Source organism: Microbacterium sp. BE35 (assembly GCF_031457705.1).
GTDB classification, from domain to species: domain Bacteria; phylum Actinomycetota; class Actinomycetes; order Actinomycetales; family Microbacteriaceae; genus Microbacterium; species Microbacterium trichothecenolyticum.
The window spans coordinates 856,895-1,083,172 of the sequence record NZ_JAVDXD010000001.1 but is presented as its reverse complement, the minus strand read 5'-3'; the positions used below and the strand labels follow the sequence as shown (position 1 = coordinate 1,083,172).

Annotated in this window: 207 protein-coding genes, 4 tRNA genes and 1 riboswitch (2 of these 212 only partly in view); of the genes, 123 read left to right on the top strand and 88 right to left on the bottom strand. The window is 69.6% G+C overall.

The window, feature by feature from the left end; all coding sequences use genetic code 11:
• From J2Y46_RS04780 to thiO, 5 genes are all read right to left on the bottom strand, one after another.
• Window positions 1-127, bottom strand: the start of a protein-coding gene (locus tag J2Y46_RS04780; protein WP_310240590.1) for a hypothetical protein. 314 nt of this gene lie to the left of the window's left edge; 127 of the gene's 441 nt are visible here — the first part of the coding sequence; the start codon lies at window positions 125-127; its stop codon lies off the left edge, out of view.
• 562 nt (window positions 128-689) lie between these two features.
• The gene (moeB, locus tag J2Y46_RS04775) at window positions 690-1,874 is read right to left on the bottom strand and encodes a molybdopterin-synthase adenylyltransferase MoeB (protein WP_310240588.1); all 1,185 of its coding nucleotides are present in this window, start codon (window positions 1,872-1,874) and stop codon (window positions 690-692) included.
• Window positions 1,871-2,644 (bottom strand): thiazole synthase, encoded by a 774-nt coding sequence (locus J2Y46_RS04770; protein ID WP_310240585.1) that lies wholly within the window; start codon window positions 2,642-2,644, stop codon window positions 1,871-1,873. Before J2Y46_RS04770 ends, moeB begins: the two co-directional genes overlap by 4 nt.
• Before the next feature lies 1 nt (window position 2,645).
• Window positions 2,646-2,885, bottom strand: coding sequence for a sulfur carrier protein ThiS (thiS, locus tag J2Y46_RS04765; protein WP_310240583.1), 240 nt, complete (start codon window positions 2,883-2,885; stop codon window positions 2,646-2,648).
• Window positions 2,882-4,066: a glycine oxidase ThiO gene (gene thiO, locus J2Y46_RS04760; RefSeq protein WP_310240581.1), complete on the bottom strand. Its 1,185-nt coding sequence runs from the start codon at window positions 4,064-4,066 to the stop codon at window positions 2,882-2,884. The genes thiS and thiO overlap by 4 nt, the downstream gene beginning before the upstream one ends.
• Window positions 4,067-4,126: 60 nt before the next feature.
• On the opposite strand from thiO, the gene thiE reads away from it, so the two are divergent.
• Window positions 4,127-4,774 carry a thiamine phosphate synthase gene (thiE, locus tag J2Y46_RS04755; RefSeq protein WP_310240579.1) on the top strand — a complete coding sequence of 216 codons (648 nt, stop codon included), beginning with the start codon at window positions 4,127-4,129 and terminating at the stop codon, window positions 4,772-4,774.
• A 58-nt stretch (window positions 4,775-4,832) separates the two neighbouring features.
• Here the strand turns inward: thiE and thiC are convergent, their stop codons facing one another.
• Window positions 4,833-6,566, bottom strand: coding sequence for a phosphomethylpyrimidine synthase ThiC (gene thiC, locus J2Y46_RS04750; protein ID WP_310240577.1), 1,734 nt, complete (start codon window positions 6,564-6,566; stop codon window positions 4,833-4,835).
• Window positions 6,565-6,673, bottom strand: a riboswitch (TPP riboswitch). Its footprint overlaps the gene before it by 2 nt.
• A gap of 67 nt (window positions 6,674-6,740) precedes the next feature.
• Window positions 6,741-7,283 carry a TetR/AcrR family transcriptional regulator C-terminal domain-containing protein gene (locus J2Y46_RS04745; RefSeq protein WP_310240575.1) on the bottom strand — a complete coding sequence of 181 codons (543 nt, stop codon included), beginning with the start codon at window positions 7,281-7,283 and terminating at the stop codon, window positions 6,741-6,743.
• Between the two features lie 146 nt (window positions 7,284-7,429).
• On the opposite strand from J2Y46_RS04745, the gene J2Y46_RS04740 reads away from it, so the two are divergent.
• The 6 genes from J2Y46_RS04740 to J2Y46_RS04715 all read left to right on the top strand — a co-directional run bounded on the left by J2Y46_RS04740 (window position 7,430) and on the right by J2Y46_RS04715 (window position 11,971).
• Window positions 7,430-8,074 carry a biotin transporter BioY gene (locus J2Y46_RS04740; RefSeq protein WP_310240573.1) on the top strand — a complete coding sequence of 215 codons (645 nt, stop codon included), beginning with the start codon at window positions 7,430-7,432 and terminating at the stop codon, window positions 8,072-8,074.
• A gap of 113 nt (window positions 8,075-8,187) precedes the next feature.
• Window positions 8,188-9,162 (top strand): class I adenylate-forming enzyme family protein, encoded by a 975-nt coding sequence (locus J2Y46_RS04735; RefSeq protein ID WP_310240571.1) that lies wholly within the window; start codon window positions 8,188-8,190, stop codon window positions 9,160-9,162.
• Window positions 9,152-10,276 (top strand): thiolase family protein, encoded by a 1,125-nt coding sequence (locus J2Y46_RS04730; RefSeq protein ID WP_310240569.1) that lies wholly within the window; start codon window positions 9,152-9,154, stop codon window positions 10,274-10,276. Before J2Y46_RS04735 ends, J2Y46_RS04730 begins: the two co-directional genes overlap by 11 nt.
• Entirely contained in the window at window positions 10,273-10,956 is a 684-nt protein-coding gene (locus J2Y46_RS04725) for an ABC transporter ATP-binding protein (RefSeq protein ID WP_310240568.1), read from the top strand. The genes J2Y46_RS04730 and J2Y46_RS04725 overlap by 4 nt, the downstream gene beginning before the upstream one ends.
• Window positions 10,950-11,558, top strand: coding sequence for an energy-coupling factor transporter transmembrane component T (locus J2Y46_RS04720; protein ID WP_310240567.1), 609 nt, complete (start codon window positions 10,950-10,952; stop codon window positions 11,556-11,558). The genes J2Y46_RS04725 and J2Y46_RS04720 overlap by 7 nt, the downstream gene beginning before the upstream one ends.
• A complete protein-coding gene (locus J2Y46_RS04715) occupies window positions 11,558-11,971 on the top strand; it encodes a CHY zinc finger protein (RefSeq protein ID WP_310240565.1) in 414 nt (137 codons plus the stop codon). The genes J2Y46_RS04720 and J2Y46_RS04715 overlap by 1 nt, the downstream gene beginning before the upstream one ends.
• Here J2Y46_RS04715 and J2Y46_RS04710 read toward each other — a convergent pair.
• Together J2Y46_RS04710 and J2Y46_RS04705 are read right to left on the bottom strand one after the other, a co-directional pair.
• Window positions 11,941-12,399, bottom strand: a complete 459-nt coding sequence (locus tag J2Y46_RS04710; protein WP_310240563.1) for a hypothetical protein — start codon at window positions 12,397-12,399, stop codon at window positions 11,941-11,943. The genes J2Y46_RS04715 and J2Y46_RS04710 overlap by 31 nt on opposite strands.
• 132 nt (window positions 12,400-12,531) lie before the next feature.
• Entirely contained in the window at window positions 12,532-12,900 is a 369-nt protein-coding gene (locus J2Y46_RS04705) for a hypothetical protein (protein WP_310240560.1), read from the bottom strand.
• A 184-nt stretch (window positions 12,901-13,084) separates the two neighbouring features.
• Here J2Y46_RS04705 and J2Y46_RS04700 point away from each other — a divergent pair, with 184 nt between their 5' ends.
• Both J2Y46_RS04700 and J2Y46_RS04695 read left to right on the top strand, forming a co-directional pair.
• Window positions 13,085-13,432 carry a hypothetical protein gene (locus tag J2Y46_RS04700; RefSeq protein WP_310240558.1) on the top strand — a complete coding sequence of 116 codons (348 nt, stop codon included), beginning with the start codon at window positions 13,085-13,087 and terminating at the stop codon, window positions 13,430-13,432.
• Window positions 13,429-14,091 (top strand): DUF6036 family nucleotidyltransferase, encoded by a 663-nt coding sequence (locus J2Y46_RS04695; protein ID WP_310240557.1) that lies wholly within the window; start codon window positions 13,429-13,431, stop codon window positions 14,089-14,091. The genes J2Y46_RS04700 and J2Y46_RS04695 overlap by 4 nt, the downstream gene beginning before the upstream one ends.
• Window positions 14,092-14,146: 55 nt before the next feature.
• On the opposite strand, the gene J2Y46_RS04690 is transcribed toward J2Y46_RS04695, so the two are convergent.
• The 3 genes from J2Y46_RS04690 to J2Y46_RS04680 all read right to left on the bottom strand — a co-directional run bounded on the left by J2Y46_RS04690 (window position 14,147) and on the right by J2Y46_RS04680 (window position 15,352).
• The gene (locus J2Y46_RS04690) at window positions 14,147-14,401 is read right to left on the bottom strand and encodes a helix-turn-helix transcriptional regulator (RefSeq protein WP_310240555.1); all 255 of its coding nucleotides are present in this window, start codon (window positions 14,399-14,401) and stop codon (window positions 14,147-14,149) included.
• Between the two features lie 160 nt (window positions 14,402-14,561).
• Window positions 14,562-15,011 (bottom strand): MarR family transcriptional regulator, encoded by a 450-nt coding sequence (locus J2Y46_RS04685; RefSeq protein WP_310240553.1) that lies wholly within the window; start codon window positions 15,009-15,011, stop codon window positions 14,562-14,564.
• Window positions 15,012-15,217: 206 nt separating this feature from the next.
• A complete protein-coding gene (locus J2Y46_RS04680) occupies window positions 15,218-15,352 on the bottom strand; it encodes a hypothetical protein (protein ID WP_310240551.1) in 135 nt (44 codons plus the stop codon).
• 38 nt (window positions 15,353-15,390) lie between these two features.
• On the opposite strand from J2Y46_RS04680, the gene J2Y46_RS04675 reads away from it, so the two are divergent.
• Both J2Y46_RS04675 and J2Y46_RS04670 read left to right on the top strand, forming a co-directional pair.
• Window positions 15,391-15,972, top strand: a complete 582-nt coding sequence (locus J2Y46_RS04675; RefSeq protein WP_310240550.1) for a GNAT family N-acetyltransferase — start codon at window positions 15,391-15,393, stop codon at window positions 15,970-15,972.
• A gap of 348 nt (window positions 15,973-16,320) precedes the next feature.
• Window positions 16,321-17,169 carry a metallophosphoesterase gene (locus tag J2Y46_RS04670; RefSeq protein WP_310240549.1) on the top strand — a complete coding sequence of 283 codons (849 nt, stop codon included), beginning with the start codon at window positions 16,321-16,323 and terminating at the stop codon, window positions 17,167-17,169.
• A gap of 25 nt (window positions 17,170-17,194) precedes the next feature.
• Here the strand turns inward: J2Y46_RS04670 and J2Y46_RS04665 are convergent, their stop codons facing one another.
• Complete coding sequence (locus tag J2Y46_RS04665; RefSeq protein WP_310240547.1) at window positions 17,195-17,614, bottom strand: hypothetical protein; 420 nt, start codon at window positions 17,612-17,614, stop codon at window positions 17,195-17,197.
• A 147-nt stretch (window positions 17,615-17,761) separates the two neighbouring features.
• Between J2Y46_RS04665 and J2Y46_RS04660 the strand changes: the two genes are divergently transcribed.
• Both J2Y46_RS04660 and J2Y46_RS04655 read left to right on the top strand, forming a co-directional pair.
• On the top strand, window positions 17,762-18,844 hold the full coding sequence (locus J2Y46_RS04660; RefSeq protein ID WP_310240545.1) for a hypothetical protein: 1,083 nt from the start codon (window positions 17,762-17,764) through the stop codon (window positions 18,842-18,844).
• Window positions 18,841-20,523 (top strand): hypothetical protein, encoded by a 1,683-nt coding sequence (locus J2Y46_RS04655; RefSeq protein ID WP_310240543.1) that lies wholly within the window; start codon window positions 18,841-18,843, stop codon window positions 20,521-20,523. Before J2Y46_RS04660 ends, J2Y46_RS04655 begins: the two co-directional genes overlap by 4 nt.
• A gap of 212 nt (window positions 20,524-20,735) precedes the next feature.
• On the opposite strand, the gene J2Y46_RS04650 is transcribed toward J2Y46_RS04655, so the two are convergent.
• Window positions 20,736-20,819 (bottom strand) — tRNA-Leu (locus tag J2Y46_RS04650).
• A 158-nt stretch (window positions 20,820-20,977) separates the two neighbouring features.
• Here J2Y46_RS04650 and J2Y46_RS04645 point away from each other — a divergent pair.
• From J2Y46_RS04645 to pknB, 7 genes are all read left to right on the top strand, one after another.
• Window positions 20,978-21,721 (top strand): DUF3662 and FHA domain-containing protein, encoded by a 744-nt coding sequence (locus J2Y46_RS04645; protein WP_045302007.1) that lies wholly within the window; start codon window positions 20,978-20,980, stop codon window positions 21,719-21,721.
• Window positions 21,718-22,257, top strand: a complete 540-nt coding sequence (locus J2Y46_RS04640; RefSeq protein WP_310240541.1) for an FHA domain-containing protein — start codon at window positions 21,718-21,720, stop codon at window positions 22,255-22,257. The genes J2Y46_RS04645 and J2Y46_RS04640 overlap by 4 nt, the downstream gene beginning before the upstream one ends.
• 18 nt (window positions 22,258-22,275) lie before the next feature.
• Window positions 22,276-23,514: a protein phosphatase 2C domain-containing protein gene (locus J2Y46_RS04635; RefSeq protein ID WP_310240539.1), complete on the top strand. Its 1,239-nt coding sequence runs from the start codon at window positions 22,276-22,278 to the stop codon at window positions 23,512-23,514.
• Window positions 23,511-24,905, top strand: a complete 1,395-nt coding sequence (locus J2Y46_RS04630; protein ID WP_045302002.1) for an FtsW/RodA/SpoVE family cell cycle protein — start codon at window positions 23,511-23,513, stop codon at window positions 24,903-24,905. Before J2Y46_RS04635 ends, J2Y46_RS04630 begins: the two co-directional genes overlap by 4 nt.
• Window position 24,906: 1 nt before the next feature.
• Window positions 24,907-26,367 carry a penicillin-binding protein 2 gene (locus tag J2Y46_RS04625; RefSeq protein ID WP_045302000.1) on the top strand — a complete coding sequence of 487 codons (1,461 nt, stop codon included), beginning with the start codon at window positions 24,907-24,909 and terminating at the stop codon, window positions 26,365-26,367.
• On the top strand, window positions 26,364-28,073 hold the full coding sequence (locus J2Y46_RS04620) for a serine/threonine protein kinase (protein WP_310240534.1): 1,710 nt from the start codon (window positions 26,364-26,366) through the stop codon (window positions 28,071-28,073). Before J2Y46_RS04625 ends, J2Y46_RS04620 begins: the two co-directional genes overlap by 4 nt.
• 94 nt (window positions 28,074-28,167) lie before the next feature.
• Window positions 28,168-29,862 (top strand): Stk1 family PASTA domain-containing Ser/Thr kinase, encoded by a 1,695-nt coding sequence (gene pknB, locus J2Y46_RS04615; protein WP_310240531.1) that lies wholly within the window; start codon window positions 28,168-28,170, stop codon window positions 29,860-29,862.
• A 9-nt stretch (window positions 29,863-29,871) separates the two neighbouring features.
• Here the strand turns inward: pknB and J2Y46_RS04610 are convergent, their stop codons facing one another.
• From J2Y46_RS04610 to J2Y46_RS04600, 3 genes are read right to left on the bottom strand one after another with little or no spacing between them, the layout of a single operon-like run.
• Entirely contained in the window at window positions 29,872-30,528 is a 657-nt protein-coding gene (locus J2Y46_RS04610) for a glutamine amidotransferase-related protein (RefSeq protein ID WP_310240529.1), read from the bottom strand.
• Window positions 30,525-30,713 (bottom strand): hypothetical protein, encoded by a 189-nt coding sequence (locus tag J2Y46_RS04605; protein WP_045301995.1) that lies wholly within the window; start codon window positions 30,711-30,713, stop codon window positions 30,525-30,527. The genes J2Y46_RS04610 and J2Y46_RS04605 overlap by 4 nt, the downstream gene beginning before the upstream one ends.
• Window positions 30,713-31,510, bottom strand: coding sequence for a class E sortase (locus J2Y46_RS04600; RefSeq protein ID WP_310240526.1), 798 nt, complete (start codon window positions 31,508-31,510; stop codon window positions 30,713-30,715). Before J2Y46_RS04600 ends, J2Y46_RS04605 begins: the two co-directional genes overlap by 1 nt.
• Window positions 31,511-31,565: 55 nt before the next feature.
• Between J2Y46_RS04600 and J2Y46_RS04595 the strand changes: the two genes are divergently transcribed.
• On the top strand, window positions 31,566-31,805 hold the full coding sequence (locus J2Y46_RS04595) for a cell division protein CrgA (RefSeq protein ID WP_045301992.1): 240 nt from the start codon (window positions 31,566-31,568) through the stop codon (window positions 31,803-31,805).
• 164 nt (window positions 31,806-31,969) lie between these two features.
• Here the strand turns inward: J2Y46_RS04595 and J2Y46_RS04590 are convergent, their stop codons facing one another.
• On the bottom strand, window positions 31,970-32,863 hold the full coding sequence (locus J2Y46_RS04590) for a rhomboid family intramembrane serine protease (protein WP_045301990.1): 894 nt from the start codon (window positions 32,861-32,863) through the stop codon (window positions 31,970-31,972).
• An 87-nt stretch (window positions 32,864-32,950) separates the two neighbouring features.
• Window positions 32,951-33,523 (bottom strand): peptidylprolyl isomerase, encoded by a 573-nt coding sequence (locus tag J2Y46_RS04585; RefSeq protein WP_045301987.1) that lies wholly within the window; start codon window positions 33,521-33,523, stop codon window positions 32,951-32,953.
• A gap of 97 nt (window positions 33,524-33,620) precedes the next feature.
• Here J2Y46_RS04585 and J2Y46_RS04580 point away from each other — a divergent pair, with 97 nt between their 5' ends.
• Window positions 33,621-34,136 (top strand): hypothetical protein, encoded by a 516-nt coding sequence (locus J2Y46_RS04580; RefSeq protein WP_045301985.1) that lies wholly within the window; start codon window positions 33,621-33,623, stop codon window positions 34,134-34,136.
• Window positions 34,129-34,626 carry an aminoacyl-tRNA deacylase gene (locus tag J2Y46_RS04575; RefSeq protein WP_045301983.1) on the top strand — a complete coding sequence of 166 codons (498 nt, stop codon included), beginning with the start codon at window positions 34,129-34,131 and terminating at the stop codon, window positions 34,624-34,626. Before J2Y46_RS04580 ends, J2Y46_RS04575 begins: the two co-directional genes overlap by 8 nt.
• A gap of 15 nt (window positions 34,627-34,641) precedes the next feature.
• On the opposite strand, the gene J2Y46_RS04570 is transcribed toward J2Y46_RS04575, so the two are convergent.
• From J2Y46_RS04570 to J2Y46_RS04560, 3 genes are all read right to left on the bottom strand, one after another.
• Entirely contained in the window at window positions 34,642-35,082 is a 441-nt protein-coding gene (locus J2Y46_RS04570) for an NUDIX hydrolase (protein ID WP_310240520.1), read from the bottom strand.
• A gap of 73 nt (window positions 35,083-35,155) precedes the next feature.
• Window positions 35,156-35,228: transfer RNA gene (locus J2Y46_RS04565), tRNA-Ala, on the bottom strand.
• Window positions 35,229-35,239: 11 nt separating this feature from the next.
• Window positions 35,240-35,313: transfer RNA gene (locus tag J2Y46_RS04560), tRNA-Ile, on the bottom strand.
• Between the two features lie 87 nt (window positions 35,314-35,400).
• Between J2Y46_RS04560 and J2Y46_RS04555 the strand changes: the two genes are divergently transcribed.
• A complete protein-coding gene (locus tag J2Y46_RS04555; protein WP_310240519.1) occupies window positions 35,401-36,114 on the top strand; it encodes a VIT family protein in 714 nt (237 codons plus the stop codon).
• A 66-nt stretch (window positions 36,115-36,180) separates the two neighbouring features.
• Here J2Y46_RS04555 and J2Y46_RS04550 read toward each other — a convergent pair whose 3' ends face one another.
• The 7 genes from J2Y46_RS04550 to dnaA all read right to left on the bottom strand — a co-directional run bounded on the left by J2Y46_RS04550 (window position 36,181) and on the right by dnaA (window position 46,291).
• Window positions 36,181-36,585, bottom strand: a complete 405-nt coding sequence (locus J2Y46_RS04550; protein ID WP_045301979.1) for a DUF3566 domain-containing protein — start codon at window positions 36,583-36,585, stop codon at window positions 36,181-36,183.
• Window positions 36,582-39,227, bottom strand: coding sequence for a DNA gyrase subunit A (gyrA, locus tag J2Y46_RS04545; protein ID WP_310240518.1), 2,646 nt, complete (start codon window positions 39,225-39,227; stop codon window positions 36,582-36,584). The genes J2Y46_RS04550 and gyrA overlap by 4 nt, the downstream gene beginning before the upstream one ends.
• A gap of 53 nt (window positions 39,228-39,280) precedes the next feature.
• Window positions 39,281-41,323, bottom strand: a complete 2,043-nt coding sequence (gene gyrB / locus J2Y46_RS04540) for a DNA topoisomerase (ATP-hydrolyzing) subunit B (RefSeq protein WP_045301975.1) — start codon at window positions 41,321-41,323, stop codon at window positions 39,281-39,283.
• A gap of 121 nt (window positions 41,324-41,444) precedes the next feature.
• Window positions 41,445-41,966 (bottom strand): DciA family protein, encoded by a 522-nt coding sequence (locus tag J2Y46_RS04535; RefSeq protein ID WP_310240515.1) that lies wholly within the window; start codon window positions 41,964-41,966, stop codon window positions 41,445-41,447.
• Window positions 41,959-43,167, bottom strand: a complete 1,209-nt coding sequence (gene recF, locus J2Y46_RS04530; RefSeq protein ID WP_310240513.1) for a DNA replication/repair protein RecF — start codon at window positions 43,165-43,167, stop codon at window positions 41,959-41,961. Before recF ends, J2Y46_RS04535 begins: the two co-directional genes overlap by 8 nt.
• Before the next feature lie 37 nt (window positions 43,168-43,204).
• Complete coding sequence (gene dnaN, locus J2Y46_RS04525) at window positions 43,205-44,359, bottom strand: DNA polymerase III subunit beta (RefSeq protein WP_045301969.1); 1,155 nt, start codon at window positions 44,357-44,359, stop codon at window positions 43,205-43,207.
• Window positions 44,360-44,839: 480 nt separating this feature from the next.
• Entirely contained in the window at window positions 44,840-46,291 is a 1,452-nt protein-coding gene (gene dnaA, locus J2Y46_RS04520; protein WP_045301967.1) for a chromosomal replication initiator protein DnaA, read from the bottom strand.
• 309 nt (window positions 46,292-46,600) lie between these two features.
• Here dnaA and rpmH point away from each other — a divergent pair, with 309 nt between their 5' ends.
• The 8 genes from rpmH to J2Y46_RS04480 all read left to right on the top strand — a co-directional run bounded on the left by rpmH (window position 46,601) and on the right by J2Y46_RS04480 (window position 57,447).
• The gene (rpmH, locus tag J2Y46_RS04515) at window positions 46,601-46,738 is read left to right on the top strand and encodes a 50S ribosomal protein L34 (protein WP_005054680.1); all 138 of its coding nucleotides are present in this window, start codon (window positions 46,601-46,603) and stop codon (window positions 46,736-46,738) included.
• An 8-nt stretch (window positions 46,739-46,746) separates the two neighbouring features.
• A complete protein-coding gene (rnpA, locus tag J2Y46_RS04510) occupies window positions 46,747-47,082 on the top strand; it encodes a ribonuclease P protein component (RefSeq protein WP_056365562.1) in 336 nt (111 codons plus the stop codon).
• Window positions 47,079-47,435 (top strand): membrane protein insertion efficiency factor YidD, encoded by a 357-nt coding sequence (gene yidD, locus J2Y46_RS04505; RefSeq protein WP_045301961.1) that lies wholly within the window; start codon window positions 47,079-47,081, stop codon window positions 47,433-47,435. Before rnpA ends, yidD begins: the two co-directional genes overlap by 4 nt.
• Before the next feature lie 8 nt (window positions 47,436-47,443).
• Window positions 47,444-48,595 (top strand): membrane protein insertase YidC, encoded by a 1,152-nt coding sequence (yidC, locus tag J2Y46_RS04500; protein WP_045301959.1) that lies wholly within the window; start codon window positions 47,444-47,446, stop codon window positions 48,593-48,595.
• A gap of 35 nt (window positions 48,596-48,630) precedes the next feature.
• Complete coding sequence (locus J2Y46_RS04495) at window positions 48,631-49,149, top strand: R3H domain-containing nucleic acid-binding protein (RefSeq protein WP_045301957.1); 519 nt, start codon at window positions 48,631-48,633, stop codon at window positions 49,147-49,149.
• A 48-nt stretch (window positions 49,150-49,197) separates the two neighbouring features.
• Entirely contained in the window at window positions 49,198-49,821 is a 624-nt protein-coding gene (gene rsmG, locus J2Y46_RS04490; RefSeq protein ID WP_310240492.1) for a 16S rRNA (guanine(527)-N(7))-methyltransferase RsmG, read from the top strand.
• A 5,713-nt stretch (window positions 49,822-55,534) separates the two neighbouring features.
• Complete coding sequence (locus J2Y46_RS04485) at window positions 55,535-56,458, top strand: ParA family protein (RefSeq protein ID WP_052676938.1); 924 nt, start codon at window positions 55,535-55,537, stop codon at window positions 56,456-56,458.
• Complete coding sequence (locus J2Y46_RS04480; protein ID WP_045301951.1) at window positions 56,458-57,447, top strand: ParB/RepB/Spo0J family partition protein; 990 nt, start codon at window positions 56,458-56,460, stop codon at window positions 57,445-57,447. The genes J2Y46_RS04485 and J2Y46_RS04480 overlap by 1 nt, the downstream gene beginning before the upstream one ends.
• On the opposite strand, the gene J2Y46_RS04475 is transcribed toward J2Y46_RS04480, so the two are convergent.
• Window positions 57,442-58,707: a sigma-70 family RNA polymerase sigma factor gene (locus J2Y46_RS04475; RefSeq protein ID WP_310240488.1), complete on the bottom strand. Its 1,266-nt coding sequence runs from the start codon at window positions 58,705-58,707 to the stop codon at window positions 57,442-57,444. The two genes, J2Y46_RS04480 and J2Y46_RS04475, sit on opposite strands and share 6 nt — an antisense overlap.
• A gap of 56 nt (window positions 58,708-58,763) precedes the next feature.
• Between J2Y46_RS04475 and J2Y46_RS04470 the strand changes: the two genes are divergently transcribed.
• Complete coding sequence (locus J2Y46_RS04470; protein WP_045301948.1) at window positions 58,764-59,111, top strand: hypothetical protein; 348 nt, start codon at window positions 58,764-58,766, stop codon at window positions 59,109-59,111.
• 17 nt (window positions 59,112-59,128) lie between these two features.
• On the opposite strand, the gene J2Y46_RS04465 is transcribed toward J2Y46_RS04470, so the two are convergent.
• The 5 genes from J2Y46_RS04465 to J2Y46_RS04445 form a co-directional block, all read right to left on the bottom strand.
• Window positions 59,129-59,545, bottom strand: coding sequence for a YciI family protein (locus J2Y46_RS04465; protein WP_045301946.1), 417 nt, complete (start codon window positions 59,543-59,545; stop codon window positions 59,129-59,131).
• Between the two features lie 218 nt (window positions 59,546-59,763).
• Complete coding sequence (gene trxA, locus J2Y46_RS04460) at window positions 59,764-60,087, bottom strand: thioredoxin (protein ID WP_045301944.1); 324 nt, start codon at window positions 60,085-60,087, stop codon at window positions 59,764-59,766.
• Window positions 60,088-60,181: 94 nt separating this feature from the next.
• Window positions 60,182-61,186 carry a thioredoxin-disulfide reductase gene (gene trxB / locus J2Y46_RS04455; RefSeq protein ID WP_045301942.1) on the bottom strand — a complete coding sequence of 335 codons (1,005 nt, stop codon included), beginning with the start codon at window positions 61,184-61,186 and terminating at the stop codon, window positions 60,182-60,184.
• 135 nt (window positions 61,187-61,321) lie between these two features.
• A complete protein-coding gene (gene murJ, locus J2Y46_RS04450) occupies window positions 61,322-62,935 on the bottom strand; it encodes a murein biosynthesis integral membrane protein MurJ (protein ID WP_310240482.1) in 1,614 nt (537 codons plus the stop codon).
• Window positions 62,932-65,172 carry a DUF6049 family protein gene (locus tag J2Y46_RS04445; protein ID WP_310240481.1) on the bottom strand — a complete coding sequence of 747 codons (2,241 nt, stop codon included), beginning with the start codon at window positions 65,170-65,172 and terminating at the stop codon, window positions 62,932-62,934. The genes murJ and J2Y46_RS04445 overlap by 4 nt, the downstream gene beginning before the upstream one ends.
• Window positions 65,173-65,288: 116 nt before the next feature.
• On the opposite strand from J2Y46_RS04445, the gene J2Y46_RS04440 reads away from it, so the two are divergent.
• On the top strand, window positions 65,289-66,809 hold the full coding sequence (locus J2Y46_RS04440) for a methyltransferase (protein WP_310240479.1): 1,521 nt from the start codon (window positions 65,289-65,291) through the stop codon (window positions 66,807-66,809).
• 45 nt (window positions 66,810-66,854) lie between these two features.
• The gene (locus J2Y46_RS04435; protein WP_310240477.1) at window positions 66,855-68,282 is read left to right on the top strand and encodes a CCA tRNA nucleotidyltransferase; all 1,428 of its coding nucleotides are present in this window, start codon (window positions 66,855-66,857) and stop codon (window positions 68,280-68,282) included.
• Between the two features lie 445 nt (window positions 68,283-68,727).
• On the opposite strand, the gene J2Y46_RS04430 is transcribed toward J2Y46_RS04435, so the two are convergent.
• Complete coding sequence (locus J2Y46_RS04430; protein ID WP_045301933.1) at window positions 68,728-69,384, bottom strand: FMN-dependent NADH-azoreductase; 657 nt, start codon at window positions 69,382-69,384, stop codon at window positions 68,728-68,730.
• 82 nt (window positions 69,385-69,466) lie between these two features.
• On the opposite strand from J2Y46_RS04430, the gene J2Y46_RS04425 reads away from it, so the two are divergent.
• The 8 genes from J2Y46_RS04425 to J2Y46_RS04390 all read left to right on the top strand — a co-directional run bounded on the left by J2Y46_RS04425 (window position 69,467) and on the right by J2Y46_RS04390 (window position 79,116).
• Complete coding sequence (locus J2Y46_RS04425) at window positions 69,467-69,808, top strand: helix-turn-helix domain-containing protein (protein WP_310240473.1); 342 nt, start codon at window positions 69,467-69,469, stop codon at window positions 69,806-69,808.
• A 79-nt stretch (window positions 69,809-69,887) separates the two neighbouring features.
• The gene (locus tag J2Y46_RS04420; RefSeq protein ID WP_310240471.1) at window positions 69,888-71,228 is read left to right on the top strand and encodes a GAF domain-containing protein; all 1,341 of its coding nucleotides are present in this window, start codon (window positions 69,888-69,890) and stop codon (window positions 71,226-71,228) included.
• Window positions 71,229-71,318: 90 nt separating this feature from the next.
• Complete coding sequence (locus tag J2Y46_RS04415; protein ID WP_045301927.1) at window positions 71,319-72,869, top strand: aldehyde dehydrogenase family protein; 1,551 nt, start codon at window positions 71,319-71,321, stop codon at window positions 72,867-72,869.
• 196 nt (window positions 72,870-73,065) lie between these two features.
• Complete coding sequence (locus J2Y46_RS04410; protein WP_045301925.1) at window positions 73,066-73,485, top strand: DUF779 domain-containing protein; 420 nt, start codon at window positions 73,066-73,068, stop codon at window positions 73,483-73,485.
• 155 nt (window positions 73,486-73,640) lie between these two features.
• Window positions 73,641-75,275 (top strand): ABC transporter substrate-binding protein, encoded by a 1,635-nt coding sequence (locus J2Y46_RS04405; protein ID WP_310240468.1) that lies wholly within the window; start codon window positions 73,641-73,643, stop codon window positions 75,273-75,275.
• Between the two features lie 130 nt (window positions 75,276-75,405).
• Window positions 75,406-76,452, top strand: coding sequence for an ABC transporter permease (locus J2Y46_RS04400; protein WP_245619655.1), 1,047 nt, complete (start codon window positions 75,406-75,408; stop codon window positions 76,450-76,452).
• A gap of 1 nt (window position 76,453) precedes the next feature.
• Entirely contained in the window at window positions 76,454-77,446 is a 993-nt protein-coding gene (locus J2Y46_RS04395) for an ABC transporter permease (protein ID WP_310240466.1), read from the top strand.
• Window positions 77,446-79,116 (top strand): ABC transporter ATP-binding protein, encoded by a 1,671-nt coding sequence (locus tag J2Y46_RS04390; protein WP_310240465.1) that lies wholly within the window; start codon window positions 77,446-77,448, stop codon window positions 79,114-79,116. Before J2Y46_RS04395 ends, J2Y46_RS04390 begins: the two co-directional genes overlap by 1 nt.
• A gap of 140 nt (window positions 79,117-79,256) precedes the next feature.
• Here the strand turns inward: J2Y46_RS04390 and J2Y46_RS04385 are convergent, their stop codons facing one another.
• Window positions 79,257-79,745: an FBP domain-containing protein gene (locus tag J2Y46_RS04385; RefSeq protein WP_310240464.1), complete on the bottom strand. Its 489-nt coding sequence runs from the start codon at window positions 79,743-79,745 to the stop codon at window positions 79,257-79,259.
• A gap of 237 nt (window positions 79,746-79,982) precedes the next feature.
• Window positions 79,983-81,188: a hypothetical protein gene (locus J2Y46_RS04380; RefSeq protein ID WP_310240463.1), complete on the bottom strand. Its 1,206-nt coding sequence runs from the start codon at window positions 81,186-81,188 to the stop codon at window positions 79,983-79,985.
• Window positions 81,189-81,311: 123 nt separating this feature from the next.
• Between J2Y46_RS04380 and J2Y46_RS04375 the strand changes: the two genes are divergently transcribed.
• The 7 genes from J2Y46_RS04375 to J2Y46_RS04345 all read left to right on the top strand — a co-directional run bounded on the left by J2Y46_RS04375 (window position 81,312) and on the right by J2Y46_RS04345 (window position 89,090).
• Window positions 81,312-82,580, top strand: a complete 1,269-nt coding sequence (locus tag J2Y46_RS04375) for an extracellular solute-binding protein (protein WP_310240462.1) — start codon at window positions 81,312-81,314, stop codon at window positions 82,578-82,580.
• A gap of 141 nt (window positions 82,581-82,721) precedes the next feature.
• The gene (locus tag J2Y46_RS04370; protein ID WP_045301914.1) at window positions 82,722-83,672 is read left to right on the top strand and encodes a carbohydrate ABC transporter permease; all 951 of its coding nucleotides are present in this window, start codon (window positions 82,722-82,724) and stop codon (window positions 83,670-83,672) included.
• Window positions 83,669-84,628 (top strand): carbohydrate ABC transporter permease, encoded by a 960-nt coding sequence (locus J2Y46_RS04365; RefSeq protein ID WP_084695746.1) that lies wholly within the window; start codon window positions 83,669-83,671, stop codon window positions 84,626-84,628. Before J2Y46_RS04370 ends, J2Y46_RS04365 begins: the two co-directional genes overlap by 4 nt.
• A gap of 2 nt (window positions 84,629-84,630) precedes the next feature.
• Complete coding sequence (locus J2Y46_RS04360; protein WP_310240461.1) at window positions 84,631-86,571, top strand: hypothetical protein; 1,941 nt, start codon at window positions 84,631-84,633, stop codon at window positions 86,569-86,571.
• A gap of 1 nt (window position 86,572) precedes the next feature.
• A complete protein-coding gene (locus J2Y46_RS04355; RefSeq protein WP_310240458.1) occupies window positions 86,573-87,364 on the top strand; it encodes a ribonuclease activity regulator RraA in 792 nt (263 codons plus the stop codon).
• A complete protein-coding gene (locus J2Y46_RS04350; RefSeq protein WP_045301910.1) occupies window positions 87,334-88,293 on the top strand; it encodes an aldo/keto reductase in 960 nt (319 codons plus the stop codon). The genes J2Y46_RS04355 and J2Y46_RS04350 overlap by 31 nt, the downstream gene beginning before the upstream one ends.
• Window positions 88,290-89,090 (top strand): amidohydrolase, encoded by an 801-nt coding sequence (locus J2Y46_RS04345; protein ID WP_045301908.1) that lies wholly within the window; start codon window positions 88,290-88,292, stop codon window positions 89,088-89,090. The genes J2Y46_RS04350 and J2Y46_RS04345 overlap by 4 nt, the downstream gene beginning before the upstream one ends.
• 9 nt (window positions 89,091-89,099) lie before the next feature.
• Here the strand turns inward: J2Y46_RS04345 and J2Y46_RS04340 are convergent, their stop codons facing one another.
• Both J2Y46_RS04340 and J2Y46_RS04335 read right to left on the bottom strand, forming a co-directional pair.
• Window positions 89,100-89,771 carry a GntR family transcriptional regulator gene (locus J2Y46_RS04340; RefSeq protein ID WP_052676919.1) on the bottom strand — a complete coding sequence of 224 codons (672 nt, stop codon included), beginning with the start codon at window positions 89,769-89,771 and terminating at the stop codon, window positions 89,100-89,102.
• On the bottom strand, window positions 89,768-90,403 hold the full coding sequence (locus J2Y46_RS04335) for a GDSL-type esterase/lipase family protein (RefSeq protein ID WP_045301906.1): 636 nt from the start codon (window positions 90,401-90,403) through the stop codon (window positions 89,768-89,770). Before J2Y46_RS04335 ends, J2Y46_RS04340 begins: the two co-directional genes overlap by 4 nt.
• Window positions 90,404-90,605: 202 nt before the next feature.
• On the opposite strand from J2Y46_RS04335, the gene J2Y46_RS04330 reads away from it, so the two are divergent.
• The 6 genes from J2Y46_RS04330 (at window position 90,606) to rplI (ending at window position 94,762) form a co-directional block, all read left to right on the top strand.
• Window positions 90,606-91,805, top strand: coding sequence for an acyl-CoA dehydrogenase family protein (locus tag J2Y46_RS04330; protein ID WP_045301904.1), 1,200 nt, complete (start codon window positions 90,606-90,608; stop codon window positions 91,803-91,805).
• Window positions 91,802-92,956 (top strand): CaiB/BaiF CoA-transferase family protein, encoded by a 1,155-nt coding sequence (locus J2Y46_RS04325; RefSeq protein ID WP_045301902.1) that lies wholly within the window; start codon window positions 91,802-91,804, stop codon window positions 92,954-92,956. Before J2Y46_RS04330 ends, J2Y46_RS04325 begins: the two co-directional genes overlap by 4 nt.
• Window positions 92,957-93,067: 111 nt before the next feature.
• A complete protein-coding gene (gene rpsF / locus J2Y46_RS04320; RefSeq protein ID WP_045301900.1) occupies window positions 93,068-93,436 on the top strand; it encodes a 30S ribosomal protein S6 in 369 nt (122 codons plus the stop codon).
• Between the two features lie 5 nt (window positions 93,437-93,441).
• The gene (locus J2Y46_RS04315) at window positions 93,442-93,969 is read left to right on the top strand and encodes a single-stranded DNA-binding protein (RefSeq protein WP_045301898.1); all 528 of its coding nucleotides are present in this window, start codon (window positions 93,442-93,444) and stop codon (window positions 93,967-93,969) included.
• 74 nt (window positions 93,970-94,043) lie between these two features.
• Window positions 94,044-94,298 carry a 30S ribosomal protein S18 gene (gene rpsR, locus J2Y46_RS04310; protein WP_045301896.1) on the top strand — a complete coding sequence of 85 codons (255 nt, stop codon included), beginning with the start codon at window positions 94,044-94,046 and terminating at the stop codon, window positions 94,296-94,298.
• Between the two features lie 11 nt (window positions 94,299-94,309).
• Window positions 94,310-94,762 (top strand): 50S ribosomal protein L9, encoded by a 453-nt coding sequence (gene rplI / locus J2Y46_RS04305; RefSeq protein ID WP_045301894.1) that lies wholly within the window; start codon window positions 94,310-94,312, stop codon window positions 94,760-94,762.
• A 62-nt stretch (window positions 94,763-94,824) separates the two neighbouring features.
• Here the strand turns inward: rplI and eis are convergent, their stop codons facing one another.
• From eis to J2Y46_RS04290, 3 genes are all read right to left on the bottom strand, one after another.
• A complete protein-coding gene (eis, locus tag J2Y46_RS04300; protein WP_310240451.1) occupies window positions 94,825-96,099 on the bottom strand; it encodes a GNAT family N-acetyltransferase in 1,275 nt (424 codons plus the stop codon).
• Between the two features lie 328 nt (window positions 96,100-96,427).
• A complete protein-coding gene (locus J2Y46_RS04295) occupies window positions 96,428-98,038 on the bottom strand; it encodes a hypothetical protein (RefSeq protein WP_310240449.1) in 1,611 nt (536 codons plus the stop codon).
• Window positions 98,039-98,157: 119 nt separating this feature from the next.
• The gene (locus tag J2Y46_RS04290; protein WP_310240447.1) at window positions 98,158-99,141 is read right to left on the bottom strand and encodes a hypothetical protein; all 984 of its coding nucleotides are present in this window, start codon (window positions 99,139-99,141) and stop codon (window positions 98,158-98,160) included.
• A 606-nt stretch (window positions 99,142-99,747) separates the two neighbouring features.
• On the opposite strand from J2Y46_RS04290, the gene dnaB reads away from it, so the two are divergent.
• Entirely contained in the window at window positions 99,748-101,121 is a 1,374-nt protein-coding gene (dnaB, locus tag J2Y46_RS04285) for a replicative DNA helicase (protein WP_116195182.1), read from the top strand.
• 7 nt (window positions 101,122-101,128) lie between these two features.
• Complete coding sequence (locus J2Y46_RS04280; RefSeq protein WP_045301887.1) at window positions 101,129-101,797, top strand: Type 1 glutamine amidotransferase-like domain-containing protein; 669 nt, start codon at window positions 101,129-101,131, stop codon at window positions 101,795-101,797.
• An 87-nt stretch (window positions 101,798-101,884) separates the two neighbouring features.
• Here J2Y46_RS04280 and J2Y46_RS04275 read toward each other — a convergent pair whose 3' ends face one another.
• A complete protein-coding gene (locus J2Y46_RS04275) occupies window positions 101,885-106,228 on the bottom strand; it encodes an Ig-like domain-containing protein (protein WP_310240445.1) in 4,344 nt (1,447 codons plus the stop codon).
• Between the two features lie 181 nt (window positions 106,229-106,409).
• Complete coding sequence (locus tag J2Y46_RS04270) at window positions 106,410-108,827, bottom strand: transglycosylase domain-containing protein (protein WP_310240443.1); 2,418 nt, start codon at window positions 108,825-108,827, stop codon at window positions 106,410-106,412.
• Between the two features lie 251 nt (window positions 108,828-109,078).
• Here J2Y46_RS04270 and J2Y46_RS04265 point away from each other — a divergent pair, with 251 nt between their 5' ends.
• Together J2Y46_RS04265 and J2Y46_RS04260 are read left to right on the top strand one after the other, a co-directional pair.
• Window positions 109,079-109,645, top strand: coding sequence for a dihydrofolate reductase family protein (locus tag J2Y46_RS04265; RefSeq protein WP_310240441.1), 567 nt, complete (start codon window positions 109,079-109,081; stop codon window positions 109,643-109,645).
• A gap of 10 nt (window positions 109,646-109,655) precedes the next feature.
• Window positions 109,656-110,930 carry an MFS transporter gene (locus J2Y46_RS04260; protein ID WP_310240439.1) on the top strand — a complete coding sequence of 425 codons (1,275 nt, stop codon included), beginning with the start codon at window positions 109,656-109,658 and terminating at the stop codon, window positions 110,928-110,930.
• Window positions 110,931-110,941: 11 nt separating this feature from the next.
• Here the strand turns inward: J2Y46_RS04260 and J2Y46_RS04255 are convergent, their stop codons facing one another.
• Window positions 110,942-111,853, bottom strand: coding sequence for a LysR family transcriptional regulator (locus tag J2Y46_RS04255; RefSeq protein WP_310240437.1), 912 nt, complete (start codon window positions 111,851-111,853; stop codon window positions 110,942-110,944).
• A gap of 73 nt (window positions 111,854-111,926) precedes the next feature.
• Here J2Y46_RS04255 and J2Y46_RS04250 point away from each other — a divergent pair, with 73 nt between their 5' ends.
• The gene (locus J2Y46_RS04250) at window positions 111,927-112,922 is read left to right on the top strand and encodes an EamA family transporter (RefSeq protein WP_310240435.1); all 996 of its coding nucleotides are present in this window, start codon (window positions 111,927-111,929) and stop codon (window positions 112,920-112,922) included.
• Between the two features lie 30 nt (window positions 112,923-112,952).
• Here J2Y46_RS04250 and J2Y46_RS04245 read toward each other — a convergent pair whose 3' ends face one another.
• Window positions 112,953-114,353: a DUF222 domain-containing protein gene (locus J2Y46_RS04245; protein ID WP_310240433.1), complete on the bottom strand. Its 1,401-nt coding sequence runs from the start codon at window positions 114,351-114,353 to the stop codon at window positions 112,953-112,955.
• 364 nt (window positions 114,354-114,717) lie between these two features.
• Between J2Y46_RS04245 and J2Y46_RS04240 the strand changes: the two genes are divergently transcribed.
• Complete coding sequence (locus J2Y46_RS04240; protein ID WP_310240431.1) at window positions 114,718-116,235, top strand: MATE family efflux transporter; 1,518 nt, start codon at window positions 114,718-114,720, stop codon at window positions 116,233-116,235.
• Between the two features lie 78 nt (window positions 116,236-116,313).
• Window positions 116,314-117,564, top strand: a complete 1,251-nt coding sequence (locus J2Y46_RS04235; protein WP_310240430.1) for an alpha/beta fold hydrolase — start codon at window positions 116,314-116,316, stop codon at window positions 117,562-117,564.
• Window positions 117,565-117,630: 66 nt separating this feature from the next.
• On the opposite strand, the gene J2Y46_RS04230 is transcribed toward J2Y46_RS04235, so the two are convergent.
• The 4 genes from J2Y46_RS04230 to J2Y46_RS04215 form a co-directional block, all read right to left on the bottom strand.
• Complete coding sequence (locus J2Y46_RS04230; protein WP_310240429.1) at window positions 117,631-119,073, bottom strand: DUF1254 domain-containing protein; 1,443 nt, start codon at window positions 119,071-119,073, stop codon at window positions 117,631-117,633.
• A gap of 134 nt (window positions 119,074-119,207) precedes the next feature.
• Entirely contained in the window at window positions 119,208-121,490 is a 2,283-nt protein-coding gene (locus J2Y46_RS04225; RefSeq protein ID WP_310240427.1) for an esterase-like activity of phytase family protein, read from the bottom strand.
• Window positions 121,491-121,655: 165 nt separating this feature from the next.
• Window positions 121,656-122,132 carry a hypothetical protein gene (locus J2Y46_RS04220; protein ID WP_045301874.1) on the bottom strand — a complete coding sequence of 159 codons (477 nt, stop codon included), beginning with the start codon at window positions 122,130-122,132 and terminating at the stop codon, window positions 121,656-121,658.
• A complete protein-coding gene (locus J2Y46_RS04215) occupies window positions 122,129-123,016 on the bottom strand; it encodes a LysR family transcriptional regulator (RefSeq protein ID WP_310240426.1) in 888 nt (295 codons plus the stop codon). Before J2Y46_RS04215 ends, J2Y46_RS04220 begins: the two co-directional genes overlap by 4 nt.
• A gap of 112 nt (window positions 123,017-123,128) precedes the next feature.
• On the opposite strand from J2Y46_RS04215, the gene J2Y46_RS04210 reads away from it, so the two are divergent.
• A complete protein-coding gene (locus J2Y46_RS04210) occupies window positions 123,129-124,064 on the top strand; it encodes an aldo/keto reductase (RefSeq protein WP_310240424.1) in 936 nt (311 codons plus the stop codon).
• A gap of 103 nt (window positions 124,065-124,167) precedes the next feature.
• Here J2Y46_RS04210 and J2Y46_RS04205 read toward each other — a convergent pair whose 3' ends face one another.
• Window positions 124,168-124,980 (bottom strand): shikimate 5-dehydrogenase, encoded by an 813-nt coding sequence (locus tag J2Y46_RS04205; RefSeq protein WP_045301869.1) that lies wholly within the window; start codon window positions 124,978-124,980, stop codon window positions 124,168-124,170.
• Between the two features lie 94 nt (window positions 124,981-125,074).
• Between J2Y46_RS04205 and J2Y46_RS04200 the strand changes: the two genes are divergently transcribed.
• Window positions 125,075-125,530, top strand: a complete 456-nt coding sequence (locus tag J2Y46_RS04200) for a GyrI-like domain-containing protein (RefSeq protein WP_310240423.1) — start codon at window positions 125,075-125,077, stop codon at window positions 125,528-125,530.
• 57 nt (window positions 125,531-125,587) lie between these two features.
• Here the strand turns inward: J2Y46_RS04200 and J2Y46_RS04195 are convergent, their stop codons facing one another.
• Complete coding sequence (locus J2Y46_RS04195; RefSeq protein WP_310240422.1) at window positions 125,588-126,274, bottom strand: type 1 glutamine amidotransferase domain-containing protein; 687 nt, start codon at window positions 126,272-126,274, stop codon at window positions 125,588-125,590.
• A gap of 118 nt (window positions 126,275-126,392) precedes the next feature.
• Here J2Y46_RS04195 and J2Y46_RS04190 point away from each other — a divergent pair, with 118 nt between their 5' ends.
• Window positions 126,393-127,292, top strand: a complete 900-nt coding sequence (locus tag J2Y46_RS04190) for a LysR family transcriptional regulator (RefSeq protein ID WP_045301865.1) — start codon at window positions 126,393-126,395, stop codon at window positions 127,290-127,292.
• A 58-nt stretch (window positions 127,293-127,350) separates the two neighbouring features.
• Here the strand turns inward: J2Y46_RS04190 and J2Y46_RS04185 are convergent, their stop codons facing one another.
• Window positions 127,351-127,530, bottom strand: a complete 180-nt coding sequence (locus J2Y46_RS04185; RefSeq protein ID WP_045301863.1) for a CsbD family protein — start codon at window positions 127,528-127,530, stop codon at window positions 127,351-127,353.
• Window positions 127,531-127,571: 41 nt separating this feature from the next.
• Window positions 127,572-128,381: a YrzE family protein gene (locus J2Y46_RS04180; RefSeq protein WP_157005664.1), complete on the bottom strand. Its 810-nt coding sequence runs from the start codon at window positions 128,379-128,381 to the stop codon at window positions 127,572-127,574.
• Window positions 128,382-128,541: 160 nt separating this feature from the next.
• Here J2Y46_RS04180 and J2Y46_RS04175 point away from each other — a divergent pair, with 160 nt between their 5' ends.
• Complete coding sequence (locus J2Y46_RS04175) at window positions 128,542-129,354, top strand: alpha/beta fold hydrolase (RefSeq protein WP_045301861.1); 813 nt, start codon at window positions 128,542-128,544, stop codon at window positions 129,352-129,354.
• Window positions 129,351-129,659, top strand: coding sequence for a SelT/SelW/SelH family protein (locus J2Y46_RS04170; RefSeq protein ID WP_045301859.1), 309 nt, complete (start codon window positions 129,351-129,353; stop codon window positions 129,657-129,659). Before J2Y46_RS04175 ends, J2Y46_RS04170 begins: the two co-directional genes overlap by 4 nt.
• 77 nt (window positions 129,660-129,736) lie before the next feature.
• Here J2Y46_RS04170 and J2Y46_RS04165 read toward each other — a convergent pair whose 3' ends face one another.
• Both J2Y46_RS04165 and J2Y46_RS04160 read right to left on the bottom strand, forming a co-directional pair.
• The gene (locus tag J2Y46_RS04165; RefSeq protein ID WP_310240415.1) at window positions 129,737-130,174 is read right to left on the bottom strand and encodes a hypothetical protein; all 438 of its coding nucleotides are present in this window, start codon (window positions 130,172-130,174) and stop codon (window positions 129,737-129,739) included.
• A 213-nt stretch (window positions 130,175-130,387) separates the two neighbouring features.
• Complete coding sequence (locus J2Y46_RS04160) at window positions 130,388-130,822, bottom strand: Lrp/AsnC family transcriptional regulator (protein WP_310240413.1); 435 nt, start codon at window positions 130,820-130,822, stop codon at window positions 130,388-130,390.
• Between the two features lie 125 nt (window positions 130,823-130,947).
• On the opposite strand from J2Y46_RS04160, the gene J2Y46_RS04155 reads away from it, so the two are divergent.
• From J2Y46_RS04155 to J2Y46_RS04145, 3 genes are all read left to right on the top strand, one after another.
• Window positions 130,948-132,324, top strand: a complete 1,377-nt coding sequence (locus J2Y46_RS04155; RefSeq protein WP_045301855.1) for an aminotransferase class V-fold PLP-dependent enzyme — start codon at window positions 130,948-130,950, stop codon at window positions 132,322-132,324.
• Between the two features lie 97 nt (window positions 132,325-132,421).
• Window positions 132,422-133,150: an acyl-CoA synthetase gene (locus J2Y46_RS04150; RefSeq protein WP_310240411.1), complete on the top strand. Its 729-nt coding sequence runs from the start codon at window positions 132,422-132,424 to the stop codon at window positions 133,148-133,150.
• On the top strand, window positions 133,147-133,491 hold the full coding sequence (locus tag J2Y46_RS04145) for a hypothetical protein (RefSeq protein WP_045301851.1): 345 nt from the start codon (window positions 133,147-133,149) through the stop codon (window positions 133,489-133,491). The genes J2Y46_RS04150 and J2Y46_RS04145 overlap by 4 nt, the downstream gene beginning before the upstream one ends.
• Window positions 133,492-133,569: 78 nt before the next feature.
• On the opposite strand, the gene purB is transcribed toward J2Y46_RS04145, so the two are convergent.
• Together purB and J2Y46_RS04135 are read right to left on the bottom strand one after the other, a co-directional pair.
• Entirely contained in the window at window positions 133,570-134,952 is a 1,383-nt protein-coding gene (gene purB / locus J2Y46_RS04140; RefSeq protein WP_310240410.1) for an adenylosuccinate lyase, read from the bottom strand.
• Window positions 134,953-134,999: 47 nt separating this feature from the next.
• A complete protein-coding gene (locus tag J2Y46_RS04135; RefSeq protein ID WP_045301847.1) occupies window positions 135,000-135,503 on the bottom strand; it encodes a low molecular weight protein-tyrosine-phosphatase in 504 nt (167 codons plus the stop codon).
• 163 nt (window positions 135,504-135,666) lie between these two features.
• Between J2Y46_RS04135 and J2Y46_RS04130 the strand changes: the two genes are divergently transcribed.
• From J2Y46_RS04130 to J2Y46_RS04120, 3 genes are all read left to right on the top strand, one after another.
• Entirely contained in the window at window positions 135,667-138,285 is a 2,619-nt protein-coding gene (locus tag J2Y46_RS04130; RefSeq protein ID WP_310240408.1) for an ExeM/NucH family extracellular endonuclease, read from the top strand.
• 139 nt (window positions 138,286-138,424) lie between these two features.
• Window positions 138,425-138,727: a hypothetical protein gene (locus J2Y46_RS04125; RefSeq protein WP_245619646.1), complete on the top strand. Its 303-nt coding sequence runs from the start codon at window positions 138,425-138,427 to the stop codon at window positions 138,725-138,727.
• Window positions 138,724-140,226 carry a hypothetical protein gene (locus J2Y46_RS04120; RefSeq protein WP_310240406.1) on the top strand — a complete coding sequence of 501 codons (1,503 nt, stop codon included), beginning with the start codon at window positions 138,724-138,726 and terminating at the stop codon, window positions 140,224-140,226. Before J2Y46_RS04125 ends, J2Y46_RS04120 begins: the two co-directional genes overlap by 4 nt.
• Before the next feature lies 1 nt (window position 140,227).
• Here the strand turns inward: J2Y46_RS04120 and J2Y46_RS04115 are convergent, their stop codons facing one another.
• Window positions 140,228-140,617 carry a phage holin family protein gene (locus J2Y46_RS04115; RefSeq protein ID WP_045301844.1) on the bottom strand — a complete coding sequence of 130 codons (390 nt, stop codon included), beginning with the start codon at window positions 140,615-140,617 and terminating at the stop codon, window positions 140,228-140,230.
• Between the two features lie 110 nt (window positions 140,618-140,727).
• Between J2Y46_RS04115 and J2Y46_RS04110 the strand changes: the two genes are divergently transcribed.
• From J2Y46_RS04110 to J2Y46_RS04095, 4 genes are all read left to right on the top strand, one after another.
• Entirely contained in the window at window positions 140,728-141,816 is a 1,089-nt protein-coding gene (locus tag J2Y46_RS04110; protein WP_310240404.1) for a histidinol-phosphate transaminase, read from the top strand.
• Window positions 141,817-141,911: 95 nt separating this feature from the next.
• Complete coding sequence (locus J2Y46_RS04105; protein ID WP_045301840.1) at window positions 141,912-143,042, top strand: thiamine pyrophosphate-dependent enzyme; 1,131 nt, start codon at window positions 141,912-141,914, stop codon at window positions 143,040-143,042.
• Window positions 143,043-143,092: 50 nt separating this feature from the next.
• Complete coding sequence (locus J2Y46_RS04100) at window positions 143,093-144,067, top strand: alpha-ketoacid dehydrogenase subunit beta (protein WP_211255968.1); 975 nt, start codon at window positions 143,093-143,095, stop codon at window positions 144,065-144,067.
• Between the two features lie 35 nt (window positions 144,068-144,102).
• Window positions 144,103-145,467, top strand: coding sequence for a dihydrolipoamide acetyltransferase family protein (locus tag J2Y46_RS04095; RefSeq protein WP_045301836.1), 1,365 nt, complete (start codon window positions 144,103-144,105; stop codon window positions 145,465-145,467).
• 40 nt (window positions 145,468-145,507) lie between these two features.
• Here the strand turns inward: J2Y46_RS04095 and J2Y46_RS04090 are convergent, their stop codons facing one another.
• Window positions 145,508-146,104, bottom strand: a complete 597-nt coding sequence (locus J2Y46_RS04090) for a TetR/AcrR family transcriptional regulator (protein WP_045301834.1) — start codon at window positions 146,102-146,104, stop codon at window positions 145,508-145,510.
• Between the two features lie 127 nt (window positions 146,105-146,231).
• A complete protein-coding gene (locus tag J2Y46_RS04085) occupies window positions 146,232-146,981 on the bottom strand; it encodes an SDR family oxidoreductase (protein ID WP_310240402.1) in 750 nt (249 codons plus the stop codon).
• A 163-nt stretch (window positions 146,982-147,144) separates the two neighbouring features.
• Here J2Y46_RS04085 and J2Y46_RS04080 point away from each other — a divergent pair, with 163 nt between their 5' ends.
• The 7 genes from J2Y46_RS04080 to J2Y46_RS04050 are packed head-to-tail and all read left to right on the top strand — an operon-like array spanning window position 147,145 to window position 153,580.
• A complete protein-coding gene (locus J2Y46_RS04080) occupies window positions 147,145-148,128 on the top strand; it encodes a metal ABC transporter solute-binding protein, Zn/Mn family (RefSeq protein WP_310240401.1) in 984 nt (327 codons plus the stop codon).
• A complete protein-coding gene (locus J2Y46_RS04075; protein ID WP_310240400.1) occupies window positions 148,125-148,958 on the top strand; it encodes a metal ABC transporter ATP-binding protein in 834 nt (277 codons plus the stop codon). The genes J2Y46_RS04080 and J2Y46_RS04075 overlap by 4 nt, the downstream gene beginning before the upstream one ends.
• Entirely contained in the window at window positions 148,955-149,818 is an 864-nt protein-coding gene (locus J2Y46_RS04070; RefSeq protein WP_310240399.1) for a metal ABC transporter permease, read from the top strand. The genes J2Y46_RS04075 and J2Y46_RS04070 overlap by 4 nt, the downstream gene beginning before the upstream one ends.
• A gap of 45 nt (window positions 149,819-149,863) precedes the next feature.
• Window positions 149,864-150,277, top strand: a complete 414-nt coding sequence (locus tag J2Y46_RS04065; RefSeq protein WP_045301826.1) for a Fur family transcriptional regulator — start codon at window positions 149,864-149,866, stop codon at window positions 150,275-150,277.
• Window positions 150,264-151,343 carry a permease gene (locus J2Y46_RS04060; RefSeq protein ID WP_396653145.1) on the top strand — a complete coding sequence of 360 codons (1,080 nt, stop codon included), beginning with the start codon at window positions 150,264-150,266 and terminating at the stop codon, window positions 151,341-151,343. Before J2Y46_RS04065 ends, J2Y46_RS04060 begins: the two co-directional genes overlap by 14 nt.
• On the top strand, window positions 151,336-152,169 hold the full coding sequence (locus J2Y46_RS04055; RefSeq protein WP_310240398.1) for a TIGR03943 family putative permease subunit: 834 nt from the start codon (window positions 151,336-151,338) through the stop codon (window positions 152,167-152,169). The genes J2Y46_RS04060 and J2Y46_RS04055 overlap by 8 nt, the downstream gene beginning before the upstream one ends.
• Window positions 152,159-153,580, top strand: coding sequence for a hypothetical protein (locus tag J2Y46_RS04050; protein WP_310240397.1), 1,422 nt, complete (start codon window positions 152,159-152,161; stop codon window positions 153,578-153,580). The genes J2Y46_RS04055 and J2Y46_RS04050 overlap by 11 nt, the downstream gene beginning before the upstream one ends.
• Here J2Y46_RS04050 and J2Y46_RS04045 read toward each other — a convergent pair.
• A complete protein-coding gene (locus J2Y46_RS04045; RefSeq protein ID WP_310240396.1) occupies window positions 153,537-155,174 on the bottom strand; it encodes an MFS transporter in 1,638 nt (545 codons plus the stop codon). The two genes, J2Y46_RS04050 and J2Y46_RS04045, sit on opposite strands and share 44 nt — an antisense overlap.
• 72 nt (window positions 155,175-155,246) lie before the next feature.
• Here J2Y46_RS04045 and J2Y46_RS04040 point away from each other — a divergent pair, with 72 nt between their 5' ends.
• On the top strand, window positions 155,247-155,924 hold the full coding sequence (locus tag J2Y46_RS04040) for a DNA-3-methyladenine glycosylase (RefSeq protein WP_310240394.1): 678 nt from the start codon (window positions 155,247-155,249) through the stop codon (window positions 155,922-155,924).
• Here the strand turns inward: J2Y46_RS04040 and J2Y46_RS04035 are convergent.
• On the bottom strand, window positions 155,908-161,394 hold the full coding sequence (locus tag J2Y46_RS04035) for an SCO7613 C-terminal domain-containing membrane protein (RefSeq protein ID WP_310240393.1): 5,487 nt from the start codon (window positions 161,392-161,394) through the stop codon (window positions 155,908-155,910). The two genes, J2Y46_RS04040 and J2Y46_RS04035, sit on opposite strands and share 17 nt — an antisense overlap.
• A 284-nt stretch (window positions 161,395-161,678) precedes the next feature.
• Between J2Y46_RS04035 and J2Y46_RS04030 the strand changes: the two genes are divergently transcribed.
• From J2Y46_RS04030 to J2Y46_RS03985, 10 genes are all read left to right on the top strand, one after another.
• Complete coding sequence (locus J2Y46_RS04030; protein ID WP_310240392.1) at window positions 161,679-163,013, top strand: DUF222 domain-containing protein; 1,335 nt, start codon at window positions 161,679-161,681, stop codon at window positions 163,011-163,013.
• A 210-nt stretch (window positions 163,014-163,223) separates the two neighbouring features.
• A complete protein-coding gene (gene rpmB, locus J2Y46_RS04025; protein ID WP_013584774.1) occupies window positions 163,224-163,460 on the top strand; it encodes a 50S ribosomal protein L28 in 237 nt (78 codons plus the stop codon).
• Entirely contained in the window at window positions 163,460-163,630 is a 171-nt protein-coding gene (rpmG, locus tag J2Y46_RS04020; RefSeq protein ID WP_018173550.1) for a 50S ribosomal protein L33, read from the top strand. Before rpmB ends, rpmG begins: the two co-directional genes overlap by 1 nt.
• Before the next feature lie 3 nt (window positions 163,631-163,633).
• Window positions 163,634-163,939: a 30S ribosomal protein S14 gene (gene rpsN / locus J2Y46_RS04015; protein WP_018173549.1), complete on the top strand. Its 306-nt coding sequence runs from the start codon at window positions 163,634-163,636 to the stop codon at window positions 163,937-163,939.
• 127 nt (window positions 163,940-164,066) lie between these two features.
• A complete protein-coding gene (locus J2Y46_RS04010) occupies window positions 164,067-165,593 on the top strand; it encodes an alpha-L-arabinofuranosidase C-terminal domain-containing protein (RefSeq protein WP_310240389.1) in 1,527 nt (508 codons plus the stop codon).
• Between the two features lie 35 nt (window positions 165,594-165,628).
• Window positions 165,629-166,630: a LacI family DNA-binding transcriptional regulator gene (locus J2Y46_RS04005; RefSeq protein WP_045301803.1), complete on the top strand. Its 1,002-nt coding sequence runs from the start codon at window positions 165,629-165,631 to the stop codon at window positions 166,628-166,630.
• Window positions 166,631-166,719: 89 nt separating this feature from the next.
• Window positions 166,720-167,706 carry a sugar ABC transporter permease gene (locus tag J2Y46_RS04000; RefSeq protein WP_310240386.1) on the top strand — a complete coding sequence of 329 codons (987 nt, stop codon included), beginning with the start codon at window positions 166,720-166,722 and terminating at the stop codon, window positions 167,704-167,706.
• Window positions 167,703-168,584 (top strand): carbohydrate ABC transporter permease, encoded by an 882-nt coding sequence (locus tag J2Y46_RS03995; protein WP_084695742.1) that lies wholly within the window; start codon window positions 167,703-167,705, stop codon window positions 168,582-168,584. Before J2Y46_RS04000 ends, J2Y46_RS03995 begins: the two co-directional genes overlap by 4 nt.
• A 75-nt stretch (window positions 168,585-168,659) precedes the next feature.
• On the top strand, window positions 168,660-169,922 hold the full coding sequence (locus tag J2Y46_RS03990) for an extracellular solute-binding protein (protein ID WP_310240384.1): 1,263 nt from the start codon (window positions 168,660-168,662) through the stop codon (window positions 169,920-169,922).
• Between the two features lie 95 nt (window positions 169,923-170,017).
• Entirely contained in the window at window positions 170,018-171,163 is a 1,146-nt protein-coding gene (locus J2Y46_RS03985) for an alpha/beta hydrolase (protein ID WP_045301799.1), read from the top strand.
• Between the two features lie 154 nt (window positions 171,164-171,317).
• Here the strand turns inward: J2Y46_RS03985 and J2Y46_RS03980 are convergent, their stop codons facing one another.
• Entirely contained in the window at window positions 171,318-172,172 is an 855-nt protein-coding gene (locus J2Y46_RS03980; protein WP_310240382.1) for an alpha/beta hydrolase, read from the bottom strand.
• 225 nt (window positions 172,173-172,397) lie between these two features.
• Here J2Y46_RS03980 and J2Y46_RS03975 point away from each other — a divergent pair, with 225 nt between their 5' ends.
• The 3 genes from J2Y46_RS03975 to J2Y46_RS03965 all read left to right on the top strand — a co-directional run bounded on the left by J2Y46_RS03975 (window position 172,398) and on the right by J2Y46_RS03965 (window position 175,572).
• Entirely contained in the window at window positions 172,398-172,997 is a 600-nt protein-coding gene (locus J2Y46_RS03975) for a TetR/AcrR family transcriptional regulator (RefSeq protein WP_045301795.1), read from the top strand.
• 204 nt (window positions 172,998-173,201) lie between these two features.
• A complete protein-coding gene (locus J2Y46_RS03970) occupies window positions 173,202-173,489 on the top strand; it encodes an HU family DNA-binding protein (protein WP_045301792.1) in 288 nt (95 codons plus the stop codon).
• Between the two features lie 103 nt (window positions 173,490-173,592).
• Window positions 173,593-175,572, top strand: a complete 1,980-nt coding sequence (locus J2Y46_RS03965; RefSeq protein WP_045301791.1) for a cytochrome c oxidase assembly protein — start codon at window positions 173,593-173,595, stop codon at window positions 175,570-175,572.
• A gap of 2 nt (window positions 175,573-175,574) precedes the next feature.
• Here the strand turns inward: J2Y46_RS03965 and J2Y46_RS03960 are convergent, their stop codons facing one another.
• From J2Y46_RS03960 to J2Y46_RS03950, 3 genes are all read right to left on the bottom strand, one after another.
• Entirely contained in the window at window positions 175,575-177,350 is a 1,776-nt protein-coding gene (locus tag J2Y46_RS03960) for a SulP family inorganic anion transporter (RefSeq protein WP_310240376.1), read from the bottom strand.
• Between the two features lie 49 nt (window positions 177,351-177,399).
• The gene (locus J2Y46_RS03955) at window positions 177,400-178,545 is read right to left on the bottom strand and encodes a hypothetical protein (RefSeq protein WP_396653149.1); all 1,146 of its coding nucleotides are present in this window, start codon (window positions 178,543-178,545) and stop codon (window positions 177,400-177,402) included.
• A 112-nt stretch (window positions 178,546-178,657) separates the two neighbouring features.
• Window positions 178,658-179,491, bottom strand: coding sequence for an NAD(P)/FAD-dependent oxidoreductase (locus tag J2Y46_RS03950; RefSeq protein WP_310240372.1), 834 nt, complete (start codon window positions 179,489-179,491; stop codon window positions 178,658-178,660).
• A 53-nt stretch (window positions 179,492-179,544) separates the two neighbouring features.
• On the opposite strand from J2Y46_RS03950, the gene J2Y46_RS03945 reads away from it, so the two are divergent.
• Both J2Y46_RS03945 and J2Y46_RS03940 read left to right on the top strand, forming a co-directional pair.
• Window positions 179,545-180,030, top strand: coding sequence for a MerR family transcriptional regulator (locus J2Y46_RS03945; RefSeq protein ID WP_310240371.1), 486 nt, complete (start codon window positions 179,545-179,547; stop codon window positions 180,028-180,030).
• A 9-nt stretch (window positions 180,031-180,039) separates the two neighbouring features.
• A complete protein-coding gene (locus J2Y46_RS03940) occupies window positions 180,040-181,404 on the top strand; it encodes a DEAD/DEAH box helicase (RefSeq protein ID WP_310240369.1) in 1,365 nt (454 codons plus the stop codon).
• Window positions 181,405-181,410: 6 nt separating this feature from the next.
• Here the strand turns inward: J2Y46_RS03940 and J2Y46_RS03935 are convergent, their stop codons facing one another.
• Complete coding sequence (locus tag J2Y46_RS03935; protein WP_310240368.1) at window positions 181,411-182,073, bottom strand: biliverdin-producing heme oxygenase; 663 nt, start codon at window positions 182,071-182,073, stop codon at window positions 181,411-181,413.
• Between the two features lie 45 nt (window positions 182,074-182,118).
• The gene (locus tag J2Y46_RS03930) at window positions 182,119-182,445 is read right to left on the bottom strand and encodes a DUF2470 domain-containing protein (RefSeq protein WP_310240366.1); all 327 of its coding nucleotides are present in this window, start codon (window positions 182,443-182,445) and stop codon (window positions 182,119-182,121) included.
• 80 nt (window positions 182,446-182,525) lie between these two features.
• On the opposite strand from J2Y46_RS03930, the gene J2Y46_RS03925 reads away from it, so the two are divergent.
• The 3 genes from J2Y46_RS03925 to J2Y46_RS03915 all read left to right on the top strand — a co-directional run bounded on the left by J2Y46_RS03925 (window position 182,526) and on the right by J2Y46_RS03915 (window position 185,731).
• Window positions 182,526-183,794 carry a serine hydrolase gene (locus J2Y46_RS03925; RefSeq protein ID WP_045301783.1) on the top strand — a complete coding sequence of 423 codons (1,269 nt, stop codon included), beginning with the start codon at window positions 182,526-182,528 and terminating at the stop codon, window positions 183,792-183,794.
• A gap of 68 nt (window positions 183,795-183,862) precedes the next feature.
• A complete protein-coding gene (locus tag J2Y46_RS03920) occupies window positions 183,863-184,705 on the top strand; it encodes an EamA family transporter (RefSeq protein ID WP_310241088.1) in 843 nt (280 codons plus the stop codon).
• Window positions 184,706-184,744: 39 nt separating this feature from the next.
• Window positions 184,745-185,731, top strand: a complete 987-nt coding sequence (locus J2Y46_RS03915; protein WP_310240364.1) for a Gfo/Idh/MocA family oxidoreductase — start codon at window positions 184,745-184,747, stop codon at window positions 185,729-185,731.
• Between the two features lie 15 nt (window positions 185,732-185,746).
• On the opposite strand, the gene J2Y46_RS03910 is transcribed toward J2Y46_RS03915, so the two are convergent.
• The 3 genes from J2Y46_RS03910 to J2Y46_RS03900 are packed head-to-tail and all read right to left on the bottom strand — an operon-like array spanning window position 185,747 to window position 190,334.
• A complete protein-coding gene (locus J2Y46_RS03910; RefSeq protein WP_310240361.1) occupies window positions 185,747-187,210 on the bottom strand; it encodes a glutamate-cysteine ligase family protein in 1,464 nt (487 codons plus the stop codon).
• A 35-nt stretch (window positions 187,211-187,245) separates the two neighbouring features.
• The gene (locus tag J2Y46_RS03905; protein ID WP_310240359.1) at window positions 187,246-188,352 is read right to left on the bottom strand and encodes a substrate-binding domain-containing protein; all 1,107 of its coding nucleotides are present in this window, start codon (window positions 188,350-188,352) and stop codon (window positions 187,246-187,248) included.
• Entirely contained in the window at window positions 188,349-190,334 is a 1,986-nt protein-coding gene (locus J2Y46_RS03900) for a heparinase II/III family protein (RefSeq protein WP_310240357.1), read from the bottom strand. Before J2Y46_RS03900 ends, J2Y46_RS03905 begins: the two co-directional genes overlap by 4 nt.
• Before the next feature lie 197 nt (window positions 190,335-190,531).
• Here J2Y46_RS03900 and J2Y46_RS03895 point away from each other — a divergent pair, with 197 nt between their 5' ends.
• From J2Y46_RS03895 to J2Y46_RS03835, 13 genes are all read left to right on the top strand, one after another.
• On the top strand, window positions 190,532-192,523 hold the full coding sequence (locus tag J2Y46_RS03895; RefSeq protein WP_310240355.1) for a DUF2264 domain-containing protein: 1,992 nt from the start codon (window positions 190,532-190,534) through the stop codon (window positions 192,521-192,523).
• Window positions 192,524-192,572: 49 nt separating this feature from the next.
• Window positions 192,573-193,880: an ABC transporter substrate-binding protein gene (locus J2Y46_RS03890; RefSeq protein ID WP_045301772.1), complete on the top strand. Its 1,308-nt coding sequence runs from the start codon at window positions 192,573-192,575 to the stop codon at window positions 193,878-193,880.
• Window positions 193,881-193,982: 102 nt separating this feature from the next.
• Window positions 193,983-194,915 carry a carbohydrate ABC transporter permease gene (locus J2Y46_RS03885; RefSeq protein WP_052676912.1) on the top strand — a complete coding sequence of 311 codons (933 nt, stop codon included), beginning with the start codon at window positions 193,983-193,985 and terminating at the stop codon, window positions 194,913-194,915.
• Entirely contained in the window at window positions 194,915-195,880 is a 966-nt protein-coding gene (locus J2Y46_RS03880; protein ID WP_310240352.1) for a carbohydrate ABC transporter permease, read from the top strand. Before J2Y46_RS03885 ends, J2Y46_RS03880 begins: the two co-directional genes overlap by 1 nt.
• Window positions 195,881-195,884: 4 nt before the next feature.
• Entirely contained in the window at window positions 195,885-196,574 is a 690-nt protein-coding gene (locus J2Y46_RS03875) for a ferredoxin-NADPH reductase (protein ID WP_310240350.1), read from the top strand.
• A 46-nt stretch (window positions 196,575-196,620) separates the two neighbouring features.
• A complete protein-coding gene (locus J2Y46_RS03870; RefSeq protein WP_310240348.1) occupies window positions 196,621-197,805 on the top strand; it encodes a glycoside hydrolase family 88 protein in 1,185 nt (394 codons plus the stop codon).
• A complete protein-coding gene (locus J2Y46_RS03865; protein WP_310240346.1) occupies window positions 197,802-198,671 on the top strand; it encodes a fumarylacetoacetate hydrolase family protein in 870 nt (289 codons plus the stop codon). The genes J2Y46_RS03870 and J2Y46_RS03865 overlap by 4 nt, the downstream gene beginning before the upstream one ends.
• Window positions 198,668-199,432: a 2-dehydro-3-deoxy-D-gluconate 5-dehydrogenase KduD gene (gene kduD, locus J2Y46_RS03860; protein WP_045301764.1), complete on the top strand. Its 765-nt coding sequence runs from the start codon at window positions 198,668-198,670 to the stop codon at window positions 199,430-199,432. The genes J2Y46_RS03865 and kduD overlap by 4 nt, the downstream gene beginning before the upstream one ends.
• A gap of 43 nt (window positions 199,433-199,475) precedes the next feature.
• A complete protein-coding gene (gene kduI, locus J2Y46_RS03855; protein WP_084695738.1) occupies window positions 199,476-200,321 on the top strand; it encodes a 5-dehydro-4-deoxy-D-glucuronate isomerase in 846 nt (281 codons plus the stop codon).
• A 114-nt stretch (window positions 200,322-200,435) separates the two neighbouring features.
• On the top strand, window positions 200,436-201,449 hold the full coding sequence (locus J2Y46_RS03850) for a sugar kinase (protein ID WP_084695763.1): 1,014 nt from the start codon (window positions 200,436-200,438) through the stop codon (window positions 201,447-201,449).
• Window positions 201,450-201,561: 112 nt separating this feature from the next.
• Window positions 201,562-202,221, top strand: coding sequence for a bifunctional 4-hydroxy-2-oxoglutarate aldolase/2-dehydro-3-deoxy-phosphogluconate aldolase (locus tag J2Y46_RS03845; RefSeq protein WP_310240341.1), 660 nt, complete (start codon window positions 201,562-201,564; stop codon window positions 202,219-202,221).
• Window positions 202,218-203,966: a beta-galactosidase gene (locus J2Y46_RS03840; protein ID WP_310240339.1), complete on the top strand. Its 1,749-nt coding sequence runs from the start codon at window positions 202,218-202,220 to the stop codon at window positions 203,964-203,966. Before J2Y46_RS03845 ends, J2Y46_RS03840 begins: the two co-directional genes overlap by 4 nt.
• Window positions 203,967-204,135: 169 nt before the next feature.
• The gene (locus J2Y46_RS03835) at window positions 204,136-205,029 is read left to right on the top strand and encodes a carbohydrate kinase family protein (RefSeq protein ID WP_310240337.1); all 894 of its coding nucleotides are present in this window, start codon (window positions 204,136-204,138) and stop codon (window positions 205,027-205,029) included.
• Here the strand turns inward: J2Y46_RS03835 and J2Y46_RS03830 are convergent.
• The 7 genes from J2Y46_RS03830 to J2Y46_RS03800 form a co-directional block, all read right to left on the bottom strand.
• Window positions 205,010-205,435, bottom strand: a complete 426-nt coding sequence (locus tag J2Y46_RS03830; RefSeq protein WP_045301753.1) for a pyridoxamine 5'-phosphate oxidase family protein — start codon at window positions 205,433-205,435, stop codon at window positions 205,010-205,012. The genes J2Y46_RS03835 and J2Y46_RS03830 overlap by 20 nt on opposite strands.
• A 292-nt stretch (window positions 205,436-205,727) precedes the next feature.
• Window positions 205,728-207,212: a DUF222 domain-containing protein gene (locus J2Y46_RS03825; protein WP_310240335.1), complete on the bottom strand. Its 1,485-nt coding sequence runs from the start codon at window positions 207,210-207,212 to the stop codon at window positions 205,728-205,730.
• 99 nt (window positions 207,213-207,311) lie between these two features.
• Entirely contained in the window at window positions 207,312-208,097 is a 786-nt protein-coding gene (locus tag J2Y46_RS03820) for a nucleotidyltransferase domain-containing protein (protein ID WP_310240334.1), read from the bottom strand.
• A 147-nt stretch (window positions 208,098-208,244) separates the two neighbouring features.
• The gene (locus J2Y46_RS03815; RefSeq protein WP_310240333.1) at window positions 208,245-210,221 is read right to left on the bottom strand and encodes a DapH/DapD/GlmU-related protein; all 1,977 of its coding nucleotides are present in this window, start codon (window positions 210,219-210,221) and stop codon (window positions 208,245-208,247) included.
• Window positions 210,221-210,294 (bottom strand) — tRNA-Gly (locus J2Y46_RS03810). The genes J2Y46_RS03815 and J2Y46_RS03810 overlap by 1 nt, the downstream gene beginning before the upstream one ends.
• A 292-nt stretch (window positions 210,295-210,586) precedes the next feature.
• Window positions 210,587-211,423 (bottom strand): alpha/beta hydrolase, encoded by an 837-nt coding sequence (locus J2Y46_RS03805; protein ID WP_310240331.1) that lies wholly within the window; start codon window positions 211,421-211,423, stop codon window positions 210,587-210,589.
• A 249-nt stretch (window positions 211,424-211,672) separates the two neighbouring features.
• Window positions 211,673-212,395 (bottom strand): YoaK family protein, encoded by a 723-nt coding sequence (locus tag J2Y46_RS03800; RefSeq protein ID WP_310240329.1) that lies wholly within the window; start codon window positions 212,393-212,395, stop codon window positions 211,673-211,675.
• A gap of 155 nt (window positions 212,396-212,550) precedes the next feature.
• Between J2Y46_RS03800 and J2Y46_RS03795 the strand changes: the two genes are divergently transcribed.
• On the top strand, window positions 212,551-213,762 hold the full coding sequence (locus tag J2Y46_RS03795) for a cupin domain-containing protein (RefSeq protein ID WP_045299449.1): 1,212 nt from the start codon (window positions 212,551-212,553) through the stop codon (window positions 213,760-213,762).
• A gap of 74 nt (window positions 213,763-213,836) precedes the next feature.
• On the opposite strand, the gene J2Y46_RS03790 is transcribed toward J2Y46_RS03795, so the two are convergent.
• From J2Y46_RS03790 to J2Y46_RS03760, 7 genes are all read right to left on the bottom strand, one after another.
• A complete protein-coding gene (locus J2Y46_RS03790; RefSeq protein ID WP_045299447.1) occupies window positions 213,837-214,802 on the bottom strand; it encodes an FUSC family protein in 966 nt (321 codons plus the stop codon).
• A gap of 122 nt (window positions 214,803-214,924) precedes the next feature.
• Window positions 214,925-215,188: a hypothetical protein gene (locus J2Y46_RS03785; RefSeq protein ID WP_310240325.1), complete on the bottom strand. Its 264-nt coding sequence runs from the start codon at window positions 215,186-215,188 to the stop codon at window positions 214,925-214,927.
• 133 nt (window positions 215,189-215,321) lie between these two features.
• Window positions 215,322-215,759 (bottom strand): lipocalin-like domain-containing protein, encoded by a 438-nt coding sequence (locus J2Y46_RS03780; RefSeq protein ID WP_045299628.1) that lies wholly within the window; start codon window positions 215,757-215,759, stop codon window positions 215,322-215,324.
• 8 nt (window positions 215,760-215,767) lie between these two features.
• Window positions 215,768-217,432, bottom strand: a complete 1,665-nt coding sequence (locus J2Y46_RS03775) for an MFS transporter (RefSeq protein WP_052676789.1) — start codon at window positions 217,430-217,432, stop codon at window positions 215,768-215,770.
• Window positions 217,429-218,421: an NAD(P)H-quinone oxidoreductase gene (locus J2Y46_RS03770; protein ID WP_045299444.1), complete on the bottom strand. Its 993-nt coding sequence runs from the start codon at window positions 218,419-218,421 to the stop codon at window positions 217,429-217,431. Before J2Y46_RS03770 ends, J2Y46_RS03775 begins: the two co-directional genes overlap by 4 nt.
• A 68-nt stretch (window positions 218,422-218,489) precedes the next feature.
• Window positions 218,490-218,645 (bottom strand): zinc transporter permease, encoded by a 156-nt coding sequence (locus tag J2Y46_RS03765; RefSeq protein WP_310240322.1) that lies wholly within the window; start codon window positions 218,643-218,645, stop codon window positions 218,490-218,492.
• Between the two features lie 14 nt (window positions 218,646-218,659).
• On the bottom strand, window positions 218,660-219,220 hold the full coding sequence (locus J2Y46_RS03760; protein ID WP_045299442.1) for a hypothetical protein: 561 nt from the start codon (window positions 219,218-219,220) through the stop codon (window positions 218,660-218,662).
• Between the two features lie 74 nt (window positions 219,221-219,294).
• On the opposite strand from J2Y46_RS03760, the gene J2Y46_RS03755 reads away from it, so the two are divergent.
• The 3 genes from J2Y46_RS03755 (at window position 219,295) to J2Y46_RS03745 (ending at window position 223,376) form a co-directional block, all read left to right on the top strand.
• Entirely contained in the window at window positions 219,295-222,216 is a 2,922-nt protein-coding gene (locus J2Y46_RS03755) for an AAA family ATPase (protein WP_310240319.1), read from the top strand.
• A 112-nt stretch (window positions 222,217-222,328) separates the two neighbouring features.
• The gene (locus tag J2Y46_RS03750) at window positions 222,329-223,144 is read left to right on the top strand and encodes a helix-turn-helix transcriptional regulator (RefSeq protein ID WP_310240317.1); all 816 of its coding nucleotides are present in this window, start codon (window positions 222,329-222,331) and stop codon (window positions 223,142-223,144) included.
• 94 nt (window positions 223,145-223,238) lie between these two features.
• Window positions 223,239-223,376, top strand: coding sequence for a hypothetical protein (locus J2Y46_RS03745; protein ID WP_157005527.1), 138 nt, complete (start codon window positions 223,239-223,241; stop codon window positions 223,374-223,376).
• Window positions 223,377-223,422: 46 nt separating this feature from the next.
• Here the strand turns inward: J2Y46_RS03745 and J2Y46_RS03740 are convergent, their stop codons facing one another.
• Window positions 223,423-223,779 (bottom strand): UBP-type zinc finger domain-containing protein, encoded by a 357-nt coding sequence (locus J2Y46_RS03740; protein WP_045299438.1) that lies wholly within the window; start codon window positions 223,777-223,779, stop codon window positions 223,423-223,425.
• Between the two features lie 187 nt (window positions 223,780-223,966).
• On the opposite strand from J2Y46_RS03740, the gene J2Y46_RS03735 reads away from it, so the two are divergent.
• Entirely contained in the window at window positions 223,967-225,106 is a 1,140-nt protein-coding gene (locus tag J2Y46_RS03735) for a CdaR family transcriptional regulator (RefSeq protein WP_045299433.1), read from the top strand.
• 272 nt (window positions 225,107-225,378) lie between these two features.
• Window positions 225,379-226,278, top strand: the 5' portion of a protein-coding gene (locus J2Y46_RS03730) for a Dyp-type peroxidase (protein ID WP_045299431.1). The gene runs 63 nt beyond the window's last position; the window shows 900 of its 963 coding nt (coding positions 1-900); its start codon is at window positions 225,379-225,381; its stop codon lies beyond the right edge, outside the window.

The following is a 226,278-nucleotide window of genomic DNA, read 5'->3' as shown; positions in this document are numbered from 1 at the left end:
CATCCGCGAGCACCGCCAGCAGGAAAGCCGTCCTCGACGCGTCGCCTGCAAGATCATTCGAGTACTTGGCACTCTCGATGGCTAGAGCTCGTTCGTTGTGACTTGTGATGTTCAACACCATCGTCATTGAGCCGCTCATCCTTCCGTCCTCCATGTGGACTGTATTGCCAGCCACCGACACGGGACACCCGCACCCCCAGGAACCCGCCACCACCGACACTACGGGCACCCCGGCTGGTTTCTCGGCAGCCACGTCGGTCTACATAGGATGTACGCGGCCGACGCCTGAGTGTAACGGTCGGACGTTCACCTGCTCCAGGGGTTCGGTGGTTTCGTTGAACCGGCACGCTCGGACCGAGTTGGACGCCCCCCGATTGCGGCATGATTCGACATGCACTCTCACGATCGCGCACAAATGTGACGCTCAAGTTCATTCGAAAGGATGAAATCAACCCCGGGACGCCAACGTGGCGAGGAATGGTCCGCCCCTGACGGCCAGCCCCAACCGTCGGGCAGGACCTTGTGGAGCCTGGACTGAATCGGTGTCTCTGTTGCAGTGCAGGCAGAAGTCTCTTGCCGCGACCGTGTGGTTCGGACACATGCCACCGCCCAGCTCGATTGCGGCGACCGTGCCGTCGTTGCCCGCAGCACACTCCCGCGCGGCCTCGACATATTCGTGGGGGTGAAAGTTACCCCACACGGTTCGATCGGTGCTTCGAGGACCATCGAACGTATCCTCCGCTGAGCACGCGAACGTCTGCGTGCCCGGCGGCGAGCAGCAGCTCAGCGGCAGCACGAGCCCGCGGTCCCGCCTTGCAGTAAACGATCACCGGGCGTTCGCCGGGCAAGTGCAGGGCGCGTGGCCCCTCGCTCCTGATCCCACTGAGCGGCGCGGAACGCGAGCCGGAGATGTGGCCCGCCGCGTATTCGTCGGGCTCGCGGACGTCGAGCAGCTCGAATACCGCCCTACCTGCGGAGCGTTCGCGGAGCGACTCGGTCAGCTCGTCCACGGTGATAACAGCGGCCGGGCTGGTCGCCCCGGCGTCGAGCCCGCACAGTTCCGGAAGACCGTCGAGGACTGTCACCGGCGGCCGACTGGCGTCGGACCGCACGATCAGTTCGCGCCAGGTGGCGTTGGCGACATCGAAGAGGGAGAGCCGGCCGAGCAAGGGGCGCCCTGCACCTGTGATCAGTTTGATCGCCTCGGCCGCCATCATCGATCCCGCGACGCCGCAGAGGGCTCCGAGCACGCCCGCTTCCCCGCAGGAGGGCGCGTCGTCGGGAGGGGGTGCGTCGGGGTAGAGATCGCGGTAGGTGGGTCCGTGGGTGCTCCAGAACACGCTCACCTGAGCCTCGAACCTGAGGATCGAGCCCCAGACGCACGGCTTCCCCGTGATCGCGGCGGCATCGGAGACGAGGTAGCGGGTGGCGAAGTTGTCGGCGCCGTCGATGATGAGGTCGTACTCCTCGAACAGCGCCACCGCAGTCGTTGCCGTCAGTCGCACCGGGTGGGCGCGGACGTGCACGAGCGGGTTGATCGCGCCGAGGGCATCGCGCGCCGAGTCGACCTTGAGGCGGCCGATGTCGGCCACGCCGTGCACGGTCTGGCGCTGCAGGTTGCTGGCCTCGACCCGGTCGTCGTCCATGATCCCGAGGGTGCCGACGCCGGCCGCGGCGAGGTAGAGGAGGATCGGGGATCCGAGACCGCCGGCGCCGATGACCAGCACGCGTGCGTTCTTCAGCCGCCGCTGCCCGATCTCGCCGATCTCGGGCAGCAGGATGTGGCGGGAGTACCGGTCGATCTCGTCGGGATCGAGCCCGGTCGCCGGCGCCACGAGCGGCGGCAGGGCGGCGGAGGGTCGCGTGGTGGTCATAGGTCCGGCCGCCCTTCCATGGTCGAGGAGGCTTGGGCGGTGGTGCGTCGGGGGATGCGGCCCGACAGGTGGGCGAGACGGCCGGCGATCACCGCGTGCTTGAAGGCGGCGGCCATCCCGACGGGGTCCTGCGCGCGGGTGACGGCAGTGGCCAGCAGTACGGCGTCGCAGCCGAGCTCCATCGCGAGAGCGGCGTCGGAGGCGGTGCCGATTCCGGCGTCGAGCACGACGGGAACACTCGCCCGGTCGACGATCAGCGAGATGTTGTGGGGGTTGAGGATGCCGAGCCCGGTGCCGATCGGTGCCCCGAGGGGCATGACCGCGGCGGCGCCGAGCTCTTCGAGCCGCAGCGCCAGTGCCGGGTCGTCGTTGGTGTACGCGAACACGACGAACCCACGCGCCACGAGCTGCTCCGTGGCCAAGGCGAGTTCGGCGCCGTCCGGCAGCAGGGTGTCTTCGTCGGCGATCACCTCGAGCTTGATCCAGTTGGTCGACAGCGCTTCCCGCGCGAGTTCGGCGGTCAGCACCGCCTCCCGCGCGGTGAGGCATCCGGCGGTGTTGGGGAGGAGGCGGATGCCTTCGTCGGCGAGCAAGCCGAATAGGGATCCGGTGGTCGATGGGTCGTGACGCCGCATGGCGACGGTGGTGAGCTCGGTGCCGGAGGCCCGCAGTGCGTCGCCGAGTCCGGTGTAGCTCGAGGCTCCGCCGGTTCCCATGATCAGGCGTGAGGCGAGGTCGACGCCATCGATGTGCAGGAGGTCCGTGGTCATTTCAGCCTCCCTGGGTCGCGCTGACGATCTCGACTGCATCTTCGTCGACGAGCTCCTCGTGGACCCATGCTGCTCGGGGGATCACGACGGAATTGATTGCGACGGCGATGCCGAGCGTGGTGCCCTCGGGGACGGTCCCGTCGGGGGCGACACGGACACCCAGCATCCGTTCCACCAGGTCGGCGACGCACATTCCTGTCGATGCGGAGTGAGGTTCGCCGTTGACGGTGATCATGGTCATCGATGGGTCCTTTCTGCCGGGAGACCGGCCCGGGTTCGTGTGAATCGATCGGGGCGGAACGCGTCCCACCGCTGGTCGGTGCGGTCGTCGATGAGTCCGAGTGCGATGTCGGCGGCGAGCGGGGCGAGCAGCACTCCGTGCCGGAAGAAGCCGGTCGCCACGACGAGCCCGGGGATCGTGTCCCCGTCACGGCCTCGGACGCGTCCGAGGAGGGGTGCGTTGTCGGGTGTGCCCGGTCGAGCGCGCGCTGTCGCCTCTACGAGCGTCAGCTCGGTGACGACGGGCAGCACCTCTTGCGCGTCGCGCAGCAGCCGGTGCACGCCACCCGCGGACACCGCATCCATCCCGTCCTCGCGCTGCGTCGCACCCACCACCAGGGTGCCGTCGGCGCGGGGCACCAGGTAGACGCTCTCGCCGTGAACCAGAGCACGCACGGTCGTCGTGAGAAGCGGGCGGAACCGACCTGGCACCCGCAGCCGGAGGATGTCGCCGTAGACCGGCCGCAGTGGCAGTTCGAGCCCCTCGGGGAGTCCGTCGATCGTGCCGGCTCCGACGCCGTTTGCGAGCACGACCTCGGCCGCGCCGAGCGTCGTCCCGTCCGCCAGCCGTACTCCCACGACGCGGGAGTCGTAGTCCGACGTGTCGTGGTGCAGCAGGGAGACCGCCTGTTCGCGGAGGACGCCAACGTTCCGACCTCGCCCCGCGGCGTTCGCGAGCCCGCCGATCAGCTGGGCTGCGAGCATCCGCGGGTCGATCTGATGGTCGCCGGGCACGCGGTAGGCGCTCGTCACCCGGGGACCGAGCAGCGGTTCCCGGGTGCGCGCCTCGCGGGTCGTCAAGGGCTCGACGGCAAGCTCTGCGCGTCGATGGGCGGCGTGCAGATCGGCGAGCGTCTGCCGGTCGCCGTGGTCGACGCCGACCAGCAGCGTCTCCGTCCGGAGGTAGCCCGTCGCACCGTCGATGGGCGCGAGTGCCTGCACGAAGCCGGGGTAGCGTGCCGCGGATTCCCGCATCGCCGGCAGCAGCGCGTGCTCCTGGTGGTGGTACTCGCTGACGGGTGCAAGCATGCCGGCCGCCGCATGGGTGGCGCCCTGCGCGGGTGCCGAGTCGATGAGGCGCACGGAACGTCCGGTCTGCACGGCCCGCCAGGCGATGCTGAGCCCGATGATCCCGCCGCCCACGACGAGCACATCGACGGTCGGCCGGTCAAAGCCCCGAGGATCCGTCGCTACGCTGGGCCGATGTCCATCGCTGCCGCACGTCTCTACCTCTGCACCGACGCCCGGGCCCGCCAGGGCGATTTCGCGGATTTCGTGGACGCTGCGTTCTCGGGCGGGGTCGACATCATCCAGCTGCGCGACAAGACCCTGGAAGGTGGCGAGCAGCTCGAGTTCTTGAGCATCCTCGCCGACGCGGCAGACCGCCACGGCAGGCTCTGGTCCGTCAACGACCGCGCCGACATCGCCCACGTCGCCGGCGCCCCCGTGCTCCACCTCGGCCAGAAGGACCTCCCGGCCCGGCTCGCCCGCAAGATCGTGGGACCCGAGGCGATCGTCGGCCTGTCCACCCACACCCCGGCGCAGGTCGACATCGCCGCCGACGCGGACGATCTCGACTACTTCTGCGTCGGACCGGTCTGGGCGACCCCGACCAAGCCCGGCCGCGCCGCCGTTGGGCCGGAGCTCGTCCGCTACACGGCGAGCATCTCCACGACACGCCCGTGGTTCGCGATCGGCGGCATCGACCTGACGAACATCGACGAGGTCGTCGCAGCCGGGGCCGAGCGTGTCGTTGTCGTCCGGGCGATCACCGAGTCGGATGACCCCGCCGACAGTGCGCGGCGACTGCGCGCCGCACTCCCCGCGACCGTGTCGGCCGCGGCCGCCTAGGACCTCATCCTCGCCTCCGACGGACATCCCGTCGTTCGGGTGAGCCATGCGTTGGCCTTCAGGGCTGACGGAGGGCGGGCGCGGGCACGTACACCTTCCCGCCGGATTCCCGGAATTCCGCTGATTTCTGCGCCATGCCGGCGGCCCGCGCGCCGTCGCCCGCGAGCCCGAACTCGTTGCGGATGTCTTGCGAGATCCGCATCGAGCAGAACTTCGGACCGCACATCGAGCAGAAATGCGCGGTCTTCGCCGGCTCGGCCGGCAGCGTCTCGTCGTGGAACTGCTCCGCCGTCACCGGGTCCAGCGACAGCGCGAACTGGTCGCGCCACCGGAACTCGAACCGCGCCTTCGACAGGGCGTCGTCCCGCAGTCGGGCACCGGGATGCCCCTTCGCCAGGTCGGCCGCATGTGCCGCGATCTTGTACGTGATCACCCCGGTCTTCACGTCGTCGCGATTCGGCAGCCCGAGATGCTCCTTCGGGGTCACGTAGCAGAGCATCGCGGTGCCGTAGCGGGCGATCTCCGTCGCCCCGATCGCCGACGTGATGTGGTCGTAGCCGGGCGCGACATCCGTCACCAGCGGTCCCAGCGTGTAGAACGGCGCACCGTCGCACAGCTCCTGCTGCCTCTCCACGTTCTCCCGCACCAGATGGAACGGCACGTGCCCGGGTCCCTCGACCATCACCTGCACGTCGTACTCCCAGGCCCGCTTCGTCAGCTCGGCGAGCGTGTCCAGCTCGGCGAACTGCGCGGCATCGTTGGCGTCGGCGATCGACCCCGGCCGCAGCCCGTCACCGAGCGAGAACGCGACGTCGTACTGGGCGAAGATCTCGCAGAGCTCATCGAAGTGGGTGTAGAGGAAGTTCTCCTGGTGGTGGGCCAGGCACCAGCCGGCCATGATCGACCCGCCCCGTGAGACGATTCCCGTCACCCGGTCGGCTGTCAGCGGCACGTACCGCAGCAGCACTCCGGCGTGGACGGTCATGTAGTCCACACCCTGCTCGCACTGCTCGATGACCGTGTCGCGGTACACCTCCCACGTGAGCGCCGACGCGTCGCCATTCACCTTCTCCAGCGCCTGGTAGATCGGCACCGTGCCGATGGGCACCGGCGAGTTGCGGACGATCCACTCGCGCGTCGTGTGGATGTCGTCGCCGGTCGACAGGTCCATGACGGTGTCGGCGCCCCACGTGGTCGCCCACTGCAGCTTGGACACCTCCTCGGCGATCGAACTGGTGACGGCGGAGTTGCCGATGTTGGCATTGATCTTCACCAGGAACGCCTTGCCGATGATCATCGGCTCCGACTCGGGGTGGTTCACGTTGCTGGGGATGATGGCGCGCCCGGCGGCGACCTCGGCGCGCACCAGCTCCACGTCGCAGTCCTCCCGCAGCGCGACGAACCTCATCTCCGGCGTGATCATCCCGCTGCGGGCGTAGTGCATCTGCGTGATCGTGCGCCCCGGCTTGGCACGCCGCGCGGCCCGCTTCTCACCCTTCCATTCCGCGGATGCTGCGCCCCGGCGCACTGCGGAACGCCCATCGTCCTGCAGATCCCGGTCGCGACCGTCGTAGCACTCGGTGTCCTCGCGTGCGGAGATCCACTGCTCCCGCAACGGCGGGAGCCCGCGCACCGGATCGCTGCCCGGACCCTGGGTGCGGTACACCGTCACCGGCGCGCTGACCGACCCGTCAGGAGACGGCTCCAGCGCGATCCGGTCCACCGGGACCCGGATGTCGTGTTCGGTGTCGTGCAGGTGCGCGAGAACGCGCGATGAATGGACAGCTTCCATGGAGGCGACTCCTACTTCCTTCGCCGGCATTACCCGGACAGGTTCGAACGGTCGCAGGCCGCGTCAGCCCGATCTCAGCCCTTGCGAGGGCACCCGTGTGGATAGCGCCACGCTACCGCATTCGTGCGAGGCGATCGGACGGAGGGCTGCGCGAGGAGTGCTGACGTTGTGAGATCAGCCGCGGATGCGACGCGACTCCAGTCCGCCGACGAGGAGGTCGACGCCGAAGGCGAACTCGGCGTCCGAGGCGCCCTCCTGTCGCTGATCGTCGATCTGGTCGCCGTGGACACCCAGCGCGCGGTACTGCTGCCGTTGCTGTTCATGCTCAACATGACCGAGCACGAAATGAAGCAGGACTGTGGTGGCCCGCTGGACAGATTCATCGTCGAAACCGCCAGCAGTGATCGCCGCCGCCAGGCTGTCCTGCGCCGCCTGGGACCCCAGGCCGAGCGCGAACGTGCTCGTCACCAGTTCGGCACCGTCGCGGTGAGCGAGCATCGCAGCACGGAGCGCGAACGCTTCCGTGCGGACGCGCGCAGCCCAGTCCCCCTCCGTCGATACGGCGTGCATCTCGGCGACGATCCGGTCGGCGAGCTCTGCGAGCAGGCTCTGCTTGTTGGGGAAGTGCCAGTACAGGGCGCTCGGCTGCACCTCCAGCGCGGCCGCAAGGCGGCGCATCGTCAGGTCGGGCAGGCCGTACTCGTCGAGGATCCGCATCGCGGCGCGCGCGACCTCGTCACGGGTATGACCCCGATGTCCTCTCGCCGACCCCATCACAGCACTCTACTGAACAGCGTTATAGTGAACACTGTTCAAGTGAACGTCGTTCAGGATCACCGTATCCGTCGAAGGGACCTCGTCCGATGGCCAATCCCCCCGAATCCTCGCTCGCCCCGCAGACCGGCGTCCGCACGCTCGACGCGACCGCCTTGGCGCGCGTCGCCGTGTTCGCCGCGATCATCGCCGTGCTGGGGCTGCCCGGCGGCTTCACGATCCTCGGGTCAGTGCCGATCACCGCGCAAACGCTCGGCGTCATGCTCGTCGGCGCCATCCTCGGCCCGTGGCTCGGCGCGCTGTCGGTCACCGTCCTGCTCGGCCTCGTCGCGGTCGGGATGCCGCTTCTCGCGGGTGGACGCGGCGGCATCGGCGTCTTCTTCGGCCCGTCCGCCGGGTACCTGCTCGGGTGGATCGCCGGGGCCATCGTGATCGGACTCATCGTGCTCGCCGGCGGACGCAAGCCCACGACCTGGCGCACCCTGCTCGGCGTCGTGGTCGGCGGCATCCTCGTGGTCTACGCGTTCGGCATCCCAGTGCAGAGCCTCGTCACGCGCCTGCCGCTCGTCGAGACGGCCCTGATGAGTCTTGTGTTCGTGCCCGGCGACCTGGTGAAGGCCGTGCTGACGACGGCGATCGTGGTGACGCTCGTGCGCGCCTACCCACGGGCATTCCGCCGCGACTGGACATCGAGGTCCAAGACGTTGGACAGTGACCGCGCGCTTGTGTCGTGATTGTCCCGGTCCGCGGAGATGCACCAGATCTGATCAGGCGGGTGCGGCGGACCCGGGATGCCGGTGACGTGCCGCTCGTCTGTGACCCCCGGTGGTCACGCGCTCAGCGAGAGTTGGCGCTGGCCGCGGTGGCGCAGGCGGGTGCTGCGGAGAATGTGGGCTGGGCGACCCTGACATCGGGCAGCAGCGGCCGGCCGCGAATCGTGTTGCGCAGCGCGTCATCGTGGTCGGATTCGTTCGCGACGGTGGCGGATCTCCTGCGGGCGGGCCCGAAGGATGCGGTGGCGTTGCCTGTTACGCCGGCGTCGTCGCTCACGCTGTTCTCGATCGCCCACGCGTTGGCTGGCGGCCCCCGGGCATCACTGGGCGCCACCGGTGTGACGAGCGCGACGTGTCTGCACGGTACGCCGCAGGCGTTGCGGACATTGCTGGACGCGGGCGTCCCGCCGCGGTTACGGACCGCGCTCGTCGGCGGTTCGCACCTGGATGCGGCGCTGCGGGAGCGTGCGCGGGGCGCGGGGGTGGAGGTGATCGGGTATTACGGTGCGGCGGAATTGTCGTTCGTCGCCGTCGACCGGGGGGACGGGTTGCGGGCGTTCCCGGGGGTGGAGCTCTGCGTCCGGGAGGGCGAGCTGTGGGTGCGTTCGCCTTTCGTGGCGGCGGGGTACGCGGGTGCGCCCGGACCGCTCCGGCGGGATGGCGAGTGGGCGTCGGTCGGGGACCGCGCCGAGCTCGTCGACGGTCGGCTGCGTCTGCTCGGCCGCGCCGACGACGCGATCCTGAGCGCCTCCGCCACCATCGTGCCCGAGGAGGTTGAGGAGGTGCTCCGCGCGGTCCCGGGCATCCGCGACGCCGTCGTGTTCGGGTTGCCGCGAGAGGGGGTCGGCGCCCTCGTTGCCGCGTTCGTGGAACTCGACGGTGGCGCCGCGGTGGGCCTGCGTGAGGTTGTCGCGGCGCAGTTGGCTCCGGCGCACCGCCCGCGGCTGTGGTACTCCGGCGAGCTTCCGCGCACCTCGTCGGGCAAACCTGCCCGTGCCGAGGCGATGCGCCGTGTTGTGGATGGCGAGGTGTCGCGGCATGTCCTCTGATCGCGCACCCGTGATCGTCGCTGCCCGTCGCACACCCATCGCCACCCGCGGCAGGGCACTCAGCAGGCTGCCCGTGGGCGTACTTGGCGGTGCGGTGATCCGTGCGGCGTTGGCGGATGCGGAGGAAGTGACCGGATCACCGGTCGTGGTGGCCGACGTGCTGCTCGGTAATTGCATAGGTCCGGGCGGCAACCCGGCCCGGGTCGCGGCCCTCGCAGCCGGGCTTGACCCCTCGGTCCCGGGCGGCACCGTCGACCGCCAGTGCGGCAGCGGCCTCGCCGCGGTGCTGGACGCGGTGGCCGCGATCCGCGCCGGGGACGACCGGGTGCGGGTGGCCGGTGGTGTCGAGAGCCCTTCGACCGCGCCGGTGCGCAGTGTGGGGGGTGTCGCGTACGACCGGGCGCCGTTCGCGCCCGACGGCTTCCCCGACCCCGATATGACCCGCGCGGCCGAGGACCTGGCCGCCCACGACGGCCTCTCGCGCTCCCGGCAGGACGCGCACGCGGCCCGCAGCCACGCGCGGGCCCGGGCCGCCATCGCCGAGGGGCGATTCGACGCCGAACTGGTTCCCCTGGCAGGGCTTCACCACGACCACTCGATTGGCGAGGCGGAGCCACTGCTACCACGGCTGGCTCCCCTGTTCCCGGGCGGAACGGTCACCGCCGGCACCTCGACCCGCATCGGTGACGGCGCGGCGGCCGTGGTCGTCGCGGCCGCCGGTACCGGCCCGGGACTTGCCGTGCGCGCGGCCGCCGTGGTCGGATGCGACCCTGCGCTTCCCGGCATCGGCGCGGCCCCCGGCATTCATTCCGCCCTGCAGGCAGCCGGTGCGACCGTCGCCGATGTGGTGGCGTTCGAGATCGTCGAGGCGTTCGCGGCGCAGAGCCTCGCCGTGCTCGACCGGATCGGCGTCGCCGACGACGACCCCAGGGTCTGTGCCGACGGCGGCGCGCTCGCGCTCGGACACCCGTGGGGCGCCAGCGGCGCCGTGGCTCTGGTGCGCCTGTTCAGCAGGCTCGTGCGCGCCGGCCTGCCGGCGGGCACGCTCGGTGTCGCCGCTGCGTCGGTCGGCGGCGGACTGGGGATCGCGGCGGTCGTCGAGGTGGTGCGATGACGATCCGGCTGGACGCCGTGAGCCTCCGGCTCGGCGAAATGGACGTTCTCCGAGACGTGTCACTCGACCTCGATGCGCGCACCGTGGCGGTCATCGGCGAGAACGGGTCGGGCAAGTCGACGTTCGCCCGGCTGCTGGGCGGCCTGGTCCGTCCGACCGGCGGATCGCTGAGCATCCTCGGCCTCGACTCCGCTCGCCACGCGGCGGAGCTCCGCCGACGCACCGCGCTCGTGTTCAGCAATCCCGACGCGCAGATCGTGATGCCCACTGTCGCGGAGGACGTCGCGTTCTCGCTCCGCGCCGAACGGATGCCTCGGGCCGAGGCCCGCGAGCGGGTCGAGGTGGCTCTCGAGAGGTTCGGTCTCATGGCGCTCGCCGAGCGGTCCGCTCATGATCTCTCCGGAGGGCAGAAGCAGCTGCTCGCCCTGTGCGGCGCGTTCGTCCGGCGTCCGGACCTCGTGATCGCCGACGAACCGACCGCCTACCTCGACGCCCGCAACGCGCGGCTCATCGCGGACCACCTGATGGCCGACGCGGGCCACCGGCTGATCGTCGTGACCCACGATCTGAACCTCGCACAGCGCTGCGAGGCGGCCGTGCTCTTCGCCGAGGGCCGGGTCGCGGCGCTCGGCGACCCTTCCGCGGTCATCGCCGAATATGAGGCGATCCTGCGATGCTGACGCTCTACCGTCCCGGCGACGGCCGGCTGCACCGGATGCCGGCCGGTCCGAAGACCCTGCTGTTGCTCGTCGTCACGCTCGGGGTGCTCCTCCTCCCCACGGCCTGGTGGACGGCCGGAGCGGCAACCGCGATCAGCGTGACGGCGTACGCGGTCGCGGGGCTCGGCGACGGCCGCTGCGGGATGCGGGAGCTCGGCCGTCAGCTGTTCGCCGTGCGCTGGGTGATCGTCCTCACGGTCGCGGGGCAGCTGTTCTTCCTCGGCCCGGAGCTGGCGGTCGCGAACACCGCCCGGGTCACGGCGTCGCTGGTGCTGGCAGGACTCCTCGTCCTCACCACGCGCGTGAGCGATCTCCTGAACGCGTTCGAACGTGGCCTGCGGCCGTTGCGGTCCATCGGCGTCGACAGCACGCGCGCCGCGCTCCTGCTGACCGTGACGCTCGGCACGGTTCCCGTGCTCGCCCGCCTCGCCGGCGAGGTCCGCGACGCCCAACGAGCGCGCGGCGCCCGCGCCAGCCTGCGCACCTTCGTCGTCCCGTTCCTCGTCGTCTCGCTCAAGCACGCCGACCAGCTCGGCGACGCCCTCGCCGCCCGGGGCACGTGATGAGGCCGGAGCGCCCCCGCGTCTTCGGGCCGGTGGTGGATGCCGAGACCCGCTGCATCCACTACTCCACACCCTTGGACGTCATCGCGATCAGGTTCCGCTGCTGCGGCGAGTTCTACCCCTGCCACCTCTGTCACGCGGATACCGTCGACCATCCGGCCGCGCAGTGGGAAGCCGGCGCAAAGCACGAGCGGGCTGTGCTCTGCGGCGTCTGTGGGTACGTGCTGACGATTGAGGAGTATGCAGGCGTGGAGACCTGCCCGTCGTGTGCCACGCGATTCAACCCCGGGTGCAAGCTGCATTGGGAACTGTATTTCAGTCGGCGCCACATACGAAGACAAGTACGGGCAGCCGCTAAAGCCAGGTGTCTGACTGTCCTCAATCAGCGGAGCGCCTCGACCCGTGACCGCTGAGCGACGGCCGCAAGCCGCTGCGGGAGGCTGGGGAAGGGGCCGTCGTACGCATCTGCAAGGAATAGGCGGACGAGGGCCCCATCGACTCGTACGGTGAAGTCCGGCAGAACCCGGGTGACGCCCTCGACAACGACGATGCGTCTGGGCAGTCCGTCGCGCTCTTCGTCGGAGAGCTCACCGAGCGCCGGGAAGACAATGCCGAGCATGAACTTCCGCATTGCGGCCTCCTCGTCGATGCCACGCAGAGAGAACCGCCACCCCTCAGCCCACCGTTCGAGGAGGCCCTGCGCCTGGGGGTCGCGCAGGTCGCCGCCATCTCCGATGTTGAGGATGATGTCGCCGCAGTTTGGAACGATACGGCGGTCGTGCACCACGTCGTCTTCCCAACTGGCAGTGGCGTCGAAATGGATGCGGCGAATGCGGTTCATATGTCTCTCCGGATCGGCCGTTGCCCGTTGCAACGGCGTCAAGGAGGTACATGCACGGTTAAGGGTGCAGTTCTGTGACACTTCGTCGCGAAATTCCCAATGATCTGGAGTTTGGTTGGGACGTAACAATCGCTATTTGGGGACGTGAACGTACTCGTATGGCCATCCGACGATGTCCTGCAATCGGGCCCGTTGGAACGGGTTCAGATCTGTCGCGCTCTGCTGCTGTTCGATCCACGCGAGGTGCGCGGCAGTCACGCCCTCGTCAGGCGCCTCAGGTAGTTGGCCGAGGAGGTAGGCCAGCCGGCCGACCTGAATGCTCATCGCCGCCCATCGCTCCGGCTCGTCGGTCGGTTTCACGCCGTCAATGAAGACCGCGTCGAATGCCTCGAAGAACTCGAGTGACGCGCGTTCGTCCGCGGTCAGGCTGGCTTCGGGCCGCAGCAGCAGCGAACCGAACTCAAGTGCCTTGCACAGCGACGGGGATGAGAAAGTCTCCATACCCGCTCCATGCGCGGGCCGTGTCCGGGCGAGTGCCCTCTCTCCCGACACAGCTGTGCGCACGATGATTTCCGAGCGCAGGCCGCCTGGTGAGCCTCCGCCATGGCGTGCGAAGGTAGCATCGCACCGCACGTCACCACACGCCACGTGACGTGCCGTTCAACCCACCGCGCATAGGAGGCGTATGTACGTCCCGCCTGTTCGCCATGACCGTAAGTACTTTGTCAGCCTCGCACTGCACGAGGCCGTCCAACGCCATCTCCATGAAGACCCGGAGCGGGTCATTGAGCTGGGTGTTGCTGGAGCGCTGCACGTGCGCCCTCATTCGCGCGGAGGCGCTCGCGATCTCGTCGATGAGTGGATCACCCTTCTCCAGTCCCGAGACATCGAATCGATCGATGCAGTCTTGACCGGCGACGACGAGCATGCAGTTGAGATGCGGAACATCGCAGTGTTCTTGGGTGTGCTCTCCGAAGAGGAGCGTCGATCCGTGCTCGACGAGGTGTATCGCCGCGCGGAGTACGCGAAATGATCCGCTCCGAGCTCGAGCACGCGATCCGCGCGGCGGCACGGATCATGCAAGCCAACAGCATCATCGTCATTGGGAGCCAGAGCATTCTCGGCACATGGAGCGAGGACGAACTCCCACCGTTGGTCACCGCGTCTCCCGAGGTGGACATGATGCCGCTGAGCGACGACGACAGTGAGGCGCTCGCGCGCCGCCTGGATATCGCTGGAGAGTGGAGCGCTTTCCATCAGGCCCATGGGTTCTACATCGACGGTGTAGGTCGTTCCACCGCGACCCTCCCGGGCGGCTGGGAAGAACGACTCGTGGACGTCGAGGCCGTCGACTTCGACGGCGTGCGTTCCTTCGGTCTGTGCCTGGATCCGCACGACTTGTGTGTCGCGAAGGTCGTCGCGCATCGAGAGAAGGACCGGGCGTTCGTGGATGCCCTCATCGTGGCCGGGCTGATCGACCCGGAGGTACTTCTCGAGCGACTTACGGTCACCGAGCGCATCGACGGGATCTCACTGGACTACGCGTACGGCTGGCTCCTTGACCGCGTTGGAGCCAATGCGAGCACAACCGCTTCTCAGGGTCCCACCCGGTCGCCCGGGTGGGAGCAGCCGCGTGACCAGCGGGGACGCTTCGAGCCAGTTCCGCAGAGCGAACCAGAGATTTCGCTCTAGCAAGAAGCGACGGCTGGATTCCCAGACTCGATGCGGGGCGACCTTACGTCACCAGCTACAGCCCGGCGTCGGCGAGCAACTCTGCGACCGTGATGTTGAGGATGCGCGCGATCCCACTCAGCGTCGACATCTTCGGGTTCGACGGTCCGGGCCGATCTGTCGCCCCCGACCCCTTCCCGAACTCGATGAGCTGGAGCTGATTCTTCGTGATTCCCGCTTGGAAGGCCAACGACTCCTGAGACAGCCCGCGCTCGGTGCGGAAGCGCCGGACACTCGTCCCCAGCCGGGTCGCGCTCTCCTGATCCCACATCGTTTTCGAGCATCCCTGTTGGACATGTCTAACAACACCCTACGGGTACGGCCTGATGCAGATGCAACGCGATGGCGCAATCAGACACGCCTACCGTCGCACCTCACACTCGCGACACGTCGGCGCGGGAGGGGAAGCTCGGCTCCTACCGCCACGAGGGTCAGCGCAGGGTGGGGAGACGCGTGTCGTTGACGGCGCGCGTGAGCGCGTCCGACCACATGAACGTCATCACTTCGATGCGCCTGACAACCCGGAGAGACCCCGGCAGGCGGTGCCGGAGATCCTGGAGCAGCGCGTCCGCAACGAGGCGCTCGATCGCGCGACTCGCCGTGGTCGGGCTGACGCCCGCGCGCACCGCGACCGCGCGTGCACTTGGCAACCCCTCCTCAGCATGCAGCAGCGCTGCCAAGATTCGCAGTTCCGTCGAACTGCGCTCGGAGCGGGGAGTAACACCGCGCATGGCGATCAGCGCATCGACAACCTCGACCGGGACCGACCTCGAGTAGCCCCGACCGACACGCGGAACACCGGCCGCGTCAAGGAGGGTGTGCGCGGTCGGCAGGGACACGCCGAGGCGGCGCGACAACTCGACGGTCGAGATGGTGTCCATTTTCTTATTCTAGCTGGAACGTGACAAATCCCAGGTTGATCGTGCTTTTCATGCGGACGTGGTCAACATGCAATGCCGAGCCGCTCCCTTAAGGAGGGGTACCGCCTCACAAGAAGCGGGCCCCACAGGAAGACCAGCGCATGAAAAGCACGAACCACGTTCGCTCGCTCCGGCAAAGAGCTGCCGGACGTATTCCCAGATGCCGTTCACTCCCGTTGACGGTCCGCGGAAGCCCGGCACATCTGTTCGACGACCGAGGGCGCTTCCACCGGACCACCCATGAAGTGCAGGAAGTCGTCCAGCTTCCAGGCCACCGACACATTCAATCCCTTGTTATCCATACGCCCCTTATGCGCGGCACACAGAAAGAACACACACCATGACTGAAACCATCTACCTCCGCGGTAACCCGAAGTTCGCCAGCGAAGACGTGAACGATTTCTTCGAGCAGTTCGGATACGGACGGCCGGTGTCACCCAACGACGTAAACGGGCACATCACCGCCGTCGTCGTCGATGGCAACTTTGTCGGCGCCGCGTACGCTGCGGCAGCAACCTCGATCGTCGATGACCTCTTCTTCGCCGGCCGAGGAATGGAGGGCGTGCTCGCAGCTCTCCACGTCCACGCGCTCGAGGCCCTCGCTCTGCTGCCGGAGCATCGTGGAAACGGTCATGCCGCCGCTCTGGTCGAGTCGATCGCCGCCCACGCGCGCGACGACTTCGGCGCGGACCACCTGCTCACCCGCATCGACCGCGATGACCACGCCGGCGAGCAGTGGTGGACCCGCCGGCAGTTCCGGGTCTGCGCCGCGGACGAGGCTCTCGCGGTGAACGGCGTCCCGCTCTCGCGGGCAGACGGTTACCTCGACTCCTGGCGGCCCCTCACCGCAACGCCGCGTACGGAGCTCACCGTCGTGCCCGCGGCCCCGGCGCTGCCTGGCTCGAGCCGCGGCGGCTACTGAGGGTGAGCGCCGCACCGCAGTTTGCGGCCTGATGCAGGAAGGCTAGAGCCGCCGGTCGACCCGGCGGCTCTAGCCGTTCCGGTACCCCGACGCGGTCCACTCGACCGAGTTGCTCCGCACCCAACAATGCCCTATCTGTACGGCCTGACTAATATGGTCTAGGATCGACGTCCGGAACTTCTGCGTCTGAGCGGAGGGGGCGGGCATGTCTGCTGTTTTCAGTCCAGCGACCGCGGCGGTCGAGGTGCGGAGTCGCCGCCGACGTCGATATGCGGGCGCGGATCTATCGCATCTCCTCCGTGCATCTGTGCTGGCGCCACATCTGCAACCGCGTCGTTGCGGGTGCTCATGGTGGCGATGACCGCGAGGGAAGTGGCCACCACGTTCGACCTGCCCGACACGTCTGTGGTCGTCGCGGGCGACTGGCATGGCAACCAGGACTGGATCGGACTTGCCCTTCCTGCGGTTGCGCGCGCCGGCGTCCGGACAATGCTCCACCTCGGCGACTTCGGATTCTGGCCAGGAGAGAGCAATCACCTGCTGAAGTCCGTGGACTATTGGGCGTCCCGCAAGCGCGGACATCCCGGCGTTGACCGGATCCTTGTCACCCCTGGCAACCATGAGGATTGGGGCGACCTCGATCGCGTGTTCGCCGAGGCGCCAGGATCCGTGGTGCGAGTCAGCGATCGCGTGTGGGTGCTGCCTCGCGGCTTCCGGTTCACGATCGGAAACCGCAGCTTCCTCAGCTTCGGTGGTGCGGCCAGCATCGACTTCGCCGCCAGGGCGGCCGGCAAGACCTGGTGGCTGAGCGAGATCGCGACGGTTGTGGAGGCGGAGCAGGCCGCGTCCAGCGGCGACGTCGATGTGCTGCTCACCCATGATGTGGGCCGCGTCCCAGGCTTCCGGGTAAGGAAGACAATCGCGCGCCGGGCCGGCGATTGGAGTCCGACCGCGGACGTGTACGCCACCTACAGTCGCTACCTCGTGGACTCAGTGGTGTCGGGCACCAACCCACGGGTGCATCTGCACGGGCATTACCACGTGCGCGATTCGGCCACGGAGGCACTGCGAGGGACCGAGCTTGTTCAGGTGGAATCGCTCGCCATGGATGGTCAGCCGGGCAACATGGTCGTGCTCGATCTCGTCATCATGTCCGCTACGGACCTCGACCCATGGCGACGCGTGCCAGCGCTGTAGCAGCGAAGCTCTACCCGGGCCGCGCTCAGCGCAGCGGCGGCCTTGCCTGCGCCCGCGCCGGCGCCTGCGGTGCGAAGTCAGGCTTCTGCGGTGAGTCAGCGTCCGCCCAGGACGCGAGATACGCAGACATCTGTCTCGCGATGAACGGGAAATGCCCTGCCCAGAACGCAAGGTCGGTGTACGTGGCGGTCGTCTCGCCTCGCAGCACTCGACGCTGGCGGTCCACACTCAACCCCGGAGCGTCAGGAACCGAGGCGAGGAACTCAGCCGGCGTCACCCCGCGAATCCCAAGGGCGTCGCGAATCCACCGCGCCAGGAAGTGCTGCAGGATCGCCGCGCGATACCTGGGGTCAGCCGGATCGACACCCTCGGCCGGTTCGATCGAGCGGCTCACCTTCCCGAAAGCGCCTCGCTGCGCCACCATCGTGCGCGGCTCAAACGCCATCCCAGCCCGATACGCCACGTGCTCATTCCCCCCTTGGCCACTGCCCTCCGGTGCGGATATTCCAGTTTGCGATGAGATTTTCTCGTTTGTGCTGAATTCTAGCCGTACTCGGCCTGCTGCTGGCCGGCGGGGCGCACAGGAGAAGGCGTGAGTAATGAAACCAACCTCCTGTACATCAACCGCATCGTCCGCTGGGGCGACACCGACTGGGCGCGTAGCTTCGCCGAACTCCTCATCCAGTTCGTCGGCCTGTTCCGTGACCCGAACCTCCCGCGCAAGGTCAGCAAGGCGCTCGCCCGCTGCAGTTACGCCACCCTCCCGCCTGCTGCACGCGCGCTCATCCTGACCAGGCCGCTGACGGACGATCCCATGGACGACCCGGCTGTCGACAGCTTCATCCGCGACGCGGTCACGCTCGCGGCGCCGCACACCGCGTACGCCGCGAACCTGTTGATGACGCGCACGTCCCACTTCGTTGTCTGGTGCGTGCGCGATCAGGGCTGGCCGCTGGATGCGGAGGTGATCTGGAGTGTCCGCGCGATCAACCTCTACGTCACGACCGCCCATGAAGGCCTGTCTGAAGGCACACGCCGCAACTACCGCGCGCTGCTGACTCGCATCAGCGAAGTCCTCCTGCCCGACCAGTACCCGGAGCGCGTGACACCCCTGAGCCACAAGCATTCCGCGGAGCCTTATACGCGGGACGAGATGGAGGCCTTCCGAGAGTGGGCAGGAAACCAGCTCACGCCGCAGAAGCTCGATCGGGCAATGCTGATGCTGATCCTCTGCGCCGGCGCCGGTGTGCGTCCGAACGAAATCCCGCTCATCCGCCACGAGCACGTCACTGTCGACGATGCCGGCATCGTCATCGTTGTTCACTCCGAGGACGTTCCGCGGGAGGTGCCGCTGCTCGCGGAGTGGGAAGAGTGGATGATCGCCATCCTCGAGCGACGCCCTCGCGAAGAGTCGTTGTGGGGCCCGGTGAACCGACGCACCACCCACAACCTCACCTCCAGCTTCACCGAAAGGTCGCACGGGCACCCTCCGCGGGCGGACCGGCTTCGTCAGACCTGGCTCCAGCACCACCTCGCCGCCGGGGTGCCGATGAAGGACCTATTCCGCGCGGCCGGGCAGAAGAAGATGAACCACCTGCCCGAACTCCTCGAGCACATCGAGTACCGCGACCGCGCGGACTTCCGCCGCATCTTCCGTTCGGAGGAGAACGCGTGACCCCGCAGCAGGAAGCCGCGGCGGAGCTGTTCGACAACCGCATGCAGGAAGCCACCGGCTACACCCTCGAACAGTACGAACGGGTCCGCGCCGTCGGCCCGACCTCCCTTGCGCACGTGCAGCTGTACGGTCGCCTCGTCGACGAGTCCGGTGCCGTCGAGGCGATCGAGAAGTGGGCGGCCGAAGACCGCAAGTCGAACGCGGGCCGCAAACCCCACATCCCCTTCCGTGCACTCCTCATCCTTCATCTCATGCACACCGATGCCGGCAGCAACCGCTACCACGACGTCGCCAAGACGCTGTTCGCTCGGCTCACCCCCGAGACGTTCACCTACCTCGGCATCACGGTCACCGACGGCACCCAGCAGGAGTGGTACATCCGCTACTGGCGCTCCCTGAACCGCCTCCTCGCGCTCACCAGCCCGTGGGACGTCCCTCGAAACACGTTCCTCAGTGCGGAGGCCTACCGGCGAGCGCTCGATACCTACAACCAGGAGCGGCGCGACCGGATGGACGAACTCATGAACCGCCTCCTCCACGCTTCAGTGCGGCGGCTGCCCGCTGCGATCCGCGAAACCTATCGCGGGAACATCGCCCTGGACGCGACCCTCATCCCCATCACCGGGCGCCCCAACCCCCGAGTCACCAACCTCGATCGCGAGCGTTTCAACCTTGATGCGATGAGCGGCCCCTACACGCGCGACGGCAACCACCAAGGCAAGGGAAAGCGCAAGGATGAGGCCGGCTGGGAAGCTGAGACCGTCGTCACCGTCCCGAACGCCCCCGGGCAGTCGGACAGCTTCCCGGTCCTCACGACCGGAATCACGCTCCATGTCCCCGGGAAAATAAAACACGCTCCCCTCATCGTGGTGAAGTTTCACGCACAGCTCTTCGACGAGCGCGGGTATCTGATGGTCGACCGTGCCTACAACGGCCTAAAGCCCCACCGGTTCCAGAACCCCACCCGCATGATGGGGTTCCGCAACCTCTATAACTTCAAGTACCAGAAGAAGGCCACAAGTGGAAAGCAGGGCGCGATCGAAGACGCGATCCTCGTCGACGGCTGCCTTTACGTGAAGTGGATGCCCGAAGCGCTCATCAACGCCAGCATCGACTTCAAGGCCCGCCGCATCGACGAAGACACCTACAACGCGCGACTCGCCGCCAGAACCCCGTACCGTCTCAAGGAGCACGGACGTCCGGACCACGAGGGCCGGCAACGGTTCACCTACCCCGATGTCAGCAAGCTGATGTGCCTCGACCCCGCCACCGGCAAGCCGGTCAAGCCCCGGCTCACCTCAGGCAGCATCACCCTGCACCCGGACAGCCGGGAGTCCATGACGATCATCAAGAACCTGCAGGCACACGAATTCCGCAGCAAGAAGTGGACAGAGTGGTACCACCTGCGCAGCCACGTCGAAGGCAACAACCGGTACGTGAAGGACGACGCACACGCCAACCTCGGCGCCGCCGACAAGCGCCGCCCGCGCGGCTATGCCTTCCAGGCCCTCGCCGTCGGCGCCGCAGTCGCTGTGTCCAACATGCGCCGCATCGTCACGTTCCTTACGGACGCCGCGAAGCAGGTGCTCACGACCAAGCAGCTTCGCGCCCGTCGCCGGCGCGACGAACACGGCAACCGCCTCGAGCACCCCTCGACGGCCACGCAGCTGCAGATGTAGCGCAAGCGTCCACCCCGAACAGAACACAAACTCGAGCAGCCCCGAAAGGGGCTACTCGTGTTGGGTCGGTGGGTGGCGAGCGCCGATCTGTGGCCAGAAGCGACCAACTCCGGGCGAAAACGAAGGAGCCGGTCGGAGGTTTTGACCTCCGACCGGCTACTTTCCGCAATTTAGTGAGAACCGCTGCTCGTATTAACGAACAGGGCCCGCTGTGCGCGAGGGGGGAGTTGAACCCCCACGCCCTTTCGGGCACTGGCACCTGAAGCCAGCGCGTCTGCCTATTCCGCCACTCGCGCGAGCCGCGGCATCCGGAGATCCCGCGAAACTCAACTTCCCGAGGATATCATGCGTCGCGGCCCCTTCCGAACTCTCCTGTCCGGGGGCGCGGTCCATGACGGGTACAGCCTGTGCAATTAGCATGTAGCAACCGGCACCCCCCCTCTAGAGGAGCTCCGTGGGACTACTTGACAGCTTCGAGAAAGGTCTGGAGCGCGCAGTCAACAGCGCGTTCGCCAAGACCTTCCGCAGCGGCATTCAGCCTGTCGAGATCGCATCGGCCCTGCGCAGCGAACTCGACAAGAAGGCGGCAGTCGTCAGCCGCGACCGCATCCTCGCGCCGAACACGTTCACGGTGCGCCTGTCACCCGCCGACGACGACCGCATCTCGGCTCTCGGCGACGCGCTCCTGCACGAGCTCGACACGCTCGTCCATGCGCACGCCAAAGCACAGGGGTACTCGTTCGCGGGGCCGGTGACGATCGCGATCCGCCGCGACGAGGAGCTGTCGACCGGCACTCTTCGCGTCGAGTCGTCGACGGCGCAGGGCGGCCGCGTCTCGTGGCGCGGCGTCGTGGACGTCGAAGGACGCCGCATCCCGCTGACGAAGTCGCGCACGGTCATCGGCCGCGGCAGCGACGCCGACATCACGGTCGCCGACTCGGGCACCAGCCGCAAGCACGTCGAGATCCTGTGGGACGGCGAGCGCGCGATGGTGCGCGACCTGGGCTCGACGAACGGCACGATGCTCGACGGCCGCAAAGTGACCGAGGCGGCCCTGCCACCGGACTCCACGGTGCGCATCGGCCGCACCGACATCGTGTTCCGCGTCGTCGCACAGGCGAGCGCGCCGCGGCCCGCAGCATCCGTCGACGATGCCACACGAGCGTTCGACGCGCAGGAGAGGGGCCCGCTGGCATGAGCGAGCTCACCCTGCTGCTGCTGCGCATCGGCTTCCTGGTGCTGCTGTGGGCGTTCGTCTTCGCCGTCGTCTACTCGCTGCGCGCCGACCTGTTCGGCGTGAAGGTGAGGCGGATGCCGGATGCTGCGGCCGCCGCAGCGGCCGCGCCCATGGCGTCGGGTGCCGCCGCCTCGTCCGTGACCGCGCCCGTCGCTCCGGCAGTCCCTGCCCCCGCCGCCAAGCCCGGCGGACCCGCCACGACCGCCACCGCGTCGCGCATCGTCATCACGAGCGGACCCAAGACCGGGCTCGAGCTCCCGCTGGGCAACGAGCCGCTCACGATCGGCCGCTCGAGCGAGTCGGGACTCGTCGTCCGCGACGACTACACGTCGAGCCACCACGCACGCCTGGTGCTGTGGGGCGACCAGTGGATGATCCAGGATCTCGACTCGACGAACGGCACCTGGCACGACGGTGTGCGTGTGACGGCCCCGGTCCCCGTGAACCTCGGCGCCCCGATCAAGGTCGGCGCGACGACGTTCGAGCTGCGGAAGTAGCGGGCGGACCCCTCGCACATGGTCTTCCAGGGCTCGAGCGCCGCGATCTCGCACACCGGCAAGGTGCGCTCCAACAACCAGGACTCCGGGTACGCCGGCTCGAACCTGTTCGTCGTGGCCGACGGCATGGGCGGTCACGCCGGTGGCGATGTCGCGTCGAGCCTTGCGATCTCGCGCCTGGAGGGCCTGGACCGCCCGTTCGACTCGACCGCCGAGGCGGAGCGGGCCCTGCGCGATGCGATCTCGGATGCCGCGGTCGACCTCGTCGACACGGTCGGCGTCAGGCCGGAGCTGGCCGGCATGGGCACCACGGTCAGCGCGCTCATCATGGTGGACGACTACGCCGTGATCGCCCATATCGGCGACTCGCGCATCTACCTGTTCCGCGACGGTGCCCTCACGCAGATCACCACAGACCACACTTTCGTGCAGCGCCTCGTCGACTCGGGCCGTATCACCCCCGAAGAGGCGCGTTACCACCCGCGCCGCTCGGTGCTCATGCGCGTGCTCGGCGACATGGACACCGATCCCGAGCTCGACACGTTCATCATGCCGACGCAGCCCGGCGATCGCTGGCTGCTGTGCTCGGACGGCCTGTCGGGCGTTGTCGACGACCCGCACACCTCCAAGGCGCTCGGGCTGGGTCTCGCCCCGGGCCGCACGGCCGACAACCTGCTCAAGCAGGCCCTGGACGGCGGCGCCCCCGACAACGTCACGATCGTCATCGTCGACGTCGGCGGACAGCATCCGCTCTTCTCGGGGACCCCCACCATCGTGGGCTCCGCGTCGAACCCGGTCGGCGTCGAGGTGCCCGCGGCCGCGCCGCGGCGCTCGAGCTGGCTGCACCCGAACCGCCAGGCGGCGAACGAGCCGACGCACTTCGAGCCGGCGCCTGAGTTCCTCGAGGAGCTCATCGAGGAGGACCGGCGACGGGCGCGTCGCCGCCGCATCGGCTGGATCGCCGGCGTCGCGCTCGTGCTCGCGATCATCGCCGGGGCCACATGGATCGGCTACCAGTGGACGCAGACGCGGTACTACGTCGGCGCCGACGAGGACACCGTCGTCATATACCAGGGCGTGCAGCAGAGCATCGGGCCGATCTCGCTGTCGACCCCCTACGAAGACACCGGGATCCCCCTCGATTCGCTCTCGGACTTCGCCCGTGCGACCGTGGAGCAGACCATCTCGGCGAACTCCCTGTCGCACGCACGGCAGATCGTGTCGGGAATCAGCGACCTGGCGGGAGGCGGCGGATGAGCACATCCACGGGCACGCCCACCGAAGCCGTCTCGACCGACACCGCCGTGGTGCGGGCGCTGCGCCGCATCCGGGTTCCGCAGACGCAGCGCAATCGCGAGCTGGCTCTCCTGATCTTCGCGTTCGCGATCAACGGCGCGGCGATCGCGCTGGTGCAGCTCGGCTCCGAGGGCGTGATCGACTGGACGTTCCTCGTCTACTGCGGCGGCCTCACCGCGCTCGTGATCGCGCTGCACATCCTGCTGCGCCTGCGCGCCCGCGCGGCCGATCCGTTCGTGGTGCCGATCGCGACGCTCCTCACCGGGCTGGGCCTCGCGATGATCTACCGGCTCGACCTCTACTGGGAGCGCCACGGGTGGGACGCGTTCTCGACGCGGCAGCTCGCGTGGGCGGCGATCGCCCTGGTCGCGGCGATCCTCGTGGTGATGTTCCTCAAGAACTACCGCGTGCTGTTCCGGTACACGTACATCTTCGGGTTCGTCGGCATCGTTCTGCTGATCCTGCCGGTGATCCCCGGTCTCAGCGGCGGGGGCAACGCGGATGTCTGGGTCGACCTCGGCATCTTCACGTTCCAGCCCGGCGAGCTCGCGAAGATCGCGCTCGGCATCTTCTTCGCCGGCTACCTCGTCCGCACACGCGAGAGCCTGACCTCGACGGGAACCCGCTTCCTCGGCATGACCTGGCCGCGCGCCCGCGAGCTCGGGCCGCTGCTGGTGATCTGGCTCGTGTCGCTCGGCATCATCGTGCTGCAGCGCGACCTCGGAACCGGTGTGCTCATCTTCGGCATGTTCGTCGCGATGCTCTACGTCGCAACGGGAAAGACCAGCTGGGTGCTCATCGGCGTCGTGCTCGCGGTATCGGGTGCGTTCCTCGCGTCGCGGATCCTGCCGTACGTCGGCGCGCGGTTCGACAACTGGCTCGACGCGTTCAACCCCGAGCTGATGGACAACTCGAGCTACCAGCTCGTCAACGGCATCTTCGGCATGGCGAACGGCGGCCTGCTCGGCACCGGCCTCGGCCAGGGGCGGCCGTACCTCACGCCGGTCGCCGAGAGCGACTACATCCTTCCGGCGCTCGGCGAGGAGCTCGGTCTCATCGGGGTCTTCGCGATCCTGTGCCTGTACATGGTGTTCACGAGCCGCGGCATCCGCATCGGTCTCGCGGGGCAGGACGACTTCGGCAAGCTCCTCGCGACCGGCCTGTCGTTCACGATCGCGCTGCAGGTGTTCATCATGGTCGGCGGCGTCACCCGCCTCATCCCGCTCACCGGACTCACGACACCGTTCCTCGCGGCCGGCGGTTCATCCCTCGTGGCGAACTGGATCATCGTCGCCCTGCTGCTGCGCATCTCGGATGCCGTCCGCAGCCGACCGAGGGTGGTGATCGGCTGACATGACGAAGGAGCTCCGCCGGCTCAGCATCCTGATGCTGATCATGTTCCTCGCGCTGTTCGGATCGACGAGCTGGATCCAGGTGATCCAGACCGACGAGCTCGCGGCGAACCCCGCGAACCGCCGTGCGCTGTACGACTCGTACGAGGTGCAGCGCGGATCGATCATCGCGAGCGGCTCGGCCATCGCGTCGTCGGTGCCGTCCGGCGACCTCTACAGCTGGCAGCGCGTGTACACAGATGCCGACATGTGGGCGCCGGTCACCGGCTACATCAATCCCGCCCTGAACTCGGCGACCGGCATCGAGCAGGCCATGAACCAGGAGCTCAGCGGCACGGCGGGATCGCAGTTCCTGTCGCGCGTGGAGCGCATCTTCACCGGGCAGCCGCCGCGCGGATCGAACGTCGTGCTCTCACTGGACGCCGACGTGCAGCGGGCGGCCTACGAGGCCCTGGGCGACCTGCAAGGCGGGATCATCGCGATCGAGCCGTCGACCGGCCGCATCCTGGCGATGGTGACAAGCCCCAGCTACGACACGAACGTGCTGGCCTCGCATGCCACCGGCGAGGTGAACGCCGCGTACGACGCGCTCGTCGCCGACCCCGGCAAGCCGCTGTCGAACCGTGCGATCGCGGGCGATCTCAATCCGCCGGGCTCGACGTTCAAGCTCGTCGTCGCCTCCGCGGCCCTCGCGTCGGGCGACTACACGCCCCAGTCGACGCTGCCGAACCCCGCGACCTACCAGCTGCCGCAGTCGTCGAGCGTGGTGCACAACGCGAGTGGCGGCACGTGCGGCGGCGGCGACACCGTCACCCTCGCCGACGCGCTGCGGCTGAGCTGCAACATCCCGTTCGCGGAGCTCGCGGTTCAGCTCGGCGACACCGCGATCCGCGAAGAGGCCGAGAAGTACGGTTTCAACCTGTCGTTCGAGCTGCCGCTCATCTCCACGCCGTCGGGCTACCCCCGGACCATCCAGGACGACGCGCAGACCGCCCTGAGCGGCTTCGGCCAGGGTCAGGTCACGGCGACGCCCCTGCAGATGGCGATGGTGTCGGCCGGCATCGCGAACGGCGGGATCGTGATGAACCCTCGCATGGTGGATCGCGTGATCGGCCCGGATCTGTCCGTTCAGAAGACCTTCGACGACAGTGAATTCGGGCGTGCCCTCGACACGGCCCTCGCCGACGAGCTGGTGGCGATGATGGTCGCCAATGTCAGTGACGGTGCTGCGTCGGGTGCAAGAATAGACGGGGTCGACGTGGCCGGAAAGACGGGTACCGCGGAGAACACGGGCGATGAGCCGTACACCCTCTGGTTCACCGGGTTCGCACCCGCCGACAACCCCGAGGTCGCCGTCGCCGTGGTCGTCGAGGACGGCGGCAGGCAAGGACAATCGGGCAGCGGCAACACCATCGCCGCTCCTATCGCGAAGAAGGTCATGGAGGCGGTGCTGGGACGATGAGACCGACGCAGGGCGTGACCTTCGGCGGCCGATACGAACTCGATTCGCGGATAGCGATCGGCGGCATGGGCGAGGTCTGGGAGGCGACCGACCACGTCATCGGACGAACCGTCGCCATCAAGATCCTCAAAGACGAGTACATGGGCGATCCGGGCTTCCTGGAGCGCTTCCGCGCCGAGGCCCGCCACGCGGCGCTGGTCAACCACGAGGGCATCGCCAGCGTGTTCGACTACGGCGAGGAGAACGGCAGTGCCTTCCTCGTGATGGAGCTCGTCCCCGGCGAGGCGCTGTCGACGATCCTCGAGCGCGACGGGTCTCTGTCGACCGACAAGACGCTCGACATCGTCGCCCAGACGTCCGCCGCACTGCAGGCCGCGCACGCGGCGGGCCTCGTGCACCGCGACATCAAGCCCGGGAACCTCCTCATCACGCCCGACGGGCGTGTGAAGATCACCGACTTCGGCATCGCGCGCATCGCCGACCAGGTGCCGCTGACCGCCACCGGCCAGGTCATGGGCACCGTGCAGTACCTGTCGCCCGAGCAGGCGTCAGGACACCCGGCGTCGCCGGCCACCGACATCTACTCGCTCGGCATCGTCGCGTACGAGTGCCTCGCGGGCAAGCGTCCGTTCACGGGCGAGTCGCAGGTCGCGATCGCGATGGCGCAGATCAACGAGCAGCCGCCCGCGCTGCCCGCGACGGTCGCCGTCCCGGTGCAGAACCTCGTCATGGCGATGATCGCCAAGAAGCCCGAGGAGCGACCCGCCTCGGCTGCCGCCGTCGCGCGCGCCGCCACGGCGCTGCGCCGCGGAGACGTCGCTGCCGCCGCCGCAGCCGTACCGGCGATCGCGGGCGCGGCCGCCGCCGGCGACGCGGCGACCCAGCTGCTCGCCTCCGGCTCCGACACGTCCGCGGCGACCCGCATCATGCCGGCCCCGGGCGAGGAGGTCGCCGAAGAGACGACCGAGAAGAAGAAGCGCAGCCCGTGGACGTGGCCGCTGATCGCGCTCATCGCGCTGCTGCTGCTCGTGCTGATCGGAACGATCTGGGCCGTCGTCGCGAACTCGGGCAACGAGCCGGAGCCCGACCCGACGAAGACGTCCGCGTCGCCGTCCGCGACGCCGACGAACACCCCGACGCCGACGCCCACCACGGCGAACGTCGTCGCGGACGACTACGTCGGCCAGGACTGCGCCACCGCGTCGGCCGCGCTCGACGCGCTCGGCCTCGGGGCGAGCTGCGTGGAAGGCAACGCGGCTCCGGATGAGGGCAGTGTGGGCAAGATCTACAGCGTCTCGCCGACGGGCAACGTGCCGAAGGGCACGATCATCGAGCTGACGGCGTACGCGGGGCAGACCCCGATGCCGGAGCCCTCGACCCCGACGTTCCAGGGATCGCCGGCGACGGTGGAGCCCGGCGGAACCCTGACGGTGATGTGGGACGGCTACACGTGCCCGTCCGGCACCGGCTCGGTGAGCTCCTACACCTTCGCGGTCCAGAACGGCACGATCCAGAACGGCCCGAACTTCCCGCAGAACGCGCGCAACGCGACGGTGACGGCGGGCGACACGGCCGGTCAGACGGTGATCGTCACGTATACCGTCACCTGCAGCGGCGGCACGGCAGGCAACCGCACGTCGGGCGCGTCCGGCGAGGCGACGGTGCTGATCGAGGCCGCGGCCCCGATCCCGACGCCCACGCCGTGAGCTTGGCTGAGTGAGTCCTCCGAGCGGGTCGTACGGCACGTGCGACCCGCTCAGGCTCGGCTAATGTGGCTGATGTTCCAGGCAGGGAGTGACCGTGACAGCTGAGCCGCGCGTGCTTTCGGGGCGCTATCGCATCGATGAGCCGATCGGCCGGGGCGGCATGGCGAGCGTCTACCGCGGGTACGACCTCACGCTCGGCCGCGAGGTCGCGATCAAGATCCTCGACCGCGAGCTCGCCGACGACAACGCGTTCCGCACGCGGTTCCGCCTCGAGGCGCAGGCGGCCTCCCGCATGGCCCACCCGACCATCGTCCGCGTCTACGACGCCGGCGAGGACTCTCTGACCGCTCCCGACGGCACCGTGCGCCCGGTGCCCTTCATCGTCATGGAGCTCGTCAAGGGCCGGCTCCTCAAAGAGATCATCGCGGCGGGACCCGTCCCGGTGACGGATGCCGTCCGCTACGTCGACGGGATCCTCGAGGCCCTCGAGTACTCGCACCGGGCCGGTGTGGTGCACCGCGACATCAAGCCGGGCAACGTCATGGTGACCGACGCCGGACAGGTGAAGGTCATGGACTTCGGCATCGCGCGCGCGGTGTCGGACTCGTCGTCGACGGTCGCCGAGACGACCCAGATCCTCGGCACCGCCGCATACTTCTCGCCCGAGCAGGCCAAGGGCGAGCCGGTCGACGCCCGCGCCGACGTGTACTCGACGGGCGTCGTGCTGTACGAGCTTCTCACCGGGCGCCAGCCGTTCCGCGGCGAGTCGCCCGTCGCGGTCGCGTACCAGCACGTCAGCGAGGCACCGGTGCCGCCGTCCGAGGTGAACGACACCGTGCCACGGGCGCTCGACACCGTCGCGCTGCGCGCCCTCGCCAAGGACCCGTTCCAGCGCTACCAGGACGCCGCAGGCTTCCGCGAGGCGCTCGACGCGACGGTCGACGGCCGACAGCCCTCCAAGCGCCAGGTCGGGGCCCTCACGAGCGAGCTGTACGGGCCGAACCCGCGGCAGGCCGCCGAGACCGCGCGGTCGCTGCGTCAGCTGAGCACCGACACCACGATGAAGCGCACACAAGCCGGCCCGCCGGTGGCGTGGATCTGGGCCGGCGTGGCACTGCTGGGCGTGCTGCTCATCTCTCTGCTGTTCTGGGTGCTCACGATCCAGCCGCGCGACGACCTCCCGGGCAACGTCCGCGAGGTGCCGGACGTGTCGGGCATGACCTACGAGCGGGCGAACGACACCCTCGCCGAGTCGGACCTCCGCGCGATCCGCGTCGACGAGGAGAGCACCGACGTCGCGGCGGGCAACGTCATCCGCACCGATCCCGAGGCGGGGACCTCGGTCACGCCCGAGCAGCAGGTGAAGGTCTACGTGTCGACCGGACAGCAGATGTCTACGGTCCCGACGCTGACCGGCCTCGGACAGGATGCCGCGACCTCGGCCATCACCGGCGCGGGGCTGCAGCTGGGCACCGTCACTCAGCAGAACGACAAGGATCTCGCGGCGGGCACGGTGATCTCGAGCGACCCCGTCGACGGGGCGAGCGTGCCCACCGGGGCGATGGTGAATCTCGTGGTCGCCTCCGGCCGCGTGGCCATCAACGACGTGCGCGGCTACACCGTCGATGCGGCGACCCGGGAGCTCGAGAGCCTCGGCCTCACGGTCATCCCGGCGGAAGACCCGAACTGTGCGGGCTCCACCCCGCCGACGGTGTCGTCGCAGTCCCTCACTCCGGGGGACGTCCCGGTCCACTCCGAGATCACGCTGACCTACTGCACGGGAGCCTGACCCGCCGGCTCACCGCCCGGGGGCTCGGCGCCGCGGGCTCAGCGCAGCGCCGCGGGACGCGGCATCCGTGTATCCGATCGATGCGAGCCAGTTGCCGAGCAGACGGTAGCCGCCCTCGGTGAGCACGCTCTCAGGGTGGAACTGCACCCCGAGGATGGGCGCGGTGCGATGGGAGACGCCCATGATCACCCCGCTCGCCGTGCGGCTCGTGACGACGAGGTCATCGGAGAGCGTCTCGGGCACGATCGCGAGGGAGTGGTATCGCGTGGCTGAGAAGGGGTCGGGCAGTCCGGTGTACAGGGGTGAGCTGTCGTGGTGCACGAGCGACGTCATGCCGTGCATGAGCTCTGGCGCGTGATCGACGGTGGCTCCGAACGCCTCGCCGATCGCCTGGTGGCCGAGACACACGCCGAGGAGAGGGATGCCGCCGGCCGCTGCGGCGCGGACCACCTCGATCGACGCGCCGGCGTCGGCGGGGGCACCGGGTCCGGGTGAGACGAGGACGGCTGGCCGGCCTGCGATGTCCCGCGACGGATCCGCGAGGGCATCCGCCTCGACGAGATCGGTGTCGGCGCCGAGTTCGTGAAGGTACCCGATCAGGGTGTGCACGAAGCTGTCGTGATTGTCGACGACGAGGATCGGCGCCGACGAGGAGGGGTCGGTCACGACGAGGGCGTCGGCGTGGACGCCGCGGGGAGGGTGACGGTGACCTCCTGCGGGTTCACGAACTGGCTCACCCACGGGAACACGTAGAAGAGGAGTCCGTACAGCACCGCGGCGATCAGCACGAGCAGGATGAGGACCCTCACCCACCACGGGCCGGGGAGGATCCGCCACAGACCCGCGTACATCAGGCCACCGCCTGGAGCGAGGCCGGTTCTTCGCCGCTGGCGGAGCGGGGCGTGAACGACTCGAACACGCCGTACGCCACGATGCGCTCGGTCATGGCGTACATCGGGCTGCAGCTCGTGAGCGTGATGTAGGCCGTTCCTGCGGGGACGTCCATCGCCTGGGGGACGGGAAGGAGCACCTCGACCTCATTCGGCTTGACGTATTGGAGCGTGCGGAAGCGGTACGTGTACCAGCCCTCCTGCGTCTCGACGACGATCGCGTCGCCGACGTGCAGATCGGCGATGCGGTTGAAGGGCTTGCCCCACGTGGTGCGGTGAGCGGCGAGGGCGAAGTTGCCCGCTTCGCCCGGCATCTTCGTGCCGGGGTAATGACCGATGCCGATCGGGTCGAGGGTGCGGGCGCGCGTGACGCCGCCGGCCATCGGCACGGCGTAGTCCGCGCCGAACCGGGGGATCCGCATGATGGCGAAGGTCTGTCCGTCGGCGGGTTCGGCGAGCACAGGCGGCGGCGCGGTGACGGGCGCGACCTCGGGGTCGGTGCCGGCGTCGGTCGGCGCGGGCTCGGGAGTCTGCTCCTCGTACTGCGCCTGCCACTCCTGCGACAGCTCCGTGCCCTCGGCGTTGCGCTCAGCGCCGTAGATGAGGTCGCCCACCCAGAGCTGCCACACGACGTAGAGGAGCACGATGACGCCGGCGGTGATGAGGACCTCGCCGATGACGCCGACGACGGACGTGCGCCGACGCGGGGTTCGAGTCCCGCGGGCAGCTCGCCCCTGACCGGAAAGCGCGTCATCCACAGGTGGATTCTAGTCAGGGCGGGCTGTGGCGCGGCTGGCAGTTAGACTCTTGAGCATGGCACGACCCGGCAAAGACGACGACTCGCTCGTCGAGCGCGCAGAAGGCGAAGCCGCACCCAACCCGGTGTGGTTCAAGCCGATCATGATCGGACTGATGCTCATCGGTCTGGTGTGGATCCTCGTCTTCTACCTGAGCGGCATGGCGTTCCCGATCCCCGACATCGGGGCATGGAACCTCGTGATCGGCTTCGGCATCGCCTTCATCGGCTTCCTGATGACGACGCGCTGGCGGTAGCGACACTTCGAAAGAGAAACCCCGGTCTACGGCGACCGGGGTTTTTCCGTGCCCGGATGCTGCGGATCCGGCCGATCCGGAGTTGTTAACAAGTCTGTTAACACCTGTGAATTACACCGGTGTCATTCTCCCCAGGGTGTGGATGAACCTGTGGATAACTCTGTTCAGAGGATGATGAGCGCGGGGAAGAAGACCGGCACGAACAGGAGAGCCACGAGCCCCGCGCCGACCGCGACGAGCAGCCCGATCTGCAGCCCGCGCTGGCGGACCGCACGCGTGCGCGTGTAGATGAATGCGACGAGCAGACCGACGACGAGTCCACCGACGTGCGCCTGCCACGACACGTTGAATCCGGGGATGAACCCGATCACGAGGTTGATTCCGAGCACGAGGGCGATACCGGCGATGTTCGCGCCGATGTGCCGGCCGATCACGAGGAGCGCCCCGAAGAGGCCGAAGATGGCACCGGATGCCCCGACCACGGGCGTCGTGAACGACAGGAGCGTCACGGCGACCGACCCGCCGAGCGCGCTCAGGAGGTAGAGGGTGAGGAACCGCCCGCGGCCGAGGAGCGGCTCGAGGCTGCGTCCGATCATCCACAGGGCGAGCATGTTGAGTCCCACATGCCAGATGCCCGAGTGAACGAGGGCAACGGTGAGCAGACGCCAGGGCTGGGAGGTGCCCCGGAACTCGGGGTAGAGCAGCGGCGCCCAGTAGTACAGCGCGTCCTGGACGGCGCCGCCGAAGCCGCCGGGGATGAGCGTGAGCAGGAAGACGAAGGCCGTGATCGCGATGATCGAGTAGGTCACGATGGGCCGGCCGGCCGACGCCGACACCGCACGGGGGCGCGACCACCGCCGTTCGGCCTTCTTCTGTGCCGGCGACTGAGCCTTCTGCTGGTCGCGGAGGCACTCCGGACAGATGACCCCGACGGCGCCCTGAGTCTGGCATTCCGGGCAGATCGTGCGCAGGCACCGCTGGCACAGCACGAAGCTCTGCCGGTCGGGATGCCGGTAGCAGAAGTTGTCGCGGTTGCGCTGGAATTCCTGCGTGCTCACGAGGGACCCGTCTCTGTCTCGCCTGGGCTCAGGGATGCGGATGGCCCGGGGCGGCGGTCGCCGCCCCGGGCCCGGTGACGCTCGCGCTCAGACCGCGGCGACGTCGATCGACTCGATGACGACGGGCTCGACCGGGCGGTCGCCGGCGGCGGTCGGCACCTCGGCGATCGTGTCGACGACGGCCTTGGAGGCGTCGTCGACGACCTCGCCGAAGATCGTGTGCTTGCCCTGCAGCCATTCCGGGCCGCGGCCGCCCTGGCCGGGGACGGTGATGAAGAACTGCGAGCCGTTGGTGCCCTCGGGCTGGCCGGTGATCGCGTTGCGGCGCAGGCCCGCGTTCGCCATGGCGAGCTTGTAGGGAGCGGTGAAGGTGAGTTCGCCGCTGATCTCGTCGTTGAAGTTGTAGCCCGGACCGCCCACGCCCTGCCCGAGGGGGTCGCCGCCCTGGATCATGAAGCCCGAGATGATGCGGTGGAAGATGACGTCCTTGTACAGCGGGCCCTCGCCCGGCTGGCCGGTCGCCGGGTGCGTCCACGCCTGCGAACCGTCGGACAGGCCGATGAAGTTCTGCACGGTGCGAGGAGCCTGGTCGCCGAACAGGTTGACGACGATGTCGCCGTAGTTGGTGTGGATCGTTGCAACAGCAGTGTGAAGCGGCATGTCTACATTGTCTCAGAGTTCCCTGCAACCCCTCCCGTCTCAGCGGTGGTCTGGCAAGATGAAGAGACCGACATCCCCACGATAGGGAGGGCAAACCGTGAGCCTCAGCCGCAAGCGCAAGAAGGAACTCGAGAAGCTGCAGAAGCAGGCCGGAAACCTCTGGGAGGCCCAGCAGGTTCTGGTCGGAGAGGCCGCGACCGTCGCCCGTGAGGCGAGCCGTCAGCTCGGTCACTTCGGTCGCGAGCAGGTCAAGCCGCAGGTCCAGGCCGGCTACGACAAGTACGCCGCCCCCTATGTCGACAAGGGCAAGAAGGTCGTCAACACCACGGTCATCCCGGCCGCCGGCGCCGTGGTCGGCTCCGCGCTGTCGGTGTGGGACGCGGCCAACGAGCAGCGCTCGCGCCTGGCGAATGGCCGCGGCATCAGCCTTCCGTCCTCGTGGGCCAAGGCGGCCCCTGTTCCGGCGAAGAAGGGCATCGGGGCGGGCGGCGTGATCGCCATCATCCTCGGCGTCGCCGCCGCGGTCGGCGTGCTGTACGCCGCGTGGCAGACGCTGCGTGCCGACGACGAACTCTGGGTCGCGGACGACCCGCTGCGCGCACCGGATGCCTGATCCCGCTACGGGTGAGGCCCTGGCCGGCGTCGACCGCGTCCGCGCGGCGGCGGCGGAGCGTGGCCTCGAGGTCGAGATCCGGGAGCGTCCGGCGGCGAACAGCCTGCCGGAGGCTGCCGCGATCCTCGGCATCCCGCCGTCGGGCATCGTGAAGACGCTCGTCGTCAAGCGCAGCGACGACACCTACCTGTTCGCCCTGATCCCGGGCGATCGCGCGATCTCCTGGCCGAAACTGCGCGCCATCGTCGGGGTAAACAAGCTCCAGCTGCCGGATCCGGCGCGCGCCCTCGCGGCCACGGGCTACGAGCGGGGCACCATCGTGCCGCTCGGCAGCACGCACGACTGGCCGATCTACGCCGACGCCGAGATCGTGGGTCAGCGCATCGCGATGGGGGCTGGCGCCCACGGGTACAGCATGTTCGTCGACGCCGACGCCCTCATCGCCGCCTACGGCGCGACGGTCGCCGACATCTCGCAGCCCATCGACTGACGGCATCCGTCTCCCTCAGTCCGCCGGCGGCACTTCGATCCCCGCCATGTCGAGGGCGATGTCGACGAGCTTGACGCGTTGCAGCGCGCGGACCTCGGGGAGCGCGAACCATTCGGCGCGATCCGTGGAGCCGTCCGTCTCATTGCGGAGGCGCCCGCCGGTGATGCGGGCACGGTAGACGATGCGCAGCGTGTGAAGCGGGAGGTCCGCGCCGGGCTTGAGGCGGCGTCCTGGCGGGATCACACGGGAATGGATGCCGAGGAGCCCATCGATCTCGACGCGGTAGCCGGTCTCTTCCCTGACCTCGCGGCGCGCGGCGCTCTCGGGGTCCTCGCCGGGCTCGAGGCCGCCACCGGGCATCGTCCAAGCGGCGCGGCGGCCCTCGTTCCAGTGCGCGAGCAGGATGCGATCGTGGTCGTCCACGATCACCGCGTACGCCGCGACGCGCAGGTCCATGCTTCACCCTAACTGCGCGGGGCTCAGGGGAGAACGCAGAAGCCGGTCCCTCTCGGAACCGGCTTCGTGTCTGTGGAGCCTAGGAGATTCGAACTCCTGACATCCTGCTTGCAAAGCAGGCGCTCTACCAACTGAGCTAAGGCCCCGGGGCTTACGGTGGGGCTACCAGGACTTGAACCTGGGACCTCTTCATTATCAGTGAAGCGCTCTAACCGCCTGAGCTATAGCCCCGTTTGACTGCGGAAACTGCGCTCCGCAACCTCCAAGACTTTACCCGACGATTCCGGATTTCACGAATCGGGCTGGTTGACTGGGACCGTGACAGAGATCTCCCATCCTGATGAGCCGCACGACGTCCGGCTTGGGGAGCGCCTCAACTGGCTCCGGGCCGGCGTTCTGGGCGCGAACGACGGCATCGTCTCGGTCGCGGCGCTGGTCGTCGGTGTCGCGGGCGCGACGACCGACACCGCCGCGCTGTTCACTGCCGGCATCGCCGGCCTCGTCGGCGGAGCCATCTCGATGGCGCTGGGCGAGTACGTCTCGGTGAGCAGTCAGCGCGACTCGGAGCGGGCGCTGATCGCCAAGGAGCGCGGCGAGCTGCGCGATATGCCCGAGGAGGAGCTCGACGAGCTCACCCAGCTCTACCGCGACCGTGGCCTGTCGGATTCGACGGCGCGTCAGGTCGCCCTCGAGCTGACCGCGCACGACGCGCTGTCGGCCCACCTGGAGGTCGAGCTGCACATCGACCAGAACGACCTGGTGAACCCGTGGCACGCGGCGATCTCGTCAGCCGTCTCGTTCACGCTCGGTGCCCTGCTGCCGTTCCTCGCCATCCTGCTCCCGCCGCCCGAGTGGCGCGTGCCCGTCACCTTCGTGGCGGTGCTCATCGCTCTGGCCGTCACGGGCACCGTCTCCGCGCACCTCGGCGGAGCTCCCAAGGGGCGCGCCGCGATCCGCCTCGTCATCGGCGGCGCGCTCGCCCTCGTCGCGACCTGGCTCATCGGCACGCTGCTCGGGACCACGGTGGTCTGACCCGCAGACGCCGAGCGCCGGCATCCGGGATCGAATCCACGGGTGCCGGCGCTCGGGCGTCGTGCGTCAGTTCGAGGTGAAGCCGACCAGCAGGCCGCCCGTGACCTTGACCGCGAGGTTGTAGATGCCCGCGATCACGGCGCCGAGCACCGTCACGACCACGAGGTTCAGGATGGCGACGACGGCCGAGAAGGCCAGCACCTGCGGGAAGCTCACGAACTGCGACAGCAGGATGCTGCCGTCGGAGAAGCTCGAGAAGAACTCGTCGGCCTTCGCGATCAGACCGGTGGTCTGCACCACCAGGAAGACCATCACGAAGGCGACGACCGTCACCACCGCGATGGCGATCGCAGCGAGGAAGGACAGCTTGACCGCGGACCAGAAGTCCACGTACACCAGGCGCAGGCGAACCTGCTTCGCGCTGGTCTTGTGACTCGATTTCTTGGCGAGCTTGTCGGCTACCGTGCTCATGCGTCAGTGCTCTCTTCGGGGGTCTCGGGGGAGGCATCCGATCCGAGGGTGTCCGTCGACTGGGGGGGCTCGGACGACGGTGCTGCGTCGGCGCCGTCGGTGGCTGCATCCTCGGATTCTTCTGCGAGGCCCCGTTCGCCGTTGCGCGCGATCGCGATGATGCGATCGTCGTCGCTGGAGCGGGCGAACACGACTCCCATCGTGTCTCGACCCTTGGCGGGGACCTCGGCCACGGCAGAGCGTACCACCTTGCCGCTGGCAAGAACCACCAAGACCTCGTCGTCCTCGGAGACGATGAGACCGCCAGCGAGATCGCCGCGATCCTCGCTCAGCTTGGCCACCTTGATGCCCAGCCCGCCGCGATTCTGCATGCGGTACTGATCGACCGCGGTGCGCTTCGCGTAGCCGCCTTCGGTCACGACGAAGACGTATCCGTCGTCGGCCGCGACGGACGCCGACAGCAGGCTGTCGCCGGCGCGGAAGTCCATTCCCTTCACGCCGGAGGTCGAGCGGCCCATCGGGCGGAGCGCCGAATCGGTCGCCGAGAAGCGCAGCGACATGCCGTGGCGGCTGATGAGGAGGATGTCGTCGCCCTCATCGACCAGCAACGCGCTGACGACCTCGTCGTCGGGCCCGGACTCGGCCTCGTCACCCTCGTCGGGCACCTGCCCGCGGAGCTTGATGGCGATGATGCCGCCCTGACGGTTCGTGTCGTACTCGGTGAGACGCGTCTTCTTGACCAGGCCGCTGCGGGTCGCGAGCACGAGGTACGTCGCGACCGAGTAGTCCCGGATGTCGAGGATCTGGGCGATCTCTTCATCGGGCTGCAGCGCCAGAAGGTTGGCGACGTGCTGGCCCTTCGCGTCGCGCCCGGCCTCCGGAACCTCGTATGCCTTCGAGCGGTACACGCGGCCCTTGTTCGTGAAGAACAGCAGCCAGTGGTGCGTCGTGGTGACGAAGAAGTGCTCGACCACGTCGTCGGCGCGCAGCTGCGCACCCTTGACGCCCTTGCCGCCGCGGTGCTGCTGGCGGTAATTGTCGCTGCGCGTGCGCTTGATGTAGCCGGCGCGTGTGACCGAGATGACCATCTCCTCTTCGGGGATCAGGTCTTCCATCGACATGTCGCCGTCGAATCCGTGGAGGATGTGCGTGCGGCGCTCGTCGCCGAACTTGTCGACGATCGCCGTGAGCTCCTCGCGGATGATGTCGCGCTGGCGCTGCGGCGTGGCCAGGATCTCTTTGTAGTCGGCGATCTGAAGTTCGAGCTCGGCGGCCTCGTCGATGATCTTCTGCCGCTCGAGAGCCGCGAGACGGCGCAGCTGCAGCTGGAGGATCGCGTCGGCCTGAGCTTCGTCGACGTCCAGGAGCTTCTGCAGGCCCTCGTTCGCCTCCTGGGCGTTCGGCGACCGGCGGATGAGTGCGATGACCTCGTCGAGCGCGTCGAGCGCCTTCAGGTAGCCGCGCAGGATGTGCATGCGCTCTTCGGCCTTGCGCAGGCGGAAGCTGGTGCGGCGGACGATGACCTCGATCTGGTGCTCGAGCCACAGCGTGACGAAACCATCGAGCGACAGCGTGCGCGGCACGTTGTCGACGATCGCGAGCATGTTGGCGCCGAAGTTCTCCTGCAGCTGAGTGTGCTTGTACAGGTTGTTCAGCACGACCTTGGCGACGGCGTCCCGCTTCAGCACCACCACGAGGCGCTGACCGGTGCGGTCCGAGGTCTCGTCACGGATGTCGGCGATGCCGGTGATCTTGCCGTCGCGCGCGAGGTCGCCGATCTTGACCGCGAGGTTGTCGGGGTTGACCTGGTACGGCAGCTCGGTGATGACGAGGCAGGTGCGGCCCTGGATCTCTTCGATCGACACGACGGCGCGCATCGTGATCGAGCCGCGGCCGGTGCGGTACGCCTCGCGGATGCCCTTCGTGCCGAGGATCTGCGCACCGGTCGGGAAGTCCGGACCGGGGATGCGCTCCATCAGCGCCTCGAGCAGCTCTTCGCGCGACGCCTCCGGGTGCTCGAGCGCCCACAGCGCGCCGGCGGACACCTCGCGGAGGTTGTGCGGCGGGATGTTGGTCGCCATGCCGACCGCGATGCCGACGGAGCCGTTGACGAGCAGGTTCGGGAAGCGCGCCGGGAGAACGGACGGCTCCTGGGTCTGACCGTCGTAGTTGTCGTGGAAGTCGACGGTCTCTTCTTCGATGTCGCGCACCATCTCGAGCGCGAGCTGAGCCATCTTCGTCTCGGTGTACCGCGGTGCGGCGGCGCCCATGTTGCCGGGCGAGCCGAAGTTGCCCTGACCCTGCGCGAGCGGGTAGCGCAGCGACCACGGCTGAACGAGACGGACGAGGGCGTCGTAGATCGCGGTGTCACCGTGCGGGTGGTACTGACCCATGACTTCGCCGACGACGCGCGCGCACTTCGAGAACGACTTGTCGGGACGGAACCCGCCGTCGTACATGCCGTAGATCACGCGGCGGTGCACCGGCTTCAGGCCGTCGCGCACGTCGGGGAGCGCGCGGCCGATGATGACGGCCATCGCGTAGTCCAGGTAGCTGCGCTGCATCTCGAGCTGCAGGTCCACCTGGTCGATGCGGCCGTGGTCGTGCTCGGCGTTCACGTCGGGACGTTCGTCTTCTGCCATGTTCTTCTATCTCGTCTTCTTTGTGAACCTCGGTGTCTGTACCCGTCGCAGGGTCAGATGTCGAGGAAGCGGACGTCCTTGGCGTTGCGCTGGATGAACGTTCGGCGCGACTCGACGTCCTCGCCCATCAGCACCGAGAAGATCTCGTCCGCGGCCGCCGCGTCGTCGATGGTCACCTGGCGGAGTGTGCGGGTGGAGTGGTCCATCGTGGTCTCCCACAGCTCCTTGGCGTTCATCTCGCCCAGACCCTTGTAGCGCTGGATGCCCTCCTTGGGGATCCGCTTGCCGTTGGCAAGGCCGTCGGCGAGCAGCGCGTCGCGCTCCTTGTCGGAGTAGACGTACTCGTGCGCGGAGTTGGTCCACTTGAGGCGGTAGAGCGGCGGCATCGCGAGGTACACGAAGCCGGCCTCGATGAGCCCGCGCATGTAGCGGAACAGCATGGTGAGCAGCAGTGTGGTGATGTGCTGGCCATCGACGTCGGCATCCGCCATCAGCACGATCTTGTGATAGCGGGCCTTGTCGATGTCGAAGTCCTCGCCGATGCCCGTGCCGAAGGCCTGGATCATCGCCTGCACTTCACGGTTGCCGAGCGCCTTGTCCAGACGCGCGCGCTCGACGTTCAGGATCTTGCCGCGCAGCGCCAGGATCGCCTGGGTGTGCGGGTCACGGCCCTGCACTGCGGAGCCGCCGGCCGAATCGCCCTCGACGAGGAAGATCTCGCTGATCGACGGGTCCTTGCTGGTGCAGTCCTTGAGCTTGTCGGGCATCGCCGCCGACTCGAACACGCTCTTGCGGCGCGCGGTCTCGCGCGCCTTGCGGGCCGCCATACGCGCGGTGGCGGCGTCGATGGCCTTCGTGATGACGCGCTTGGACTGCACCGGGTTGCGGTCGAGCCAGTCGGCGAGCTGGTCGCCGACGACCTTCTGCACGAACGCCTTCGCCTCGGTGTTGCCGAGCTTCGTCTTGGTCTGGCCCTCGAACTGCGGCTCGGAGAGCTTGACCGAGATCACGGCGGTGAGACCCTCGCGGATGTCGTCGCCGGTGAGGTTGTCGTCCTTCTCCTTGAGGAGACTCTTTTCGCGCGCGTACGCGTTGATGCGGGTGGTCAGCGCCGCACGGAAGCCCTCCTCGTGAGTGCCGCCCTCGTGCGTGTTGATCGTGTTGGCGAACGTGAACACGTTCTCGGTGTAGCTCGAGGTCCACTGCATCGCGAGCTCGAGGGAGATGTGGCGGACCGTGTCCTCCGACTCGATCTCGATGATCTCGTCGTTCACGACGTCGGCGTGACGCACCTTGTTGAGGTACTCGACGTAGTCGACGAGACCACGCTCGTAGTAGAAGTCGTCGAACGGCTGACGCTCCTCAGAGCCTCCGCCCTCGGCATCCGTCACATATGTCGACGAGGGACGCTCGTCGGACAGCGTGATGCGCAGCCCCTTGTTGAGGAACGCCGTCTGCTGGAACCGCGTGCGCAGCGTGTCGTAGTCGAAGTTCACCGACTCGAAGATGGTGTCATCGGGCCAGAACTGGATGATCGTTCCGGTCTCTTCGGTCGGCTCGCCCTTCGCGAGTGGCGCCTGCGGCTGCCCGCCGTCGCGGTAGGACTGACGCCAGACGTGCCCCTGACGCTTCACCTCCACCTCGAGGCGCGTCGACAGCGCGTTCACGACCGACGAACCGACGCCGTGGAGACCGCCCGACACCGCATACCCGCCGCCGCCGAACTTTCCGCCGGCGTGAAGCACGGTCAGAACGACCTCGACGGTCGACTTGCCCTCGGTGCGGTGGATGTCGACGGGGATGCCGCGGCCGTTGTCGACGCAGCGGATGCCGCCGTCGGGCAGGATCGTCACGTTGATCGTGTCGCAATAGCCGGCGAGGGCCTCGTCGACGGAGTTGTCGACGATCTCGTAGACGAGGTGGTGGAGACCGCGCTCACCGGTCGAGCCGATGTACATGCCGGGGCGCTTGCGGACGGCCTCGAGGCCCTCGAGCACCTGGATGGCGTCTGCCCCGTAATCGCTGGGAGTTCCGTTGGGAGCCGGAGCGGGCGTTTCGGGTTCCTCGGAAACGTTATCGGGGTTGTCAGACGTCATCTTCGCGAGGGCTCCAAATCCTTCGACACGGGCCCTGACAGTCTATCGGGTAACGGCCCGATCACAGCGCTCTACGCCCCTGTAAGGGGAGAAAAATCGCCTGGATGCCTCCCGACGTGGCTTATCCGTAGGTATCGCGCGGACCGCGCCCTGGAATCGTTCTGGGACCCCATTTCCAGGAGGGGACGTCCGGCCCGATGAAGCGGACCGCGTTCACCCCGGCCTCCGGGTACCGGCGGACGATCTCAGAGAGGATCTGCGCGCGCATCAGCTGGAGCTGCTTCGCCCACGCCGTCGAGTCGGCCTGGATGGTGAGCGTCCCGTCCGAGAACGCGACCGGCCGGGTGTGCTTCGCGGTGTCGTCGCCTGCCACTTGATCCCACGCCCGGACGACGTCCTCCCGCGCGAGCTGGGGGTCCCAGCCGGCCTCACGGGTCAGGTCTGCGAGCACATCGCCGACGCCGCGAGGGTCGCGCCCCGGCGCGAACGGGATGTTCTCGTCGTCCTGGGTGCGGCGGCGGCGCTTGCGATACGACCGGGCGGAGGGCTCGAGTCCGCGCAGGCGCAGGTATGTCGCGATCGTCTCCGGGACAGCCGTGCGATCAAGGGGTGCGGGCTTCGGCTGCTCACCGGGGTCAGGCATCCGCCGCCTCCGGCTCGACGGGAGCGACGATGCGACCGGCCTCGACGCGCACCATCCGCGCGCGGAGCTCCCCGGGCACGTCGCCCTCGACCGCGGCGGTGACCACGACCTGCTCGTAGTCGGCCGCCAGGTGCGCCAGGCGCGCGCGGCGGTCGGTGTCGAGTTCGGCGAAGACGTCGTCGAGGATGAGCACGGGGTCGCCGAGGCGCGACTCCGCTCGCAGCAGCTGCGCCGACGCGAGCCGAAGCGAGAGCGCGACCGACCACGACTCGCCGTGCGATGCGTACCCCTTGACCGGAAGGCCGCGGATCCGCAGCAGGAGGTCGTCGCGGTGCGGTCCGACCAGCGTGAGCCCGCGCTCGAGCTCGGACGTGCGCTTCGCCGCCAGCGCCTGACGGAAGAGCTCCGCGATACGGGTGGTCGGGGCATCCGTCCTCGCGGTCTCAGCCGCGTGGCCCGGCGTCGAACCGGCCCCCGAATCGCCGTCTTCGCCGGTGTCGGCGCCCGCGACCGAGAGCGCCCACTCGATCTCGGGGTTGTGATCGGCCCCCGCGATGGCCGTATAGGCGGCCGCGAGCGGGGTCGCGAGGTCGGTCGCGAGGGCGAGGCGTGCGGCGATCAGCTGGGTGCCGAGCGAGACGAGCTTCTCGTCCCACACGTCGAGCGTCGAGAGCGCGTCGCCGCGGACGCCGCGCGCCTTCGCCGACTTGAGCAGTGCGGTGCGCTGCTTGAGCACGCGGTCGTAGTCCGCGATGACCCCGGCCATGCGGGGAGTGCGCTGCACCAGGAGCTGATCGGCGAAGCGCCGGCGCGCGGACGGGTCCCCGCGCACGATCTGCAGATCTTCGGGAGCGAAGAGGACCACCTGCGCGTAGCGGGGGAGCTCTGCCGGTTTCACCGGTGCCCCGTTGACCCGCGCTTTGTTCGAACCCTGCCGGTTCACCTGCGCTTCGAGCTGGACGCGACGCTCGCCATGGGCCAATCGCGCACGGATGATCGCGGCATCTGCCCCGTCACGCACCATCGGCGCGTCGTTCGAGACCCGGTGCGAGCCGAGGGTCGCGAAGAAGCCGATGGCCTCGGCGAGATTCGTCTTGCCCTGACCGTTGCGGCCGACGAAGACGTTCGGACCGGGCCCGAGCTCGACGTCGGCGGCCGCGTAGTTGCGGAAGTCGACGAGACTCAGATGCTCCACGATCACCGGACAAGCCTAGTGACGGGCTCCGACGACGGACCGATCAGCGCAGGAGCAGGTTCGGCTGCAGCAGGTAGCGGAACGAGTCCGAGCCGGCGCGGTCGACCGAGGTCTGCGGCGTGATGAGCACGGGGCTCAGCTTGTTCGCGTTGTCGCTCGAGGTGAACGTGATGCGCACGAACTCGCTCTTCACGGCGCCGAGCGACTCGAGCAGGTACTGGGGGTTGAGACCCAGGGTGACTTCGTCGCCGCCGAGCAGCGTCGCGTCGACGGACTCGGTGGCGCGAGCCTGCTCGGTGCCCGAGGCATCCATCGACACGCTGTCGGCCGTGAAGGTGAAACGCAGCGGGGCCGAACGGTCGAGGACGAGCGACACACGGCGCACGGCCTCGGCGAGCTCGGCCGTGTTGACGACCGCGTGGTGCTCGGTCTGCTCGGGGAACAGGCGCCGAACCGGCGGGAAGTTTCCCTTGATGAGCAACGACGTGACGGTCTTGTTCCCGGCGGTGAAGGCGATGATCTCGCGGTCCCCCGAGCCGGAGAATGCGATCGAGATGTCGGCGCCGTGCGCGAACGTCTTGCCGACCTCTGTCAGGGTGCGTGCGGGGACGAGTGCGGTGGTCGACTCATCGCTCGCTGTGCTGCCGCCGTCCCAGGGGATCTCGCGGAGCGCGACGCGATAGCGGTCGGTGGCGACGAGGCTGAGGGTCGTGCCCGAGACCTCGAGCTGCACGCCGGTGAGCACCGGGGTGACGTCGTCGCGCGAGGCGGCGAATGCGACCTGTGCGATCGCCGTGGCGAAATCCTCGGAGGGGACGAGGCCGGAGTCGCCTGTCACCTCGGGGATCGCGGGGTACTCCTGCACCGGCATCGAGGCGAGGGTGAAGCGCGCGGAGCCGCAGGTGAGCAGGATCCCGCCGTCTTCGTCGACCTCGATCTGGATCGGCGCGTTCGGCAGACGGCTGGCGATGTCGGAGAGCAGCCGGCCGTGGACGAGGATCGTGCCCGGTTCGTCGACGGTGGCCTCGATCGTGGTGCGCGCGGACGCTTCGTAATCGAACGCGGCGAGCGAGAGGCCTTCGGCGGATGCCTCGATCAGCACGCCCGCGAGGATCGGCTGTGGGTTGCGCTGCGGCAGGAGTTTGACGACGAACGATACGGCTTCGCTGAACACATCGCGATTGACGTGGAACTTCACGAACGCTCCCTCTGCAGCGGGCCCTTCGACTGCGGGCTCGGGGTTCTCATGCTAGTGCCAGCCTCGGAGATTGCCAGTCCGCTTCTCGTCTCGGGGCTCGTCCACCGCAAAGGTGATCGGACGGGTTTCATCACAAAGATTTCTTGTCATGGTGTTAACGGCTGTGGAAACTGTGGACAACTGTCGCGTTGCCAGTCGAGAGACGGAAACCACACTCTTGTGAGTTGTGGAGATGCTCCGGAGAGCGATCGGAAAGACGAATGACAGAGCCTGTGGATTCCGCAATCCATCCACAGGTCTCCCCCGCTCGTTCACAGCAGTTTCCGCAGCTTGGGAGAGTTATCCACAGGTTTTCCACACTGTGAAGAACCGGAATCTTGGCCCCTGCTGCCCACGCGTGTCAAGAACTTCTTGAGGCATATGCGACGAGGGGCCAGCGCGCCGTGACGCACTGGCCCCTCGTCGGGTGTAGAGGACGGTTCAGCGACCGTTGCGGCCGAGCTGGGCGGTGATCTCGGTCACCTGGTTGTAGATGGAGCGACGCTCCTTCATGAGCTCGCTGATCTTCTTGTACGCGTACATCACGGTCGTGTGGTCGCGGTTGCCGAACAGCTGCCCGATCTTGGGCAGCGACAGGCTCGTGCGCTCGCGACACAGATACATCGCGATCTGACGCGCCGTGGCGACCGACTGCGACCGGCTCGACCCGTAGAGGTCGTCCACGGTGAGCTTGAAGTAGGCCGCGGTCGCTGTGATGATGTCGGTCGGAGAGATGACGTTGGCGTCGTCCTGGTCGACGATGTCGCGCAGCACCGTCTGGGCGAGCGACATGTCCAAGGTCGAGCGGTTGAGACTCGCGAACGCCGAGACGCGGATGAGTGCGCCCTCGAGCTCGCGGATGTTGCTCGACACGACGGTCGCGATGTACTCCATGACCTCGTCGGGGATGTGGAGTCTCTCGGACTGCGCCTTCTTGCGGAGGATCGCGATACGCGTCTCCAGATCGGGCGCCTGCACGTCGGTGATGAGGCCCCATTCGAACCGGCTGCGCATGCGGTCCTCGAAGCCGGTGAGGTGCTTCGGGGGCACGTCGCTCGTGATCACGACCTGCTTGTCGTGATCGTGCAGCTGATTGAACGTGTGGAAGAAGGCTTCCTGCGTCTCGGCGCGTCCCTGCAGGAACTGGATGTCGTCGATCAGGAGGATGTCGACATCGCGGTACCGCGCCTGGAACGCCGAGCCCCGGTTGTTGGCGATCGAGTTGATGAAGTCGTTGGTGAATTCCTCGCTCGACACGTAGCGCACGCGAATGCCGGCGTAGAGACTCAGCGCATAGTCGCCGATGGCATGGAGCAGGTGGGTCTTGCCCAGACCCGAGTCGCCGTAGATGAAGAGCGGGTTGTACGCCTTCGCCGGCGCCTCGGCCACCGCGACCGCCGCCGCATGGGCGAAGCGGTTGGACTGCCCGATGACGAAGTTGTCGAACGTGTACTTCGGGTTCAGTCGCGTATCGCTGCGCGAAACGGATGCTGCGTCCCCCGGCTCGTCGAGCGGCGGGCGTCCGACCGGGGGCCCGGACTGCAGGCCGACGGGCGGCGCGATCGGCGGCGCCGCGGACTGGACCGGGATGGGTGCCGTGAGGTGCGCATCCGCGAGATCCGGGTTCACGACGACACGGAAATTCGACGCGGGGTCCTGGACGTCCTGGCCGACGCGCGTGAGAGCCTCGAGGATCGGCGCGCGCATGCGCTTGGTGAACTGAGCCGCGGTCAGATCGTTGGGGACGTCGAGATAAAGCGTCCCGCCCATCACCCCCTGCGGAACTGCCAGGCTGATGAAGCCGTGCAGCTGCGGGGTGATGCGATCGTCTCGCACGAGTTCGTCCAGAACGGCCGTCCAGACCGGTACATCTGGAACTTCGTGCGGTGTCATGGCCCCCCCGGGTTGTCGATGATTCCACCGGAGGCCGCGGAAAAGTCGGTCCAGGCCTGTGGATAACTGCCGGAGCCACGCTAGTCAGGAGGCGTCGCGTGAGCAAACTCCACTGTAGAACCGGCCTGCGTGTCGGTGCCAGGGTGGATCGCCTCGCCGGTGCATAATGACACGTTCTGCGCTCGGTTTGAGTTCTCGGGCAAGTCGACGTAGCCTTAATCGGTTGACTTATGCCCTCGCGGCAGTCGCCCCTGTACACACGTCCCCGGTCTCGAGCGTCCCGGTGACACCTGATCGGAAGTAGTCCCCATGAGCAAGCGCACCTTCCAGCCCAACAACCGCCGCCGCGCCAAGAAGCACGGCTTCCGCGCCCGCATGCGCACGCGCGCCGGCCGTTCGATCCTGTCGGCTCGCCGCGCCAAGGGGCGCACCGAGCTCTCGGCCTGAGCCGAGCGGTGCTCGCGAGGCCGCACCGACTCACCCGCGGATCGGAGTACAAGGCCGTTGTCCGTCGGGGCCGTCGGTGTGCCGGAGCGCACACCATCACCTACGTGAACCGCGTCGTGACCGATGGTCCGGCGCGGTTCGGCTTCATCGTGAGCAAGCAGGTGGGCGGCGCCGTCGTGCGCAACACCGTCCGTCGCCGGCTGAAGGCGCTGTGCTTCGAGTCCATCGACTCGGTCGCGCCCGGCAGCGAGGTCGTGATCCGCGCACTGCCCAGTGCGGCATCCGCATCTTTCGATGATCTGCGCAGCGACGTCGTGAAGTGCCTCGCACGGAGGGCCGCATGAGCGTTCTTCCCGCCTACGCGTTCGGAGACGCCGAGTTCGCGGCATCCGATTCTCTGCGCAGCATCCCTCTGCTCCCCCGCAATGCGCTGCTCGCGCTGCTGCACGGCTACCGTGCCACGATCTCGCACACCTACGGCGACGTCTGCAAGTACTACCCGTCGTGCTCGGCGTACGCCGTCGGAGCGGTGCAGCAGCACGGCGCCGTCGTGGGATCGGCGCTGACCGCGGCGCGCATCGCACGCTGTCACCCTTGGGCGGTCGGCGGCGTCGATGACGTGCCGCCCCGCAAGAACTTCCGGCACGCGCTTACCCGCCACGGGTTCGTCGTGCCTGCCCCCACCGGAAAGGACTGATCCTCCACATGGATCTCTTGTCAGCCCTCGCCTCGACGCCGTCGCCTTCCGCTCCAGCGACGAACGGCGGATTCGATCTCTTCGGGATCATCCTGTGGCCGCTCAAGTGGGCCGTCGAGGCGGTGCTCGTCTTCTGGCACTGGCTCTTCACCGCGATCGGGCTCCCGCCGGCAGACGGCATCACGTGGGTGCTGGCGATCGTCGGTCTCGTGATCGTCGTGCGTTCCGCGATGATCCCTCTCTTCGTTCGGCAGATCAAGAGCCAGCGCAAGATGATGGAAATCGCTCCTGAACTGCGGAAAGTCCAGGAGAAGTACAAGGGCAAGAAGGACCAGCTGTCTCGTGAGGCCATGAGCCGCGAGACGATGGCGCTTTACAAGAAGCACGGCACGACACCGGTCTCGAGCTGCCTCCCGCTGCTCGTGCAGATGCCCGTGTTCTTCGCGCTGTTCAGTGTGCTCAACGACGTCACCAAGCACTACGCCGCCGGCACCGGTGGTGTGGGTCTGCTCAGCGCCGAGCTCACGGCGGAGTTCTACAACGCCAAGCTCTTCGGCGTCGCGTCGCTGCACGAGACGCTGATCCAGGCATGGCAAGCCGGCAACACCCCGGCGATCATCATCCTGGTCACGCTCGTCGTGCTCATGATCGCGTCGCAGTTCTTCACGCAGCTGCAGATCATCTCGAAGAACCTGTCCCCCGAGGCCAAGACCGGCCAGGCCTACCAGATGCAGCGGATCATGCTGTACATCCTGCCGCTGGGCTTCATCTTCTCGGGTATCTTCTTCCCGCTCGGCGTCGTCATCTACTGGTTCGTGTCGAACCTGTGGACGATGGGCCAGCAGTTCCTCGTCATCCGCGAGATGCCGACCCCCGGCTCCGACGCGGCCAAGGCCCGCGAGGAGCGCCTCGCGAAGAAGGGCAAGGCGATCGACGCGTCGGGCAAGGTCGTCCCGATGGAGAAGTACGTCGCCGAGCAGCAGCGCCTGTACGAAGAGGCCGAACGGGCGAAGGCCGCGGCGCCGAAGCGGCAGCAGCCTGTGAGCAAGCAGCGCGCGAAGAAGCAGGGGCAGAAGCAGCCCGGGACCGGCCAGAAGCAGGGCGGCCAGGTCCCCGGTGGGACCGATCCGGGCAAGCCCGGCACCGGCTCCGCTTCCTGAAATACCCGACCGACGTCACACCCGAGGATCACGCCATGACCACGTCCCCTGAGTACGCCCCTGTCGACACGCGAGAAGAGCGGATCCCCGCGACCGTCGCCCAGCTCGAGGAGGAAGGCGACGTCGCCGCGGACTTCATCGAGGGTCTGCTCGACATCGCGGATATCGACGGCGATCTCGATCTCGATGTGCGCGCAGGCCGCGCCTACGTGTCGGTTGAAGCGCCGTCTGGCGGATCGGTCGATCTGATCGCAGCGCCTGACACCGTTCAGGCGCTCCAGGAGCTGACGCGCATCGCGGTGCAGAATCGCACGGGTCGCTTCTCGCGCCTGATCCTCGACATCGGCGGCTCGCGCGACGCACGGCAGAACGAGTTGACCGCTCTCGTCGACCGCGCGATCGCCCGGCTGGACGACGGCGCCTCGCAGGCGTCACTGCCGGCCATGTCGAGCTACGAGCGCAAGGTCGTCCACGATATCGTCGCCGAGCGTGGCTTCGTGTCCGAGTCGTACGGCGAGGGCGCCGACCGCCACACCGTGATCCGTCGCGGCTGAGCCGCGCGTTTCACGTGAAACACTCGTGCTGAGCTTGTCGAAGTATCGATGATCGAGATCGAGCAGGAACCTGAGGCCGCCGCCGAGATCTTCGGCGACCGGATCGACGTGGCGCGGAAGTTCGCCGAAGCGCTGGGACAGCACGGCGAAGAGCGCGGGCTGATCGGCCCGCTCGAACCGCCGCGCCTCTGGTCGCGCCACATCCTCAACAGCGCGATCATCGCTCCCCTGTTCTCGGGCCGCGTCGGGGATGTGGGATCGGGCGCCGGCCTTCCCGGCCTCGTACTCGCCATCGCTCGTCCCGACGTCGAGTGGGTTCTCATCGAGCCGATGGAGCGCCGGGTCGCGTGGCTGTCGGAACAGGCCGAGGCGCTTCAACTCGACAACGTCGAGGTGCTGCGCGCACGCGCCGAGGATTGGAAACGCGGTCCTTCATTGGACGCCGTCACCGCCCGCGCCGTGAGCGCTCTGCGCACCCTGGTGCCGATCACCGCTCCCCTGGTCCGAGACGGTGGTGAGCTCATCCTCCTGAAAGGGACGAGCGCCGCGAACGAGATCGAGGCTGCCGAGAAGCAGCTCCGCAAGTTCAAGGTGACGAACCCCCGTGTCGAGGTCGTCGGCGAGGGCGTGCTCCCCGAACCGTCGCGGGTGATCCGAGCCACCGTACGCTGATGGCTGGTCTCCGATAACTTGAGTGTCGGCCGCGTTCGGGAGGATTGACCGAACGGACCCAGGCCTCCGCTGCCTCGACACCGACCCTACGGCGTCCTCGTCGTGTGGTGCTCGCAGAGCCGGCGCTCGATGGGCTCGTCGGGCACACTTCGCACCTATGGGCCGTGGGCGGCGTGATGGTGGACTCGCGATTCGTCGGGCGGGACCGGTTCTGACCGACGAATCGGGCATGTTTCACGTGAAACGGTTTCGTAGGCTGGGCCTGACTGGCGGCTCGTCTTGGCGCGACGACGGCCCGGCACTCGACGAGACATTGAGCCTCAGTTCTGCTGGTCGAGGCGGAGTTCGCAGGGATGCGCGCCGTGGTGCGACGGAGCACGGCTGAGGCGGTCTGGCGTGGCAGGTGAAGAGTTGTGTTCGCCTCGAGGATGTGTGGCACCGCGTGAACGCGTGGCGTCCGCGCTAGTCGCTGGCCCGCTGCTGCTCTGCCGAGATTGCTCGTCGGCCGGCCGTGGTCGCCTGGCGGCGGCGCACGTCTCGCGTTCACGGTCGCTCGTGCACGGACCGCCGCTGTGCCCGCGAAGCGCACGCAGACGTGCGTCCAATGCGCACTCGAACGGCGGAGGTCTGGTCCGACGCCGCGCCAGTGCGCCTCCGACCATGGAATTCCGATCAATGGCGCGCTTCATGTCGGTTACCGGCGTGATCCGCTGCCAGCCCTTCGATATCGGGTGGGAGCGCCTCCCTGACGGTCAATCCGGGCGGATGAGATGGGCGTGCCCACGTCGTCCTAGGCGGATCATCGCGAGAGCGCGCGGTCTGCTGTCGTCGTGGAGGTGCTGACACCCGGGGGCTCACACCGAAGGGAGTGACGCTCCGGTCGGAGGTGACACATGTGAGTCGAGACACATGTCACACGAGCCGGGCTCGTGGCGGGAGTGCGGGCTGGGCGGTGTGCGGTGGGCGGGGCGCGGCATCGTTCCCAGGTCTGTGCTCGCGACCCACCGGGTGTCGGGATCATCCACGTCGGCCCGGGGTTACGGACGGACGCGCGGCCAGCCGTGTCGCGACGGTCGATCGCGCCAGCAGCAACGGGACGGACGCCTCGCGGGCCGATCCTCCGGCGTTCATGCGTCCATCGGCCTCACGCTTGTCCTGCCTGACGATGTCATGGCCCTGTACGAGCAGGCGTCGGCGGCGGATCGATGGAGGATGACGGGCGTGGAGCCCGTGGGGTCTCGCGGGTGCCTGTGTGGCGCGAGCAAGTGTTTCACGTGAAGCGGTGCGCGCCGATGGGGACAGATCGCACCGGCGTCGGGCGCGCGTGGGAAACGCGGCAGCCTCGCGCGTGCACCGGCAAGCGGACGGTCACATCAGCGCGTCCCGTTCGTTGATCAGTTGACCTGTGGGCAGCTCGAATCCGATGAGGTTGTGTCCGTCTGCCGGCGCCCGTGTTCCGAATGGCCGCCGCGGCATCGGCGAAGCCGTCGGACCCACCCATGACGAAGGTGATCGGTGTGCGATCTCTGGTTCGGTCGTGCAACGCCGCGGCAGACACGATGTTGCGTCCGCAGCCGGTCTTCATGCGGTGAGCCTTGAACCCGACTTACGGATGGCATTCTGGCTTGGTGTGACGTTCCTGGGCTCCAGCACTGCAATTCTGAGATTTGACCACAAGATGGCAGGCAACCCTGCACGCTACGCGCCAGTTCCATCGTCCTCTGCGGCGGCGGACCGGTGCCGTATGTCGGTGCTCGGACCGTCCATTGCGCGTGGCGGATATCGCGGCCTGCGTCTTCACTGGAGCGGCGGGAATGGCTGAGTCGTCGCTTCCGTGCAAGCCGGATACTGGCCGGACATGAGCGCGTCAGTCCGCCGGAGCCCCTCCCCTTGGTCAATTGTCAGGACGCAGTCGCTGCATACGGGCGCGACGGTAGAGCTCCAACGCGCCGCGCAACCTCCGGACCAGTTGACACGTCGGCCGAACTCAAGTTCGTCATGCTCCCCTGTCACCTCGACTCTTGGAGTCAACCCGATCCGAGCAACCAGTCATTCACTGCACTGTCGCTGCGGTGTGTGCGGATCTTGGCTGCGAGGAGCATGGACTGCTCTCGTCTTCCGACGCCACCCTCTGAACTCGATCGACCGCACCGGCGCGGCGTCATCGATCACGTTTCACGTGAAACATGCGGCGGCGAGGAACAGACCAGAGGCGCGTTGCCGGAACGTGGCGGGGACTCCTAAGCGAGATCGCATCTGAGCTGTGTCTCACGTGTGAAGGCAGAGGAATGAGATCTCCGTTACGCGCGTCGTCGAACCCCCGGGTTTCGATGATCCCGCTTGCGGACCTGACGACAGGGGGTGCCAGTCAGCGCTCACTGCTGTCGGGCAGCGTTTGCCGTCCCGCCGCTTTATCGATGCGTCGATACCCTTCGGCCCTCAGTCGGCGCACTCTCCGCGCTGGACAGGTTGGTGGTGCTCGCCGATCGTTTCACGTGAAACATCGACGATTCGCGCGTGAATTGGTGGGCCGGATGGGAACAGGCGTTGGCGTCACGAGGAATCGTCTGCCGGATTCGGGATCGACGCTTGCGTACCGCAGTGAGAGAGCGCGGCTGGCGACGGCCGTGGGCCGGCGTCCCGAAAGCTGGCACCTGGCTCTCTGGCGGCGGACTGTCTCTTGCGCACGCCGACTTGGGCACGATGCACGGCCTACGCGGCTCCGACGACGTCGCCGGCAAGCCGGTCTAGCCCCAACCCAGCCCGGAGATCCGCTGGGTTGATGAAGATGCTCTGCACACCTCGTTGACGTTCACGAATCTACGCGGCGATTACCGATTCGGGCGGAGTACTTAGTAGTCGCAGAGCTGACCACGGGGGCTAGGGAGCGAAGATCGCTGGATGCCCGCCCCCTCTCCCCCCGACGGTTGGTCGCAGCTCCCCGAACTTCGAGAAGGGGGCCGCCCATTTGCGCTGATGATGGTTGTCACGGGCCGGATGGCCGGGCTCGAGCGTCGCTGCACAGATTTGTCGTGTTCGCATGCCGTAGGTGCCGGGAGGCGACCGTGCTGTGGGTGCGGGGCGTGGGAACGATCGCCGTAACCGTGATCTGCGCCCAATCGGGTGTGGCAGGTTGGTGTAGTCCGATGAGGACCCAGGTAACTCAAGTGCTGGCGGCGAGGTCGAGGAACACTCCGCCCGCGGAGGCTATGACGCGCCGCGCGGCGTGCCGGACAGACCGCGCTCGTGCGGCACAGATCGGGAGGGGACTAGCGGTGATGGAGGTGCGTCGTGGTACGAACCTCTCCACTCCGCGGCGAGCTGCCCCCGAGCCACGACGTCCACCGGGGGCTCCCGGGCGATCGTCCGACCCTCGCCCCACTCAAGGCGTCGTGTCTTTGGCGGGTGTGCGACCAGACCGGGGCAGCGTCTTTGCGAGCAGGTCACGCTGGGTGGGCTGCGTACGTCGATGGAACTGGGTGGAGTCGCCCGTGTGTGGTGTTCGGCGACGCCGACGCCCACAAGGTGTCAAAGAGCGCCATCACGACGAAGTCCCGGAAAGCCCACAGGCCTCTGTCGTCAAATGGCAGGGGTTGGGTGCCTCGCAGGGCCGCATCCTGATTTCCGAGCGTACGGTTCTGCCACCCCACGGACGAGGTGTTCACCGGCAGAGTCGCAGCCGCGCACGACCGCGCCGCATCTTCCGTTTCACGTGAAACGGCGGGGCGGAGGGGGTCGACGACGACGCGGCGCTTCACGGTTCCGTGACATTCGTGCGGGCGTCATCGTGTCGAAGCGTGCGGCACCAACCGGCGCACACACGAGGAGAACCGCGTCGCGGACCACCGTCTCACGGACTTGCTCACTAGGTGGCCGCTCTTGCTGCGGCGCCCGGCCCGTTCATGCGGACGATGGGAGCAGCGAGCAGCTCCCTTGAGCGGAAGCCTCCTTGGTGGGAGGCGACCATCGCGGGCGATGTCGATCGCGGCCCCTCACCCCTCGAATGGTTTCACGTGAAACATGCGCGAGTCCGTCTGGCTGTCACACTTGATGGACGGGGTCCGTGACGTGTAATACTGCCCGCCAGCGGCGGTTCGCCTGGAAACAATGTCAGAGGGGATCGACCCGTTCGCCATTCCCGGCCCATGCCCGCCATGGTGTCATCGCGATCAGCACGGCCTTCGGTGAGTCTCCGAGCGGACGCGATTCCCGGGCTGGGTGCCGGAGGGATCCGGTCCGCACGCGTGGCAGCGGGGTTGGATCTCGACCGGCGTGATCGCCGGCGCAGGCGATCACGCCTCGATGGTCAGAGAGGACCGCGTGCTCGACACTGCGACGCCGCCGTCGGGCCGCGCTGGGGCGGGCATCCGGGGCGATGGGCCGGGCGTCAGGCGCGACCGTCTTGCTCGAGGGCCCGCAATGAGGGGTGATCAGCGCCGGTGAACCGGAAGCTCGCGGCAGTGTTCCGGGGTCGCGAAGGTAATCGATGTCAACAGACAAGGGACCGGAGCGAGGACGGCTGTTCCGCGCGGCTTGGGGCCCTCCTCGTAGAGGCATCAGGTCAGCGCCGTCTGGCTAGGGTGAATGAGTGCCTCCGACGATGGTGGTAGGAGCCGGGCTCGAGGCGAGGTTGCGCGTGTGCCTGAAGATCGTGACGCCTTCCTGCGGTGGAGAGTCCTGAACTGCTCGGGTCGGGAACGGCGTCGCGGCAAGTATCACGTGAACACTCCCTCCACCGGAGGGCCGACCGACCTCAGTTCGGGAACGGCGTCGCGGCAAGTTTCACGTGAAACACTCCCTCCACCGGAGGGCCGACCGACCTCAACTGGAACTCGGCCGACCACCGCGGGCCGCGCAGTGGATGGTTCTCTCGACCTGGCGGCCCGCGGTCGAGCCGAGGTAACGCGTCTCGACGCCGGGGTGCTGACACGGGTACCCACCAATCACATCGGGTCGCAACAAGGTTGCCCCGTTTCACGTGAAACATGGGGGCTTTTGGGACCCAGCTGCGCACGGTTCGAAACCACGCATCCCTCGTGAGCGTCGCGCGGAACAACCCACCTGCTCGGCGCAATCTCACCCGTCAACGCGACGATGCGCGGGCTGGGTGGCCGGCCGCTCGGGCGCGGGGCGACCGCGCGCGGACGGGGCGGTCGGCTCCGGCTCAGATGAGGGATTTCTCAGTCGTGTTCGAGCGGCGGGTTGGCGTGCTCCAACCTACTTCGCGGGGTTGACTAGGGAGAGTGGGTCATCCACGTGGAACGGTAAGGAACGCATGAATAAGTGGCTCCGGCGGCTGGGGATGGGGGGAAGGCGGGATAGGGTGGAAGACGATGTTGAGCGGCTCGGGCACGGGGGAGAGTTTCACGTGAAACAACCCGACGAGAGTGACGCTCAGGCATCCTTCTCGTCCGATGAGCCGTCGACCGCCTGGGCACCGCAGTCTGCAGAGCAGGATGCTGCGTCGATTCCGGAGGCCGTCGCCATCGAGACCCACTCCCTCAGCGAAAGCACCGTACCCGACGCGGCGGCCGCTCTCGAAGAAGAAGTTGTACCCCATGACACCGTTCCCGACGAGGTCGCCTCGCAGGAGGACGCGGTTGAGCGCACAGACTCCGACGAAGATGTCGCACCTGCTGAGTACGCTGACTCCGCGCCCGAAGTCGTCCCATCCCCCGAGGGCTCCACCGTCACGCAGGAAGAGGAATCCCCCATCGCGCAGCAAGACGGCGCCGCACTCGCGCAGGAAGAAGACGACTCCCCCATCGCGCGGGAGCTCGCAGACCTCACCGCACGTCGCAAGGCGCTCGAAGAAGCCAACGTCCAGCTCACCGGTCGCACTCGAGTCCTCACTGTCTCGAACCAGAAGGGCGGCGTCGGCAAGACGACGACCACCGTCAACCTGGCCGCCGCAATGGCCGAGCGGGGCGCGAAGGTGCTTGTGATCGACCTCGACCCGCAGGGCAACGCGTCGACGGCGCTGGGAGTGCCGCACACCGCTGATACGCCGAGCGTCTACGATGTGCTCATCGACGAGTTCCCGCTGGCCGACATCATCCAGGTGAGCCCCGAGTCGCCCAACCTGCTCTGTGCGCCGAGCACCATCCACCTCGCCGGTGCTGAGATCGAACTCGTGTCGCAGGTCGCACGCGAGCATCGACTGCGCGTCGCCGTCGATGACTATCTCGCGAACAACCCGGGCGAGCTCGACTTCATCCTCATCGACTGCCCGCCCTCGCTCGGACTCCTCACGATCAACGCGTTCACTGCGGCGAGTGAGCTCCTCATCCCCATCCAGTGCGAGTACTACGCACTCGAGGGACTGAGCCAGCTGCTCGGCACGGTGCGGATGATCCAGAAGCACCTCAACCCCCGCCTGGAACTGTCGACCATCATGCTGACGATGTACGACGGGCGCACGAGGCTCGCACAGCAGGTCGCCGACGAGGTGCGCGCCCACTTCCCCGCCGAAGTGCTCGACACCATCATCCCGCGTTCGGTGCGCGTCTCGGAGGCACCGAGTTTCGGGCAGTCGGTTCTCGCTTACGATGGACAGTCGGCCGGCGCCATCGCGTATCGCGAGGCGGCCGTCGAGATGATCCGGCGCGACAGCGCCTCGAACGAAAGGGGCGCCTGATGGCAGCGAAGCGCACAGGACTCGGCCGCGGAATCGGCGCACTGATCCCGACCAGTGAGCAGGCCGACGAGCGTCCCGCAGATGTCTTCTTCCCCCGGGCCGTCGCCGTGGCCGAAGCGGAGCCGGCCGCCGAGGCCGCTGAGTCCGACGGGCAGGAGGATCTCGTCGAGGTGCCCGGCGCCCGACTGGCGCACATCGACCCGCACGACATCGTGCCCAACCCGCGCCAGCCGCGCACGAACTTCGACCCCGAGCACTTCGCGGAGCTTGTGCACAGCGTGCGAGAGTTCGGCGTGCTGCAGCCCGTGGTCGTCCGGCTCAACGAGAAGGGCGAATACGAGCTCATCATGGGTGAGCGCCGTACACGCGCCGCGCGTGAGGCCGGACTCACCTCGATCCCCGCGATCGTGCGCGACACCGCTGACGAGCACCTGCTGCGCGACGCGCTGCTGGAGAACCTGCACCGTTCTGAGCTGAACGCCCTCGAGGAGGCTTCGGCGTACCAGCAGCTGCTGGAGGACTTCGGCATCACGCAGGAAGAGCTCGCCACCCGCATCGGCCGCTCGCGTCCGCAGATCAGCAACACGATCCGCCTCCTCAAGCTCCCGATGCCGGTGCAGCAGCGAGTCGCCGCGGGAGTGCTCACCGCCGGGCACGCCCGCGCGATCCTGTCGCTGGAAGACCCGACGGCGATGCAGCGATTCGCCGACAAGATCGTCAACGAGGATCTCTCGGTGCGTGCCGCGGAGGCTGCGGCGAAGCTTCCGGATGCCTCCCCCACCCGTTCCGTCAAGCCACAGGCCGGCTCGCGCCGCGCCCACCTGGATGAGGTCGCGGGACGACTGGGCGATCGGCTCAACACTCGGGTGAAGATCGCACTGACGGCACGAAAAGGCCAGATCAGCATCGACTTCGCTACGATTCAGGATCTCAACCGCATCCTCGCTGAGCTCGGTGAGACGGAGTACGGGGCCCTCGAGGCCTCATAGGCGTCCGAGCGCCTCCGCCCGCCGACGCAGCGCTTCGCCCTCCGCGGCATTGCCTGGCAGCTCTGCCGCTGCGAGGAACGCCGCGGCTGCGGCATCCGTTCGGCCGAGGCGCTCCAGAAGCTCCGCGCGTACGGCGGGGAGAGGGCGGAACCCGGACAGCTCCGGCTCGAGCGCGTCCACCACGGCGAGGGCGGGCTCGGGGCCGCGTGCCATGGAGAGCGCGACGGCGCGGTTGAGGCGGACGACAGCCGACGGCGCGAGCGACTCCAGCGCGTCGTACAACCGGAGGATCTGCTCCCAGTCCGTCTCGGCGAACGACGGAGCGACCGCGTGGCACTGCGCGATGGCGGCTTGCAGGCCGTAGTAGCCGAGTCCTCGGGTGGAGGCATCCGCTCGCTCCATCGCTTCGAGACCGCGGGCGATCGCGGAACGGTCCCATCGGCGGCGGTCCTGGTCTCCCAGGGTCACCGGGAGGCCGTCGGCGTCGATGCGCGCGGCGAAGCGCGACGACTGGAACTCCATGAGCGCGATGAGCGACCAGATCTCGGGCTCGCGCGGCATGAGGGCGGCGAGCTGCCGGCCCAGGCGGACCGCCTCACGCGCGACATCGGGACGTATGGGCCCCTCCCCCTCGGCCGCCGAGTACCCCTCGGTGAAGAGGAGATAGATCACCTGGAGCACGCTCGCAAGCCGCGCCGGGCGTTCCGCACGGTCGGGCACCTCGAACGGCACGCTCTCCACGGCGAGAGTCCGCTTGGCTCGGACGATGCGCTGCTGCACGGTCGGCACGGTCATCAGCAGCGCCCGGGCGATCTGGTCGGTGGTGAGACCGGCCACCGCGCGCAGGGTCAGAGCGAGCCGCGCCTGTGCCGGGAGCACGGGATGGCACGCGACGAAGACGAGACGCAGCACATCGTCGTCGATGCGGTCGGGGTCGGCGTCGTCAGGCACCGAGTCGATCGCCTCGGCCACGAGAGCCTCTGACACGAACAGGGTCTCCCGCTGCGACATCCGCTCGCGTCGGCGCCACCCGTCGATCGCGCGCCGCTTGGCGACCGACATGAGCCAGGCTCCTGGATTGTCGGGGATGCCGCTGCCCGGCCACGCGGCGAGGGCTTCGACAAGCGCCTCCTGAGCGAGATCCTCGGCCCATGCGAAGTCGCCGGTGTGCCGAGTCAGCGCCGAGACGATGCGAGCGGACTCGTCGCGCCACACGGCTTCGACCGCGCGGCGCGCGTGGGCATCGTCGTCGGGGCTCATGCTGCCAGCGTAGGCGCGTGGCCCACGGTGTCGGGATCGGCACGTACCCTGGATTGATGGCGAACGAGGACCAGACCCCGCGGCGACGTGCGAGCCTCGAGGTGCTCCGCGCCGAAGCCGCCGACGAACTCTCGGTGCTGGTGCACGAGCGCCTCCGTGCCGGCGAGGACCCGTGGGAGTTCATGGACGATCTGCCGTCCGTCGACGAACTCGTCGTCTATCTGCTTCGCGCCGAGAACATCGCGGCCGACGGCGGGTCGCGGCCGAATGCCAGCCGTCACTACCGCGTGCTGAGGCAGATCGCGATCGACTATCCCCCGCTCACCCGCGCCGTGTGGTCGTTGCTGGGTGATGCGAACACGCACCGCCGGTGGGACCCGACGGTGCGTGCCGAAGCGGGCTGAAGCCCGCACCTCACGAGTCACGAGTTGGCGGCGCGCCACTCCTTCTCCTTGGCGATCCACTCGTCGTTCTGGTCGAAGTCGCTGAGCTCGTTGACGCGACGCACCTCCAGCGCGGTGCCGGGGCCCAGCGGGCACTTGCGCGCCCAGTGCTCGGCCTCCTCGCGGGATGCGACCTCGAGGATCCAGTAGCCGGTGAAGACCTCTCGAGCTTCGGCGAACGGTCCGTCGGTGACGGCGGGCGGGACGGAGTCGAAGTCGACACGGAAGCCCTCCGAGGCGTCCGACAGACCCTCCGCGCTCAGGAACACACCGGCCTTCTGCAGCTCCTCGTTGTACGCGCCCATGGCAGCGTATGCCTCGGCCATGTCGAAGGTCTCGGGGTCGAACGCCGCAGCAGCCTCGGCTCCGACCTGCATGATGAGCATGTAACGCATGGGAATCCCTTTCTTCGGGGCGATGACGGCCCGGTTGGGGGGCCCTGTTCGGCCCCTTCACCATGTGCGTCGAACCAGCCTCGCGCAGATCGACAGCGCGCGGGAAGATTCTCGAGAGAATCCCGGATGCCGGAATCGGCATACAGTGGAAATACCCGGTAGAACGGCGAAAACCCCGCCGAACGGATCGGCGGGGTCTTCGGGAAGCGCGAGCGGACTCAGCCGATGTAGGCCGCGAGGTCCTGCTCGAGCGCGAACTTCGGCTTGGCGCCGATGATGGTCGTCTCGACTGCGCCCTTGTTGAACACCTTCATCGCAGGGATCGAGGTGATCTGATACTTCATCGCGAGGTCGGGGTTCTCGTCCACATTGAGCTTGAGGATCGTGATCTTGTCGGGGTGCTCCGACTGGATCTGGTCGAGGACGGGCGAGACCATGCGACACGGGCCGCACCACTCCGCCCAGAAGTCCACGAGCACCGGACCCTCGGCCTGGAGCACGTCCTGCTCGAACGTGGCGGAAGTCGTCGCCTTGGCGGTCATCTGTGTTTCTCCTTCTCTGAGAAGTCTGTCCACGCTCATTCAACGCGAGATGGGCGCGAAGTGTTCCCGGGCTTGTGCAGCACCCGGTGGGACGCTAGGCGGCGTCGACCTTGGCGACCGGCTCGGCGCCGGGGAGGCCGTCGATCTCGGCGGCGTCGGGGGCGGGTGCGCCGGCTTCGCCGAGTGCGGCGAGGAAGTGCTCGACGTCGAGGGCGGCGACGGTGCCGCTGCCCGCGGCGGTGACCGCTTGACGGTAGGTCGGGTCGATCACGTCACCGGCGGCGAACACCCCCGGGACCGAGGTGCGTGACGAGCGGCCGTCGACCCACACGGTGCCCTCGGCGGTGAGGTCGAGCTTGTCGTGCACGAGGTGCGTGCGCGGGTCGTTGCCGATCGCGACGAACACGCCGTCCAGCGCCAGGTCGCGGCGCGAGCCGTCGACGGTGTCCTCGAGCACGACGCCGGTGACGGCCTCGTCGCCGAGGATGTCGACGACCTCGCTGTTCCAGACGAACTCGATCTTGTCGTTCTTGAACGCGCGCTCCTGCATGATCTTCGAGGCGCGCAGCTCGTCGCGGCGGTGGATGATGTACACCTTCGAGGCGAACTTGGTGAGGAAGGTGGCCTCCTCCATCGCGGAGTCGCCGCCGCCGACGACGGCGATCACCCGCTCGCGGAAGAAGAACCCGTCGCAGGTCGCGCAGTACGACACGCCACGGCCCGACAGGCGGGCTTCGCCCTCGATGCCGATCTTGCGGGGCGCCGAGCCGGTGGCGAACACCAGCGCGTCGGCCTCGTGCGAGGCGCCGCTGCCGAGGGTGACCTTCTTGACCGGGCCGTCGATGTCGAGCGAGACGACGTCGTCGTACAGCACCTCGGCGCCGAACCGCTCGGCCTGCTCCTGCATCTTCGCCATCAGGTCGGGACCCATGATCGCCTCGGGGAATCCGGGGAAGTTCTCGACCTCGGTGGTGTTCATCAGCTCGCCGCCGGCCTCGACCGAGCTCGCCACGACGAGCGGGCTCAGGTTGGCCCGGGCGGCGTAGATGGCCGCCGTGTAACCCGCGGGACCCGAACCGATGATGATGACCTGACGCACGTGCGCACCTTTCCTCGTGAAGCCTCGCGGAACGTCTCATGACACGCGCGATGGCTCCGGATGCCTCAACACATGGTAACCGCGTGGCATTCCGTCACCCGTTCCCCGCGCCCTCCGTGACGCACGGGGTCGTGGTCAGCGCCGGCCGGGCAGGAAGCGCCGCACGAGGCCGGTGGCGACCGACAGCTCGGGCGCGCGCAGCAGTGCGAGGAAGCCGACATAGACGACGAGCACGACGATGCCGATGACGGCGGCGCCCAGAGCGCCGAGGAGCTTGTCGGAGACCATCCATCCGGCCGTCCCGCCGAGAAGCTGGAAGACCAGCCAGCCTGCGGCGCCCGCAGGGATGGCGGCCAGGGCGAAGCGGCCAAGCGCGAGCAGCCACGAACCGACGCGGAGCCCGCCCAGCCGGCGCTGCAGCAGCCACGTCGCGACGATGACCTGGACGACGCTGGCGAAGGACTGGCCGAGCGCGACCGCGGCGACCAGCTGCGCGGAGGGGAGGACTCCTTCGTGGAACGCCCAGAGCGCGCTCCATGCGGTCAGGACGACGATGGCGCACTGGAGGATCGTGAAGAAGAACGGAGTGCGAGTGTCGTCGTAGGCGTAGAAGCTCCGCTGCACCACGAACAGCACCGCGAGCGGGATCAGGCTCACGAGATAGCAGAGGAGCACTCCCGCGGCGCCGACGGCTTCGTCGGGGCTGTCGGTGAAGATGCGGGATGCGGGGATGGCGGCCGCGGCCAAAGCAGCGGTAGCCGCCACCACGAACACGCCGAGCGTGCGGATGCTGCGCCCGATGTCGCCGCGAACCTCGTCGTCGCGTCCTGCTGCAGCGTGCTCACTGAGCTGGGTGAAGTACGGGGTGCCGATCGAGAGCACGATGATCGAGTACGGGAGCATGAAGAGCAGCCAGGCGTTCTGGGCGACGAACACGCCTGGGTCGCTCTTGGGGATCTCCGACATCACCTGCGACTGGACGAGGCCGGCGAGCTGGCCTGCGACGACCATCAGGAAGGTCCAGCCGGCGAGCTTGCCGATCTGCCCGAGCCCGACGCCGCGCCACGCGAAGTCCGGTCGGATGTGCAGACCGGTCTGCCGCCAGAAGAGGAAGAGGATCCCTGTCTGCACCACGATGCCGAGCGTCGCGGTGCCCGCGAGCACTGCGATCATCTCGGGAGTCCATGCCGTTGCCGAACCCGTGGGCCCGAACAGCCAGATGAAGACCAGGAAGCCCGCTATCGACACGATGTTGTTGACGATGGGAGCCCACGTGTACGGCCCGTAGACCCGACGCGCATTGAGGGACTCGCCCACCAGCGCGAACAGTCCGTAGAAGAGGATCTGTGGCAGACACCAGTACGCGAATGCGGTCGCCAGCGCCTGCTGCTGCGGGGGGTAACCCGGCGCGTACAGTGCGACAAGCCATGGTGCCGCCACGGTGGCGATGATCGTGGTCCCGAGCAGCACGACGGTGCCGAGGGTGAAGAGCTTCGAGACGAAGGCGCGCCCGCCGTCATCATGGGCGGCCGCCTTCACGATCTGCGGCACGACGACCGCGCTCAGGAGGCCCGTCGAGATGATCGCGTAGATGTTGTTCGGGAGTTGGTTCGCGATCGCGAATGCGTTCCCCCCCGCAGTGGTCGCGCCGATGGCCGACACCAGCACGACGGAGCGGAGGAAGCCGGTGAGGCGCGACACGATCGTGCCGGCGCCGATGAGAGCGCTCGCGCGCCCGATCCCGCTCACGGCTCGTCTCCGTCGGGCGTGGACGACACCCGTTCCTCGCCCGCATCCGTCGCTTCAGCGGCGCCTGGAGGGGGCGTGGTGGCCATCCCCTTCCGTCGGCGGCGGATGCGGAGCACGGTGCGCGCGATGCCGAACAGGAGGAGGATGCCGATGACGACGGCGAGGGCGGCGATGCCGACGGCTTCCCAGTCGGCGTAGACGTTGATCTCGACGGACTCGGGCTCGCCGATGGCGACGAAGGCGGGGCTGCGCAGCTGCAGGGTCAGCGTGACGTCGCCGCGGCCCACGCGGGCCTGCACCGGCACCTCGACGCGGGTGTTGCTCTGCGGCGTCGCGACGATCGGCGTCTCGCCCTGCACGTCGAGCCGCAGGTTGTCGCGGCTCGTGTAGAGCACGAGGTTGACGGGGTACGGCAGGTCGTTGCGCACCCAGAATCGCAGAGCGGCGCTCGAGCCGTAGAGGTCGCTGGGGCTCGTGGGCAGGAGTGCCACCGAGTCGAGGGTGCCGGCGGTCGCGGCGCGGTGGTCGGAGAGCACCGTCGGCCAGGTGGCGTCGCCGATCCACGCGACGCCGAGCAGCTGCAGGATGTCGGCCCGCTCGGGTCCGGTCAGCAGCGGCGGCTGGTCGAGGATCGTCGCGAACCGTGCGAGATCGCTTTCGTCGGCGACGAGAGCGGATGCGGCGTCCGCGCGCTCGGGCGAAGACTCGACACCCGTCAGCTCGAGGTCGAACGCCTCACCCGCCGCGACCGTCGCGATGGTGCGGGGCGTCACATCCGGCGCGGAGAATGCGGCGGAGATCGCGGCGCCGAGCTCGACGCGCGAGCGCCCTTCGCCGCGGCCGACGGTCACGAGGAGGGGCCCGTTCGTCTCGGCCGCCGCGAAGGCGAGGTAGGCGGTGGCCGTGGTGAGCGGGGCGCCGCGGAGCCACGGCTCCTCCTGCTGGGATGCGTCGTCGAGTGCGGCGGAGATGTCGCTGTCGTAGACGAGCACCTCGCCGGAGCCGACCCGGCCGTGTGCCGAGACGGTGCGGCCGTCGGAGCCGGCATCCGTCGTCGCCGAGGGGATGAGCGTGACAGGCGCGGTGCCGTCGTCGGTCGCGATGTCTGCGAGGCGGGAGATGATCTGCTCGTCCGCTGTGCCGTCGGCTGGCCAGTACGCGCCCTGGCGGGTGGCGGGGCCGACGACCAGCAGCTCGTCGGTGCTCGGCAGGGCGCTGTCGGGCTGTGGCGTGGGGGCGGTGGTCGGCGCGTCCGACGGCGCCGCGGTCGGCGTCGGGGTGGGAGCCGAGGTAGCGGGGGTCGGAGTGGGAGTCGGGGTCGCGAAGTTCGAGGACGACATGTACGCGGTGAACGACGTGGGCTGCAGCGGCCGCGGAAGACCCGCCTGCAGCTGCGCGGTGACGTCGGCGTCGCCGAACTGCAGCGCGAAGCGCGAGTTCTGGATCGTCTCGAGGCGTGATAGCCACTCGAGCGCGGACTCCGGAGCCGATGTGCCGAGCACCCGGATCGACGCGGGAACGGCAGGGTCCACCGCGAGGATGGCGGCGGTTCCGGTGACGCCGTCCAGCTGGTTCGTGAGATCGCCGTCGGGTGCGGTCAGCTCGGCGAGCTGTTCCGCGGTGAGGAGGCCGTCGCTGAGCGGACCGGCGGTGATCGGCACGACCACGCCGATGCCGACGTCCGTGGCCCCGGTGGGCGGGACGATCATCGCGCTCGTCGAAGTGACGGTGCCCACCGCGTCGGGGTACGACGCGGCGAGCGGGTAGACGCCGGGGGCGAGCCCGGCGAGGGCGGGGTCGTCGGCGGCGACTGTGATGCCGCGGACTTGGAACCCGCCGGGTTCGACGGCCGCGATCGTGTCGGTGCCGATCGGCTCCAGCGCGAGCTCGGCCGAGCTCCCGTCGAGCCAGTCGCCCAGGTCGTCGCGGTCGGCGAGCGGTGTGCGGCCGAGCGACAGCGTGACGGTCGCGGGCGCGAGTTCCGCCTCCGTCCCGTTCTGGATCGAGACCGACACGCTCAGCGCATCGCCCGGATTCACGATGCCGTTGGCGACCGGCGACAGGGTGAACACGGTGGTGCCCGTGGGGACGGCGGAGGTCGCACTCGGCGATGGGCTCGGGGTCGGATCCGCCGCGAGCGCCGGAGCCGGCAGCACAAGCCCGGCGAGCATCACCCCGGCCGCCATGGCGGCGGTCACGAGGCGCGGGGCACGCCGCGGGGCTCGCGGTGAAGTCACGATCATCCTGTCGGGGGGTTCGCTCCTGTGCGATGTCCTGACCGCACGATCGAGGAGATTCTACGGTCCGCGCCTCCGAGCCCGCCGGAGGGCGGGCGGCGCGGTTGAATGGAGCCGTGCTCCCCGAACCGGATACAGACCTGTGCCGTGACCTCGCCGCCGACCTGGGCCGCGCCGGGTTCACCGCCGAAGCCCTGCGCGACGCGTGGGGTGCGGCGGCCGACGACGCGATCGCGCGCGGCCTGCGGTCGCCGGCGGCGCGGGCCCTCGGCGACCGCGGCGATGCCCTCGCCGTGCTGGGCAGACTTCTCGTGCTCGGGATGCCGCAGGCCGAGGCATCCGTCGATCACGCGCTCGTGCGTGCCGGTGCGGGAGGACTCGTGCGGCTGGGTCTCGCCGAGATCGACGGCGGCGAGGTGCGCCCTCTCGCGGTGGTGCGGCCGCAGTCGTACGCCGACGCTTCGGGATCCGGACAATGGTGGATCGCGAGCGACCTCGACGAGGCGGCGCTCGGCGGGCCGCTGCCTGAGGATCACGTGCTCGGCGTGGGCGGCGCGTCGCTGACGCTCGCCGGGCTGCAGCTGCCGACGCCCGCCGAACGGGCGCTCGACATCGGTGCCGGCTGCGGGATCCAGGCGCTCCGCGCCCGCGCGCACGTCGGCCACGTCGTGGCGACGGACATCTCGCCGCGCGCCCTCTCGTTCACGCGGCTGAACGCCCTGCTCAACGGCATCGACGGCGTCGAGGTGCGCCTCGGCAGCCTCTTCGAGCCCGTCGTCGGCGAGCAGTACGACCGCGTCGTGTCGAACCCGCCGTTCGTGATCACGCCCCGGGTCGCCGACGTTCCCGCCTACGAGTACCGAGACGGCGGCATGGTCGGCGATGACGTCGTGGCAGCGTTCGTCCGGGGTGTCGGCGCGCACCTCGCGCCCGGTGGCGTCGCGCAGCTCCTCGGCAACTGGGAGACACGGGACGGCGTGCCCGGCCTCGACCGCGTACGCGGATGGGTCGAGTCGTCGCCGGTACCCCTGGACGCCTGGGTCGTCGAGCGCGAGAGCCTCGACCCGCTGTCCTACGCCGAGCTGTGGGTGCGCGACGGCGGCACGCTGCCCGGCACGCCCGGCTTCGCGAGACTCGTGGACGCGTGGCTCGACGACTTCGCGGCCCGCGCGGTGACGGAGGTGGGGTTCGGGTACCTGCTGCTGCGGCGTCCCGCCGACGGGTCCCCCACGCTCGCTCGCTACGAGACCCTCCACACGGCGCTCGCCGGCGAAGGGCTCGGGGCGCACCTCGCGGCCGCGCTCGAGGCCCACGACCGCGTGAGCGCGCTCGACGACGCGGGGCTCGCGGCATCCGTCCTCCTGGTCGCCCCCGATGTCACCGAGGCGCGCCATCATCTTCCCGGAGCCGAGGATCCGACCGTCATCGAGCTGCGTCAGGGCGGCGGATTCGGTCGCGCCCTCGGCGTGGATCCGGGGCTCGTGGCGCTCGTCGGCGCGTGCGACGGCGACCTTCCCGTGGGGGTTCTCATCGACGCGATCGCCGATCTGCTCGAGGTCGACGCCGGCGCGCTCCGGGCGGACCTGCTGCCGCGGGTGCGCGAGTTCCTGTTCAGCGGCTTCCTGCGGTTCGCATGAGCGCCGCCCCGGAGGCTCCGCCCGCGCGCAGATAGGCTGGAACCCATGCTCAACATGGCCGAGGGCATCGCGCGCCTCGGCGCGCTCGCCGAGTCCCCCGTCGTCGCCGCACTCGCCCGCGCCTTCGCCGATGCCGGCTTCGACCTCGCGATCGTGGGCGGTCCCGTACGCGACGCGCTGCTGGGCCGCCCGACGAACGACCTCGACTTCACGACGAACGCGCGCCCCGACGACATCCTGAAGATCGTCAAGCCGATCTCCACTGCACAGTGGGATATCGGCCGCGCCTTCGGCACGATCGGCGCCCGCGTCCACGGCGAGCAGGTCGAGATCACGACCTATCGCGCCGACAGCTACGACGGCGTCACCCGCAAGCCCACCGTCGAGTTCGGCGACACCATCGAGGGCGATCTGGTGCGCCGCGACTTCACGGTGAACGCCATGGCGCTGCGGGTTCCCGGGCAGACCCTGGTCGATCCCACCGGCGGTGTCGAGGACCTCGTCCGCGCCGTGCTCCGCACCCCCACCGACCCCGCTGTGAGCTTCGGCGACGATCCTCTCCGGATGCTGCGCGCCGCCCGGTTCGCGTCGCAGCTCGGCTTCGCGGTCGACCCCGCCACCGAGGCCGCGATGGAAGAGCTCAGTGCGACGCTCGAGATCGTGAGCCCCGAGCGCATCCAGGGCGAGCTCGTCAAGCTGCTCGCGACCGATGACCCCGTGCGAGGCATCCGCCTGCTCGTCGAGACGGGACTCATGGCCGAGTTCCTGCCCGAGATCCCCGCGCTGCAGCTCGAGGTCGATGAGCACCACCACCACAAGGACGTCTACGAGCACTCGCTCACGGTGCTGCGGCAGGCGATACAGCTCGAGAAGAGCCGGAATCCGGATGCTGCCCCCGACGTGGCGCTCCGCCTCGCGTCGCTCCTGCACGACATCGGAAAGCCCGCGACGCGCCGACTCGAGCCGGGCGGCGGCGTCACGTTCTACCACCACGACCTCAAGGGCGCGCGGCTCGCCCGCAGGCGCCTGCAGGAGCTGCGCTTCGACTCGGCGACCATCGCCACCGTGAGCCGGCTCATCGAGCTGCACCTGCGCTTCTTCGGGTACTCCGAGGGTGCCTGGACCGACTCGGCGGTGCGTCGGTACGTCCGCGACGCCGACACCGAGCTCGATCGTCTGCACATCCTCACGCGCGCCGACGTCACGACCCGCAACGTCAAGAAGGCCACGCGCCTCGCGCGCGCCTACGACGACATCGAGCGCCGCATCGCCGAGCTCGCCGCCCAGGAGCAGCTCGACGCGATGCGCCCAGAGCTCGACGGCAACCGCATCCAGGAGGTGCTGGGCCTGAAGCCCGGCCGCGAGGTGGGCGAGGCCTACAGGTTCCTCCTCGACGTGCGGCTCGACGAAGGCGTGGTCGGCGAGCAGGAGGCGGAGCGGCGCCTGCGGGAGTGGTGGGCCGCGCGCGCCTGACCCCCGTCAGACAGGACGGCCCCCGCCCGAGACGCTCCGCCGATCACGGTGCGAGCGAGCAGATGCGAGGAGACCCGCTCGGCGAACGCGGGGCAGCCGGCGGCGGTGAGCGCCTCCGTGAGGCGGTCCTCGCGCGCTCCGGCGGCGCGTCGGATCTGCTCGGACGCGACGTCCCTCACGTCCGCGCCCGCGGTGTCGTCGATGGGGCAGAGGAACTCGTCGGGGCCTCGGCGAAGGCGCGGGCATCGCCGCCGGGGGTACAAGGGCAAGGACCTCGGGGTCGCCCACGCCGGTCGCGGGATCACCGACGCCGACTTCGATCGCGTCATCGGCTGCGCGCGGTGGTCACCACCGCGGCGGCCCAGCGTCGCAGCACGCCCCTGGGCGCTTCACCGATCGACCGGGCGGCGGATGTCGCACGAGAGCGGCGGGGTGATCCGCGGTCTCAGGCGACCTGGGTCCCCCGCAGCTCGGCCAGCTCGCGACCGGAGCGCACGGCATCCGTCTCCGCCGAGCGCTTGAGCTCGGCGGCCGGCTCAGCGAAGGCGTCCAGCGCGGGGTTCACGCCCACGAGCGTGAACGGCCGCTGCACGATGCGCAGGTCGAGGCCCCAGACGTCCTCGAGCACGCGGCGCAGCCATGCGGTGGAGTGATCCCAACCCTCCTTCGGCGTGCCCTCGGCGTAGTTGCCGCCGAGCACGGTCACCAGCGTCGCGGGCTTTCCGCGCAGGTCGGTCCCCTGCGGGTCGATGCCGGGGACGGTGTAAACGAGGTCGAACCAGGTCTTGAAGTGCTGCGAGACGCCGTAGTTGTACAGCGGCACGGTGAACAGCAGCGCCTCGGCGCCGCGGAGCTCGTCGGCGAACGTGCCGGCCAGGGCGATCGCCGCGCGCTGGTCGTCGGTGCGCTCGGCTTCGGGCGTGAAGCCGCCCTGCACGGCGTCGCGCCATGCCGTGGCCGGCACCGGGTCGGCCGACAGATCGCGGCGCAGCACCGATGACGTCGGGTGTGCGGCTGTCCACTCGGCCTCGACGAGGTCGCCGAGCTCGCGACTGGCGGAGGTGGCGGGAAGGATGCTGGCGTCCAGACGGAAGAGGGTCAACGGAGGCTCCTGTTCTCATTTCGCATAGTCACTATGAAAACCAGAGTGACTATGCAGAAAGTAGCACGGGTACCATGAGGGGATGACCGAGCAGGAACATGGCGGACCCGCGTGCGACGCGGCGATATCGCTCGCGTTCTCAGTGCTCGGCAAACGGTGGAACGGCATGATCCTGGACGCCTTGAGCAGCGGACCGCTGTCGTTCGTGTCGCTGAAACGCACGGTCACCGGCATCAGCGACGCGGTACTCTCCGACCGCCTCTCGGAGCTCGCCGAGACCGGCCTGGTGACGCGCGACGTCGACGCCGGGCCGCCTGTCGCCGTCAGCTACACGCTCACCCCGCAGGGTGAGAGGCTCATCCCGGTGCTGCAGCAGCTCGGCGCCTGGGCCAGCGAGAACCTCACCGTCTCCGAGCGAGCCTGAGCCGCAGCATCCGTCGTTCCTGCTGCCCCTCCGCGCCTACACTGGGACCCACGCTCCACCGACGTCGATCGGAGCCGCCGTGTCATCACCCTGGTCGCAGCGCCGTGAGGTGTCGCCCGAGACCTCGCGCCTGCTGATCGAGCGCGCCCACGAGGAGCTCGTGGCGGGCAACGCCGCCGATGCGCGACTGCGCGACGTCCGGCTGCTCGTGCGCGACTCGTGGCGCCGCTCGCTCGACAGCCTCGTCGGGGCCGAAGCGCTGCCGCCCCTCGACCTGACGGCCGAGGAGCTCGAGGGGTACCGCCGCGCCCACCCGCTCGCCGCGGTCATCGACATGGTGCGCGGTCTGCTGCTGCCGGGCGAGGCGTCCGAATCCGGCGTCGTCGTGGCGGTGGGCGATGCCGCCGGGCGCCTGCTGTGGGTGGAGGGCGACCGCAACGTGCGGCGTCTCACCGGCGACGTGGGGTTCGTCGAGGGCGCGAACTGGTCCGAGGACGCCGTCGGAACCGCCGCCCCCGGCACCGCGATCACGCTCGACCGGTCGGTGCAGATCACCGGCGCCGAGCACTTCAACCGGCTCGTGCAGCCGTGGTCGTGCAGCGCCGCGCCCGTGCACGACCCCGAGACGCGGCGCATCCTCGGCGTGATCGATGTGACCGGCGGCCACGAGGCCGTCACTCCTCAAGCGCAGCTGCTGGTGGATGCCACGGCCCGGGCGATCGAGGGAGAGCTCCTCGTCGCGCGCCTCCGCGCCCGGGCCGAGCCGCCGCGACCCCCACGCCGCGCGCCCGCCCGGCGGGCCGAGCCCACGCGCGCCACGCTGCGGGTGCTCGGCCGCGACCGTGCGCAGCTCGAGGTCACGGGTGAGGGCTTCGAGACGGTGTCCGAGCTCGGCCCGCGCCATGCCGAGCTGCTGCTCATGCTCGCGGTCCACCGGCAGGGCCTGTCGGCCGAACGCCTCGGCGACCTCGTGTACGGCGAGTCGGCCGGGGACGCAGCATCCGTGACCCTCCGCGCCGAGATGGTGCGCCTCCGCAAGGCGCTGACGACCGCCGCCCCGGCGCTCGTGCCGGAGTCTCGGCCGTACCGGCTCGGGGTCGAGGTCGAGACCGATGCCCATCAGGTGCTGTCGCTCCTCGACCGCGGCGCGCATCGCGTCGCGCTCGCCGCCTACCGCGGTGATGTGCTCCCCGACTCGGTCGCGCCCGGGGTCGAGGAGTTCCGTGACACCGTGCGGGTCGCACTGCGCGAAGCGCTCATGGCCGAGGCATCCGTCGACGTCCTCCTCGCCTTCGCGGAGACGGATGCCGCCGCCGACGACATCGAGCTGCTCAGGCTGTGCCTGTCGATGCTGCCCGCGCGCTCGCCTCGCCGCGCGGGCCTCGTCACCCGCATCGAGAGGCTCGAAGCCGACCGCTGAAGACCGGCGCAACGTTGTGCAACGTCGCCCGGCCTACCTTCGACGCATCGCGACGACGTCCGTCGCGGAACGCGTCGAAGGAGACCAGCAATGACCATCGTCGAAGAGGGCGTCTCGAGCGTCTACGCCGCACCCGGGCAGCGAGGATCGATCGCCGACTACCGCCCCCGCTACGGGCACTACATCGGCGGCGAGTTCGTCGAGCCGATCAGGGGCCAGTACTTCGAGAACATCACGCCCGTCACCGGGAAGCCCTTCACCGAGGTCGGCCGCGGCACCGTCGAAGACGTCGACCGCGCGGTGGATGTCGCGTGGAAGGCTTTCGAGTCCTGGAAGCGAACGACCCCGGCCGAGCGGGCCGTCATCCTCAACAGGATCGCCGACCGCATCGAGCAGAACCTCGAGCGGATCGCCGTCGCCGAGACCTGGGAGAACGGCAAGCCGGTCCGCGAGACGCTGGCCGCCGACATCCCGCTCGCCGTCGATCACTTCCGCTACTTCGCGGGCGTGCTGCGCGGCCAGGAGGGCTCGCTCAGCCAGCTCGACGAGGACACCGTGGCATACCACTTCCACGAGCCGCTCGGCGTGGTGGGGCAGATCATCCCGTGGAACTTCCCGATCCTCATGGCCACGTGGAAGCTCGCACCCGCGCTCGCCGCCGGCAACTGCGTCGTGCTCAAGCCCGCCGAGCAGACGCCGGCGTCGATCCTGTTCCTGTTCGAGATCATCGGCGACCTGCTGCCCGCCGGCGTCGTCAACATCGTCAACGGTTTCGGCATCGAGGCCGGCGCGCCGCTCGCGCAGCACAAGCGCATCCGCAAGGTCGCGTTCACGGGCGAGACCACGACCGGCCGCCTCATCATGCAGTACGCGTCGCAGAACCTCATCCCGGTGACCCTCGAGCTCGGGGGCAAGAGTGCGAACGTCTTCTTCGAGGACGTCGCCCGCACCACCGATGACTCCTACTACGACAAAGCGCTCGAGGGCTTCACGCTCTTCGCCCTCAACCAGGGCGAGGTCTGCACGTGCCCGTCGCGCGCGCTCATCCAGCGCTCGATCTACGACGGGTTCCTCGGCGACGCCCTCGGCCGCGTCGGCAAGATCGTGCAGGGCAACCCGCTGGATCCGGCGACGATGATCGGCGCGCAGGCCTCGAACGATCAGCTCGAGAAGATCCTGTCGTACATCGAGATCGGCACGGCGGGCGGTGCGAAGCTCCTCGCCGGCGGGGAGCGCGTCGACCTCGGCGGCGACCTCTCGGGCGGCTACTACGTCGCGCCGACGGTCTTCGAGGGCACGAACGACATGCGGATCTTCCAGGAGGAGATCTTCGGGCCGGTCGTCTCGGTCACCTCGTTCGACGACTTCGACGACGCCATCTCGATCGCCAACGACACGCTCTACGGCCTCGGCGCCGGCGTCTGGAGCCGCTCCGGCGACACCGCGTACCGCGCCGGCCGGGCCATCGAGGCAGGCCGCGTCTGGACGAACACGTACCACCAGTACCCCGCCCACGCGGCGTTCGGCGGGTACAAGCAGTCCGGCATCGGCCGCGAGAACCACCTCAAGATGCTCGACCACTACCAGCAGACGAAGAACCTGCTGGTGTCGTACGCCGACGGAGCCATGGGCTTCTTCTGAGCCGGCCCGCCCGGTCCCGCTTCCGGGGGGTCGCGTGACCGGCATCCCGACCCGGGTGGAGCGCGTCCCCAGACGCTCCGCCCGGGTCATCCCCGAACCAGGAGATGTGGCGAGATCAGGAAGATCCGGCAGCGATCATCCTGTCTCGGTCAGATCTCCTGATCTCGCAGAAGATGAAGAGACGAAAGGACACGCGATGGAGACGATCCGCACGTACTCACGCGTGGCGGTGACGGATGCCGCGGCATCCCTCCTGCGACAGCTCACCGCGCAGCACGGCAAGCTGATGTTCCACCAGTCCGGCGGCTGCTGCGACGGAAGCGCCCCGATGTGCTTCCCCGTGGGCATGTTCCTCACCGGAACGTCGGACGTGCAGCTCGGCGACCTCGACGTCGGGCTCGATGACCCGATCGACGTCTTCATCTCCCAGGCGCAGTTCGAGTACTGGAAGTACACGCACCTCACGATCGACGTGGTGCCTGGCCGGGGCGCGGGCTTCAGCGTGGAAGGTCCGACGGGCAACCGGTTCATCATCCGCAGCCGCATGCTCGACGACGCAGAGCTCGTGCATTTCGGCCTCGGACCAGAGGCGTCACGGGGCAGTTCGCCCAACTGAACGGCCATCGAGCGGGCATCCGGCTCGATCGCGGGCGGGTTTCGTTCTGGTTACGAATCGTTTACTGGATTGCCGTAACGCCCTCGCAGGGTGAAGATAGCCTCTGGCCGCGACCATCTGACGCGGCTGACACCACTACGCAGAGGTAGCACTTCATGTCACTGCACCACAGCAAGCGCGGCCGCATCGGTCTCGCCATCGGGGCCTTCGGCGCCTCAGCACTTCTCCTCGCCGGTTGCGCCGGCGGTGGCGGCGGGAACAACGACGACGGCGGCGCGTCGGGCGAGCCCATCATCGTCGGCACCACCGACAAGGTCACCACGCTCGACCCGGCCGGCTCCTACGACAACGGCTCGCTGGCTGTGCAGACCCAGGTGTTCCCGTACCTCCTCAACACCGACTACAACAGCACCGAGGTCGTCCCCGACCTCGCCGAGTCTGCCGAGTTCACGTCGCCGACCGAGTACACCGTGACGCTGCCCGAGGGCCTCAAGTGGGCCAACGGCAACGACCTGACCTCGGCCGACGTCAAGTTCTCGTTCGATCGCAACCTCAAGATCGCCGACCCGAACGGCGCGTCGAGCCTGCTCTACAACCTCGACAGCGTTGAGGCGCCGGATGACACGACGGTCGTGTTCCATCTCAAGACGGCGAACGACCAGGTCTTCCCGTACATCCTCACCAGCTTCCCCGGTGCCATCGTCGACGACGAGGTGTTCTCGGCCGACGCGGTCACCCCCGACCAGGACATCGTCGATGCCAACGCGTTCGGTGGCCCCTACGCGATCACCTCGTGGGACTTCAACAAGACCGTCGAGTTCACCCCGAACGAGAACTACAAGGGTCTCCTCGACGCGCCGGTCAACAGCGGTGTCATTCTCAGCTACTTCGCCGAGTCGTCGAACCTGAAGCTCGCCGTGCAGCAGGGCGACATCGACGTGGCCTACCGCGCGCTGTCTTCGACCGATGTCGAAGACCTCAGCAAGAACAAGGACGTCCAGATCGTCAACGGCCCCGGCGGCGAGATCCGGTACATCGTGTTCAACTTCAACACGCAGCCGTACGGTGCGACGACCCCCGAGGTCGACGCGGCCAAGGCCCTCGCCGTGCGCCAGGCCGTGGCTGACCTCGTCGACCGCGAGGCGTTGTCGACGCAGGTCTACAAGGGCACGTACACGCCGCTGTACTCGTTCGTCCCCGAGGGCTTCACCGGCGCCATCGAGCCCCTCAAGGAGATGTACGGCGACGGCGCGGGCGGCCCCGACGCCGAGAAGGCGAAGGTCACGCTCGAGGCTGCGGGCGTCGAGACGCCCGTCGCACTCAGCCTGCAGTACAGCCCCGACCACTACGGCCCCTCGTCGGGTGACGAGTACGCCCTGGTGAAGTCGCAGCTCGAGGAGAGCGGCCTGTTCTCGGTCGACCTGAAGTCGACCGAGTGGGTGCAGTACTCGAAGGACCGCACGTCGGACGTCTACCCCGCCTACCAGCTGGGCTGGTACCCGGACTACTCCGACGCCGACAACTACCTCACCCCGTTCTTCCTGACGAAGAACTTCCTGGGCAACCACTTCAGCGACCAGCAGACCGAGGACCTCATCCTCCAGCAGGCCGTCGAGACCGACCAGGCGAAGCGCACGCAGGAGATCGAGGACATCCAGACGCGCGTGGCCGAGCTGCTCTCGACCGTGCCGCTCCTGCAGGGTGCCCAGGTGGCGGTCGCCGGAACCGGTGTCGAGGGCGTCACGCTCGACGCATCGTTCAAGTTCCGCTTCGCGCCGGTCACGAAGTAGCGCGGAATCCATCGATGGGGCGGCCCGCTCACCCGGGTCGCCCCATCGGCATTCGCCCTTCGGCAGCACACACAGTTAGGCCCCCACGATGACGAGCGACGTCGCCGCATCCGTTGACCAGCCGCCCGCCATGCTGGCCCGGCGCAGACCCGCCTCCGGCGGGACCCTCGGCCGCTACCTCCTGGTGCGGTTCCTCCTGATCTTCCCGACCGTGCTCATCCTGGTGACGCTGGTCTTCTTCCTCATCCGCCTCACCGGCGACCCGATCACCGCCGCCCTCGGCGGGCGCCTGCCGGCCGACCAGCTGCAGGAGCGCATCCATGAGGCCGGCTACGACAGGCCCGTCCTCGTGCAGTACTTCGAGTACATCGGCCAGGTGTTCACGGGAAACTTCGGCACCACGATCACCGACAACCAGCCGGTCACGCAGGTGCTCCTGACGTACGGCGCGGCCACGTTCGAGCTCGTCTGCTATGCGCTCGTCATCGCGTTCCTCGTCGGCATCCCGCTCGGCATGGTCGCCGCCGCCAAGCGCGAGAAGGCGACCGATGCCGGGCTCCGCGTCGGCGCGATCCTGTTCTACGCGACCCCGGTGTTCTTCTCGGGCCTGCTCGCCAAGCTGGTGTTCTCGGTCTGGCTCGGCTGGTTCCCCGTTTCGGGTCGCGCGAGCGTGCGCACCGAAATCGCCCTCACCCGCGAAGGTGGCACGGGGTTCTATCTCATCGACGCGATCGCGTCGGGCAACCCCGCCTACGTGCAGGACGTGCTCCTGCACGCCTTCCTCCCGGCCATGGTGCTGGGCCTGCTGACCGCGAGCATCTTCCTGCGCCTCGTGCGCACGAACGTCATCGGCACCCACAACATGCCGTACATCGACGCCGCCCGCTCGCGCGGCGTGAGCGAGTACCGCCTCGTGCGCCGACACGCCTACAAGCCGGCGCTGATCCCGATCGTCACGGTCATCGGCCTGCAGATCGCACTGCTGCTGGGTGGCGCCATTCTCACCGAGACGACGTTCGAGTGGCAGGGCATCGGCTTCCAGCTGGGCGAGTACCTGAAGGCCCGCGATTTCGTCGCGATCCAGGGCATCGTCGCGATGATCGCGATCCTCGTCGCGGTCACGAACTTCGTCGTCGACGTGATCGCCGCGTTCCTCGACCCGAGGGTGAGGTACTGACATGGCCAAGCGCCGGATTCTCGACCGGATTCCGGTCGTCCACCAGCTGCGTCAGAGCGTCGGCCTGCAGCGAGGCATGCTCGTGGCGGGCCTCGTGCTCACCGCGCTGTTCCTGGTCTTCGCGATCTTCGCACCGTGGATCGCCCCGTACAGCTACAACCAGCTCCGCGACGCCCAGGGGAACTTCGGTTCCACCCAGCCGCCGAGCGCTGAGCACTGGCTCGGCACGACGGTGGGCGGCTACGACGTGCTGTCGCGCACGATCTGGGGCGCCCAGACCGCGATCCTCGTCGTGATCGTCGCGCTCATTCTTTCGGTGGTCGTCGGCATCCTGCTCGGTCTGGTGTCGGGCTATCTCGGCGGTTGGGTCGACCGCACGCTCGTGGTCATCGCCGACGCGATCTATGCCTTCCCGACACTGCTGCTCGCGATCGTGGTCGCCATCGCGATCAGCGGCGGGCAGTCGGGCCTGTGGCCGGGCATCATGGCGGCGGCCGTGTCGATCACCGTCGTGTTCATCCCGCAGTACTTCCGCGTGGTCCGCGCTGAGGTCGTGCGCATCAAGGCCGAGGCGTTCGTCGAGTCGGCGAAGGTCATCGGCGCGCCGACGTCGCGCATCATGTTCGTGCACGTGCTGCGCAACGCGACCCGCACGCTGCCTCTCATCGTGACGCTGAACGCGTCGGAGGCGATCGCGACTCTCGCGGCGCTCGGCTTCCTCGGGTTCGGCATCGAGCCGTCGGCCGCGGCCGAATGGGGCTACGACCTGCAGCGCTCGATCAGCGACGTCGCGGCCGGCATCTGGTGGACGGCGATCCCTCCGGGCGTCGCCATCGTGCTGACGATCCTCGGCATGACCCTCATCGGCGAGGGCCTCAACGACCTCGCCGACCCGCGTCTGCGCGCGCGCCGCCGGGCGACCAATCAGACGCCGGCGGACGCGGTCGCCGCGAGCCAGCCGGCATCGCGCGAGTTCATGGGAGAGGTGGAGTGATGGCCTCGGCAGCCCCCGCATCCGACGACCTCGCGGTCGACATCCGCGATCTGACCGTCACCTTCGCCAGCGACGGCGGCGATGTGCACGCCGTGCGCGGTGTGACCCTCGATGTCCGCCGCGGCGAGGTGCTCGCGATCGTCGGGGAGTCCGGCAGCGGCAAGACGGTCACCGCCCGAACGATCCTCGGGCTCCTGCCCGAGACGGCGGTCATGAACGGCGCCGTCGTGCTCGACGGCACCGAGATCGTCGGCCTCGACAAGAAGGAGCTCCGCGAGGTGCGCGGCTCGAAGGCGGCGATGATCTTCCAGGAGCCGTCGACCGCGCTCAACCCCGTGTACACGGTCGGCTGGCAGCTCGCGGAGGGCCTGCGGGCACATGGCAGCTACAGCAAGGCCGAGGCCAAGGCGAAGGCGATCGAGATGCTCGGCCGAGTCGGCATTCCCGACCCCGAGCGCCGCGTCGACGACTACCCGCACCAGTTCTCGGGCGGCCAGAAGCAGCGCATCGTCATCGCGATGGCGCTCGCGCTCGAGCCGACCGTCATCATCGCCGACGAGCCGACGACGGCGCTCGACGTGACGGTGCAGGCCGAGATCCTCGACCTGCTGCGCGAGCTCCGTGACCAGGACGGCACGGCGATCGCACTCATCACGCACAACATGGGCGTGGTGGCCGACCTCGCCGACCGCGTCGCTGTGATGTTCAACGGTGAGATCGTCGAGACCGCGACCGTACGCGACCTGTTCGCCGCGCCGCAGCACGAGTACACCAAGAAGCTCCTGGCCGCGGTGCCACGCCTCGAGATCGTCGACCGGCAGCTTCCTGCGAGCGCCGCGGACGCTGATCCCGTTGTCGAGGCGAAGGAGCTCGTCATCGAGTACGGCGGCCGGTTCGGCCGCCCAGCGTTTCGCGCCGTCGACCGCGTGAGCTTCTCGATCGCGCCCGGGGAGGTGCTCGGTCTCGTGGGCGAGAGCGGCTCGGGCAAGACGACGATCGGTCGTGCGATCGCCGGCCTGACGCCGGTCGCAGGCGGTTCGCTGCGGGTGCTCGGCACCGAGATGCTCGGTGTCAAGGAGCGGGAGTTCCGGCGCCGGCGCAGCGAGCTCGGGTTCGTGTTCCAGGACCCCGCGACGAGCTTCAACCCGCTCTTGACCATCGCCCGCAACGTCGCCGAGCCGCTCATCGTGCACGGCGCAGCGAAGGGCGCGGCCGCGGTGCAGGCGAAGGTCGACGAGCTGCTCGAGGCCGTGCAGCTGCCGAAGTCGTACGGCGAGCGGTTCCCGCACGAGCTGTCGGGAGGCCAGCGCCAGCGCGCCTCGCTCGCCCGAGCTCTCGCGCTCAACCCCAAGCTGCTGATCGCCGACGAGCCGACGAGCGCACTCGACGTCTCGGTGCAGGCGCGCGTGCTCGAGCTGTTCGGCGAGCTGCAGGAGCGGTTCGGGTTCGCGACGCTGTTCATCACCCACGACCTCGCCGTGGTCGACATGCTCGCGCACAAGGTCGTGGTGCTGCACCGCGGCACGATCGCCGAGGCCGGCCCGACGGCCGGCGTGCTCGGCGACCCGCAGGATCCCTACACCCGCCGCCTCATCGCGTCGCTGCCGGTGCCCGATCCCGACGAGCAGGCGGCGCGGCGCGCCGTCTGGCAGGCGACTCGCGACGAATGACCCGGGGGGCCGGGCGGGTGTTCGCGCCCCGCCCGGCGGTCACATCATGTGCTCTCGCCGAGACCCCACGTTGTGTACGCGAACGTCGTGTCGTCTCGGCGAGAGCACGCGATCGGCGCCCGGCGGCGCCGCGGTGAGCGTCAGGCGCCGTCGCGGATGTCGCGCGCGAGCCCCTCGGCGTGGGCGCGGAGCGCCTCGATGCGCCGCTGACGCGCGGCCATGACATCGAAGCCGAGGTACGCCGGCGGCATCGGTCGCCGCGCGTTGGCCGAGCATTCGAACCGCTCGCACAGCAGAGTGCCGACGGTGTCGCCGTTGCGACCGGCCTTGCCGGCCCGCTTCGCGCCGAACAGCACGACGTCGTTCGGCAGCGTGACGTCCTCGCACCACGAGCACTGCGCGCGGGTGCGCGTGCGCTGCTCGGTCTGGCGCAACAGGATGCCGACGGCCTCACCGTCGACCGGAACCACGATGAAGCCGGCGAGCGGCTGCTTCGGGTCGCGCCAGCCGAAGTAGTCGAGGCCGTCCCAGGCGACCTGGGCGAGGTCGGGAACGATGATGGAGTTGCGCTCGCGGAGCGAGGCGTTGACGAAGGACGCGCGGATGTCCTTCTCGGTGAATGCGTGCATGATTCCTTGATTCACGAAAGAGAGATCGCCCAAGCGGCGACGAAAGGATGCTGCGGGCCGGCGGCGCGCAGATGATGCGGGCTGCACCACCCGAAGGTCAGGGACCGGGGTGGCGCGCGCGGCTACCTCCGCTCGGCGCGTGGAGCGCCGAGCACCCCCTCACGCCCGCCGGGCGTCGTGAACGTCGAATGCACGCCCGACAGCATACGCTCGTCGGCCTGCACGTAGGCCGTTCGCTCAGCGGAGGAAGGCCGGCCCGATCTGGGTCAAGATCCAGAACAGCACCATCACGCCGCCGACGACGATCGGCAGCCACGGCACGCCGCGCTGCAGGCGGCGGCCCTGCGGGGCGACGCCGGGCGGAGGGCGCAGCGCGTCGAGCGGCGCAGTGAACGGAGCGGATGCTGCGCCGTCCTGCCCTGCGCCGGCCCCGGCCGCCGCGGCGCCCAGGGGGGCAGCATCCGTCACCGCGGCGGCAGCCGCCGCGGCGAGCCGCTCGTCGCGCCACCGCGCCCACTGCGCGAGTTTGTCGAGCAGGGCCCCGACGACGGAGAAGAGCCACGCCCACGTCTGCGGGTCGAGCGTGGAGAAGTCCCGCTTGGCGTACAGGAACAGCCAGTCGTCGACGATCTCGACGTCGAGCGCGGCGGCGTTGTCGATGAAGCGCGCCATGATGTCGGGCGTGAAGAGGTACAGGGCGTCGCGCTCGTAGTCGGCGGGGCAGTACAGCGAGAAGTACTCGTCGAAGTCGCCCTCGAGGCTGAGGCGCTGATCCTTGTCGAAGGTGAGCGGCAGGTTCGAGCCGAACAGGCCGTTGTTGCTCATGGCGTCGAGCACGATGTGCGGGAGGGGGGTGTCGAGCTTCACCGCGACATAGCCCCAGTGATGCGTCTGCTGGTTCTTGCCTGAGCCGGTCGTGTAGCGGTAGTTCGCGAACTCCACGAAGCGGGGACGATCGCCGCGCACGAGGTCGCTGGAGTGGCGGCTGTTGCCGAGCGAGAAGATCATGCCCGCAAGCGCGGGGTCGTCGAGACGGGGCTCGTAGTGCATCCCGTTCGCGCGCGCGAAGCCGTCGAGACGATACATGCGGTCGCTGCTGCTGCGCGCACCCCGTACGAAGAGCGTGATCCCCACCGCGGCGATGATGCCGATCACCACGAGCGGCAGGAAGCCGAACAGGACGGCGAGTCCCCCGCCGTCGGCCCCGGCGGTCGCGGCGCTGACGATGCTCGTGACGAGGGTGATCGCGACGGAGCCGAACAGCACGACGACCACGAAGGCGATGACGACGAAGACGAGCACGCCGAAGGCGGGAGAGCCCTTGATGCGGCCCGTCCGTCGCAGCTCCTGCACGAATGCACGCGCGGCGCCCGGTGCGACGGGCTCGACCAGCGGGCGCGCGTCGAACGGGTAGGAGGCCGGCGCGGCGGGAGGAAGACTCACCCGACCACGCTACCCGCGCCCGGCGTAGAGTCCACGAGAGGAAGGATGGCAATCGTTGATAACCGATTATCGATTAGTGTAGGGTCGTCACGTCCCGATGATGTGCCTACGAGAGGATCGACGATGATCACCAGACGTACCCTCACCGCGATCGGCGCCGCAGCGGCCGCCGTGACGCTCCTCGCCGGATGTTCCTCCGCAGCGCCGAGCGGGGGTGAGAGTCAGGACGAGGACATCCAGCTGCGCATGCTGGTTAACGTGACCCCCAACCTCACCGAGGAGTGGTGGAACGAACTCGTCGCGCCGTTCGAGGAGGCCAACCCGAACATCGACGTCGTGATCGACAACCCTGGCGCCGAGGGCGTCGCCGCCGCCGTGCCGCGGCTGCTGGCCGCCGGGCAGGCGCCGGACATCGTGCAGTCGCAGGCGCCCACCCCCGACCTCGCCGAAGAGCTGGTCGACCTGTCGGAGTACGACTGGGCGTCGGGCGGCCCGCTCGCCGACCAGTACTCGATCGACGGCAAGTACTACATGGCCGGCGTCGGCGTGCAGCTGCAGAGCCTGTGGTTCTACAACAAGGACGCCTTCGCCGAGGCCGGCATCACCGACGTGCCCACCACCGTCGACGAGCTCGAGGACGCGCTGGGCAAGCTGAAGGACGCGGGATGGACCCCGATCCAGACCGGCGGCGACTGGATGTCCAGCGGCGCACTGCAGACGCTCGCGCTGCCGTCGATCGTCGGCGAGAACCCGGACTGGTTCGCCGACATGAACTCCGGCGACACCACCTTCAGCGCGAGCTACGGCGACTACACCGCGATGTACGCCGACTGGATCGCCGAGGGCTACACGAACGCCGACGCGCTCGGCGTGAAGTACCCGGATGCCGAGCAGGCGTTCCTCTCCGGCAAGGCCGCGCTGTACCCCATGGGCAGCTGGTTCGCCGGCACCGAGGCGAAGGCCGAGAACCCGGCTCCGATCGGCGTCTTCCGCGGACCTGCGGTCGACGGCGTCGCCGACCCCGCCATGGGCGCGAACATCGCCAGCCCGTACATGATCATGAAGGTGTCGGAGCACCAGGACGCCGCGGCGAAGCTCCTCGAGTTCCTCACCACCGACGAGGACGCGGTCCTGGATCAGCTCCAGGTCGACGGCAACTACCGCGACGGCTTCGAGTACGACATGACCGACCTCGGCAAGGAGCTGCTGGCCATCGTTTCCGACACTCCGGCGTCGGCCTACACGCCGACCGGCGGCGGCTACGGTGAGCGCAAGCTCCCCGACGGCTACTCCGGCGAGATCAACACCCAGACGCAGGCGCTGCTCGGCGGCACGTCCGCTGCCGACGTGGACGCGGCGATGGACGCCTGGTTCGAGGCGAACAGCAACTGACGCGAGCCTCGGCGCCGGGACCCACCCCGGCGCCGAGGCACCACGCGCCGCGAGGCTCCGCGCAGCCCGAAGCGATGCGTGCAGAGGGCGTGGGGAGCATCCGTCCCTTCCGTTTCACCGACGATTCGAAAGCAGGCTCATATGGCCGACACCGTGGCCCGTCTGGCGGGCACCGCGAGGGCGCGCACGTCCGCGCCGGCGCGCCGCCGGCGCACCTCGTGGCAGGACCGCCTCGCGGGCGTGATCATGAGCGGCCCCGCGCTCCTGGTGTTCATCGCGATGTTCATCGTGCCGATGCTCCTGGCGGTCGTGCTCAGCTTCACGGACTGGAACGGCTACAGCCTGCGCTTCGATTTCATCGGGTTCGAGAACTACACCGACGCGTTCAAGAACCCGCGCACGGTCGACGCGGCGATCTTCACGGCGATCATCGCCGTCGTGGGCACGCTGCTCTGCAACGGCATCGGCCTGGCCGTGGCTGCCCTCATCGCCGGCAACAGCCGCGGCAACACGGTGCTGCGCACCGTCTTCTTCTATCCGTACATCATCAGCGCCCTGATCATCGGGTTCCTCTGGTCGGCGATGCTCGCCCCGCAGGGCGCCGTCAACTCGCTGCTCGCGCAGTTCGGCGTGGCGCCGCTGCCCTTCCTCACCGACATGACCTTCGCCAAGGCGAGCGTGATCCTCACGATCGTGTGGTCGCACTTCGGCTTCAACATGATCCTCTACCTCGCCGGCATCAAGTCGGTGCCCACCGAGTACTACGAGGCGGCGACCGTCGACGGCGCATCGCGGTGGCAGCAGTTCCGAAACGTGACGCTGCCGCTCATCGCCCCCGTGCTGACGGTGAACCTCGTGCTCACGCTCGTCGGCCTCCTCAAGGCGTACGACATCGTGCTCGCCCTCACCGACGGCGGCCCGGCCGCCTCCACGCAGACGATCGTCTACCAGATCCTCAAGGACTCGTTCGCGCAGGCGCGGCTCGGGTTCGGCGCGGCGCAATCGGTCGTGCTCCTCATCGTGACCGCGGCACTCGGGCTCGCGGTGACGTTCGCGCGCCGCGGCGCCGACCGGAAGGCGAGCGAATCATGACGATGTCGACGCAGACCAGCCCGAACATCGGCGCCGAGCTGATGCTCACCGACGCCGACGAGCTGCCCCGCCGCCGCTACGACAGGCGCGGGCGCCGCCGTGGCGGCCCGGCGGCACAGCGCACGCCGCTCGCCGCATCGATCGTGAAGTGGGCGCTCCTCGGCGCGCTGGCCCTCGTGATGCTCGTGCCGCTGTACATCCTCGTGATCAGCGCGTTCAAGCCGCAGGCCGACATCATCCTGCACCCGCTGGCGATCACGCCCGACATGTTCACGTTCGACTACCTGTGGAACGCACTCACGAGCGAGAAGTTCAACGTCGTCGGCGCCTACGGCATCACCCTGCTGTTCGTCGTGCTCGTGAACATCTTCTGCATCGCGCTCTCGGCGCCGGTCGCCTATGTGATCGCCCGCGGACGCTCGAAGTGGCACCTCGCCCTGCTGCTCGTGTTCGTCTCGGGCCTGTTCATCCCCGGCCAGGTGACTCTCATCCCGGTGGTGTTCGTCCTGCGGGTGCTCGGCCTCATCAACACGATCCCGGGCTTCCTCCTGTTCGAGACCGCGGCGACGCTGCCGGTCACGATCTTCCTGTTCGCCGCCTACCTGCGCACCGTGCCGCGCGACATCGACGAGGCGGCCGCGCTCGACGGCGCCGGGCGCATCCGCGCCTTCTGGTCGTGCATCTTCCCGATCATGCGGCCGGTGGTCGCGACGATCGTCGTGCTCAACTCGATCGGCGTGTGGAACGACTTCGTGAGCCCGCAGATCATCCTCGGACCCGGCTCCGGCATCTACACGGTGACCACCGGCGTCTACGCGGCCGTCGGAGAGTTCTCGACCGACTACACGGTGCTGTTCCCGACGCTGCTGCTGGCGATCGCACCCGCCGTCATCTTCTTCATCATCATGCAGCGGCACATCATCGGCGGCCTGGTCGCCGGAGCGACGAAGGGCTGACGTTGAGCGACGCGATCCACGGGCATCCGCTGTCAGAGATCCCCGCGTGGGCGGTGCTCGAGCGCCGCCTGTTCGACGAGATCGAGGCCGCCTGGCGCCTCTTCTCCGGGACCTTCGCCGAACCCGACGGGCGGCTGCGCTTCGCGGCGGACTTCGTCGACCGCGACGGCGTCGACGACCTCTACGAGCCGTTCTTCAACTGGCCGGCGTTCTACCTGCTGGGCGGGAGCGACGACATCCTCGCGGCGGCGAAGCGCCACTGGGAGGGCGTGACCGCACAGCTCACCGAGGCCGGAATGGTCACCGACGAGTATGAGAACGGCTACGACTGGTTCCACCAGGGCGAGTCGCTCCTCTTCTTCTATGGTCTGTGTGCCGCCGATCCATCCGACCGCGCGTTCGCCGAGCGGGCGCGCCGCTTCGCGGAGCTGTACACGGATGCTGCCCACGGCAACTTCGATGCGGCGCTCGGCATCATCCGCGCCCCGCACAACGGAGCGCTGGGTCCCCGCCCGGGTCTGAGCGACGAGCCGGAGCCGTACTCGTCCGAGCGGCCCGAGATGCGGCCCTATGGTCTGCCGCTCGAGTACGTGCCGGGGGTGGACGAGTGGGACGACCTCGCCGATCCCGCACTCGCCGTGGCGATGGGCGAGGCGATGCACCGCGCGGCCGCGGGTGACGTCGCGGTGAACCTCGCCGCCACGAGCCTGGTGGCCAACCGCTGGCTCTACGACGGCGACGAGCAGTCCGCCGCGTGGGTGCACGCGTACGTCGACGGCTGGCGGGCCCGCGCTGCCGCGAACGGCGGCCTCGTGCCCGACAGCGTCGCGCCCGACGGCACGGTGGGCGGGCTGCACGAGGGTCGTTGGTACGGCGGGCACTACGGCTGGAGCTGGCCGCACGGCCTGCCGTCGGTCGGCATGGCGGCGGTCATCGCCGGCATCAACGAGGCATTCCTCACCGGTGACGACGGCGCCCTCGACATGGCGCGCGCTCTCCTGGACACCGTCCTCGACAACGCGATCGTCGCCCCCATCGCCGAGACGCCTTTCAGCCTGCGGGGCGGCTGGCTCGCCCGCTGGGGGACGGATGCCGCGAAGCCGGCGCTGCTCGTTCCCCATCGCCACGGGCGTCACGGCTGGTTCGACTACGGCCCGATGCCGCTGGAGCTGCCGCTGTGGGTGTGGTGGTGGTCGCGTCGCGACGACGACCTCGCGCGGGTGCGGCGGGCGATCGCGGGCCTTCCCGCGATGGACGATCCGGTCAAGGCATTCCGTGACAAGGCGGAGGCGGGGCACGAGGCACCGTGGCTCGCATACCTCGACGGCGAGCTGCCCGAGTATCCGTCGCGGGCGCTGTCGATGGCCCTCGGCCAGGTCGCCCGGCGCGTGGCGCTGATGGCCGCGGCGGAGGCGGATCCGGATGCTGCGCACCTCCACTTCGGCCAGCGCGTGAACCCCGTCGTGACCGAGGTGCTGAGCCAGCTCGTCTCGGGCACGCCGCAGGTGCTCTACAACGGCGGCCTGCCCTTCGCGGCGGTCGTCTACGAGGACGCCGACGCCGCCCGGCCCGGCCTGCCGCGCGACGTGGCCGCGCTCGTGTCGCGGCTCGACGGCGACGACCTCGACCTGGCGCTCGTCAACACGTCGACCACGCGCAGCCGCCGCGTGACAGTGCGTGCCTCGCGCTTCGGCGAGCGGCGCGTGGCATCGGTCACGGTCCGCACCGAGACCGGCGGCGAGTACCCCGGGCGCAGCACCGCGTACGCCGCGGTGCCCGGCACACCGACCCTCCTGCAGCGCGAGGTCGAATCCGGCGCCGTCGAGGTCGAACTCCCGCCGGCGCATCGCGTCGACCTCACCCTGCACACCGTCGCCTCGGGAGCCGCACCGCGGCACCGGGGCGCAGCATCCGTCCTTTCCGCCGCCGTCTCGAAGGAGTGACATGTCCGATTCCTCAGCCCCGTTCCCGCGGCCCGCGTTCGATCTGCCGGTGCGCGGCGGTGCCTACCAGCGCGCCGACCCCGACACGCTGCGCGAGCTCGAGCGGGTGTCGGCTGCGACCGCCTGCGCGAAGCTGCACGGCATGGGCATCTCGCGCTCGTTCGTCGAGGGTCCGCGCCCGCTCGCCGAAGGGCAGCGCATCGTCGGCTCGGCCATCACGCTGCAGTTCATGCCGCAGCGCGAGGATCTCGCTTCGGGTCACGGGCAGGAGTACGTCGAGCGGCACACCGCGCTGTGGCACGTCCTGGAGCAGGTCCAGCCCGGCGACGTGCTCGTGATCCAGGCCTTCGGGAGCCGGTACTCCGGCTGCATCGGCGACATCCTCGCGCGCTACTTCCTCCGCAAGGGCGGCGTGGGCATCGTGGTCGACGGGCGCATCCGCGACTCCGACCGCATCAAGGACCTCGGGCTGCCGGTGTGGTCCACGGGCACCACGCCGCATTACGCGTCGCAGACCGACCTGTTCCCGTGGGCGTACGACGTGCCGGTCGCCGTCGGCGGCGCCCTGTGCATGCCGGGCGACATCGTGATCGCCGACGGCGACGGCCCCGTGATCGTGCCACAGGCGATGGCCGAGTCGGTCGTGGAGTCGGCGCAGGACCACGAGGACTGGGAGGTGTTCAGCCGCCTGCGCCTCGACGAGGGCGCGCGGCTCAGCGACTACTACCCGCTCACGCCCGACTCGCGGGAGGAGTACGAGAAGTGGCGTTCCGTGCAGGCCTTCGCCCGCTGACGGCGACTGCGGGCGCGTCCGACACGTTCGGTCTGGGGTGCGCGCCGATCGGCAACCTGTTCCAGGCCGTCGCCGAGCCGGACGCCGACGAGACCGTCGCGGCGGCGCTGGGTCGCGGCATCCGCTTCTTCGACACGGCTCCGCACTACGGCGCCGGCGCGAGCGAGGCGCGGCTGGGTCGCGCGCTCGCCGGCGTCGACCGCGACACCGTCGCGATCGCGACCAAGGTCGGCCGGCGGGTCATCGATGCATCCGGCGCGACCGTGCCGACCGGCGGGATCGGCGTCGACACGGTCGGCGACCTGACGCGCGACGGTGTGCTGCGCAGTCTCGAGGGGAGCCTCGCGCGCTTGAAGACCGACCGGATCGACCTGCTGTACCTGCACGATCCGCTCGACGTCGATGAGGCGCTGGCCCAGGCGATGCCGGTTCTCGCCGACCTGCGCGCGCAGGGCGTCGTGCGGGCGATCGGCGTGGGCATGGTGTGGCCCGAGCCGCTGATGCGGTTCGTGCGCGAGGCCGACGTCGACGTCGTCATGATCGCGGGCCGCACGACGCTGCTCGACCATCGTGGCGAGGACGAGCTGCTGCCCGAGGCCGCACGCCGCGGCGTCGGCGTGATCGCGGCGGGCGTGTTCAACTCGGGCATCCTCGCCGATCCGGTGGCCGCGCCGTACTTCGACTACCGGGAGGCCCCGGCCGAGCTGCGCGAGCGCGCCCTGCGGCTCGCGGCGATCTGCGATGCCCGGGGCGTGCCGCTGCGGCACGCGGCGGCGCGCTACCCGCTGCGTCTGCCCGCCGTCGAGGCGGTCGTCGTCGGCGCCCGCACGGCGGCCGAGGTCGACGACTTCGCGGCCGCGGAGCACGTCGCGATCCCCGGCGAGCTGTGGCGCGAGCTGGCGGAGCTCGCCGGGTCCGGGCGCGTGTGAGCGGCGGCATCGTCGACGCGCACGTCCACGTGTGGGACCTCGATCGGTTCCCGCTCTCGTGGTTCCGCGACGACCTCGCGCTGCCGCGGGCGGCCACGACGGAGGGACTGACTGATGCCGCGGCCGCCGCCTCCCGTCCGCTCGAAGCCGCCGTGGCCGTGCAGGCGGCCGACACGCCGGCCGAGATGACCTGGCTCCGCGACCTCGCCCGGCGCGATCCTGTCGTCCGCGCCGCGGTGCTGCAGTTCGCGCCGGCGGCCGGGTGGGCGGGTGTGGCCAGCGCCGTGCTCGATCAGGGGATCGCCGGCGTGCGCGTGGCCACTCCTGGCGGTGCCGCGGATCTCTCCGACGTCTCCGGCCTCGACGCGCTGTGCGAGGGCGCGGCCGACACGGGACGCGTCGTGGAGTTCCTCGTGCGGCCCGCACAGCTCGATGCCGTGGCGGGCGTCGCGGCGCGGCATCCGCGCACGTCCGTCGTGCTGTGTCATCTCGGCCTCGGGGCGAAGGGGCCCGACGCGGCGTGGGAGGAGTCGCTGCGCCTCGTGGCCCGGCAGCCGAACGCGTTCGCGAAGTTCTCCGGAGTCGCCACGCGACCCGGTGATCACGCGCGACTGACCGCGCTCGCGGCGACGGCGTTCGACGCCTTCGGCGCCTCGCGGCTGATGGTCGGCAGCGACTGGCCGATGTCGGCGCGATACCTCTCTTATACGCAGCTCGTCGACGACGTCGACCGGGCCTGGGGCTCTCGTCCCGACGCGTTCTGGGGATCCACGGCGTGCGAGCTCTACCGCAGGTGACCCGCGGCGCTACGCGCCCTCGGACTCGTCCGGAAGCAGGGTGCCGGCGGCGTGGGCGTGGAACAGCTGCGCCGCCGCGTCGGGGTCGCCCGCGTCGAGCGCCTCGAGGAGGCTCCGATGCCACTCGGCGACGTCGTGCCAGTCGCCCGGGAACGACGGGTCGCCGAGCACGTGGAGCGAGCGCAGGCTCGGCTCGATGATGTCCCACATGCGCGGGAGATACACATTGCCGCTGCCCTCGATCACGCCGCGGTGGAACGCGAAGTCGAGCTCGCGGAAGACGCCGAGGTCCTTCGCATCAGCGGCCGCGTGCATCTGGGCGATGAGGTCCTCGAGGCGCTGGTGCGTGCCGGCATCGAGTGCGCCGCACGCGAGGCGGCCGGCGATCGACTCGAGCTCGGCGCGCGCCACCTTGGCCTGCGCGACCTCCTCGTCGGTGTAGCTGGTCACGAAGTTGCCCTGGTGGCGCACATGGGTGACGAGTCCCTCGTGGGCGAGCTGCTTGAGTGCGTCCCGGACGGGTGCCTGACTCACCTGGAGCCGCCGCGCGAGCTGCGATTCGACGAGCTGCTCGCCGGGCGCGAGCGAGCCGTCCTTGATCATCGTCTTGACGAGCTCGTAGATCTGGTCCGAGAGCAGACCGCGCTTCAGCTCGGTCACGGCGCTCAGCGCATCGGTCATGGTGCGACCCCCGTGGTTGCGGCCCCGACGGGTGCCGCGGCGTACGCCGCCAGCCACGCGTCGGCGATGATGGCGGCGCCCTGCGGCGTCGGGTGCACGCCGTCGGGCGCGATGGCGCCGGCGCCGTGCTCGGCGGCGGCCGCGCCGATGCCGTCGTGCAGCTCGACGAGCGTCGCGTCGAACCGTTGCGCAAGGCGACGAACCGCGGCCCGCTTCGGATCGAGGTCCTCGAGCCACGCGGCCTGGCCTTCGCTCACCGGCACGAAGAAGGGCTCGATGAGAAGGATCCGCTCGACGCCGGCGCCGCGGGCCGCCTCCAGCAGCGCCGTGACGGTCGACTCGAAGTCCAGGGCAGACGTGGGGTCGTCGGAGTCGAAGCGGCGCCACATGTCGTTCACGCCGACGTACACCGTGAGCACGGTGGGCCCCGCGCCCAGCACATCGTCCCAGCGCGCGGCGAGGTCGACGGCGCGGTCGCCCGAGATGCCCTTGTTGACGACGACGGCGTCCTCGCCGACCGCCTCCGCGATGAGCCGGACATACCCGTCCCCCAGCGACGTGGCGTCGTCGCGGTCGCGGCCGGCATCGGTGATCGAATCGCCGGCGAAGACGAGGGTGGTCGAGCGAGGCATCCGTGGTCCCATCGTTGGAGCGTGTTCCGCCAGCATAATCGATAATCGCTTGAGCCGATCGATCCTGGCCCGCGCGGATCTCCCATGCCGGGTTCCCGCGAACCTATCGCCTTCAAGCCTCCCGAGGCGAGAGTCGCCGGTCGCGGCATCGGGGAGAATCGACGCAGAAGCGCGCGAGCGCACACCGACGCGAGGAGGCGCCGTGACCGATGTCCGCCGTGACCCCGAGGATCTCGCCGCGCTGCGCGAGGCATCCGATGTCCTCGGCATCGATGCGCAGCTGAGCCCCGACGAGCGGGCCACCCGCGACCGGGTGCGCGCGTTCGTCGACGCAGAGCTGCGCCCGCACATCGCGGACTGGTTCGACCGGGCACACTTCCCCGTCGAGCTGGCGCCTGCGCTCGGACGCCTCGGCGTACTCGGCATGGAGCTCGAGGGGTACGGGTGCCCCGGCCGCAGCGCCGTCGAGTACGGCCTGGCCGCGCTCGAGCTCGAGGCCGGCGACTCGGGTATCCGCACGTTCGTCTCGGTGCAGGGCTCGCTCGCGATGGGCTCGATCCACCGCTGGGGCAGCGAGGAGCAGAAGCAGGAGTGGCTGCCGCCGATGGCTGCGGGCGACGTGATCGGCGCGTTCGGGCTCACCGAGCCGGGCGCCGGGTCCGACCCCTCCAGCATGACGACGTTCGCCCGCCGCGACGGCGACGACTGGGTGATCACGGGCGCGAAGCGGTGGATCGGCCTCGCGTCGGTCGCGCAGCTCGCGGTGGTGTGGGCGCAGACCGACGACGGCGTCCGCGGTTTCATCGTGCCCACCGATGCGCCCGGTTTCGAGATCACGGTCCTCGAGCCGAAGGGCTCGATGCGGGCGTCGGTGCAGACGGCGCTGCAGTTCGACGAGGTGCGCGTGCCGGCATCCGCTCTCCTTCCCGGAGCACGAGGTCTGCGCGGCCCGTTCTCGGCGCTCAGCGACGCGCGGTACGGGATCGTCTGGGGCGCGCTCGGCGCCGGGCGCGACAGCTACGAGGCGGCGCTGCGGCATGCGCTGAGGCGCGAGCAGTTCGGCAAGCCGATCGCGGGATTCCAGCTCACTCAGCGAAAACTCGTCGACATGGTCGTCGAGCTGCAGAAGGGCGCCCTCCTGGCGCTGCAGATCGGGCGCGCGAAGGATGCCGGAACCCTGACGCCCGCCCAGATCTCGCTGGGCAAGCTCAACAACGTGCGCGAGGCGATCGAGATCGCGCGCGAGGCCCGCACTATCCTGGGCGGCGACGGCGTGCTGCTCGAGAACTCGCCGATCCGCCACGCGGCGAACCTCGAGTCGGTGCGCACCTACGAGGGCACCGACGAGGTGCACACCCTCATCCTCGGCCAGCACCTCACGGGGCTGGGCGCGTTCCGATGACGGCGCCCGGTGAGCACACGGCCGGCCCGCTCGCCGGACTCCTCGTCGCGGACTTCTCGCGTGTGCTCGCGGGGCCGTACTGCACCATGCTGCTGGCCGACCAGGGTGCCACGGTCGTCAAGGTCGAGGGTCCGGCGGGCGACGAGACGCGGCACTGGATGCCGCCGTCGCGCGACGGAGAGGCCACCTACTATCTGTCGATCAATCGCGGCAAGCGCGCCATCACGCTCGACTTCGACGACGTCGAAGACCTCGCCCTCGCCCGCGCGCTCGCCCACCGCGCCGATGTCGTGATCGCGAACTTCAAGCCCGGCGGACTCACGCGCTTCGGACTCGACTACGACGCCGTGCACGCCGCGAACCCCCGCGCCGTGTACGTCTCGATCACCGGCTTCGGCGCCGACTCGGCTCTTCCCGGCTACGACGTGCTGGGCCAGGCGCTGTCGGGACTCATGAGTGTCACCGGTGCGCCTGACGGCGAGCCGACGAAGGCCGGCGTCGCGATCGTCGACGTCGTCACCGGCCTCCACGCGGGTCTCGGCGCGCTCGCCGCGCTGCGGCACCGCGACGCCACCGGCCAGGGGCAGCACGTCGAGGTCAACCTCCTGTCGTCGGCGCTGTCGGCGCTCGTCAACCAGTCGGGTGCGTACGCGGTCGCCGGCGTGGTGCCCGAGCGGCTCGGCAACGACCATCCGAGCGTGTACCCGTACGGCGCGTTCCCCACGGCCGACGGCGAGCTCGTCCTCGCGGTCGGCAACGACGGCCAGTTCCAGCGACTGTGCCTGGTGCTCGGAATCCCGGATGCCGCGGCCGACCCGCGCTTCCTCCACAACGCCGATCGCAGCATGGGCCGCGAGACACTGCGCCCGGTGCTCGAGCGGGCGTTGGCGGCGCGTTCCGCGACGGACTGGGAAGCCCGTCTGACGGCGGCAGGGGTCCCCTGCGCACCGATCCTCGCGATGGACGCCGCCTTCGCGCGCGCCCGGGCGCTCGGCCTCGACCCCGTCGCCCACGCCGGCGCGGAGCGCGTGCCGGGGGTGCGGCATCCGATCTCCTTCTCCGCCACGCCGCCCGAGTACCCACTCGCACCACCCGCGGCCGACGCTGACAGAGCCTGGGTTCGGCGTCTGCTCGGGGATCCGGTACCATAGGAGGGTTGTCCGCACGCGCAACCTTGCGCGGCGAGTCGGACGACGTGCAAACACACCCTCCTGCTGCCGGGAAATGCCCGACAGCCGTTCTAGTCCGAAGGAGGTGGGTTAGTGACGCACCAGTACGAACTCATGGTCATCCTGAACCCCGAGATCGACGAGCGCCAGGTCGGCGCCAACCTCGACAAGTTCCTGAAGGTCATCACGACCGACGGCGGCACCATCGAGAACATCGACATCTGGGGCAAGCGCCGTCTTGCTTACGAGATCCAGAAGAAGAACGAGGGCATCTACGCCGTCGTCAACTTCACCGCCACGGCTGCGACCACGCAGGAGCTCGACCGCCAGCTGAACCTGAGCGAGCAGATCATGCGCACCAAGGTCCTCCGCGCCGAGGAAGCGATCGCCATGATCGCCTCGGAGAAGCAGCGTGCCGACGAGCGCGCCGCCCGCAAGACCGCCAAGGCTGCGAAGGCGTAAGGACGATGGCCGGCGAGACGATCATCACCGTCGTGGGCAACCTCACGGCTGATCCCGAACTGCGGTACACGCAGAACGGTCTCCCCGTCGCGAACTTCACGATCGCGTCGACGCCTCGCAACTTCGACCGTCAGGCGAACGAGTGGAAGGACGGCGAAGCGCTGTTCCTCCGCGCGAGCGTGTGGCGCGAGTTCGCCGAGCACGTGGCCGGCTCGCTGACGAAGGGCATGCGGGTCATCGCGACCGGCCGCCTCAAGCAGCGCAGCTACCAGGACCGCGAGGGCAACAATCGCACCGCCATCGAGCTCGAGGTCGACGAGATCGGCCCGTCGCTGCGCTACGCGACCGCACAGGTCACCCGCGCCGCGGGCGGCTCCGGCGGTGGTGGCGGCAACTTCGGCGGCGGCGGTCAGTCGCGTCCGCAGGTCGCCGACGAGCCGTGGTCGACGCCCGGTTCGCAGAACGCCGGCGGTGCCGGCGGCGGCGACGCGTGGGCTGCCCCGGGCGCCTACGGCGACGACACCCCGTTCTGATCGGTCAGATCTCACAACAGGTTCCGGATGCCTCGTGACGAGGCATCCGGTCAGCAAAACGTAAAGGAAACACCATGGCTGGAAAGGCAACCGGCGACCGCCGGAAGCCGCGGAAGGGCGCGAAGAACGCGGCCCCCGCGAAGGCGATCCGGGTCGGTCTCATCGACTACAAGGACGTCGCGACGCTTCGCAAGTTCATCTCGGAGCGCGGGAAGATCCGCGCCCGTCGTATCACCGGTGTCTCGGTGCAGGAGCAGCGTCTGATCGCCAAGGCGATCAAGAACGCGCGCGAAATGGCGCTCCTGCCTTACGCCGGCGCTGGCCGCTAAGGAGTACCCACATGGCAAAGCTCATTCTCACGAACGAGGTCGCCGGGCTCGGTAGCGCCGGTGACGTGGTCGAGGTCAAGAACGGGTTCGCCCGCAACTACCTCATCCCCCAGGGCTTCGCGGTCGCGTGGACCCGCGGTGGCGAGAAGCAGGTGGCGTCGATCCGCGCCGCCCGCGAGGCGCGCGCGATCCACGACCACGAAGAGGCCGTGGCCCTGAAGAACAACCTCGAGACCAACAAGGTCCGCCTCGCCGTCAAGGCCGGCGCCGAGGGTCGCCTGTTCGGCGCGGTCAAGACCGTCGACGTCGCGGAGGCCGTCAAGGCCGCCGGTCTCGGCGAGCTCGACAAGCGCAAGATCCACATCACCTCCCCGATCAAGTCGGTGGGCGAGCACGAGGCCACCGTTCGCCTCCGCGACGACCTCACCGCCGTGATCACCCTGCAGGTGGTCGCCGCCAAGTAGTACCTGGCGCACGAACGGATGCCGCGAACCCCACGGGTTCGCGGCATCCGTCGTCTCCGCGATCAGAAGATCCAGTTCGCGCCGGCCGCGACCGGCCATGACCATGCGGCCGAGGCGGCGCGCAGCGCCTCGGGTGTGCGCACCTCGATGAGCCCCGCCTGTGCGAGCGAGGCGAGGGAGATCGACCCCAGGTGCGCTGCTCCGAGCTCGCGGACGTCGAGCACGAGGTCGGGTTCGGAATCCGATGCCGTCACCTCCGCGTGCTCCCACGCACCGGCGCGCACGCGCCACCGCCCCGCGTTCGCGGGCAGCATCGCGTCGGTCACCTCGAGCACCACGTCGACGTCGCCCGCGTACCGCCGCCCGCCGAGCGCCGCGGGCAGGTCGAGGATGCGGATCCAGGAGTTGTCCTGGTAGTCGGGCACCGCGGGGCGGATGTCGACGAGCAGCGACACGATGGGGTCGTCGACGGGCAGGTTCGAGATGCTGACGCGGGTGGTGAGGTCGAGGTCGAGCAGCACCGACCACATCCGGTGCGCCGCCGCCGCGGTCAGCGCGACCGCTTCGCGCACGTGGACGGTGCCCTCGGCGCCGGCCCGCTCCCACGACATCGCACGACGGAAGGTCGCGTACGCGAGCGTGTCGTCGGCGGCGTCGCGCACCAGGAGGAGCCGCAGCGACTCCTTGCCGCCGCGGTACGCGGGCGGGTCGGCCTCGCGGGCGGTGCGCTGCTCGGGCGTCTCGCGCGTCGCCCACCCCGGACGACCGAGCCCGGCAGGCAGCCGCGCGTAGTCGCGATGGATCGTGGCCACGAGATCGCCGTGGATCTCGGCATCCCATTCCTCCAGCTCGACCTCGAGCTCGGCGGCCCCGGCCACCGGGCGCAGCGCCGCGCCGCGCGGGATCGTGAGGTCGAGCTGGGTCGAGGCCATGCCGTAGCCGAAGCGGCCGTAGATGGGGGTCTCGGCGGCCATGAGGCCGGAGATCGCCTCGCCGTTGCGGAGGCAGTCGGCGAAGTGGTGCTCGATCATGCCGCGGAGGATTCCGCGCCGCCGGTGGCCCGGGTGCACGCCGACCCAGGTGAGCCAGCCGCACGCGATCTCGGCGCCGGGGACGGGGTAGGCACGCAGCGGATAGGCGCCGTGGAAGCCGGCGAGCACCTCCTCGTCGTCGACGCGGGCGACCCCGTAGGTGCGATCCCAGCTGAGCGGGCTCGGCAGCTCCCGCAGCGCCTCGACGGAGCGCTCCGTGGGGAAGGCCCAGGTGTCGAGGCGGAGGACGTCCTCGAGCCGGTCGGCGTCGACAGGGGTCAGGCGATAGGGATCGGGCAGCGGCATCCCTCCACTCTGGCGAGGAGGAGACGGGCGCGCAACGCGTCGGATGCGCGGGGGACGAGCGGGCATGACGAGGCGGATGCCGCGAGCCCCCCGGGTCGCGGCATCCGCTCGTGACATCTCCGGGTGCGTCGCCCCGGTCCAGGCATTGTGCCGGGACACCGCACTGCGGAGATGGTGTGGACCCCCGATCACGAGGCGCGGTCCAGGCAGAGCCGGCTCTCGCGATCGGGGGCGTTCAGGGCGGGAGGGCCGCTGGGGGACGGCCCTCCCGCGCGCTCACGCGGGTGGGGCGAGGGACGCCTGGGGTACGTCGACCCGCCCCGTCGACTCACGCGGAGCGCCGCCGCGACGCGCGTGCGATGGCGCCCGCTGCGAGCAGCGAGAGCGCGAGCAGCAGGAACGGCATCACACCCGTCCCTCCCGTCGTGGCGAGCCGGGTCGATGTGCCGGCCTGGGCCGACGAGCCGGTGACCGCGACCGAGCCGGTCGTGCCGTCGGTGCCTCCCGTGCCACCGTCACCGGGGCCGGCGGGGTCGGTCGGGTCGGTGGGGTCGGTGGGGTCCGTCGGATCGGTGGGGTCGGTCGGATCGGTCGGGTCCGTGGGATCGGTGGGGTCCGTCGGATCGACCGGCCCGCTCACGTCCGTGTCGCCGAGCAGGTCGGTGAGCAGATCGTCGACCAGTCCGGTGTCGTCCACCGCGTCCGCGACGTTGTCGCCGGCGTTCTGCACCGTGTCGGAGACCGCGCCGAGCACGTCGCCGCCGCTCAGCAGCTCGTCGAGGATCGTGTCGACATCGCCCAGAGCGTCGACCACCAGAGAATCGAGCACCTGGTCGGCGGTGTTCTCCGTGGCGTTGGTCACCGTGGTGCCGAGGTCGGCACCCAGGTCGGCCACCGTGGTGCCGAGGTCGTCGACGGCGCTGTCGAGGTCACCGTCGAGCAGATCGTCGACGAGGGTGTCCCCGTTGTCGACGAGGTTGCCGACGAGTCCGCCCTCGACCAGGATGCCGTCGCCGACGACATCGTTCAGACCGGACTCGTCACCGAGCAGGCCATCCAGGATGCCGGTGCCCGCGGTCGTATCGGTGACGCCGTCGAGGAGGTCGCCGACGGGACCCGTGAGCGGGGCGAGCGCGCCGTCGTCGCCGAGGACCGGATCGAGCACGCTGTCGCCGAGGAGACCGTCGACGAGGCCGTCGTCCTCGGTCAGACCGGTCAGCAGGCCGTCCGCATCCGCGACCGGTGTGGCCGGGGTCGACGCGGGGCCGCCCTCGAGCGTCCGCTCGAGGGCGTCTTCGAGCAGACCCGTCGTGTCGATGGCGTCGCCGGTGTTCTCGCCCGCATGCTGGAGCAGTCCGTCGGGGCCGGTGATCGCCGTGTCGCCCGACAGCACACCCACCGCGTCCGTGAGTGCGTCGTGCACGAGGCCGTCGATGACCTGATCGTCGGTGTTCGCCGCCGCAGCGGTGACGGTCTGTCCGACATCGGAGCCGAGGTCCTGGACCGTCGTTGCGAGATCCGTGACGGCGGCCTGGATGTCACCCGCGGCGACGTCGCCGATGACGGCATCGCCGTTGGCCGCGAGGGTGCCGACGGTTCCGCCCTCGACGAGGGCGCCGTCGCCGACGACATCATCGAGTGCGCCGCCGTCACCCACGAGGGTGCCGACGACCGCGGTCCCGGCGGTGGTGTCGGTGAGGTCGTTCACGACCGCGGCTGCTGCGTCGGCGACCGGGTCGAGACCGCCGTCATCGCCCAGGAGCGGATCGACGATTCCGTCGCCGACGATCGAGTCGACGAGCCCGTCGTCGGCGACGACCGACGACAGAAGGTCCGGATCCGATGGTGGTTCGGCCGCATTCGCGACCGTCGCGCCGAGCAGCGTGATGCCGCCGGCCAGGAGCGTGCCCAAGAGGGCGCGCTTGTAGAGAGTGCGCATGATGTTCCCCTTTGTGGATTGATCGATTCGCAGCGCGGAAGGGCCGCGCTGCTCAGCGCGGAGGGCGCGCTGATGCTCTGCCGCTCACGCTCGGGTGAGCAGAAGCGGCGGCGAGCCGATCAGTCGGGGGAGACGTCGGTGGAGCCTGCAGGCGCGGGCAACGCGTGCTCGTCCTCCGGTCCGGCTCGGCGCACCCAGGCACGGTGTGCGACGAGCGGAAGGAGGGCGGCGAGCGCCCAGGCGCCGGGACCCGCACCACCGGGTCCCGCGGAGGCGATCGACAGGCAGAGTCCGCCTGCAGAGCCGAGGAGTCCGCCTGCGACGAGCGCTGCGGAAGACGTGACGAGAGCGGCGCGCGTGGCCGCTTCGGAGACGGATGCCGCGGCCCAGTGGCCGAACGCACCCGCTGTCGTCCTGAGGAGGGTGGCGGCAGCATCCGTCCGCGCGGCGACAAGTGCGATCGCGGTCGGCGCGGAGGACTCGGCCGAGCTGCCGAGGAGGCCCGGAAGCTGTGGGATCGCAGGAAGGGCGGGCAGAACCGGGCCGGTCGCCGGCGGCCGGCCGATCGTCGAGCCCGTCTCGTCGACGGCACCGACGAGGCCGCCCAGCGTCGTGTCGACGGTGCCGCCGAGGTCGGTGACGGCGTCGTCGAGGCCGACGCCCGAGACGATCCCGCCGACGATCGGCACCTCGGAGACGATGTCGACGACCGGCTTCGTGATCTCGCTCACGACACCGCCCGAGACGGCCTCCGACACCGGCTGGGTCACCGTCGTGACGACGGCGCCGACGGCCTGCACGACCTGGCTCACCGGCTGGTGTACGGGATCGGGCGCGGCGGCGACCACGCTGTTCACAGCGCTGCTCACGCCGGTCGTGACGGTCGAGACGGTGCCGGTGACCGTCGACGCGGTCGTGTCGACCAGCGAGGTCACGGCGCCGAGGGCACCCCCGAGCGCTCCCGCATCGTCAGGCTCGTCGGCGTGCGCCTGTCCGAGGCCGAGGCCGAGGACCAGCGAGACGACGATCCAGGCGAACGCGGTCGCGACCCCCATGAGGGCCAGCCGCACGATCCTCGGCAGCTGCGAGGTTGCGATCTCCACGTTCACCTCCCACGACGAAAGAGCCGCACGTTCCGGGTGGATCGTGCGTGAGGGTGCCTGGACCCCCGAGGCTACTCCTGGCCGATTCGGTCTGTCCAGACCATTTTGGACGGCGAGTCCCCTTGTCCGGACGGCGTCAGGAGGCCGCGCACCTGAGGGGCGATTGTGCACAGGACGGTGTTGGCGAGCAAACCTTCAACCCTGACTTCAACCACATCTCTCTCCACAGGCTGTGGACTGGGCAGGCCCTGGTCAGCGGCATTTTCCGCGACATAACTCCCAGAAGGGCGGTGAGTTCTCCACAGGGGTTGTTCACAGGAGCGACGGCGTTTCTCCCCGACTCTCCACAAAGTTATCCACAGGGTGTGTTGCGACTGTCGGAGGCCATCCTTAGCGTGGGGTGCGGCCCACTCGGGCGTCGCGCCTCCGTGCTGGGTTCGAAAGACGCGACGGCGGCCGCAATCGCACGACGGAATCAAGCGGGGGGCGAGATGCCGTGGCATCTCGCTGCTCGCTCGTGCCCAGGCGCGCCCACTCGGCGAGCCGCCCCGATACCGCCGAGAGAGCTCGGATGATGTGACCAACGGCAGGGAGGACGCGCAGCCTATGTCGATCGCCGACATCTCCGAAGAGCGCATGGGGGGCCCTCGCGACTTCGAGCGCACTCCCCCGCACGATCTGCTCGCCGAGCAGAGCGCACTGGGCGGAATGCTGCTCTCGAAGGACGCCGTCGCGGACGTCATCGAGACACTGCGCGGCACCGACTTCTACGTGCCCAAGCACGAGCTGATCTTCGAGGCGATCCTCACCCTGTATTCGCACGGTGAGCCGACGGATGTCGTCGCCGTCACCGACGAGCTCATCAAGACGGGCGAGCTGCAGCGCGCCGGCGGCGCCGATTACCTGCACACCCTCACCTCGATCGTGCCGACCGCCGCGAACGCCGGCTACTACGCCTCGATCGTCTCGGAGCGTGCGCTGCTGCGTCGTCTCGTCGACGCCGGCACCCGCATCGTGCAGATGGGGTACTCGGGTCAGGGGGAGGCGCTCGACCTCGTCAACAACGCGCAGGCCGAGATCTACTCGGTGACCGGGGCGGAGCAGGCCGAGGACTACGTGCCGCTCACGATCGCGGTGGATGCCGCGGTGGAGGAGATCGAGGCCGCGCGCGGACGCGACGGCCAGATGACAGGCATCCCGACCGGCTTCTCGGGCCTCGACTCTCTGACCAACGGTCTGCACCCGGGCCAGATGATCATCATCGCCGCGCGACCCGCGATGGGTAAGTCGACGCTCGCGCTCGACTTCGCACGCTCGGCCGCGATCAAGGCCAACATGCCGACGATCTTCTTCTCGCTCGAGATGGGCCGCAGCGAGATCGCGATGCGCTTGCTCAGCGCCGAGGGGGCGATCCCGCTGCAGTCGATGCGCAAGGGCACGCTCGACTCGCGCGACTGGACCACCGTCGCGGCGACCCGCGGCCGCATCAACGACGCGCCGCTGTACATCGACGACAGCCCCAACATGACGCTCGTCGAGATCCGCGCGAAGTGTCGCCGGCTCAAGCAGCGTGCGGGCCTCAAGCTGGTCGTCATCGACTACCTGCAGCTGATGACCTCGGGCAAGCGCGTCGAGTCGCGTCAGCAGGAGGTCTCGGAGTTCTCGCGTGCCCTCAAGCTGCTCGCGAAGGAGCTGGGCGTGCCGGTCATCGCGCTGTCGCAGCTGAACCGTGGTGCCGAGCAGCGCGCCGACAAGAAGCCGGCCCTGTCCGACCTTCGTGAGTCGGGCTCGATCGAGCAGGACGCCGACATGGTGGTGCTGCTGCACCGCGAGGCCGCGTACGAGAAGGACTCGCCGCGAGCCGGCGAAGCCGATCTCATCGTCGCCAAGCATCGCAACGGCCCCACCGACACGATCACCGTGGCGTTCCAGGGCCACTTCTCCCGCTTCACCGACATGGCCCCGGGCGACTTCGGATAGAAGCGACATGAAGCTGCTCCTCACCTCAGGCGGCGTCACGAACGACAGCATCCGCACCGCTCTGGTCGGGTTGCTCGGCCGGCCGATCGAAGAATCGAACGCGCTCCTCGTGCCGACGGCGCAATGGGGGCAGCCGATGTGCTCGCCCGAGACCGTGTGGCGCACCGTCGCCGGCCGATGGGACGACGAGGTCGGACTGGTCGACCTGGGATGGAAGTCGATCGGGACTCTCGAGCTCACCGCACTGCCGACCATCGGCGAGGACCGCTGGATTCCCTGGGTGCGTGACGCGGACGTCCTGCTCGTCGACGGCGGTGAGGCGGTGTACCTCGCGCACTGGATGCGTGAGTCGGGGATGGCCGACCTGCTCCCCTCACTCACCGACACCGTGTGGGTCGGCGTGAGCGCCGGGAGCATGGTGATGACGCCGCGCATCGGACGGCAGTTCGTCGACTGGCGACCCGACGGCACCGACGAGACGCTCGGCGTCGTGGACTTCTCGATCTTCCCGCACCTGGACTACCCGGGCTGGTCGTCGAACAGCACCGAGAGTGCACATCGGTGGGCGGCGACCATCGCCGGGCCGGCGTACGCGATCGACGAGCAGACCGCGATCTCGGTCGTCGACGGCACCGTCGAGGTGATCTCCGAAGGGAACTGGGAGTACTTCGATTGAAGCGGCCTGCCGGGAGATCCCGACCGGCCGGAAGGACGACGCGGGGGAGGGCGCGCTCGACGCGCTCCCTCCCCCGCGACGCCGGACCTACCGGACGGTGAGCTTCACCGGCTTCGACGCCGTGTCGCCGTTCGCGTTCGCGAACACCGCGACCAGCGTGTGCTCGCCGGGTGCGACGCCCGTCAGCTGCACCGACGCCGTCTGCGCGGCGGGGGTCGCCGCAGCCAGCTCACCCGCACCGACGACTGCCCCGTCGAGCTCGAACCGGTACGAGGTGGCGTTGGTTCCCCACCACAGGTTCGCCGTCGCGGTGAACGTCCCGTCCCGGTCGTGATCGTCGTGCGACACCACCGGCACCGCCGGCGCCGCGTGGACGACCTTCACCGTCGTCGACGTGGTCGCCGTGACTCCCTTCGAGTTCACGAGCTCGCCCGTGTACACGTAGGTGCCGTTCGGCTTGCCGCTGAACGATACGCCTGCGGTCTGCGACATCCCTCCCGTCCGCTCCAGCACCTTCGTGGCGACGAGGGCGCCGTTCTCGTAGAGCCGGAAGATGCTGCCCGGCGTCCCCCACCAGAGGTTCATCATCACGTCGTAGGTGCCGTCGTGCAGGCCGGTCTCCCACCCGCTGGTGTTCGACAGCGTGCCTCGGCCCGGGGCGGCCGTCGCGCCGTCGTCGATGGCGACGGGCTGCAGCCGCAGGGCGTTCTGCTCGACGTAGTGGTAGACGTTCAGGTATCCCTCGTCGGCGATCGGGTTCGACGCGCCGGCGTCCAGCGCACTCCACACGGTGCGCCCGTCGACGCGCAGCACGAGCCGCGTGCCCCCGTCGACCTCGACCGCGCCGAACTCGAGCTCGTGCTCCTCGCCGGCCGTGATCGCGGTGTTCGGGATCACGTCGAGCATCGTCTGCTGGGGCTTCCAGCTCTGGAACTCGATCGTGTCCTCCTTGATCACCACCAGATACCCCTTGTTGCCGTTCACCCACGCCGGATCGCCCGCGCGGTCGGAGCGCACGGCGAAGCCGTACCAGCCGCCGTCGAACCCGTCGACCGTCGCCCGGAACTTCAGCAGCCCGCTCCCGAAGGTGCCTTCCGAGTAGCCGTAGACGCCCTCGCCGTCGATGCGCAGCGTGCCCTCCGCGAAGTCGACCGCATCCGACGGCGGCCACCCTTCAGGGCTCACGAGCTCGCCGACGAGATCGATCGTGGGATGCTGCGCCGCCCGCACCTCGATCGTCGACGACGCCGAGATCGTGGCGTTCGCCTGCGAGGTCGCCGTGATGGTCGCGCGGCCGGCAGCGAGTCCGGTCACGACGCCCGACTCGTCGACGGTTGCGACCTCGGGAGCGTCCGAGGTCCACGCGACCCGCGGGTTCGTTGCGTCCGAGGGAGTCACCGACATCGAGAGCTTCACCCGCTCGCCCGGCTCGACGGTGGCCTGTTCGGGCGACACCTCGATGCCCGTCACCGCGGTGGGAACGATCGAGAACCGCACGTCGTCGAAGTCGAGCGCCGTGAACTTCTCGACGTAGAAGCCGACCTTGCCCGACCCGGTGGCCGACGGGTTCGGTCCCTCGATGACGGTCTCACCGTCCACGGTCACCTGCACGCCCGATCCCTTGACGACGAGGCGCACGTCGTACACGGTGTTCGGCTCGAAGCCCGAGCCCGCCGGCAGCTTCACCTCCCTGAGGATCTGCCACTGCGGCCCGTAGACGGTCCAGGTCGGAGCTGCCTCGGTGTGCCGGTAGCGCACGTATCCGCCGGGCGTCGGTCCGGTCCGGTCGTAGATCAGCATGATCCCGCCCTCGGGAACGAGCGCGGGGGTGCGTACTTGGAAGTCCAGCACGTAGTCCGTGAAGCTCCGCGGCAGCTGCGAGTTCGCCCCGCCCTTGATCCGATACCAGTGCTCGCCGTCGGCGTCCGCCACGACGGCCCGATTCGGATCGACGGGCCAGCCGTTGGAGCCCGACTCGAAGTCGGTCGCGTGCATGATCCCGTCGCCGTCGGCGACCACGACCACCGCCTGGTCGGAGATCGTCGCATCCGCCTGCGACGTCACGGTGATCACGGTCTCGCCCGGCGTCAGCGCCGTGATCGTCCCGGAGGCGTCGATGCTTGCGACTGTCGGGTCGCTCGACGCGTATTCGACGGCGCCGTTCGAGGCGTTCCACGGCACGATCTCGGCGCCGAACGACACCGTCTTGCCGAGGTCGACGGTCAGCTGAGGAGCGGGCAGGTGCACGCTCTCGAGCGCGACCGAGTCCGGGCCGTGGGGCAGGCCGACCTTGCCCTGCGTGCCGATCAGTTCGAACGGGATCGCCGCGAAGCCCGGGATGCGCTCGAGCACCGGGGCGCCTTCCCGCAGCCGGAAGTCGCCGGCCCGCCAGTCCACGAAGCCGGGGTCCTCGCTCGCGACCCAGTTGTCGGCGTAGTTCATCAGGTTCTTCACGTCGCGAGCACCGTGCGCGTTCACCTGGCCGGAGCGGGTGAGTGTCGGATTCCAGGTGACGTTGCGCTCGAACACGTTGTTCGCCGGGAAGTAGTGGTTCTCGTCGAAGAACGTCAGCAGCTCCGGATACTTCTGCGCGTAGGGCGTACCGGCGAACCCGTTGTTGTCCTCGAAGAGCTTCACCCATCCCGGCATGTACGAGGTGTCGACCGTGTTGCCGGGCTGGTCGCCCATCCACATCTCATAGTTGTCGTACGGGACATGGGTGTCCACGAACACGTTGTTGCGGGCGGTGATGTGATCGCCCGAACCGCTCTTGATCGCGTCGTTGCCCATCCGGTAGAAGACGTTCTCCTCGATGGTCAGACCCATCGTGAGGTTGTCGGGGTAGATGCCCTCGACCCCGAGCCGCCCGATTCCGGTGTCGTGGAAGTAGTTCTGCCGGATGACCGTCCCACGCTGCTGCGGGGTGGAACCGGCGTTCATGTAGATGGCACCGAGGTCCTGGAAGGTCTTGCAGACGTCGTAGATCTCGTTGCGCTCGATGAGGTGGTCGTTGCCGTGCACGATGATGCCCGGGTGCGGGGCGTCGTGGATCTCGTTGTTGCGGGCGATGTTGCCGACCCCGTCGAACATCACACCCGGGTTGTAGGCCTTGTGGTAGTACGCGAAGTCGTGGATGTGCGAGTTCTCGACGCGGTTGCGACCCGGCTCGAGGGTGGTCTTGTCGCCGCCCTGCAGCACGACCGGCACGCCGCCGATGTGACGCAGGTGCGAGTCGACCACGGCGTGGTCCCGCCCGCCGCGATTGACCGGGATGCCGTCGTAGGTGTAGCGACCCGGGGAGTTGATGAGCACACCGCCGTCGGCGAAGTTGCGGATGTCGCTGCGCTCGATCGTGACGTGGCTGCCCCCGAGGATCACGGCGGCGTTCGCGCGCCCGTACTCGAGCACCAGCTCCTGGAACGACACGTGAGACGTGCCGTCGGTGCGGAGCATCGGCTCCTTGAGCATCGTGACGGTGGCGGCGGCGCCGCCCAGGAACGCCTGGTTCGGCACCAGGTACAGCTTTCCGGTCTCGCGGTCGATGAAGTACTCGCCGGGCGCGTCGAGCTCTTCGATCAGGTTCTCCGCGAAGTGGAAGTCCTCGAACCACGTCTTCATCAGGCCGGACATCTCGCCGTAGCGCAGCGTGATCGTCTTCGCCTCGGGGTCGATCGACTCGATCTTGTTGTACGACCACTCCCAGCTGTAGCCGAAGATGCCGTCGAGCCAGATGTCGTCGGCCTGGGTCCAGTGCCTCGGACGATCGTAGGTGTAGCTGAAGGTGCCGCCCCGCTCCTGCAGGTCGGCGTCCTTGCGGGTGGGTCCGGCATCGAGGATCTCGCCCATCTTCACGGTGCCGTCGCCGTTCGGCCAGCGGGCCAGGGTCATTCCCTCGCCGCCGACGTAGAGCTCCATGGGCGGCACCGTGCTGACGTCGTTCGCCTTCCAGTAGCCGTGGCGGCTGAGCTGTCCGTAGTCGGTGATCCCCGCCGCCGCGAGGTCGATCGCCACCACCTTGCCGCGGGCGGACTGGTCGACGATCCGCGACAGCACGGTCTCGTCGGCGACGGTCTCGAAGCCGGCGCGGTCCAGCTGCACGCCGCCGGTCAGCGTGACGGTCTCGCCGGGGTACGAGCGGTAGACGATCGGCGCGTCCGCCGTGCCGGAGTCGCCCGCCCCGAGCTCGAACGCCGCCGTCCGGGCGTAGGTGCCGCCGCGGAGCGACACCGTCACCCCGCCGTCCGGCAGCCCGCTCGAGGCTTTGAGTGCGCGGATCGCGTCGCGCGCGCCTTCGAGGGTGCGCAACGGCGCACTGATCGAGCCGTCGGCATGGTCGTCGCCGTCGGTGGCGACGTAGATCTCCACGGACGCCGATCGAGGATCGGGCGCTGCGTGGGCAGCGGTCGCCGTTGCGGCGATCAGCGTGCCCACGAGCGCGAGTGTTGACAAGAATCGCTTCATCGCGAGGTTCCAGCCCTTCTGTGAGTGACCGCGGCATCGCGGTGCTCGTGCATGGGGTTGGTCCGACGCGTGCGCACCTCAGCGCACGATGACGGAACGAGCGCGAGATTACACTAATCGATAATCGTCTGTCGAGAATCGGTGACGAAGGTCAATCGTTCCCATTCCCGTTCCCGTTGCCGTCCCCGGCCGGGGGCTGGTCCGGGCCCGGAGCCGGTGCGGGACCCGGGCGCGGCGGCGGGGCGGCGCGACGCACCAGGTCGGCGGGAGGAGCGGGGAAGCCACCGCCCCCGTAGAGCTGGTTCGCGGCCGCCTGGATGTCGCGGGTCATCGGCAGGCGGATCGTCGACAGTGCCCGGCCGTTGTAGAAGGCCCGGAACACGTCCCCGTAGCCGGTCGTGTTCCCGACCCACACGGCGGTCGTCACGCGCGTGCTCGACTCGACGAGCCACGTCTGGATGTTCTCGTGCGTTCCCGTCTTGCCCAGCATCGGCGTGCCGTCGTTCGGGTTGCCGCCCGCGCCGGTGCCGCCCGGGCGCATGACGCCCTGCAGCGCGAACGCGGTCGCGGCCGCCACCTCGGGACTGATGACCTGCGAGCAGCGGTTCCCCGGAACCGGAAGCTCGGTGCCGTCGGCGTTGACCACGCGCTCGATCACGCGCGGCTTGCAGTAGACGCCGCCGTTCGCGACAGTCGCGAACGCCCCGGCCATGGCGACGGGGGCGATGTTGTTGGTGCCGATGATCGAGGAGGCGCCGTCGAGATCCACGGGCGTGCCGTCGCCGCGGGTGACGCCCATGCGAGCGGCGACGTTCTCGATGTCGCACATGTCGAGCTGCTCCGCCATGCCGAGGAAGCCGCTGTTGAGCGACTGGGCGGTGAACTGCAGCGGTGTTCCCACGTATCCGGCGGCGCCGCCGAAGTTGCGCACGACGTGGTTCTCGCGGTTGACCCAGGTGCCCGCGCAGCGGTCCCGAAGACGGGGGATGGCCCGCAGTGTGCCGTTCACGGTGTCGGAGAGCGTGTGCCCGGTCTCGAGCCAGTCGACGAGGGTGAACAGCTTGAAGGTCGATCCGGTTGGGAACCCGGTCGAGACCCCGTGCATCGTGTCGCCGGCGTAGACGAGCGAGCTGTACACCGGGTCCGTGAGGGCGAGATCACGGTCCTCCGTGAATCGGTTGTTCTGGCTGATGGCGAGGATGCGCCCGGTGTTGACCTCGATGCTGACCGACGCCGACCCGAACGACATGCCCGCCACGGTCTCGGGCGCGTACCGGTGCATGGCGTCCTGCGACGCGTTCTGCAGGCTCCAATCGAGCGTCGTGTAGATGTTCAGGCCCTCGCGCGTCAGCGACCGCTGCCTGTCCTCCGCCGTCTCGCCGAACGCGCTGGCATAGTCCGGGTCCAGGCGCAGGGTGTTCACCACGTACTGGCAGAAGAAGGGGGCGGCGCTGGACCCGCACCTGGTCGGGGGCAGCTGCAACGCCGGAGTGATCGGCTCGATCGCCGCGGCGACGTACTGGTCGGCGGTGATGCGACCGTCTTCGCGCATCCGGTCGAGCACGTAGAGCTGCCTGCCCTTGGTCGCACTGTAGGCGTCGCCGGCCGCGAGGTACTGCTCCGCAGTGATGGTGCCGTCGGCGAGGAGGGTGTCGAGCCCCGCCAGGGTGCCGGGGGTCACGTCGTCCACCGATCCGTCGGCGGCCTTGTTGTACCTGGTGCCGTCGCCCCCGAAGATCGAGCCCAGCGGTCGGTCGATCCGGAACGTGTTGGGATTCTGCACGATGCCCGCGAGCGTCGCCGCCTGCGTCAGTGTGAGCCGGGATGCCGTGGTGCTGAAGTAGTAGCGTGCTGCAGCTTCGATGCCGTATGTCGTGCCGCCGAAGTTCGCGATGTTGAGATAGCCCAGCAGGATGTCGTTCTTCGAATACTTCTGCTCGAGCTGGACGGCGTAGCGGATCTCCTGGAGCTTTCGCTCGTAGCCTTCGACGCCGTCCGCCTGCGTGGCGTCGAGCCAGCACTGCTGCAGCACCTGGTCGCGGGTCGACTTCACCACGGGGGCGCCGTCCCCGTCGACGACCGCCTCACCCGCCTCGTTCGTCTCGTACACCGTCCCCGCGTCGCGTTCGCAGCGCTGGACCAGCACGTTCTTCACGTACTGCTGGCTGATCGAGGAACCGCCTTGCGTCTGGCCGCCCTGCGCGTTCTTGATCAGGGCGCGGGTGGTGCCGAGGATGTCTACGCCACCGTGCTCGTAGTACCGCGGGTCCTCGGAGGCGAGGATCGCGTCATACATGACGAGCGACACCTGGTCGAAGGCGACGGGCTCGCGGTTCTGGTCGTAGAACGACGTCAGCTCGACGTCCTGCCCGGTCGACGGGTCGCGGGCGTAGATGGTCGTCGGCAGCATCAGGCGATCGATCTCGAGGTAGCTCGGCATGTTGTCGAACAGCGACACCGCGCTGCTGGCCGCGTGCCCGCTGATCGCGATGGCCGGCGCGAGCGGCGCGACGACCAGCACCCCCGCGATGACGCTGAGCGCGAGCAGGCCGACAAGGCCACCGAGCACCCCCGCGAATGTCCGCCGGTAGCGGGGTATCGGCGCGACCGGTGAAGAACCCTCGGATGGCTGCTTCACGACAGCTTCCAATCTGCGGTGGGAGAAATCATGTCAGACCGGCCCCGATTCCGCGATGGGGTCGGGTTCGCGACGCGGGGGTGTCGTCGCGCGGAGCCGGCGCATAGGCTCGGGGCGAGGCATCCGCTCGAGAAAAGAACTCCCGCAGAACGCGGAGAGAACCGGACACGAAGGAGAGTCCCATGCAGACCGTGACGGTCGACTTCATCATCTCGCTCGACGGCTACGGCGCCGCGGAGGGGTGGCCGGGGTTCTGGGGGATGGAAGGTCCCGAGTATCTCGGCTGGCTCGCCGAGTCGCCCGACAAGGACGATCCGCTGCTCATGGGGGCGACCACGTACCGCCTCATGTCGGAGCTCACCGCCGGCGGGGAGGAGGGCACCGACATGCTCGGCGGCATCTGGAAGTACGTCTTCTCGTCCACTCTCGAGGAGCCGCTCACGTGGGAGAACTCCACGCTCGTGCGCGAGGATGCGGTCGAGTTCGTCCGACGGCTGAAGGAGGAATCCGACCGGCCGCTGCGCACGCTCGGCAGCGTCGCCCTCTGCCGGTCGCTGCTGCTCGCGGGGCTGGTCGACCGCTACCGCGTGGGCGTGTTCCCGGTGATCACGGGCGCAACCGGACAGGACCGGATCTTCGACGGCTATCCCGACGTGCGCCTGGACCTCGTCGAGGCGCGCACGTTCGACGGGCGCATCCAGCTGCTCGAGTACGTCCCGACAGTGCTCGACGGCCCGCCTGGGGCATGACGAGCGCCTCGTGGACGGGGGTGACGTCGCCGGACCGGCGGTGGTGACAGATCCGGTGCCCGGCGGGCGCGAGCCTGCTCCCCGGTCGGCGTTCGCGCGTTTCTGGAGCGCGGCGGCCATCAGCTCGTTCGGCACGGCGGTCACCGCCGTCGCGATGCCGGTGCTGGTGGTGCAGCTGCTGCACGCCACGCCGTTCGAGGTCGGCCTCGTCGGGGCCGCGCAATTCGTGCCGTACGCCGTGCTCGGGCTCTTCGCCGGCGCGTACACCGACCGGTGGCGTCGCCGCCCGATCCTCGTGTGGGCGAGCGTCGGGAGGGCCGTGTCGCTCGGCGCGATCCCCGTGCTGTGGCTCGTCGGCGCGCTCCAGATCTGGATGCTCGTCGCACTCCTGCTGCTGTTCGGTGCGTTCTCCGTCTTCGGCTTCGCGGCGACGCAGTCGTTCCTCCCCCGGCTCGTGCCCCGTTCCCGGCTCGTCATCGCGAACGCGCGCCTCGATCAGACCGATGCCGCGGCTCAGACGCTCGGTCCGGCCCTCGGTGGCGGGCTCGTGGCGCTGCTCGGTGCGCCGATCGCATTGCTCGTCGACGCGATCAGCTACATCGTGGATGCCGCGCTGAACGCGAGCATCCGCGTCGAGGAGACCCGCGAGCGGCGGGGCGATCGGCATCTCGGCCGCGAGATCCGTGAGGGCCTGCGGTGGGCGTACGCGCACCGCACGCTCGGTCCGCTCGCCGTGTCGACGCACGTGTGGTTCTTCGCCAACGGCGTGGCCCTGACCGTGCTCTCGCTGCTGGCGCTGCGTTCGCTGGGCTTCACGGCGTTCACGTTCGGCCTGCTGCTCGCGGTGGCGGGATCGTGCGCGCTGGTCGGGGCGACGTTCGCGGCTCGGATCGGCGGATGGCTGGGCATCGGCCGGACGATCATCCTGGCGCGGGCGATGTACCCGATCGCATGGGCGCTCGCCGCGGTGGCGGCCGGGGTCCCCGCCGCAGCGGTGCTCCTCTTCATCGCTCTCGCGCTCCACGGGCTCGCCGGCGGTGTCGAGAACGCCAACGAGATGGCCCTACGGCAGACGGTCACCCCCGACCGCCTGCTCGGCCGCGTGAATGCGAACATCCGCTCGGTCAACCGCACCGCGGCCGCGATCGGCGCGCTCGCGGGCGGCGCCGCGATCGCCCTGGTCGGCGACCGCTGGATGCTGGTCGCCGTCGCCGTGATCTTCGCGATCGCCGCGCTCCTGGCCTGGTTCTCGCCGCTGCGCTCTGAGCGCGTGAGTCCGGACTGAGCCGGCCGAAGTCACATGGCGCGCGCGTGCTCGACGAACGCGTCCAGCGCGGCGCGCAGGGCGGGGGAGTCCTCCTGGGTGCGGCGATGCACGGCGAGGACGTCGCGCGTCGACGCCGGCTCGACGGTCGGGATCGCAACCAGGTCGGGACCGATGTCGCCACGGCCGAGGCGGGGCACGAGCGCCACCGCGCGGCCCGCGCGCGCCAGCTCGAGATGGTTCTGGAACTCCATCGACTCGTGCACGATGCGCGGGGCGTTGGGGACACCGTCGAAGAGCCGCCGCAGCCACTGGCGGCAGATCGTCGCCTCGAACGTCGCGACCCAGACCTGCCCCGCCAGCTCGCCGGGGTGCAGCACGGTGCGACCGGCGAGCGGGTGGTCGCGATGCAGGATGACGTCGGCGACATCCGTGAACAGCGGCGTCGACACGAGGTGGTCGGGCATCGCGAGGGCGACCCCGCCCCACCGGTGAACGATGCCCAGGTCGCGCTGGCCAGAAGCGACGAGCGCGATCGTCTCCCACGGCTCGCTCTCGCGCAGGGGCACGGAGAGATCGGGATGCTGCGCCGCGAGGTCGCCGAGGACCGGGATGACCAGTCCGCGCACGACGGTCGAGAACGCGGCGAGCCTGATCTCGCCCACCACCCGATCGTCGGGCCCCGCGGTGAGCTGGAGATCGGCGCGGAGCCGTTCGAGGTCGGCCAGGATCGGGGTCGATGCGACGACGAGACGCGTCCCGGCTTCCGTGAGGATGACTCCGCGCCCGGCACGTTCGAGGAGGGCGATGCCGGTCTCGCGCTCGAGTCGCTTCACCTGCTGCGACACCGCGGACGGCGTATACCCGAGACTCGTCGCCGCGGCGACCACGCTGCCCTGCGTGGCGACCGCGCGAAGCGACATGACGGCTTCCAGGTCGATCATGAAGCAACGCTACATCGTTTCGTGAGAAAAGCATCGCTGGTGCTTCATCCCGCGATCGAGTGAAGTGAGAGTCGTGAAGAGACGCGACATGATGCTCGCCGCCGCCGTGGCATCCCTCTGGGGCTTCAACTTCGTCGTGATCGACTGGGGGATGAACGGCGTGCCGCCCTTGCTGTTCGTTGCGATCCGCTTCCTGGTGGTCGCGCTCGCCGTCTTCGTCGTGCCGAGGCCCCGCACCTCCTGGCGGACCGTCATCGGCGTGGGCCTGTTCATGAGCCTGGGGCAGTTCGGCCTGCTGTACACGTCGATGGCGCTCGGACTCCAGCCGGGGCTCGCCGCCCTCGTGCTGCAGGCGCAGGCGGTGTTCACGATCCTCATCGCCGCCGCGGTGCTGCGGGAGCGTCCGACCGCGCCGCAGACCGCAGGAGTCGGTCTCGGCATCGTCGGGCTCGCGATCGTGGCGGCCGGTCGCGGTGGCGATGCGCCCGCGCTCGCGGTGGCGCTGGCACTCGCCGCGGCATTCTCGTGGGGAATCGGGAACGTGATCTCCCGCCGTGCCGGGGTGGTCAGCGGGCCCGGGCGGCTCGGGTCGCTGTCGCTCACCGTATGGTCGGCGCTCGTGGTGCCGGTGCCGGCCCTGATGCTGTCGTTCGCCGTCGAGGGTCCGGAGGCGATCGCGTCGGGAATCGCCGCATTCGGCTGGCAGTCCCTTCTGTCGACGCTCTACACCGCGGTGCTGTGCACGATCATCGGCTACTCGATCTGGAACAGCCTGCTGGCTCGCAATCCCTCCGCGGCCGTCGTGCCGTGGGTGCTGCTCGCGCCCGTGGTCGCGATGGCATCGGCCGCTCTGCTGCTCGGCCAGATCCCCACGTCCGCCGAGATCATCGGCGGCACGCTCCTGGTCGGAGGTGTGCTGGTCACCGGACTGCGCCGTCGAGTGTCGTTTCGCCGGCGCAGGATCACGGAGGTCAGCCGGCTGCCCAAGCGAAGCGCGTCCGCTGGGGATGACGCGCGCCCGATCCCACAGGAAGCGTGTGAGTCGCGTCGGATCAGGTCGGTGAGGTGAACAGACGCGCCGAGACGCGGGGCATCCGCGTCAGAAGGGTGGCGCCCCGGAGGATCCGGGTGGGTCGTCAGCAGGGAAGAGCCAGGGTTCGCGCATCATCGCGCGCAGGTGTGTGGCGGTCTGGTCAAAGGTGAATCTCACGGTCGGCTCGGGTCGGTCGGTGTGCCTTCGCCCGGTCGGGCTGGTCCAGACCAGAACGCCGGGCGAGACCTGCTCGACCGACCAAGCCGTGACGCCCTTCAGGGTGTGATGGCGTCGGCACAGGTGCGCGAGGTTCGCGTGGTGCGTGGGTCCGCCGTCGGCGGCGGGAATTGTGTGGTCGACGTCGCACCGCCATACCGGGCGGCGGCAGCCGGGGAATCGGCAGTGCTCGTCCCGGGCGGCGAGGAACCGGTTCAGCGCAGGCCCGGGGCGGTAGCGGTCGACGGCGAGGACGCTGCCCGTGACCGGGGAGGTCATCACGCGTTCCCAGCCGACGGCGCCGGCGGCGAGGATCCGGGCGGCGCCGGGGTCGATCGGGCCGTACCCGGCGAGCAGGGCCGGCTCGGTGGACGCCCCGGTCATGGTGAGCACCGGGATGGTGACCTGGACGGTGGCGCGGATCGCGCGGAGGCCGGTGCCGGCGACGCAGTCGTCAGGCCCGGCGGTGAGCAGCGTGTCCGTGAAGATGTCGACGCGGAGCTGGTCCATCGTGCGCTCGTCGATCTCGACGTCATCGCCGTCGCCGTCGCCGTCGCCGTCACCCTCGCCGTCGCCGTCGGCATCACCCCGTGCGGTGATGACCGAGCGGGCCTGCTGCGTGAGGCGGTCCTCGATGCCGTGCGCCAGCGTCGCCGGCATGATCGCCGTCAGCGCGGCCATGTCGTCGGGCAGATCGACCACTTCGATGCGACGCCCGGCGGCTGCTTCTTTGTGGCGCTCCTCGAGGGTTCGCTCCAGGAAGCGTTCGGCGATCACCCGCAGCACCGCGGCCAGGCGTCCCGGTGTCAGGTTCGCGGCGCGCTCGAGCGCCAGGCCGACGAATTCGGCTCGCGCGGTGTCGTCGACGATCGAGGCGCCGGCGTCGTGGATCACCGAGAGGTGCGGCCTGGAGATCTCTCCCCGCTCGAGGGCCTCCACGCCCCCGGCGAAACGCTCACACAGATCGGCGGCCTCCGACAGCAGTCGGGTCACGGTCCACTCCGACACCCGGGCCGACGTCGCCAGGTCGGCGACCAGCGCGCGCCGGTCCAGCTCCGCTCGCCGAGCGCGATCCGGGGTAGCATCGGCCGGCCTGGCGACCGCGGCTGCAGCATCCGCCAGCACCCGGATCTCCGCCGCATCGTCGATCGATCGACGCTTCCGCCCCGCCTCGAACGCATCGACCAGCCGCACGACCCGGAAGAACTCAGGCGCGACGCCGTCAGCACCGGGGTCGGAATTCGCAGACATGAGGCTCGCAGTCAGGAAGGAGTGGACCGAGATTCCCGCGCGTCACGCGCGATATGCCTCAACACCTGCCCGCGGCTGAAACCGCTCCACTCAACGCCCTGAACGGGCCCCACCCGATCTTCGAATCTCTGATCTATATTCTAGCCAATCCCACCACGAGATGGAATCGTAAATAAGAACAAACATACGATTCACTCAGGCGGGCTGCCCGGGTGGGCGCGCGAGGTTTTGCGCAAGAGCCTGAGCTGAGGATGGCGCTTCCGAATCGATTCGATACACTGGCTCCTGCCACTCGGCACCTCTCCGTCGCCTGCGGGCGCGGCATCCGTCCTCTTGCTCGCCTTCTCGTTCGAGAGCCGCCCTCATGACCACCGCCCTGACGACGGGCCGCCCGTGGCGCGTCATCCTCCTGTTCTCCGTCCCGCTGCTGATCGGCAACGTGGTGCAGCAGCTGTACCACTTCGTCGACGCCGTCGTCGTCGGGCGCCGGCTCGGCGTCGACGCGCTGGCCGCGGTGGGCGCGACCGGCAGCATGCTGTTCCTGCTGCTCGGGTTCGCGTGGGGTCTCACGTCGGGCTTCGCGATCCCGACGGCGCAGGCGTTCGGCGCGCGCGATTACGCGGCGGTGCGGCGCTCCGTCGCGGCGGGCACGATTCTCACGGGCATCTGCACCCTCCTGCTCACCGTCGGCGCACCGCTTCTGACGGCGCCCCTGCTCGAGCTGCTGCAGACGCCCGCCGAGCTCATGGCCGACGCCATCGTGTTCGCACAGATCAGCTTCCTCGGCGCCGGCGCGATGATGTTCTTCAACTACCTGTCGGCGATCATCCGCGCCATCGGCGACTCGCGCACACCGCTCGTCTTCCTCACGCTCGCCTGCGTGCTCAACGTCGCGCTGGTCATCCTCATGGTCGGCCCGCTCGGCTGGGGCGTGGGCGGCGCGGCGCTCGCGACGGTGGTGTCACAGGCGATCTCGGTGCTGCTGTGCCTCGAGTTCGTACGGCGACGGATGCCGGTGCTCCACGTCCGCCGCGGCGACTGGCGTGTCAGCAGGGCCGCGCTCGCGGAGCACCTCCGACTCGGTCTGCCGATGGGCTTCCAGGCGTCGATCATCGCGATCGGAACCCTCTCTGTGCAGGTCGCGCTGAACGAGCTCGGCGCGGACGCCGTCGCTGCGTACACCGCCGCATCCCGCGTCGACGGCCTCGCCGTCGCCCTCCTGCAGTCGCTCGGCCTCGCCGTGTCGATGTTCGTCGCGCAGAACCACGGCGGTGGCCGGCCCGACCGCATCCGCCGCGGCGTGATCCAGGCGACATGGATGTCGGTGGGTGCGGCCATCGTGCTCGGGGCCCTGCTCATCGCCTTCGGGGCGATGACGGTGCGCCTGTTCATCGACGAAGGCTCGGCCGAGGTCGTGGACTTCGCCGCGCAGATGCTCGCCATCAACGGCGCGACCTACTGGATCCTCGGCATCCTCTTCGTCCTGCGCGGTGCTCTGCAGGGGCTCGGCCACACCCTCATCCCCACCGTGACCGGTGTGATCGAGCTCGCCATGCGCGTCGGCGCGGCCGTCGTGCTGGGCAGCATCTTCGGCTTCATCGGCGTCGCGGCGAGCAACCCGCTCGCGTGGCTCGGCGCCGTGGTCGTGCTCGTGCCCGCGTACATCCACGCTCACCGCCAGCTCGCCACGCAGCCGGTCGTCCCCATGGTCGCGACCCCCACCACCCCCATCGCGGTCATCGGTCCGACCGACGGCTCGATGGTCGTCGATGCGATCGTCACGCAGCCCATCGCGCTGCCGACCGTCGCCCAGGGTGCGACCCGGCGGTCGCGGCGGTTCCGGTTCGTGCGGTCACGCGACAAGCGGCGCACGCACGGCTGAGCCGGCGGGAGGGGCATCGTCACGCCGCGGGGGGCCGTCCTCGCCGCGACGTCGGCGGCGCACCATAGGCTCGTTGACATGTCCGTGACGACGCGCCGCATGCAGGATCTGACCATCGACGACCACTTCCTCACGGTTCCCCTCGTGTGGGGAGATCCGGCGGACGCCCGCACGATCGACATCCACGCGGCGGTCGTCACGCGAGAGGGTGGCGAGGGCCTGCCGTATCTGGTGTTCCTGCAGGGCGGGCCGGGTCACGAGGCGCCGCGCGCGTTCCACTCGCCGTCGGGGCCGTCCTGGCTCGACGCGGCGCTCGAGCACTACCGCGTGGTGCTGCTCGACCAGCGCGGCACGGGGCTTTCGACGCCCGTCGGCGACGACGACCTCGAGCGCGACGCAGCCGAGCTCGCCGAGTACATCACGCATCTGCGCGCCGACGCGATCGTGCGCGACTGCGAGGCGGTGCGCCAGCACCTGGGAGCCGAGCGGTGGAGCGTGCTGGGTCAGTCCTTCGGCGGGTTCACCACCCTGGCGTATCTCTCGACGGATGCCGCGTCCCTCGAGCACGTCTACATCACCGGCGGTCTGAGCGCCGTGGGCCGCCACCCCGACGACGTCTACGCCGTGACGTACGACAAGATGCGCGACGAGTCGGAGAAGTACTACCGCCGCTTCCCCGCTCACCGCGACGCGATGCGGCGCGTGATCGACCTCGCGGTCGACGGCGAGCTCGTGCTGCCCGGCGGCGAGGTCGCCTCGGTCTCGCGCGTGCGATCGGTGGGCTCGGCGCTCGGCACCAACGACGGCTGGCAGACGCTGTGGGGTCTGCTCGAACGCGACCCGCGATCGAACGCCTTCCGCCACGACCTCGCCGCGGCGATGCCCTTCAGTGCCCGCAACCCGCTGTATTACGTCTTCCACGAGTCCAGCTACGCCGACGGCCACGCCACGCGGTGGTCGGCCGAGCGCACCGAGCCGGCCGACTTCCGCGAGGACCCGACGCTCTTCACCGGCGAGCACGTGCGCCGGGAGTGGCTCGACACCGTGCCCGGATTCCAGCCGTGGCGGGACGTGACCCTCGCGCTCGCCGAGTTCGAGTGGCCGTCGCTCTACGACGCCGACGCGATCGCGGCATCCGATGCCCGCGGCGCGGCCGCGGTCTACGTCAACGACGTCTACGTGCCGGTCGAGTTCTCGATGGAGACGGCGCGGCTCCTCCCCGGCGTGACCCCGTGGATCACGAGCGAGCACGAGCACAACGGCCTGCGCGGCGGCGGCGACGTGCTGTCGCGCCTCATCGACCTGGCGCACGGCCGCCGCGTGCGCTGACCGCGACGCTGACCACGAGGACCCACGGATGCCGCGGCACGAGCCCGTGCCGCGGCATCCGTGCGGTCAGGCCCCCTTCACGAGCTCGGGCAGCTGCCACGTCTTGTCGAACCAGGGCTCCAGCGGGCCGTAGAGCCGCAGTATGGGGAACCAGGATTTGCCGGGGATCGTGGGGATCCAGTTCGCCTCCTTGCCCTCGGGCGCGGTCGGCGAGAACCACAGCACGTACGAGCCGTCGTCCTCGGCCTGCACGGTGCCCGAGAGGCTGGCGAGCGCGGGGTACGGGGTGGACTGCAGGAGCGAGCGGGTCTGCGTGTCGTAGAGGTCGATCGCCCAGAAGTTCTTCGCCGGCGGGTCCGCCGGGATCCGCAGCGAGTATGTCGCTGAGCCGTCGAGCGCGTGGCCGTCGGCATCCTCCGCGGTGTACGCGTACGCCGAGCCGGAGCCCACCTGCGCATGCGCCATCGCCGGCGTGATCACCGTCGCGAAGTAGTGGAACTGCGTGCGGGCGTCGAGATTGAGTGCGCCGCCGCGCAGGAACTCGTAGCTGCCGCCGACGAACGCGTTCTTCCACGACGAGCCCTCCCAGAAGAAGGCGTCGGGGTCGCGCGGCTTGTAGACGAGCGCGCGCGAGATCGCCGCGCCGATGCGGGCGGCGTCGTCGAGGATGGCGCGCCGGTGGGCGTCGGGATGGAACGGCGTGCCGTGCGCGAGTCCGATCGAGGCCAGGGTGCCGGCTCTTTCGGGGTCGAGCGCCGTCGGCGGCTCCTCCGAAACGAGCTGCGCGATCTCCTCGAAGAACGTGAAGTCGTTCGCGTGCACGGTGTTCTGCAGCACGGGAGCGATGTTCAGGAAGGTGTTCTCGCGGGGCGAGCCGGCTTCGCTCAGCGGGTAGATCCGCGTCTCCTTCATCGCGGGAACACCGCCCAGGGTGCGCAGCACGACCCAGTTCGCGTACGTCGGCGAATCGTACGTGTAGTACCCCTCCGGGCGTTCGCCGTCGTAGCCGGGCGGCAGGAAGAGGTACTTGCCGCCGGCGCCCTTGTCGGGCCCGGCGATGCCCATGTCGGCGACGTACCGGAACCAGAAGTCGTCGACGACGCACAGCGACTGCGGCGGCGCCTCGATGACCGTCGGCCCCCAGGCCTTCAGGTCGAGGAAGGTCGTGCCGTAGGTCGTCTCGGTGTTCGGGGTGAGGAAGATGCTGCCGGAGTTCGCCCGCGGGTCGGTGTAGCCGATCTTGTCGGGAGAGTCGACGCCCGCCGTCCGCAGGCCGGTCCGCATCGCGACGAGTGAGGCTCCCGGCACCGCGGTGAGGAACGCGTCGATGCCGCGCAGGAGGTCGAGTGCGTCGAAGATCGACTGTACCGACTCGGTCTTGGGCACGCCGTCGAAGAACTCGAACTCGCCGAACGGCGTCTTCAGCAGGTCCGGCGTGGCGAGGTGCGTCACCTCCTCCGCCAGCTGCTCCTTCGTCAGTCCCGCCCCGGGGGTGCCCTCGATGGCCATACTCGTCCCTTCGTCCGAAGCGCCGCCCCCCGGCGGCGCCCATCCTCCGCATTGTGCCAGGCGGAGGTGGCGCGCACGGCGAAGGGCGGGGGATGCCGCGGCATCCCCCGCCCGGATCGACGGTGCCGTACGGCTCAGCCCGCGAGCGTCACCGTGTCGATCGTCACCGCGGCGATGCCGGGGTGGTCGCTGAAGACGCCGTCCATGCCCGCGGCGACGAATGCGCGGATCTCGCCGTCCAGGTCTCCGTGGGCGGCGGGGTCGGCGCTCGAGCGGAAGTCCACCGGCAGGAACTGGTTCTCGGCGCGGAACGTCCAGCCGTGCACCGTGAGCCCCGCCGCGTGCGCGTCGGCGATGACCGCGGTGGGCGTGCCCAGGCGGCCGTCGGCGGTGCGCGGGATCATGACGGACTTCTCCAGGCCCACACCGTCGGCGTAGGTCGCGATCTCGGCGAGGCCCGCCGGCGTCACGAGGTCCTTGTACGTGCGCGTGTCCCCCGCGAGCGTGAAGTCGTACGGGCGGCCCGACGCATTCACGAGCTGGGCGAGCGTGACGTCCGTCATCCCGTCGAGGTCGTACAGGTTCGCGGTCTCGAAGCTCTGCAGGATCACCGGCGCGTTCGCGCGGTCGAGGCCGTTCGCCTTGAGGGCCGCGACGAGCGGCTCCTCGAGCGACAGGCCGATCGAGTCGAAGTACGACGGATGCTTCGTCTCGGGGTACACGCCGACGGGCCGGCCGTCGCAGCTCACCGAGTGGCGCGCGAGGTCCATGACCTCGTCGAGCGTCGGGATGACGTACAGCCCGTCGAACGCGGTGTTCGCCGGACGCGTCTGCGGGAGGCGCTCCTTCGCGCGGAGCGTGCGGAGCTCGGCGAACGTGAAGTCCTCCGTGAACCAGCCGGTGACCGAGGCGCCGTCGATGCGCTTCGTGGTCTTTCGCGCGGCGAACTCGGGGTGGGACGCGACATCCGTCGTCCCGCCGATCTCGTTCTCGTGACGGGCGACGAGCACGCCGTCCTTCGTGGCGACCACGTCGGGCTCGATGTAGTCGGCGCACTGCACGATCGCCGTCTCGTACGCCGCGAGCGTGTGCTCGGGGCGCGAGCCGCTCGCGCCGCGGTGGCCGATGAGGCTGACCGTCGACGGCTCGATCTTCGTCTTGTCGAGGTCGATGATCGCGAACTCGGTGTCGTCGGGCGTGCCGGGGATGCGCGCGTCGTTGCCCGGGTAGTTGTTGTCGTTGCCGATGAGCAGGCTGCCGTCCTTCAGCTGCACCACCGTCTCGATCGACTGCACGGACAGCGAATAGATCTCGCCGGTGCCGTAGCCGTCGCCCGCGCCCAAGCCGTGCGGGTTCGCGATGCGCAGCGCGTCGAGCATGAGGCTCTTCTCGAGGTAGCCCTCGGCGTCCGTGCGACGCAGGTCCACCTGGTACACGCGCTTGGTGACGGACTGCTCGCCTTCGAAGTCGTCGCGCTCGATGAGCAGGAGCACGTCGTTCTTCACGGTGAACGCGTCGCCGATCACATTCGGCTCCTGGTCGGTCTGGTAGCTCCACGTGCGGCCGGTGTATGCCCCGGCGCGCGTGTCGAACTCGAGGATCTCGCGGCGGCGCAGGTCGCTCTCGTCCGCGTACGAGCCTTCGACCACCGGGTAGAGGTAGCGTCCGTTGACCGACGCGGCGAGGGCCTCGAAGCCCCGGCTGGCGCGCACGCGCGGCGTCTCGCCGGGCTGCAGGTACGGGTTCTGCGGAGACTTCGCTCCGTCGAGCGAGAAGGGCTTCTCGAGGAGCGTGCCCTCGGCGTCGAAGTGCAGCAGGAACGGGCCGAACTCCTCGCCGACCCAGAATGTGCCGTCCTTGGCCTTGACGACCGACTCGATGTCGAAGTCGGCGCCGGTGAGGAGGCGCTCGGCGGTGCCGTCGTTCACGATCGGGAAGTCGAGCAGCTGGTTGCGGTCGTTGTACGACACGAACCGCTCGATCTCGATCTCGCCGGCACCCCCGGCGGCCGTCTGCCACGCGGGACGCACGAGGTAGTTGCGCAGCAGGAAGTCGGCGGAGTTGCCCTTGGCGCCGAAGCCGTTGTCGGGCTGCGCCCAGAAAGTGCCGTCGCCGTTGTCGATCGCGGCCGAGAAGCCGGGGATGACCTGCCCGTCCCACGGGCCGGTGCGGCCGTTGGCAGAACTGGCGAGAGTGCCGGACGCCGGACCCGGCTCGAGGTGATCGGCCGACAGGGTGGCCCGCGCAACGAGCGTCGGCACGTGCGTCTGCACGTACGGCGACTGCGAGTCACCGGGCGCAGCGGCGACCGGCTGGGCGAAGGCGGCGGAGGTGGGGAGGAGGGCGACGGCGGTGGCCGTCGCTGCTGCCGCGACGAGAAGGCGCGGCGGGACGCGTCGCGTGGGGATTCGACTCATGCCATCGACGCAACCGGGGTCGCTCGGCCGCGTGCTGACCGACCGCCGACCACTGCGCGACGACCCGGTGAACGGGCGGCAAGCGTCGCGTGAGAACGATCTCACGAACGGCAGGACGACGGATGCTGCCGCGCAAGCCCTGATCAGCGCCCGGAGCCGTCGCGGTCAGAGCGCGCCCAGCAGCGCCGCGAGCGGCGGCGGCACGCGATCGAGCGGCACCGCCTCCGCGAGCAGGCGCGCGTAGCGCGCCTTGTTGCCGCTGCGGCCGCCGAAGAAGCGCGCGAGTTGCGCCTCGACCGGGCGTTCGCGCTGGAACGGCTGGCGCTGCAGACTCCGGAACGACTCGAGCTCGCCCTGGTCGTCGATCACCGCCTCTACCCCGGCGACGCCCAGTGCGCGCACGAACTCGGCCTCGAGGTCGGGGTCGCACACGAACACCGTGTCGAGCACCCGCTCGAAGTCGTTCCGCTCCCCCACGTCGACGAGACCGACGAGCGGCACGCCGATGAGCTCCCCGGCCGCGCGGCGGGCACCCTTCGAGCCGCCCACGACGCGGACCTCCGGCATCCGGATCCCCATCCGCGCCGCGAGCGTCTCCAGGGCGATCCGATCGCTCTCGCCTTCGACCAGCACGACGGTCATGCGGCCTCGGCTTCGGCACGCTCCTCGTCGAGGATCTCCAGCAGGCGCGGCGCGAGAGAGGCGGTGCCCGCGATGAGTGTCGACACGATCCACTCCGGTGCGCCGGAGGGGACAGGCAGGGCGACCAGGCCCCTCGCCTGGGGCTTGTTCGCGACGTGCTGCGGCACGATCGCGACGCCGAGCCCGCGCGCGACGAGGTCGAGCAGCGTGTGGACGTCGTCGACGCTGCAGCGTACCCGCCGCTCGACGCCGTGCCGCTGGAACGCGTCGTCGTTGATCGTCCGCAGCGCCCACGCCGGCCGGAAGTCCACGAAGTCGGCGTCGCGGAGGTCTCGCCAGCGCGACACCGGACGCTCGGCCAGGGGGTGGGCGGGCGGGAGGATGAGCACGAGAGGGATCCGAGCGAGCTCGGCCACGGCCGGCAGCGGGGTGGGGTCTGCGCTGGCGACGAAGGCGACGTCCAGCTCGCCGGCCGCGACATGGTCGACCAGCTGATGCGAACCCGCCTGCACGAACTGGATGTCGACGGCGGGGTGGCGGCGATGGAACCGCTCGAGGAGCAGGTTCACGTCGAGGGCCCCCAGGCACTGCTCGGCACCGATGCGCAGCGAGCCGGCGAGCTGGTGCGACGCGCGGACGACGGCATCCCGCCCGGCGGCCGTCTGGGCGAGGATCTCGCGGGCATGCGGCAGGAGCGCGAGCGCGGCCGGCGTGGGCTCGACCGAGCGCGTGGTCCGTTCGAACAGCTTCGCGTCGAGCTCGTGCTCGAGGCGGCGGATCGCCGCCGACAGCCCGGACTGCGACACGCGGCATCGCTCGGCAGCGCGGGTGAAATGTCGCTCCTCAGCGAGGGTGACCAAGTACTCCAGCTGGCGGTGCTCCATGGGGTATCCATTCGCTTGGATTCTCAATCGCAGAATATACAGTTGTTGGACTTCTTTGTGCGCGGTGCCTAACGTGGACGCGGCAGTACTGACCCGACGCGAGAGCGGACCCATGAAGACCATCGAACTCACCGGCGTCGAGCGTCCGGCACCCAACGTGGTGCTCGGCCTCATGCGCATCCAGGATCTCGACGACGACGCGGTGCGCACGCTCATCCGCACCGCGCGCGACGCGGGCATCGACTTCTTCGACCACGCCGACATCTACGGCAGCGCCCTCCACGGCTGCGAGCTCCGCTTCGCCGAGGCGATGCGGCTCTCGGCGTCCGAGCGCGCCCAGATCACCATCCAGACCAAGGCCGGCATCGTGGGCGACGGACCGTACTTCGACTTCTCGTACGAGCACATCGTCGAGTCGGTTCACGGGTCGCTCCGCGCGCTCGACACCGACTACATCGACATCCTGCTGCTGCACCGGCCCGACGCGCTGGTCGAGCCCGACGAGGTCGCGCGGGCGTTCGACGAGCTCGAGGCCGCGGGCAAGGTGCGGGCGTTCGGCGTCTCGAACCACACCCCGCGCCAGATCGATCTGCTGAAGAAATCGGTGCGCCAGCCCATCGTCGCGAACCAGATCCAGCTGTCGATCACCCACTCCCCGACCATCGCGCAGGGCGTCGCCGCCAACATGCAGGGCGAGGAGCAGTCCCTCACGCTCGACGGCGGGGGGATCATCGACTACTGCCGCCTGCACGACATCGCGGTGCAGGCGTGGTCGCCGTTCCAGGCGGGATTCTTCACCGGTGTGTTCCTCGACTCGCCCGACCACCCCGAGCTCAACGCCGTGATCGGCCGGCTGGCTGCGACCTACGACGTGCCGCCGATCGCGATCGCCGTGGCGTGGATCACCCGGCACCCTGCGCGCATGCAGGTCGTGCTCGGAACGACGAACCCCGAGCGCGTGAGCGGCGCCGCCGAGGGCTCCGACATCCCGCTCACCCGCGCCGAGTGGTACGAGCTGTTCCGCGCCGCGGGCTACCGCGTGCCCTGACCCTGCCCCGGGCTCTTCGGGCCGAGGCGTATCCGCCGAGGCCGAGGACGGTGTCCTCGGTCTCGGCCGGAATCCCCTGGATCGCGAACCAGCGCGGGCCGACTTACTGCCGCGAGAACTCCGATGCGCGACGGATCTGGTCGAGCGTCGGCGTGACGCCGGTGTAGCGCTCGAACTGCCGGGCCGCCTGCAGCGCGATCACCTCGGCACCCGTGATGACCGGGATGCCGCCGCTGCGCGCCGCCTGGATCAGCGGCGTCTCGGCGGGGTAGGCGACGACGTCGAACACGGTCTGCGCCGCGTCGACGTGCTCCTGTGAGAACGACAGGACGTCGGCGTCGGCACCGGCCATGCCGAGCGGGGTGACGTTGACCAGCACCGCGTGCCCCGGCGCCGGGTCGGTCGTGGTGCTGCGGTAGCCGTACTTCGCGGCGATCTGCGCCCCGGCCTCGGCGTTGCGTGCGACCACGGTGACATCGTCGAAGCCCGCACCGCGGAAGGCGGCGACGACCGCCTTGCCCATGCCGCCCGATCCGCGCACCAGCACGGGGAGCGCGGGGTCGACGGCGTGCCGCTCGAGCAGCTCCGCGACCGCCTCGTAGTCGGTGTTCGACGCGACGAGGCGCCCGCCGTCGTTGACGATCGTGTTGATGGACTCGATCGCCGCGGCGGAGGGCTCGATCTCGTCGACGAGCGGGATCACGGCCTCTTTGAACGGCATCGACACGGAGCAGCCGCGGATGCCGAGCGCCCGCACCCCGCCGATCGCCGCCTCGATGTCGTTCGTCGTGAACGCCTTGTAGATGAAGTTCAGCCCGAGCTCGTCGTACAGGAAGTTGTGGAACCTGGTGCCGATGTTGGACGGGCGTGCGGCCAGGGAGATGCAGAGGACCATGTCCTTGTTCAGAATGGGCACGGTGCCATTGTGCCCCGCCGATGTCCGACCCCAGGGCGACGATGCGGGAGGCGAGACGTACGCGCCGCCACCGACCCTCGAAGGAGAGCACAGGATGACCGCCATCGAATACCGCCGGCTCGAGCCCGTCACCGTCTATGCGGCATCGGGCGTGGCGCCGGGCAGCGACGGCGTGCCCGCCGTGATCGACCGCATCCTGCCGCCCCTGCACGACGCCCTCGAGGGCGCGGGCGTCGAGTACCGCGAGCCCGGCACGTTCTGGTACGAGCCGCTCGACGGCGGCGACCTGCGCGTGTGGGTCTCGTGGGTCGCGGGGGACGAGCCGGTGGCGGGCGACGGCTGGCAGGTCGTGGAGCTGCCCGCAGCCGAGCGTGCTGCCGTCACCACCTATCGGGGCGAGATGAGCGGCATCGCCGACGCGTGGGGCGCGTTCATGCAGGCGGTCGCGGCAGACGGCGTCGAGTTCGACGGCCCGTGCCGTGAGGTGTACCTCCAGGCCGACGGTCCGCAGTCCACATGGGTGACCGAGCTGCAGCAGCCCGTCGTCTGACCCTCGCCCCGCCGCGGAGACGGATGCCGCTGGCCGCGGCATCCGTCTCCCTCGGCGTCAGCGAGCGGAGAGCACCTCGACGAGGCGCCGGGCCGTGGCCACGCTCGACTGCGGGTTCTGTCCGCTCACGAGGGAGCCGTCGACGACGACCGTGACCGACCACGGCTCACCCGACGCGACGACGGCGCCGAGGTCGCGCAACCGCGATTCCACGAGGTACGGCGAGGCATCCTTGAGGCCGCCCTGGTGCTCCTCCTCGTCGGTGAAGACGGCGAGCCGGCGCCCGGCGAAGGCGAACGAGCCGTCCTCACGCACCGCGCTCAAGAGGCCGGCCGGACCATGGCACAGCACGCCGACCACCGCGTCGCGGTCGACCGCGTCGACGAGGAGCCGTCCGAGGTCGGCATCGGCCGCGAGGTCCACCATCGGTCCGTGCCCGCCCGGCAGCGCGATCGCGTCGTACTCGCCGGTCTTCACGTCGGCGAGGGCGCGAGGGTGCGCGAGCAGGGCGTCGATCGACGCGAGGTAGGCGCGCAGCTCGTCCGAGGACTCCTCGCCGAGGCTGCCGGGGTCGACCGTGGGGCGTACGCCGCCCGGAGTCGCGATATCGACGGCGTGGCCCGCTGCGACGAGCCCGCGGTGCAGCTCGATGAGCTCCTCCGCCCAGAATCCGGTCGGGTGCGCGGTGCCGTCGGTGAGCGCGATGGTGTCGGCGCCAGTGACCGCCATGAGTACGTGTGCCATGTCTTCTCCGTTCAGGTGGGCGCTCCGTGCGAGCCGCTGCGGGAAGGAACGAGGCATCCATCGCCATCATTTCCTGCAATGCTGTTGAGCCATAGATTTCTTGATGGATGGATGCCGCATGCAAGAGCTCGATCTGCTGCACACGTTCCTCGAGGTCCACCGGGCGGGCTCGATCACCGCCGCCGCGGCGCGGCTGGGAGTCAGCCAGCCGTCGGTGAGCGAACGGATCGCCCGGCTCGAGGGCGAGCTCGGCACTGCCCTGTTCACACGCTCGGCACGTGGAGCCACCCCGACGCCCGCCGGCGACGCCCTCGCGGTCCGCGTGGCCGGGCCAGTCGACCGCCTGCGCGAGGTGTGGGTCGCGCCCGCCCCCGGCCCCGCAGAGACGGTGCGGGTCGGAGGTGCGAGCGACGTCGTCGCGTCGAGGGTCATCCCCGCGCTGGCGCCGCTGACGGGCGAGGGCGTGAGCCTCGCGTTCACGCTGGGCCTCGCCCACGACCTGCTCGCACGCCTGGCGGACGGTGAGCTCGACGTCGTGGTGTCGTCGGTGCGGACGCCGGTGCGCGGCATCCGTTATCGCGGTCTCGTGGACGAGGAGTTCGTGCTCGTGGGGTCACCGGCGCTCGCCCGGACGATCGACCGCACGCGCCTCGCCGCCGAACCGGCGGGGGCACTTCAGCACCTGCCCCTCGTGGCCTACGACACCGACCTCTCGATCGTGCGCAGGTACTGGCGCAGCCAGTTCGGGCATCGACCCGCCAATCCCGTGGCTGTCACGGTGCCCGACCTGCGGGGTGTGCTCGCCGCGGTTGTGGCGGGAGCCGGCGTCTCGGCGCTGCCCCGCTACCTCGCCGAGCCCGCCATCGGCGCCGGCACCGTCGAGGTGCTGCACCGTTCCGACGAAGCGCCGATCAACACCCTGCACCTCGCGATCCGAGCCGCCGACCCCCCGACGCCCGCCGCCGGCCGTGTCATCGACGCGCTGACCGAGCGGGCGCGAGACTGGGACGTGTTCTGAGCGTGCGCACGACGACGCCCCGGGTCCGCCGGGAACCCGGGGCATCGTCGTCGGCAGGTCACCGGTCGCCGGTGAATGCGTCCTTGATGTCGTCGCCGGCCTTCTTCATCTTGGCGCTGGCCTGATCCGCCACGCCCTCGGCCTGCAGCTTCTCGTTGTCGGTCGCGTCGCCGACCTTCTCCTTCACCTTGCCCTTCATGTCTTCGGCGTTGTGCTTGATGTCGTCATCCAGACCCATGGCGGATCCCCTTCTCTTCGTTGTCTTTCATAGGGCGAGGCTCAGGAGCGGGTGCGATCCATGCGGTCCACACCGTCCAGTCCGACGCGGTCGACGCGGCGGTGGTAGCTCATGCCGGCCATCCCGCCCAAGACCGCGGCGACGAGAGTGATCACGGCGGCGCCGATGGCGGTGAGTATTCCGGTGAGCGTGGCCGTGTCGGCGGTCACCGGGATGCGCGGGAAGATGTCGACGTTCGCGAGGATGTCCCACTGGCTGCCGGCGATCAGCGTGATCACCGCGACGACGATCGCGATGAGGATCGCCCACAGCCACACCGCGAAGCCCTGCTTGGCGCCGCTGAACCGCGCCATGCGGCCGGCGACGTAGCCACCGGCGAAGTAGGCGATGAACAGCACGGCGGCGATGGCGATCGCGCCGATGATCGTCGCCGCGCCGACGTTGCCGGTCGCGGCTTCGGCGGCGTCGTCGACCGCCTGAGGCGAGGTGAGGCCGGTGGCAGCGCCGATCGCGGCGACCACGGCGGTCAGCGCGACGAGTGCGCCCAGTGCCGTGAGCCAGCCGAAGAAGGCGCTGCCGAACTTGATCCCTCCGAAGCGCTCGCGCTCGCGCCCGACGACGACGTCGCGCAACGACGCCTCGCGGGTATCGGTGACGCTGTCGATGTCGCGCCCGCGACGCGCCTCTTGCACGTCGGGCACTCCGTCGCGGTCGGCGTCGACCCGAGGGTCCTGGGTGAGAGGACGGGTGCGGTCGGCATCGGGGTAGCGGGTCAGATCGCGATCACGATCCAGGTCCCCGTCGGTGCTCCGCGGGTCCGTCGTGCGGTAGTCGCGGTTGTCGGTGCTCATGACGTGAAGGTATGCGGAGCACGCACTGACACTCAGCCCGGTTGATATCCGGTGCGGTGCGAGGTAACCTGTGCAACTTTCCGCCCGGGCGGAAGGGATTGGCGACCGTTGTCCGGGTTGCCGTGCGGGGCCGCTCGCGGGGCAGGAGCAGAATGGCGATATGGATGCCGTCGCCCCGATCCCGCGTACCGAGATGCCGCCGCCGAGCTACATCATGTCGGCCGAGGGCTATCAGCTCGCGACGTACGCCTGGGGCGAATCCGACGCCGACACCGTCCTGTGCGTGCACGGGTTCGCGTCGAGCTGCCGCGACAACTGGGTCGAGACCGGCTGGGTGCGCATGCTCACCAGCGCCGGATATCGCGTCATCGGCGTCGACCAGCGCGGCCACGGCGCGAGTGACAAGCCGGATGATCCCGTCGCATACTCGATGAGCGCGTTCGTCGGCGACCTGATCGCCGTGCTCGACACCTACCTCGTCGACGCCGTCCGCTACGTCGGCTACTCGCTCGGGGCCCGTGTCGGCTGGCAGCTCGCGGTCGACGCCCCGGAGCACGTGAGCCGTGCCGTGCTGGGCGGAATCCCGGACGGGCGTCCGCTCGGCCGACTGCGCATCGAGCAGGCCAGGGCGTATGCCGAGGAGGGCATACCCGTCGAGGATCCTGTCACCCAGAACTACGTGAAGCTCGCCGAGCGGGTGCCCGACAACGACCTCCGCGCGCTCATCGCGCTGGCCGAGGGGATGCGGTTCGGCGACGCCGACCCCGACCCGGAGCGACCCCCGCGCCAGCCGGTGCTGTTCGCGACCGGCACCGAGGACGCGATCCTCGAGCGCTCGCGGACCCTCGCGGCGACCGCGCCGAACGGCCGTTTCATCGAGATCCCGGGGCGCCATCACTTCAACGCCCCGGGCTCACGCGCCTTCCGCGATGCGGCCGCGGAGTTCCTGAAGGCGGACGGGACGGGCGCATGAGCCATCACATCCGCGTCGTCTACTGCACCCAGTGCGCATGGATGCTCCGTGCGGCATGGGTCGCGCAGGAGCTCCTCACCACCTTCCAGGACGAGCTCATGGGTGGCGGCGCCACGCTCGAGCCGGGCACCGGCGGGATCTTCGAGGTGTACGCCGACGACGGGCTCGTCTGGTCACGCAAGGCCGACGGCGGCTTCCCCGACATCGTCGTGCTGAAGCGCCGCGTGCGCGACCGCATCGCTCCCGACCGCGCGCTCGGCCACGCCGATCGCGCCGCCGCGAGGCCGACCGACCCCGACCGCTGAAGCGTGCACGACCGCGGGGCGCAGCATCCGCATCGATGACGGATGCTGCGCCCCGCGGTGCGTCGGGCGCGGTGGGTTCAGGCCACGGCGGCCGCGACGAGCTCGGTGATCTTCTTCTCGACGGCGGGGGTCCAGGCGAGCACCGCGAAGCCCGTCGACCAGAAGTCGCCGTCGTCGAGGTGGGCGGTCTCGTCGAACTGGATGGTCGCGTAGCGGGTCTTGAACTTCGAGGCCGGCTGCGTGAAGACGACGACCTTTCCGGCCGCGTTCGCGTAGGCGGGGAACCCGTAGTACGTCTTGGGCACGAGGTCGGGGGCGACCTCGCCGACCACCTTGTGCAGGCCCTCCGCGATCTCCCTGTCCGTGCCGTCGAGCTTGCCGATCGCCTCGAGGACCTGCTTCGTCCCCGCTTCGCGGCTCTTGCCCGCCTTGGCCTGGTCGCGCAGCTCCTTCGCGCGATTCTTGACCGCCTCGCGCTCCTCCTGGGACAGTCCGTCGGATGCCGTCTTCGCCATGATGCTCTCCTCACGCTCGTGGGCGCCTTCGCGTCCCGTGATCCTCACGCTACCGAGGCGCTCTGGACGGTGCTTCTCCATTCCTGCTCGATCGGGCCGGGTTCGTCGAGTGCCGCGGCGGCGTCCACGACCGCTCGACGGTGTCGAGCGTGCACGGGCATCCGCCGGCCGCTCTTCCGGTCGCGCCCGGGCGCGATCGTCCCGCTGCCGACGTCAGGCGACGGCCGAGCTCAGCAGGATGCTCGTCTCGCTGTCGCGCACGCCTGCCGTGCTGCGGATCGCGGCAAGGGCGCCGTCGAGGTCGCCGAGGCTCCCGCAGCTGAGCTCGGCCACGAGATCCCAGCGGCCGTTGGTCGTGTGGAGCGCCGCGATCTGAGGGATGCCGCGCAGCTGGCGGATCGCATCGCGCGCGTCGTGCCCCTCGACGGCGACCAACGTGATCGCGCGCACGGCCGAGTCGCTCGCGACATCGTGGAGACGCACCGAGAAGCCGGCGATCACGCCGGAATCGACGAGGCGCTCGATCCGCTTGTTCACCGTCGTGCGGGTGACGCCGAGCCGCTCCGACAGGCGCACCACCGACTCCCGGCCGTTGGCGCGCAGCAGCGAGATCAGGCGTCGGTCGAGATCGTCCAGGGGAGCCACCATGAACAGAATGTACGTGAACGGTGAGCAGAGTGCGTACCCCGTTGCCGAATTGACGCGAGATGCTGATTGAAAGGCGCAGTCCCACGCGCATAGCCTGGCGAGGCCACCCTCTGGAAGGACTCACCGTGACCGCGCCCGACGACATGCATCGCATCTCCCCCGACACCCGTCACACCGTCGAGGACGTGCTCGAGTACGCGCGGCGCCGGGCCCTGTACGAGGATGTGCCGCTCGACAAGCCGATGAGCCCGCGCGACCTGGAGCGCCTGGCGTCCGGCTCGATCACCCCGGAGGGCATCGGCTCGCGGCGCGCGATCGCCCTCTTCGAGAACGTCCTCGCCCCGGCGTGCGTGTCGACGGACCACCCCGGGTACCTCTCGTTCATCCCCTCGGCGCCGAGCAAGGCTTCGCTCGCGTTCGACGTCGTGGTGTCGGCATCCGCCATCTACGGAGGCTCGTGGGTCGAGGGCGCCGGCGCGGTGTTCGCCGAGAACGAGGTGCTGCACTGGCTCGCGAAGGAGTTCGGTCTGCCGGCGGGGGCGGGCGGCGTGTTCGTGCAGGGCGGCACGATCGGCAACCTCTCAGCCCTCGTGACGGCTCGGGATGCTGCCCGCCGCCGCGCGGCGGACGAGGGGCGCCAGACCCCGCCCCGGTGGGTCATCGTGTGCAGCGCCGAGGCCCACTCGTCGATCGCGTCGGCCGCGGCGGTCATGGACGTCGACGTCGCGACGGCTGAGGTCGATGCGAACGGTCGCCTGCACGGCGACGCCGTGGCGCGCGTGCTCGACGACCACGGCGACGCGGTGTTCGCGGTGGTCGCCACGGGCGGCACGACCAACTTCGGCATCGTCGACGACATCGCCAGCGTCGGGGCCGTCGCGCGCGAGCGCGGCATCTGGTTCCACGTCGACGGCGCGTACGGTCTCGCGGCGATGCTCGTCGAGAGCATGCGGCCCGTCTTCGCGGGCGTCGAGCTCGCCGACTCGGTCATCGTCGACCCGCACAAGTGGCTGTTCGCGCCCTTCGACGCGTGCGCGCTCATCTACCGGGAACCCGCCCTGGCGCTGTCAGCCCACACCCAGAAGGCCGAGTACCTCGACACCCTCACCGGCAAGCCGGACTGGAACCCGTCCGACCTCGCCATCCAGCTCACCCGCCGGGCCCGAGGCCTGCCGATGTGGTTCTCGCTCGCGACCCACGGCACCGACCAGTACCGCGCCACGATCGAGTACGGCATCGACCTCGCGCGCCGCATCGCCGACGAGATCGAGTCGCGCGAGGGCCTCTCGCTCGTGCGCGACCCGCAGCTGTCGGTCGTGGTGTTCCGCCGCGAGGGCTGGACGCTCGCCGACTACGAGGCGTGGTCGAGCCACCTGCTCGAGGAGCAGCACGCCTTCGTCGTGCCGAGCTCCCACGCCGGCGAGCCCGTGCTGCGGTTCGCGATCATCTCGCCGCTGACGACGTTCGAGCTGCTGACCGCGATCCTCGACACCCTGGACTGAGGCCGCCGACGGGCGCCCGGAAGCTCCCAGCCGCCACGCACGTAGACTGGAGGCATCCGTTCTCATTCCTGAGAACCCGCCGCTCCGCAGGATCACCGTGACCTCAGCCGATTCCCGCACGTTCGCCGTGCGCCACGTGCAGCTCGCACGCGCCGCGTTCGCAGCGCTCGCGGCGCTCATGATCACGTTCTCGCCCGACCACTCCGCCCTGGTCGGCAGCTCGGTGTTCAGCGGCTTCACGATCGCGACCGGCCTCGTGCTGCTGCTCGCGGTGTGGCTGGTCTATCCGAAGGGTCTCCGCTGGCCATCGGCCGCGCTCGGCGGCGTCGCCATCGTCGCCGGCATGGCGAGCGGCCTCTACCCGCTGCGCACCGTCACCGGATACTTCGTCATCGTGATCGCGTGGGCGCTCATCAGCGGCGTCATCGAGCTCATCGCCGGCTGGCGCGGCCTCCTCGGTCGTCGCGAGCGGCGCGAGATCGCGCCCGGTGTCGCCGACGCACGGCCCGCCGCGCTCGTCGGTCCGCGCGCCGAGAGCCGCGATGCGGCCGTCGTCGGCGCCCTGACGATCCTCCTCGGCATCGCGCTCCTGTTCGTGCAGCCGGCGTATGCGCTGGACTACACGATCGAAGAGGCCCACGCGACGTTCACCCTCACCGGCATCACGATCGGCGTCGGCCTCTTCGGCGGCTACGCCGCGATCGTCGCCGTGTACCTCGGCATCGCGGGCTTCTCGCCGCGCCCCCCGGACGACGCCGGGGCCCCCGACTTCACGGCGGAGGCGTCCGCGTCCGCCGATCCCACCCCGCAGAAGGACTCCGCGTGAGCCACGAAAGCCCCACCCGCCGCGACCTCATGAAGCCCCTCCAGCTGCTCGGGCTCGCCTTCGCGGCCGCCCTGTTCGCGGGCATCGTGACGCTCGTGTCGATGGGCTTCTTCCAGCAGCGCGCCGCAGGCGAGGCCGAGCGCGCGGTCGTCACGGCGCTCGTCATCGCCGGCATCAGCTTCATCGCGGTGCTGCTGATCGTGTCGCTGCTGCTCCTGGCCGTGGACCCCGCGCAGGTGACGAAGCAGATCGACAAGCCGGTGCTCTTCGACGAGAAGCCCGACGAGCCCGAGCAGGGCGAGAACCCGGATGCCGCCGCATCCGGGAACCCGAAGGCCTGAGGTCCGCGCGCACGGCTGTACCTAGCCCGGCCCCGGGGGTCTCTCCGCAGAATCGGGGTCTCGCGGCAGAGGTGCGGTTCAGCCCAGCTCGTCGACCAGCTGCGAGGCGAGGCCGTCGTAGGTCGCCGGGGTGAGGGTGAGGAGGCGCTGCTTCGCCTCGTCGCCGATGTCGAGGCCGCGCACGAACTCCGCGAGCTCGGGCGCGCCCACGCGGCGGCCTCGGGTGAGGTCCTTGAGGAGCGCGTACGGGTCGCTGATCTGCGAGCGCCCGGCCGCGATCTCGGCGCGCACCACCGTCTGGATGGCCTCGGCGAGCACTTCCCAGTTCTGGTCGAGGTCGGCCAGCAGCACATCCTCGGCGAGCGAGATCTCTTTGAGGCCGCGCTGGAGGTTGTCGAGCGCGAGCAGCGAGTGCCCGAACGCGACACCGATGTTGCGCTGCGTCGTCGAGTCGGTGAGGTCGCGCTGCAGGCGGCTCGTGACGAGCGTCTGCGAGAGGGTCCCGAGCAGGCCGCCCGAGATCTCGAGGTTCGCCTCGGCGTTCTCGAATCGGATGGGGTTGATCTTGTGCGGCATCGTCGACGAGCCGGTGGCGCCGGCCACCGGGATCTGGGTGAAGTAGCCGATCGAGATGTAGGTCCAGATGTCGGTCGCGAGGTTGTGCAGGATGCCGCCGGCGTGACGCACGCGGTCGTACAGCTCGACCTGCCAGTCGTGCGACTCGATCTGGGTCGTGAGGATGTTGAAATCGAGCCCCAGGCCCTCGATGAACGCGCGCGAGACCTCGGGCCAGTCCACGTCGGGCGCGGCCGACAGGTGCGCCGACCACGTGCCGGTGGCGCCCGAGAACTTCGCGAGGTACTCGCCGCCCTCGATCTGGTCGGCGACGCGGGCGAGACGCCAGGCGAACACGCCGAGCTCCTTGCCCATGGTCGAGGGCGTCGCCGGCTGGCCGTGCGTGCGCGAGAGCATCGCGGCGTCACGGTGGTTCACCGCGAGCTCGGTGAGCGCGGCGATGACGGCGCGCAGCTTCGGCAGCCACACGCGCTGCACGGCGCGCTGCACGGTGAGGGCGTACGACGTCGAGTTGATGTCCTCGCTCGTGCACGCGAAGTGCGTGAGCTCGGCGATCGCGTCGAGGCCGAGCGTCGACAGGCGGTCGCGCACCAGGTACTCGACGGCCTTCACGTCGTGACGGGTCACCGACTCCTTCTCGGCGAGCCAGTCGATCTCGGCCTGCCCGAACTCGAGGTAGAGCGCCCGCAGGCGCTCCTTGTCGGCGTCGGCGAGCGGCGAGGTGCCGAACAGCGAGCGGTCCGTGAGGGCGATGAGCCACTCCGCCTCGACCTCGACGCGGGCGCGGTTCAGGCCCGCCTCCGAGAGGTACTCGCCCAGCTCCCCGACGGCGGGGCGGTAGCGCCCGTCGAGGGGGCTGAGCGGCTGAGGAGGCAGAGAGGTCATGGGGGCTCCCGTCGGTATCGCCGAGGACGACCGTCGATCCGGTGTCTTCACACCGGGCGGATGGCGGGTTCGAGTTGCCGGAAGAGCGCCCGGCTCGCGCTCTCGATCATACCGAGCACCTCGTCGAACATTCCGGGGCCCGCGTAGTACGGGTCCGGGACGTCGAGCGTGCGGGCTGTGGGATCGAAGGCCAGCAGCAGGGCGATCTTGTCGGCGTCGCCCTCGGTCCGGGCCCATCCGCGCAGGATCCGCTCGTGGCTGCGATCCAGCGCGACCACGAGGTCGCTGCGCGCGAAGTCCGAGTGCGTGAACTGCCGCGCGCGGTGGTGCGAGCCGTCGTAGCCGGCGCGCTCCAGCGCCTCGATCGTGCGGAGGTCGGCCTGCTCGCCGACGTGCCAGTCGCCGGTGCCGGCACTCGTCGAGGCGACGCGCGCACCGAGGCCCGAGGCATCCGCGAATCCCCGGAACACCACCTCCGCCATCGGCGAGCGGCAGATGTTCCCCGTGCACACGAACACGACGCGGAAGGGCGTCGCGTCGGTCGCGGTCATGGGTTCCATTCTGGACCGAGCGGACACCGAACGTTAAGGAGTTCTCCTCTCAGGGTCTTCCGATGACGGATGCTGCTCGCCTAGCTTGTGACGAACGGGCGGCGACCAGGCCGCCCTTTCCCCATGCGCGGTCCACAGACCGCCGTCATCCCGTGGAGGTCTCGTGTCCCCAGCACCCCGTCCCATCGCCGCTGCGATCGCAGCCGCGGCGCTCGCCGCGGGAGGAGTCGTGGCTTTCGCCGCGCCCGCGGCCGCAGCATCCGGTGATCTGTTCATCAGCGAGTACGTCGAAGGCTCCTCGAACAACAAGGCCATCGAGATCTACAACCCCGGCACGACGGCGGTCGACCTCGCCGCGACCGGATACAAGCTGCAGCAGTACTCCAACGGCAGCCCCACCGTCAGCCTTACGATCAACCTCACCGGCAGCGTCGCCCCCGGGGATGTCTACGTGTTCTCGCACGCGCTCGCCAACGCGGCCATCCTGGCCCAGGCGGACCAGTCGGCGAACCTCGGTCTCTTCAACGGCAATGACGCCGTCGCGCTGGTCAAGGGCACCGAGATCGTCGACCTCATCGGTCAGATCGGTGTCGACCCCGGTTCCCAGTGGGGCACCGGGCTCGCGTCGACGATGGACAACACGCTGCGCCGCAATGCGAACATCGTGCAGGGCGACACGAACGGCTCGGACCCGTTCGATCCCGCAGTCGAGTGGACCGGCTACGCCAGCGACACCTTCGACGGCCTCGGCTGGCACCTGACGCCCCCCGACCCCGATCCCGGCCCCGTGGCGGACTGCGCAGCGACTCCGCTGGCGATCGGGTCCGTCCAGGGCTACGGTGCGGCGTCGTCGATCCAGGGACAGGACGTGCTGATCGAGGGCGTCGTCGTGGGCGACTTCCAGACCGGCGGATTCGACGGGTACTACGTGCAGGACGCGGGTGACGGCGACGCTGCGACCTCGGACGGCATCTTCGTGTACGCGCCGGGCGGGGCGCCGGTGAACGTCGGCGACAGCGTCAGCGTCGCGGGCGAGGTCGCGGAGTTCTTCGGTCTCACGCAGGTCGTGGCCGCGGACGTCGAGGTGTGTGCGACCGGGCAGTCGCTGCCCGCGGCGACGCCGCTCAGCCTGCCGGCGACGACCGCGCAGCGCGAGGCGCTCGAGGGCATGTACGTGACGCTTCCGCAGAACCTCGCGATCGGCGAGACGTTCGAGTACGGCCGCTTCGGCACGATCACCCTCACCAACGGTCGCCTCGACACCCCCACCGCGGTCGTGGAGCCGGGGGCGGCCGCCAACGCGCTCGCCGCCGCCAACGTCGAGAACAGCATCACGCTGGACGACGGCCGCGGCACCCAGAACCCCGACCCGGCAATCCATCCGGACGGCGCGGTCTTCACGCTCGACCACTCGTTCCGCAGCGGCGACCTCGTCCAGAACGCCACCGGCATCCTGGACTACCGCTTCGACACGTGGGGCGTGCAGCCGACCGAAGGTGCCGACTTCACCGTGGCCAACGCGCGGACGGGCGTGCCCGACGTCGGCGGCGACCTGAAGATCTCGAGCTTCAACGTGCTGAACTACTTCACCTCGATCGACCCGACGCCGACCAACTCGAACGACGACGACTACTACCGTGGCGCCGACACCCAGGAGGAGTTCCTGCGCCAGCAGACGAAGATCGTCGAGGCGCTCGCGGCGATCGACGCGGACGTGTTCGGCCTGCTCGAGATCGAGAACAACGGCACGGCCGTCCAGGCGCTGGCCGACGCGCTGAACGCGAAGGTGGGTGCGGGCACGTACGTGCCGGTCACCACCGGCGTGATCGGCACGGACGCGATCACCACGGCTGTCATCTACAAGCCGTCGACGGTCACCCCCGTCGGGACGTACCAGCTGATGACGAGCGCGGTCGACCCGACCTGGTCGGACGCGCGGCACCGCCCGGCGGTCACCCAGCGGTTCGCGTCGACGGAGACGGGCGAGGAGTTCGTGCTGTCGGTCAACCACCTGAAGTCGAAGGGCTCGGCGTGCGCCGAGAGCCCCGACCTCGGTGACGGCCAGGGCAACTGCAGCGCGTCGCGCACGGCGGCCGCCACGGCTCTCACGAAGTGGCTCAACGAGACGGTGGCTCCCGACGGTCGTGCGATCGTCATCGGCGACCTGAACTCGTACGACCACGAGGACTCGATCGACGCGTTCGTCGCGGGCGGCTTCACCGACCTGGAGAAGCAGTTCAACGGCGAGCACGCGTACTCGTACGTCTTCGACGGCCAGCTGGGCTACCTCGACTACGCACTCGCGCAGCCGGCCCTCACCGCGGACGTGTCGGGAGTCTCGTCGTGGCACATCAACTCCGACGAGCCGAGCCTGATCGACTACGACATGTCGTTCAAGCTCCCGGCCCAGGACGCGCTCTATGCACCTGACGCATACCGCTCGAGTGACCACGACCCCGTGATCGTCGGGCTCGACCTGACGCCGCCGGACACGACGGATCCGACCATCGAGGTGACGGCGGACCCGGAGCTGATCTGGCCGCCGAACAACAAGATGCGCACGGTGCAGTTCTCGATCGACGCGGCCGATGATCGCGGCGACGTGACCGTCGAACTCACCGACGTGAGCGTCTCGGGCGCGAAGGCGTCGTGGACCCAGGTCGACGACGACACGTTCACGGTCAAGGCCGTGAAGGGCGCCGTCTATCGCTTCACCTGGACGGCGACGGATGCTGCGGGCAACACCGGGGCCGACACGGTCGAGGTGGTCGTGGGCAAGTAGCCCGCGATCGCTCCGCCCTCAGGGGCGTCGTTCCGAAAGGAGCGGCGCCCCTCCTCCACATCCGGGGTGCGGCCCTGCGCCGTGAACAGATCGTCGCGCGGGCGGTCGCGGGAACGTCCCTTCCCGCGACGATCGACGGGTGACACTGCTTGAACCGGCCGCCGACGCGGCGTCTCACCAGCTGGCCCAGGTCGCGCGCGAGCTGGCGCGGATCATCGAGCGGATCACGGACGCCGCGCTCGTCGCCCGCGGACTCGCCGACGCCGTCGACTGGCAGGCGAAGGCCGCGACAGCGTTCCACGATCGGGCGACGCGGTGGGCCGGTGATGTGTCCGGCCTCGCGTGCCTGGCCGAGACGGCCCGGTACGACGTCTCCCGTGCGCAGGACCGCGCCGCGTTCGCGGGTTCCTTCCCCGGCCTCTTCCCGGGGGCGCGGCGATGAGCGACACGAAGCCCGGCCCGAACCTCCTCGATCCGGAGCTGGCGCCGGAGGTGGGGCGGCTCGGCCCGAACGAGGGCGCCGTCGGCCTCCTCGCCGAGCGCTGGCCGCGCGTCGACGACGGCCTTCAGATCCGCGGCGGGGGTGCGGTCGCGGTCGACACCGCGACGCTCTCGGCAGCGGCGGTCCGCTTCGACACCGCGCGGGAGGAGCTCACCGCGATCGGCGAGCGACTGCGTGCACTCCGCGCCGAGCTGGGGGCGCACCCGGAGTACACCGCCGATGCCCGGGGCGCAGCATCCGTGCTCGCCGCGAACCTCGAGGCGGTGCGGGCCGAGGCCGACGAGATCGCCGGCGCGCTGCGGGAAGCCGGCTGGGCGTACGAGATGGTGGAGATCGAGGCGGCGCACCGGGCCGCCGTTCTCGCGGGCGACACCGACCGCGCGCAACGGCTCGACGCCCGCATGACCGCCCTCGTCGACGCGCACCCCGATGCGTGGCGCATCGCACTCGGCGCCCAGTTCGAGCGCGCCGTCATGTGGCCGTCGGAGCTCGTCCGCCAGGCCACGCAGTGGGGCGTGGTCGTCGGCGGCGAGGTCAGCGATCCCGGTTCGATCGTGGCCGGCGCCGCCGCCGGGCTGCTCACGCTCGGCGGCGCCGCCGTCGTCGGGGTCGCGGGTGCCGGGAGGCTGTCGCGCGACGCGCGGCTTTCGGGCACGGCGGGTCCGGTCACGGTGGCTCCGGTCGTCGCCGGCCCACCGGCGGGCGCGACCTCAGCCGGCGTCGCCGCGTCCCGGCCGTCTCGGTCGCCCGCATCGGTCGCGCCGCAGAGCCTCGTGGCGGTGACCGAGCGGATGCCGGGGGCCGGTGACTCGCGGGTGCGCATCGAGCGGTACGCGATGCCGGACGGGTCGCGGCAGTTCGCCGTGTACATCGCGGGCATGCAGTCGTTCGGCGCGGGCGGCGAAGAGCCGTGGGACAACGCATCCAACGTGGAGCTGTACGCGGGCAGGACGTCGGACTCCTACGCGGCGACCCGGGCCGCCCTCGACCAGGCGGGCGTGGAGCCCGGCGACACCGTGCACGTGTTCGGGTTCTCGCAGGGGGCGATGATCGCCGGGCATCTGGCGCTGGAAGGCGGCTACGACACGCGGACGCTGGTCTCGATCGGGTCGCCCGTCGACACCGACGTCGGATCGGGCACCCTCAGCGTGACGCTCCGGCACACCGACGACCCGGTCGCCGGGCTCGCCGGCGGTGGCCACGCCGCCGCGGTCGGCGCGGCGGGGAGCTTCGTCGCGGAACGCGTCTTCGATCCCGACGTCGGCACCGACGAGCCCCGGCTGCCCGCCCACCGGCTCAACGCCTACGCCGAGACGGCGGCTCTGGTCGATGCCTCGACCGACCCGCGGGTCGACGCCTTGCGAGACGTCTTCGCCGATCTCGCGCGCGCCGAATCGGTCGAGGTGACCGAGTTCTCGGCGACCCGGGGTGAGGGGTGAGTCAGTCCTTGCGCGGGCGGATGATGATGCCGACGACCCAGTTGATCAGGGTGATGATGATCGCGGCGACCACACCCCACCAGAAGTCCTCGACCCGCAGGCCCCAGTTCCAGAAGCTCGTGAACCACGCGGTGAGCCAGAGCAGGAACGCGTTGATGAGGAGGCCGATGAGACCCAGCGTCAGGATGTAGAGCGGGAACGCCAGCACCTTGATGACCGTGCCGATGATCGTGTTCACGAGCGCGAAGATCGCGGCGACGATCAGCAGCGTCAGGATCAGCTGGAGCGTCTCGCCCGGTGGGAACGGGATGACCGAGACCTGGAGCGCCGGGATCAGGGTGACGACCCAGATCGCGAAGGCGTTGATGACCACGCGGATGAGGAAGCCCATAGTCCGCCCAGTCTTCCACGCCCCTGCCCACGACCGATAGGAGCCACACCGGGCTGTGCGGCGCCCCTGCATGGGAGGCGCGACTGATTCCCCGCTCGTAGACTCGGGGCGTGACCGACGCCCCCGAGATCCCCGTCCGCGTGCGCCCCGAGGTCGCCGCGCTGCCGCCGTACAAGCAGGGCCGGCAGGCCGGCGCAGACGCTTTCAAGCTGTCGAGCAACGAGAACCCCTTCGACCCCCTGCCCGGAGTGCTCGAGCGGGTGCGGAACGCGTCGGCGCTGAACAGATATCCGGATGCGACGGCCGCACGCCTGCGCGAACGGCTGGCCGAGCGATTCGGCGTCGGCGCCGACTCCGTCCACATCGGCGCCGGCAGCGTCTCGATCCTCGCGCAGCTCGTGCTGGCGACCTCGGGCCCGGGCGACGAGGTCATCTACGCCTGGCGCTCGTTCGAGGCGTATCCGTGGCTCGCTGTCGTCGCCGGCGCCACCGCCGTGCAGGTGCCGCTCGCCGAGGGCGCCCGGCACGACCTCGACGCCATGGCGGCGGCGATCACCGACCGCACGCGCGCGATCATCGTGTGCAGCCCCAACAACCCCACCGGGCCGATCGTCACACAGGTCGAGTTCGACGCCTTCGTCGAGAAGGTGCCGTCCGACGTGCTCGTCATCCTCGACGAGGCCTACGCCGAGTTCGTCACCGACCCCGAGTCGGTCGACGGGCTGCGGGTGCTCGGAGGGTCGGGCCACCCCAACGTCGTCGTGCTCCGCACCTTCTCGAAGGCGTACGGGCTCGCCGCGCTCCGCGTCGGGTACGCGATCGGGCACCCGCGCGTGCTGGACGCCGCCCGCAGCACCGCGATCCCGCTGTCGGTCACCGCCCACGGCGAGGAGGCCGCGCTGGCGAGCCTCGACGCCGAGGACGAGCTGCTCGAGCGCGTCCGCGTGATCGCCGATCGTCGCGACCGGCTGGCGGCGGGTCTGCGCCAGGCCGGGTGGGACGTCCCCGTGGCGCAGGGCAACTTTGTGTGGCTGCCCACCGGCGACGACACGACGGCGTTCGCGGCGACGTTCGAGGAGGCCGGACTGATCGTGCGGCCCTTCGCCGGCGACGGCATCCGGATCTCGGTCGGCGAGGAGGAATCCGTCGAACAGGTGCTGCGGATCGCGGCGGCGGTCGCCGCCCGCCGTGAGGGATGACGGCCGGTGCGGTTGTCGATCGCGCCTGGTGGTTCCCGGCATTCGTTGTCGAACGCATGCAGAATCGCGCATGCACGGAGAGATAGCGTGAATTCATGATCCCGGTCGACGATCACGCCCTGGTGCGGTTTCTGGAGGCGGACGGAACGTTCGCACCGAGCCCTGCCGCCGAACCGTATCGGGAGGCCGTCGAGAGTCTCGGCGATGCCGACCTCGAGACGTTCTACCGCGATATGGCCGTCATCCGCGCGTTCGACGTGCAGGCGACGAACCTCCAGCGGCAGGGGCAGCTCGCCCTCTGGCCGCCGAGCCACGGGCAGGAGGCCGCCCAGGTGGGTTCGGCCCGCGCCGCGCGCGCGCAGGACCACCTCTTCCCGTCCTACCGCGAGCACGTGGTCACGAAGATCCGCGGCGTCGACCCGATCGACATCATCCGCGTGATGCGCGGACTGACGCACGGCGGGTGGGACCCGACCGACCCGAAGAACGGCAACACGCACATCTACACCCTCGTGCTCGGCTCGCAGACGCTGCACGCCACGGGCTTCGGAATGGGCCTCGTCTTCGACGGGCGCTGCGGCACCGGCGACCTCGACCGCGACGAGGCCGTCATCGTCTACTACGGCGACGGCGCCTCCAGCCAGGGTGACGTGCATGAGGCGATGGTCTTCGCGAACAGCTACCGCACGCCCGAGGTGTTCTTCCTGCAGAACAACCAGTGGGCGATCTCGGTGCCCGTCGCGACGCAGTCGCGCTCGCCGCTGTACAAGCGCGGCGAGGGCTACGGCATGCCGAGCACGCTGATCGACGGCAACGATGTGCTCGCGAGCTGGGCCGTCACGCGCACCGCGCTCGACGAGGCGCGCGCCGGCGGCGGACCGCAGGCGATCGAAGCCATGACCTACCGCCTCGGCGCGCACACCACGAGCGACGACCCCACCAAGTACCGCACCTCCGACGAGGAGGAGTCGTGGCGCCGCCGCGACCCGATCGCGCGCATGAAGGCGTTCCTCATCGGCCGCGGCGCGTCGGAAGCGTTCTTCGCGGACGTGGATGCCGAGTCGCAGGCGCTCGCCGACGACGTCCGCACCCGCACCAACGCGCTCGGCGGGCTCGAGCGCGACGACATGTTCGCGCACGTCTACTCCGAGCAGCATCCGCTGATCGACGAGCAGCGGCAGTGGCTCGCCGACTACGAGGCATCCTTCGAAGGAGGCGCAGCGTGAGCACCCCGACCACCACCACCACCGCGACCGCCCAGGCCGCCGCCCCCGCGGTGCAGACCCTGCCGTTCAGCCGGGCGATCAACGCCGGGCTGCGCGCCGCGCTCGCCGGCAGCGACCGCGTCCTTCTCATGGGCGAGGACATCGGCAAGCTCGGCGGCGTCTTCCGCGTGACCGAGGGCCTGCAGGCCGAGTTCGGCGAGCAGCGGGTCCTCGACACCCCGCTCGCGGAGTCGGGACTCGTGGGCACCGCGATCGGACTCGCGATGGCGGGCTTCCGTCCGGTCGTCGAGATCCAGTTCGACGGGTTCGTGTTCCCCGCGTTCGACCAGATCACGACGCAGCTCGCCAAGCTCACGAACCGCCACGAGGGCGCGCTGCAGATGCCCGTCGTCATCCGCATCCCGTACGGCGGGCACATCGGCGCGGTCGAGCACCACCAGGAGAGCCCCGAGGCGTACTTCACGCACACGGCCGGCCTCCGGGTCGTGAGCCCGTCGACGCCGAACGACGGCTACTGGATGATCCAGGACGCCATCTCCTCGCCCGACCCGGTGATCTTCCTCGAGCCCAAGAGCAAGTACTGGCAGAAGGGCGAGGTCGACACGTCGGCGCGCGCCCTGCCGCTGCACGCCTCCCGCGTGGTCCGCCGTGGCACCGACATCACCCTCGTCGGACACGGCGCGATGGTGACGACCATGCTGCAGGCCGCGGTGCTCGCCGAGGCCGAGGGCACGAGCATCGAGGTCATCGACCTCCGCTCGCTCTCTCCGCTGGACTACGGGCCCATCCTCGACTCGGTCCGTCGCACCGGCCGCATGGTCTACGCGCAGGAGGCCCCGGGCTTCACCTCGCTCGGCTCCGAGGTCGCGGCGACCGTGATGGAGCGCGCCTTCTACGCGCTCGAGGCCCCGGTGCTGCGGGTGTCGGGCTTCGACACCCCGTTCCCGCCCGCCAAGCTCGAAGGCGCCTACCTCCCCGACGCCGACCGCATCCTCGAGGCCGTCGACCGCTCCCTCGCGTACTGACCGCTTCGACACGCTCAACGACCGAAAGGCGACCTATGAGCACCCAGACGTTCGTCCTCCCCGATGTCGGCGAAGGCCTCACCGAAGCCGAGATCGTCCAGTGGCGCGTCCGCCCCGGCGACAGCGTCGCCGTCAACGACGTGCTCGTCGAGATCGAGACCGCCAAGTCGCTGGTCGAGCTGCCCTCGCCGTTCGCCGGCACGGTGGGCGAACTGCTCGCCGCGGAGGGCGCGACCGTGAACGTCGGCGCGGCCATCATCACGATCGCCTCGGAGACGGATGCTGCGCCCCCGGCCACCGTCGGACAGTCCGAGCACGGCGAGCCCGCCGAGGCCGCCGACGAGGGTGCGGTGCTCGTCGGCTACGGCACGGGCGGACACGTCCAGTCGCGGCGGCGCAAGCCCGCGGTTCCGGCCGAGGAACGGGTCGCAGCATCCGTCGGCGTCATCGCGAAGCCCCCGATCCGCAAGCTCGCGCGCGACCTGGGGGTGGAACTGGCCGCAGTCGCGCCCAGCGGCCCTGCCGGCGAGGTGACCCGCGAGGACGTCGTGCGGCACGCGTCGCAGGCCAGCGTCTTCCGCAACATCGAGACCCCCGAGTGGGGCGACGTGCGCGAGGAGACCATCCCCGTATCGGCATCGGCCCCGTCGCCTGGCCCGGCGGCCGTGGTTCCCTCGACGCCCGCGCCCGATGCCGCCGGTCGCGAGGAGACCATCGCGGTGCGAGGCGTGCGCAAGGCCACGTCGTCGGCGATGGTGCAGTCGGCGTATTCCGCCCCGCACGTGTCGGTGTGGACCGACGTCGACGCCAGCCGCACGATGGAGCTCGTCAAGCGGCTGAAGACCTCGCCGGACTTCGCCGACATCAAGGTGTCGCCGCTGCTCATCATGGCGCGCGCCGTGATCTGGGCGGCCCGGCGCACCCCGATGGTGAACGCGGCGTGGGTGGATGCCGACAACGGCGCCGAGATCCGTGTGCGCCGCTACGTGAACCTCGGCATCGCCGCCGCGACCCCGCGCGGCCTGCTCGTGCCCAACATCAAGGACGCGCAGGATCTGTCGATGCGCGAGCTCGCCCGCGCGCTCGAGAAGCTGACGCTCACGGCGCGCGAAGGCAAGACGACGCCGGCCGACCAGCACGGCGGCACGATCACGATCACGAACATCGGCGTCTTCGGCATGGACGCGGGCACCCCGATCATCAATCCCGGCGAGGCCGGCATCGTCGCTCTCGGCACCATCCGCCAGAAGCCGTGGGTGGTCGACGGCGAGGTGCGCCCGCGGTGGGTGACGACGGTCGCCGGCTCTTTCGACCACCGGGTGGTCGACGGCGACGGCATGTCGCGCTTCATCGCCGACGTGGCGTCGATCCTCGAGGAGCCCGCCCTGCTGCTGGACTGATGTGTAGCGCCGGCGCGGAGCACAGTACGCCGGGCCGGCATCACGACGGGCGCGGGAAGCCCTTCAGCGCACGGTGCACCACCCGCTTCAGCTCCTCACGGGTGGCACCGGCCGCCGCCTGCACGGCGAGGCCCGCAGAAACCGTGGTGATGTAGCGCGCGAGGTCGCGGGGATCCTCGTCCGCGGCGAGGTCACCGGCCTCGATGGCCGCGGCGAAGCGCTCGGCGAATCGCGCCTCAGCATCCGCCCGCCGCTCCTCGAGATAGCGGACGATGCCCGCATCCTGCGGCGCGCTCGAGAGTCCGCCCTGGATGGAGAGGCACCCGGGAGGGCGTCCCGGCAGCGTGATGGCGTCGACGTTGTCGAGGAGGTAGCGATGCGCCGTCTCGTACGCGGTCGGTGCCGAGAGAGCATCCGAGACGTAGGCCATGTCGACGCGCGCGTACCGGTCGACGGCGAGCTTGAACGTGGCCTCCTTGCTGCCGAAGGCGCGGTACAGGCTGGGGCGGTTGATGCCCATGGCGTCGGTGAGGTCGCTCAAGCTGGTGCCTTCGTAACCGTGCCGCCAGAACACCTCTATCGCCCTGTCGAGTGCGTCGTCCAGGTCGAACTCGCGTGGTCGACCCCTGGTAGCCATGCAAGCCCTCCTGACGTCGGGTGACGTTTCCAACGTAGGGGACGGCACGGTCTCCTCCGCATCTGTGGCGACGTCTGCGCGCGGGGCCGCAGAGGGCATCAGGCCCGGCGCGCAGATCGTCGTCGCCTCAGATCTGGCTTGCGCCGCCGTCGACGTACAGCTCCGCCCCGGTCACGTAGGAGCTCCTCGGGGAAGAGAGGTACAGCACCGCGTCCGCGATCTCCTCCGGCGACCCCAGGCGACGCATCGGAACGCCCGCGGCGAGTCCGCCGAGGAGCGCCTCGGCCTGCTCCGGCTCGGCGGCCAGTCCGCTCAGTCCGGGCGTCGCGATCGGGCCGGGAGCGACCGAGTTCACTCGGATGCCCCGATCGACGAGTTCGGCCGCCCAGCTCCTGGCGAAGCTGCGGACAGCGGCCTTGGACGCGGCGTAGACGCTGAACGCTGCGCTGCCCTTGACATCGATGTTCGAGGACGTGAGGACGATGGCGGCGCCCTGGTTGAGGTGCGGCAGCGCCTTCTGGACCGTGAACACCGTGCCGCCCACGTTCGATTCGAACGTCGAACTGAAGTGCTCCCAGGTGATGTCCTCGAGGGCGGCGAACTCGCCGCCGCCCGCGTTGGCGAACACGACGTCCAGTCCGGATCCCCGCTCGCCGACCGCGGCGAACACGTCGTCGAGATCCTCGATGCGCGACACCTCACCTTGGACGATCGTCACGGCATCCCCGAACTCGGACTTCACCGCCTGCAGCTTCTCGGCGGTGCGTCCGGTGACGACGACGTGGGCGCCTTCCTCCACGAAGCGGCGCACGACCGCGAGTCCGATGCCGGAGGTCCCACCCGTGACGAGCGCGGTCTTGCTGGCGAGGTCTGCCATGGTCTGTCCCATCTCTATTTGTACCGTTCGGTACGGTAATGGATGCCAACCCGGGGCTCGCGACATCTATTCCGTACTGAACGGTAAATAAATATCGGACTCCGACAGGTGGGGAAAAAGGGGAGATTTGAGAACGATTCTCATTAGCGTTAGAGTCGGATGCATGACCCCTCTGCGACGTTCTCTCCCCGTGCTCGGCCTGACGGCAGCATCCGCACTCGTCCTCGCCGGGTGCGCGGGGACAGCCGCCGGGGGCGACACGAGCGACGGCAAGATCGCAGTCGTCGCGTCGACCAACGTGTACGGGCAGATCGCGCAGGAGATCGGGGGCGACCTCGTCGAGGTCACGTCGATCGTGACGAACGAGTCGCAGGATCCGCACTCGTTCGAGCCGAGCGCGCGCGACCAGCTCGCCGTGTCGAAGGCCGACCTCGTGCTCGAGAACGGCGGCGGCTACGACGCGTTCATCGACGCGCTCATCGAGTCCAGCGGCACCGACGCACCGGTCGTCACGGCGGTCGAGTATTCGCACGACTGGCCGGACAACGGCGGCCACGACGAGGAGAGCGCCCACGACGCCGAGGACCACGCCCACGACCACGGCGATCACGAGCACGTCGAGGGCTTCAACGAGCATGTCTGGTACGACCCGCACACGATCGCGCACGTCGCAGAGGCGATCGCCCACGAGCTCGGCGAGCTGAGCCCGGAGGACGCGGAGACCTTCACTGCGAACGCCGAGGCGTTCTCCGCCGACGTCGAGGGGCTCGAGGCGTCGCTCGACGAGATCTCGGCCGCACACGCGGGTGAGAAGGTCTTCGTCACCGAGCCGGTGCCGGTGTACCTCCTCGAGGCGGCGGGCCTCGAGAACGCGACGCCCGAGAAGTTCAGCGAGGCCGTCGAAGAGGGACAGGATGTCGCGCCCGCGACCCTGCTCGAATCCCTCGCGCTCGTGAAGGGCGGCGACCTGCGCGTGGTCATCACCAACACGCAGACCGGCGGCGCGGAGACGCAGGAGATCGTCGACGAGGCCGACGGGCTCGGCATCCCGGTGATCGCGTTTTCGGAAACGGTTCCGGAGGGGGAGACTTACATCTCGTGGATGCAGGCGAACATCGAGGCGCTGAACGGGGCGCTTCAGGCGTGACGCCGGCCGCCGCGGGCTCACGGCCCGTCATCCTCAGCATCCGGGATGCCGCGCTCCAGCGCGACGACCGCGAGCTCTGGGCGGGGCTCGACCTCGACGTCCACGCCGGCGAGCTCGTCGCGGTACTCGGGCCGAGCGGATCCGGCAAGACGACGCTCCTCCGCGCCATCCTCGGCCTCGAGCCGCTCTCGAACGGCGAGATCACCGTCGAGGGCGAGCGGGTGACACACAAGGGCAGCCGCACCATCGGCTACATCCCGCAGGCCCGCCCGCTTCCGCGGGACACGTCTCTGCGGGGCCGTGACCTCGTGACTCTCGGGGTCGACGGCCACCGCTTCGGCTTCCCGATCCCGCGCCGCGGCGACCGCGCGCGCGTCGACGCACTGATCGATGCGGTGGGCGCCCGCGACTTCGCCGACCGCCCCGTCGGCCTCCTCTCGGGCGGCGAGCAGCAGCGGCTGCGCGCAGGCCAGGCGCTCGCCGACGACCCGCGGCTCCTGCTGTGCGACGAGCCGCTCACGAGCCTCGATCTCGCCAACCAGCAGGCGGTCATCGGCCTCATCGACCGGCATCGCCGGGAGAAGGATGCCGCGGTCCTGCTCGTCACGCACGACATCAACCCGCTCCTGGGCAAGGTCGACCGCATCCTCTACATCGCGAACGGGCGGTTCACCCTCGGCACGCCGCAGGAGGTGCTCCGCTCGGACGTCCTGACGGCGCTGTACGGCGCGCACGTCTTCGTGCTGCGTGCGGGAGACCGGCTCGTGGTGGTCGGCGCGCCCGATGCCGAGGCATCCCATCACCATCACGACCACGGGGCCGACGCATGAACTGGAACGACATCGCGGACGCGATGTTCGGCGGGCTGCCCTACTACGGCGAGATCCTCGCACTCGTGTCGAACTCGGTGTGGGCGGGCGCGATCCTCGGGCTCGTCGGCGGACTCGTCGGCGTCTTCGTCATGCAGCGCGACATGGCGTTCGCCGTGCACGGCATCAGCGAGCTGTCGTTCGCAGGCGCCGCGGCGGCGCTCCTCATCGGGTGGGACGTCGTCACCGGGTCCATCGTCGGCTCGCTCATCGCGGCTGCCATCATCGGCGTGCTCGGGGCGAAAGCCCGCGACCGCAACTCGATCATCGGCGTGCTGATGCCGTTCGGGCTGGGTCTCGGCATCCTGTTCCTCTCGCTCTACGACGGCCGCAGCGCGAACCGGTTCAGCCTGCTCACCGGCCAGATCGTGTCGGTGCAGACCGGGCAGCTCGGCTGGCTCATCGGCATCGGCGCGGTGGTGCTGCTGGGCCTGCTGCTCATCTGGCGCCCGCTGCGGTTCGACTCGCTCGACCCGCAGTCGGCCGCCGCGCGCGGCGTGCCGACGACGGCGGTGTCGCTCGGATTCATGCTGCTGCTCGGCCTCATCGTCGCCGTCGCGGTCCACATCATCGGCGCGCTGCTCGTGATGGCCCTCCTCGTCACCCCCGCCGCCGCCGCGATGCGCATCGTCTCGGGGCCTCTGTCGGTGCCGCTCCTGTCGGCCCTGTTCGGCTTCGTCTCGGCGGTGGGCGGCATCCTGCTCGCGATCATGGGCACCCTCCCGGTGAGCCCGTACATCACGACGATCTCGTTCCTGATCTACGTCGTCTGCCGCGTCGTGGGTGCTCGCCGGGACCGCGTCACGAGGGTCGCGGCGTGACCCGCGCCCGGGCGACGCACAGGACCCCTCGGTAGACTCGCCACCATGGCCCAGCGCAACACGTGGCAGCGCGAACGCGTGCGCGAAGCGCTGTCGGACGCCCGCGGATTCGTCAGCGCGCAGTCGCTGCACGCCACCCTCCGCGACGACAACACCGGCATCGGACTCGCCACGGTGTACCGCGCCCTGGCCGGGCTCGCCGCCCAGGGCGAGGCCGATTCGCTGCAGAGCCCCGAGGGCGAGGCGCTCTACCGCGCCTGCTCCAGCACCGGCCACCACCACCATCTGATCTGCCGCTCCTGCGGACTGACCGTCGAGATCGAGGCGACGGATGTCGAGCAGTGGGCCCAGCGCACCGCCGAGCGCCACGGATTCCGCGACGCAGAACACGTCGTCGACATCTTCGGGCTCTGCGCGAACTGCGCCGCCGCCCGGGATGCCCAGCGTGACGCGCACTGACCCCGGCCTTCGACGGGGATCCCCGGCCGGCTCGCCGAGCCATCGCCACGGATCTGCACCGGATGCTGCGCCGCAGCCATCCGCGCAGGCCCGCACCCTGCTCTGGCTCGGCGTCGGCGTGGCCGTCATCGCCGGCCTCTTCCTCATCGACTGGCTCGCGCCGACGCTGTTCCCGGCGTCGCTCCCCACCCGCGCGCAGGACGGCCTGACGCTCGCCATCAGCGTGCTCATCGAGTCGCTGCCGTTCGTGGCGCTCGGCGTGGTGCTGTCGATCGTCGTGCAGGTGTGGGTGCCCCCGGGTGTCATCGAGCGGTGGATGCCGCGGCGCGGGTGGGCGAGACGCGCCGTGCTGTCGCTGCTCGGCATGATCGTCCCGGTGTGCGAGTGCGGCAACGTGCCGTTCGCGCGCGGCCTCCTCATGCGCGGATTCTCGGTGCCCGAGACGCTCACCTTCCTCATCGCGGCGCCGATCGCGAACCCCATCGTCATCATCACGACGCACCAGGCGTTCGGCTTCAGCGACGGCATCCTCGTCGCGCGCCTGGTCGGCGGGTACGCGATCGCGAACCTCATCGGATGGCTGTATTCGCGGCATCCGTCCCCCGACGCACTGCTCACCGACCGCTTCCGCGACACGTGCGAGCTCGTGGTGCACGAGCCGGGTGGCAGGTGGCGGCGCACGCTCGCCCAGTTCGTGATCGAGCTGCGCGCGGTGATGCCGGCGCTCGTCATCGGCTCCGCGCTCGCGGGTGCGGTGCAGGTGCTCATCCCGCGCGAGGCGCTGCTCGCGATCGGCGCGAACCCGGCGCTGTCGATCGTCGCGATGATGGCGCTGGCGATGGTGGTGTCGATCTGCTCGAACGTCGACGCGTTCTTCGCGCTGTCGTTCGCCTCGACGTTCACGCCCGGGTCGATCGTCGCGTTCCTGCTGGTCGGGCCGCTCGTCGACGTGAAGATGCTCGCGCTCATGCGCACGACGTTCACGTGGCGCACGCTCGGCGGCATCGTCGTCGTGGTCGTGCTGTCGGCCTTCGCGATCGGGACGGCGGTGAACCTCCTTGCGTAGGGCAGGCTTCGTCGGCACGCGGTGGCTCGGGGTCGGGCTCGCCGCGGCCCTCGCCGTCTTCACGATCTCCCTCGCGGTGACCGGGCGGCTGGGGCTGTACATCAACCCCGACTCGACGTGGTTCGCGGTGTCGATGTCGGTCTTCGTGCTGATCGGGGCGGTGGCGTCGTTCGCCCTGCCGCTCGGCGCCGAGGCCGACCACGGCCACGACCACGGCGCCCTCGCGCCCCAGACCTCCTCGACTCGCCAGAACACGCCGGGCGACGCCCCGACCGTCCGGCGTGTCGTGGCGACTCACGAGCACGAGCACGAGCACGTGCGGCACCCGGCGGCGGTGGTGGCCACCGTCGTCGGCGGGGTGGCGGCATCCGGGGTCGTCGTGCTCACCCTCGTGCTGCCGCCGGCCTCCCTCAGCGCCGAGCTCGCGATGTCGCGCGACGTCGGGGCCACCCCGCTGTTCGGTGGAGCCGACACGATCCAGCTGGCCTCGACCGGCGACACCGCCTCGTTCGGCGTCGGCGAGTGGGCGACGGTGTTCGCGACGGCCACCAACCCCGACGCCTTCGACGGCGAGACGGTCGAGCTCACGGGCTTCGTGACTCCGGGCGAGGACGGCGCATTCGATCTCACGCGTCTGGTCATCACGCACTGCGTGATCGACGCGCAGCCCGCGAGCCTGCCCGTCGTGACCGGCGCGAGCGCGCCCGACACCGGGCAGTGGGTCGCGATCACCGGCACGGTGCGCTCCTCGTCGGACGGGCAGCTCGTGGTCGATGCGGCTGCGGTCGAGGAGATCGCCGAGCCCGAGGACCCGTATGAGTACTGACGGGACGTCACGTCGTTCGCGGTCCCGGCGTCGTCGGGGCCGCGCGTTCGTCGGAGCCTTCGCGATCGTCGTGGGCGTGCTCGCCGTGCTCGGGCTCGCCGGAGCGGCCGCGAGCGTCGCGCAGGGGCCGCGGGTGACGGAGGCCTCCGTGGATCCGGAGGCGGCGGCCGCAGCATCCGGCGCTCGCCTCATCGTCACCACCACGCAGTCGCTCGCCGAGGTCGACCCGTCGCAGGTGACGATCACCCCCGAGACGCCATTCGTCGTCGACACGTCGGGGCGGAGCGTCGGCGTGCGGTTCGTACTGCCGCTGTGGGACGACACCGAGTACACCGTGACCATCGACGGCGTCGAGTCGCTCGGCGGCGGCCCGACGGCGACCATCACCCAGACCTTCCGCACCCCGCCGACCGAGCTGTTCCTCATGCAGCGTGGGACGAACTCGGGCGACCTCATCTACCGCACCGACCTCACGGGGCAGAACGCGGTGCCGGTGTTCCGTCACGCGCACATCGAGGACTTCCGCGCGACGGCTCAGCACCTCGTCGTCTCGGTGCGCACCGACGACGACCAGGCCGGGCTCATCGTCACCGACCTCGACGGCGACAACGCCCACGAGCTCCCGCTCCCCGGTGACGGGTATGTGTCGAACCTGCAGACCGCCGACCGCGGTGAGCGCATCGGCTACACGTTCTCGGACGCGCAGCTCACCGCCGACTCCGGCCGCGAGAGCCGGCTCTACACCGCGTCGCTCAGCGACCCGGACACCGATCCGGCGGCGATCGAGGTCGAAGGCGCCGACCCCCGGGTCGCCGAGTGGCGGTTCGTGCCCGACACCGACAGCATCCTGCTGCTCTCGTTCGACGGCTCGCTGCTGCTCACCGGATCGGAAAGCGCGAGCGGCGCGCCGACCGCGCTCGGTGACGCGATGACGATCGAGGGCATCGCGCGCGGCTCGAGCGAGGCTGTCGTGGATCGGGTGGACCGGGCTACGGTGATCGACCTGACCGACGCGAGCGAGGCCGACCTCGTCGCGCCCGACACCGACCTCGGCGGCACGACCTCGGTCACGCCCCTCCCCGACGGCTCGACGATCCGCACGGCAGCTGTGCTCGGCGCCGACGGCGTCCCGACCGGGCGCACCTCGGTCGCCCACGTCGGCGCGGACGGCGCGACGAGCATGCTCACCGAGATCGCCGACACGGATGCCGTCATCCAGGTGTGCGTGTCGCCCAGCGCCCGCTACCTCGCGGTGCTCGTGGCGCCCGACGCGGTGACGAACTCCTACGACACCTATCAGCACCCACTGCCGAAGCGCCCCGAGACGCGCATCCTCGAGGTGGCGGACGGCGACCCCGTGGTCGCCCTCAACGGCTCCTCGATCTCGTGGTGCCAGGTGCCGCCCCGCTGACCGGAGGGTCGGGGAGCTTCGAGGGCAGACCGCTCGACAGCATGAGCCCGAGCACGGTGAGGGCGAACACGAAGAACAGCGACTGCCGCAGCGACTCGACCTGCGTGTCGGCGTAGAGCTGTGCGATCTCGGTGGCGGATTCGGGGTCGGCCCCGGCATCCGTCAACAGGTCCTCTGCCTGCTGCTGCGAGATGATCGGCGCGCCCTTCGAGGCGGTCGCGACGACCCGGGAGCGGATGTCGTCGGGGATGGTCGTGCTCTGCTGCACCGCCGCGGTGAAGCCCGACGTGAGCAGCAGGATGAACACCGAGCCGACGATCGCCGTGCCGAACGAGGAGCCGAGGTTCTGGAACGTGCCCTGCAGGCCCCCGACCTCGGACGTGTCGGACTGCGAAACGGCAGACATATTGACGTTGCCGAGCTGTGAGGCGAGAAGGCCGAAGCCGGCGCCGACCACGAACATGCCGGCCGCGAAGGCCCAATCGGCGAGCTCGGGCTGCACCGCGAGGAACACCACGAGCACCCCGAGGCCCAGCGTGAGCTGTCCGATGCGGCCGATGTTCTGGGCGGAGCGCACGGTCGACAGCCGCGACCCGAGGATCGAGAACAGGATAAGCCCGAGGGACAGCGGCAGGATCTTCAGGCCCGTCTGCAGGGCGTCGTAGCCGAGGATCGTCTGCAGGTACACCGGCACCACGAAGAACAGCGCGGCGATCGCGAAGTACTGGGCCATGAACATCGTCAGGCCGCTGCGCAGCGCCGTGTTGCGCAGCAGGCTCACCTTCAGCAGTGGAACGCGGCCGCTCCGCTCGAGCTGCTGCTGCCGCTTCACGAAGAGCCACAGCACGACGATCGACAGCAGGATCAGATAGGCGACGGGCGAGATGCCGAGCGGGGCGAACGGCTGCCCGTTGATGACGGGTGGGTCGAGCGGCTGGAACCAGCCCCACGTCTTGGACTGCAGGATGCCGTAGACCAGCAGGCCCAGGCCCAGGGCGGAGAGGACGACGCTCAGCAGGTCGATGCGGAGCTGGCGGTCGCCGGGCACGTCCTTGATACGGCCCGACACGATGAGCACGAGGGTCATGACGACCGCCTCGGCGACGAAGACGTACCGCCACGACGAGTACGTCGTGACGAGACCGCCGATGAGCGGACCCGCCGCAGCGGCGCCACCGGTGACAGCGCCGAGCACGGCGAACGCGACCACCCGTTCGCGGCCGGTGTAGTTGATCGCCGCAAGGGCGGCGATCGCGGGGATGACGAGCACCGCGCCGAGACCCTCGACGAGCGACCAGCCGAGCATCAGGACCGTGAGGTTCGGCGCGAGCGCGGTGGTCAGCGAACCGATGCCGTAGACGACCGATCCGATGCGGAAGGCCATGCTGCGGCCCCAGCGGTCGCCGAGCTTGCCGCCGGTGAGCATGAATGCCGCCATCGTCAGCGCATAGAACGTGATGGCGGCCTGCATGCCCGAGATGTCAGTGCCGAGGTCATGCGCGACGGTCGAGATCGAGACGTTCATCACCGTGCTGTCGAGCACCATGATGAACTGCGACACGCTCAGCAGGATCAGCACGAACCATTTGCCCATGGGCGAACAGTATCGGCGGCGGGGCTTCGCCGACCCCATCGCGGCCACGACGCGCGGTCGTAGACTCGGCCCATGGCGCGGGACGTGTGGCGTGCGGCGACCCGAGCCGACCTGCAGGGTCTTCCCGCCGACGTCGCGCCGCGCCTGCTCGGGGCCCGTCTGACGACCGTGGTCGAGGGTGAGACGGTGGCGGTGCGGCTCACCGAGGTCGAGGCGTACCACGGCCGCGGCACCGGACCGGTGCCCGATCCGGGCTCTCACGCACGCATGGGACGGACCGCGCGCAACGCGACGATGTGGGGCGAACCCGGGCACCTGTACGTGTACCTCAGCCACGGCATCCACTCGTGCGTGAACGTCGTGTGCGGTCCCGAGGGGGTCGCCGGCGGCGTGCTGCTGCGAGCGGGGCAGGTGATCGAGGGGGCGGATGCTGCGACCCGCCGCCGACCTGCGGCCCGCACACCGCGCGACCTGGCGCGCGGACCCGGCCGGTTCGGCGACGCGGTGGGGCTGCGGCATCCGCTGCATGACGGAATCGACGCGATCACCGGTGCGCCGCTGCACGGCGCCACGGCACGACTGGAGCTGCTCACCGACCCGCTCGCGGAGGTGGCGTCGGGGCCGCGTGTCGGCGTCGCGGGCGTGGCCGGCACCGCGGTGTTCCCGTGGCGATACTGGGTCCCCGGCGAGCCGACCGTGTCGCCGTTCCGCTGGGGGCGCGGCGCGCGCGAGGTCAGCGAAGCGACGTGACCGCGACGACGGTCGTGCGCAGCGCCTTCATGTTCTTCTCGTAGCGGGCGGCCATGAAGATGAGCAGCGCGCCGCCCAGGCCGAGCCACAGCCACCACGGCACGGCGACGTACGTGGTGGAGATCCACGGCCACAGCTGGGCGACCCCGTGCACGACCAGCACCGCCGAGCCGAGCAGGAGGGGGGCCTGCAGCCGATAGATCGCGCCGACCACCACCATCGCGATCGCGACGACGCCGAGCGAGACGACGCGCCAGAGCTCGGGCTGGCCCAGCCACCCCGCTTCGACGTCCACGCCGGACGGGGACCCCGCGAAGTCGGTCAGCAGCGACGGCACGGTCAGCAGCGCCAGCCAGGGGCCGAGGGCCGGCCACGTGCGCGACGCCGGTTCGCGGCGCAGAGTGCGCACTCCGTACGCGATGCCGCCGAGCGCCGGCGGCACCGTGACGAGTTCGATGGGACGCACGTCCCCGACCGTGAGCGCCAGGATGCCGAAGCCCGCGCCCGCGATCGCGGCCGCGATCACGAGGGCCAGTCCGAGCCGGGCGCGTGCGGCCGTGCCGACGACGGCGGCCGCCGTCAGCGCCGACATCACCGCGGCGGTGCGGAGGTCGTCGCCCGTCTGCTGCACGAGCAGCAGCTGCAGCTCGGCGAGGGCGAACAGCACCGATGCGACCGCGAAGCCCGCGCCGGCGGTGAGGCCGACCGCGCGCGACGGCGTCGCGCGGAGCGCGGCCAGCGCGATCGCGCCGGCGATCCCGGCACCCGCCACCGCCCAGAGGTCGGGCTCGAGCCCGCCCGCGGGTGCGATCTCGAGGAATCGCACGCCGCACGCGACCATCGCGACGACGAGTCCGCCGACGGCGAGCACGCCGCCGAGCGGCGCCCAGCGCCGCAGACCCAGCACCGAGGCGCCCGCGACGCCGAGCACCCCGCCGACGACGGCGGTCACTGTCGTGAGCACGAGATCAGCCTCGGGGCGTGTGAGCGACATCGCGACGAGGAGGACGGTCCCGGCGCCGGCGAGGACGGCCGCGCCGCGGGCGGCATCCGCCGCTGCGCGCGCCGTGAGCAGGACGGCCACCGCGACGACGCCGAGGCCCGTGACGATCGCCGCGGCGGCGTCGCCCTCGAGGGCCGGCGGGACGAGCCCGCGCAGCCCCATGAGGACGGCGGCGAATCCGAGCAGCATCGCCGTCGGGGTGCGCAGCGACCAGATGTCCACGAACCGCGGCGTCCGCGGGGCGGACGGCCCGACGGCTGCGTCGGGCACGGACGCCGCGACGGCTGCGTCGGGCGCGACGGCCGGCGGCGCGGCGGGCTGCACGGGCGATCCCGCGGGCGGAGCGTAGGCGGAGAGCTGCGCGGACGGGGCGTTCGTCGCGAACGGCCCGGGCGGGATGGGCGGTACCGCGCCCCTCGCGGGCGCCGGCGGCGCGGTGACCTGCACCGGCGCCGGTACGGCCGCCGCGGCGACGAGTTCGCGCGCGGGCTCGCGCAGCGCTGCCACTCCGGCCGCCGCCGCGAGGGTGAGCACGATGTACGCCCATGCACGCAGGGGCTCGGCCGCGACCAGGAGGCTCGGCGCGGTGGCGAGCACCAGACCCACGATCCACGCGGGACCCTCCGCTCCGGGCCAGACATCGCCGGCCCGTCGACGACGGAGCATGCCGAGCACGTCTCCGATGAGACACATCGCGGCGACGGGGAGCGACACCGCCTCGACCTGGGTCGCCGCCCCCAGGAACCAGCCCGCGCCGCCGACGGCGAAGGCTCCCGCGAGCGAGATCCAGCGGGTCGTGCCGGTCAGCGGGAGACGGTTCAGCCCCGCGGCGGCGAGGTGCAGTGCGGTGAGCATGATGATCGTCCCGGCGACGATGCGCGGCTCGTCGGCGAGCGGCACGATCGCGACGAGCGCCGCGATGAGGGCGGCCGGGGGCACGATGAGTGCGTAGAGCCCGGACGCGAGACGGCTCGGCCGGGCGAGGGTCGCGCCCCAGCCCGATGCGTACGCGACGGCGACCAGCAGCACGAGCCAGAGCACCTGCCAGTCGGGCCCCTCGAAGGCGCGCTCGACGGCGACCAGCCCGATCGCGATCACCGCGACGGCGGCTCCGAGAGGAGCGGCGGGACGGATGCTGCGGACGGGCGTGAACGACAGTGCCAGGCACACCGCCACCGCGACGAGGGCGATGACCACACCGCGCAGCGGGTCCCCGCTCCACCCCTCGACGGCGGGCGTCCACAGCCCGAGCGCGAGACCGCCGGCGAGGGCGATGGTCGCCTCGACGCGGCGGCGCAGCCGCGCCAGCAGAGCGGCGAACACCACGAGCACCACGGCGGACGGCACCACGTACGACTCCACCGTGTAGTACGTGTCGGGGGTGCCGGCGTCGAGCCACGTCCACCACGCCGCGATCGCCGCGACGACCGCCGGCCACGTGAGCAGCCGGCGCGGGGCGTCGAGGAGCGGCATCCCGTTGCGCGTCGTCGCGAAGCGATCGTCGGCGGGATCCGCCGCGATCGTCCCCACCCACCCGCGGCAAACGGATGCCGCGGCGAAGCCGACGGCGATGATCGCGAGTGCGGCCCATACGAGCAGAGGAGCCACCGGCCACACCACGACGAGCACCGTGAGGGCCGCGCCGAGATCGGCGGCGAGCCTGCGGAACACTCGATCCGCCGGGCGAGGTCGCGGAGGGGCGGGGGCGATGTCGGCGGGCCACTGCGAGACGGGGGCAGGTGGAACGTCGTCGGAGGCGCGGCGGCGGAACACGGTGGCCGCCGAGACGAGCGGCACGACCACTGCGGCGGCAGTGAGGGCGAGCGGTGCCCAGTCCGTCGAGCGCAGCTCGAGGGTGCCGAGCACGTCGTACGCCGTCGCGGCGGCGACGGGCGCCGTCAGGGCTGCGGCCAGGATCGTGGGCACCCCGGAGATGCGGGTGAGGCCGAAGGCGACGATCGTGAGACCTGCGAGCAGCAGCGCGCCGCGCGCGATGCCGAGACCGGGCTCGCCGATCGCGGTGAGCAACGCGTTCTCGGAGAGGGCGGCGGGGTTCACCGCCACCGCCGAGAAGGTGCCCGCCAGCCCGATCGCGGCGAGGACCTCGGCGGCTGCGGCCAGCCCGGTGCGGCTCGCCTGTTCGACCGGGAGAGCGACGGCCGCGACCAGCGTCGCCAGAGCGACCCACTGCAGCAGCACCGCGATGACGGGCGTCGCCTCGCCGTACAGTCCTGTCACCGCGGACGTCGCCCCCGCAGCGAGCGGAGTCGACAGGGCGGCGACGGCCACCGGAGCGAGTGCCGCCGCCACCGCTGCCACCCCGATCGGCCGCAGGGCCAGCCGCAGCGCGATCGGGTACGCCATCGCGACCGCGACCCCGACGAGCCACAGCCACGGCGTCGCCACCCCGCCCGCGTAGGCGGTCGCGGCGGCGACCCCGCCGGCGAGCAGATACCCCAGCGGGACTCCGCGCGCCATGAGGCCGGCGTCGGGTTCCGGCGCGGCGCCGGCGTCATCGGCGCGTCGCCGATCGCGGTTCCGCAGGATCGCAACGACGACGACAGTGACGACGACCAGCGCGACGGAGACCCCGACGAGCACGCCGGGCACCGCCGTGCGCGCGCCCGCGACCAGCAGCAGGATCGTAGTCACCACCGGCACGAGCTCGCGCAGCACGGGGCGGGCCAGTGTGGGAGCGGCGAACAGCAGGCCTGTGATGACGACGGCGGCGATCACCGCGAGCAGCGGGGCCTCGGGGGCCTCGACAGGCACGGCGAAGGCATCCGTGCGCCACGCCGTCCAGGAGGCGCCGATGACGGTGATGGCCTGCACGCCCCAGCCGAGCGCCACGGCGACGATCGACAGCCCGGCGACGACCGCCGATGCGATCGCCGCAGGCACCCATGCGGGTGTGCCGCGTCGGCTTCGCACGACGTCGATGGCGACGGCGACGAGCACGGCGAGCACGGGGGCGACCAGCACGCCGTAGACCGGGAGGTTGCTGCGCAGCGCGAGCTGCCAGCCTGCGAGACCCGCAGCCGCCGTCGCGACCACCGAGGCGACGCCCGAGACCACGGCGGCGGCGGGCAAGCGAGCGCCGTCGACCGGCCGATGGGCGAGCCACGCGTGCGCGGCGCCGAGCACGACGAGCCCGATGCTCGACCAGATCACGACCGGCAGTGCGTCCGCGGTCAGGAACGCCGCGGTGAGACCCGCACCGACCAGGGCACCCACCCCGCTGAGCGCGAGCACCAGGCGCTCGGCCGCGTGGTCCTCGCCGCGCCGCGCCGACGACCAAGGCGCCGGAAGCGCGTGCACCAGCCCGCCGGCGGCGGCGCCGAGCAGGCCGGCGGTGAGGGCTTCCGTGGGCGGCAGCGACGTCAGTCCGCCCACGAGGAATCCGAGGCCCGCGGGCAGTGCCAGCGACGCGGCGAGGTCGGGTCCGCGTAGATGCGACACTCGCGCCCACAGGCGGCAGATCACCGCGACGACGAGAGCGGACAACCCCGTATACAGAGCGGCGTCGGTCGACCCGGTGCCGAACAGGTCGTTCGCCCGCACGGCCCACGCGTCCAGCGCGAGCAATCCCACACCGAGCGCGCCGATGCCCTCGGCCGTCGCCCCCAGATCGCGGCGGCGCAGCCACGAGGCCAGCGCGATCGTCGCGAGTGTGATGCCGCCGATGATGAGCGCGCGCACGCCGATGTCGGCGTAGAACCACGCGAGCAGCAGGAAGAACACGGCGGCGATGCCGACCAGCGACACGCCGACGATGAGCAGCAGCACCGGTACCGTGAGCCGGCGGCGGGGAGCGGATGCCGCCACCGCGACGGGTGCGGACGGCCCACCAGGCCCCTGCGGCGCCGAAGCGGCCGGTGCGGGCGGCTTCGGGGGCACCACGATCTCGGATGCCGTCGTCGCGGGCGCCGCGGTGGTGGACTCCGGCACGGTGACGAGCTCGAGCGCGTCGGGCGCTGTGAGGGACGCCCCCTCCGCCGCTGGCTGGGCCACGACGGCGATGGCGCCGGTCGGCGGCGCCGAGTCGCTGAGCATCGCGTCGGCCGCGGGCGCCAGATGCACGGCCACGCCGGCGCCGGCGCCGGCCTCGGCCGCGACGAGCTCCGGCGGGCCTGCGAGCGTTGCGGGCGCAGCTGGGCCCACGCGCCCGGAGGCTCCGGGCGACGCGTCAGCGGCGCCTGGAGGGGGCGTGGGGACGGCTTTCGCGACCAGAGCCGTCGCGTGCGCGAGGCGGATCTCGTCCATCAGCTGCTGACGCGACAGCTCCAGCGTGAGCATCTGGCGGCCGAGCTCGAGCACGCGCGGGGCGCCCGGGTCGGTCAGCGCGAAGCCGCACGCGGGGCATACCCGCGCGGTGACGGCGGTGAAGCACGACGGGCACCGGTGCGCGTCGGCGAGATCGAACGGAGACGCAGGCCACAGGGGTCCGTCGTCGTGCGTTGCGCTCATGTCCATCCCCTCTCCCGGGATTGACGACATGGTCCACCCGAAATGCGGTGCGGTGCGGGATTTTGTAGGGGCGCACAATGCGGCGCGCCACCGGCGCCCGCCGTCTTGGAGCAACCCCGACGATGCATTCCCGTGGCGGAATGCAGCGCTGAGGAGGGGTATCGCGGGGACAGGGCCGCGCTAAGAAGGGGCACGAGGGGCGGGTGCCGACGCCGAAAGGCCCCCATTCTCAGCTGGTTCCAGAGGGTGATCTCGATGTCGTAGATATGTTCTAAGGTCGAGCCATGAAAGCAACACCGCTCGACGGCATCGCGGAGGCGCTCCGCGCACTCACGACCGCGGGCGGCGGCCGTCCTGCCGGCGCTCTGACGCCGGCTGAGCTCGTGGCGGTGAACCAGGCATTCGGTGCGCTGAAGCGCCATGTCGATGCCGCGTTCGCCCCCGTAGCGGCCGAGATCTCGCGGCAGTCGCGCCGAGAGCTCGGCAAGGATTCGCTCGCGAAGAAGCAGGGTTTCGCATCGCCCGCGGTGCTGATCTCGACGACCACCGGCACGAGCGTCGGTGAGGCGGTGCGCATCGTGCAGGTCGGTGAGGCGACCGCGCCTCGGGTGTCGCTCACCGGTGAGGCGCTGCCCGCGAAGCGCCCGCATGTCGCCGAGGCGGTGGCGGGCGGCGGGATCGGCATGACGCCGGCCGCTGCGATCATCAGCCTGCTCGACCGGCTGGCCGTGCGCGTCGATGCGGCCCGGCTCGACGAAGCAGAGCGGCAGCTCGTGGGGCTGGCTCCGGGGTTGCGCCCCGACGAGCTCGGCAAGCTCCTGGCCCGCGCCGGGGCGCACCTCGATCCCGACGGCGTCGAGCCGCGACACGAGCAGCTCGTCTCCGAGCGGACCCTCCAGATTCAGGAGCGAGACGGGATGCTGGTGATCTCCGGCAAGCTCGACCCGGAGACGGGAGCGCCGGTAAAGGCGGCGTTCGACGCGCTCGTCGGCGATGCGCTGCGCCGCAACGAACACGCCGACGAGGTCGACCGAGACCCGCGATCGGTTCGGCAGATGCAGGCGGATGCGCTCGCGGACCTCTGCCGCCACGCGATCGGGTGCGACCGGGTGCCCACTGGGGTGACCGCGACCGTCGTCGTGCGGATGGACCTCGCAGATCTCGAGGCGGGCACGGGCGCCGCGACGATCGACGGCATCGCCCAGCCGATCCCCGCGTCCGCGCTGCGCCGCCTGGCGGCAGATGCGCAGATCATCCCGTGCGTGCTCGGCGGTGACAGTGAGATCCTCGACTGGGGGCGCGCGAAGCGCCTCTTCACCCCGGCGCAGAAGCTCGCGCTCGGCGAGCGCGACGGCGGATGCGCCGGCTGCGGGGCGCCACCGGCGTGGTGCCACGGGCACCACCTCGAATGGTGGGATCGCGACGGCGGGCGCACCGACCTCGAGAACGGCGTCCTGCTGTGCACCGGGTGTCACCATCGGCTCCATGCCGACGGGTGGGAGATCCGCGTCGACGGTCTCGGCATCGATGCGAAGGTGTGGCTCATTCCCCCGCCGTGGATCGACGCCCAGCGCACTCCACGCCTCGCCGGCAAGTCGCGCTACACGCTCACCGCCTGACCGCCGGGATGCGGCATGCCCAGCGCCGGTGGGAGCCGGCGGGGCGCAGCATCCGTCCGTGCTAGACTGACTCTTTGTCTGCGCGCCTCCAGCACGCAGTACGTATCCCACACCAGTTCGCGGGCCTTCACCGGCCGGATCCGGCGCGGGGTGCAGACAAGGGATCTTGGGTGAAGCCGTCCGGCTTCACGGTACTAAGGAGACATCACTATGGCAGCAGTGTGCCAGGTGACTGGAGCAGTTCCCGGCTTCGGTCACAACATCTCGCACTCGCACCGCCGGACGAAGCGCCGCTTCGACCCGAACGTGCAGAAGAAGACCTACTTCGTTCCGTCGCTGGGTCGCAACATCAAGCTGAACGTTTCGGCCAAGGGCATCAAGGTCATCGACGCTCGCGGCATCGAGGCGGTCGTGCGTGACCTCCAGGCGAAGGGTGTGAAGCTCTAATGGCCAAGAAGGCACAGGACGTCCGTCCGATCATCAAGCTGCGTTCGACCGCGGGCACGGGTTACACCTACGTCACGCGCAAGAACCGCCGCAACAACCCCGACCGCATCGTGCTCAAGAAGTACGACCCGGTCATCCGCAAGCACGTCGATTTCCGAGAGGAGCGTTGATCCATGGCTAAGAAGAGCAAGATCGCGCGCAACAAGCAGCGCCAGGAGGTCGTCGACCGCTACGCCGCCAAGCGCCTTGAGCTGAAGAAGGCGCTCGTTTCGCCGACGTCGACCGACGAGGAGCGCGAAGCCGCTCGCGTGGGCCTGCAGAAGCTGCCCCGCAACGCGTCGCCGGTCCGCCTGCGCTCGCGCGACGTCATCGACGGTCGCCCCCGCGGTGTCCTCACGAAGTTCGGCATCTCGCGTGTCCGCTTCCGTGACATGGCGCACCGTGGCGAGCTGCCCGGCGTGACCAAGTCCAGCTGGTAAGCATCCGCTTTCGCCGAAGGCCCGGAGTTCCTCGGAACTCCGGGCCTTCTGCATTTCTTCTCGACATCGAACACGCGGGTGTGTATCGTTACAAATCGCTTCGCCCGATGTTTCGAAGGAGAAACCCGTGCCCGACCTCCGCGCCCGCGCCGTCGTCGACCTGGACGTCCCCGGTCCGATCATCAGCCGCCACCTCTACGGCCACTTCGCCGAGCACCTGGGACGCTGCATCTACGGCGGCTTCTACGTCGGCGAGGATTCGTCGATCCCCCACGAGCGCGGCATCCGGCTCGACGTCGTCGAGGCGCTCAAGGGCATCGGCATCCCGAACCTGCGCTGGCCGGGCGGCTGCTTCGCCGACGAGTACCACTGGCGCGACGGGATCGGCCCGAAGCAGTCGCGGCCCCGCATGGTCAACACCCACTGGGGCGACGTCGTCGAGAACAACCACTTCGGCACGCACGAGTTCATGGATCTGTGCGAGATGCTCGGCGCCGACGCGTACGTCAGCGGCAACGTCGGCAGTGGCAGCGTGCAGGAGATGAGCGACTGGGTCGAGTACCTGACGCGCGACGGCGACAGCCCGATGGCGAGCCTGCGCCGCGAGAACGGCCGCGACGAGCCGTGGAAGGTGCCGTTCTGGGGCATCGGCAACGAGGCCTGGGGCTGCGGCGGCAACTTCACCGCCCCGCAGTTCGCGTCCGAGGCGCGTCGCTACGCGACCTTCTGCCGCGACCACGGCGACAACAAGCTCTACCGCATCGCCGCCGGCGCGTCCGATGACGACGTGACCTGGACGACGGCGCTCATGGAGGCTCTCAGCTGCCTCGGCTGCCAGCGCGACCCGAAGAACATCTTCCAGGCGATCTCGTTCCACTACTACACGCTCGCCGGCACGTGGGAGCACAAGGGCAGCGCCACGTCGTTCTCCACCGAGGACTACTACGCGACGATGTCGAAGGCGCAGGACATCGAGCGCGTCATCAGCGCGCACGCCCGGATCATGGACGCGTACGACCCCGGCCGCAAGGTCGGGCTCGTGCTCGACGAGTGGGGCACGTGGTGGGACGTCGAGGAGGGCACCAACCCCGGGTTCCTGTACCAGCAGAACACCGTGCGCGACGCGCTCGTGGCGGCCGTCCACTTCGACGCGTTCCACCGCAACGCCGACCGCCTCGTGATGGCCAACATCGCGCAGACGGTGAACGTCCTGCAGGCGATGCTGCTGACGGATGCTGAGACCGGCGCCCTCGTGCTCACGCCGACGTACCACGTGTTCGAGATGAACCGCGGCCACCACGATGCGACGTCGCTCGCCGTCCACGTCCTCGACGCCCCCGACACGCGCGAGGCGGACGGGCGATCGCTCCAGGTGGTGTCGGCATCGGCCAGCACGACGGGCTCGACGGCGCTGCTCTCGCTGAGCAACCTCGACGCCGAGGCATCCCTGTCCATCGAGGTCGACCTGCGCGGCCGTACGGTGTCGTCCGCAACGGCCCGCGTGCTCACCGGCGACTCCGCCGCCGCGCACAACACTGCCGAGGCGCCCGATGCCGTCGCCCCGATCGCACTGGACACCGAGCTCGAGGGCGGCACGCTGCGGGTCACGCTGCCGGCGCACTCGTTCGCGACGGTGTCGCTGGAGCTGGCCTGACGGCTGGGCGGACGGCCCACGGATAGAGTTCAGCAATGGCCACCCTGCACGACGTCGCCAAGGCCGCCGGCGTCTCGCCGATGACCGTGTCGAACGTGCTCAACAAGCACCCGCACGTGCGGGCGGAGACGCGCGAGCGCGTGCTCAAGGCGATCGACGACCTCGGCTATCGCGTGAACGTCGCGGCGCGCAACCTGCGCGCGGGGCGCACCAACACGATCGGGTTCGCCGTGCCGGAGGTGGACCGGCCGTACTTCGCCCAGCTCGCGGCGCGCGTCATCGCGAAGGCGCAGGACGCGGGATACCGCGTCGTGATCGAGCAGACCGGCGCCGACCGTGAGAACGAGCTGTCGGCCATCGTCTCGTCGCGCACCCGCATGTACGACGGACTCATCCTCTCGGCCGTCGGCCTCGGCACCGCCGACCGCGATCTGCTCACGACGGACGTGCCGATGGTGATCCTGGGCGAGAGCGTCTTCGACTCGCCGGTGGACCACATCGCCCTGCCCAACGAGGACGGCACGTACGCCGCGACGATGCACCTGATCGACCGGGGGTGCCGGCGCATCGCGATGGTCGAGGGCGACGACGTGAGCCGCCTCAGCGTCACATCGCTGCGTCATGCGGGATACCGTCGGGCGCTCGCCGAGCGGGGCATCGAGCCGGACCCTGCGCTCGTCGTCGAGCTGCACGAGCTGTCGTCCGAGTCCGGACGCCTCGCCGCGCATGGACTGGTCGACGGCGGCAGGGGTGTCGACGGAGTGGTGTGCATCACCGACACCGTCGCGCTGGGTGTGATCCGCGGGCTCGCCGATCGCGGCGTCTCGGTCCCCGGCGACGTGAAGGTGGTCGGCTTCGACGACATCCTCGAGGCCCGGTACAGCGTGCCGAGCCTCACCACCATCGACCCCGACCACGACGAGGTCGCCCGGCTCGCCGTCGACCTCCTGCTCGCCCGTCTGGCGGACGCGCCGGACTGGCAGCCCAGGGAGCACGTCACCGGGTTCCGCGTGGTCGCGCGCGAGTCGACCGGGTGAGCTCGTCATGAGGGTTCGGTACCGGCTCTAGACCGGTTGTAACGATACAGGTAGCATTCAGTCCACTTCCGCTGGTCGAAGGAGATCACGTGACACTCATCGAAGAGAGGCCGCAGACCGACACACGGGTCCTCGTGACGGCGGGAAGGCGCATGTCGCGATGGCTGCGCCAGCCGGTCGGCAGCCACGGCCCCGTCTACCGCGCCGATCGGGTGCGGATCAGCCTGTTCCTCGTGCCGATGATCATCGTGTTCATCGTGCTGTTCGCCATTCCGCTGGCGCAGTCGCTGTGGTGGAGCTTCACGGACTTCAACGGGTACTCGTCCGACGCGCGGTTCGTCGGGTTCCGCAACTACGCGAACGTCTTCACCGACCCGTCGATGCTGGCGGGCCTCAGCTTCACGATCCTGTTCACGCTCGCCACGACGATCATCATCACGGCCCTCGCGATCCCGCTCGCCGTCGTCCTCGACCGGGCGTTCTTCGGTCGCAACGCGGTGCGCGCCATCTTCTTCTTCCCCGCCATCCCGTCGGTCGCGATCCTCGGGCTGGTGTGGGGCTTCATCCTCAACCCGCTGGGATCGGGGGCGCTCAACTCGCTGCTCATGTCGATCGCCGGCATCGGGCCGATCCCGTGGCTGTCCAACAGCACGCTCGCTCAGATCAGTGTGATCGCGGTCGCGGTGTGGACCTCGACCGGCTGGCACGCGATCCTCTACCTCGCCTACCTGCAGTCCATCCCCGGCGACTACTACGAGGTGGCACGCATCGATGGCGCGTCGGGACTCCAGCGCTTCTTCCACATCACGCTTCCGCTGCTGCTGCCGGCGATGACCGTGAGCTGGCTGCTGCTCATGACGGGCGGGCTCAAGGTCTACGACCTGCCCATCACGCTGACCAAGGGCGGCCCCGGCTTCTCGACCTTCACGATCACGCAGACGATCATCCAGAACGGCGTCTCGCAGGCGAAGTACGGGCAGGCGTCCGCGCTCGCGGTCATCTTCATGATCGCGGTGGGGGCGATCGTCGCGCTGCAGCTCTTCCTCTCGCGCCGCCTCGAGGGGAGGTTCTCATGAGCGTCCGCGAAGCCGCTGCGCCCGCAGCATCCGTCTCCTCCACCAAGGTGCGCCGTCGCGAACGGGTGCTGTCGCGCCCGGGCGCGATCGTCACGAGCCTCGTCATGATCCCGCTCGCCGTGCTGGTGGGGCTGCCGTTCTACTACCTCGTCATCAACACCCTCAAGACACAGGCCGAGACCACGGCGTCTCCGCTGGCGCTGCCGACCACCTTCAACCTCGACAACTACATCCGCGTGTTCACGGAGGTCCCCGTCGCGCAGGCGTTCCTCAACACGCTGTACGTGACGGTCGTCTCGATCCTGCTCATGCTGCTGATCGGCTCGATGGCGGCGTTCTCGGTCATCATGCGCACATCGCGGCTCATGGTCGTGCTGCTGGTGATCGCGTTCCTCGTGCCGGGCCAGGTGACCCTGATCCCGCTGTACCGGCTGCTGAGCGACGCGCGCCTCGTCGACACCCTCGAGGGGCTCATCATCCTCTACTCCGCGGGGGCGGTGTTCTGCTACTTCCTCATCGTCGGCTACATGCGGACGCTCCCCGGCGAGGTGATCGAGGCCGCGCGCATCGACGGCGCCGGCCCCTGGCAGATCTACTGGCGGATCGCCCTCCCGCTCATCCGGCCGATCCTCGTGACGGTCGGCGTCTTCCAGACGATGTGGGTCTGGAACGACTTCCTTCTGCCGGTCGTCTTCATCAGCTCGACCGAGAAGCAGACGCTCGTCCTGCAGACCTACAAGGCCGTCGGCGAGTTCACGACCGACTGGCCGATGTTCCTGACGCTCAGCGTCATCGTCCTGATCCCGATGGTGATCTTCTTCCTCGCGATGCAGCGCCACATCGTGCGCGGCCTCATCGCGGGAAGCGTCAAGGGCTGAGATGCACCGCTCGCACGGCGGTACGCGCGGATGCTTCCGCAACCTGTAACGATCCAACAACCGAAAGGCACAGCAATGACGCACACCTTGCCCTCCGCCCGCACGTCGATCCGAATCGCCGCCGGCGCCGCCGCCCTCGCCACCGCCGTGGCACTGGCGGGCTGCTCGGGCGCACCCGCCGACGTCCGGACCGTGCTCACCTTCTTCTCGTGGTCGAACGAGGAGACCATGACGCCCGTGATCGAGGCGTTCGAGGAGGAGAACCCCGATATCCGCATCGAGTTCTCCTCGGCGCCGCCGGTCGCGGAGTACATCTCCACCCTGCAGAACCGCCTCGGCTCCAACACCGCCGCCGACGTGTTCCTCATCGCCGCCGAGAACAAGACGAACCTCATCGAGGGCGGTTTCGTCGAGGACCTCAGCGACGAGCCGTTCATGGACGTCGCGTCGGAGTTCAACACGGCGACGTACGCGGGGCCCGGCGGCGAGGCGTACGGATTGTCGATCTCGTCCTGGGCATCGGGCATCCTCTACAACGAGGACCTCCTCGCCGAGCACGGCTACGACGAGTTCCCCACGGACTGGGACTCCTTCGTCGAGATGCTCACCACGCTCAAGAGCGCGGGCGTGGTGCCGTTCCTCGAGTCGTGGCAGGGCTTCCCGACGTCGCTCGGCTCTGCCGTCGGCCTCGCGAACTTCGAGCAGGGCGGCGACGTCGACGCGCAGATCTTCGCGGGCGAGTCCACCTTCGAGGACCTCTGGACCGACCCGCTCACCCCGTGGGACGAGCTGATCGCGGACGGCGTCCTGAGCCCCGACATGGTCGGCCTCACCGGCGACCAGGTGCGCGACGAGTTCGTCGGCGGCCGCGTGGCGATGATCACGACCGGCCCGTGGGATGTCGGCACGATCCGCGAGGCGAACCCCGACATCGACTTCACGTTCGCCGGCGTGCCCCAGGAGGGCGGCGAGCCCTTCTTCACCGGCGCCGCGTCGCCCGGCTACGCCATCAACACGGCCGCCAAGGAGCCGGAGGCCGCGAAGAAGTTCCTGGAGTTCCTGGCCAGCGAGGAGGGCGTGCGCATCTTCCAGGAGCAGACGAACGACATGACGACCACGTCGAACTACACCCCGACGATCGACGAGTCGCTCGAGGTGCCGTTCCAGGCGCTGCTCGACGGCAAGTTCTACCTGCCGATGATCTCGTGGCCCAAGTACCAGGATGCGCTGTACACCGAGCTGGTCGCGCAGATCCAGCTGATGGCGCAGGGCCAGGCCACTCCGGCGGACGTCGGGGCGGCTCTCGACGCCAAGCTGGCGCAGGAGTCCGGCGAGTAGGCCCGGTCTTCTCGGGCCCGGAGTTCCTCGGAACTCCGGGCCTTGCGCTTTGTCAAGCGCCGTACGGCCGCGGCCGGCCGCGCGAGGATGGGATCATGCGGCTGGATCCGTTCTTCGACGAGCGCCTGAGAGTGCACCGCAAGTACCTGCTCGACAAGGCCACGGGGTCGATGCGCGCGCGGCTCGCCGCCCTCTGGCCCTTCCCGCGCGTCGCCGCGCCGACCGCGGCCGCCGAGGCGAGCGCGCCGAGCACCGCCGAGGCGACGGGTTCCACCGTCGAGGCGCGTTCGCAGCAGCGCACGAAGAAGCCGGAGAAGCCGGAGAAGCCGACCCTCGGTCCCCGGGCTCAGGCCCGCGCGCGCAAGCGCCGCGCCGCGCTCGCATGGGATCGCACGGAGCTGCGCACTGTGGGGGTCGCGGGCCCCGAGGTGCGCATCGCCGAGCACCGCGTTGACGTGCCGGGCCGCCCGTCAGTGCGCGTGCGCATCTACTTCCCGTCCGAGGCGGCCGGCGCGCCGGTGCCCGCCGTGCTCGCGTTCTTCGGCGGCGCGTTCCGCATCGGGGGGATCGACTATCCGACGACGGATGCCGGATTCCGCCGTCGTGCCGTCGACGCCGAGGTCGCGATCGCCGCCGTCGATTACGCCCTCGCGCCCGACCACCAGTACCCCGTGCCCGTGGAGCAGGGGTACGCGGCGCTGCAGTGGCTGTTCGCGCAGGCGGAGGAACTCGGCATCGACCCGGCGCGCATCGGAGTGCTCGGCACCTCCGCCGGGGGCAACATCGCCGCTGCAGTGACCCTCATGAACCGCGATCGCGGCGGGGCGGACCTCCGGCTCCAGGTGCTCGAGGTGCCCGTGGTCGACCTCACGGGGGCGCACCTCGATCTGAGCGCGACCCGGGCTCTCGGCATCCCTCGATTCATCGCGGTCCGCGAGCTGCGCTCGGTCGCCCGCACCTACCTGCCGTCTCAGCGGAGAGCCCGTGAGTCCTACGCGTCGCCGCTGCGGGCCGCGTCGCACGAGGGCCTGCCGCCGGCGGTGATCCTCACGGCCGAGTACGACCCGCTCCGCGGTGACGGCGACGCCTACGGCGCGGCGCTGCGCGCGGCCGGCGTCGACGCGAGCGTTGTGCGCTACCAGGGCGTGACGCACGACACCCCGATCTTCCTCGCCGTCCTCCCCGCCGCGCGGCGCTGGCACGATGACGTCGTCACCGCGCTGAGGCGGCTGCACGTCTGAGACACGGCGAAGGCCCGGGGTTCGGAAGAACCCCGGGCCTCTGCGTCCCACCGCGGACACCGGCCGGGACACCACCCGACCGCCGAACCACCAGATGCGACTGGGAGCTCGACGACCGGGTGCTGTGGGCGCGGCGCGGGGGCGCAGCATCCGTCTACTGCGCCGCCTCCGTCTCGGGAGCCTCAGCCGTCTCGCGCACCTGGTGGGTGGTCGCCCACTGAAGGGCGTAGTCCGCGATCTCCTCCCAGCCGTCCTGACTCACCAGGCGGTGGGTGCGTCCCGCGTACTCCTTGTACTCGACGATCGCGGGGCTGCCGGTCTTCTGGTACTTCTTCACGATGGCCTTGCCGATGGCCGGCGGCACGACGTGGTCGATCTCACCCGTGATGACGAGCAGCGGCGCGCGGTCGGTGCGGCCGTAGTCGACGTGGGTGACGCCGCCCTTCTCGTTGAGCACCGACGACACGCCCTCGAAGAAGACCCGGTTGTAGGAGTTGACCGCATACTCCTCCCAGAGCTTGTCGGACTCGCTGCGCGGCAGGTCGTTGCCGAACGTGAAGTGGAAGTGGCGCTTCGAGAGCGGCTTGGCGCCGTTGATGCCGAACGGGTTCGACAGGATCGGTGTGCCGGTCCACAGGGTGGACAGCGGCAGCGCGGTGACGCCGGCGGTCTGTCCGGGGGCCACGCCGACATATGCGACGCCGAGGCCGCGGTCGGCGAGCATCTGGGTGAGGACTCCCCCGAAGGAGTGGCCGATGATGATCGGCTTCGCGGGGAGCTGGCGGATGATGCGCTCGTAGTTGTCGGCGATCTGCTTCAGGCCGATGCCCTTGAGCGCCTCGGGGTTGTTCCGGATGTCGTCGACCGTGCGGTCGTCGATGCCGGGCCAGCCCGGGACGATGACCTGGTGGCCGGCGGCGCGGAAGCGCTCCGCCCAGGTGTCCCAGCTCTTCGGGGTCATCCAGAGGCCGTGGATGAGGACGATGGGGGTCTTGGTCGTGGTGTTCATTTCCTGCTCCTCAGGTGTGTCGTGCGGTGGTGTCGGTCGTGGTCTCAGGTTCCGGATCCTGGTGTGTCTCCGGCTGATGCATCCGATGGTAGACCGAACGTTCTATCTATGCAAGACTATTCCCAGAGAATCTTGAAAAGATTCCGGAGCACGATTCGCGCCCTGCTCCCGAGCCCGGTCAGGGCCGAGAAGCGGTGGCACGATGGAAGGACCTGAGGGGGATCCATGAGCACCACCACCGCCGCGTCCCACGCGGCAACCCAACCGTCGCCCGCGCGTCAGCGGCTGCTGGAGGCGGCGACGCAGCTCTTCTACAACGAGGGCATCCACTCGGTGGGAGTCGACCGGATCATCGATGAGGCGGGCGTCACGCGGGCCACGATGTACAAGCAGTTCGCAGGCAAGGAGGGCCTCGTGCTCGCCTACCTCGAGGGGGAGGACCAGGGCCTCCGGGCGCTGTTCGCGCAGGCGGCACAGGCCGGGGGCGACCCGGATGTGCTGCTGGACCTCGTGGTCGCGGGCATAGAGCAGGACATCCGCGACCGGCACACCCGAGGCTGCCCCTTCATCAACGCCGCCGCCGAGTATCCCGATCAAGGTCCGGTGCGCGAGCTCATCGCCGATCACCGCGAGTGGTTCCGCGACACCCTGCGGCAACTGGCCGAGGGAGCGGGGCTGCGCGATCCCGAAGGGGTTGCCGCATCCCTCGTCCTGCTGCGCGATGCGGCGCTCGTCGGCGGCTATCTCGACGGCCAGGACCGGGTCGGCCCGGCGTTCGCCCGCACCGCCCGCGAACTCATCGCCGCCCACAAGGCTGAACGCTGACGGCGTAATCGAGGCTCACGAGTCACATTTGTCACTCTTTTCACACGACACGCGGTCCTAATCGGCAGAAATCCGCAGAAATACGCGGTTCTGTCGGCCAGTTCAGGTACATTCGGGACCGGTCGATAGGACCAGCCGGGGGGCGAAGCCAACCGGTCCGAGAAATGACAAGACGGCAGTCGTCGTCTTTGGAGGACATACCAAATGGCCGACAAGACCATCACCAAGACCGAGCTCGTCGCGAGCATCGCGAGCGCGACCGGCCAGAGCCAGTCCGCCGTCTCGGGCGTGCTCGACTCCCTCTTCTCCACCGTCTCCGACGCGGTCGCCGCCGGCAGCAAGGTCTCGATCCCGGGCTGGATCGCGTTCGAGCAGGTCGCCACCTCGGCTCGCACCGGCCGCAACCCGCAGACCGGCGAGGAGATCAAGATCCCCGCGGGCAAGCGCGTCAAGGTCACCGCGGGCTCGAAGCTGAAGGCCGCCGTCAAGTAATTCCGACGCACACCTCTGGAGAGGGGATGCCGCGACCGCGGCATCCCCTCTCCTGCGTCTCCGGGCGGGAAACCGCACAGGCACCGCGACGTAGGCTTGAGGGGTGAACCCCCGCGCCCTGCGGGCCGTCGGGCCCGTCATCCTCGTCGTGGCCGCGCTCGCGGTCATGATGTGGGCACTGGCGTTCGGCGGGGGCACCGCGCCGCTCGCGATCGCCGACCCCGGGCCGTTCGTCCGCTGGGGGCTTCCGACCGCGAAGCTCTTCGTCAACCTCTCGGCCGCCGGTATGGTCGGCGTGCTGGTGACGGCGCTGTTCACGCTGCGGGCCGGGGACCGCGAATTCGACATCGCCCTCGACACCGCGTCGATCTCGGCCGCCGTGTTCACGATGGCCGCGGCCGCCACCGGGTTCCTGACGTTCGTCGACGCTTTCAATCCGGTCCTCAGCATCGGCCCGGAGTTCGGGGCGCAGCTCGGCCGCTTCATCGTCGAGACCGAGGTCGGCCGCACGTGGCTCATCACCACGATCGCCGGCGCCGCCCTCACGGTGCTGACCTTCGCCGTGCGCTCGTGGACCGCGACCTTCTTCGTGGCGCTACTGGCCACGGCATCCCTCGTCCCGATGGGGACCCAGGGCCACTCCGGTGAGGAGGCGTTCCACCACGAGGCGATGACCGCGCTGATCCTGCACATCATCGCCGCGGCGGTGTGGCTGGGCGGGCTACTGCTCATCGTCATCGTGCGGCCGCTGCAGTCCCGGGGCGACAGCGTCGCGACCGTCGCCCGCTATTCGAGCATCGCGCTCGCCGCGTTCGTCGTGGTCGCCGTGTCGGGCACCGTGCGCGCGGCGATCGGCCTCCAGGACTGGTCGGCTCTCATCTCGCCGTACGGCGTGATCCTCGGCGTGAAGGTGCTGGCGCTAATCGCGCTCGGTCTGTTCGGCGCCTGGTACCGCACCCGCCTCATCGGGAGGATGAGGACAACGGATGCTGCGACCCGCGCCTTCTGGACGCTCATCGCCTTCGAACTGGTGCTGATGGGCGTCGCGAGCGGTGCGGCGGCGGCCCTCGCGCGCACGCCCCCGCCGGTCGCGCCGCTGATCCCCCAGACGCCCACACCGGCCGAGCGCCTCACCGGGGCCCCGCTGCCGCCCGAGCTGACGATCGACCGCTGGTTCACGGCGTGGAACGTCGACCTGCTGTGGGCGGTCATCGCCGGGTTCGCGATCTTCTTCTACCTCGTGGGCGTCTGGCGCCTGCGGCGCCGCGGCGACGCGTGGCCGGTGTACCGCACGGTCATGTGGGTCGTCGGCTGGCTGCTGCTCGTGTGGGTCACCGGCGGCGTGATCAACGTCTACCAGGACTACCTGTTCAGCATGCACATGGTCGGGCACATGCTCCTGACCATGGCGATCCCCCTGCTTCTCGTGCCGGGGGCACCCATCACGCTCGCGGCGCGCGCGATCCACAAGCGCGACGACGCCACCCGCGGCGGCCGCGAGTGGCTCCTCTGGGTCGTGCACTCGCCGGTGGCGCGCATCCTCACGAACCCCTTCGTCGCCGCGGGTCTGTTCATCGGCTCGCTCTGGGTCTTCTACTACACCGACCTGTTCCGCTGGTCGCTGTACGACCACCTCGGGCACGAGTGGATGACCGCGCACTTCCTCATCACGGGGTACCTCTTCGTGATGAGCCTCATCGGGATCGACCCGGTGCCCTACCGCCTCCCCTATCCGGGGCGCCTCCTGCTGCTCATCGGCGTGATGGCGATGCACGCGTTCTTCGGCATCGCGATCATGATGCAGGAGGGCCTGATGATCGCCGAGTGGTTCGGCTCGATGGGCCGCACGTGGGGTGCGACGCCCCTCGAGGACCAGTACACCGGCGGCGGCATCGCCTGGTCGATCGGCGAGATCCCCACGCTCATCCTCGCGATCACGGTGGCGATCCAGTGGAGCCGCAGCGACGACCGCGAGACCAAGCGCCGCGACCGCCACGCCGACCGCACCGGTGATGCCGAGCTCGAGGCGTACAACGCCCGCCTGGCGGAGCTCGCCGAGCGCGACGCGCGGACCGGCGGCTGAGACTACTCCTTCGCGCGATCCGGGGTGTGGTCACCCGCGTCGCGGCGGGGAGTTCCGGGCGCAGCATCCCATTTCGTCCCGCCGATGTCGCCGCGCAGCGTGCCCGTGACCTCGTCGACGGCGGCTCCGACCGTCGGGGCGAAGCGGTCGGACGTGAAGCGGCCGGTGAGGCGGTAGCGGGCGAGCGTGTCGACGACGGGCGACTTCATCTCCGCGATGACGAGACGGATGCCGCGCGCCTCGAGGTACTCGTCGAGCTCGACGAGCTCGTCGGCCGCGGTGGTGTCGATATCGGTGATGGGCTCGGCGGCGAGGATCACCGTGCGGACGTCCGGTCCCGCGGACCGCACGCGCGAGCGCACCCAGTCGTCGAAGATCGCGCCGTTCGCGAAGAACAGCGGTGCGTCGAATCGCACGATGACGATGCCCGGAACGCGGGCGCCCTCGGGATTGCGCGAGAGGTCGTGATAGCCGCGGAGGCCCGCGACACGGCCGAGCTCGGCCTTGTAGGGCCGCCACGAGCGGTTGACGAAGGCGATGAACGACAGCCCGATCGTGATGACGATGCCCTGGAGCACGCCGAACACGAGCACGCCGAGGAAGGCCGCCGCCGAGAGCACCGCATCGACGAGGTTGATGCGGACGAGCCGCACGAACCCGCGGGCGTCGATGAGGCCGATCGCGGCGCTCATGACGACGGCGGCGAGGGTCGCCGACGGGAGGAACTCGGTGAGTCCCGGCAGGGCGAGGATGAACACGATCAGCAGCACGGCGCCGACCACGCCGGTGAGCTGGGTGCGTGCTCCCGCCTGCTCGGCGACCGGAGTGCGCGACGACGACGCCGAGACCGGGAAGCCGCCGAGCGCGCCGCCGGCGACGTTCGCGATGCCGAGCCCGGCCATCTCCTGGCTGCCGTCGACGCTGTCGCCGCGGCGGGCGGCGAACGTGCGCGACAGCACGGCCGTGTCGGTGAACGCGATGAGCGCGATGCCGGCGGCAGGCAGCGCCAGGGATGCGACATCCGTCCACTCCAGCCCGCCGAGGGCGGGCGCGGGAAGGCCCTGCGGCAGCGCGCCGACCACGGGCAGCGCCGACACGCCGAGGATCGCGGTGAGGACCATCGAGACGACCACGACCACGAGCACTCCCGGCACGGGCAAGCGCAGTGCCTTCAGGGCGAAGATCACCACGAGGGAGCCGACGCCGAACGCTGCGGCGACGGGATCGATGCTGCCGCCCACGATGCCCTCGCCCGTGGCGACCGCTCCCCGCCACAGCGAGGGCGCCTCGACGGAGAAGCCCAGCAGCTTCGGCAGCTGCGACACGATGACGATGACCGCGATCGCGTTCAGGTAGCCGACGCGGATCGGCTTAGACAGCAGATCGGTCACGAACCCGAGGCGCACCAGGCCGCCGATGATGAGCAGCGCGCCGACCATGATCGCCAGCAGCCCCGCGAGCGCGACGGCGCGCGACGGATCGCCCAGGGCGAGCGGGAGGATGGCGGCCGCGATGATCGGGGCGAGCGACGAGTCCGGGCCGAGCACGAGCACCCGCGACGGGCCGAACACCGCGTACGCCAGCAGCGGCACGATGGTCGCGTACAGGCCGGTCACGGGCGGGAGCCCCGCGACCTCGGCGTAGCCCATGCCCGCGGGGATCAGCAGTGCGGTCACGACGATGCCCGCCCGCACGTCGGGCCAGAGCCAGGCGCGCTGGTAGCCGCGCACGGTCGCGACGGCGGGAATCCACCGCGCGATGCCTTCCTGCGACCTCATCATCGACCCCGGCACCCATCATGGCGCACCGCACGCGGGCGACCGAGCGTCAGGTCGTGTCGGGGCCGGTCACGACGATCGTCGCGGTGCCGTCGGGGCGCACGGTGATCGTGCCCTTGACGATGAAGGGGACGTCCTCGCTGACGTCGCGCACGCGGCCGTCGAAGAGCGAGCGGATGCCGACCTCGATGTGCGCGACCGCCTCCGCGGCGAGGATCGACCAGCCGGCACCGTCGGGCTCGACCGCGACGGTCGGCTGCTGCGTGATCGACCACTTCGGGAGCGAAGTGATGCGGTCCTCCACGAAGAAGCCGAACGGGCACGCGGTCGGCTGCAGCACCTCCTGCGTCGCGCAGGACGTGAGGAACTCCTCGACCTTCTCCTGAACGACGCTGAGGAACTTCTCGGTCGGCTGAGCCACGACATTGACGGGGATCGCGCGGAACGGGCTGTCGGAGAGCACCGCGACACCCGGGGTGCTCGAGATCGCGGTGTCGACCGACACCGAGTACAGCCCGGGCGAGAAGACCAGGAGCGAGACCGGTGCGGCGGGGTCGGCATCCGCCCCTTCCGGGGAGACCTGGCGCTTGTCGAGTTCGAAGCCGTTCACGTCGAAGACCATCGAGCCCGTGACACCGAGGTTCATGACCGCCAGCGGGCTCTTCGCGAACCGCCACGTCGGCGCGAGGCCGATGGAGCCGTCGCGCTCGACCGAGAAGGTCGTGCGGCCGTCGTGTCCGCGTGCCGTGTACTCGATGGTGACGTGTGTGACGTCGCCGTCGAGCTCCTCCGACACGACGTGCGCGTCGCGGATCGGCGCGAGCGCGGAGCTGCGCAGCAGCGCCTCGGACGCCGTGGGCGGAAGTCCGGCCGCCTCGAGCTCTGCCGACGTCACGGCGACCCCGGGCACTGCGAGGGCATCGGCCGCGCGCCCCTCGGCGAGCAGCTGGACGTAGCGCTCGACGAACGCCTTCGGGCTGTAGAACTCGCGCTGCATCACTTCCCAGGCGGCGAACGCGGCGCCGACGAGAACCACGCCGACGACACCGAGCAGGGTCAGATCGAGCACGAGGCGGCGGCGCGTGCGCCGCTTTTCGGGCGGCTGGATGACCTGCGACTCGGGGGTCGCGGGCGCCGCGTCAGGGGTCGCCGGAGCGGCCGGACGCGCACTCGCGCGACCGGACGACGTGTCCATCACCCCCTGGTCCACGCGCCCAGTCTAGGAAATGCTGGCCGGGAGGGCCCTGTGGACTGCGAGGTTGGGACTCGAAGTCCACTCGGCTCATTGCCGTACCCGCGCGCGCCGGTCAGGGCGTGATCGCGTCGCGCACCGCGCTCGCGCCGGCGAGCTGGCCGGAGGCGATCGCGGCGGCCAACGACACCATGGGACCCGGGACGGCCGCCAGGTGCGCCATGTCGCCGCCCGCGTACACGCCGGGCACCGTGGTGCGCCCCATCGCATCGATCTCCACACCGCCGCTCGGGAGGCTGCCGCAGCCGAGCTGGTCGGCGAACGGAGCGCGCTGCGTCGCCGTCGCGGCGGTGAAGACGCCGGCGACGTGCTCGACCGACCCGTCGGCGAGCGCGAGCTCGAGCCCGCCGTCGACCTCTGTCAAGAGGGCGACGGCGGCGGGGCGTGCGATGAAGGCGGACGCGACGACGGGGCGCAGCATCCGTTCGATCATCTCGGCGTGCTCGCCGTCGATGAGGATGCCGACGCGCCGGCCGGCGAACTCGTGGCCGTGGCAGAACGGGCACTGCGCGACGAGGCGCCCCCACTGCTCGGCGAGGCCGGGGACCGGCGGCAGCTCGTCGCGCATGCCCGTCGCGAGCACGAGGCGCGCTGCGCGTTCCGTGCTGTCGGCGGTGGTCACCTCGAAGTCGCCGATCGATCCCGACACGGCGGTGACGGCCGTCGTGCGCACCTCGACGGTGTCGTAGGCGCCGAGTTCGTCACGGGCGAGCCGGCGCAGCTCGGCCGGGCTGCGGCCGTCGTTGGTGAGGAGGTTGTGGGCGTGCTCGACCGTCGCGTTGCGGTACTGGCCGGAGTCGAGCAGGAGCACGCTGCGGTGCATGCGGCCGATGGTGAGCGCGGCCTGGAGGCCGGCCGGGCCGCCGCCGATCACGATGACGTCGTACATGGGGATCCTCTCGTCGGATTGCGTCCGCCTCGATCCTGTGACTTCATGTCGACATGAAGTCAAGTCTGCCGATCGGAGACGCCGCCGCCAGGTTCTCGCTGCCCACGAACGTGCTGCGGCACTGGGAGGAAGTGGGGCTGCTGCGGCCCGACCGCGACGGCGGCGGGCGCCGCCGCTACGGAGACGACGACCTGGTGCGCATCGGCGTGATCGTGCGGAGCAAGAACGCCGGCATGAGCCTCGAGCAGATCGGCGTGCTGCTGGACGAGCAGGCGCCCGAGCGGCACCGCGTGCTCGAGGAGCACCTCGCCGACCTCGAGGGTCGTATGGCCGACATGGAGCGTTCGCGGCGCATGACCGAGCACGCCCTGCGCTGCCGGTCTCACGACATCACGACGTGCCCACGGTTCCGGGCGATCATGGACGAGGTCGTGGCGGGCACCGGCCGCTGGCGCGAGGCCGACGAACCGCCTGTGGAGAGCGGGCGGGTGTCCACCGATCGCGGCGCGAAGGGCCGGGACACGGCATCCGCTCGTTAACATGAGTCGGTGAACACTCCGCCTCTGTCTGCCGAGCAGGAGGCGCTGTTCCGGCTCATCGAAGACACCCGCGAGCACGTGTTCGTGACGGGGCGCGCGGGCACGGGCAAGTCGACGCTGCTGCAGCACCTCGCGTGGAACACGAACAAGCAGATCGCGGTGTGCGCGCCGACGGGAGTCGCGGCCCTCAACGTCGAGGGCCAGACGATCCACTCGCTCTTCAAGCTGCCGCTCGGCATCATCGGCTCGCACGACGAGGACCAGTCCGACGCCACCCGCAAGCTGCTCAACGCGATCGACACCCTCGTGATCGACGAGATCTCGATGGTCAACGCCGACCTCATGGACGCGATCGACCGTTCGCTGCGCAAGGCGCGTGGGCGGCGCGGCGAGCCGTTCGGCGGCACGCAGATCGTCATGTTCGGCGACCCGTACCAGCTCGCGCCCGTGCCGCCTCGCGGCGACGAGCTGCGGTACGTGCAGGACCATTACCGGTCGTTCTGGTTCTTCGACGCCAAGGTGTGGGTGGGCGAGGCGGCGACCGACGGCATCCTCGACGTCGGGTCGTACGGCGCCGACCTCAACATCCGAGAACTCGTCGACATCCACCGCCAGTCCGATCCGGCGTTCAAGGCGATGCTCAATGCCGTGCGGTACGGCCGCGTGACGGCCGACATCGCCGAGGTGCTCAACACGACCGGCTCGCGCACTCCCCCGGACCCGCTCGACGGCGAGCACCCGATCATCACGCTCGCGACGCGCAACGACATCGTCAACAACATCAACCGCCGCCACCTCGCCGAGCTCGTGGGCCGGGAGCAGACGGCGATGGCGGAGGTCAACGGCGACTTCGGACGAGGGGATGCCGCGTACCCGGCCGATCTCGAGCTCAAGCTGAAGGTCGGCGCCCAGGTGATGTTCCTGCGCAACGACACCGCCGCCTTCGGCGAGCCGCCGCGGTGGGTCAACGGCACGATCGGAACGGTCACCCGCATCGCCGGCGAGACCGTGCGGGTCGACGTCGAGGGCGAGGAGTTCGACGTCGAGCCGTCGGTGTGGGAGAAGTACCGCTACTCGTACAACCCCGGGTCCAAGACGCTCACCCGCGACATCGTGGCCGAGTTCACGCAGTTCCCGCTGCGGCTGGCGTGGGCGGTGACGATCCACAAGTCGCAGGGCAAGACCTACGACCGCGCGATCATCGACCTCGGCTCCGGGGCCTTCGCGCCGGGGCAGACGTACGTCGCGCTGTCGCGACTGACCTCGCTCGACGGTCTGTACCTCTCACGGCCACTGCGGCCCCGCGACATCCAGGTCGACCCCGACGTGCGGCGATTCATGGCGTCCGCGGTGCGCGGCACACCCGTCGCCTGACCCGCGTCAGGCGACGTGCGATGCCTGAGCGGCCTTGGCGGCGGCCAGATCCTCGAAGAGCTCGGTGTTGAAGCGGTACGCCAGCAGGACCTCGTCGATCACGCGCTCCTGCTCCGCGGCATCCCACGGGGCCGCGTCCAGCTGCTCGCGATACACGTCCTTGAAGGACTTCGGGTCGGCGATGTCATCGAACAGGTAGAAGCCGATGCCGTTCGTGTCGAACCCGAAGCGGCGGGCCATCAGGCGCCCGATGAACTGGCCGCCCGAGAGGTCGCCGAGGTAGCGCGTGTAGTGGTGCGCGACGAACCCGCCCGCCCACGTCGCGCCGACCTCGTTGATGCGGTCGACGTAGCGGCGCGTCGTCGGGAGCGGCTCGATGCGGTCGCGCCAGTCGGGACCGACGAGGAACTCGAGGTCGGCCTCGAGCGCGGGAAGCCGTGTGAGCTTGTCGGAGATGAACACCGCCGCGACCGGGTCGTTGCGCATCTGGCCGGCGGTGCGCTCGAGCGCCTCGTAGATGAACCAGTGCTGCACCACGAGGGCGACGTAGTCCTCGCGTGTGCCCTCCCCCTTCATGAGGTCGGCCATGAAGCCGGAGTGCTCGCTCGACGAGTGCGAGCTGCTGGAGCGCTCGCGCAGGGCGGTGGAGAACGGGATCGGGTCGCTCATACCTTCATGCTAACTGAAGATAAGGCGAACCTAACCACAAATTTCCTATGCGTGCGGTCGGGGCTCGATGCCGAGGCGGTGGCACGCCTCGTCGTAGAGGGCGACGATCTCGCGGCGCACCTCGCGGCGCTCCGTGATCGGGCCCGACGGCCACGCGACGGCGATCTCGGCCGTCGCCCCGTCGGCGAGCGTCGCCTCCCAGACCCCTCGATCCCCGTCGAACCCGGTCATCGTCGCGGCGCTGATCTCGGCCGCGGCCACTCCCGCGTCCGCGGCGAACGCCCGCGAGATCAGGAGGTTGTCGTCGGCGTGGTCGCCGTTCATGTGGCCGAGCACGCCGGTGAGGGCGGCGTCGTCGAAGTGATGGGTCATGCCATCACCCTACGGATCGCCGTTCAACGCAAGCGACCATGGTGTGTTTGAATTCATTGCACGATCATCGGGGGGTGAGAATGCGGACCCGCTCCACACATCGACGCGCCATCGCGGTCGTCGCCGGTGCCGTCACATCCGCTCTGCTCTTCGCCGGGTGTTCTTTCGAAGGCGACATCCAGCCGGACGTACCTCCTCAGACGACCGCTGCCTTCGCCGACGAGACCGTGCAGCAGCTGACGGATGCCGTCACCCACGCGATGGGCGTCACCGGGTCCTCAGGGGCGATCGTGGGCGTGTGGGCGCCGTGGAGCGGGAGCTGGGTCGCCGGCCTCGGCACGCAGCGCCCGGACGGCGGGGGCGAGGTCACTGACGACCTGGTGTTCCGTGCCGGCAAGGTCACGCGCGCCATGACGTGCGACGTGTTGTTCGAGGCCGCCGCCGAGGGCAAGGTGAAGCTCGACGACAGCATCACCGAGTACGTCTCGGGCGTGCCCGACCTGAAGGACGTGACGCTCATCGAGCTCTGCGACGGGACGTCCGGCATCGGCTCGTACGCCGGTCAGCTGTACTCGTCCTGGCTCTCGAATCCCGGCCGGAACTGGGATCCGCGGTATCTGGCGAGCTTCGGCCTCGGCCAGCCGCGCACGGCCGACCCGGGCGTCGCCTATCGCGACTCCGACGCGGGGTACGTGCTGCTCGGCCTCGCGCTGGAACGTGCGACCGAGGCGACGGCCGCCGACCTCATCCACGGCTATGTCGCTGATCCACTCGGCCTCGATGCCACCGCACTCGGAGAGCTCCCCGACTCGGGCGTGCTCAAAGGCGGGCAGTCGGTCAACAACGCCGAGGGCGCGCTCGACTGCGCGCAGCCGCTCGATCTCACCACGGCGTCGTCCAGCAGCGGCTTCACCGACGCCGGCGTGATCACCGACATCCACGATCTCGGCCGCTACGTGCAGTCGCTGGCGTCGGGCTCCCTCGTCGAGGACGACGACCGCTTCAACGCACCCGTGGCGGTCGCCGCCGATGCCCCGTCGTGGTACGCCGCGGACGGCGGCGCGCTGATCGCCGGATCGCTCATCGGCCAGTACGGCAAGGTGCCCGGGTACATCACCGCGGCCTTCGCCGATCCCGCGACCGGGCTGACCGTCGCGATCGTCCTGAACAACTCGGCTGCCGACGCCGCGGTGGGCGAGTACCTCGCGTGGGAGCTGGCGGCGATCGCGTCGAAGACGCCCGCCACGGCAGGCGAGACGGCGCCGGAGGCCGGTCTTCCCTGGACCGCCGAGCAGTACCACGCCGCGATCGACACGCTCGCGGTCTGCACTCCGCCGGCATCGGAGTGAACGCCCGGTCAGGTTCCGGGAGCACGAGGGTCTCGAGCGGCGGCCGGCCGGGGACGACGCCCGCGATCCTGCTGGTGATCGCCGGCCTCGCCTGCCAGGAGGTCGGCGCGTCGATCGCCGTCCTGCTGTTCCCGCAGGTCGGGCCGCTCGGCATGGTCATGCTGCGCCTGGTGTTCTCGGCCATCGTGCTGCTGCTGATCGCGCGACCCCGCGTGCGCGGTCACTCACGCGCCGACTGGACGGCGGTGGCGCTCTTCGGACTGGTGCTCGCGCTGATGAACGGCCTGTTCTACCTCGCCCTCGAGCGCCTTCCCCTCGGGGTCACCGTGACCATCGAGGTGCTGGGCCCCCTCGTGCTGTCGATCGTCGCGGCCCGCCGGGCGTCGGCGTGGCTATGGGCGCTCCTGGCCCTCGCCGGAGTCGTGGCTCTGGGCGGCGGCGGATGGGACCGCCTCGACCCGCTCGGCGTGCTGTTCGCGCTCGGCGCCGCCGGCAGCTGGGCGTTCTACATCCTGTCCTCGGCGCGCGTCGGGCGGGCGTTCCCCAAGCTCGACGGGCTCGCGCTCGCGATGACGATCGGTGCCCTCATCGCCCTCCCCTTCGGCATCGCGGATGCCGGAGCCGCCCTCCTGCGGATCGAGATCGTCGCGCTCGGTGCAGCGGTGGCGGTGCTGTCGTCGACGATCCCGTACGCGTTCGAGCTCATCGCTCTTCGACGCCTTCCGGCGGCCGTCTTCGCGATCCTGATGAGCCTTGCACCGGCGACCGCGGCGCTCGCGGGGTTCATATTCCTCGGGCAACATATGACGTGGCTCGAGCTCCTCGGCATCGCACTGGTCATCGCCGCGAGCATCGGTGCCATCCGGTCCTCCGCGCGAGCAGCGCGCGAGGCGGCGGAGCCGATCGCCTGACCGGAGTGTGACGAGCCCACGGCTCGGTAGCATCGGGCCATGGCGCAGCTGCAGACGAGATGGGCGGTCCTCGGGCCGGGGCAGATCAGCCGGGACTTCGTGGTCGGACTGCGGGCATCGGAATTCGGGATGCTGCATGCCGTGGGCAGCTCGTCGGCCGAACGCGCCTCGGCGTTCGCAACGGCGCACGGGGCCGAGGCATCCGGAACCTACGACGAGATCCTGGCGCGCGACGACGTGGACGCGGTGTACGTCGGGACGGTCCACACGGCCCACGCCGACCTCGCGATCCGCTCTCTCGAAGCGGGCAAGGCTGTGCTCTGCGAGAAGCCCGCCAGTCCGACGCTCGCGGAGGTCGAGCGGATCCTGGACGCGGCGCAGCGCGCGCAGCGCCCCTTCCTCGAGGCGTTCAAGACGCGTTTCGGCCCGTTCGCCGAGTCGCTGCGCGAGCTCGCCGCCGGCGGTGAGCTCGGAACACCCCGGCGATTCGAGGGGGCCTTCGGCTTCGACGCCGGTACGCGCGAGGGACGTCTGTTCGACCCGGCGGTCGGGGGCGGCGCGATCCTCGACGTGGGGTGCTACCCGCTGGCGCTCGCGATCGACCTCGCGGCCGCGGCGGGGCAGCCGATCGCGCCGGAGTACCGGGCGTTCGAGGCCGAGCTGGTGAGTGGCGTCGACGGCACGGCGTCCGCCGAGCTCGCGTTCGGCGACCTGACGGCCGGGATCGCGACATCGGTGATCGAGAACCTGTCCGACACCGGCGTGCTGCGATTCGCCGACGCCGAGGTCGTGCTGCCGAACGTCTGGGGCAGCCGCACCGAGAGCCCGTCGACGCTGATCGTGCGCCGCGGGACTGACGAGCGCGTCGTCGAGCTGCCGGTGGTGCAGCCGATGGCCGCCGAGGCCGACGCGCTGTCGCTGGCGCTCGCCGAGGGACGGCTCGAGGTGCCCGAGATGCCGTGGGCCCACACGCGCGCCGCGGCTCGCGTGCTCACCGACTGGCGTGCGGCCGCCCTCGCCGGCTGACGCGGTAGGCCCGCGTCATTCCCAGGTGTGCACAGGCTCGTTCGTGTGCATCGCCTCGCGGTACTCGAGCAGGGTGGCGCGCAGCGCGTCGTAGCGATCCATGTCCGCCCGGCGACGCATGCGGTCCGTGAACCAACCGGCTCCGGTGACACCGGTGAGACACCGACCTTCGATGATGCCGAGCAGGCGATCGCGGACGGATGCCTCGACCCCCCACGCCTCGAGACCTCGATGCGCGAGCGGCAACAGGCGCCGCAGCACGAGCTCGGTCGCCGGCACCTGCCCGACGCCTGGCCAGTACTGCTGGGCGTCGATGCCGTCGCGGGCGGCGCTGTGGAAGTTCTCCTCGGCGGCGGTGAACGACAGCTGCGACCACAGCGGGCGGTCGTTCTCGGCGATCGCGCGTACGAGCCCGAAGTAGAACGCGGCGTTGGCCATGATGTCGGCGACCGTCGGTCCGGCGGCGAGCAGGCGGTTCTCGACGCGCAGGTGCGGCACACCGTCGGCGACGTCGTAGATCGGGCGGTTCCACCGGTAGACCGTGCCGTTGTGCAGGCGCAGCTCCGCGAGCGCCGGGATGCCGCCGGCGTCGAGCACCGCCATCGGATCGTCGTCGTGGACGATCGGCAGGAGCGCCGGGAAGTACCGGACGTTCTCCTCGAAGAGGTCGAACACCGAGGTGATCCAGCGCTCGCCGAACCACACCCGCGGCCGCACGCCCTGCACCTTCAGCTCCTCGCTGCGGGTGTCGGTGGCCTGCTCGAACAGCGGGATCCGCGTCTCGCGCCACAGCTCCTTGCCCAGCAGATACGGCGAGTTCGCCGACATCGCGAGCTGCACGCCCGCGATCGCCTGCGAGGCGTTCCAGTACGCCGCGAACGAGTCCGGCGAGGTCTGGACGTGCAGCTGCGTGCTGGTGCAGGCCGCCTCGGGAAGGATCGAGTCCGCCGTCGTGAGCAGTCGCTCGGGCCCGTCGATCTTGATCAGGATGTCCTCGCCGCGCGCGGCGAGGATCTGCTCGCTGAGCAGCCGGTACCGCGGATTGGCGCTGATGCTGTCGGGCCGCAGGTGCCCCTCGCCGAGCGTCGGAAGGATGCCGATCATCACGAGGTGCGCGCCGACCGTCGACGACCGCTCTTCGGCGTGGTTGAGGCTGCGCCGCAGGCCCTCCTCGAAGGTCGTGAGGCCGCCTTCGCGCAGGCGCGCCGGCGGCACGTTGATCTCGATGTTGAACTGTCCGAGCTCGGTCTGGAACGCAGCATCCGCGATCGCTTCCAGAGCCTCCGCGTTGCGCAGCGCGGGGTCGCCGTCGTCGTCGACGAGATTCAGCTCGACCTCGAGACCCGTCAGCGGGTCATCGGTGTCGAAGTGCGCCTCGCGCAGCATGCGCGCGAACACGTCGAGGTTGCGCCGGACCTTCTCGCGATGGCGTGTGCGGTCGGCGCGGGTGAACTCCTGTGCCGGGACGTCCTCCCCCATGGCGGAACTCTAGCGAGCCCCGCGCGATTGCGCGCCTACGCGCCCCGGGGCGGAGCCGTCGAGCCGCGCACGTTCAGCGTGGGGTTGAGCACGACGCGGTGCACCGGGCGCGTGGGGTCCTCGATGCGCCGTGCCAGCAGATCGACGGCCGCACGACCGACCGAGTTGCGGGGCGGGCTCACCGCGGTGAGCGCGGGCGTGAAGAGCTCGGCCACCTCGTCGTCGTAGGCGACGACCGACAGGTCGCCGGGCACCGAGATCCCCCGGTTCAGCGCCAGATCGACGAACGCCATCGCCTCCGGGTCGGAGTGCACCAGGATGGCCGTGACCGAGTTCGACAGCGCCGCGTCGAGCGTCGCGTCCACGACCGCCGAGAAGTCGGGACTCGTGCGCGGCGGCAGGCTCGTCTCGAAGTGGTCAGACGGGGTGAGGCCGAGCTCGAGGCAGGCGGCCTGCCAGCCGGCGGCGATCTTGCGCGACGTGGGCGAGTCCCGCGCGATGATGAGCCCGACGCGGCGGTGGCCGAGCGAGGCGAGGTGCCGGGCCGCGAGCACGGCGCCGAGAGCATGGTCGGTCGTGACGTTCTCGACCGGGCTGCCGTCCGGCAGCACTACCGCGTCCCGCTCCACCAGCACGTTGGGAACACCGCACTCGGCGAGCCACTGCACGACGTCCTGCGCGTGGGGCGTGTCGGTGTTCGGCGCGACGACGAGCCCGCGCACGCCCTCGGTGTGGACGAGCCGCTCGAGCACCGGGCGCTCGTCCTGCAGCTCGTACGACGCGCCGCGCAGCACCACGCGCAGACCGTGGCGCGTCGCCTCGGTCTCGGCGCCGCGCACGACGCTCGGCCAGTAGAAGCTGAGCGACGGCACGAGCATCGCGATCGACCCCGTCCGAGCGGAGGTGGGCTGATGCCCCGGCTCGACGTCGTCGAATCCCCCCGCGGGAGGCACAGCGCCGCCGTGGACGCGGACGAGCAGCCCCTCGCGCTCCATCTGGGCGAGGTCGCGGCGCAGAGTCACCGGGGCGACGCCGAGTTCGTCCATGAGCTGCGCGACCCGCACGGCGCCGTCGCGTTCGAGCGTGGCCATCACGTGCGCCCGCCGTTCCGCGGCCAGCAGCGCCGGAGTCTGGTCGGTCATCGGGCGTCCTCCGCGTTCGTCAGGTCCAGTTCTACCGTGACGGCGACCGACTCGGCCGTCGTCACGTCCAGATCGAGCCGGGTGAGTCGCGCGCCCCACACGCTCGACAGCACCGGGTCGTCTAGTTCGCGCACCACGAGAGAGGCCTCCACGCCCTCGGGCCACGAGATGCGCACGGGCGTCGCGCCGTCGAGCGGCGTGACGGTGACGGATGCCGCGTCACGGCGCACATCGCCGGCCAGCAGCATCCGCACCTGGGTCTTCTCGTCCGTCCGGGGCGTTTCGACATGCTCGGCGGCCGAAGCCGGCCACGCGTCCTCGATCACGACGCGCCGCGTCTCGCGCTCGAGGCGCACCGTGCGCCGCCACGGCGCCGCGCCGGCGTACGCACCCGAAAGGTCGAGCGACATGGACGCGCCGTCCACGGACACCTCGACGCCGGAGGCCGCGAACTCGGCGCCGGGGCTCTGCTCGACACCGCCGATCACGGGCACGTTGTGCCACCCGCTCTGCATCGTCCAGATGTCGTAGCGGCCGGGCCCGAAGGTCTGCAGGGTGTACGTCGGCCGGCCTGCGTCGACGATGACGGGCACGCCGTCCGACGCGACGACGAACGAGCCGACGTCGTTGTGGTTGTGGTGCTCGCCGTTGTGCCCGCCCTTGACCGCGACCGTCAGGCCGCGCGCGGTCCCGCCGTGCTCCCGGGCGAGCAGCACCTCGGTCGAGGGCAGCCAGACGTCGCGGGGGAACGGCGGCGTGTCGCATGCCGCGCTCACCCAGACCGGATCCGTGATGCCGCGCAGCAGGCGCCCGAAACCCTCGTGCTCCGTGGCCGCGGGGGTGCCGGCGCAGCGATGCGACGCGGCGTGGGCGGCAGCACCGGAGTCTCCCGCGTTCCACGCGGCACGATGCAGGGCGTGCCAGGGCTGCGCGGCGGAGACACGCGCCTGTCCATCGGCGAGGTTCAGGTACCAGTCGCCGCCGAGATGCATGCGGTGCGGGAACGCGACGGTCTCGCGCAGCGCCGCGATGCCGGACGCGTCGAGCACTCCCCCGGTCGCGTGGCGCACGATGTCGAGGGCTTCGAGGGCGCGGCATGCGCCGTTCCACCAGTACGCGTAGCCCTCGTCGATCGCGCCGTCGGCCGGCAGCGCCGAGACGTACCGGTCGATGCCTTCGATGGCCAGGGCGACGATGCGCGCCCGCTCGTCGGCTTCGGACGGGTCGTCGAGCAGCCGCAGCGCCGCGGTGATCACGTTGCCGTGGATCCACGGGTTCCAGTTGTGCACGTCGCCGTCGAGGCCGATCCAGTGCCAGTCGCGGCGATCGGTGAAGGGCTGGAACACGCGCACGCGCGCCTCGTGGCGGATGCGGGAACGGATGCCGGGGTACCGGGCCTCGAGCCGTGCGCCGAGGAGCTGGTCGACCCATGTGAGCAGGGCGACCGCTTCGCCCGCGCCGAGGTCGAGGTACGGGGCTGTCACCGTGGGGAGCACGGATCCGCGCTCCCGGAACGCATCGTCGTGGGCGGGCCAGCACCAGCTGCTCTGCTCGCAGATCAGCCAGACGCCGTCGAGCACCTCGGCCAGCCACCCGGGGCCGAGCTCGGGGTCGTCGGCGTGATGCGCGGCGGCGATCGCCGCTCGGGCGAGGCGGAACTGGCGCTCGAAGACGACGGTCTCCCATCCGACGCGGTCGCCGTCGTCGTGGATGCGTGCCGCGGCGGTGGCGAGCGGGACGCCCCACGGACGGCCGAGGTCGTCGTGGGCGCGGGCGAGGACGTCAGCGATGGCGACGGGGTCGGCGCTGCCGTCGGGCCCCCAGACGGTGCGGTCGGCGGAGGTCGCGACCGGGAGCGCGCCCTCCGCGGGCGCGAGGAGGGAGGCGAGGGTCGCACCGAGATCGCCGTCTACGCCGGCCTGTCGGTGGTAGACGGCGGCCAGCTCGCCCTCGAAGGTCGCGGTCGAGGCATCCGTCGTCAAGGTTCCTCCTCGTTGATTCACCAGGGGCGGGGGATCCACCTCGCAGTGAGACTCGCTATGAGTTCAAAGCGATCATAAACGATCATAACGAATCTCAAACAACCTTGCAATGAACGAATTGGGTTGCTACAGTCCCAAACGTTCGCTTTCCGCTGATCAGATTCCAGCGGCGAGAAGAAGGCATCAAGGGAGATCCAGTGACGGTCCAGCAGCCCACCACGTCGGCGCACATCGCGACGGGCTTCGATTGGACACGTGACGAATGGCTCGCCTACGCCGATCGCCTTCTCGACACCGCCCGCACCCACGCCTCGCCGGGTGGTGGCCGCATCCACTTCCCGGGCGCCGAGGGCGGCTACGGCCACGCCGTCGATGGGCTCGAGGGTTTCGCCCGCACGTTCCTCCTCGCCGGCTTCCGCATCGCCGGGGCGCGGGGGGAGGGCACCGAGGACCTCGCCGACTTCTACCGTCGCGGGATCGTGACGGGCGTCGACCCCGAGGCCGAGGACCGCTGGGTCCGTCTCGACGAGCACGCTCAGGCCAAGGTCGAGGCAGCGTCGCTCGCACTCGTGCTCGACATGACGCGCCCGTGGATCTGGGACCGCCTCGACGAGGTCACCCGGCAGCGGGTCATCGACTACCTCGCGCCGGTCGTGGGCGATGCGACATACCCCAAGACGAACTGGCTCTGGTTCCGCGTCGTCGTGCAGACGTTCCTCCGCTCGGTCGGCGGGCCGTGGTCGGCCGACGACATCGCCGACGACCTCGCTCTGCACGATGTGCTCGTCCGGGACGACGGCTGGATCTCGGACGGCTTCGAGCGCTCCTACGACCATTACGTCGGCTGGGCCCTGCACACCTACCCCGTGCTGTGGTCGCGCATGCAGGGCGCTGAAGAGCTCGCCGGCGGCCGCACGCCCGGCGACATCGCGCGCCTCGACCGCTTCCTGCAGGACGCCGTGACCCTCGTCGGCGCCGACGGCTCGCCGCTCGTGCAGGGCCGCAGCCTCATCTACCGCTTCGCCGCTGCCGCCCCGTTCTGGGTCGGTGCGATCGCCGAGGTCCCGTCCGTGCCGCTCGGACAGCTGCGTCGTGCCGCGAACGCCGTCGTCGCGCACTTCGGCGGGGCCGGCGTTCCGGGGGAGGACGGCGTCCTCACCATGGGCTGGCACCACGAGTGGCGCGAGCTCGCCCAGTCGTACTCGGGTCCCGGCTCACCGTACTGGGCCGTCAAGGGCCTCCTCGGCATCGCCCTCCCCGCCGATCACCCCGTGTGGGCGGCGGACAGCGTGCCGCTGCCGATCGAGACGGGCGACGAGCTGCGCACCGTGCGTCCAGCCGGCTGGGTGATCTCGGGCACGCAGTCCGACGGCATCGTGCGCATCGTCAACCACGGCACCGACCACGCCGCCGACGGCAGCCTCGTCGGCGACTCGCCGCTGTACGCCCGCATCGGGTACGCCACCGCCGCGGGCCCACTCGCGAACCAGCGCGCGTTCGAGGAGCCCCTCGAGCAGTCTGTCGCCCTGGTGGACGCCGCCGGCCGCGCGACCCATCGCGCGGCGATGGACCTCATCGATGTGCGCGTGCAGGTCGGCGAGGGCGGCCGCGTCGGCATCGCCGCCTCCGTCTCGCGCGCCCACTGGATCGACCCCCGCCCGTCGGCCCAGCGCCACGGCTCCGGCATCGACGGCGACATCGAGATCGCCGGCCTCATCGAGGTGCACTCGCTCGTGCGCGGCCCGTGGGAGGTGCGGCTCGCCCGCGTCGACTCGCTGGAGCCCGGCGTCGACGCGGCGTCACTCCGCCTCCGCGTGGGTGGCTGGGCTCTGGCAGCCGCGTCCTTCGATGACGCGTCGACGGATGCTGCCGCCTCGGTACTGGCGAAGGGCCTGAGCAGCAGCATCCGTCCCCTTCTCGGCGACGGCGAGACGAACGTCGCGACGCGCGAGGACGCCAGCCCGCTGGGGCCGGTCGCCGGCGTGCCGCTCGTGTCGTTCCCGGTCGAGCCGGGCACGTGGAGCGCGACGCTCGTGGAGCTCACCACCGAAGACCTCGCATCGTCCGCCGACGCGGCACACGTCGTCCTCGACGAGGACGGCGACCAGACCACCGCCACGGTCACCTGGCCGGACGGAACGGCGACCACGAGTCGCCTCGCACACCCCGGATCCCCCGCGAACCGGTAACCCGATGGGCCCGAGGACGGGTCCGCAATCACAAAGGAGTACCCCCAGAATGAAGCGCTCATACGCTGCCGCGGCCGGCATCGCCGTGGTCGCAACGCTCGCTCTCGCCGGCTGCAGCGGCGGTGGCGACGACGCGGCCGCGCCCGAGGAGTCGTCGGGTCCGGTCACGCTCTCCCTCTCGGGCTGGAGCCTCGACACGACGCCGGAGTTCCAGGCGCTCGCCGACGCGTTCCACGAGGAGAACCCCGACATCACGGTCGAGCTCAAGGGCTACGACGCGGCGGAGTACAACACGCTGCTCACCGCCGACCTCGCCGCGGGCTCCGGCCCCGACATCATCACGCAGAAGGAGGTCAAGTTCGTCCCGACGTTCGTCGAGGGCGGCCAGCTCCTCGACGTGTCGGATGTCGAGCTGCCCGACGGCATCAGCGGTGCCAAGTCGTACGAGGTGGACGGCACGGCGTACGCGGTGCCCTACCGCAACGACTCGTGGGTCCTGTACTACAACAAGGCACTCTTCGACCAGGCCGGTGTCGACTACCCCGACGGCTCGTGGACGTGGGACGACTACAGCGACGCCGCGGCAGCGCTGACCGAGGGCATCGCCGCTGCCGGCGGTTCGGCCAAGGGCGCCTACCTGCACAACTGGCAGTCGACCGTCCAGGGCTTCGCGAACGCGCAGTCCGACGGCGACATCCTCAAGGGCGAGTACGACTACATGGAGCCGTTCTACGACAACGTGCTCGCACTGCAGTCGGCAGGCGACCAGGTGGACTTCAACACCGCCAAGGCGAACCAGCTCACCTACCAGGGCGAGTTCGGCAAGCAGAACGCCGCGATGCTCCAGATGGGCACGTGGTTCGTCGCGACGCTGATCGCGCAGCAGGCCTCGGGCGATGCCGATGACTTCGAGTGGGGCATCGCGCCGATCCCGCAGGTCGACTCCTCGACCGCCGGCCTCGACAACACCCCGGTGACCTTCGGCGACCCGACCGGCTTCGGCATCAACGCCGGCATCGACGAGTCGAAGGTGGCCGCGGCCAAGAAGTTCCTCGCCTTCGCCGCCGGTGAAGAGGGCGCCCAGGTGCTCGCGAACATCGGCATCACCCCGGCGCTGCTGACCGACCCGGTCGTCGAGACCTACTTCTCGGTCGACGGTGCTCCCACCGACGACCTGTCGAAGTTCGCGTACTCGACGCACGAGGTGCACCCCGAGAACCCGACGTCGAGCAAGACGGCGGCGATCCAGGGCATCCTCGGCGACATGCACACCGCGATCATGTCGGGCTCCAAGAGCGTCTCGGACGCCATCAAGGAGGCCCAGGACCGCGTGGCCAGCGAGGTCGGCACCGACTGATCCCCCCCCGGGCCCTCCGGGGCCCGTCCCGGTGGCCGGTCCGCACCCTGCGGCGGACCGGCCACCGCCCCCCCGACTTCACCACCCCACTGGAGGTCCGCCATGGCGACCATCACCGCCACAGAGGCCGGCACCGCGCCGCCGCCCGTGCGCCGCCGGCGCTCGAAGCTGCGGCTGCGCAACACCCTCATCGGGTGGAGCTTCATCCTTCCGAACTTCATCGGCTTCGGGCTGCTCACGCTCATCCCGATCGTCGTGCTGTTCTACATGTCGTTCACCAACTGGAACGTCTTCGGCAAGGCCGACTGGGTCGGCCTCGCCAACTTCACGCGCCTCATCGGCGACGGCAGCTTCCGCATCTCGGTGCTCAACACCCTGTACTACTCGGTGCTGCACATCCCGCTGACGATCGTCGTCTCGCTCGGTCTCGCGCTGCTGCTGAACAACAAGCTCCGCGGCGTCGCGTTCTTCCGCACCGCCGCGTTCTTCCCGTACATCACCTCGATCGTCGCGATCGCGGTCGTGTGGAACCTGCTCTTCAGCCCCGAGTACGGGCCGATCAACGAGTTCCTCCGCTTCATCGGCATCCAGAACCCGCCCGGATGGCTCACCTCGCCCGAGTGGGCCATGCCCGCCGTCGTCATCGTCGGCACGTGGCGTGACATGGGCTACTACATGATCCTCTTCCTCGCGGGCCTGCAGACCGTCCCGCGCGAACTGCACGAGGCCGCCCGCGTCGACGGCGCGAACGTGTGGCAGCGGTTCGTCAACGTGACGCTGCCGTGCCTGCGTCCCACCATGTTCTTCGTCACCGTGATGCTGACGATCAACTCGTTCAAGATCTTCGACCTGATCCTCGTCATGACCGACGGCGGGCCGGGTCAGTCCACCCTCGTGATGTCGCAGTTCATCTACCGCAAGGGCTTCGAAGAGAGCCAGTTCGGCTACGCGTCGGCCGCTGCCGTGGCGCTGTTCTTCATGTGCATCATCGTCACGATCGTGCAGTTCCTCTGGAACAAGAAGCGGAGCAGCTGATGGCCGAGCAGATCGAGAAGGATGCCGAGCTCCTGGTCTCCGACTTCACCGCCCCTGCGGGCGCGCGTCGCGGACTCCGCAAGCTCGCCGAAGAGATCCCGGAGCGAAAGCCCCAGGTCGCTTACACCGAGAAGATGACCCCCGGCCGTCGCATCGCCCGCATCGCGATGTACGTCGGACTCGTCATCTTCGCCATCGGACTCCTGACGCCGTTCGTGTGGATGGTGCTGAGCTCCTTCAAGTCCGCCAACGAGGTCTTCTCCGTGCCGGTGCAGTGGCTCCCCGAGACATGGGTGTGGCAGAACTACATCGACATCTGGACCGAGTCGAACATGCTCGTCTGGATCCGCAACACGCTGTTCCTGGCCGTGGTCGTCACGTTCCTGCAAGTGCTGACCGGCTCGTTCGCCGCCTACGGCTTCGCGCGCATGAGGTTCCGCGGCCGCGACGTGCTGTTCCTGCTGTACGTCGGCACGATCGCCGTCCCGTGGCAGTCGTACATGATCCCGCAGTTCATCCTGCTGTCGAATTTCAAGGTGTCGAACACGCTGTGGTCGATCATCCTGCTGCAGGCGTTCGGCGCGTTCGGCGTGTTCCTGATGAAGCAGTTCTACGAGACGATCCCCGAGGAGCTGTCCGAGGCGGCGCGTCTGGACGGCCTCAGCGAGTACGCGATCTGGCGCAAGATCATGCTCCCGCTGTCGATCCCGGCGCTCGCCTCGCTGACGCTGCTCACGTTCGTCAACACCTGGAACGACTACCTGGGGCCGCTCATCTACCTGCGCAACCCCGACCTCTGGACGATCCAGCTCGGCCTCAAGGGCTTCGTCTCGAACCTCTTCGACACGAACTATGCGCTGCTGTTCGCGGGCCTGACCATCTCGGTCATCCCGATCGCGATCATCTTCCTACTCGGCCAGAAGTACTTCGTCGAGGGCATCGCGACGAGCGGTCTGAAGGGCTGAGGCCGTGAAGAAGCTCAACGGGTTGGTGTCCCACGAGACGTGGGCGTCCCTCATCGGGATGATCTACCTCGGCCTCATCGTGAACCTGCTGCTGGTGGTCTCGTCGCTGCCGCTCGTGGTGCTGCTGGTCACGACCGACCCGCTGTACTCGTGGCCGCTGCTCGCGCTCGCCGCGCCGCTCGCCGCCCCCGGCCTCGCCGCCGCGTTCCGCGCGTTCCGCGAGCACGGGGAGGGCGGGCTGGGGCCGATCCGCGCGTTCGTCGCGGGGCTGCGCGCCACGTGGCGTCGCGCGCTTCTGATCGGCGCCGCGGTCGCGGCGGTCGTCGTGGTGCTGCTCGTGGACGTGCGGATGCTGGCGAGCACGGCCGTCGCCGTGTTCACCGTGCCGCTCCTCGGCGTGCTGGCGCTGCTCGCAGTCGGGGTGGGGCTGGTCGCCCTGGTCGCGATCGCCGAGGTGCCGACCGCACGGCTCCGCGACGTCGTGCGTGCCGGCCTCTACCTGAGCCTGCGCCGCTGGTACCTCACGGCCGCGTCGCTGGCCGCCCTGTCGGCCCAGGTCGCCGTGTTCGCCACCGCGCCCGCCCTCGGGCTCGGCCTCACGGCCTCCGCCGCCCTCTTCTTCGCGTGGACCAACTCACGCTTCACACTCCGCCCCGTGCTCGATCTCGACGAGAAGGCAGCCGCGCAGGCCTGAGCCCGCGGCATCCGTTCTCTGCATATACCTCAGAAGGAATCTCTCCATGACGTCCACCTCGCCCGCCGCGGGCACCACCGAGACCACGACCGACGCGGCGATCGCCGCCGCGCTGTCGACGATCCGGCGCAACATCGCGAAGTTCGGGGGGTCGTACCCCGACGACACGACGGTGGACGACCGCTACGAGCTGCGTCCGGCCGAGGGGGGCATCCCGCTCGGCGGCAACCGCGGCTGGACCACGAGCTTCCGCACCGGTCTGCTGTGGCTCGCGTGGGAGCTCACGGGCGAAGAGGACTACCGCGACGCCGCGCGGGTCGACGCAGCCGACTTCGAGCGTCGCGTGAGCGCCGAGGAGGACCTCGACACCCACGACCTCGGCTTCCTCTACACGCTCTCGACGGTCGCCGCCTGGCGCCTCGTCGGCGACCCGAGGGCCCGTGACGCCTCGCTGCTCGCCGCCGACCACCTGATGCGCCGGTTCCTCGAGCCCGCGGGCATCATCCAGGCGTGGGGCGACCTCTCCGACCCCGCCCAGCGCGGACGCACCATCATCGACAGCCTCATGAATATGCCGCTGCTGACATGGGCCCACGAGCAGACCGGCGAGGACCGCTTCGCCGATGCCGTCGTGCGCCACACCGCGCAGCTGCGCGAGCACATCCTCCGCGAGGACGACTCCACGTTCCACACCTTCTACTGGGACGCCGAGACCGGCGAGGCGCTCCGCGGCGGCACCGAGCAGGGCGCGGCCGACGAGTCGTGCTGGGCCCGGGGTCAGGCGTGGGGCATCTACGGCTTCGCGATGAACTACGCGGTCACCCGCGACGAGCGCCTGCTCGAGGCATCCCGTCGCTGCACGGAGTACTTCCTGCGCCACCTGCCTGCCGACGAGGTGCCGTTCTGGGATCTCGTCTACACCGACGGCAGCGACGCGCCGCGCGACAGCTCCGCCGCCGCGATCGCGGTGTGCGGCCTGCTCGAGCTCGCGAAGGTCGAGACGGATGCTGAGCGCGCCGCCGAGTGGACCGCCCGGGCGCACTCGATCCTGGCGTCGCTCATCGCGAACTACACGCCGGTGAACGCCGAGGACTCCGACGCGCTGATCCTGCACTCGGTCTACGACCTGCCGAAGGGCAACGGCGTCGACGAGGGGACGCTCTGGGGCGACTACTTCTACCTCGAGGCCCTGATGCGCGTCGCGCGTCCGGAGTGGAGGAAGTACTGGTGAGGCTCGTCACGTACGCGACGCCTGCGGGCGCGCGGCCGGCCGCGGTCGTCGCGGGCGATCGGCTGCTCGACCTCGGCGGAATCGCGGGTTCGCTGACGGACCTGCTCTCGTCGGACGCCGCTCTGGACGCGGCGCGGGCAGCGGTCGCGTCGGCGGATGCGGATTCCCTTCCGGTGGTCGATGCGGCGGACGTTCTCGCCCCCGTCGTGCCGGGCAAGATCCTCTGCCTCGGCTACAACTACCGTGGACACGTGCCGGACGGCGTCGACCCGACCGCGAACGACCCCGAGTATCCGGACGTGTTCGTCAAGACGTCGAACACGCTCGCCGGTCCGAACGACGCCGTCGTGATCCCGCCGGGTGCGACCGACGTCGACTACGAGGGCGAGGTGGCCGTGGTGATCGGACGGCGCGCGCAGCGCGTGTCGCTCGAGGATGCCCTCGACCACGTCGGCGGGTACACGATCCTCAACGACGTGTCGGACCGCGCGTGGCAGCGCCGGCAGAGCCAGTGGGCACTGGGCAAGTGCTCCGACGGCTTCGCGCCGCTCGGCCCGTGGGTCGTCACGCCCGACGAGGCGCCGGACCCCCAAGACCTCCTCGTCGAGGTCGTGCGCGACGGGGTCGTGACCGTGTCGCAGTCGACTTCGACCACGATCTTCAGCGTGGCGTACGTCATCCATCACATCAGCCAGGTGCTGACCCTCGAGCCGGGCGACATCGTCTCGACGGGCACGCCGCAGAAGCTGCCCGCCGCCCAGGACGCACACCGCCCGCTCGCCGACGGCGACGAGGTCACCGTGCGCATCGCGGGGCTCGGAGAGCTCACCACCCGTTTCGTCGCAAGCCAGGAGTCCGCCGCATGATCCTCGATTCGTTCCGCCTCGACGGCAAGGTCGCGCTCGTCACCGGGTCGAGCCGCGGCCTCGGCCAGGGCGCGGCCGTCGCACTCGCCGAGGCCGGCGCCGACGTGGCGCTGCTCGACCGCGGCGACGCGTCGGCCACCGCCGCGCTCATCGAAGCCACCGGTCGCCGCGTCCACCGCGTGCAGCGCGACCTCGTGTCGGCCACGCCCGACGAACTCTCGGCGGCCGTCGACGAGGTGATCGCCGAGCTCGGCGGCCTCGACATCCTCGTGAACAACGCGGGTACCATCCGGCGCGCGCCGGCTGCCGAGTACCCGCTCGGCGACTGGGACGACGTGCTCGCCGTCAACCTCGACGCGGTCTTCCACCTGTCGCAGGCCGCGGGGCGCCACATGCTCGCGAACGGTGGTGGGCGCATCATCAACGTCGCGTCGATGCTGTCGTTCCAGGGAGGCATTCTCGTTCCGGCATACACCGCCTCCAAGCACGCCGTCGCCGGGCTCACCAAGGCGCTCGCGAACGAGTGGGCGGCTGCGCGTGTCACCGTCAACGCCGTCGCCCCCGGTTACATGGCGACCGACAACACCGCGCCGCTGCGTGCCGACGAGGACCGCGCCGCATCGATCCTGTCGCGCATCCCGGCAGGACGCTGGGGCGAGGCATCCGATCTGCAAGGCGTGTTCGTGTTCCTCGCCTCGGACGCCGCCGCCTACGTGACCGGCGCCGTCATCCCCGTCGACGGCGGCTGGCTCGTCCGCTGAACCCACGCACCCGAGAAATCCACGCAGAACCAGGAGAGAACACGTGACCGAGACGCACATCCCGCAGCGCTACGCGACCAACCCCGCCCAGATCCCGGGCATGACGACGCAGGACCTGCGCGACACGTACCTCATCCCCGATGTCTTCGTGCCGGGCGAGATCCGCCTCACCTACACGCACCACGACCGCATCGTGCTCGGCGGCGCCGTGCCCGCGGGTGCGGTGCTCGAGCTCGGCGGATACCCCGAGATCCGCAGCGACTACTTCCTCGAGCACCGCGAGGTCGGCATCATCAACGTCGGCGGCACGGGCACGGTCACTGCCGACGGCGAGGTCTACACGCTCGTCAAGGGCGCCTGCCTGTACCTCGGCCGCGGCATCAAAGAGGTGTCGTTCGCCGACGCCTCCGGTGAGACGGGGGCGCAGTTCTACCTCTTCTCGGCTCCGGCGCACACGGCATACCCGTCGGCTCTGGTGTCGCCCGGCGAGGGCACCGTGCGCGAGCTCGGCGACCAGCTCACCTCGAACCGACGCACGCTCAATCAGTACATCCACGAGAACGGCGTGAAGAGCTGCCAGATCGTGATGGGCGTCACCGAGCTGCACCCGGGCTCGATGTGGAACACCATGCCGGCGCACACCCACGACCGCCGCACCGAGTGCTACCTGTACTTCGACCTGCCCGAGGACGCCCGCGTCATCCACCTCATGGGCGAGCGCGAAGAGACCCGCCACCTCGTGATCGCCGACCGCCAGGCGGTCATCTCTCCCTCGTGGTCGCTGCACTCCGGCGTCGGCACGTCCTCCTACACGTTCATCTGGGCGATGGCCGGCGAGAACCAGGCGTTCGACGATATGGACGCCGCCCCTGTGACCGATCTGCGATGACGCGGCTCGACGCCGCCGGCACTGCGCCGGCGGCCGCGGGGGTCCGGATCTCCGAGTTTCGCGCGGTCCCGCAGGGGAGGGCGACGGATGCTGCAGCCTGACTACGCTGGCGGGGTGCCCCGGACTCTGCTCGCGATCGGCGAGACCATGGCGATGGTGACGCCCGTCGTCGCGACTCCCGTCGCCGACGCGGACGCGTTCCTGCTCGACGCCGGGGGAGCGGAGTCGAACGTCGCCGCGCACGTGGCCGCGCTCGGACACCGTGCCGTCTGGTTCAGCCGGCTCGGCGAGGACGCTCTCGGCCATCGCATCGCTCGCCAGCTCTCGGCGCGGGGCGTGGATGTCTCGCGCGTCGTGTTCGACGACGGGCACCCGACCGGGCTGTACGTGAAGGATCCCGGCAACGGGGTGCTCTACTACCGGCGGGGCTCCGCTGCGGCGCACCTGTCGGATTCCGACGCGGACGACGTGTCGTTCGACGGTGTCGACCTGCTGCACGTCTCGGGCATCACGGCCGCGATCTCGGCGTCCGCCGCCGCGTTCCTCTCGCGTGTGATCGCTCGCGCCCGGGAGCACGGCGTGCCGGTGTCGTTCGATGTGAACCACCGCGCGCCGCTGTGGGATGCGGCGACCGCCGCACCCGCGCTGCTCGAGCTCGCCCGCAGCGCCGACATCGTGCTCGTGGGCCGCGACGAGGCCGAAACGCTCTGGTCCACCCCGACCGCGGCCGATGTGCGTGCCCTCCTGCCGGACGTGGCCGAACTCATCGTCAAGGACGGCGACATCGGCGCGACCGCGTTCGTCGGGGACGACGAGGTGTTCGAACCCGCGCTCGTCGTCGAGGTCGTCGAACCGGTCGGCGCCGGCGACGCCTTCGCCGGCGGGTACCTGGCGGGCCTGCTCTCGGGCGACTCGGTATCGGACCGCCTGCGGGCCGGCCACGCCCGCGCCGCCCGCACCCTCCAGACCACCACCGACTCGATCGACGAGCCCGCCGCCCCGGCTCCCGCCGCCGACCCGGCTCCGTCCGCCGACCCGGCTCCGGCTGCCGCTCCGGCTCCCGCCGCCCCGGGTCCGGCTCCGGCTGCCGCTCCGGCTCCCGCCGCCGGCATCCCTACCCCGACATGACGGGTTCGGGGCGCGTCCCGCACGTTCGGGGCGCACGCCGCACGCCCCGAGCGCACGCGGTGCGCCCCGAACCCGCAACGATGACCCAACCCGGCACCCGAAGGACCCGCGAATGACCTCCCAGCCCACCTCATCGAGCGCGACGGATGCTGTCGCCCAGGCCGCCTGGTTCGACGACGCGTTCGCCGGGGCCCCGCTCATGGCGATCCTCCGCGGCATGGGCGTCGAGCGCTCGGTGCGCCTCTCCGAGACCGCATGGGACCTCGGGATCGATTCGGTCGAGGTGCCGCTGCAGACCGACGAGGACGAGCGCGCCCTGCGTGCCGTCGTGGAGGCCGCGAAGGCCCGCGGCAAGAGCGTCGGCGCCGGCACCATCATCACGCCCGAGCAGGTGACGCGGGCCGCCGACGCCGGCGCGGTGTATCTGGTCTCGCCGGGACTCGACCCGGTCGTCGTCCGGGCGGCGCAGGATGCCGGCATCCCGATCCTCCCCGGTGTCGCCACCCCCAGCGAGGTCCAGCTCGCCGTCTCGCTCGGGCTGACGTGGCTCAAGGCGTTCCCCGCGACGTGGCTCGGCAGCGGTTGGTTCCGGCACATCCGCGGACCGTTCCCGCAGGTGAAGTTCGTCGCGACGGGCGGGCTCGATGCCTCGAACGTCGAGGAGTTCCTCGCCGCCGGTGTGCGCGTCGCCGCCGTCGGCTCGGCCCTCGAGGACTCGTCCCAGCTCGAGCGCCTCGCCGCGGTGCTTCACGCCCGCACGGCTGCGCGATGACCGCCCGCGCGCGCTCGTTCGCGATCGGCGAGACCGACTTCCTCCTCGACGGAGAACCCTTCCGGGTGCTCGCCGGGGCGCTGCATTATTTCCGGGTGCACCCGGGGCAGTGGGCCGACCGCATCCGCAAGGCGAAGCAGATGGGGCTCAACACCATCGAGACGTACGTCGCGTGGAACGCCCACGAGCCGGTGCGCGGCGAGTGGGACGCGACCGGCTGGAACGACCTCGGCCGGTTCCTCGAGCTCGTCGCGGAGGAAGGAATGCACGCGATCGTGCGTCCCGGCCCCTACATCTGCGCCGAATGGCACAACGGCGGACTCCCCGTCTGGCTGACGGCGCTCGAGGGCGTCGGCCTTCGCCGTTCTGAGCCTCGCTACCTCGAAGAGGTGACCGCGTACCTCGAGCGCGTGTACGAGATCGTCGCTGTGCACCAGATCGACCGCGGCGGACCCGTCATCCTGGTGCAGATCGAGAACGAGTACGGCGCGTACGGAAACGACACCGCCTACCTCGAGCACCTCGTGCGGGTGACGAAGGATGCCGGCATCACCGTCCCGCTCACCACGATCGACCAGCCGACGGACCAGATGCTCCGCGACGGCAGTGTCGCGGGAGTGCACCTCACGGGTTCGTTCGGCTCGCGCGCGGTTGAGCGCCTCGAGACTCTCCGCCGTCACCAGCCCACCGGACCGCTCATGTGCGCCGAGTTCTGGGACGGCTGGTTCGACTGGTGGGGCAACACGCACCACACGACGCCTGCGGCCGCATCGGCCGCCGAGCTCGACGCGCTGCTGGCATCGGGTGCATCGGTGAACTTCTACATGTTCCACGGCGGCACCAACTTCGGGCTCACGAACGGTGCGAACGACAAGGGCCGCTACCTGCCGATCGTGACGTCGTACGACTACGACGCCCCGCTCGACGAGCGCGGCGATCCGACGGAGAAGTACTTCGCGTTCCGTGATGTCATCGCGAAGTACGCGCCGGTGCCTGACGAGGTGCCCGCGGTCAGCGGGCCGGCCCCGGCGTTCGAGGTCGCTCTGGAGCCGGTCGTGGCCGAGGCGGCAGCATCCGGTTCCCGTCATGAGCTGCCGCCGACGTTCGAGCAGCTCGAACACCTGAGCGCGCTCGTCGCGTACGAGGCCGACCTGGACGGCACCGGGGGAGTGCTGCGCTTCGGCGAGGTGCGCGACCACGCGTGGGTCTCGGTCGACGGTGTGTCCGTCGGTACGCTGTCGCGCACTCGTCACGAGGATGCGCTCGTCGTTCCGGCGGGCCGGCGCGTGCGCGTGCTCGTGGAGGAGCAGGGCCGCGTCAACTATGACGTGCGCCTCGGCGAGCCCAAGGGTCTCCTCGGTCCGGTGACGCTGGCGGGTGAGCCCCTCACCGGGTGGACCGCGACGCCCATCGACGTCGCCGCCCTCGGTGCTTCGGCGGTGGATGCTGCGACCGGCGCGTCCGCGGAGGCCGGTGTCGCCCCGTTCGTGCTGCGGGGCTCGTTCACGCTCGACGATCCCGCCGACCTCTTCCTCGACACTCACGGCTGGGGCAAGGGCTTCGCGCTCGTCAACGGCTTCCTACTCGGCCGCTTCTGGTCGAGCGGCCCGCAGCGCACCCTCTACGTGCCGGCTGCCGCGCTGACCGCGGGCGAGAATGTGCTGGTGGTGGTGGAGCTGGATCGCGTCACGCAGGCCGAGGCGCGCTTCGTCGCCGGGCCCGATCTCGGCCCGCTCGAGGAGTAGCCGGCGGCGGCACCGCGGCTGATTCGCAGTCGGCGTGATCGGCGGCCGGCTGTCGGCGTCGTCGTTCCCGGGGTTCTGCGGCTGTGAGACGACGTCTTCGTCGAGAACGACGACGACGTTCTCGCGGTCCACGGCTCCGGGCCGGCTCCGCGACTGGTTGACTGGGCGGATGCCCCTTGCGTCTGGCGCCCGGGTCGCCGTGTGCGGACCCGCGTCGTGGAACCACCTCATCCTCCTCGACCGCCTCCCCGAACCGGTGCCGCACATGCAGTTCGCGCTCGGCGACCTGCATACGCTCGGTGGGACGTCGGCCGGCAAGGCGCTGCACCTCGCCGATCGCGGCGTCGACGTCACGCTCCACGCGCTGCTGGGCACCGACGACGACGGCCGGCACGTCTCCGCCGCGCTCGACGCGGCGGGCGTGCAGGTCGCCGCCTATCCCTCGCAGCGCACCGAGCGGCACGCGAACCTGATGACCGCGGCGGGGGAGCGCGTGAGCCTCTACCTCGCGACGCCGTCGGCCGCATCCGACGAGGAGATCGGCCGTATCGAGGCCGCCCTTGCCGGCGCGGACATCGCGGTGGTCGATCTCAGCGGGGTCGGCGCGACGATCGTGGACCGCCGCCTCGCCGGCGCCGCGGGCGCCCCGATCTGGACCGACCTCCACGACTACGACGGGGCTGCGGAGTTCCACGAACCGTTCCTCCGCTCCGCCGACGTGGTCTTCATGAACGACGACGCGACCGACGATCCGTGGGCGTTGATGCAGAGCTGCCTCGACCGTGGACCGCGGCTTGCCGTCTGCACGCTCGGCGCGCGCGGAGCCATCGCCCTCGCAGCTTCAGGGGAGCGCGCGACCGTCGATGCGGTGCCGGTCGACGTCGTGGACACGAACGGTGCGGGCGACGCGTTCTTCGCCGGATTCCTCGCCGCGTCGCTCTCGGATGCGGATCTGGACGGATGCCTCGCCGCCGGTGCCCGTCAGGCGGTCGTGGCGCTTTCGTCCGAGCATCTGCACCCTGCGGTCGTCGGCGGCGAAGCGCTCACCAGCGCGATTCGGTGACACGGGCCGGAGTCGCCGACGCGTCGTAGACCCGCACCCACGCCGGCCGCACGACGACGACGGCGAAGTCAGGGTCGAGCGCGCGTGATCCCGGGAACTGCTCGTTGTAGGCGCCGCCGTACTCCTCGCGGAGCGTGCCGCGCACGATCGTGCCGAAGCCGTCGATCTGCGCCGACACCGCGCCGTCCGTCCCGATGACGACCGCGATGCGGTGGTCGTGGCGCAGGTTCTCGGCCTTGCGCGAGCCGACGAGCGTGTCGAACACGAGAGTGCCGTCATCGAGTGCGGCGATTCCGACGAGCGCCGCCTCGGGCGCCCCCGACGGCGACACGGTCGCGACGACGCCCTGCGCTTCGGCACGCACGAAGGCCACGAATGCCGGAACGTCACTGGGATCGAACGCCATCCGCTCACAGTACGGCAGGCAATCGCTGCCGCGCATCGACTCGCAGAACAGCGGATGCCGCGCCGCGACCTCCGTTCAGAAGCTCGTGTTGACGGCCAGGATCGCGTGCTTCTCCGCGTCGGTGAGATCGGACAGGACGAGCACTTCCTGAAGCACCGGAGACTTGAGAGCCAGGTAGGTCTCGATGTCCATGCCAGGATCGCGTGCGAGCTCGATCTTGACCGCCCCGTACCGATCGCGGAGGTCGTCCCGATCGCGGAGCTCCGGAGAGCCAAGCTCGCACGCCCCCTTATCATGCCGCCTCGAATCGCCGGGGCGACTTCGAGCGCAGCTCGACGGGCGCGCCGATCTCACCCGTGGCGGGGTCGGGCGGTGGATGGAGCCAGTACGTGTCGGCGTCGGTGAGGGCATCTCGCGTCCGCGTGATGCGCCACCGCTGGTTGTGAAGGCGCAGATGGCAGTTGCGGCAGAGCGCGATCCCATCGTCGACATCGGTGCGCCCGTGATGCTCCCACCAGTGATCGATGTGGTGATACTCGCACTGCGAGATCGGCGCGCCGCAGGACGGCCACATGCAGCCGCCGTCGCGGGCGGCGATGGCGATGCGCTGCTTTCTCGTGAACAGGCGAAGCTCACGCCCGACGTCGAGCGGGCGCCCATCCGGCCCCCACATCAGCGGGATCACGCCGGACTCGCACATGCGCGCCTCGATGACGCCCCCGGGCAGAGCGTGTCCGCCGTCTTCCATGTGCCCGACGCCGGTGACGTGCATCTCGCCGCGTTCACCGCCGCCCGCCACCGCGCCCGCCTCGATGACGATACGCACTCCCGGCTGCCGGTCGCCGAATGCCTGCTGGGGGTCGGCGTTCGCGCCTGTGCGCAGCACGGCGATGATCGTGTCGTACTGCAGCTGCTCGTTCGACCGGCTGTCTGCCTCGGCCGCGCGCGTCTTCTCGATGGCGTCGGTGCCGACGAAGCGCGGCCCGCGACGTGGCCGCAGTGCGGCTTGCAGGAGGGCATCCACCCAGGCGCCCGCCTCGTCGTCGAAGAGGATGTGCGCGTGCCGCTGACCGTCGTGGTCGATCCAGGTGCGGAAGGACCGGGCGTCGAAGCGCTCTTCGAAACGGAGCGTGACGCCGACCGGATCGAGCCGATCTCGCGCGATGCGCGCCTGGCTGCGGAGCTCTTCCACGGGCAGCCCGCTCGCTTCTTCGAGCAGCATGTTCACGGCGCGAGCCCACGCCTGCGGGAGGAAGTCGGGCGCCAGCTCCGGGTAGCGGTCGACGGGCGGTTCTCCGAGACCGGAGCGGATCGCCTGGAACTGCGCCTGCGTCAGACCTCCCGACGCGAGTGCATCTCGAAGCGCGCCCAGCCACTCCTGGACCACCGGTGCCGCCGGAATGCTTGCCCTGGAGACATCGGCTGCCGGCGGCTCCGCCGGTGCGAGTTCCCTGCCCGCGTCCACAGCCCGCGCGACGTCTGCTTTCCCGAGCCCCGTGAGGTGCTGCACGAGCGCCGTGCCGGTGCGCAGACCCTTTCGCTGCGCGAGCCCGTCGTAGCCGAGCTCGCGTGACGAGCGGCGCGACACCTCCGCCGACGCTCCTGCGACGATCAGCTCGAGCGCCTTCCGCGCCTCCGTCGCGTCGGCGAGCAGTGCCAGGAGATCGTCGTCGGCGAGCCCTCCCACTTCGGCACCGCCGTCGCCGAGCCGCGAGGCGACCCGAGCGGCAGCATCCGTCAACCGCATCGCGGGGGAGGGGGCGGCCGAGAAGTTCATAGAACAAATATACGAATGACCTCCGACATCCGTCGGCGCTGCCGGTGATCTCCGGACGCCGACGAACACAGTTCGAAGCGGCGCGCAGATCCGCCCGCGTCAGCCCACGATCCGCAGGAACAGCTCGTCCGCCTGCTCTCGCACCTTGCGCTGATCCCGCACCGGCGCCACGCCCTCGAGCGCCTCCGCGCGTTCCAGTTCTTGCGCGGCGAAGCGCGCGAGCACCGCGGGCGCCTCTCCAGAGCCCAGTTCGCGCGTCACCGACTTGAGGGCGATGAGGTCGGCGGCGGCATCCCGGATCTCATCCGACACCGTGGTCTCGGATAGCAGCGTCGGCAGATCCATCGGCGGCACGGGGTCACCCGGGTGGTCGGCGAGCCACCGCAGCGCGGCGGCCGGGCGCAGCACGTAGAAGAACCGCTTCAGGGTCTGCGTTCCCGTCTGCTGGCGCCGCGCCACATGGAGGTAGTGGCGGGAGATCGCACCGCGCTCCACGACGGCGGCCGCGTACGCCAGCAGCTCGTCGCGGAACGCGGTGTCGCCGCCGTAGACGATGGGGGAGCGCAGCCACTCGATCGGCGTGGCGTTGCCCCGCGCCATCAGCGTGAGCGCCTTGGCCAGGTCCCAGCCGTTGACGTCGAAGACCTTGTCCAGCGGCGTCTCGATCACGTCGCGTGCGGGCCACAGCGTGAGGTAGCGCTCGCGTCGCCCCACGAACAGGAACCGGCAGTCGTAGTCGCTGTCGGGCGAGGGGAACCCCCACGCCCGGCTGCCGCTCTCGATGGCCCACGGGATCCGCACGCCGTGCTCCGCCGCGACGGATTCCAGGCGCCGGTCGATCTCGCTGACGACCACCGCGTCGAGACTGTCGGGGATCGCGCGCATCGCTCGACCCTACTCGCGGAGCACCTCGATCGTCACGGATGCTGCGGGCCGCGGCATCCGGATATCCACACGCCCGGCATGCGCGCTGCCGCTTCACCGTCGCCGGCTGCGACCGGGCCTCCTCTCGCCGGTACGGCGCGGTGCGGCCTACCGCAGTGTGGCGGCGGGCTCCGGCCGGTGCACGCCGCGGGGCCGGTAGCCGAGCGCATCGGAGACTCCGGCGAGGTCGGCGAGGTACCAGAGGATCGCGAGCCACATCTCGGTGCCCTGCAGTCCCGGCTCGGTCTCGCTGAGACCGCGCGCCGCGGGGCTCGGCTCGCGGAACGAGAACCCGGCGCCGGGCACCCACGTCGCCAGGGCGTCGGAGAGCAGGCGCGCGGCCAGCTCTCGCACCTCGTCGTCGCGGTAGCCGGTGCCGCGCGCGAGCCACAGCGGGTGCGCGACGTCGAGCACGTTGCACGCGTTGCGGGCGCCCGGTGCGAACCACCGCGGGTCGCGGGCGTGGCGCAGCACCGTGTCGATCACGCGGTCGGGGTGGGGGAGCGGCACGCCGAACTGCGCGAACGTGCCGCGCGAGGCGCGGTAGAACCCATTCACGACGGGGAGATTCCCGCGGTCGGGCGTGGCCGAACCCCACATGCCGGTCTGCGGGTCGGTGTTGAGCAGCAGCCAGCCGAACAGCGCCTCCTCCACACCCGCCGGAATCGGATGCCCCGCACGCTTCGTCCACAGAATCGCGGTGCCGAATCCGTCGATGTGGTGTCCGGCGCCCCACGCGTCGGTGGCCCACGGCAGACTCTCGCAGAACTCGACGACACGTTCGGGGGTCGCCGCGGTCACCCACGTGAGAGGAGCGGGAAATGCCGATCCCAGCAGATCGAGCGCGTAGCCCGTGCTCAGCACGTGATAGGCGACGTCGCCGTGGGAGAAGCCGAGGCCCGCCTGCTGACGCCCGTCCGCATCGAGGGGAGCGACCGCGCCGGTCGTGGCATCCTGCCAGCCCTGCAGTCGGCGGATCTGCGCCTCGACCGACGCCTGCGGCGGCGCCGTGCCGAGCAGGAGATCCGCGATCTCGATCGCGTCGGCCTGAGCGCGTACGGTGGGGGCGGCGCCGGGGCGGTCCGTGAAGAGTCCGAGGTCGTCGTTCCACGTGCGTTGCAGGACGACGGATGCCTCGTCCCTCGCGCGCGCCGCCAGTTCGGCGACGCGTTCGGCCAGGCCGGTGACGTCATCGCTCCCGGACGAGGCGCCGACGGCGGTCAAGACGGTGTTCGGCGCTGCGGTCGGGCCGCCGGGCGCGGGGGCGCGGGACGGCGTGTGAGTGGGGTCGGCATCGGGCGGGAGTTCTGCGTCCGGCGCGGGTTCGGACTCGGGCTCGGACTCGGGCACGGACCGGAGCTCGGGCGAGACGGCAGCCTCCGACGCGGTCGTGGCCAGGGCGGCGAGCACTGCCGGCCGGGTCTCCACAGGCTCGCGCGGTTCGGGGGAGTCGGGCCGGTCCTCGGTGCCCCGGGCGGCAGCATCCGCCGCCGCATCGGGGTGGACTCCGGTGTCGTCGGGCTCGACGCGCCAGCGGATGAACCGCGCGGGATTCCCGCCGACGACGGCACCTGCCGGAACGTCCTTGGTGACGACCGCGCTGGCGGCGAGCACGGAGTGCGACCCGACACGGACGCCGTCGAGGATCACGACGTGCGAGCCGATCCACACGTCGTCGCCGATCTCGATCCCCTTGGAGGTCAGCGGCTGGCGGAAGACAGGCGTGCCCGACTCCATCGAGTGGTTGAAACCGAGGATCGAGGTGTGGGCACCGATCCGCACGCCGTCGCCCATCGTGACGCGACCGCGGATCACCGTGTACGGGTTGATGCTGCAGTCGGCCCCGGCACGGAGGTCGCCGGTGAGGTAAGCGCCCGCCGCGACGTACGTGCGGTCGCCGAGGCGCAGCGAGTCGTTGTCGATCGAAGCGAGCTCGGAGAGGAAGCACTGGTCGCCGAGCTCGTGGTCGGGGCGGCCGGAGACGACGGTCTGCTGGAGGAGCAGCTGCGCTTCGCGCTCGGACGGACTCGCTTCGCTCCAGAAATCCCAGGGCGAGTACTCATGGGCGGCGATCGCGGGAGACATGGAGGGGCTGACGGGAATCGAACCCGCGCTGTCTGCTTGGGAAGCAGAAGTTCTGCCATTGAACTACAGCCCCGAGGCCTTGCAAACGCTGGGAAGTCGGCTTCCCGGCAAGGCACGGTGTACACATGTGCGTCACGTGTGAGACGTTGAGAGCATCGTCTGCCCCAGCAGACAATCTACACGAGTCGTGCTCGACCACAGATCGTAGTGCGGGTCTAACGGGATGTGCTCGGCTCACAATCGCCCGCAGGCCGGGCAGATCTTCGGGAAGAACTGTCTCAAGGCCCGGAATGCACTCGACAAAGCCACAGAGACCCGTCTGCGGCTCTGCCTCAGACGGGCCCCTGCCCAGGGAGCCGGGAGGCCTACTTCTGGATGAACGCGAGGATGTCGGCGTTGATGACGTCCGCGTGGATCGTGAGCATCCCGTGCGGGTAGCCCTCGTAGATCTTCAGCTCCGAGTTGCTGAGCAGCTCGTGCTGCTTGATGGCTGCGTCCTTGTACGGCACGACCTGGTCGTCGTCGCCCTGGAGAACCAGCACCGGAACGGAGATCGCCTTGAGGTCCTCGGTCTGGTCGGTCTCCGAGAACGCCTTGATGCCCTCGTAGTGGGCGAGCGCGCTTCCGGTCATGCCCTGGCGCCACCAGTTCGCGATGACGGCCTCGGAGACGGTCGCGCCCTCACGATTGAATCCGTAGAACGGGCCGGACGCGACGGCCTGGAAGAACTCGGCACGGTTGGCGGCGAGTGCCCTACGGAATCCGTCGAAGACGGAGATCGGGGTGCCGTCGGGGTTCGCTTCGGTCTGCACCATCAGCGGCGGCACGGACGAGACGAGCACGGCCTTGGCGACGCGGCCCTGGGGCTCGCCGTACGTGGCGACGTAGCGGGCGACCTGACCGCCGCCGGTCGAGTGTCCGATGTGGATGGCGTTGCGCAGATCGAGGTGCTCGACGACCGCGTTCGCGTCGCTCGCGTAGTGTTCCATGTCGTGGCCGACGCTGGTCTGCGAGGAGCGGCCGTGGCCGCGGCGGTCGCTGGCGATGACGCGGTATCCCTTGTCGAGGAAGTAGAGCAGCTGCGCGTCCCAGTCGTCGGCGGACAGCGGCCAGCCGTGGTGGAAGTAGATCGGCTGGGCGTCACGGGGACCCCAGTCCTTGAAGTAGATCTCGGTGCCGTCGTCCGTCGTCACAAAGGGCATGACTGATCTCCAGGGTTCGTGGTTGGGGCAGCATCCAGCTGCAGATGAGTGCTCTACCTCTTTGTGGAGCGGTAGGCACGTTCACGATAAGCCGGAGCGACCTCTTGCCTTCTCCTACATCTGTCCAGACTCTTGCCACCCGAGTCGCATGCGTTGGGCAGGCCCAACCGAGAGGCGCACCGGTTGCCGGAGCGGCCTCAAGCTGCCTTCGATCTGAACGCGGCCGACTCGAATATCCCCTGGTCTCGGCTAGGGGGTGGGCGCATTCTGGGCCGGGTCGACCGCACCCCGAACAGTGGCTGCGGCAACGAACAGCACGATGAGTGCCATGACCGCGGCCACGATGGAGGACCCATCCCACAGCGCGTCCAGCGCGAAGCCGATACCGCCACCGCCGGCGAACGCGACGAGCACAAGGAAATAGGCGGCGGCCGGCCGGATGTGCGGCTGCCCGTCATCGTCGATGCCGCGGCCCACCGCTCGCCCTGTGAGGCTGGCTGCCATCTGGAGCACGAACGTCACAGCGACGTTGCCGTAGAGCATCCCGGTTTCACGGTGGAACGCGTTGCCCTGTACGCCCGCGATGAAGCTGATGGCCCACGCGATCCACCACGGATTCGCGCCCGGCGACCAGTTCACGGCGGCGAGGACTGCAAGGACCCCCACCTCGAAGATCAGCACCTCAGCTGAGTAGGGTCGCTGTTCCCTCCCTCGCCACAGCACGTAGAGGCTGCAGAGGAAGGCGCCGAGCGCGAAAGCGAGCACGGAGGCCGCTGCGGACCACGCCCGGGGGTGGTCGGAGTCGGCGAGGAAGTAGCCGATGGACACGAGGTTCCCGGACTGCACCGTAGAGAAGGTGCCCACCGCCCCGAGCGTCCACGCGTTCAGCAGGCCGGCGACCAGGGCAAGCGAGATCGCGGCCGGCGCAGTTTCGAGGAGCGGGAACCGGCGGTGGGTGGTGGGTGTCGACATCAGACCTCTCAGTTCGGGGCGTGGTCCATGGAAGTCGCCGCTTCCGGCTCCGGGCTTAGACGTGAGTCGAATCCCTTCGGTCGCTGGTCGAAGTACGCAGGCTCATGTCTGAACGAGACTCCGAGGGACAGTCCCGACCGACGAAGGAGAACCCCATGGACTCGGACGACACCGCCGCGCCGCACCACGAGACGCCGACGTTCGGCAACCCCGATCTGCCGCAGGAGGGGGAGGTGAACACCCTCACCCGCCCGCAGAGCACGACGATGACGGGGCCGCAGAACGTGGTCATCGAGTCGCAGTTCCCGAACCAGATTCATGCGCCAGCGACGGACATCTCGACGCAACCGTTCTTTTGGTCGTCGTTCAACATCTCCCCGAGGCGCGTCCAGCGGGGCGGGTGGGCGCGGGAGTTGACGAAGCAGGACTTCCACATCTCGGATGAGATCGCGGGCGTCAACATGTACCTCGAGCCCGGTGGCATCCGTGAGTTGCACTGGCACCAGACTGCGGAGTGGGCGGTCATGGCGCGCGGCAAGGTTCGCGTCACGACGCTCAGCCGGTCGGGCCTCCCGGCGGTCGAGGACGTCGAGGAAGGCGACCTCTGGTTCTTCCCGGCTGGCACTCCGCACTCGTTGCAGGGTCTTGGCCCTGACGGCGGTGAGTTCGTCCTCGCGTTCGACGACGGTGACCAGTCGGAGTCCAACACGCTGCTGCTCACCGATTGGTTCGCGCACACGCCGCCCGAGGTCCTCGCGAAGAACTTCGGCGTCGCGCAGGAAGTCTTCGGGGACATCCCGCTGCACAATCTCTGGATCTTCCCCGGCGACGAGCCGCCTGCCCTCGAGATGGATCAGTCAGCGGCCGGTGTCGAGTGGGGTATGGAACCGGTCATCTTCCGTTTGTCGCGGTCCAAGCCGCTCTACCAGAACAGCGGCGGCAGCATTCAGATCGCGGACTCCACGAACTACGCGTACTCGAACACCGTCGCGGCTGCGCTTGTGACGGTCGAGCCCGGGTCGATGCGGGAGCTGCACTGGCACCCGAACGCGGACGAGTGGCAGTACTACCTGCGCGGCTCGGCCCGGATGACCGTGTTCAACACGGGTCCGCATGCGAACACGACCGACTTCCGCGCCGGTGATGTCGGCGTCGTCCGGAAGAACTTCGGGCACTACATCGAGAACACCGGCGATGACGTGCTGCAGTTCCTCGAGGTGTTCCGCACCGACAGGTATGAGGAGATCTCGCTCGCGAACTGGCTGTCCCACGTGCCGCCGCAGCTCGTGTCAGCGCACCTCGACATCGACCCGACCGTGCTTGCCACCTTCCCGCGTGGCGCGCAGGGAATCACTCCGCTGCGCTGACGGTCCGCCAAGGAGAGCGGCGTGGGTTTCGGGTACCCACGTCGCTCTCCGTTTCGTTATGCGGGTTGCTGAGGTCATCCTCTGGCACGGAGGCGAGCTCGTCTGTACAGGGACGCGACAAGCAGCACACCTGAGGCGACTGCCGCTCCGACAAGCGTGTCGACGAGGCGGCTTCCTGTTGACGCGGCGAGCTGCCCCGGCACGCCTCCGGCGACCAAGAGCAGCGCCATGGGGGTGACGAGCATCAGAGCCAGCATGAGATTTCGCCGCAAGAAGAGCACGAACCCGAAGACCAGCACACCGACGACCGCGATAAGGAAAAGGCCCTCCGGCGTCCACACGAGGAAGGCGAGCGCTCCACCCACCCCCACGGTCGTTCCGACGACACGTTGTGTCAGGCGGACGGTTCCGGCGTAGAGGTCGGAGTCCTTCTGGAGGATTCCGATAGCGGCGAGGAGAACCCACGCCACGTGATGAAGACCGAGGGAGTAGCCGACTGCCATGGAGATGACGACGGCGAAGGAGAGGCGCGACAGGATGCGCTGTGACTCCGGCGTCATCGCGAACGACCACGCCACGTTGTGAGGCCTCACGGCATCGCGGTGGCGCCCCGCTGTCGTGAGGAGCGGAGCGACGACCACGGCGTAGCCGCATGCCGCGCCCAGAGCCACCATCCCGACGATGACCCCGGGCGCCAGCCCCATTCCTCCGTGTTGCGGGGAGGCTGCGAGCTGGGCTGCGGCGCCGGCGCTCAGAACGGGGAAGATCGCACCCGGCGGCCCGACCCCCGTGGACAGGCTCAGCCACGAGCAGATCAGCGCCACAGCGCACACGGCGACAAGGCTGGCAACGAGGTTGGTTCCAGCCACCAGGCCCACGCCCACGGACGCCAGGAATGCGGCGGCGACAATGGGGAGCTTCACGGCACGTTCCCGGCGGCTGCGGTCGGAGAGGTAAAGGACGACGAGCGCTCCGAATGTTGCGAGGAGCCCCAGCTGCAGTTGCCCAGCGAACAGGAACGCGCTGGGGAGCAGCGTCATCGCAATCGCTGCCTCAGTGGCTGCTACCCACGAGCCGGGCGATGGATGGAACGCCACAGCATCGACGAGAGTCCCGTGCAGCGAATGACGCCTGGTTGATGCGGGTCGCGCGTCTCCGGACGTCATCGGCGTCGCGAGCTCGCGCTCTGCGCGGGCACGGCCCGGACGAAGACGCCGACGGCTGCCACCGGGACGATGACCGATGCGTAGCTGACGACAGCTGTGTTCAGCCCCAGGGGGGCAATAGGGAACCCGGCAGCGATGGCGGGTACTCCGAAGGCGAGATGGTTCACGACGTAGATCGCGGAGAAGACCTCGGCGCGCTCGTGAGCGCGTGCGTGTGGGATGACCAGCCCGACGGCTCCGGCGAAGTAGATGAACAGCACGCCTGTCGCAGCGACCAGACCATTGGTCGCCCCCGCACGATGCAGGGGATGAGCCTTGCCGGCACCGGTGTCGTTGGCGATGGCGGCTCTCCTTCCGATGGCGACCGAACAGGTGGAATCGTTGCGACGGTGGTCATGGGCCCGGGATGCGCCCCCAGGTGAGCTCGCTGTGGAACGTTCGGCCGTCCGCGCCCGTGCGTGGGGATGCGCTGAGGATGAGCTGGTCCTTCTCCACCAGCACCTGGCGAATCTGGTCTCCCGTTTGCCAGTTGGTGAACAGCGCCACGTCGACGTGGTGGATGACGGTGTCGCTGTCTGGCTGGACGGTGAAGGGTCCGGCGTAGGCGATGAAGGGACGCGCCATCCTTACCAGTTCGCCGTCACTGGCCGCCAGCGCATCCGAACTCGAACTCGCTGGCCGATCCATGCTGCCGAGTACCGCCGAGACGATTCCGTTGGGACTGTAGGACAGGTACCCGTCCGCGTTCGGCCCGAACTCCGGGCGTCGCTCGCCGTCCTCGAACACCTCGATGACGCTGACAAGCCGCCACGCGCCGACAAGGTCTGCCATTGAAAGGGTCACCTCTTCTTCTCCTGTCGTCCATGGGGGGTGACGGGGTTCGGTAGTTGGATGAGGTGCTGAACGTCGACGGTCTGGGCGAGCGCGTCTGCTCCGTGCAGGACCTCTTGGTCATACGGGGTGAGGCGGGTGCGGTGCTGCTGCAGGTGCTCCTGCCAGCTGCCAACGGCGAAGACTTCGACGAGTACCTGCTCGTGTTCCCTGTCTTCGTAGAGGCCCCATGTGCGTGCGCCGGTCCGCCGTCGGCTGCGTTCGACGAGGGAGGCGTGCGCGATGAATGCCGCGCGGTCCTTCTCATTCACGGTCCACCGCACTGTCACCAGGGTTGCGCCGTCTCCGTCGATGTGCGCGTCCGCGTCCGCCGTCTTCAGCGGCAGTGCGACTGACGCGCGCCGCATGTCCGTGGTGTCGACGAGCGGCCAGATGAGGTGGGTGGTCGCGGCGACAACGGTGACAGCGCCGGCGATGGCGCAGGTGACTACCGCACCCATCCATCCGGCGACCACACCGCTCACAAGACCACCCGCGGCCATCGAGCCGTAGAGCACCATCTGATAGATCGACAGTCCGCGTGAGCGGACCCACACCGGCAAGAACGTCTGCACCGTCCCGTTGAGAGTCGCCACGACCCCGATCCATGAAGCGCCGGCAACGGCGAGGAGAGGAAGCGTGAGGAGGATACTTGGCGATGCGGCAACCCCGACGGTGGCCAGTCCGAATAGCGCCGAACAGGAGAAGACCGTTCGATTCACGCCCACGCGATGGAACCACGACACCAGGAAGGCGGCGGCAATGGAACCGGCGCCAAGGCCCGCCAGAAGGAGCCCGTAGCCGACCGAGTCGAGGGCAAGACGGTCCGTGGCGATGAGTGGGAGGAGCGCGTAGAGCACGCTGCCCGGGACGACGAACAATCCCAACCGGACGTAGATCCGTTTGACGACAGCTGAGTTCGATACGTATCTGATGCCGGCACGAGCAGCGTCGGTGAAGTGCTCGGGCTCGTGTGGGCTGGGAACGTACTTGCGCCAGAAGATGAGGACGAGAAGGAACGCCGCGTAGGAAGCGACGTTGACCGCGAAGACGAAGCCCACCCCGTACGCGGACAGCAGGACGCCCGCAATCGCAGGTCCGATGGCGCGGGCGGTGTTGATGGATATCGCGCTCAGCGACGCTGCCATCGGAATCATCGGCCGCGGCACGATCTCCGTGGCAAGTGCTTGATAGGCGGGCAGCTGCACGGCCGTCGCAGCGCCGAGGAGAAACGTTATGCCCAGCAGCAGGTAGGAAGTGAGTTGGCCGCTGATGGTGAGCCATACGAGCGCGCCGCTGATGACGACTTGGAGTGCCTGCATCCAAATCAGCAGCCATCGCCGGTTGAGGAGTTCGCCGAGAACACCGGCAGGGATGCCAAAGAGGAGAACCGGTGCGGCGGACGCGGTCTGGATGAGCGCGATGAGAAGTGGTGAGGTGTGCTGCTCGACGAGGAACCATTGGGCCCCGACTGTCTGCATCCACGTGCCGATGTTGCTGACCAGTGCGGTGAGCCAGAGCGCTCGGTAGATGGGGACGGTGAGCGGGGCCCACACGTGCACCGGCGCGCCGTCGGTGAGAGGCCCGGAGTCAGCACCCGCCGGCTGCCTACCGTCCACCTTCGCCGGCGTCATTCGCGGTTGGCGTCGGTTTCGAGGACGACGGTGCCGATGACGTCACCGGACTCGAGTCGTCTGTGCGCGGCCGCGGCTTGAGCCAGCGGGAAGACCGAGTCGACGACCGCACGGATTCGTCCCGCCTCGATGAGGGGGAACACATCCCGAACGACTCCTGCCGTGATCCGGGACTTCTGGTCTGCGGGTCGAGCGCGCAGGAGAGTAGCCGACAGGCTTGCTCGCCGTGACATCAGTTCCCACAGGTCCAAGCGTGTGGATGATGCGGAGCCGCCGATGGTGACCAGATGGCCGTCGGGAGCAAGACATTCAATATTCCGCGCAAGGTATGGAGCTCCGATGATGTCGAGGACGGCGTCCACACCCCGCCCGTCGGTGTGGGCGAGGGTCTGCCTCACGAAGTCCTGGGTGCGGTAGTTGATGGCGACGTCGGCGCCGAGGTTGAGGATCGCGTCTGTCTTGACGGTCGATCCACCGGTGCTGAGCACCCGCGTGCCAATGGCCTTTGCCCACTGCACCGCGAACGAGCCGATGCCGCCGGCTCCGCCGTGGATGAGCACGCTCTGCCCTTCGCGGAGCCCGACAATCATGGAGAGGTTCGAGTAGACCGTGCACGCGACCTCGGGCAGCGCCGCCGCTTCGACCATGGTGAGGCCATGGGGCACGGGCATCACCTGCACGGCGGGGACGACGACCTCCTCCGAGTAGCCGCCGCCGGTGAGCAGGGCGCAGACCCGGTCGCCGATTTGCCATGCATCGACGCCGCCGCCGACGGCAGAGATGACTCCGGCGCATTCCAGCCCCAGACCCGGCGGGGCGCCCGGGGGCACGGGATACTGACCTCGCCGCTCGAGTAAGTCGGCATTGTTGACGCCGGCCGCGTGGACGGTGATACGGATTTCACCCGGCCCCGGCTCAGTGCGCGGGACAGGGATCAGACGCAGGACGTCGGGTGGTCCGGGGTGCGTGAAGCGGACGGCTGATGTCATGACTTCCTTCTGGTCTTCGGTGACGAACGACCGGGGGTGGCAGAATGCTCACCCCCGGCCTTTCGTGTTCAGTGCTCGTCGTAGTGGTCGTCGTGCGCGGCGTGCCGGTGACCGTCGTGGACGTAGTCCACGTGGTCGTCATGCGCGACGGCTTCGTGACCGCACGCCTCCCCGTGCTCGTGGTCTGAGACGGTGTGATGCGCGACATGCGTATCCGTGGTCATGTTCACGATCCCGTTCAGGAGGCCGCGGACCGCGGGTGGGCGTTCGCGTAGGCAACGATGCTGGCGGCGTAGTGCGGCGTCTCGATCTCGCAGTGCTGACCGGATGCCTTCTGGCGGGCGGCGGCGGCCTCTTCGTATGTCTGACCCTTGTCCGCGATGAACTTGAGGAAGTCCTCGGTCGGGTGCGACGTGACCGTGTTGACGTAGCGCAGCTGGTCGCCCTCGAGCTGTTCAATGCCGAGCTCCCAGATCACCTGCGTGGTCGTCCAGCCGGCCGGGGAGAGCACGTCGGAGATGGAGACCATCTTGCAGTAGTGCGGGCTGGCGACCTCGTAGCGGTACTGCTGGATGACCAGGCCGGAGCCGATCATCTCGATGTTGATGGACATCGGGGTGCCGTCGTCGTCCACCGTGTAGCCGGCGGCCTTGTGGTCACCGGGCGCACAGCGCTGGTATTCGTGGGTCGGGAGGTTCTTCAGCCACGCCTCGATGTCGATGTCGTCGAAGTTGGCGGTGACGTCTGCGGTGATGACCGCGTGCGAGAGCACCAGGTCGGAGCGGACAGTTGCGCTCATGGGCGGATCCTTTCGATTGGCCGGATGTCAGCGACACAGAGTCAAGCGCTCTGGCGCTTCTCGCGCCTCGACAAATGACGAAGGTTGGCGGTGAGACGGGGCAAGCCGGGGCCAGCCGGCCGTACCGGAACGCGGTGTACGTTCATGAGGTGCTTGTTGAGGGCGAGCAGGCGCGTCGGATGGGCCTCGACGCGCTGGCCGGAACTGTGGCCGGTCGGTTCCGCACGCCGCTTCGTGGTCGTGCCCCGGAGATAGAGACGGTGGCGCGCGCCTTCACATCCGTCGAAGCTGGCCAGACGGAGCTGACGGCACTAGTCGGTGACCCAGGCATCGGGAAGACGCGCCTTGTCCAGCACGCCCTTCGCATGGCCGAGGAACGTGGCTGGTCCACACTCGTCGTCGCGCCCGGACCCGACTCCGCTACAGCCCCGTTGGGTGCGCTTCTGGAAGCAGCCCAGAGCACCACTGCGCGGCTGGTCACCGACAAGGAGGTCTCCGGCCTCCTGCACGGGCCGGCACCTCAGTACTGGCTCACCCGGTTGCTGGCAGACCGACTGGAGTCCCTCGCCGCTGAGGATCGACTGTTGGTCATCGTCGACGATCTGCAGTGGCTGGACGCGGGTTCACTCGGCGTGATCACCGCTCTCCTCAGAGACCTCCAGGGCATCCCGGTGTACTGGATGTTCGCGAGCCGCACGGGGAACTACGGTCCTAGCCACGCGCGATTCATGGCAGTCGTCGCCTCGGTCGGAACAGTCATCGACATCCTCCCCATCGACGCGCAGGCTGTCAGCGCGGTCGCCCGCGACCGACTCGGCGCGGCTCCTGGACCGTCGCTCGCGCATGCGATGGAACGCGCTGGTGGCTACCCGCTGATCCTGCTCGAGCTGCTGCAGGGTATGGAGGAGGAAGGTCTGCTCCGCGTCGACCGCGGCGTCATCGACCTGGAACGGGACGTCGTTCCGGCCCGTTTCGGGACGTCAGCACGGGAGCGGCTCAGCCGAGTGAGTAAGGACGCACTGCAGGTGGCTCAGGTCGGCAGCCTCTACGGTCGCGAGTTCCCGGTCGCTGGGGTGTTTGGAGTCCTTGGCCGCACGGCCGCTGAAGGGGCGCCGGCGGTCCAGGAGCTCATAGACCTCGGATTCATCATCGACACCGGAACGTCTCTCTGTTTCCGGCATGACACGGTGCACTCCGCGGCGCAAGACAGCTTGCCACCCAGTCTCCGACGTGTGATGGCCAGGGAGGTGCTGAACCGTCGTCTTCAGGCAGGTGAACGCCCTGCTGCTCTCGCACGGACCATAGCGAGCGTCGCCGACTCGGAGGATGAAGATTCCATCGAACTGCTCGTCGTCGCAGCCATCCAACTTGCTGAGACGGATGCGCAGGGGGCGTCCGAGCTCGCCGTTCTTGCCTCACGCCTCGCAGGCGGTCAGCCTTGGCACACGGAGAGAGTCGCGGCGCTCGTTCCGATTCTCCTCACCGGCGCGCCGGTGCATGAGGCGATGGAGATCAGTCGCGCGCTGATGCCGGCTCTTTCCGCTGAGTCGCGGGCTCGGGTGGGGCTAGCGGTCGCCCGTCGACTTACCGAGTACGACTTCGACGCCGCCATTGCCGAGGCCACTGAGGCGCTGTCGATCCCCGGCGTCTCAGATGCCACCCGTGTACAGCTTCTCGCTGTCCGCGCTCTCAACCACGCCAACATCGCCGACTCGACAGGTCTGCGCACGCAGCTCGATCTCGCACGAGCTGCCGCGGACGACGAACGAGACGGCATCGCTTTGGCAACGCTGGATGCGAGCGAGTCGGTGCTCTTCTTCTATCAGGGGCAGTTCGAGGCCGCCGAACGTCTGCAGAGGCGCGCGGAGCAGCGCATCGCTGACTCTGGCGCCAGCCCGAATCTGTGGCTACCCGAAGGACTGTGGCTGGCGTTCATGCGGAACACTCTTGGGGACGGTGAGGGGTCTCTGCGCCTTGTCGAGGCCGGTCTGGCTGAAGCACGCTCAGGACGGCACGTGACCGCTGAGGCGTACTGGCTGATGGTGAGAGTTCGGGCGCTTTACGACCTCGGGCGGCTCGAGGATGCCCGAGTGCTTGCGGAGGCAGTGCTCGATCTTGCCGCGCAGCTGGGTCTCGGTGACTTTGCCAACGCGACCGCCGGCATTGTTCTCCATAGGGTCGGTATGCACACCGGTGACATCCACCTTCGAGAACAGACTCGTCCGCTTGTGGATGAACTGGCCGGCGGAACCACCCTCACGCGAACGGGGCGGTGGAGTCTGGCGCTCGAGTCTCTCGACGGCGGACGCCCGGAGGACGCCCACGCGTTCTCGAACCTGGCATGGTCGTCCATCGAAGAGCCGATCCCGTCCATGACCACACCGAGTGATTTCGGCGATCACATCACGCTCGCCATCATCTGCCGTGCAGTGGACGACGAACCTTCGCTGGCAAGGATCGCGGACGTGACAGCCATGCGTGCGGCACGCCATCCTGCCAACCATCTCGTTCAGGCGGTGTCCGCCGCCACACGTGGTATCCGCGACGGCAGCAGCGCCGACCTCTACGAAGCCGTCGAACATCTGCGTCAGGTCGAGCGGCCGTTGGTGCTGGCTCGGGTGCTCGAATCGGTCGGCCAACTTGACGTCGGTCAGGAAGGTCCGCTGAGGGAAGCGCTCGCCATCTACGACGATCTGGGCGCAGCACGAGATGCTGACCGTGTGCGCCACACCTTGCGGCAGCGCGGGGTAAGAACCCGGTTGGTCGCGTCTGACCAGAACGACACGAGGAGCGGTCTGACGCCACGGGAGTTCCAAGTCGCCGAGCGGATTGCCGCCGGCCGCACCACTCAGCAGATTGCGGACGATCTCCTTCTGTCACCCCACACGGTCGTCGCACATATCCGCCACATCTTCACCAAGTGGCGCGTGAACACTCGGCGCGAGGTGAAAGAACAGATGCTCGCAGCACGACCGCGACCGGAGCAGTCCTCTTAGACACGGTGCACCGATTCTTCGGAACATGCGATGTCCCGCCGAGGAGCGGGGGATGTGGAGGCGCGGGCGGCTCTCCTACCGTTGTCGAAGTTGACGAGACGAGGAGTCGAGGATGGTGATGTACAGCGCCACGCTGGGAGACTTTCTACGAGCGCGACGCGATACCTGCCAGCCGGAGGACGTGGGCCTGATTCGTGAAGCGGGCAGACGCGTCCCTGGGCTTCGTCGAGATGAGGTTGCGCGGCTCGCTGGGATGAGCAGCGAGTATTACATGAGGCTCGAGCAAGGACGCGTCGGCAGTCCGTCCCGCCAGGTGCTGGATGCGATAGCGCGCGCTCTGCGGCTCAGCGTGTTGTCAACCGATTACCTCTATCGTCTCGCCGGAATCGGCGCCCCTCGGGTGTCGACTCACGCACCGCATGCGCGCGAGGCGCTCGACAGGGTGCTACGGCGCTGGCGTTTCACACCGGCGTACATCATGGATTGCAACTTCGACATCGTGGCCGCGAATGACCTCATGGTCGCAGTGTCGCAGGGTGATATCAGAGCCGGCGTGAACGCGGTTCAACTGACTTTCTCAGACGACCGGCGCCGGACGCTGGATGACTGGGAGCGGACCGCGAGGGAGACTGTCGCAGCCTTCCGTTATCGGACGGACGAGAGGTCTTCCCGGCACCGCGAGGTCCTCCAATCCGTTGCAGCCGACCGCGACTTCGCCCGCCTGTGGAAGCTGCACGAAGTGAACGTCCCCCTGAACTACGAGGTACGCGCGACGGTGGAGGGACTCGGTGAACTGTGCGTCGACATCCAGAACTTCACCCTCCCCGACTTCAACGGCCACACCGTCACCGTGTACACGGCCGAGGAAGGGTCGTTCACGGACTCCGTCATCCGGAACCTCGCGCTGTCTCTCGGTGTCGCCGCGTAGAACGGATCCTGTTCGCGGTGCCCTTCGACGAATGTCGGAACGGTCACGACAAACGCACAAGCTGCAGCGCGCGCCCGAACGGTTACCTGACGGAATGACGAACGACCCGAACTGGAAGCTCCCGGCCGTACCGACGTTCCTCCTCAGCAGCTCAGACTTCGACGACCACGGACTGTTGCCTGAGTGGGCGCGCGGCTCCGCAGCCGGCATCGACTGGCAGGCCGCCGACTGACCTTATTCGAGGGAGGGAGCGTGATCACCGCTCCCTCCCTCGACGCTCAGTCTTCTTCCTGCGACAGCAGCCGCGATTCCCAGTCGACGGGGACGCGTCCCTCCGGTCCGGGTGCGCTCTGCGTGGCCGGATGCTGCGTCGGCGGGAACAGAAGTGGCCCGGAGAGGTCGACCTCCTCGAGATAGTCCCACCACCAGTCCTCGCCCGGTTCAAAGCTCTGAACGAAACGGTGTCCGGTGTCGCGGAAGTGGCGGGCGGCGTGCTTGTTCAACGACGAATCGCAACAGCCCACATGCCCGCACGCAGCGCACCGTCGCAGGTGTAGCCACCACGAACCCTGGTCGAGGCATTCGCGGCAACCGTTCCCGGTCGGCGGCACATTCTGGTCGATCTGGTCGTCCATCCGGCAACGGTAAGCACGGCATGCATCGGGAGAATCAGACAGGCGTCGCAAACGTCGTGGGTCACGATGAGCTCTGCCTGGTGACGTCAGGGACAGCCTGTGGGTAGTCCCATCATGCCCACGCGCACTCCTGAGCCGCGGACGTACCGTTCCTTTATCGCGCACCGTCGAGGAACAGGAGAGCACCATGGAAGGCCAGCGAATCGTCGAGCACCTCGCACATGAGCTCGCTCGTTCTGTGGTCGTCGTGGACCGGGAAGGCGCCGTCGTCGGCGTTAGCTACCGCGCGGACGACTACGAGCTTCTCCAGCGCGGGTCCGTGTCCAGCCCGACCGACATCGTTCAAGACTGGTTTCGGGAGACAGCGCGCGGCGCTCAGCACCGGGGACGGGGGGCCTCCGGTGCTGAAGCCGACGCCTCATGGATCACGGTGCCGCTGCTCGTAGACGGTGACGTCACAGGATGGGCTCTCATCGCAGCGCGAGACCAAGAGCTTCGCTCGACGGAGCTGGCGGTCGTAGACATCGCGGCCGAGCTGCTCTGGACGGCTCACTCCCGGCCCACACTCGGCGGGGAAGGGCGACGGACCGTTCTCCGCAACCTCCTGGACGCGGACCCTGGGATCAGAAGGGCAAGCCTTCGCCGCGCGTCGAAGCAACGGTGGGTGGATCGCCACGACAAGTCCGATGTGCACGCGCTGGTCTACGACGACGAGGTCGGCCCGCTGGAACGGCTGCGACTGACGCATGCCCTCTGCAGAAACCTTCCCGGCCGAGCCGAGGTGCTGAGGGAACGCGACGACGCCGTGTTCATCATCACCAGCCGAGTCAAAGTGGGCTCTGACATCGACGCCCTCATCCGCGCGTGGGCCCTCAGTCAGCAGGTTGCCTTGAAAACCGTCGGCACTGCAGCGCTTCGCCCCGAAGACGAAGATCTTGCCCGATCCGCGCACGCAGCGCTGACGGCAGCCGAACTCAGCCAGTCGATCCCGGAGCTCGCCGATGTCACCAGTGGCGACGGGCTGGGTGGGTGGGCGCTGCTGCAGGCAGTGAAAGGCCATCGTGGGCTCCTCGCGGTGGCGTCACCTGCGGCGGAGCTCCTCTGCGCGCTCGGGGACACGAACCGCGAGACGGTGGAGGCGTACCTCGACGCCGCCGGCCACGTACGTGCTGCGTGCGAACAGCTGCACATCCACCGCACGACCCTGTACTACCGCCTCGACAACCTCCCCGACCTTGTGAAGGCCGCTCTCGCGGACGGGATGCAGCGGAGCACTCTGCACCTGGCTCTCAAGCTCGACCGACTGTGGGCGGCCGCCGGGGTCTGAGGTCATCCCTGTGAAAGGTATCCATGTACGAGGGTGACGGCCGTTGTCTTGTCCTCTCCAGGCGTGGATCTGGTGCCAGGCGGCGATTCGGAAGCCGTCGACGCGGAAGCTCGCGAAGCTCATCACCGACTGCGGTTCTTTCGACGGGAGGGCGAGGAGCATGGCGAGTTCTGCGAGAACGACGCCAGTCGAGATTGCGCGACCGTAGGTAGCCCTGTCAGAGCCAGTGTGCGAAGCGTTCTTGGTTCGTACACTCGGCAGGTGGAGATTGCATGAGCAAGACCAGACGCGTGCCCATCGCCCCCCAGAGTGTCGATGCTCCGCTGACAGGGTCGGCGGTGTTCCTCGTCGTCACCGTCAGCGACAGCACCGATGCGTACGCCTCGGTCCGCTCAGCGCTGTCAGACCTCTCCGGACTGCTGAAGACCGTCGGATTCCGTGACCTCGATGCGGCGCTCGCCTGCACCGTCGGTATCGGGGCGCGGGTGTGGGCAGAGCTCACCGGCCGCCCCCTCCCGGCCGAGCTGCACACGTTTGCGCCGGTGCGCGGTGCTGTGCACGAGGCGCCCTCCACCCCTGGCGACCTGCTCTTCCACATCCGCTCGAACCGCCGAGACCTCTGCTTCGAGTTCGAGCGTCTCCTGCTCGAAGAGCTCGGTTCAGCGGTGACCGTGGTGGATGAGACCGAGGGCTTCCGGTACTTCGATGTCCGGGACCTCCTCGGATTCGTGGACGGCACCGCGAACCCGGTCGGTCCCGACCTTCCCGATTCGACGCTCATCGGGGAGGAAGACCCGGCGGGGATCGGCGGCAGCTACGTCGTGGTGCAGAAGTACACGCACCCGCTGGACAAGTGGAATGCACTGACGACCGAGCAGCAGGAGGCCATCATCGGCCGCCGAAAGTCCGATGGCGTCGAACTCGACGATGCGGAGTCAGGTCAGAAGGCACACAAGACGCTGGCGACCATCGTCGACGACGAGGGCGTCGAGCACGACATCCTCCGCGACAACATGCCGTTCGGTAGCCCGGCAACCGAGATGGGCACCTACTTCATCGGCTACTCACGTCGCCTCTCCGTCATCGAGAAAATGCTCGAGCGGATGTTCATCGGCGACCCACCAGGACTGCACGACCGGTTGCTGGACTTCTCCACGCCCATCACCGGCTCC

What these genes read in the sequence shown, in the direction of transcription:
- moeB (WP_310240588.1), bottom strand. Translation starts at nt 1,874, where the DNA reads ATGACCACCACGCGACCCTCCGCCGCCCTGCCGCCGCTCGTGGCGCCG.
- J2Y46_RS04770 (WP_310240585.1), bottom strand. Translation starts at nt 2,644, where the DNA reads ATGACCACGGACCTCCTGCACATCGATGGCGTCGACCTCGCCTCACGC.
- thiS (WP_310240583.1), bottom strand. Translation starts at nt 2,885, where the DNA reads ATGACCATGATCACCGTCAACGGCGAACCTCACTCCGCATCGACAGGA.
- thiE (WP_310240579.1), top strand. Translation starts at nt 4,127, where the DNA reads ATGTCCATCGCTGCCGCACGTCTCTACCTCTGCACCGACGCCCGGGCC.
- thiC (WP_310240577.1), bottom strand. Translation starts at nt 6,566, where the DNA reads ATGGAAGCTGTCCATTCATCGCGCGTTCTCGCGCACCTGCACGACACC.
- J2Y46_RS04745 (WP_310240575.1), bottom strand. Translation starts at nt 7,283, where the DNA reads ATGCGGATCCTCGACGAGTACGGCCTGCCCGACCTGACGATGCGCCGC.
- J2Y46_RS04740 (WP_310240573.1), top strand. Translation starts at nt 7,430, where the DNA reads ATGGCCAATCCCCCCGAATCCTCGCTCGCCCCGCAGACCGGCGTCCGC.
- J2Y46_RS04730 (WP_310240569.1), top strand. Translation starts at nt 9,152, where the DNA reads ATGTCCTCTGATCGCGCACCCGTGATCGTCGCTGCCCGTCGCACACCC.
- J2Y46_RS04725 (WP_310240568.1), top strand. Translation starts at nt 10,273, where the DNA reads ATGACGATCCGGCTGGACGCCGTGAGCCTCCGGCTCGGCGAAATGGAC.
- J2Y46_RS04720 (WP_310240567.1), top strand. Translation starts at nt 10,950, where the DNA reads ATGCTGACGCTCTACCGTCCCGGCGACGGCCGGCTGCACCGGATGCCG.
- J2Y46_RS04715 (WP_310240565.1), top strand. Translation starts at nt 11,558, where the DNA reads ATGAGGCCGGAGCGCCCCCGCGTCTTCGGGCCGGTGGTGGATGCCGAG.
- J2Y46_RS04710 (WP_310240563.1), bottom strand. Translation starts at nt 12,399, where the DNA reads ATGAACCGCATTCGCCGCATCCATTTCGACGCCACTGCCAGTTGGGAA.
- J2Y46_RS04705 (WP_310240560.1), bottom strand. Translation starts at nt 12,900, where the DNA reads ATGGAGACTTTCTCATCCCCGTCGCTGTGCAAGGCACTTGAGTTCGGT.
- J2Y46_RS04700 (WP_310240558.1), top strand. Translation starts at nt 13,085, where the DNA reads ATGTACGTCCCGCCTGTTCGCCATGACCGTAAGTACTTTGTCAGCCTC.
- J2Y46_RS04695 (WP_310240557.1), top strand. Translation starts at nt 13,429, where the DNA reads ATGATCCGCTCCGAGCTCGAGCACGCGATCCGCGCGGCGGCACGGATC.
- J2Y46_RS04690 (WP_310240555.1), bottom strand. Translation starts at nt 14,401, where the DNA reads ATGTGGGATCAGGAGAGCGCGACCCGGCTGGGGACGAGTGTCCGGCGC.
- J2Y46_RS04685 (WP_310240553.1), bottom strand. Translation starts at nt 15,011, where the DNA reads ATGGACACCATCTCGACCGTCGAGTTGTCGCGCCGCCTCGGCGTGTCC.
- J2Y46_RS04680 (WP_310240551.1), bottom strand. Translation starts at nt 15,352, where the DNA reads ATGGATAACAAGGGATTGAATGTGTCGGTGGCCTGGAAGCTGGACGAC.
- J2Y46_RS04675 (WP_310240550.1), top strand. Translation starts at nt 15,391, where the DNA reads ATGACTGAAACCATCTACCTCCGCGGTAACCCGAAGTTCGCCAGCGAA.
- J2Y46_RS04670 (WP_310240549.1), top strand. Translation starts at nt 16,321, where the DNA reads ATGGTGGCGATGACCGCGAGGGAAGTGGCCACCACGTTCGACCTGCCC.
- J2Y46_RS04665 (WP_310240547.1), bottom strand. Translation starts at nt 17,614, where the DNA reads ATGGCGTTTGAGCCGCGCACGATGGTGGCGCAGCGAGGCGCTTTCGGG.
- J2Y46_RS04640 (WP_310240541.1), top strand. Translation starts at nt 21,718, where the DNA reads ATGAGCGAGCTCACCCTGCTGCTGCTGCGCATCGGCTTCCTGGTGCTG.
- J2Y46_RS04635 (WP_310240539.1), top strand. Translation starts at nt 22,276, where the DNA reads ATGGTCTTCCAGGGCTCGAGCGCCGCGATCTCGCACACCGGCAAGGTG.
- J2Y46_RS04630 (WP_045302002.1), top strand. Translation starts at nt 23,511, where the DNA reads ATGAGCACATCCACGGGCACGCCCACCGAAGCCGTCTCGACCGACACC.
- J2Y46_RS04625 (WP_045302000.1), top strand. Translation starts at nt 24,907, where the DNA reads ATGACGAAGGAGCTCCGCCGGCTCAGCATCCTGATGCTGATCATGTTC.
- J2Y46_RS04620 (WP_310240534.1), top strand. Translation starts at nt 26,364, where the DNA reads ATGAGACCGACGCAGGGCGTGACCTTCGGCGGCCGATACGAACTCGAT.
- J2Y46_RS04605 (WP_045301995.1), bottom strand. Translation starts at nt 30,713, where the DNA reads ATGTACGCGGGTCTGTGGCGGATCCTCCCCGGCCCGTGGTGGGTGAGG.
- J2Y46_RS04595 (WP_045301992.1), top strand. Translation starts at nt 31,566, where the DNA reads ATGGCACGACCCGGCAAAGACGACGACTCGCTCGTCGAGCGCGCAGAA.
- J2Y46_RS04585 (WP_045301987.1), bottom strand. Translation starts at nt 33,523, where the DNA reads ATGCCGCTTCACACTGCTGTTGCAACGATCCACACCAACTACGGCGAC.
- J2Y46_RS04575 (WP_045301983.1), top strand. Translation starts at nt 34,129, where the DNA reads ATGCCTGATCCCGCTACGGGTGAGGCCCTGGCCGGCGTCGACCGCGTC.
- J2Y46_RS04570 (WP_310240520.1), bottom strand. Translation starts at nt 35,082, where the DNA reads ATGGACCTGCGCGTCGCGGCGTACGCGGTGATCGTGGACGACCACGAT.
- J2Y46_RS04550 (WP_045301979.1), bottom strand. Translation starts at nt 36,585, where the DNA reads ATGAGCACGGTAGCCGACAAGCTCGCCAAGAAATCGAGTCACAAGACC.
- gyrA (WP_310240518.1), bottom strand. Translation starts at nt 39,227, where the DNA reads ATGGCAGAAGACGAACGTCCCGACGTGAACGCCGAGCACGACCACGGC.
- gyrB (WP_045301975.1), bottom strand. Translation starts at nt 41,323, where the DNA reads ATGACGTCTGACAACCCCGATAACGTTTCCGAGGAACCCGAAACGCCC.
- J2Y46_RS04535 (WP_310240515.1), bottom strand. Translation starts at nt 41,966, where the DNA reads ATGCCTGACCCCGGTGAGCAGCCGAAGCCCGCACCCCTTGATCGCACG.
- dnaA (WP_045301967.1), bottom strand. Translation starts at nt 46,291, where the DNA reads ATGACACCGCACGAAGTTCCAGATGTACCGGTCTGGACGGCCGTTCTG.
- rpmH (WP_005054680.1), top strand. Translation starts at nt 46,601, where the DNA reads ATGAGCAAGCGCACCTTCCAGCCCAACAACCGCCGCCGCGCCAAGAAG.
- yidD (WP_045301961.1), top strand. Translation starts at nt 47,079, where the DNA reads ATGAGCGTTCTTCCCGCCTACGCGTTCGGAGACGCCGAGTTCGCGGCA.
- yidC (WP_045301959.1), top strand. Translation starts at nt 47,444, where the DNA reads ATGGATCTCTTGTCAGCCCTCGCCTCGACGCCGTCGCCTTCCGCTCCA.
- J2Y46_RS04495 (WP_045301957.1), top strand. Translation starts at nt 48,631, where the DNA reads ATGACCACGTCCCCTGAGTACGCCCCTGTCGACACGCGAGAAGAGCGG.
- rsmG (WP_310240492.1), top strand. Translation starts at nt 49,198, where the DNA reads ATGATCGAGATCGAGCAGGAACCTGAGGCCGCCGCCGAGATCTTCGGC.
- J2Y46_RS04480 (WP_045301951.1), top strand. Translation starts at nt 56,458, where the DNA reads ATGGCAGCGAAGCGCACAGGACTCGGCCGCGGAATCGGCGCACTGATC.
- J2Y46_RS04475 (WP_310240488.1), bottom strand. Translation starts at nt 58,707, where the DNA reads ATGAGCCCCGACGACGATGCCCACGCGCGCCGCGCGGTCGAAGCCGTG.
- J2Y46_RS04470 (WP_045301948.1), top strand. Translation starts at nt 58,764, where the DNA reads ATGGCGAACGAGGACCAGACCCCGCGGCGACGTGCGAGCCTCGAGGTG.
- J2Y46_RS04465 (WP_045301946.1), bottom strand. Translation starts at nt 59,545, where the DNA reads ATGCGTTACATGCTCATCATGCAGGTCGGAGCCGAGGCTGCTGCGGCG.
- trxA (WP_045301944.1), bottom strand. Translation starts at nt 60,087, where the DNA reads ATGACCGCCAAGGCGACGACTTCCGCCACGTTCGAGCAGGACGTGCTC.
- J2Y46_RS04435 (WP_310240477.1), top strand. Translation starts at nt 66,855, where the DNA reads ATGCTCAACATGGCCGAGGGCATCGCGCGCCTCGGCGCGCTCGCCGAG.
- J2Y46_RS04425 (WP_310240473.1), top strand. Translation starts at nt 69,467, where the DNA reads ATGACCGAGCAGGAACATGGCGGACCCGCGTGCGACGCGGCGATATCG.
- J2Y46_RS04415 (WP_045301927.1), top strand. Translation starts at nt 71,319, where the DNA reads ATGACCATCGTCGAAGAGGGCGTCTCGAGCGTCTACGCCGCACCCGGG.
- J2Y46_RS04410 (WP_045301925.1), top strand. Translation starts at nt 73,066, where the DNA reads ATGGAGACGATCCGCACGTACTCACGCGTGGCGGTGACGGATGCCGCG.
- J2Y46_RS04405 (WP_310240468.1), top strand. Translation starts at nt 73,641, where the DNA reads ATGTCACTGCACCACAGCAAGCGCGGCCGCATCGGTCTCGCCATCGGG.
- J2Y46_RS04400 (WP_245619655.1), top strand. Translation starts at nt 75,406, where the DNA reads ATGCTGGCCCGGCGCAGACCCGCCTCCGGCGGGACCCTCGGCCGCTAC.
- J2Y46_RS04395 (WP_310240466.1), top strand. Translation starts at nt 76,454, where the DNA reads ATGGCCAAGCGCCGGATTCTCGACCGGATTCCGGTCGTCCACCAGCTG.
- J2Y46_RS04390 (WP_310240465.1), top strand. Translation starts at nt 77,446, where the DNA reads ATGGCCTCGGCAGCCCCCGCATCCGACGACCTCGCGGTCGACATCCGC.
- J2Y46_RS04385 (WP_310240464.1), bottom strand. Translation starts at nt 79,745, where the DNA reads ATGCACGCATTCACCGAGAAGGACATCCGCGCGTCCTTCGTCAACGCC.
- J2Y46_RS04375 (WP_310240462.1), top strand. Translation starts at nt 81,312, where the DNA reads ATGATCACCAGACGTACCCTCACCGCGATCGGCGCCGCAGCGGCCGCC.
- J2Y46_RS04370 (WP_045301914.1), top strand. Translation starts at nt 82,722, where the DNA reads ATGGCCGACACCGTGGCCCGTCTGGCGGGCACCGCGAGGGCGCGCACG.
- J2Y46_RS04365 (WP_084695746.1), top strand. Translation starts at nt 83,669, where the DNA reads ATGACGATGTCGACGCAGACCAGCCCGAACATCGGCGCCGAGCTGATG.
- J2Y46_RS04355 (WP_310240458.1), top strand. Translation starts at nt 86,573, where the DNA reads ATGTCCGATTCCTCAGCCCCGTTCCCGCGGCCCGCGTTCGATCTGCCG.
- J2Y46_RS04340 (WP_052676919.1), bottom strand. Translation starts at nt 89,771, where the DNA reads ATGACCGATGCGCTGAGCGCCGTGACCGAGCTGAAGCGCGGTCTGCTC.
- J2Y46_RS04335 (WP_045301906.1), bottom strand. Translation starts at nt 90,403, where the DNA reads ATGCCTCGCTCGACCACCCTCGTCTTCGCCGGCGATTCGATCACCGAT.
- J2Y46_RS04325 (WP_045301902.1), top strand. Translation starts at nt 91,802, where the DNA reads ATGACGGCGCCCGGTGAGCACACGGCCGGCCCGCTCGCCGGACTCCTC.
- J2Y46_RS04315 (WP_045301898.1), top strand. Translation starts at nt 93,442, where the DNA reads ATGGCCGGCGAGACGATCATCACCGTCGTGGGCAACCTCACGGCTGAT.
- rpsR (WP_045301896.1), top strand. Translation starts at nt 94,044, where the DNA reads ATGGCTGGAAAGGCAACCGGCGACCGCCGGAAGCCGCGGAAGGGCGCG.
- rplI (WP_045301894.1), top strand. Translation starts at nt 94,310, where the DNA reads ATGGCAAAGCTCATTCTCACGAACGAGGTCGCCGGGCTCGGTAGCGCC.
- eis (WP_310240451.1), bottom strand. Translation starts at nt 96,099, where the DNA reads ATGCCGCTGCCCGATCCCTATCGCCTGACCCCTGTCGACGCCGACCGG.
- J2Y46_RS04295 (WP_310240449.1), bottom strand. Translation starts at nt 98,038, where the DNA reads ATGCGCACTCTCTACAAGCGCGCCCTCTTGGGCACGCTCCTGGCCGGC.
- dnaB (WP_116195182.1), top strand. Translation starts at nt 99,748, where the DNA reads ATGTCGATCGCCGACATCTCCGAAGAGCGCATGGGGGGCCCTCGCGAC.
- J2Y46_RS04280 (WP_045301887.1), top strand. Translation starts at nt 101,129, where the DNA reads ATGAAGCTGCTCCTCACCTCAGGCGGCGTCACGAACGACAGCATCCGC.
- J2Y46_RS04265 (WP_310240441.1), top strand. Translation starts at nt 109,079, where the DNA reads ATGCAGACCGTGACGGTCGACTTCATCATCTCGCTCGACGGCTACGGC.
- J2Y46_RS04255 (WP_310240437.1), bottom strand. Translation starts at nt 111,853, where the DNA reads ATGATCGACCTGGAAGCCGTCATGTCGCTTCGCGCGGTCGCCACGCAG.
- J2Y46_RS04245 (WP_310240433.1), bottom strand. Translation starts at nt 114,353, where the DNA reads ATGTCTGCGAATTCCGACCCCGGTGCTGACGGCGTCGCGCCTGAGTTC.
- J2Y46_RS04240 (WP_310240431.1), top strand. Translation starts at nt 114,718, where the DNA reads ATGACCACCGCCCTGACGACGGGCCGCCCGTGGCGCGTCATCCTCCTG.
- J2Y46_RS04235 (WP_310240430.1), top strand. Translation starts at nt 116,314, where the DNA reads ATGTCCGTGACGACGCGCCGCATGCAGGATCTGACCATCGACGACCAC.
- J2Y46_RS04230 (WP_310240429.1), bottom strand. Translation starts at nt 119,073, where the DNA reads ATGGCCATCGAGGGCACCCCCGGGGCGGGACTGACGAAGGAGCAGCTG.
- J2Y46_RS04225 (WP_310240427.1), bottom strand. Translation starts at nt 121,490, where the DNA reads ATGAGTCGAATCCCCACGCGACGCGTCCCGCCGCGCCTTCTCGTCGCG.
- J2Y46_RS04220 (WP_045301874.1), bottom strand. Translation starts at nt 122,132, where the DNA reads ATGACCGTCGTGCTGGTCGAAGGCGAGAGCGATCGGATCGCCCTGGAG.
- J2Y46_RS04215 (WP_310240426.1), bottom strand. Translation starts at nt 123,016, where the DNA reads ATGGAGCACCGCCAGCTGGAGTACTTGGTCACCCTCGCTGAGGAGCGA.
- J2Y46_RS04210 (WP_310240424.1), top strand. Translation starts at nt 123,129, where the DNA reads ATGAAGACCATCGAACTCACCGGCGTCGAGCGTCCGGCACCCAACGTG.
- J2Y46_RS04200 (WP_310240423.1), top strand. Translation starts at nt 125,075, where the DNA reads ATGACCGCCATCGAATACCGCCGGCTCGAGCCCGTCACCGTCTATGCG.
- J2Y46_RS04195 (WP_310240422.1), bottom strand. Translation starts at nt 126,274, where the DNA reads ATGGCACACGTACTCATGGCGGTCACTGGCGCCGACACCATCGCGCTC.
- J2Y46_RS04190 (WP_045301865.1), top strand. Translation starts at nt 126,393, where the DNA reads ATGCAAGAGCTCGATCTGCTGCACACGTTCCTCGAGGTCCACCGGGCG.
- J2Y46_RS04185 (WP_045301863.1), bottom strand. Translation starts at nt 127,530, where the DNA reads ATGGGTCTGGATGACGACATCAAGCACAACGCCGAAGACATGAAGGGC.
- J2Y46_RS04180 (WP_157005664.1), bottom strand. Translation starts at nt 128,381, where the DNA reads ATGAGCACCGACAACCGCGACTACCGCACGACGGACCCGCGGAGCACC.
- J2Y46_RS04175 (WP_045301861.1), top strand. Translation starts at nt 128,542, where the DNA reads ATGGATGCCGTCGCCCCGATCCCGCGTACCGAGATGCCGCCGCCGAGC.
- J2Y46_RS04170 (WP_045301859.1), top strand. Translation starts at nt 129,351, where the DNA reads ATGAGCCATCACATCCGCGTCGTCTACTGCACCCAGTGCGCATGGATG.
- J2Y46_RS04165 (WP_310240415.1), bottom strand. Translation starts at nt 130,174, where the DNA reads ATGGCGAAGACGGCATCCGACGGACTGTCCCAGGAGGAGCGCGAGGCG.
- J2Y46_RS04160 (WP_310240413.1), bottom strand. Translation starts at nt 130,822, where the DNA reads ATGGTGGCTCCCCTGGACGATCTCGACCGACGCCTGATCTCGCTGCTG.
- purB (WP_310240410.1), bottom strand. Translation starts at nt 134,952, where the DNA reads ATGACCTCTCTGCCTCCTCAGCCGCTCAGCCCCCTCGACGGGCGCTAC.
- J2Y46_RS04135 (WP_045301847.1), bottom strand. Translation starts at nt 135,503, where the DNA reads ATGACCGCGACCGACGCGACGCCCTTCCGCGTCGTGTTCGTGTGCACG.
- J2Y46_RS04120 (WP_310240406.1), top strand. Translation starts at nt 138,724, where the DNA reads ATGAGCGACACGAAGCCCGGCCCGAACCTCCTCGATCCGGAGCTGGCG.
- J2Y46_RS04115 (WP_045301844.1), bottom strand. Translation starts at nt 140,617, where the DNA reads ATGGGCTTCCTCATCCGCGTGGTCATCAACGCCTTCGCGATCTGGGTC.
- J2Y46_RS04105 (WP_045301840.1), top strand. Translation starts at nt 141,912, where the DNA reads ATGATCCCGGTCGACGATCACGCCCTGGTGCGGTTTCTGGAGGCGGAC.
- J2Y46_RS04095 (WP_045301836.1), top strand. Translation starts at nt 144,103, where the DNA reads ATGAGCACCCAGACGTTCGTCCTCCCCGATGTCGGCGAAGGCCTCACC.
- J2Y46_RS04090 (WP_045301834.1), bottom strand. Translation starts at nt 146,104, where the DNA reads ATGGCTACCAGGGGTCGACCACGCGAGTTCGACCTGGACGACGCACTC.
- J2Y46_RS04085 (WP_310240402.1), bottom strand. Translation starts at nt 146,981, where the DNA reads ATGGCAGACCTCGCCAGCAAGACCGCGCTCGTCACGGGTGGGACCTCC.
- J2Y46_RS04080 (WP_310240401.1), top strand. Translation starts at nt 147,145, where the DNA reads ATGACCCCTCTGCGACGTTCTCTCCCCGTGCTCGGCCTGACGGCAGCA.
- J2Y46_RS04070 (WP_310240399.1), top strand. Translation starts at nt 148,955, where the DNA reads ATGAACTGGAACGACATCGCGGACGCGATGTTCGGCGGGCTGCCCTAC.
- J2Y46_RS04065 (WP_045301826.1), top strand. Translation starts at nt 149,864, where the DNA reads ATGGCCCAGCGCAACACGTGGCAGCGCGAACGCGTGCGCGAAGCGCTG.
- J2Y46_RS04050 (WP_310240397.1), top strand. Translation starts at nt 152,159, where the DNA reads ATGAGTACTGACGGGACGTCACGTCGTTCGCGGTCCCGGCGTCGTCGG.
- J2Y46_RS04045 (WP_310240396.1), bottom strand. Translation starts at nt 155,174, where the DNA reads ATGGGCAAATGGTTCGTGCTGATCCTGCTGAGCGTGTCGCAGTTCATC.
- J2Y46_RS04040 (WP_310240394.1), top strand. Translation starts at nt 155,247, where the DNA reads ATGGCGCGGGACGTGTGGCGTGCGGCGACCCGAGCCGACCTGCAGGGT.
- J2Y46_RS04035 (WP_310240393.1), bottom strand. Translation starts at nt 161,394, where the DNA reads ATGAGCGCAACGCACGACGACGGACCCCTGTGGCCTGCGTCTCCGTTC.
- J2Y46_RS04030 (WP_310240392.1), top strand. Translation starts at nt 161,679, where the DNA reads ATGAAAGCAACACCGCTCGACGGCATCGCGGAGGCGCTCCGCGCACTC.
- rpmB (WP_013584774.1), top strand. Translation starts at nt 163,224, where the DNA reads ATGGCAGCAGTGTGCCAGGTGACTGGAGCAGTTCCCGGCTTCGGTCAC.
- rpmG (WP_018173550.1), top strand. Translation starts at nt 163,460, where the DNA reads ATGGCCAAGAAGGCACAGGACGTCCGTCCGATCATCAAGCTGCGTTCG.
- rpsN (WP_018173549.1), top strand. Translation starts at nt 163,634, where the DNA reads ATGGCTAAGAAGAGCAAGATCGCGCGCAACAAGCAGCGCCAGGAGGTC.
- J2Y46_RS04005 (WP_045301803.1), top strand. Translation starts at nt 165,629, where the DNA reads ATGGCCACCCTGCACGACGTCGCCAAGGCCGCCGGCGTCTCGCCGATG.
- J2Y46_RS03995 (WP_084695742.1), top strand. Translation starts at nt 167,703, where the DNA reads ATGAGCGTCCGCGAAGCCGCTGCGCCCGCAGCATCCGTCTCCTCCACC.
- J2Y46_RS03990 (WP_310240384.1), top strand. Translation starts at nt 168,660, where the DNA reads ATGACGCACACCTTGCCCTCCGCCCGCACGTCGATCCGAATCGCCGCC.
- J2Y46_RS03985 (WP_045301799.1), top strand. Translation starts at nt 170,018, where the DNA reads ATGCGGCTGGATCCGTTCTTCGACGAGCGCCTGAGAGTGCACCGCAAG.
- J2Y46_RS03980 (WP_310240382.1), bottom strand. Translation starts at nt 172,172, where the DNA reads ATGAACACCACGACCAAGACCCCCATCGTCCTCATCCACGGCCTCTGG.
- J2Y46_RS03975 (WP_045301795.1), top strand. Translation starts at nt 172,398, where the DNA reads ATGAGCACCACCACCGCCGCGTCCCACGCGGCAACCCAACCGTCGCCC.
- J2Y46_RS03970 (WP_045301792.1), top strand. Translation starts at nt 173,202, where the DNA reads ATGGCCGACAAGACCATCACCAAGACCGAGCTCGTCGCGAGCATCGCG.
- J2Y46_RS03960 (WP_310240376.1), bottom strand. Translation starts at nt 177,350, where the DNA reads ATGAGGTCGCAGGAAGGCATCGCGCGGTGGATTCCCGCCGTCGCGACC.
- J2Y46_RS03955 (WP_396653149.1), bottom strand. Translation starts at nt 178,545, where the DNA reads ATGGACACGTCGTCCGGTCGCGCGAGTGCGCGTCCGGCCGCTCCGGCG.
- J2Y46_RS03950 (WP_310240372.1), bottom strand. Translation starts at nt 179,491, where the DNA reads ATGTACGACGTCATCGTGATCGGCGGCGGCCCGGCCGGCCTCCAGGCC.
- J2Y46_RS03945 (WP_310240371.1), top strand. Translation starts at nt 179,545, where the DNA reads ATGAAGTCAAGTCTGCCGATCGGAGACGCCGCCGCCAGGTTCTCGCTG.
- J2Y46_RS03935 (WP_310240368.1), bottom strand. Translation starts at nt 182,073, where the DNA reads ATGAGCGACCCGATCCCGTTCTCCACCGCCCTGCGCGAGCGCTCCAGC.
- J2Y46_RS03930 (WP_310240366.1), bottom strand. Translation starts at nt 182,445, where the DNA reads ATGACCCATCACTTCGACGACGCCGCCCTCACCGGCGTGCTCGGCCAC.
- J2Y46_RS03925 (WP_045301783.1), top strand. Translation starts at nt 182,526, where the DNA reads ATGCGGACCCGCTCCACACATCGACGCGCCATCGCGGTCGTCGCCGGT.
- J2Y46_RS03915 (WP_310240364.1), top strand. Translation starts at nt 184,745, where the DNA reads ATGGCGCAGCTGCAGACGAGATGGGCGGTCCTCGGGCCGGGGCAGATC.
- J2Y46_RS03910 (WP_310240361.1), bottom strand. Translation starts at nt 187,210, where the DNA reads ATGGGGGAGGACGTCCCGGCACAGGAGTTCACCCGCGCCGACCGCACA.
- J2Y46_RS03905 (WP_310240359.1), bottom strand. Translation starts at nt 188,352, where the DNA reads ATGACCGACCAGACTCCGGCGCTGCTGGCCGCGGAACGGCGGGCGCAC.
- J2Y46_RS03890 (WP_045301772.1), top strand. Translation starts at nt 192,573, where the DNA reads ATGAAGCGCTCATACGCTGCCGCGGCCGGCATCGCCGTGGTCGCAACG.
- J2Y46_RS03885 (WP_052676912.1), top strand. Translation starts at nt 193,983, where the DNA reads ATGGCGACCATCACCGCCACAGAGGCCGGCACCGCGCCGCCGCCCGTG.
- J2Y46_RS03880 (WP_310240352.1), top strand. Translation starts at nt 194,915, where the DNA reads ATGGCCGAGCAGATCGAGAAGGATGCCGAGCTCCTGGTCTCCGACTTC.
- J2Y46_RS03870 (WP_310240348.1), top strand. Translation starts at nt 196,621, where the DNA reads ATGACGTCCACCTCGCCCGCCGCGGGCACCACCGAGACCACGACCGAC.
- kduD (WP_045301764.1), top strand. Translation starts at nt 198,668, where the DNA reads ATGATCCTCGATTCGTTCCGCCTCGACGGCAAGGTCGCGCTCGTCACC.
- J2Y46_RS03845 (WP_310240341.1), top strand. Translation starts at nt 201,562, where the DNA reads ATGACCTCCCAGCCCACCTCATCGAGCGCGACGGATGCTGTCGCCCAG.
- J2Y46_RS03840 (WP_310240339.1), top strand. Translation starts at nt 202,218, where the DNA reads ATGACCGCCCGCGCGCGCTCGTTCGCGATCGGCGAGACCGACTTCCTC.
- J2Y46_RS03835 (WP_310240337.1), top strand. Translation starts at nt 204,136, where the DNA reads ATGCCCCTTGCGTCTGGCGCCCGGGTCGCCGTGTGCGGACCCGCGTCG.
- J2Y46_RS03830 (WP_045301753.1), bottom strand. Translation starts at nt 205,435, where the DNA reads ATGGCGTTCGATCCCAGTGACGTTCCGGCATTCGTGGCCTTCGTGCGT.
- J2Y46_RS03825 (WP_310240335.1), bottom strand. Translation starts at nt 207,212, where the DNA reads ATGAACTTCTCGGCCGCCCCCTCCCCCGCGATGCGGTTGACGGATGCT.
- J2Y46_RS03820 (WP_310240334.1), bottom strand. Translation starts at nt 208,097, where the DNA reads ATGCGCGCGATCCCCGACAGTCTCGACGCGGTGGTCGTCAGCGAGATC.
- J2Y46_RS03815 (WP_310240333.1), bottom strand. Translation starts at nt 210,221, where the DNA reads ATGTCTCCCGCGATCGCCGCCCATGAGTACTCGCCCTGGGATTTCTGG.
- J2Y46_RS03805 (WP_310240331.1), bottom strand. Translation starts at nt 211,423, where the DNA reads ATGCCCTTTGTGACGACGGACGACGGCACCGAGATCTACTTCAAGGAC.
- J2Y46_RS03800 (WP_310240329.1), bottom strand. Translation starts at nt 212,395, where the DNA reads ATGTCGACACCCACCACCCACCGCCGGTTCCCGCTCCTCGAAACTGCG.
- J2Y46_RS03795 (WP_045299449.1), top strand. Translation starts at nt 212,551, where the DNA reads ATGGACTCGGACGACACCGCCGCGCCGCACCACGAGACGCCGACGTTC.
- J2Y46_RS03790 (WP_045299447.1), bottom strand. Translation starts at nt 214,802, where the DNA reads ATGACGCTGCTCCCCAGCGCGTTCCTGTTCGCTGGGCAACTGCAGCTG.
- J2Y46_RS03780 (WP_045299628.1), bottom strand. Translation starts at nt 215,759, where the DNA reads ATGGCAGACCTTGTCGGCGCGTGGCGGCTTGTCAGCGTCATCGAGGTG.
- J2Y46_RS03775 (WP_052676789.1), bottom strand. Translation starts at nt 217,432, where the DNA reads ATGACGCCGGCGAAGGTGGACGGTAGGCAGCCGGCGGGTGCTGACTCC.
- J2Y46_RS03770 (WP_045299444.1), bottom strand. Translation starts at nt 218,421, where the DNA reads ATGACATCAGCCGTCCGCTTCACGCACCCCGGACCACCCGACGTCCTG.
- J2Y46_RS03765 (WP_310240322.1), bottom strand. Translation starts at nt 218,645, where the DNA reads ATGACCACGGATACGCATGTCGCGCATCACACCGTCTCAGACCACGAG.
- J2Y46_RS03760 (WP_045299442.1), bottom strand. Translation starts at nt 219,220, where the DNA reads ATGAGCGCAACTGTCCGCTCCGACCTGGTGCTCTCGCACGCGGTCATC.
- J2Y46_RS03755 (WP_310240319.1), top strand. Translation starts at nt 219,295, where the DNA reads ATGACGAAGGTTGGCGGTGAGACGGGGCAAGCCGGGGCCAGCCGGCCG.
- J2Y46_RS03750 (WP_310240317.1), top strand. Translation starts at nt 222,329, where the DNA reads ATGGTGATGTACAGCGCCACGCTGGGAGACTTTCTACGAGCGCGACGC.
- J2Y46_RS03745 (WP_157005527.1), top strand. Translation starts at nt 223,239, where the DNA reads ATGACGAACGACCCGAACTGGAAGCTCCCGGCCGTACCGACGTTCCTC.
- J2Y46_RS03740 (WP_045299438.1), bottom strand. Translation starts at nt 223,779, where the DNA reads ATGGACGACCAGATCGACCAGAATGTGCCGCCGACCGGGAACGGTTGC.
- J2Y46_RS03735 (WP_045299433.1), top strand. Translation starts at nt 223,967, where the DNA reads ATGGAAGGCCAGCGAATCGTCGAGCACCTCGCACATGAGCTCGCTCGT.